Source organism: Dechloromonas sp. HYN0024 (genome assembly GCF_003441615.1).
Lineage (GTDB): Bacteria > Pseudomonadota > Gammaproteobacteria > Burkholderiales > Rhodocyclaceae > Azonexus.
Genome location: NZ_CP031842.1, coordinates 572,501 through 757,500, shown reverse-complemented (window position 1 = coordinate 757,500; position 185,000 = coordinate 572,501). Strand labels below are relative to the sequence as shown.

Sequence of the window (185,000 nt, the reverse complement as noted above, 5' to 3'; positions counted from 1 at the left end):
CATGAACAACCGATAGGTTGTGGGTGCCACAGATGCTTCTCTAGAAAGGAGGTGATCCAGCCGCAGGTTCCCCTACGGCTACCTTGTTACGACTTCACCCCAGTCACGAACCCCGCCGTGGTAAGCGCCCCCCTTGCGGTTAGGCTACCTACTTCTGGCGGAACCCGCTCCCATGGTGTGACGGGCGGTGTGTACAAGACCCGGGAACGTATTCACCGTGACATGCTGATCCACGATTACTAGCGATTCCGACTTCACGCAGGCGAGTTGCAGCCTACGATCCGGACTACGATCGGCTTTCTGGGATTAGCTCCACCTCGCGGCTTGGCAACCCTTTGTACCGACCATTGTATGACGTGTGAAGCCCTACCCATAAGGGCCATGAGGACTTGACGTCATCCCCACCTTCCTCCGGTTTGTCACCGGCAGTCTCGTTAAAGTGCCCAACTAAATGATGGCAATTAACGACAAGGGTTGCGCTCGTTGCGGGACTTAACCCAACATCTCACGACACGAGCTGACGACAGCCATGCAGCACCTGTGTTCCAGTTCTCTTTCGAGCACACCCAAATCTCTTCAGGCTCCTGGACATGTCAAGGGTAGGTAAGGTTTTTCGCGTTGCATCGAATTAATCCACATCATCCACCGCTTGTGCGGGTCCCCGTCAATTCCTTTGAGTTTTAACCTTGCGGCCGTACTCCCCAGGCGGTCAACTTCACGCGTTAGCTCCGGTACTAAATGGTTTTACCCACCCAACACCTAGTTGACATCGTTTAGGGCGTGGACTACCAGGGTATCTAATCCTGTTTGCTACCCACGCTTTCGTGCATGAGCGTCAGTATTGGCCCAGGGGGCTGCCTTCGCCATCGGTGTTCCTCCACATCTCTACGCATTTCACTGCTACACGTGGAATTCCACCCCCCTCTGCCATACTCTAGCCTTGCAGTCACAAACGCAGTTCCCAGGTTGAGCCCGGGGATTTCACGCCTGTCTTACAAAACCGCCTGCGCACGCTTTACGCCCAGTAATTCCGATTAACGCTCGCACCCTACGTATTACCGCGGCTGCTGGCACGTAGTTAGCCGGTGCTTCTTATTCCGGTACCGTCATCCACACAGGGTATTAACCCATGCGTTTTCTTCCCGGCTGAAAGAGCTTTACAACCCGAAGGCCTTCTTCACTCACGCGGCATGGCTGGATCAGGCTTGCGCCCATTGTCCAAAATTCCCCACTGCTGCCTCCCGTAGGAGTCTGGACCGTGTCTCAGTTCCAGTGTGGCGGATCATCCTCTCAGACCCGCTACAGATCGTCGCCTTGGTGAGCCTTTACCTCACCAACTAGCTAATCTGATATCGGCCGCTCAATCAGCGCAAGGTCTTGCGATCCCCTGCTTTCCTGCTCACAGAATATGCGGTATTAGCGTAACTTTCGCTACGTTATCCCCCACTGAAAGGTACGTTCCGATACATTACTCACCCGTTCGCCACTCGCCACCAGGTTGCCCCGTGCTGCCGTTCGACTTGCATGTGTAAGGCATGCCGCCAGCGTTCAATCTGAGCCAGGATCAAACTCTTCAGTTCAATCCAACAAAACAACTCACAATTCACTGACAGTAATTCTCATTACTTCAATAGATTTCTCTATCCGTGTGATTGCCATAATACTTTTTGCGACTTGCGTCGCTTACGCATCAAGGCACCCACACCTATCGGTTGTCCAAATTGTTAAAGATCATTCACTTCACCGCGCCGTCGCTTTCGCTTCGTCTGCAGCAGAGAGGCAAGATTATGAACCAATCCCAACTCCCCGTCAAGCTATTCAGAACATTTCCTGAAATCTTTCTTTCAAACTCCAGAAACATGTTGGTTGTAGTATTTCCAATCAACTTGCTTGCTGGTTGCGGGAGCAGGACTTGAACCTGCGACCTTCGGGTTATGAGCCCGACGAGCTGCCAACTGCTCCATCCCGCGTCCGTCAGAGAGAGGGCGCATTATCCAGACCTTGGCCCGGCACGTCAAGAACTATTGTCGAAATGATGGACTATTTCTTTTCGATCCACTCGACCAAGCTCGACCACTGCTCTACATCGCGACGATGCCGGGCGCGTGGCGGATCGAATACGGTTGCACCGGCAGCGGCGACATTGACGTAGTTCTGGGTGTTTCTCAGATAAGCCACAATAGGAATATCGAAGTGCTTGAGGAACTCTTCCAGCATGGCCGCAGCCCGCGTGCGGGGATCGACGCGCATGGCGACAATGCCGACCTTGGTCCGCTGACCGCGAATTTCAGTCCGGATCGAATTCAGGAAGTCTTCCGTCGCAGCCATATCAAATACTGAGGGCACCAGGGGGACGACAACCTTGTCGACCGCCCGCAGGTAGTCCGTCAACTTGTAGCCCTGCAATCCGGCCGGGGCATCCACCACTACCCAGTCAGCTTCCTTCGGCAGACTGGACGAAATCTGGTTGCCGGCAAAGTAGCCCGTGATCGGCGACAGGGACGGGTCGCGAAAGGCCATCCAGCGCAAGGAAGACTGCTGGCGATCGAGGTCGCACAAGGTTGTCTTCTTCCCCTTGTTGGCAAAGTAGCCGGACAGATTCGTCGCCAGCGTCGTCTTGCCGGCCCCACCCTTCGGATTTGCAACCAGAACTGCCCGCATATGACCTCCCTTATAGTTTTAGCGGGGTCATTATATTCGCCGCCTCAAGTGGCTCATAGATGCATAGAATGTACGCTTTACTTTCATTACAACGATCATGCCGACAAAAGTAGCCAGCGACCGCCAGGGAATTCAGTCTATCGAGGTTGGATTCCGACTTTTGAATGTTCTGGCCGCGACCAATCGTCCGATGATGTTGCGTGACATCGCCAAAGGTGCCGGCATGCCGGCCGCCAAAGCGCATAGATATATGGTCAGCTTTCTCCGCATTGGCATCGTCGAACAGGACGGCAGCAGCGGTCGCTACGACTTGGGCGCCTACGCTTTGGAGTTGGGGCTTTCCGGATTAGGTCGTCTCGACCCCGTTCGTCTGGCCGGACCAATGCTTGAGGCGCTCTGCGAGGAAATTCACGAAACTGTTGCACTGGCGGTCTGGGGTAATCACGGCGCAACCATCGTCCGCATCGTCGATGCCGGCGGCCCGATCACCATCACCCTGCGCGCCGGCACCGTGTTGCCACTATGTAACTCGGCAACCGGAAGAGCCTTCGCCGCCTTTTACCGTTCGCCATTCCTCAAGCAGATGCTGGACAAAGAACTTGCTGATATCTCCGAGACCAGCAAAACCGCCATTACCACCGTTCGCCGGCAACTCGAGAAAAACCTCACGGAAATCCGCTCACATGGCATCAGCCGCGCCTCGGGCAGCCTGACCCCCGGCATCAACGGTTTCAGCGCTCCGGTCTACGATCACACCGGGACGATGGTGGCAGCAATTACGTCATTGGGTTCGATCGGTGACTTCAACGTCGAATGGGACAGCCCTGTCGCCAAGGCCATGCTTGAAGCAGCCAGGACGCTGTCGCACCGGTTGGGTCACGGCGGCATTAGCGAATAAGCTGCCGCCAAAATCGCGGGCTTTGCCGTCATGACGGACCGCCCCCCCCTCCTTGCTCTGCCTTATCGCGCTTCAAGTTGCGTCAGATCGACATTGTGATTGGCGGCACCGATGCTCAGCTTGGTGATCGCTTCAGTGACCGCCCCTGACACCCTGGTGTGCGGCCGCTATTTGCGCCTGCAGACGCTGCCGCCGACCAAATAGAAATATAGCGAAGATCAGCAGAACCCAGCCCTCAACAAACAACGTGCTCCCGGCACCAAAGCTGGCCGCAACGAAGCCAGCCAGCAACCCGCCGAGCGCATCAAAGCCGAAGCGGGCCGAGGTAAAGAACGAAACAATGCGGCCACGCAAGGCATCCGGTGCAGCATTCTGCAAGACCATATTGATACCCACATTGCACACCGAGATGCCAAACCCCAGGCCAACCATGCCGCAGAGTGCAAGGGGAAGCCAACTCGTGGAGGAAAAGACCACCAAGGAGACAGCACTGATCGCGACACCAGTCACCACCGCCGAAATCACCGCCTTCGTGGACCGTCGGGTAGCCAGCACAATCGTCGAAGCGAAAGATCCACAACCAGCCGCCCCCCACAGCCAACCGAGCGTCGTCGCATCGCCAGCAAATACATCACGGGCAAACACCGGCAACAGTACGGCATAGGCGGAAGCGGTCAGGTTCAGTGCGATGAGCGTGATAATCAGCATACGAATTACCCAGGTGCGCCACGCAAACAAAGCCCCCTCCTTGAACACCTCGCCAACAGAACCCTGAGCGCGCAGTGTTGCCTCGCCGCGAACGCACAGGACGGCGCCAATCAAGGCCAGGAAGGAAAAGCCGTTGATGGCAAAACAGACAGCCTCCGAGGTCAGCCCGAGGAGGAGGCCGGCAATGGGCGGGCCGATAAAGCGTCCGGCGTTAAACAGCATGGCATTGAGGGCCAGTGCATTCGGCAGATCATCGCGACCGCCAACGAAACTGCCAATCAACGATTGCCGCAATGGCGCATCAAAACTGCTCAGAACACCAAGAATCAGCGCCATCAGCACGATGAAGCCTGTGCTGAGCGCATCCAACCAACACAGGCCGGCCAGAACGAAAGCCTGCACAGCCATCAGCGACTGCACGCCGACCAGCCATTTTTTCTTGTCGTGCTTGTCGATCCAGGCGCCAGCCAAAGGCCCCACCACCAGTTGCGGGATCAGCCCACAAAAAGCCGTGACACCGAGCAAAGCGGCTGACCCCGTCAACCGGTACACCAACCATGCGAGCGCCACCTGCTGGATCCACGAACCAAGAATGGACACAGCCTGCCCGGCAAAGTAAAGGCGGAAGTTGCGGTGCGCCAGCGCCCGCATGCTGCCCGACAAAGCCACGCCTAGAGTCCTGCCACCATGGCAACGCAGAGCGCAGTACCGAGCAGATAGGTGCCAAGCGCACCGACGAATCGCGCTGGATTGGGCCGCGACAGGCTGGGCCAGGCCAGCAGGCCGATAACCAGCAAATAGCGGCAAAGGGTGACGGCGATGATCATATAGACAACCATATCGGATGGCCCACGCCAGCCAAAATACAGGAACAACACCACCAGAAATGGTGCGAACTCAGCCGTGTTGGCGTGTGCCCGGATCACCTTATTGAGCAAGCCATTGCGTTCTGGTGCCAGACCAGAGCCGATACCACTCCGGAAACGACAAATCGAGACAGCCAGACCAAGCAGAAAAAGCAGCACCCCGAGGGCGGCTGTGCAATATATAGCGACGGGATGGATGGCAAACATGAAACGATCCGTTGTCAAAAATCAGGGAAAAATATCGCCCCCCACGCGAGACAGTTGCAGTCACGAGAAGCAAATCCCGTCGCCGTCAGTGTAACCGACTGGCGCGCCTCACGACAGCAAGGGGAGATGACGGGTAATCCCCCGGCAGCGCCCGTTAGGACCTTACGACAAACGCCCATTCAACTCGTCGATAACGCCCGACCAATCCGCATCCTCAATAATTTCTTCCTTGAGAAATGCACGCTGCGAGGCAGTCCAGAAGGCAGCTCGGTATAGCGCCACCCCCTTGCCCAAGGGGCGATGGCTGGCGATAAAACACTCGATGGCCGCCGGCTGGTCGGGCAAGCCAAGCTGGGCAAATAGATTGCCCATTGTATGCAAACTGGCATTCATGCTAACTCCTGACCCAATTATCGGAATGATGATCGTGTCAGGTTTGATGACCAATCAGCCGGACAGTTCAATCGCCGGGGCCAAGCCAAGGCAGGCCTAAATTTTGCTGATATAAGGCCGTAAACAATGCCAGAAGGGCATTGTTCTTCGGAGGCAATCATGAAATATCACTGCACAGCCGACACGGACCTTGAAGAACTCATCGGTCACGAATGCATCGACGAAAAAGGCTCCACCTTCGCCTATGGCCCGTTTCCCATGGCCATGCTTCAAGATGAAGAACTGGTCCTGGAAAACAGTGCTGCCTTGCCAGTCATGATGGCGGCAAAGCTCCATGCCCTGAGCGTATCCCTGTTCATCGCCGAAATTGCCGTGCACATTCCGGCCGGTGAACACTTCCGGCTCATTCTCCAATAGCGGCAAATTTTTCTGCCGGAATGGCCGCTCCCTGACGAAACCCGCCCTATTGCGGCCAACCGCCGGTTATGATCCCATTCCATGGAACTGGATCCATTGGATAATTGGCAGCCGTGGGAGCAACAACGCAAAAAACAAAAAGGCCACTCCGAAGAATGGCCTAACTGTTTGATTTAACTGGTGCCCCCGAACGGAATCGAACCGCTACCTGATGATTACAAATCAACTGCACGACCTTCATGCTACGGGGGCCCAAGTGATGGGGCGCGATTATAGCTTGAACCTTCAAATTTCGACATGAACAAGCTGACCAATCCCTTCGAGATCGCCCGCGAGACGTTGCGCCTACTGGCGGTTCGCCGTATTCCGCCATCGCCCGAGAATTACCAGACCCTCTACCACGAGATCGCCGGGACCAAGCACGTTGCAAACACCTTCCCCGAATCGGAGTTGCGCTCACTGGCCGCAGCCTTGCCCAAGACCTCGCCAGACCAGCTACGCCTGGCCAGGCAACTGGAAGACGCGGTCAAGGCAGGCAACTGGGACGATTACAAAAAACATCTGGGCGACTTCGTTGCTGGTCTCGCCGAAGCACAAAAACTGGCCTGGTCCGAGGTTATCAGTGACCTGCTCCGACTGTGGGATGCAAAACACCCGGGCCTGACATCGGCCCGCAAGCGGGAGTCCCTTGAGCACGTCCTGGCAAGCAGCGGCGCCAACCCGGAAACCCTCTTCAACCGGATGCAGAATCTCCTGCGCTCCTGGGGCCAGGGCAAGGAACCAGATGCCACCGTACCGGTCGACATCGCTGCACCTCAACCGACTGCCAGCCCAGCCTCATCTTCGGCTGCCACTACCGCTGCCAGCACCGATCTGTTACCCGAATTACGTGAGCTGTTTGCCTTTACGCTTGAAACAGCGATGGCCACCCAACTGGTTGAAAGCCCTCAATTGTCGGCCGACGCCAAGGTACTGGCTCAGGATATCCGCACAGCAGGAAGCCCGGCCCAGTTGCAGGAATTTCTCACCCGACTGAAGCGCTTTGCCTTCAAGCTCGAACTGCTGGCCGAAGACCAGTCAGAACTCCGCCACAGCCTGCTTGGCCTGCTTCGCCTGCTGGTCGGCAACATCACCGACCTCGTGCTGGACGACCATTGGCTGCACGGTCAGATCGACGTGGTCCGCGAAATCATCGACAAACCCTTGTCACAGCGCGCCCTCGACGATGCCGAACGGCGCCTCAAGGAAGTCCTCTACAAACAAAGTCAGCTCAAAGCCAGCCTGTCGGAAGCCCGCGAAGCCATCAAACACATGCTGGCCGGCTTCGTCGACCAGCTGGCCGACTTTGCCGATGCGACTTCCGACTATCACGACAAGATTGAAAGCTGCGCCGAAAAGATTAGTTCGGCCAATGACATCTCCGAACTGGAAACCGTCCTCGGCGAAGTCATGCGTGAAACCAAGACTATTCAGATCAGCGCCCAGCGCTCCCGCGACGAACTGCGCACGACCCAGAAAAAGGTTCAGGAATCCGAAGCCCGCATCACCGAGCTTGAGCGCGAACTCGAGACCACCAGCGACCTGGTCCGCCACGACCAGTTGACCGGCGTTCTCAACCGCCGCGGCCTTGAAGAAATTTTTGCCAAGGAAGCATCCCGGGCAACACGCCACGACACCTCGCTGTGCGTCGCATTGATCGACATCGACAACTTCAAGAAGCTCAACGACTCGATGGGTCACGATACCGGCGACCAGGCCCTCATTCACCTCGCCACCATCTGCCGGGAAACCCTCCGCCCGCAGGACACAGTCGCCCGTTATGGCGGCGAGGAGTTCATCATCCTGCTCCCCGACACCCCGCTCGACGATGCCGTCAGCGCCCTCACCCGCCTGCAGCGCGAACTGACCAAGAAGTTTTTCCTGCACGCCAACGACAAGGTGTTGATTACCTTTAGCGCAGGGGTCACCCAAATGACTGCCGAGGACACCCAGGCAACGGTGATCAAGCGGGCCGATGACGGCATGTACAAGGCCAAGCAGACGGGCAAGAACAGGGTGGTCAGCGAATAGAGGCACCTACCGATTTGGTCAGTTCAGCATCTAAACAGATGGAGTTCAAATATGCACCAGACCCCTATACACAATGCACACAACCCTGACCTTTTACGACTGATCCCCAGCCATTCCCGGAAGGTTATCGAGATCGGATGCAGTTCAGGGGCTCTGGCGCAGGCGTTCAAGAATAATGCTAATTGTGACTGGTTCGGCATTGATATTGACCCAAGCTACGCAGAGGTCGCTAGCAAGCATTGCGACCATGCGGTGGCAATGGATATCGAAACTGCTGACAGCAAGTTCTACCAAGAACAAGCCGATCGGGACTGCTGGGTTTTTGGCGACACGCTAGAGCATCTGAAAGATCCGTGGAAGATACTGGGGGCAATTCGAGAGGTTTTGCCAACAAATGGCAGCGTTGTCGCTTGCATTCCCAATGCACAGCATTGGTCGATCATCGCAAAGCTGTCGACCGGCGAATTCCGTTACGAAGATAGTGGCTTAATGGACAAGACCCACTTACGGTGGTTTACCAAAAAAACCATCATCGATTTATTCGCCTCCACTGGCTTTAAAATTGTCGCGGGATTACCCAGAGTTTATGACGAACCAGGCCGGGACAGAGTACTTCCGATGATTGGTGAAATAGCTCGCTTATGCGGCGCCGATGCCAGCATCGCGATCAACGATGCTATGGCGCTTCAGTATGTCGTTCGGGCAGAACCCGCCTGATAGTCAGCCGAAGCGATTCAGAGAAAAGCCCCGAACACAACATCGCGCAAAATGAAAAATCCGAAAATATCCGTCATTATCTGCAGCATAGAAGCCATCAAATATGCTCGCATTTGCGAGAACTACAAATGCCTATTTGCCGATGTGCCCTACGAAATCATCGGTATTCATGACGCGCGTTCGCTGGCCGAAGGATACAACCGTGGAATAACGCAATCTAGCGGAGATATATTGATATTCTCCCACGATGACATACTCATACTGGATGAAAATTTTGCGGAAAAGATCATCGATCGCCTATCCAGATTTGATCTATTGGGTTTTGCCGGCGCAAGCAAAATCATAAGTGGTCAATGGATAGATGTCGCCAATCGATATCTTCATGGCGTTATTGCGCACGCGTTGCCTAAATCAAAATCATTGGACCTCAACGTATTTGGTGCCCAAGAATGGCCCACCATCCCTGGCATAAAAGTTATTGATGGACTACTTATGGTCGCTACGCGTCAAGTAGCCGCCGATATTAGGTTCGATGCCTCCATCTTTGATGGCTTTCACCTTTATGACCTAGATTTCAGCTTTTCGGCCTATTTGGCAGGTTTCAAGCTGGGCATTTGCTGCGACATTCCCCTTATCCATGAGTCCGGTGGCAACTTTGACAGGAAGCAGCGCGAGTACGCCCAGCGCTTTGTTAGCAAATATGCAACACACCTTGACCCTCCCGAGTGCAGCCGACCCAGCACCGTCTCATTGAGCCACGCCTCCAGTTGCGAAGACACTGAAGCGCTCCTTTACCTCTGGAATAAAGACACCCTGAAACGAATCAGTACGACAATCCTGAGCACAGCTGCCTTTCAGCAGAATCCGCCTGAGCATGCCATCCGTACTTCCAATTTGCTCCAGCCGATTGAAAGTACGCCTGAAAATTTCTTGCATGTCCCCCCCGCAAACTCCGCTGCACTTGCGGCCGAGTCTCTCGGCGCCTTTTCACAAATCGCCAGGCCCAATCAAATCAGCACAGACTGGGGAGCCTCAAGTACCACAAGCCTTATCAGCCAGAAATATCAATACTGGCTTTCGCAGCGCGAACTCATTGAGACCGACATAACGTTTCTTGAAAGTAGTATTCCGGATCACATTAGTCCGCTCAACGAGCAAAAATTTCATTTCTTTATCCGCCTGCCAGCTGGTTTAGAGAGCAAACTCGCCGATACGCTTGACAGCCTCGGCCTCCAAGTCAATGAAAACTGGCACCTTGACGTGGTAAGTACCTTGCCCGGCCCTGCGGGACTAGAAGATGTGCCCAATGTCGGCTGGCAGACAATCCCCTGCTCCGATGATTTCAAGCATGCTGTCGATCGCCTTGCCGAGGTCAGTCCATGCAATTGGATTATCGAAATTCCGGCCGGGGCCAAGCTGGACATCTTGTACCTGTGGCGACTGGCCAAAGAGGCCTCCCTCTTTCCCGAAGCAGCCGCGCTTTTTGTCGACGACGATTGCATTGATGGCGCAGGCAACCGACACACACCGCGCTTCAAGCCAGGAACCAACCCAGCCCATTTACAAGGAATGGACCTGGCCGGGCCGCTTTGTGTTCGCAAGGAAGCCTGGATCAAGAGTGGCGGATGCGGGGTATATGGTGGCAGCCCTTGGTTTAGCCAGCTGTTACGCCTTGCTGCCGCATTCGGCTGGCCCAGCATCAAACACATTCCCGACCAGCTCATCACGTATCCAGACAGTTTCCCCAGCGACACCAACGCCTGCCTACTGACCTTGATTGAGCACCAGAAGAATCAAGGTTTAGCAGCCGAACTGGTACACGCCACGGCACAAAGCTGGAACACCCGAGGACTATTCGATCAGCCACCTCCGGTGACGATAGCCATCCTCTCGCAAGGACAACTCGAACTACTATCACGCTGCTTCGAAAGCATCGAGAAGATCACGCGCTATCCGGAATTCACGATACAGATCGTGACCGACGAAGGGGAAAATGATCCTGATCTTGATCAATGGATCAAAGATGCCGAGGCACAATCAAAATTCTGCAAAGTACGGAGGGTGAATAACAAATCCACCCCCAACCATGCCGCTCGCTGCAACGCAGCAATCGCCGCAGCCGAAAACGATCTGGTTCTCCTCGTCCGAGAGGAGATCGTCATCGTGCAGGACAACTGGCTTGAAGAACTCGTTCATACCTTCATCCAAGCCGATATCGCTGCGGCTTTCCCGCAGCATCACAACCCTGGCGATGCCAAAGTTCTCGCTACAGACAATACCCTTGGTTTAAAAAACACCAACGAGTCAACAATATGTGGCATTGCCAAGCTCGGTGAAAGCGGCTACCTCGATAGCCTTAAACTGGCACAGGATGCCAGTTCCCTGCCGTCGACTTGTTTCCTGATCCGCAAAAAGGACTATCTAGACGCAGGGGGCATGGATGAAACCGCCCTTGGCGATCATCTCGCCGATTGCGACCTTGGTCTCAAGCTACGCCAACGCAACCTGCGCCTGATTCGTCAGCCACGGGCAAGCATTGTCTATGGTGGAGAAACCTCAGCCTACGACACCATGCTCCGATTGACGTCTGCTATCGCCAAAATCGATGCCAACAAGTCCTTCCGCCAACGCTGGGGAAAGGTAGGTATGGTCGACCTTTATTGGAATCCGAATCTGTCGCTCGCCGACGCTGCCCCTACCCTGGAAACTGAATATCGACCACAGTGGCAATATGTTCCAGCCGATACCCCGCGCATACTGGCGCATCCTATCTATAACGCACAAGGGGACTTCCGGATCAGGTCACCCCTGAGGGCGGCGCGCAAGGCCGGACTAGCAACCGAATGTGTGTGGCCCCAGAAGCTGGGGGTTAAGCCGAGGTATCACACGCAGGCTGAAATTGCCCGATTGGCGCCCAGCACAGTCATTGTTCAAAACTACATTCACAATATGGCGCTTGAATCGCTTGACGAATGGCGTTCGGCCCCAACATGCCCTTTCGTCGTCTATGCCCTTGATGATCTTATCAGCGATATGGACAAGAACAATCCCTTCCGGGAGAACATTCCACCGAATGCGCGCGCCCGCCTGAAATATGCCCTGGCACGATGTGACCGACTGGTCGTCTCCACAGAGTTTTTGGCGGAAACCTATCGCCATCTGATCCCCGATATACGGGTTGTACCCAACCGGCTGGAACAAGATATTTGGCGCCCGCTCGACAGTCTCAAACGCACAGGGAAAAAGCCGCGGGTCGGATGGGCTGGAGGTTCAACACACCAAGGTGATTTAATGCTGTTGAAGGAAATCATCGAACAGACTCGGGATGAAGCAGACTGGATATTTTTTGGCATGTGCCCGGATGAAATCCGGCCTCTCCTCGCTGAATACCACGACCTTGTTCCGTTTAGCGAATATCCAAAGTTTCTGGCCTTGCTCAATCTCGATATCGCAGTCGCCCCCCTGGCTCAAATCCCCTTCAATCAGGGCAAAAGCAATTTGCGCCTGCTCGAATACGGCAGCCTCGGTCTTCCAGTCGTCTGCACGGACATTGACCCGTACAGGAATAGTCCGGCCTGCCGCGTCGTCAATACGTCTCAAGCATGGATCGATGCCCTGCGCGCACGAATTCACGATGCCGAGGCGCGCGAACGGGAGGGCAAAGTCATGCGCGACTGGGTTCATGCCAATTACCTGCTCGAAAACCATGTGGAAGACTGGCTGCACGCCCACCTCCCCGCGCCGCAAGAAAAAAATGCGTGACCTTGAAAATTTTCCTAAAGTATCGCCGCCCTTTGCCGTAAAGAAACTTGTCAGCAGAAAAAACGGTAGGGGTGGAAGAAAGCTTACCCGCCAGTAACCACCCTAGGTGCTTTCTAGATTAGGAGAATCAAAATGTCACAAATCAACACCAACAACTACTCGCTCAACGCCCAAAAGAATCTGGCCAAGAACTCTCTCGGCCTTGCTTCGGCCCTTGAACGTCTCTCCTCCGGTCTGCGCGTCAACTCCGCCAAGGACGACGCCTCGGGTCTCGCCTCTGGCGTCAAGATCGATGCAGCCGCCCGTATTACGAATGTCAAAATCCGCAAACTGGGTGACGACATCTCTTCCGCCCAGATTGCCGATGGCGCCCTTGCAGTAGTCGGCGACATCATGGCGCGTATCATTGAATTGAACGCCGTTGGTGTAGCGTCGGCAACCTCGGCCGAACGTGCCCTGCTCTCAGCTCAAGCCGCAACGGTTCAAACAGATGCCTCCAACGCTATCGCTGAATTCGGTGGTACTGCAGGTGCGACTATCGCTGTAACCGGTGCCGAAGCCGCATCGAGTGACCTCGCGGCACTCACTACAGAGCGGATCAAGCAAGGTTCGATCATCAACAACTCGCAGTTTGCCATCCAGGCGAAGCAAGCCTCCTACGAAAACCAACGGGCCGCCCAAAGCCGTATCATGGATGCCGACTTTGCTCAGGAAACCTCGAATCTCTCGCGCTTCCAGATTCTCCAGCAAGCAGGTACGGCGATGGTTGCCCAAGCCAACGCAATCCCGCAAAACGTGCTGACTCTGTTGCGTTAATAGGCTGCTGCCTCAAACTCGAAAAAAGGTGCGGTGGCTTTATCAGGCCGCTGCACCTTTCTCGTTAGGAGCCGAAAATGACCACCGATCTGATTAGTAACGTAAATTCACCACCACGCGCGCCCCTGCCAGAGGCCGCCGCTATCGCGACACGCCAGCCAGCCGTTGTAAGTAGCAAGGCCGCCGAACCGGTCAAGCCCCCTCAGGCGGCCGAGAAAACGCCAGACAAGCTTGAAGTCAAACAAGCCGTAGAAAAAATTGCCGAGTTCGTTTCCTCGAGACAATCGGAACTCAGCTTTTCGATTGACGACACTTCGGGCTCCCAAATTGTTAAGATCACGGATATCCAGACCAAGCAGGTCATCCGACAGTTCCCATCAGAAGAAGCGGTGGCAATTGCCCGTGCCCTGGACAAACTGCAAGGTCTTTTGATCAGAGACAAGGCATAACGATAGAGGGAAATCGCCATGGCAACCACCAGCTCTCTGGGCATAGGCACCGGCGTGGATTTGCAATCCATGCTAAGCAGCATCATTACTGCCGAGCGAGCCCCCATCAGGGCGCTGGATACCAAGATCTCGGCGGCCAATAGCCAAATTTCCCTCTACGGCACACTAAAGTCCAAGCTTGATGCGCTAAATTCAGCCGCCGATACGCTACAGTTTCCTTCCAAACTTTCGGCCCTGAGCGCAACATCCAGCGACACGACAGTACTCGGCGCAAGTGCTTCATACACCGCAGCAGTCGGCAGTTATGGCCTGGAAGTGACGCAACTGGCTAGCGCGCAAAAAAGTTTCACCACCGCATATGCTGCAGGCACTACTTTCTCCGCTGGCGATCTAACTTTCACAGTTGCCGGAGTCGCTGCCACGCCCATTAGCATCAGCGCAGGGGCGACGTTAGAAAACGTGAGCTCCGCCATCAACGCCGCACAAATCGGCGTGACAGCAACCGTAATTACCGACTCAACGGGCAAGCAACGTATGGTAATGACCGGTGACAAATCGGGCACTGGCAAAGGGTTTTCGTTAGTTTCAACAGTCGCCGCATCGGGCGGACAAGACTCACTGGCAACCTTCGACACAGCTACGGCTGGATTGAATCGCAAGGACGCACTGGATGCCAAGATCAAGATCGACGGCATCGAAGTCAACTCAAGCACCAATACATTTTCGAACATCGCTGGACTGACCTTGACCGCTGTGAAATTGGGGACATCAAACGTCACCGTGCAAAATGACAGCACCAAGATTACTGCAGCGGCGCAAGCTTTTGTCGATAGCTATAACGCGGTGGTTACGCTGATAAAAAACAATAGCAACTACGACGCGACCACCAAAACCGCCCAAGCCTTCAATGGCGACGGCACGGTTCGTTCGCTGCTCAACACATTGAGTAGCGCCAGAACAACTGTTCCAACAGAACTTAGCAGCGCCACCTTGAAAACGCTTTCATCAATCGGTGTCAGCGTCCAGACAAATGGGCAGCTAAAACTCGATACCGCCGCACTAAGTTCAGCAATCAGCACATCAGCCACCGATGTCGTCAAAGTGCTCAATGCCTATGGCAAATCGTACAGTACGGCTGTAACAGGCATACTGAGCGGCAACGGTTCTGTGGCAAGTCGAATCAGTGGCCTCAACACTACTGTTAATCGTTACAAGGACAGTCAAGCCACATTGGAACTCCGGGTCAGCCTAGTCGAGAAGCGCTACCGTGCTCAATTTACTGCGCTCGATAAGATGGTTAGCTCCATGCAAACCACAAGTAGCTACCTCAGTCAGCAAATCGCGCAACTCCAGAAATGAAACAGGAGAATGGCGCTCGTTTGCCCTGTCCTTGCTAAGATAATCGCACTTTTGTCCAGATCGTCAATTCATGTTTTCAAACCCCATCGCCTCCTATCAACAAATCAGTATCGAATCCGATATCCGTGGTGCCGACCCGCATCGCCTGATTGTGCTGCTGTTCGATGGTGCTGAAAGTGCGATGCAGCAAGCCCTGGTGCTTTTGGCTGCCAACGATTACAAGGGAAAATCCGACGCCCTGATGAAAGCCATCGACATCATCCTGAGCGGCCTCTCGGCCAGCTTGGATACCGAGCAGGGTGGCGATCTGGCACAGAATCTCAAGGCGCTTTACGAATACATGGTGTCGCGTCTGGTGTATGCCAATGTCCACAAGGATGCAGCGGCCATTCGCGAAGTTCAGGGTTTGCTTGGCGAGATAGCCTCCGCCTGGCGTGAAATCGGCACCCCCGGGAGGCAGAATCCTGAACAGCAACCCTAGCCCGGAAGATATCCTTCTGCGGCTCTCCAGGGGCCTGCAAACCTTGCTGGAGGTTGCTGAAAAGGGTGAATGGGAAAAAGTCGATGGTCTGCATCACGATCTGCTGCACACCATGGATATTCTCTGTGCACCGCCACCGCATGATCTGACCAAGGCTGAGCGTGCCGCACAGGTCAGGGGCGTCCTGCTACTCCTGCATGATGCCGTGGCCGTCTGCTCGGAACGCAAAGATCAGATTTCCGGTCTGGTCCACGCCTTTGCCAAAGCGATCGATCCACCGGCCACCCCATGATCCCGCCGGACGTCGCCAGCAGTCTGCGTCTGGTCATGCCGGACCTGCAATCGGTCACCAACGCTCAGGCGCAACCCGTTGCCACAGCCCAGCGCATTGCCGATGTCCTGAGCAATCTCGTCCCCGGCCAGCGCATCATGGCCGAAATTCAGGCGATGATGCCGAATGGCACCTACCGCGCCTTGGTCTCCCAGCGCGACATAACGCTCGCCCTGCCGTTTTCGGCCAAACCCGGCGATGTCCTCGAACTTGAAGTCACCGAGAGCGACGGCAAGCTGACCCTGGCCTTCGTGGCCAATCGCTCAGCCGGCAACAACGCGGCCCCGCCGCAGGAATCGGTAAGCACCTCGCTGAGCAACGCCGGCAAGGTCATCGGCAATTTATTGACGCCCCTCGAAGGCGAAGGCAAGCAGGCCCCGCCAGCCCCACTGAATCGTAGCCAGCCACTGGTCGAGACGATGCCAAAAAACGCCGCCGATCTCGCCCCGGTATTAAAGCAGGCACTCACGCAGAGCGGCATGTTCTACGAAGCCCACCAGGCGCGCTGGGTCACTGGACAATTGCCGACGGCGGCATTGCTGCAACAGCCACAGGGAAAACTCTCGCCAGCACCGCAAAATGCCCCGGCTTTCGTCAATCGCAGCGCCAGCTTTCCGCTTGCCTCACCGGTCGCCAGCCCGCCTGATGCTATCGCGGCCAGCCCCCTGCCGGGTAATCTCGTGGCCCCGGCAGCGTCGGCGATTTCAGCCACCCTGTCATCACCGGCGATGCCCGCGACACCAGCTGCCACGCCAGGCACCACGGCTGATCTCGAGACACCCGGCACGCAGTTGCCGGATAAGTCATCCGGCCTCAACATGGCCGTGCCAGTCAATCAAAAATACGGCGAAACACTTACGCAGGGATTGCCCGACCGAAACGGCGCCCCCCATGGCGCAGTGGCGACAAACATTCCGGCCGCGGCCAGCGAAAATCCGGTTCCCCGCGAACTGGTGGCGCTCGTCCAGCAACAGCTCAATGGTCTGGCGACGCAGAATTTTGTCTGGCAAGGCCAGGTCTGGCCAGGACAGCCGATGTGGTGGGAAATTTCCGGCGATCCTGAATCCCGACCCTCACCGGATGGCGAACCCGATAGCCAGTGGCTGACCCGCCTCAAACTCGACCTACCCGCACTCGGCGGCATCGATGTCGCGCTGCGCCTGGGGGCAGGCGGCGCTGTCAGCATTTCAGTCAGCGCAGAAATGCCAGCCAGTGAGGCCAAGTTGCGAGACGGTGCCCAGGCGCTACGCGAGCAACTGACAGCCGCCGGACTGAACCTGACCCAAATCTGCGTCGATCATGGCCAAGCCGGGTAGTGACGCCACCCGCGAGGCAGTCGCTCTGGCCTACGGCCAGACCGATGCCGCTCCGCGCGTCGTGGCCAAGGGCAAGGGGCTGATCGCCGAGCAGATCATTGCCCGCGCCAGGGAACATGGCATATATGTCCATGAATCCCCCGAACTCGTCGCACTACTCACCCAAGTGGATATTGACGAGCGCATCCCACCCCAGTTATACAGGGTAGTTGCTGAACTGCTGGCCTGGCTTTACCGTCTTGAACATAATAGCGCCAACACCCTCAGCAGCCCGCCCGCTCAACCACCACCGTGATTCAGGTTTCATGACTATTGCCCAGAACGACGTATCGGTTCCAGTTTTCGAAATCGACCAGCCCGCCAGCTACGGCAAATACCTTCTCCACAACCGCGCCGAAATCCTCATCCACCTGCGCGCCCTGCTCAAGAACCGGACGCTGATTACCGTTTATCTTGACGAAGGCAAACAGTTCTTCCTGTCGTCCCTGCTCGGCATTGACGAAGCCGGCAACCAGCTCATCCTCGACCGTTCCAACCACGCGGCAAACAACGAGGCGGCGCTCAAGGCGACCCGCATCACCCTGTCAGCCCCGCTTGACCGGATCAAGATCCAGCTTCGCATTTCTGGTCTTTCAACGACTACCATCGATGGCAACCCGGCCTTCAGCGGCGCTATTCCGACCGACCTCCTGCGCCTGCAGCGACGTGAATTCTTTCGCGTCGAAACACCGCAAGCACAGCCCTTGCGCTGCCAGCTGGCCGTTGCCAAGGCATCCGGGCACAACATGGTTCTCGATTACCCGGTTTTCGATTTGAGTGGTGGTGGCCTAAGCCTGCTCGGCCCGATCCGGGACGCCGAATTGTTTACGCTGGGGGAGTTGTTTCATGATTGCCGCCTGGAAATTCCCGGCGAAAGCGTACTGTCGATCAACCTGCGCGTCTGCGAAATCCTCAAGAGCGAAATGGCCGACGGCGAACAACAAATGCGCCTGGGCTGCGAATTCGTCAGCCTGCCCGGCACCCGTCAGGCCTTTATTGAGCGCTATATCGCTCGCCAGTCGCGAGAGCGCAAGACTCGCTAATCTGCGCCTCTGACACCACTCATCAAATCTGGATGTTCATCACGTCCTGATAAGCCGTCACCAGCTTGTTACGGACCTGCACCATTTCCTGGAAGGAAACGCTGGCCGTCTGCAACGCGATCATGACTTCGTGGAGATTCTGGGTGGTATCGCCGGCGGCAAGTTTTTCCGCCATCGTGTCGGCCTGCTGCTGGGTCTGGTTAACCTTGTCGATCGACGATTTCAGGACCTGGGCAAAATCGACACCGCCGGCCGCGCCCGCACCGGTGCTTTCAGCCGGTTTGCCGGTAGCCTGCGCCGCGGTGGACCGCAACACGCTCAACATTTGTTCAATACCTTGGGTGTCCATAACCAGCTCCTTAAACCTGCCTCAATACAAGCAATAGTCAGGCCAACTCAATCCTTGAAAAAACCTTCATCCCGATACTGCTGCAGCTTGTAGCGCAAGGTGCGCTCTGAAATACCCAGCCTCTCGATTGCCATTTTCCGCGAGCCACCCACTTCGGCCAAGGTCCGAAGGATATGTTCGCGCTCTATATCCTTCATATTATCAAGCCTTTTGTCGGATTCAAGCAGTGGCGCTTCGCTGGCTGGCCGCGACACCTCACCGGCCTGCGGTGATGTTGGCGCGGGAGCCAGTCTCAGGTTGTCTACGCCGATCTCCGCCCCGGTGGACAAAATCAGTGCCCGTTGAATCACATTTTCAAGCTCGCGCACGTTGCCGGGCCAACCATGACGCAGCAGCGCCTGTTCCGCTGCGGGGCCGAAACCGACGCCGCTGCGTCCGAAGCGACCACCATGCTCGACCAGAAAATAGCGGGCGATCGGCACGATATCAAGCGGCCGCTCACGTAACGGCGGGATGGCCACCGGAAAAACATTGAGCCGGTAGTAAAGATCCTCGCGGAAGACCCCTTTCGCCACAGCCTCCGCCATATCGCGGTTAGAGGTGGCGACGATGCGGATATTGAGGGCCACCGGCTTCTTGCCACCAACCCGCTCGACCTCGCGTTCCTGCAGGACGCGCAGGAGCTTGGCCTGCAGCCCCATGGGCATTTCGGTAACTTCGTCGAGGAGCAAGGTACCGTCTTGCGCCTGCTCGAACTTCCCGGCCTGTGCCTGCTGCGCCCCGGTAAAGGCCCCCTTTTCGTAACCGAACAGCGTGGCCTCAAGCAGACTATCCGGGATCGCGGCACAGTTGATGGCGACGAACGGACCTTCCCGCCGGGCCGACTGGCGATGAATGAAGCGAGCGACCACTTCCTTGCCAACCCCTGACTCTCCGGTCAGAAGAACTGTCGCATCGGTCTGGGCGACGCGCTGGGCGATAGCAAACAGGTCACGGCTGGCCGGATCGATGGCAACCACACCACCGCCATCATCGGTATCCGGCAACTCGTATTTGTTGATATGTGCCAGCAAGGCCTTCGGCTCAAACGGCTTGAGCAGGAAATCGCAGGCCCCGGAACGCATGGCGTCGACCGCCTTGTCCACCTCGGCGTAAGCCGTCATGAGGACCACCGGCAGATGGGGCAGGCGGGCCCGGATTTCCTTGAGCAAGGCAATGCCATCCATCGGCATCATCCGCACATCGCTGACGACAATCGAGAAAGCCTGTTCGCCCAGCGCCGCCAGCGCAGCCTCGCCACCATCAACGGCGACATACGGGCGGCCTGCAAGCTCGAGCGTATCGCCAATCGCCTCACGCAGACTGGGATCATCTTCGACAACAAGAATGGGCAAACTATGTTCAGCCATGGTGTTCAGATTCGCTCTCTGCCGGTGCCACCGGCAAGGTAATGACAAATTCGGCGCCGTCACCCGGCTCCGAAAAAATTTCGATGGCCCCGCCATGCGCCCGCGCCACACCGAGTGCGATGGCCAGACCGAGGCCGGTTCCCTGCCCCTTGGTGGTAAAGAACGGCTCAAAAATCCGCGCCTGCATGTCACGCGTAATTCCTGGACCACTATCGCGCACGCCAATCGCCACCAGATCGCCGCGACAATTGCCGGAGAGGCAAATTTTGCCGCCTGCCGGTGTGGCCTGCATGGCATTCTCGAGCAGATTGACCAGCCCCCCGAACAAAGCCTTGCGACTACCGACGATGATCGCCCCGTCACAGGCATCTTCTGCAACAAAAGTCAGCCCGTGTTCACGCATCAACGGCTCGACGGTTTGCGCCGCCTCAGCCAGTAGATCGGAAACCGGAATGACATCCCGGCCGATACTCTCGCCGCGGGCAAAAAGAAGCACGTCCTGAATCAGCCGCTCAAGGCGTCGCAACTGGCCGGACGCTTTTTCGGAGAATTTCGCCCGCATCTCATCAGACACACCTGCCGCGCCAAGATTGGAGGTATACAGCAGGGCTGCCGCCAACGGCGTGCGCAGCTGATGGGCCAGAGAGGCAGCCATCTCCCCCATCGCCGCGAGTCGCTGGCTACGCTCCAGCTCGGTTTTCATCCGGTGGGCAGCGGTCACATCATGGATCAGCAGTATCTTTCCGCCAGCTGATGGCAGGGCGCTTTCGCCGATCGACAAACGATTTTCCCCATGCAGCCATTCGCCAACCGCCATCGTCGGCTCCAAGCTGGCGCGGACCACATCACCCCAGTGCCAACCCACCATATCGTCGCCGAAAATCGCCATGGCCGCCGGATTAACCGCCGCCACGATGGCTGATGCGTCGAGCAGGACAACGCCCGCCGGCAAGGCATCCAGCAAGGACGACAGACGCTCGGAAAGCGCTTCCTTTTCCTGATACTGCCGGCGCAACTCGCCATTCGCCACCGCCAGCTCTTCGGTCAGCGAGGTAGCGCGAACCTGAAGCGCCTCATAGGCCTGGGTCAGTTCGGCCGAAACCTGATTGAACATGGCAAACGCCCGTTGCAATTCGGCGGTCTTCGTGTCGGTATCAGGGGTCAAGGAATCGCTCTGGGCGGCAACTGCGAAAAAAGAAAGGGTGAATTCAGCTCGGGTAATAGTAGAATATTTCTAGGATAATTTGGCTTCTCTATTGATTCTTCTTCTGTTTCACCGCAATTTGACCGGCTATTGATGGCAGCAACTACTGAGACGACAGCAGGAAACGCACCGGGAGGAAATCCGGCAGAGCGTCTGCGCGACGCCTTCAACAGGCTCGGCAGTCAGCAGAAGCTTGTCTTCATCGTCGCCATTGCCGCCCTGATCGCCATCGTCGTCGGCACCATCCTGTGGAGCCGCCAGCCCGACTGGAAGACACTTTTCTCCAATCTGAACGAAAAGGACGGTGGCGCCATCGTCACCGCCCTCGAACAGCAGAACATCCCGCATCGCTACAGCGAGAACGGCGCTCTGCAGGTACCGGCTGACCGCGTGCACGACATTCGGCTCAAACTCGCTTCGCAGGGCCTGCCGCGCGGCGGCATGGTGGGCTTTGAACTGATGGAAAACCAGAAATTCGGCATCAGTCAGTTTGCCGAACAGGTCAATTACCAGCGAGGTCTCGAAGGCGAACTGGCCCGCACCATCCAGTCGATCGGCGCCGTCCAGTCAGCTCGTGTCCATCTGGCCATTCCCAAGCCCTCGGTCTTCGTCCGCGAAGAACAAAAGCCGACCGCATCGGTCATGCTCAACGTCTATGCCGGGCGCACCCTCGATAGCGGCCAGATCGCCGGCATCACGCATCTGATTTCGTCCAGCGTACCGCAGCTGCCGGCCACCAACGTCACCGTCATCGACCAGAGCGGCACCCTGCTCTCCCAGCTCAAGAGCAAGCTAACCGAAGCCGGCCTCGACGCCGCCCAGGTCAAATATGTCCGGGATATCGAAGGCAGCATCATCAAGCGTATCGAAGACATTCTCAAGCCAATGCTGGGCAACGACAATTTCAAGGTTCAGGTCGCCGCCGATATCGACTTCTCCCAAAGCGAGCAGACGGCCGAAAGCTACCGTCCCAACAACACCCCGGAAACCACGGCCATTCGCAGCCGGCAGACCAACGAATCAGCCAGCATCAACCAGTCAGCCGGTGGCGTACCAGGCGCCCTGACCAATCAGCCACCGGTGCCGGCCACCGCCCCGCTGACCCAACCGGGCACCGGCACGGCGCCCGCCCAGCTAGGCAAGCCGGGTGAAGCCCAGGGCCGCCTTGATGCCGCCGGCCTGACTGCACCGCTCAACGCCGTTGGCCAGCCGGTGAACACGAGCAAGAACGCCACCGTCAATTTTGAAGTCGACAAGACCATCCGCCATACCAAGCAAGGCATGGGCGACATCCGCCGCCTGTCCGCCGCCATCGTCATCAATCATCGCAAGGATGTCGACAAGAACGGCCAGCCGGTCAACAAGCCGTTGCCAGATGCCGAAATGAAACAGATCAACGAATTGGTCCGCGAGGCGATGGGCTTCAACAAGGAACGCGGCGACTCGATTTCGGTGGCCAACGCGCCGTTTACGGCCGGCGACAAGAACGAAGCCTCCGCCCCGCTATGGAAAGATCCGGAAAACATTTCGATTGCCAAGGATCTGGTCAAATACCTGCTGATTGCCCTGATCGTCGCTTTCCTCTTCAAGAAGGTCATCCAGCCATCGCTAAAGACGATGTTCCCGTCGCCCGAAGAGCGCCGGGCAGCCGCCGAGGCCGAGAAAGCAGCAAACGCCACCAACCATGCCCGCGTGGCTGGCGCCTACGGCGAGCAAGGCGCCGACACCAGCATCATGGACAACTACGCCGACAAGGTGCAAAAGGCACGCGACATAGCACAGACCGACCCCAAGGCGGTCGCCAACATCATCAAGGACTGGATGGGCGCCAATGCCTCCTAGCGACGACGGCCTGGAAAAGAGCGCCACTCTGCTCATCGCCCTCGGCGAAGACAACGCCTCCGAGGTGCTCAAGCACCTAGGGCCGCGCGAAGTGCAAAAGCTTGGCCATGCCATGGCGTCGCTCAAGAGCGTGCCGAGAACGACCATTGAAACCGTCCTCGACGCGTTTCATAAGGACGCCGAAGAACACAGTGCGGTTCACGTAGACACCGACAATTACATTCGCTCGGTGTTGACCAAAGCACTCGGCGACGACAAGGCCTCGAATCTCATTTCGCGCATTTTGCAAGGTGGCGAAACTTCCGGCATCGAAGGCTTGAAATGGATGGACGCGACGACCGTTGCCGACCTGATCAAGAATGAGCACCCGCAGATCATCGCGACCATCCTGGTTCATCTCGAGCACGACCACTCCAGCGAAATCCTCAATCACTTCACCGAACGTCTGCGCAACGACGTCGTTTTGCGCATCGCCACCCTCGAGGGTATTCAGCCAACCGCCCTGCGCGAACTCAATGAAGCGATGATGCGCATCATGTCCGGCTCGGGCAGCGTCAAGCGCACCGCGATGGGCGGCGTCCGGACGGTCGCCGAGATTCTGAACTTCATCGGCACGGCCAACGAAACCTCGGTCGTCGATGCGATCCGCGAATACGACCCTGACCTCGCCCAGAAGATTCTCGACGAGATGTTCGTCTTCGAAAATCTCATGGAGATCGACGACCGCTCGATCCAGCTCATCCTGCGCGAAGTGCAGTCCGACTCGCTGATTCTCGCGCTCAAAGGCGCCTCGCCCGAACTGCGCGAAAAGATTTTCAAGAACATGTCGCAACGGGCTGCCGAAATGCTGCGCGAAGACCTCGAGTCGAAGGGGCCGGTTCGCCTCTCCGAAGTCGAAGGCGAACAGAAGGAAATCCTCAAGGTGGTCCGCCGTCTGGCCGACGAAGGACAAATCGTCCTCGGCGGGGCCGGCGGCGAGCAAATGGTCTAAGCGAACATGGCCGGCGTCATCCCGAAGGACAAACTGGGCGGCTTCCAACGCTGGAACATCGGATCGCTCGACGAGAATACCCAGGCACTTTCGGTCGCCGATACTGCCCCCCCGTCCATTGCCAGCGCATCCACCGTGCCGCAAGCAACCGAAGCACGGACCACGCACAGCCAAGCAACCCTCGATGAACTTCAGCGCAGCCACGAAGCGGCCCGAGCCGAGGGTTACAGCACCGGCTATCGCGAAGGTCTCGAAGCCGCCCAACAGGCGATGGCGATTACGGCCGCCGAAAGCTCGGCCCAGTTTGCCGAACTCCTCGGCAATCTGCACATCTCGCTGGCCCATCTCGACCAGCACATCGCCGAACAGCTTCTCGACCTCGCCCTCGAAGTAGCCGCCCAGGTCCTCCGCGGCACCATCCGCACGCGCCCCGAGCTGCTCTTGCCGGTTATTCGCGAAGCTGTCGCTGCCCTGCCCCTGCACCACGCCCACGTTATTCTCCGCATGAATCCGGCCGATAGCCCGTTGATTCGCGAACAGATTGGCGAACAACTCGCCCAGACCGGCACCCAGATCATTGATGACCCTGCCATTTCGCCCGGCGGCTGCCTGCTCACCGCTGGCACAAGCGAGATCGATGCAACCATCGAAACCCGCTGGAAGCGTGTTCTCGAATCAATCGGCACGACGCCTTCCGAATGGATGAACCAGCCTTGACCCACCTCCCCGACCACGTCGGGCGCTGGCAGCGTTTTCTTGAAGGCTGTCAGCTGGCCGCCTCATCAGCCCAGCCTCTGTGGCCGGCCGGCCATCTGACCCGGATCAATGGCCTGGTCATGGAAGCATCCGGCCTGAAACTGCCACTAGGCAGTTCCTGCTACGTATTCCCGGGAACGGGAGCGCCCATCGAAGCGGAGGTGGTTGGCTTCGCCGGCGAAAAGCTCTACCTGATGCCTTCCGATGACGTTTACGGGCTGGCACCCGGTGCCCGCGTTATCGCCTGCGATCCACCCAACCCCGCACCCCGCGTCGACTTTCCGCTCAAGTACAAGCGTCGCGCCATCGATCGCGCCAAGCAAGGGCCGGTCGGCGACGAACTCCTTGGCCGGGTGCTGGATGGCGTTGGCCGCCCCCTCGACAACAAGGGGCCGCTCCTGGCCACCAAAACGCGATCCCTGCAAAGCCGCCCGATCAACCCGATGACCCGGGCGGCCATCGAACACCCCCTCGATGTGGGCATTCGCTCGATCAACGCCTTGCTGACGGTCGGCCGGGGGCAGCGCATGGGCCTCTTTGCCGGCTCCGGCGTCGGCAAATCCGTGCTCCTCGGCATGATGGCCCGCTACACCGAGGCGGAAGTCATCGTCGTCGGGCTGATTGGCGAGCGTGGCCGCGAGGTCAAGGAGTTCATCGAACAGATCCTTGGCGAAGAAGGCATGCGCCGCGCCGTCGTCGTCGCCGCGCCGGCCGATACTGGCCCGCTGATGCGCCTGCAAGGGGCGGCCTACGCGACCAGTATTGCCGAACATTTCCGCGACCAGGGCAAACAGGTTCTCCTGATCATGGACTCGCTGACCCGTTATGCCATGGCGCAACGCGAAATTGCCCTGGCCATTGGCGAACCACCGGCGACACGCGGTTATCCGCCCTCGGTATTTGCCCGCCTGCCGCAACTGGTCGAGCGCGCTGGCAATGGCCCGGAAGGCGGCGGCTCGATGACCGCTTTCTACACCGTGCTAGCCGAAGGCGACGACCAGCAGGACCCGATTGCCGATGCTGCCCGCGCCATTCTCGACGGCCACATCGTGCTGTCACGCACCTTGGCCGACGCCGGTCACTACCCGGCAATCGACATCGAGCAATCGATCAGCCGGGCCATGGTTAACCTGATAGAACCGGCCCACCTCGACGAAATTCGCCGTTTCAAAGTGCTCTTCGCCCGCTACCAGCGCTCCCGCGACCTGATTTCAGTCGGCGCTTACTCACCCGGCTCCGATCCGGTCCTCGATCAGGCCATCAGTCTCTATCCGCGCATGGAAGCCTTCCTGCAGCAACAATTGACCGAGCAGGCCGATTTTGCCAGCAGCGTCGGCGCCCTGGGCGCGCTATTCCCCTAAACCATGGCCAACAAGTTTTCCTTGCAGCCTCTGCTTGATCTGATGCAGACCCGCACCGATGAAGCCACGCGGCAACTCGGCGTCCTCATTGCCGCCGAGCAAAGCGCCCGCAACCGCCTGCAGATGCTTGAAGACTACCGGGCCGAATATGCCGTCAAATTGCGCGATGCCTGTACCCAAGGGCTGACCCCCATGGCCCTGCGCAATTATCAGGACTTCCTGGCCCGGATCGATGATGCAATCAGCCAGCAAACGCTGGCCGTCAGCCATTCCGAACAGAACACGGCGAGCGGGCAGGAAAACTGGAAAGAACAGAACAAGCGCCTGAAAGCCATTGATACGCTGTCGCATCGACACGACCTCCGGGAAAAGGTCATCGATAACAAGCAGCAACAAAAAATCCAGGATGAACACACCGTCCGCAAATATGCCGTGCGCAGCGAAGAACAATCCGACTGAGACCAGGCACATGCCTTGCTTACTTTGATGTCAACTTCATGTACATCAAGGTCTGATCATGAGCATTACGACGATTCCCGGTTTGCCTGCTGCCATCGGTGGAAAATCAGCCTTACCCGGCACGGTCGACTCGCTTCTCGAAAGCGGCCTGCCACTCGACTTCGCAGCCCTTCTCGCCGAGCAGATTCCGACAGCAGGCCAGACAGACCCGACATTGCTAACCGGAGAAGCACCTGTGGCCGGACAGACAGCTGACATCCAGGCACTGGATGATTTGATCGCCAAAGTAAGCGCTGCGGTGAACACCGAACAAGGCACGCCCTTGCCGCCGGTCGATGACAAGCGTCCGATAGCCACGACACCAAGCCCCGCGGAAAGCGCCGCCAGCGTACTCGCCGCATTGTCTCCCGCCCCCAGGCAGCCCCAGGCCAGCGCGTCGGTGGCAGAAGCGGAGAACAAAAAGATGCCGGACGACAAGGCGCGGAAGGAAGCTGACGAGGCCGAACTGGTTCCGACCGACCCGAGCCTGGTCGCCCAATATCTCGCCCCACAGCTTGTCTCGCCGCTGCAGAACCGCCCTCAGCCGGGCGTTGCCGAGGAAAAGCCCAGCCCTGCCGATCAACTGGCGAAGGCGATCAGCCCCGGCGCTGCCGCCAAGGAAGGTCGCAAACCCCTGCTGGAAACAACCCGACCGGCAACCGTCGACACCCCGCCAGCCACACTTCCCGCCACCAGCCCGGCAACCGTCCCACTGGCCGAGCCGCGCATGACGCAGCGGTCAGAGACGGCAAATGCGGCAATTCTTGCCGGCGATGGCAATCCCGGCAACAGTGGCTACACCCCTGCCTTCACCAGCGCCCTCGCGGCCACCGGCACCTCGGCCACCGCGGCCTCGACTCCACCCAGTCAGCCAGCAGCGATCAGTACGCCCCTCAACGAACCAGGCTGGCCGCATGATTTTGGCAACCGCATCGTCTGGTTAGCCAAAAACGACCAGCAGGTCGCCCAGATCAACATCAACCCGCCGCAACTCGGTCCCGTGCAGATTTCCATATCGCTTAACGGCGACCAGGCCAGCGCGACTTTCGCTTCGCCGCACCCCGAGGTGCGCCAGGCCATTCAGGACTCACTACCGCAATTGCGGGAAATGTTTAGCACTGCCGGCATCAGTCTCGGTCAAGCCAATGTCGGCAGCCACATGCCCTCACAAAACCGTGAAGCATCTTATCAATTTGCCAATGAGGCCCGCTCCTCCGGGGAAAACGCTATACTTTCGCCCGATAGTCACGCAAGCTCAGCCCCGGCGGGAATTCCAATTCAACGGGGACGAGGTTTGGTCGACCTGTTCGCTTAGCCGGATCGTCATGATTGAGTAGAGGGGAAAGACAATGTCGAAGGATGCTGCCAAGCCAGCCGAAGAAGGGGCAGAAGCCCCCCCGAAAAAAAGCAAAAAGAAACTGATCATTATCCTCGCCGTCGTTCTCCTGCTCGTGCTGGGCGGTGGCGGCGCAGCCTTCATGCTGCTCAAGAAGGGCGATCACGCCGAAGACGAGGAATCGGCAGAGGAAACTGCCAAGCCGGCCAAAAAGAAGGACAAGAAGAAGGAAGTGCATCCGGTCTTTCTCAATCTGGAAACCTTCACCGTCAATCTCGTCCCCGAAACCGGCGACCAGTATCTCCAGGTCATGCTCACACTCGAAATCGAAGATGCGCTTGCAGAGCCGGAAGTCAAGGCCAAGATGCCCAGAATTCGCAATGATCTGACGCTGTTGCTGTCATCGAAAAAGGCGTCCGAACTATTGCCCAAGGAAGGCAAGGAAAAGCTGGCCGAAGAGCTCAAGGATGAAATCAACGCCATCATCGAGCCCCCGGTCAAGAGCAAGAAAGGAAAAGCCGCTGCCGCGCCTGAAGGCCCGGTCAAGGCGGTCCTGTTCACCTCATTCATTGTTCAATAAGGATCCATGGCGGGAGATTTCCTATCCCAGGACGAGGTTGACGCGCTACTCAAGGGCGTCACCGGCGAGACCGACGACCCGGAGGAACACGAGGGGGATGGCGGCGGGATACGTTCGTACAACCTCGGCACCCAGGAGCGAATTGTCCGTGGCCGGATGCCGACGCTGGAACTGGTCAACGAGCGTTTCGCCCGCTATCTGCGGATCGGCCTGTTCAACTACATGCATCGCAATGCCGAGATTTCAGTCGGCCCGATTCGTGTCCAGAAATACAGCGAGTTCATCCGCAACCTGGTCGTCCCGACCAACCTGAACCTGGTCATTGCCAAGCCCCTGCGCGGCACCGCGCTGTTCGTCTTTGACCCCAACCTGGTCTTTCTCGTCGTCGACAACATGTTCGGCGGCGACGGCCGCTTCCACACCCGGGTCGAAGGGCGCGATTTCACGGCCACCGAACAACGCATCATCCAGGGCCTGCTTGGCGTCGTGTTTGCCGAATACAGCAAATCCTGGAAGCCCGTCTACGACATCAACTTCGAATACATTCGCTCAGAAATGAATTCGCAGTTCGCCAATATCGCGACCCCATCCGAAATCGTCGTATCGACGACCTTCACCCTTGAATTCGGCGGCGCCACCGCAGACATGCACATCTGCTTCCCGTACTCGATGCTCGAACCGATTCGCGATCTGCTCTACAGCACCATGCAAAGCGATCAGTTGTCTACCGACAAGCGGTGGATCGGCACGCTGCGCAAGCAGTTGCAGGGGGCCGAAGTGGAAATCGTGGCGCATCTGGGTAAGGGCAAAATATCGCTGCGCGAAATTCTCAATCTCAAGGAGGGCGATGTCATCCCCCTCAATCTGACGCCTCGCATCGAAGCGCAGGTGGATAACGTCCCCTTGATGGAATGTACCTACGGTCAGCAAAATGGCCAATATGCACTTAAAGTCGAGCGCTTCATCAATGGAACGCCCGAAGCACCGCCCGGGGAACCGGTGATGGGAGAGAAAAATGGCTGACGACATCGAAAACATCGAAACCCCCGCCGAAGACACCGGCCAGATCAGCGAGGACGACTGGGCGGCCGCCATGGCCGAGCAAGCCCCGAGCGACATTGCGGCAACGGCCCAACCCGCCGACATCTTCCCGTCTTTCTCTGCGCCGGTCGGTCAGGGCGGGATCATGAACGAACTCGACATGATCCTCGACATCCCCGTCCAGATCACCGTCGAGCTTGGCCGCACCAAGATCACCATCAAGAACCTGCTGCAACTGGCCCACGGCTCGGTGGTCGAACTCGACGCCATGGCCGGCGAGCCGATGGATGTTCTGGTCAACGGCACGCTCATTGCCCAGGGTGAGGTAGTGGTGGTCAATGACAAATTCGGTATCCGCCTGACCGACATCATCACGCCGTCGGAGCGCATGCGTAAGCTCAACCGCTGAGTGGTCGGCTGCATCGCCGGCACCTGACTTGGGATGCGTGGCGAGTCGACCCGAGCAAAGCCAATTATCGGGTTTGGGGTCAAGCTTGAAACCCCAGTCGGCCGCTTCCCTCGCTCAGCCCTGTCGCACGCACACTAACAATAGCGCCTCCGAGATGAGTGACCATGGAGTGACTCCGCTACACGGCCGCTAGCACGTCTGGTCGAGCGACCGCCTTTCTCGCTCCTCCTTGCAGGCATGAGCCTGCTGCATCATCGCTTCGCACCGGCCATCCCGCCCAAACGCACCATCAGCTGTGTCCAACTAAGGTTTCAAGGTTTAAGATAGCGACCTGACTCATTCAGAACGCGACCCCGACTTGCTGCGCCTTTTCCTTCCCCTGCTACTACCGCTCTCCGCGTGGGGCAGCGACGCTGCCAACCCGGGCATTCCAGCGAGCACCTATGTCCAGGCAACGCTGGCCCTGCTCCTTATTCTCGGCCTGCTCTTCGGTACGGCCTGGGCGGCGCGCAAGCTGTCGGGCGGCAAGGGTTTCGGCCAGGGCGGCATGAAAATCGTCGGCGGCGTCGCCCTCGGCCCGCGTGAACGCATTGTCCTCGTCGAAGTCGGTGACAGCTGGCTGGTCATCGGCATTGTTCCCGGCCAGATCCGTACGCTGCATCAACTCCCCAAGGGCACCATGGCCGATGCCAACACAGTGGTCGGCAACACTGAAGCGCCCTTTGCGCAATGGCTGAAGAACATCAAGGAACGGCAGAACAATGCTTAGGCGCATCACCCTCGGGCTTGTCCTGCTCCTCCCCCGGTCATGGCGCTGGCTCAGGCTACTGGCGGCCTGCCTTCAGTCATCAGCACACCGAGCGGTAGTGGCGGAACCACCTACAGCCTGACCATCCAGACCCTCGTCCTGCTCACGGCGCTGACCTTCCTGCCAGCCGCCGTCCTGATGATGACCAGCTTCACCCGCATCATCATCGTCCTTTCCCTGCTCCGTCACGCGCTCGGCACCCAGACCTCGCCCCCCAACCAGATACTGGTTGGCCTAGCCCTTTTCCTGTCGTTTTTCATCATGTCGCCAACCCTCGACAGGGTCTATACCGAAGCATATCTGCCGCTCTCGGAAAACAAGATCAACATCGCACAGGCAGGTGAACGGGCTGCCGTGCCGATGCGCAGTTTCATGCTGAAACAGACCCGCGAAGCGGATATCGCCATGCTGGCCAGCGTCGCCCGCATCGACAAAATGGAAAAGCCGGACGACGTGCCTCTGCGCGTCCTGATCCCGGCGTTCGTCATCAGCGAACTGAAAACCGCCTTCCAGATCGGCTTCATCATATTCATTCCCTTCCTCATCATCGACATGGTGGTCGCCAGCCTGCTGATGTCGATGGGCATGATGATGATGTCCCCGGTCATGGTCGCCATGCCGTTCAAGCTAATGCTGTTTGTGCTGGTCGATGGCTGGCATCTGGTGATTGGCTCACTGGTCAAAAGCTTCAACCCATGACCCCCGGCATCGTCATGGAAATCGGCCGGCAGGCCCTTGAGGTCACGCTAATGATGGCCGCCCCTGCCCTGCTTTCCGCCCTCGTCGTCGGCCTCATTATCAGCATCTTTCAGGCAGCCACCCAGCTCAACGAAGCGACCTTGCAGTTTGTCCCGAAACTGGTCGTCATGTTTCTCGTCCTGATCCTCGTCGGCCCCTGGATGCTGCAATACATGATGGACTATATCCAGCGGCTGTTCGAGAGTATTCCGCAGCTGATCGGCTGACCATGCTGAGCATAACGACGGCACAACTTGATGCCTGGATTGTCGCCTTCACCTTTCCGCTGACTCGCATACTGGCTTTCATCGCCACCTCGCCGCTCTGGGGATCGGCCGGGATTCCCCGCCGGACCCGCCTGATTCTTGGGTTGTGTATCGCCATGGCGATTGCTCCTGCCCTGCCCCCCATGCCGGCCGTCGCCCCGGGCTCGCTGGCGGGCCTGTGGATCATGGGTCAGCAAATGCTTATCGGCATCGGCATGGGCTTTGCCGCCCGCATCGTTTTTGCCGCCATCGATCTGGCCGGCGAATTCATCGGCACCCAGATGGGACTCGGTTTCGCCACTTTCTATGACCCGATGAGTGCCTCGCAAACGCCAGTGATCGGCGAGTTTATCGGCCTCATCAGTTTTTTGCTCTTTCTATCGCTGAATGGCCACCTCATGTATGTCGCCACGCTGGCCCAGAGCTTTTATGCCATCCCAGTCAGCGCCACGCCGCTCGGGGCGGACAGCTGGCTCAATCTGGTCGAGCTCGGCACCAAGATGTTTTCGGTCGGTGTCCTGCTCTCGCTCCCCGTAGTCGTCGCGCTAATGATAACCAATCTGGCATTGGCCGTTCTGACGCGGGCGGCTCCACAGCTCAATATCTTTGCCCTGGGTTTCCCGCTGACGATGATTGGTGGCTTTGTCGCGCTGGCGGTCAGCATGAACTATCTAGCGACGCCGCTGCAGGGGCTCTACGAATATGCCCTCAGTGCCATATTGGGATTTGCCGTTCCGGCCGCTCAGTAGCCTTCATTAAGCCTGAACGAATCGGCATCCTGGCGCTGCACCAGACGGATGGTTCCCTCGGCAACGCGTCTGGCGCCGATGGTTTGCGAATCAATGCCTTCGGTGTATTCGAGAATCTGGTAGCTGCCAAATCCATTTTCGTATTGCAGCTGGCTGGCCCGTCGCTTCAGTATCTGCACTGACTCGCCAGCACCGCCGGTATGGTAGCGCTTCATCTTCATCGAAAAACGGTAGACATCCGGCGCCACTTTGGACTCCTCGATCTCCCAGTTGGGGGCAAGCGGATCGTAAATCAGGTAAATCGCGCCTACGACCACCCCTGCGGTCGCCAGCGAAGCGAGGCTGACGCTTTTTTTGGCCGTCAGCGCGATGGTCTGATTGGGAATCAGGGGCGAATTCCCGCAGCCAGCCAACAAGGCCGAGGCAATCAGCACCGCAGCAATTTTTTTCATAGGTAATTGAACAGGGTCATCTGACTGACCTGCTTGAACGACAATTGGGCTGCCTCAAGGACCATCTTGTTGTTGGCCATATCGGAGATCGCCTGGGTGTAATCGAGATCCTGAAGTTTGCTCAGATCAGTCTGATATTGCAGATCACGGTCCGCCCCGGCGGTGGTCAGATTCTCCAGTTCCAGGCGACGGGCACCAACCGACGTTTGCGCGGTGATCAGGTGATCGTAAACCTGGTCAAGGCTCTGGCGAATCTGGGTTATCTGGTTCTTGAAGGCCGCCTGAGTTGTCGGCGAGGTGGACACATTGGCACTGAGCGCCTTGATCATGCTATCCAGGGTAGTGAAGATATCCTGGTTGCTCGCCGGTTGAACAGTAAAGGTGTCGCCGGCAGCCGGGGTTCCGGAAATATTAATCTTGATCTGCTGGCCGACCGGTCCGAGCACGATATCCGAACCTGCCGTATAGACCTGGCCGGTTACTGGTGCAGCAGGCACGCCATTGGTTGTCACATCAAGGGTATAGACGCCGGGGGCCGTGAAAGTGAGCTTATAGGTACTGTCGTTATAGCCGGAAATTATGGACGATGAGCCGAGAATGCCGGTCCCGGCATTGGTCGCTCCGGCAGAAAATGAAAACTGTCCATTGCCCTGCCGAACATGCATGAAAACATCGCTGCCGGCCGCAGATACATCCATCACCCGGCCGGTATCGACCTGCAACTGACGCGTGCCATCATCACCATGGTAGTTGATGGTTCGGTTACCTGGGGTCCCCGACACGGCAAACGGCTGCGTTTCCGCCCGGAATCCCGCAAAGACATGCTGGCCCATCGCATCAGTAGTGTTGGCCAAGCCGAGCAACTGTTCGAAATCCTGACCAATCTCCGCTGCCAGCGCCACCCGCGCGGTATCGCTGATATTCGCGTTGTCAGCCTCGGCGGCTCTGACCATGACATTGGAGATGAGATCACTGGTGCTGCGCAACGTGCTTTCCAGACTGGCCAACTGGCTGGCGGCATTGCCCTGATTATCGACAAACTGGCTATTGACCGACTTTTTCTGGCTAATCACCACCGCTTGGGCGGCAGAAACCGGATCATCTGCCGGGGTCAGAATCCGCCGTCCGGTGGACATCTGGTTTTGCAGCCGGTACAACCCCGTCTGTAATTGCTGCAGGTTCTGGGTATTGGTATCAAACATCATCGAGGTGCTTATCCGCATGATGTTGCTCCTTAATTGGTGATGCCGAGAAGCGTGTCAAAGAGCTTCGAAGCAATATCGAGTGATTTAGCGGAGGCCTGATAGGCCTGCTGATAGCGGATAAGATTAGCCGCTTCTTCGTCGAGATTGACGCCGGAAACCGCCGAACGCGCCAGTAGATTCTGTTTGAGCAGGGCATTCTGGGATTCGCCGCTCACCTTGACCTGCCGGGTTACGGAACCGACACCGCTGACCAGACTGGCATAACTTCCCTGATAGGTTGCTTTGCCACCTTCCATCGTGCTCTGGGTCTGCAAGGCGGCCAGCTTGACTGCATTGCGGGAATCCGATATCCCATTCGTATTGGCGGCAATTGTGAAGGTATCGCCATTGGACGGAACGCCTGCAACGTCAATCGAAATGCCGTTATACGTGATGCGCGTCAGTTCCGACCCACCGTTCAAGCGATTGATCGAACCGGCGGCGATGTTCAGGCTGGTTCCATCGGCATAGGTTGCGCTCACCGTACCGGAGGCAGGAAATGTGAAGGTAAAGGCGCCGCTGCCCTGGCTATAGGAAAACGTATTCGGGACGTTAGCCAATGAGTAACCGGGGCTGACAATGCCCTGACCAAGCTTGAGGGTTCCGGTATTGCTCGTCCCCAGCGTTGTGATGCTCGGGGCACCGACAGCAATCCGCTTGACGTCGGCGGCGATGGTCGAATTCACCTGGAAGTTGCGGGCCGCATCGCGGGTTGGTTCGATCCGGTAATCGACACCGACGGTCGGGGCGCTTCCCCCGATACTGAACCCCTCGCCAACGATCAGGGCATTCAGTGCTGCGACACTGCCGGCCGAACCGGTGGCGGGGAAAACCTTGCCATCGGAAACACGCGTCAGCGTCATGGTGGTGGCCGAGGTCGCACGCAACACATAGTCGCTGCCGGTCAGACCGGTTTTGAAATTACCAGTAGCCGGATCACCGGTCGGGGCCAGAAAACTGGCCGTCACCACACTGGCGCCAACCGCCCCGACAAGCACCTTGGGCTGATTGAATTGAAAGAAATTTGCCTGGAATCCTGTCGTGGTCGAGGTCTGGTTGAGTCCTTCAAGATCCTGCCCCAATGCGTGCTGGGCATTGAAAGTCAAAGCCAGCGAAGCAGCGATCTGCCCAAGGGTGTTGGTCACATCATCCAGCGAGTTGCTCCGGAACTTCATGAGGCCACCCAGCGCCCCGCCTTCGACCAGGGATTCCGACAACTCCTGAACCACACCTGACTGCCCCTGCAAGCCAACCACCACCCGTTCCGGGTCGGTGCTGGAACTGATCGGAACGAGCTTGTTCACAATCGAGCCAACCACCAGTTGCTGACCATTGCCGATAAATACGTTGAAATTCCCGATCGAGTCCTCGACGGTGGTCACCCGCACGTGCTTATTCAGTTCCGCTACCAGTTGATCACGCATATCGAGCATATCGTTAGGCGTCTGGTCGGTCGATGCTTCGGCCCGCGTAATCTGTCCATTAACGTCGGCAAGCTGCTGGGCATAACCATTGATCAGCCCGATTTCACTCGAAATTTCACCATTGACACTATCGTAGAGATCACCAAGACGGGTCGACATCGCACTGAAACGCCCGGCCAGGGCCTGGGCTGAAGAAAGCATGCTCTGCCGTGCCGAGACGAGTGACGGATTGGCCGCCACCTGCTGCATGCCGGTAAAAAAATCCTGCATGGCCGGCGCCAGACCGGAACTCTGATCGCCCAGCATATTGTCGATCTGGCTCAACTTGGCGAGCTGCGTTTCCGATTCGGAAGCGGCAGTCTGGGCCGCAAAGGTCTGAACTGTCAGATATTTATCGTAAGCACGGCGCACCGTATCGACATTGGTGCCGCTACCAAAGTAGCCGGAGCCACTCAGTCGCGGGATACCCGCCGACTGCTGAATGTACTGGCGGCTATAGCCAGGCGTGTTGGCATTGGCAACGTTGTGCTGCGTAGCCTCAAGCCCCAGTTGCGCGGCATGGATCCCGGTGATCCCGATAGAAAGCATTCCAGTGCTCATGGCAATTCCTTTACTCGACTACTTTATTAACGGCCCGAAACCCGGAATATTGAGGGTGGATCAACCAACAAGGGCCTGGCGCAGGGTCGGGCCATTGATGATGCGCGAGAGTTTGTCGGCGTACATCGGATCAGTGGCATACCCTGCCTGTTGCATACGACGTGCAAACTCCGTGCCATCCTGTGACCCGATGACCCCGGTGTAGCGTGGGCTATTGCGCAGCAAATTGGCGTAGTCGCGAAAGCAGTCCTCATACGAGGCATAGGCCCTAAAACGCTCGACCACCTTGGTCGGCTGGCCATCGACATATTCGGTCGTCGCTGCCTCGACGGTATCGCCCGTCCAGCCCTTGCCAGCCTTGATGCCGAACAGGTTGAAACTGTTGGAGCCATCCGCCTTGCGCATCTCGGCCCGCCCCCAGCCGCTCTCTAGGGCTGAATGCCCAACCAGAAAGACAGGCGGGATGCCGGTTGAGCGTGAAGCTTCGACGGCATGCGGCCAGACCCGATTGACGAATTCACGTGACGAAGCCGGTGGTTCCTGAGTGGCCGCCGGAGCCGGTGCGGTCGTCGAGGCATTGGCTCCGTAGGATGCCGAGCTAGGCAAGCCGCTCAACACTGGACGGTGCTGCAGGTGGCTGCCATCGGAAACGGCAAGTGGCAAATCCTTGGCGGCAGCATTTGCCGCCCCCTGCAGGTCGGTCAGCCCCTTGGGGGTCCCCATATGCTGGCCGAGTTGCTGTTCGATCAAGCGGGCAAAGCCAATGCCACCCCGACTCGATGCCATGTTCTGTGCCATCTGCTGATCAAGCATGCCGGTATAGAAGCGCGACGAATCACTATTGAGCAGTCCATCCTGAGGCGTCGCATCGCGCATGCTCTTCATTACCATCTGCAGGAACATCGCCTCGAACTGCTGGGCCGCCGCCTTCAGGCCCTGCTTCGGATCCTTCTGAAACTGGGCGCGGATATCCTGAGAGCCCTGCACATCAAAGGCGGCGCGGTTAGGCGTATCCTGAATTTTCATCGCAGGTCGCCGCTCAGATGACTTCGAGTTCGGCGCGTAAGGCGCCTGCAGCCTTCATGGCCTGCAGGATGGCTAGCAGGTCGAGCGGGTTAGCACCCAGGGCGTTCAATGCCTTGACGACATCGGCCAGATTGGCCCCGGCCTTGATGTTCATCAAGCTGCCGTTGCCCTGCGTGACTTGAATATCGGCCGGCTGACCGGTTGCCGGATTACCGCCATCGACCACCACTGATAGGCTGCCATGGGCGACAGCACAGGGATCGAGCGTCACTTTCTGATTCATGACCACGGAACCGGTACGCGGATTGATGACCACCAGGGCGCTGCCCATGGCCGGCTTGACATCCAGACTCTCAAGACGCCCGAGGAAGGAAATGCGCTCATCGATATCGTCCGGCGCACGCACGGCAATACGTCGGCCATCAACGGCACGCGCCGTCCCCGGGGCAGTCGCCCGGTTGATCGCCTCGACAACGTTCTGGACGGTTCCAAAATCGGTGCTGGCCAGTTCGTAATGGACGAAGCCACCCTGCCCGACCGCCGTCTGGATATCACGCTCGATGGTCGCCCCGGCCGGGATTCTTCCCGCCGAAAGATGGTTAACCGCTATTTTCGAGCCGCCCGAGGAGGCACCAACACCACCGACCAGGACGTTGCCCTGGGCAATGGCATAAATCTGTCCGTCCGCCCCCTTCAGCGGGGTCATCAGCAGCGTGCCGCCACGCAGACTTTTCGCATTGCCCATCGACGAGACGGTAATGTCGATGTTCTGTCCCGGCTTCGAAAACGGCGGCATGACGGCGGTAATCATGACTGCGGCGACATTCTTCAGTTGCAGCTTGGTGGCCTGCTCGGCAGTCAGATTGACGCCCAGCTGCGACAGCATGTTGCCCATCGCCTGCGTCGTAAACGGTGTTTGCGTCGTCTGGTCGCCGGTGCTGTCGAGGCCAACCACGATGCCATAACCGATCAACTGGTTATTGCGGACACCCTGCAACGACGCCAGATCCTTGAGGCGCTCGGCAAAAGCCGGCTGGCCGCAAAGCGGCAACAGGCAAGCGGTGACAATTGCCGCCTGCCGGAACCATTTGCCGCTAAATGTCTTCATGATCGGTCTCCGCCTGAATGTTGCCTAGAATGGCAGTACATTAAGGAAGAATCGTGCCATCCAGCCCATGATCTGGCCGTCACTGATCTGGCCGGCCGATTTGTATTCGATGCGGGCATCGGCCACTTTGGAAGATTCAATCGAATTCGAGAAGTCCACAAAGCTCGGATTGACCACCCCGGATACGCGAACGAACTCCTGTTCCTCGCCAATTGCCAGTTGCTTTTCGCCCGACACCAGCAAATTGCCGTTGGGCATGACATCGATGACAGTGACCGTAATATTGCCGGTAAACACATTGTTATTGGCAGCCGCACCCTTGCCGCTAAAGGCGGTCGAACTGGTGGCACCCAGATTCACCCCCGACAGGCCTTTGCCGGGCAAGCCGGCGAGCGCACTGACGGAAGCCTTCTGGGAATTCGACTTATCGAGCTTGTTGGCATTGGCCGCCGAGGCCGTCGTGCTTTCCGTAATCTTGATGGTGATCGTATCGCCGACAAAACGCGCCCGGCGATCTTCAAACAGCGGGCGACTGTAACCGGCCTGATAGATCGCTCCATTGCCGCCAAGCGGCTCACCACGCATGACCGGACGCGCCGTCATCGGCTGATGCACGTTGGTCGGCGGCGTCGTCGAGCAAGCACTGATCAGCACAACCGCCAGCAGAACCAGACGTTTCATGATCTCACCTCAAATCTGGGTCAGACGCCCGAGCATCGCGTCGGACACCGAGACCACCTTGGAATTCAGCTCATAGGCCCGCTGGGTCTGAATCATCGTCACCAGTTCTTCGGCGACATTGACGTTGGAGGTTTCCACATAGCCCTGGTTGGTCACGCCAGCACCGTTGGTTCCCGGCGTATTGGGGGTCGGCGTGCCACTCGCCGCGGTTTCCAGGAAGAGGTTCTGACCAATTGCCTGCAAGCCGCCATTGTTAATGAAGGTCGCCAGCTGAATCGAGCCGATCTGTGTCGCCGCTGCTGATCCAGCCTGGGTAATGGTTACGGTGCCATCGGTCCCGATGGAAACGGAAGTGGCGTTGGCCGGAATGGTGATGTTCGGCTGCAACGGATAACCGTCGGCCGTCACGATCTGCCCCTGATTGTCTTTCTGGAAAGAGCCGTCCCGCGTGTAGCCAGTAGTCCCATCCGGCAGCAATATCTGAAAGAAACCACCGCCCTGAACCGCCACATCCAGCGTGTTGTCGGTTTTCTGCAGATTGCCCTGAGTATACAAACGTGCCGTTGCCACCGGACGCGCCCCGGCACCGAGTTGGAGTCCGGTCGGAATCTGCGACTGCTGCGATGATTGTGCACCCGGCTGACGCAGGTTCTGATACAGCAGATCCTCGAAAACCGCCCGGGAACGCTTGTAACCATTGGTGCCGACGTTGGCCAGATTGTTGGCGATGACGTCGAGCTGGGTCTGCTGGGCATCGAGACCGGTGCGTGCTATCCACAGAGAACGGATCATAATTTAGTCCTGTCAGGAATTCAGTGAAAGCAACTGATCAGCGCGCTGGGCGTTGGTATCAGCGGTTTGCAGCATCTTGATCTGCATTTCGAACTGGCGCGAAAGACTGATCAGATTGACCATTGCATCTGTCACATTGACGTTGCTGCCTTCCAGCGTGCCGGAAGCAACCCGTACCGTCGCATCCACCTCGGCCGGCTGGCCGCTGCGCAGCCGGAACAGGCCTTCGGTGCCGCGCACCAGATCGGCTTCGGGCGGATTGACCAGTTTCAGGCGGCCAATCGCGTTGGCATTGTTCGGCGTACCAAAACTGGGGACCACGGAAATCGTGCCATCCGGGCCGATTTCAATGTTGTTGTCGGGCGGGATGGTGATCGGACCACCATCGCCAACCACCGGGTAGCCGCTCTTGGTCTGCAACACACCGGTCACATCGACGTCCAGACTGCCAGCCCGCGTGTAAGCCTCGCTGCCATCGGGCATCTGTACCGCCAGCCAGCCACGCCCCTGAACTGACACATCGAGGTTGCGGCCGGTAAACATCACGGGGCCTTCGCTGAACACATCGCTGACCGATGCATCGACGACAAATGCCCGGGTCGGCATCCCTTCACCAAGGACCGGCACGGCACGGAAGCGATGCTCCTGCGCCTTGAAACCGACAGTACTGGCATTGGCCAGATTATTGGCCGTGCCAGCCTGCTGCATGAATACATGCTTGGCGCCGGTCATTGCGGTGTAGATCAGACGATCCATGGTGTCGTGCTCAGGTGGTCAGCGGCGATTAGCGGATGTTGACCAGGGTCTGGAGAATCTGGTCCTGCGTCTTGATCGACTGGGCACTGGCCTGATAATTACGCTGCTGGACGATCAGATTGACCAGTTCAGCGGTCAGATCGACGTTCGACTCTTCGACGGCGGAGGCCTGCAGTACGCCGAAAATACCGGTATTCGGGTTGCCGGGTGTCGGCTGACCCGAGTCGCCGGTTTCCGTCCATTGATTGTTGCCGATGGAGGTCAGACCGTTCGGGTTGCGGAAATTGAACAGCGCCACCTGGCCGATATTGCGCACCTGACCATTGTCGTAGCGGGCCTGGACAATACCGTCCTTGGAGACGCTGATACCAGCCAGGTTACCCGGCGCGAAGCCGTTCTGGGTCAGGTCATTAACGGCGAACGGACTGCCGAACTGCGTCATGGTCGGGATATTGATGGCGAATGTCAGGGGCGTCGTAGCACCTGTCGTCACCGCAAACTGTTTGTTGGGCAAAACACCCGGGATGGTCGTAGCCGTCGCCGACCCCTGAAAATAGGAGGCGGTCAGCACGCCAGTCGGCGAGAACACCAGTCGATCCGGGACTTCCGTCGCCGCGGTCATACCGACGGGCAGATTGCCATCAAGACGGGTGTATTGACTCCATTCATTGGCCGTCGACGTCTTTACAAAATAGTAGGACAGCGTATGCGGATTGCCCAGAGAGTCGTACACCGTCATCGCCGTCGAACTATTAAAGCTGGTCGGCTGGGTCGGATCGAATGTAGTCAGGACAGGCGGCGTCTGCCGTGAATCCAGATTAGCCGTGACCGAAGCGGTCGAGGTCGGGTTCGGCGTACCGGTGACAAAATCAACTTTCAGCTGATCGGTTGGCGGCTGCTGCGGAATAGCGCCGGTCGGATCGGCCAGAACGCCGAGCAGGCTGCGGTTCTGGTCATTGACGATGAGGCCGTTTTTGTCGAGGTGGAACTGGCCGTTCCGGGTGTAGCTGGTGCTACCGTTCTGGGACATGCCGAAGAACCCGGTGCCGTTGATGGCGATATCAAGCGGGTTGTTGGTTGCCGTGATATTGCCCTGCGTGTATTGCTGCAGCACGCCACTCAACGTACTACCGATACCGATCTGCGAGCCGCCGCCGCCCTGCAGGGAAGCGCCATAAACGTCAGCGAAGTGGGTCGCCGAGGACTTGAAACCGACCGTCGAGGCGTTGGCAATATTGTTGCCGGCGACGTCAAGTGCCTTGGAGGAAGAAGCCAGGCCGCTCAAACCTTGTTGGAATGCCATGATGTACTCCTTGTCTCAATCTCAATAAATCTGCTGGACCGCGTTGAAATCAACCAGGCCAGTGCCGGGGATTTCAAGCTGGAAGCCGTTCTGTCCTCTAACGAGAGCAGATACCGTGCCAACCTCAAGGGCGGTCGCCCCGACCTTGTTGCCTCCCTGGGTCGCCTGCACGGAGAACTGGTAATTGCCGTTGGCCACGCGCGTTCCATTGGCATCCTTGCCATCCCAGGCGAAATCGATAACCCCGGCCTTTTGCGCACCGAGCTCCTGCTGCGCCACCTTGACGCCATTGGCATCGCTGATCAGGATGCTGACCTTGTCGGCGTCACCATCGAGCTTGAGGCCGCCAATGGCCCCCTGATCGACCAGGGGGAGAGAATTGCCGGCGGCAAGGACATTTTTGCCGACTAGCGACGAGGACTGCATGGACAGCGCATCGCTGTAGGATGACAGCAGCTTCTGCAGCGTGCTATTGAGGCTGTCGATGCCCTTGACCGTATTGATCTGTGCCAGTTGACTGGTGATTTCCGCGTTATCCATGGGATTGAGCGGGTCCTGGTTCTGCATCTGCGTCACCAGCATGGTCATGAAGCGATCACCCAGCTGATCGGCCGCACTGGTCGTCGAGGACTTGTTCTCGGAAAGCTGCTGCATGACCGAATTGACGGTGGCATTACTGATCGTGTTACTCATGATGCTTCTCCTTATTGACCGATCTGCAAGGTGCGCAGCATCATGGTCTTGGCGGTGTTCATGACCTCGACGTTCGTCTGGTACGAGCGCGAGGCGGAAATCATGTTGGTCATTTCCTCGACCACATTGACGTTGGGGAAGGACACGTAGCCCTTTTCATCGGCTGCCGGATTCCTTGGGTCGTACACGATGCGGGGCGGCGAGGCGTCTTCAACGACCTGACGGACGCGAACGCCTTTGGCGATGTCACCCGCCCCACCCATCGGCGTTGCCTCGAACACCACCTGCTTGGCCCGGTAAGGCTTGCCGTCCGACGAGACGATACTGTCGGCATTGGCCAGATTGGAAGCCACAGCGTTGAGGCGCATTGACTGCGCCGTCATTGCGCTCGAGGACACCTGAAAGACGTTAAACAGGCTCATGCAAACGCTCCTTAGCTTTGCGACGAGGCCATCGCACTGCGTAGCCCCTGGAATTTGTTGCTGATCAACTGGGTAAGAATCTGGTACTGCAGTGCGTTGTCAGTAATCTGGGCACGCTCGACATCCATATCGACCGTATTGCCATCAACGGCCGACTGGGTCTCGCTGCGATATTGGAGGAAGCCCGGGCTGCTCGTACCATTTCCGGACAGATGCCCCCCGGCAGTGGCCATCATGGCCAGGCTGCCGGCGTCGGACCGACCTGCCAGTGCACTTTGCATGGCCGACTTGAAATCGATGTCACGCGACTTGTAGTTTGGCGTATCAGCATTGGCGATATTGGACGCCAGCACCTGATGGCGCTGCGACCGCAGGTCGAGTGCCTTGCTGAGTACCGAAAAATTTTGAGTAATGTCTGCCATGCTTCTCTCCAGCGCGTATTGGTTCGTTAAAAGCATGCTTCGTGCCATCGAAAATTGGCAGGCAGATCAGGGCACTATCGGGCAAAATACGCCCATGCTCCTGCGCTTTCTTGTCCTGTTTTTTCTGCTAACCCATAGCTGGCTTACCCTTGCCGCTGACTCGGCAACGATTGTCGACACGGCAGAGCAACACATCCGCCTGCAAATGAAAAACCTTGCCGGCAAAGCAACTATCACCATGGGCCAGTTCGACGCCAGCCGGCTCGCCCCCTGCTCAGTCCTTGAAGCATTCACCCCGCCAGGCAGCAAGATCGTTGGCCGCACCACCATTGGCGTCCGCTGCCTGTCACCCAATAGCTGGACCGTTCTCGTACCGGCTCAAATTGCCGTAGCCGGCAACTATGTCACGACCAGCCGAGCATTAATTGCCGGTCAGGTCATCGGCGAGGCCGATCTGGTCACCCTCAGTGGCGATATCTCACACCTGGCGACCGGTGTTGCCAGCGACCCGGCCAGTGTCGTTGGCAAAACCCTGCGCAACTCGCTGGGGGCCGGCCAGACCATTCGCATGGATCAACTCGTTGCGCCGATTGTCATCCGCGCCGGCCAGACCGTTCGGGTGATCTCGAAAGGCAATGGATTTGCTGTCAGCGCAGAGGGAAAAGCCATCAACAACGCAACCCTCGGTCAATCTACCCAGATTCGGATGAACTCCGGCCAGACAATATCTGGCACGGCGCGTGCTGACGGCAGTGTGGAAATCGAATTTTGAGCTAAAGTTTCAGCCTGGACGGTCGTTATACCGTCTGAGACCAAAAAAGTATTGCGAGCCCTATCATGAAAATCGACAGCACCTACAAGCCAGGCCCGACCCCGACGGCACCCCGTCCTGCCGCGCGTCCTGCACACGAAGCCGCCGCCGCTGGCGAATCGGTCAGCCTGAGCCAACTTGCCGGCGCCATGCAAAGCACCGACAAGCCGCCGGTCAATGCCGCGCGCATTCAGGAAATCAAGGATGCCATCTCGCAAGGTCGTTTCAAGGTCAACCCTGAAGCGATTGCCGACGGACTGATCCAGTCGGCCCGTGACCTGCTCGACTCCCAGCGCAAGGCTTGATGACCGCGCTGGCCGCACTGCTGAAGAACGAGGCAGCACTGGTTGTCCGCTTCCGCGATACCTTGCTGCGCGAACAGGAGATTCTGCGCTCTGGCACCAGTGAAGAACTGGCCGATATAAACACCGAAAAACTTGCTTTGGCAGAAAGCCTCAATGGTGCCGGCGCAGAACGCGCCCGCGCCCTTTCTGCTGGCAACGACAACGTTATCGACATGCAGGTCTGGTTTTCAGCACACCCAAGGGAAGCCGAGTCGATAAAGCTCTGGGACGGCCTTCTTAAAGTGGCTCGCGAAGCGCGTGAAATAAACGAAGTCAATGGCAACCTGATCAACGCATTGCACCAGAAAGCCAGCGATGCGCTGTCCATCCTTACCCGCAGCGAGGCGGAGCAATCCCTCTACAGCCGCGACGGTCAATCCGCACCCAGCACCGGCAGTCGAATCATCGATTCGGCCTGACCTGCCATCGGGTCATCCAGACTAGCGTGGAGCAGTTTTCGCCTCGTTGATCTCGGTTGGCTCTTCCGGACGATTTGAATCAATCATGATGGCCACCCGGCGGTTTCTCGCCCGCCCCTCGGGTGTCGTATTGGTTTCCACCGGCCGCGTTTCACCATAACCAATCGCCGTCAGCCGTTCAGCCCCCACCCCACCGTCATTGAACAAACGGAGTACGGTCGTTGCCCGCATGGCCGACAGTTCCCAGTTGGACGGGAATTGCGTGGTGGCGATCGGCACGTTATCGGTATGTCCCTCGATGGTGATCGGAAAATCGGTGCTCGCCAACACCTGGGAAATAACGCTCATGGCGCTGATCGAGGCCGGTTGCAGGCGCGCCTGTCCTGCGGCGAAGAGGACGCTGTCGGCGATTTCAATCGTGACGCCGCGACTGGTCTGCAACAAGCGCACCTTGCCCGAGGCGACCAGCGGCTGCAGGGCATCCATAATGTTGTCGGCGACACTCTTCATCTTCTGCCGTTGTTCGGCCTTCTTTGCCTCGTTCTTGGCCGTCTCCGGCACTTTGTCCATTTTGATGATGGGCCGGGGCGGCATCGGCGGCGCGCCGGCCATGACCGTCACCGGTTGCCCACCGGCTTCGCCGGTCTTGTTGTTGAAGGCATTGGTCAGCGAACTGGACAGAACCTTGTACTTGCCCTCATTGACCGACGATACGGCATACATGACGACAAAGAAGGCAAACAGCAGGGTGATGAAATCGGCGTAGGAGACCAACCACCGTTCGTGGTTCTCATGCTCCTCTTCACGACGTTTCCGGGCCATCAGTGGAGATAGCCCTTGAGGCGCCCTTCGATGATGCGCGGATTGTCGCCAACTGCGATGCCGACCAGGCCATCGACCAGCATTTCGCGCGAGGCCACCATGCGCGTTACGTAGTACTTGAGTTTGGCTGCCACCGGCAAATAAACCAGATTGGCCAGACCGACGCCATAGATCGTTGCCACAAAGGCGACGGCAATACCACCCCCCAGTTTGGTCGGATCGGAGAGATTTTCCATGACATGGATGAGCCCCATGACCGCCCCGAGAATACCGATGGTCGGCGAATAGCCGCCGGCGGCATCCCATATCTTGGCCGACTGACGCCACTCCTCTTCGAAGGTACCGATCTCCACTTCCAGCAACTCGCGGATGCGTTCCGGATCGGCGCCATCGACCAGAAGTTGCAGGCCCTTGCGGGAGAACTCATCCTTGATACCCGGAATAAAATTCTCCAGGGCCAGCAGGCCTTCACGCCGGGACATCTGGCTCCAGTTCATGATCAGCTCGATCTGGCGCTTCTGCTCAATGACCGGGGGGAGCCACACCCATTTGGCCATCATCATGCCGCGCTTGAAGATATGCAGCGGACTCTGCAGCAGGACTGCACCCAGCGTGCCACCGAGGACAATCAGGAGGGCTGTCGGCTGGACCAGCGAGCCAATGCTCCCTCCTTCGAGAAACTGGCCACCCAGAATGGCAATAACGCTGATTGCCAGACCGGCAAGACTGATCTTATCCACCGGCCTTCTCCTTGCGACGTTTCATGGCAGCGGGAACTTCCGGGACGATACGGCTACGCAGGCGGGCGATAGCCTGGGTATGCAACTGGCAGACCCGCGACTCGGTGACGCCCATGACTTCCCCGATCTCCCGGAAATTCAGATCCTGCTCATAGTACAAAGCCATCATCAGTTTTTCACGCTCCGGCAGCAGGCTGATAGCCTGCACCAATTGCTCCTTGACGCCGCGATCTTCAAGAATGCTCACCGGGTCGGCATCATTATCCGTAAAGTGGCGTTCGAGAAAGTCCTCGTCATCCGAACCGGAAAAGTCCTCAAAATATACGATCTGGTGGCCACGTGCATCCTGCAGCGTCCGCTGATACTCAGCCAGTGTCATGCCCAGCGCGTCAGCCAGTTCCTGCTCGGATGGCGCCCGGCCATGTTCGTGCTCAAGCTGGTTGATGGTTGTTTCAATGCGCCGCAACTCCCGCCGCAAATTCCGTGGCAACCAGTCGTTTTCCCGCAAGCCATCGAGCATGGAACCGCGAATCCGCTGGCTGGCATAGGTTTCAAACTGCGCGCCGAAACCCTCCTGATAGCGGTCGATGGCATCCAGCAAACCAAGCATCCCGTTCTGGACAAGATCATCAAACTGGACACTGGGCGGCAGCCGGGCCATCAGGTGATAGGCGATACGCTTCACCAGCGGCATGAAGCGCTGAACCAGCTGGTCCCTGTCAGGCTGCCCGGCAGCGGTATACATCAGGCTCTTAATACGTTGGGTGTTATGCGTTGGCTCAAGTGTAACAGTTGCTGCATGAATTGACCGACACCGGCGGCTTCGCATTCGCTACGCTGCCAGTACAGCATATCCGAAGCAATATCGCGGAATGCCGCAGCAGCAGCTGAATCTGGTGCCTGGACGAGAACCGGCCGGCAGAGTTGGGCCGACTGACGCAGCGATTCATCAAGGGGAATCGCGCCGGCATAGTCAAGGCGCGCCACACCGCGCTGCGCTGCAACCTGGGCGATATTGTCGAAAATCGAGCGGGCATCCGATTGGCTGCGCACCTTGTTTACCAGAATGCGGAAATGCTTGCGGGAGAAGGCATGGCTCACTTTTTTGATGAGCGAATAGGCCTCGGTGATCGAAGCGCTACTACCTGAAAGCACGACGACAGCCTCCTGGGCGACCAGACCAAAGGGAGAAAATCCGTTCGGGTGAGCCATGCTGGCATCGACCAGAATGACATCAATCGGCCGCTCAAGCCCCGACATGGCATCAAGCAAAGTTTGTTGCTGCGCCAGCGACAGGCGTCCGAGCTTGCGGGCCGCCAGCGCCGCCGGCAGGACACGCAGGCCAAGCATGGGCTGCAGCAGAACCTGCGACAAGGGCATTTGACGCTGAACCACGTTCAGGAGGTCATGGCGGGCCGCCATGCCGAAGGCCGCGGCAATATCGTCACCGGCAGCATGTTCGTCGATGATCAGGACTTCCTTGCCCAGCCGGGCCAGCGCCACGGCAATGTTGGCCACCGCCACGCTACGCCCGACACCGTCACATCCGGCGACAAACGTCACCACCTGCAATTGCTGGGCACCACCCAGCAGGCGACGCAATCCGGCCGCCTGATCAACATGAAAATCAGCCACGACTGCCTCCGACCGCCACCATGCCGGCATTTGCCATCATCAAGCCGGATTCGACGCCGTCGAGACGGTGCGGCGAGCTTTCCGGGACATCCTTGAAGGCACGATGCAACAGATAACCACGATTCGGCAGATGCAGATCTTCCGGCACGCGCTGCCCGTTCGAGACATATTGCAGCTTCAGGCCGTGCCGCATGATGACATCGAGCACCGTTGCCAGGCTGGCGGCCTCATCAATCTTGGTCAGGATGCAACCGGCCAGCGTCTCTCCTGCATAGGCGCGGACAACGTCATCGAGCGTGTCGCCACGTGAAGTCGAGTTGAGCAGGAGCAGGCGCTGCACATCACAGCCAGCCAGCATGTCGGTCAATTCCGGCACCAGCTTGTCGCGCTGGCTCATGCCCATGGTATCGATCAGCACCATATGCTTGTGCTGAAGTTCTGCCAGGGTCTGGCGCAGTTCGTTGGCGTCCTTCACCAGATGCACCGAAACCCCGAGGATACGGCCGTAGATACGCAGTTGCTCATGGGCACCAATACGGTAGCCATCGGTGGTCACCAGCGCCACCTTGCTGGGGCCGTGGCGCAACACACAGCGGGCCGCCAGCTTGGCCGTGGTCGTTGTCTTGCCGACACCGGTCGGGCCAACCAGGGCATAAACGCCGCCGCGATCGACGATGTCGTTTTCCTGGCCGATAGTGAGAAGCGAGCGGTCAGCCGCCCCCTTGACCCAGGCCATCGCCTCCTGAGCATTCATTTCACGCGGCAGATCGGCCAGCATGTCACGGGAAAACTGCGGGGAGAATCCGGCGTCGAGCATCTGCCGGAGAATTTCTGTCTTGACCGGCTCGGAACGGGCAGATTCACCCCAGGCAAAACCAGCCATATGCTGCTCGACCAGTTTGCGCAGCGAGCGGATTTCATCCATGACTTCCATCGGCACCACTTCAGCCTCCGGACGACGTGCAGCACTGGCCGGGCCAGCTGTTGATGCCGCCGGCGGCGCAATCGGGGCAACGCGGGGGGCACCCGCCGAGGCTTGCACCGGACGCCCGCTATCCATCTGCCGCAACGCGCCGGTCCTCGGAATGCCTGCATTGACCGAAGTGGCCACAGGCCTTGGTTGAGCTACCTGATGCTGCGCCGATGAGGACGAAGGCACCACGGTTGGTTGCGGAGGCTGGGAAATTCTCGCCCGGGCCGAACTGAGCACCACACGGTAGTCGTCGTCGGCATGACTTTCCGGCTGCTTACGCTCCGGCCTTGGCGCGTCCTGAACCTGAGTCGGCACGATCATCGCCATGTCGCGGGCCGCCACGGCCATGATCTCGACCCCACCCGGCACGCCGCGATTGGACAGTATAATCGCATCGTTGCCGAGCGTTTCCTTGACCTTGCGCAGGGCATCCCTGGCGGTTGCGGCGATGAATTTTCTGACGTTCATGTTCTACCTCCGATGATCGAGGTCACCTTGATAATTCGGGTTTCAGGTACTTCGTTGTGGGACAGTACCTTCAACTGGGGAACGGTACGCCGCAGGAATCTGGACAAGAGCAAACGCAGGCTGGCAGGCACAAGCAACACGGCTGGCAGGCCGAGGTTTTCCTGACGGCTGGCCGCCAGGGCAGTCTCGCGCAACAGCGTGTCGGCGAGCCCGGGCTCGAAACTGGTATTTTCGGAACCACCGGCGACCGCCTGTGACAGCAGGCGCTCCAGGGTCGGATCGAGCGACATGACCTGCATTTCGCTGTTGCCCGGGAAGATCTGTTGGGAAATGGCACGACCAAGGGCGATGCGCACCTGGCTCGACAGATCGTCGGCGTTCTGCGTACGGGTCGCGTGATCGGCGACAGTTTCGATGATCGTCCGCATGTCGCGGATATGAACCCCTTCTTCCAGCATCGACTGCAGAACTTTCTGCAGGGTGCCGAGAGGAATGACCTTGGGCACGAGGTCTTCGACCAGCTTGGGAATTTCCTTGGCCAGATGATCGAGTAGTTGCTGCACTTCCTGGCGTCCGAGCAACTCGCCGGCATGCGTCAGGATCAGGTGATTGAGGTGCGTCGCCACCACGGTCGAGGCATCGACCACGGTGTAGCCATAGGCCTGGGCCTGTTCCCGCTGCGCGGCATCGATCCAGACGGCGGGCAGGCCGAACGCCGGATCCTTGGTCGCCGTACCATTCAATGTTCCCGCCACGCGCCCCGGATTGATCGCCATGAGCTGACCGGCATAGGCCTCGCCCTGACCGACTTCGACACCCTTGAGCAGGATGCGGTAGGCGTTCGGCTTCAATTCCAGATTGTCACGGATATGAACCGGTGAAACGAGGAATCCGACCTCCTGGGCGAACTTCTTGCGAATGCCACGAATGCGGCGCAGCAACTCGCCATCCTGCGACTTGTCGACCAGCGGAATCAGGCGATAACCGACTTCCAGACCCAGTACGTCAAGCGGTGCAACATCACCCCAGGTCGCTTCCATGGCATCCTGGACCGGTGCCGGGGCAACCTTGACCGGCGCTTCGACAATGCGCCGTTCCTTGTCCATCATCCGCCAGGACATCCAGCCCATGCCCGAGGCCAGCATCAGGAAGACCAGGTTCGGCATACCCGGAATCAGGCCGAGGAAGCCGACGATCCCGGCCGTGATGCCGATCACCTTGGCATTGCGGAACATCTGTCCCATGACCTGCTGTCCGATATCGCGATCATCGGAGACGCGGGTAACCACCATACCGGCGGCGATCGAAATGATCAGGCCGGGAATCTGCGCCACCAGACCATCACCAATCGTCAGCAGCGTGTAATTCTTGGCCGCCATGGCCAGTTCCATGTTGTGCTGGACGACACCAACGATCAGCCCGCCGACCAGGTTGAGCAACATGATGATGATGCCGGCGACCGCGTCGCCGCGTACGAATTTCGAGGCACCGTCCATCGAGCCAAAAAATTCGGCCTCGCGGGAAATTTCAGTGCGGCGGCGGCGAGCATCTTCTTCACCGATCAGGCCTGCGTTGAGATCGGCATCAATAGCCATCTGTTTGCCTGGCATTGCATCAAGGGTGAAGCGTGCCGACACTTCAGCCACCCGGCCGGCACCCTTGGTGATGACGACAAAGTTGATGACCACCAGGATCATGAAGACGAGGATACCAACGGCAAAATTGCCGCCGACCATGAAATGCCCGAAGGCCTCGATCACCTTGCCCGCAGCATCCGGACCGGTATGCCCTTCAAGCATGACTACCCGCGTCGAGGCGACGTTGAGCGACAGGCGCAACAAGGTGGTCACCAGCAACACCGTCGGAAAGACCGAGAACTCAAGTGTCTTTTGGGTATTCACCGCGACCAGCAGGACAAGCACCGAGATGGCGATGTTGAAGGTGAAGAAGACATCCAGCACGAAGGCCGGCAGCGGCAGCACCATCATCGCCAGAATCATCAGGATGAGGAGCGGCGCCGCCAACTGCGAGGTATTCATCCGCGCCATGAAGCTTTGCATGCCGAATGTCGAAGCAGCCATTTACACCGCCTCCGGGACAAGTTCTGGCGGCACCGGCAATTCGCGCGGCGGCACCGGATACACACCACCAACCTGGCGCCAGTTGGCCAGCTGGTAGATATAAGCAAGAACCTCCGCGACTGCACTGTACAGGGCGGAGGGGATTTCTGCGTCAAGCGCGGCGTGCTTGTAGAGCGCTCGCGCCAGTGGCGGCGCCTCCAATATCGGCACCGCATTCTCGTTGGCTATCTCGCGTATTTTCTGGGCAATCGCGCCCGCCCCCTTGGCAACCACCTTCGGGGCCGCCATCCCGGTTTGATAGACCAGCGCCACCGAGTAATGGGTCGGGTTGGTGACCACCACATTGGCCTTCGGCACTGCTGCCATCATGCGTTTGCGGGCAGCCTGCATCTGCAGGCTGCGGATGCGCCCCTTGACGTGGGGGTCGCCCATCATTTCCTTCATTTCCTGCTTGATCTCTTCCTTGGTCATCTTCAACTTGTCGAAGTATTGCCAAAGCTGGAAAGGCACATCGGCGGCGACGATCAACACCAGGGTCGCGGCCATGATCAGGAAGGAAAATGAAACCAGGTTGCCTGCATGGATCAAGCCGGACTCCAGAGGCTCATTCAACAAGCCAAATATTTCGTCACGCTCTTTCCACATCAGCAGGACAGCAACGAAACCGACCAAGGCCGCCTTCAGCGCCGCCTTGCCCAACTCCATCAGGCTATTCCACGAGAACATCCGGCCAAAACCGGTCAGCGGATTGAGGCGATTGAAATCAGGAGCGATGGCCTGCGGCGAAAAAACCCAGGCGTTGAGGAAAAACGGAGGGAGGACAGCGGCCAGCACAAGCAACCCGAGCAACGGAGCAAAAGCCAGGAGGGCGTCGCCAGAAATCTCGAACAGCCGGGGCAACATCAAGCCCGGCTCACGCATGACTTCGGATTCGATGGTAAAGCCTTTTCTGACGACCGCCATTGAGCGCTGCATCAGCCAGCCACCCATGGTCCAGAAAGCGCCACCGGCCACGATCAAAACCAGAAAAGTGCCAAGTTCGCGAGAATGAGGCACCTGCCCCTTTTCCCGGGCTTGCTCGATTCGCCTACTTGTAGGCTCTTCAGATTTCTCGAGGTCGCTATCTTCGGCCATAGCCATCTTTGGTTTACGTTATGGCTATTATAGGAAAAAACCAGAAAAATTATAGAGGTACGTGTGTTTATTTATTCTGTTTCTCAGATGCCATCCGCAAGCCAATGACAACAGAGTAAACCTTCAAAATAAAAAGAGGGGGCATAGCCCCCTCTCAACTCGTTGACTGAAAACAGGAATCAGGCGAAATCGAGCGCCTTCAATCCCGGACCGGTGTCGGCATGCTGGCTGAGATCAGACAACAGCTCCTTCATGTCGAGAATCAATACGATCTGCCCATTGGACAGGGTTGTCACACCGGCTACACCCTTCGGACGGAAATCCTCCAGCGATTTGATCACCGCATCATCGCGCCCGGCGAAGCTGTCAACCGCCAGAATGAAGCTGCGCTCTGCCGTCTGCATGAATACGCCGTACTCCGGATAGCGTTCGAGCGGCCAGCCAAGCAGGCGTGCCAGGGTGATGACCGGCAGCACCTCGCCGCGCACCACCAGTGTTTCCTTGCCACCCACCTCCTGAACCTTGCTTTGCTCGATCGGCAAAATTTCGCGCACCAGTGACAGCGGCAGGGCAAAAGGCTGATCGCCAAGAAGAACCAGCAAAACCGGCAGAATCGCCAGCGTGAGCGGCAATGAAATGATGAAAACAGATCCTTTGCCGGGCTCCGAACGAATCTCTATCGAGCCATTGAGCTTCTGGATATTGGTTTTCACCACATCCATGCCGACACCGCGGCCGGATACATCGGAAATTTGTGCCTTGAGCGAAAAACCGGGAAGGAAAATCAGGTTGAGGCTCTGGCGTTCGTCCAGAGTATTGGCATCCTCTTCGGAAATCAGCCCTTTTTCGATAGCCTTGGCGCGAATCCGCTCGGCATTCATCCCCTTGCCGTCGTCAGCAATGATCAGGACGATGTGATCGCCTTCCTGACGCGCCTCAAGGCGCACCAGGCTCTTGACCGGCTTGCCGGCAGCCTGACGCTCCTCGGGCATTTCGACGCCATGATCGACAGCATTGCGAATCAGGTGGATGAGCGGATCGGCCAGATCCTCGATCATGGTCTTGTCGACTTCGGTTTCTTCGCCAGCGAGGACCAATTCGACGTCCTTGCCGAGTTGTCGGGCAAGGTCGCGGGCAATGCGCGGGTATTTCTGGAACAGGCGGCCGATCGGCTGCATCCGCGTCTTCATCACGGAATTCTGCAAATCAGACACCAGCAAATCGAGCTGACTGACCGCCTGATCAAGGGCGTGCAGGGTCTCGGAGTCGCTCTTCCCGGCCAGGATATCGGCCCGCAGGCTGGTCAGACGATTTTTGGTCAGGCCGATTTCGCCCGACAGATTCAGGACCTGATCGAGACGAGAAGTATCAACACGGATGGTGTTTTCGCGCACTCGCTCCTCAACACGCCGCGCCGACACCGGTTGACCGCCTGGCTTGTCGACGGCACGACGGCCAAAGGGTGATGCCGCCCCCTCGGACGCCACCACTGCCGGCGTCACAACCGATTCGACCATGGCTGTTTCGGCCTTGGTGATGACCACAGCCGGCTCCGGCGAGGCCGGCGATGCCGCCCCGGTGACCGCTGCGTGCAACAGGTTCCAATCCGGCTCGCCGGAAGCTGCGCTGGGTGACTTCGGCGCTTCGGCAACCGCAGGGGCCGGCTCGGCAGCCTGTGCAACGGCCACCTGTTCGCCGCTCAAGACACCCTTCAGCGCGGCGATGACCCGCGGATCGGCCGGCTGAGGTTGGACCATCTGCCCCAATTCGCCAAACATTTCGCGCACGCCCTTGGTCGCGTCCATGATGACGTCCATCAAGGCGGCCGTCAGTTCAAGTTCGCCATTACGCAGGCGGTCAAAAAGATTTTCAGTCAGGTGGCAGAGCGTCACCAGTTCGGACGCATTGAGAAAGCCTGCCCCGCCCTTGACCGTGTGGAAGCCACGAAAAATATCGTTGAGCAAGGCACGGTCGTCCGGCATTTTTTCCAGTTCGACGAGTTTGTTATCAACATCGGACAACAAATCACTGGCCTCCTGCAGAAAGTCCTGCAGGAGATCTTCCATTCCGGCAAAGTCGCTCATTATCGCCCTCCTCAGAAGCCGAGGCTGTCCAGCAGGTCATCGACCTGCTCCTGGTTAACTACCACATCGCTGCGCCCCTCGGCATTGATGACCGGACCGTTCATCAGACTGGCAACTTCCTCGGTGCGCTTGGTTTCCGGCAGCACCTCAAGGAGCACCGTCATCAGGCCCGACTCAAGCTCATGGGCGAGGCTGACAATCTTTTTGATAACCTGTCCGGTCAGGTCCTGGAAATCCTGAGCCATCATGATTTCGGTCAATTGGGTATGCGTAGCACGCGCCTTCTGAGGTAGTCCCTCATTGAGGAAGGCCCGGGTTTCCGCCGCCAGTAGCTTGAATTCAGCCGGCCCCATGTCGTTGGCAAACACCTTGTCCCAACGCTGACCAAGGGCCTGGGCGCTATGCTCCATCTCTTCAACCAGAGGATTGGCGATATCCGTCGCATTGAGCACGCGGCACGCGGCCTGCTCGGTCAAATTGGCGACATAGGCAAGGCGATCCTTGGCATCGGGCAGCGCCGAAACGGTCTGCTCGATGAGCTTGTCGTAGCCGAGCTGACCGAGGGTATCGTGCAGATTGCGCGCCATCTGACCGATGCGATTGAACACCGCCTCCTGCTGCGACCAGGCTGCACCGGCATCACCATCCAGCCCACCACCATCGCCGGGGGCGTCGGCACTGACTTGGGCAACGCTGGCCGTGGCAGCAACACTGTCAAACAAGGCCTGCAAGTCATCGCTATCGGCATCCGCCGACGCCGCTGGCGCAGGCGTTACGGGCGCGACTGGCGCGGGCTCCGGCGCGGCGGCAGTACTCGCTGCGATTGAGTCAAAAAGAGCTTCAAGGTCATCTGAATCGTTATTGGCAGACATGTTTTCCCCTTACGCCTGGCCCATTTTTTCGAAAATCTTGTTCAGCTTTTCCGAAAGTGTCCCTGCCGTAAAAGGCTTGACGATATAGCCACTGGCACCCGACTGGGCGGCCGCGATAATGTTTTCCTTCTTGGCTTCCGCGGTGATCATGAGGACCGGCAGATGCTTGAGATGCGGCGTCGCCCGAATTGACTGGAGCAGGGTCAGGCCATCCATGTTCGGCATATTCCAGTCGGTCACCACAAACTCGAAGCCACCGGCCTGCAATTTCTGTAGTGCGATCGCCCCGTCCTCAGCCTCGTCGACGTTGGTAAAGCCGAGCTCTTTGAGAAGATTTCGGACAATTCGTCGCATGGTGGAGAAATCGTCGACCACCAGAAATTTCATTTTCGGATCAGCTGCCATGCACTACTCCAGGTACTTGGATTGTTATCGTTCAATCAGCGGACGCAGGGTATCCGCCAACGCTTCGGCATCAAATTTTGCGACATAGGCATCCACCCCAACCGATTTCCCCATGGCCCGATTGGCTTCAGAAGAGAGCGATGAGTGCATGACCACCGGCACCCCGTTGAAACGGGGGTCGGACTTGATATTCTTGGTCAGCACATAGCCGTCCATTTCCGGCATCTCGGCGTCGACCAGGATCAGGCGAACATCGTCACGGATGTTATGTCCCATCTGGCCGGCATGCCCGGCGATCCCCTGTAAACGGGTCCAGGCTTCCTGACCATTGGTCGCGTGTTTGTGACGGACACCGAGTTTGTCGAGCACTTCAGCAATTTTTCGCCGGGCGACCACCGAATCATCGACAAAAAAGACGCTGGTATCGGGGTCGACCTTGGCCGGCGGGATATCGACGATCATCGCCTCGCCAAACGAATTGGCCAGAATCTGCTCGACATCGAGAATTGAAACCAGCCCGCCATCATCCAGTTCGATCACCGCAGTAATCAACCCCTGATTGGCGGCCAGCACGTTTTCCGGCGCCTTCACGCGCTCCCAGTCCACCCGGATGATCCGATCAACATCGTGCACCAGGAAACCCAGCGTGCGCTTTGAATACTCGGCCACCATCATGGTCTTGCCGAGTCCCGCTGGCGCATCCAACTGCATGAACGGGGCCAGGGAGAGGACCGGAATGACATTGCCGCGCAGCGAAATCAGCCCCTCCACACCTCGTGGCATGTTCGGGGTCCGGGTAATGTGCGGCGTCCGGCCAACCTCGCGGACTTTAAAGACATTGATACCGAAAATCTCGCGGGTCCCCAGCGAGAAAAGCAGAATTTCCATCTTGTTGGAACCGGCCAGGCGCGTCCGCGCATCGATGCTGTCCAGCAGGTTTTTGTTCTCAACGAGGTCCATCGCCAACTCCCGCTATCTCTCAGGCCGCACGAACCGGCAAGGTATCCACACCGAGCCGCCGGGCCAGGGTTTCGGACAGGCGCATCGGCTCGAATTTTGGTACGTATTCGTCGACGCCGACCGACGCGCCGAGCTTTTGATTGGACATCCCTGAAAGGGAGGAATGCATGATCACCGAAATACCGTTGAAACGGGGATCAGACTTGATTTTCTTGGTCAGGATATAACCATCCATCTCGGGCATTTCGATATCGGTCAGCACCAGGCTGATCAGCGACGACGGCGGCTTGCCGATCGACTGCGCATAGGTCGCCACCTTCTCCATTTCCTCCCACATCTGGCGGCCATTGACCGCCGATATACCCTTGACACCCATGGCTGCCAGGGTGCGTTCGATCTGCTTGCGGGCGACACTGGAGTCATCGCAATAAAACACCGTGCAATCCGGGCGGTCGACCGGTACAACGCCGCGGAACATGCTTTCATTGTCGATCGTCGACGTCTCCGAGAGCACCTTCTCGACATCCATCATCATCACCAGACGGTTGTCATCAAGCTCGGTGACAGCGGTCACCAGCCCCCCGGTCTGCGACGTCAACATCTCTGGCGGAACACGCATCTTGCTCCAGTCGAGACGAAGGATGGTGTCGACACCTTCAACGAGAAAACCCTGCGTGTGTCCGTTATATTCCGTCACGATCATGATTTCGCGCGGCTTTTCGGGAGAAATCCCGGAATACTTGGCGAGGTCAATGACCGGCACCAGGGCTCCGCGCAGGCTGACCATACCTTCAACCGAGGGCGGCATGTCAGGCGCAGCAGTAATCACCGGGGTGCGCATCACTTCACGAACCTTGAAGACATTGATGCCGTACGTCTCACGCCGCCCGGTTCGCTGATCGACCCCAAGAAAGAAAAGCAGTATCTCGAGCTTGTTGGTGCCCGCCAATTTCGTTCGTGCGTCGATATTCTTCAATAATTCCGACATTGCCATCCTCTCGCTTGTCGCACGTCAGTCGCCCCCTCGATCACAGGAGGCGCGTTCAATGCGCCCGCCCCCATCACTACACGGCGACCAACCTGCCACCAGGGCCAATGCGGCGCCCAACCAATATTCTACGAAATTTGAAACAATTTACCAAAATTAGCAATATCTAGCACCTGTTTTACGTTGCCACGCACTCCGGCCAACGCCACATCCTTGCCCGCACCACCCAATTTGTCGCGCAACATCAACAACATACCCAATGCGGAGCTATCCAGATAATCGACCCCGGAAAAATCAACGGTGACCGACCTGACCTCTGAATCGGCAATAAAGGGTTCGTATGCGGCACGAAATTCGCGGTGGGTATTGAAATCAAAACGCCCCGCCAGCTTGATGACCACCTTGCCTGATTCGTTCGAAATACTTGTCTGCATTTGTTTTCCCATGCCAAATAGTAAAAATAGGGTTCTAGTTTAATCCTTTAGCCATTGCCAACAAGCCCGGCCGATTAATGCGTGCCAATTGCACCGATCACCCGCCTTGCCATGTCACCCAGCGCACACTGCTCGGCCACCGCCCCAATCAGAAAAGCCTCGCGCGGCATACCGTAAACAACACAACTGCCTTCGTCCTGCCCGAAGGTTTTCGCCCCGGACTGACGTAACTTCAACAAGCCTTGGGCACCATCCTTGCCCATACCCGTCAGGATAACGCCAAGTGCCCTGCTGCCGAGCAAACTGGCCGCTGAATCGAACAGCACATCGACCGACGGCCGATGCCGGTTGACCGGCGGCGAAGCCGCCAATTCGGTGAACAGGGCGCCCCCCTCACGACGGATCAGCAAATGGGAATGCCCGGGCGCAACATAGACCGTACCCGCTTCGATTTTTTCATTCCCTTGCGCCTCAATGACCCGCGGCGCACACAAGGCATCGAGGCGGCGGGCAAACGATCCGGTAAAGGACTCCGGCATGTGCTGAACAATCAGTATGGGGGGACAGTCGGCCGGCATGCCCTGCAAAAACTCCTTGATTGCCTCGGTACCCCCGGTCGAGGCACCGACCAGAATCACCACCCCACTTCCCGCGACGCCTGGCCTGACCGGCATCGCGATGGTCGGTGGCAACGATGAAGCGGTGGCTTTTGCAATTGAACGGTGCAGTCGCGCGCCTTTGGCCGCGCGTATTTTTTCGACCAGATCGTCGGCGTAGCTCTCGATGCTTTTTCCATTGTCAGTCCGTGGCTTGCCAATGTAATCAACCGCCCCCAGCTCAAGGGCTTTCAGCGTTATATCCGACCCCGCCTCGGTAAATGCCGAAACCATGACCACCGGCATCGGCCGCAGGCGCATCAGGCGTTCAAGAAACTCCAGCCCATCCATTTTCGGCATCTGGACATCGAGCGTCAGGACATCCGGATTGAGCACCTTGATCATCTCCCGCGCCTCCTGAGCGTCGGGTGCAGCACCAACGACCTCCATGTCCGGCGCCAGATTGATCATCTTGGTCAGCAGACTGCGCATCAACATCGAATCATCCACTACCAAAACTTTAGTTTTCATCGGCATCTAGTCAGAAAAATTTGAAACCACATGCATTTTGAGTGGCAAGCGCATCATACAAACAACTCCACATCGCCAACGAAGGTCGAACCACTCAGGCGGATCTTGTACTCGTTCTCCCGGCTGAACAGCGTGTCGTTATGAACGCGATGCAGCTTTTTGACCAGGGCCCTTCCTGTATGGGGAAAATAGTAGACTTTCCGCGGATATGAATCCAGCAAATCCTTAGCAACAATGGGGATTTTCTCAGTTTTAAGGAATTCAAGTACGAATTCCGCATTTTTTTCTCCAACCTGGCTGCCGGCCAGACTGGCCATCACCGATCCGCCACCAAATACCTTGGCCTCGAGGCGATTGCGCCGCGCCCCCAGTTTCAGCAGGTGATTGATCAGAATTTCCATGGCATAGGTGCCATAGCGGGCTGACGCCCCGAGCGGGTTGCGGCCACCATCATCAGGCAGCATAAAATGGTTCATCCCGCCGATACCCGAATCGGTATCGCGAATGCAAGCCGCCACGCATGACCCGAGGACGGTGACGAGCAGCGCATCGTCAGTCGAGACGAAGTACTCTCCGGGCAGTATCTTGGCCGCCTCCAGCCCAAACTTCCGGTCAAAATACCGGTTGGCGGCAAGCGGCTCATCGTAGGCGTGGTGCACCGTTTTCCTCTGCTATGGGGCGCTGGCCAGGGTATAGACGGTCTTGCCCTGAGACTTGAACAGGTTGGCCGCATGCATGAAGCTTTCGGAGTGGCCGGCAAACATCAGGCCATCCGGCTGCATCATCGGGGCGAATCGCGACAGGATCTTGTACTGGGTCGGCCGGTCGAAATAAATCATGACATTTCGACAAAAAATGACATCGAGCGGCCCTTTGACGGCATAGCTGGCATCGAGCAAATTGATCCTGAGAAATGAGACCATCCGCCGGAGCTCCGGCCTGACCGAGACAAAGCCCTCCTGTCCGCCGGTGCCGCGCAGAAAGAATTTTCTCAATTGTTCGGGGGTCAGCTTTTCGACCCTCTCCAGCGGATAAACCCCCTTCTCGGCTGTCGCCAGGACATGCGTATCCAGATCCGAGGCAATGATCGAGACGTGAGAAGTATCGGCCCCGAAGGTTTCTGCCACCGTCATGGCAATCGAATAGGGTTCTTCGCCAGTTGATGCCGCCGAACACCAGATGCGTATGGGGCGTTTGCTACCGATCCGGCGAAGATGTTCAGCAAAAATCGGAAAATGATGCGGCTCGCGGAAAAAGGACGTCAGATTGGTCGTTAGCGAATTGACGAAGCGCTCCCACTCATCGCCTTTATCGGTCTCCAGCGCATCCAGATAGGCGGCAAACGAAGTCATCCCGGTCGCCCTCAAACGTCGGGCCAAGCGGGAATAGACCATGTCCTGCTTGATCGGTGACAAGGATATTCCGGCATGCTGATAGATGAGCTGGCGGACACGTTCAAAATCGGCCAGAGAAAAGGCAAATTCACGCCCCGCCAATCCGGCAGACAACGGGGCTCGCAGCCCGGACACGACGGGGTTGATCGGTTTTGTCTCGGCCAAGATCAGAACTCCTTCCACTCGTCATCAAGGCGACGCGGCAAGGCTTCCGCCTTTTTCGCCCGGCCCGCCCCACGGGCTTGCTCATGCGGTGCCGACTGATCGCTGCCCGGCCCACCGAGGAGGAAATCACTGCCCGCATCAACCTGAAAAACCGATACCGCCTTGGCCAGGCTACTGGCCTGCTCCTCGAGGCTTTCCGCTGCAGCGGCAGCCTGCTCGACAAGGGCGGCATTCTGCTGCGTCACCTCATCCATCTGGCTGACGGCAATACTGACATGCTCGATGCCTGCACTCTGCTCCCGGCTCGCATCCGAAATCCCGACCATCAGCCCCGCCACCCGCCGGATGCTCGACACCACCTCGTCCATCGTCCGACCCGCCTGATCGACCAGCTTGCTGCCCGCCTCAACCTTGTCCACCGAGTCCGAGATCAGCCCCTTGATTTCCTTCGCCGCCGCCGCGCTGCGCTGGGCCAGATTGCGGACTTCCGACGCCACCACGGCAAAGCCACGCCCCTGCTCGCCAGCCCGTGCCGCTTCAACTGCCGCATTGAGCGCCAGGATATTGGTCTGGAAGGCGATCCCGTCAATAACCCCGATAATGTCAGCAATCCGGTTGCTCGACTGGTGGATGGCGGTCATTGTCTGCACCACCTGACCGACCACCTCACCGCCCTTGATCGCCACCTGCTGTGCGCTCCCCGCCAGTTCGCTCGCCTGCCTCGAGTTGTCGGCATTCTGCTTCACCGTCCCGGTTAGCTCTTCCATGCTCGAGGCCGTTTCCTGCAGGCTGCTCGCCTGCTCCTCCGTCCGCCGCGACAGCTCCAGATTGCCCGAGGCAATTTCCTTCGCCGCCGTATTGATCGAATGCGCCGACGACTGGATTTCCCCGACCAGTTCACGCAACTTGTTCACCGTTTGATTGGCATCATCACACAAGCGGGCAAAGGAACCCTGATACTCTCCGCTCAAGCTCTGATTGAGATCGCCATCAGCCATCCTCGAGAGCAAGGTACCGATCTCCCCGATAGCCATCCCGCTCGTTTCGAGCAAGCTGTTGATCCCGATACCGATTTCCTTGTAAAACCCCTCAAGAACCGACGTATCCAGACGCGCCTCGAGATCCCCGGCAGAGGCGCGGGAAACCAGTGCGGCAACCGAGCGTTGGGCATTCAGTTCCGCCGTCCGGTCGACCCACTCGCCGACCGTACCGAGGCGCTGGCCGCGTTCGTTGACGATCGGATTGGTAATCACTTTATAGATGCGACCGCCAATGTCGAGTTCTGCCTGACGCGCTCCCTGCAACTCGCGCAGCGCCTTGAGTGCTGCCTTCGGGTCAGGGTAAAAAGCACCGATATTGCTGCCCACAAAGCGGTCAACCGAGAAATCCGGCTGTTGCTTGCGCAGCCCGCCTTCGATCTGACGCAGGGTGGTCAGCAAGCCCCGGTTGGCGTAGATCACCAGACCGTCGTCATCGGCGATACGCAGGTTGGCCGACACGCAATCCAGCGCAATGCGAATCCGTAGATTTTCATTGGCGAGGCGCAAGCCTTCGGCAACGTTGAAGCCTTGTTGAATCTGCATCGACTGCAGGCCCTGAATAACCTGGCCGACCTCATCGTTGGAGCGGACATCAAGCGGCGTGTCGTAACGCCCCTCGGCAAGGTCGATAAAGGCCGGCAGGACTTTTTCCCGCAACGGCTGAACGATCAGATGGCCAATCAGCCAGTACAGGAAGGCCGCCAGCAAGAGCGCCAGCAGCAAGCCGCCGATCATGACAAAGCGGGAGACCTGACTGGACAGGGCGCGCAACTCGTCCACGTAGCTGCCACCGACGACCAGCCATTTGGCATCGGGCAGGGTATCAAAAACCGCCAGTATGTCCCGCGTCGATTTGTCGCCGGATTCTGCATCACGCCAGGGATAGGTCAGGTCACCGCTGCCACGCTCGAGCATCTCGCGAATGAATTCGCGGCCAGCGGCATCCTTGGCCTCGAGGATATTGCTCCCCTCCTTCGCCGGATGCACGATCAAACTGCCGAAACTCTTGCCGGGGTTGGCATCGACCACATAGTAGTAACCGCTGTCCCCGATCTTCAAGGTGCGAATCTGCTGCTTGAGTGTCTCAAGTTCGGTCGAGATATCGAGACCGATAAAGCTTGCCCCGATGACCTTGCCACCCTTCGCAAGAATCGGCGTATAGCTGGTATAGAAGGCCTTGCCGAAAAGAGTGGCCCGCCCGACATAGGGCTTGCCGGACAGCAACAGCGGCAGGCCCGGATGATCCTTGGCGAGGAGCGTACCAACAGCCCGTTCGCCATTCTCTTTCTTGACCGAGGTGGATATCCGCACGAATTCATCACCCTTGCGGACGAACAGCGTCGCGACGGCGCCGGTTTGCTCGGTAAAGTGATCAACCCGTTCAAACCGGCCATTCAGAATCTCGCCTTTGCCCAGACGCAATACGGGCATTTCATCCGTGCCGTCGAGGACAATTTCATCCGGAAACGACATCTCGAAACCACGGTTCAACTGAATGGCCTGTTTGCGCAAGGCGGCCAGATTGGTCTCGACGGCTGAACGAATCAGCCCGACCTCCGTTTTCAGCGTGGCCCGCCCTTGCGTATCGAGCAGCGTCGCGATATGTCCGCCAAGGAAGCGGGTTGCCCCACCCAGAATAATCCCGAAGCCCAAGAGGACGCCGATGGCAATCTTCTTCGACGACGAGGCATTTGAAACCCAGCGATTGAATGCCCCGACCAGCCCGCCCGTAACGACACGACCGTGAAACACCTGTTTCCCGCCGGCTCCCTTTTGGCGAATAGCCTGATACGCGGCCTCGGCCGACAAAATTTCCGACGCCGTTGCCTTGCGCCGCACCGACATGTAGCCGACCACCTTGCCGCCTTCACGCAACGGCGTGGCATTGGCCACCACCCAGTAATGATCCCCGTTCTTGCAGCGATTCTTGACGACACCAGTCCACGGCCGGCCATCCTTCAGATCACGCCACATGTCGACAAAAACCTCGGCCGGCATATCGGGATGGCGGACGATGTTATGCGGCTGACCAATCAGTTCGCCTTCGGTAAAACCGCTGATGTCGACGAACTCCCGGTTGATATAGGTGATCTGACCTTTCAGGTCGGTCTTCGAGACAATCAGGGCATGATCGTCCAGTGTGATTTCCGCACCCGTTACCGGCTGGTTATTTCGCATCGTCTCAATCCGTCAGAAAGGTGTATCAGAACTCTTCCCACTCATCCTCAGTAGGCCCTGACAAAGCCAGCACCGATACGGAGGGCTGTTTTCTGCCAGGTGTCCCGGTCAACTGCCGGGACATGGCAATATCATCTGTACTGCGCAAATTCTCCAAAAGACCAATCACCCGCTGGGAGCGCGCAGAAAATTCGCCGGCAATCTCGCGGCGCGCCCGGTCGGTATCGCCACTCTTGGCAGTGCGGATGATTTCTGCGGCACAACGGTGAAAGCCGGCGTGCTCGGTTTTAAGATCGCCGTAGCCGGGATGACCATTGAGTACCCGGCCATCGCCATGAATCCAGCATCCCAGCGCACAGACGTCATCGCGGCCGACAATAACCGGATCCAGTTGTGCCCCGCCCCCCGCCACATAGTCGGTCAGGTGCTGCTTCCAACCCCGATGGGCGGATATCGCTCCATCAATGTCGAGCCCCCGGAGGTTCTGCTCACCGGAAACCACCACGCCCCCGGACAATCTGAAAACGGCAACCGACAAGGCAAGGTTTCCGGCCTGCTCCTCGAGGCTTTCCGCTGCAGCGGCAGCCTGCTCGACAAGGGCGGCATTCTGCTGCGTCACCTCATCCATCTGGCTGACGGCAATGCTGACTTGCTCGATGCCTGCACTCTGCTCCCGGCTCGCATCCGAAATCCCGACCATCAGACCCGCCACCCGCCGGATGCTCGACACCACCTCGTCCATCGTCCGACCCGCCTGATCGACCAGCTTGCTGCCCGCCTCAACCTTGTCCACCGAGTCCGAGATCAGCCCCTTGATTTCCTTCGCCGCCGCCGCGCTGCGCTGGGCCAGATTGCGGACTTCCGACGCCACCACGGCAAAGCCACGCCCCTGCTCGCCAGCCCGTGCCGCTTCAACTGCCGCATTGAGCGCCAGAATATTGGTCTGGAAGGCGATCCCGTCAATCACCCCGATAATGTCAGCAATCCGGTTGCTCGACTGGTGGATGGCGGTCATTGTCTGCACCACCTGACCGACCACCTCACCGCCCTTGATCGCCACCTGCTGTGCGCTCCCCGCCAGTTCGCTCGCCTGCCTCGAGTTGTCGGCATTCTGCTTCACCGTCCCGGTTAGCTCCTCCATGCTCGAGGCCGTTTCCTGCAGGCTGCTCGCCTGCTCCTCCGTCCGCCGCGACAGCTCCAGATTGCCCGAGGCAATTTCCTTCGCCGCCGTATTGATCGAATCCGTAGCATCCTTGATCGACAACAGCATTTCCTGCAGATTATCGACCGTCACATTGGCGTCGTCCTTGAGCCGGCCGAGAATGCCCTGATAGGGCGTTTCGATTTTTTGCGTCAAATCGCCCTTGGCCATCCGCGCCAACATGGCGCCAACATCGTCGAGGGCATCCGTACTGGCCGCCAACAGCTTGTTGACCCCCTCGGATACCTGCCGGAAGAAGCCGTCCATACCGCTGCTATCGAGGCGCTGACTGAAATCCCCATTGGCCGCCGCTTCGATAATGGTCGCAACTTCGCGTTCGATGGCCACCTCGTCCGTGCGGTCCTGCCATTCGACGACAGTACCGAGCCGCTCGCCCGCTGCATTGATGACCGGGGAGGCAATCAGGGTGAAGTCGCGACCGCCGATCTGCAACCGGGCCCGATGGGTTCCCTTGAGGCCAGCCAGCAAGTTGCGCTGGTGAGCGGGTTGCCGATGGTAGATATCAAAATTGGCCCCCAGCATGGTATCTACCCGAAAGTTCGGCAAATCCTGCCGGAGGTCATTTTCAGCATTGCGCATCATGCCAAGAAGCGCCGCATTGCAGTAAATGATCGTGCCCTCGGGATCAGCCACCATGACGCTGTTGGAGGTCACGTCCAGGGCCACCTTGAGGCGCATGGTTTCGTTGGCAGCCAGGCGATCTGCCTCGAGCCGGCCGCGCAACTGGCTTTGCATGTCCTCAAGACAATGCACCATCTGGCCGATCTCATCGTTGGTCTCGGCCCGCAGCTGGACATCGAGTTCCCCGGCCGCGATCCTGTCGAGGGCATTCGACACGCTGACCACCGACCGATGAACGCTGCGCAACATGACGAATGCCACGATGGCAGCCACCGCGACAAGCGCGAAAACAAGCACCAGGACAAGCAGGCGTTCACGCTCAATCCGGGCGATCCGCTGCATCAGCTCCTGATCAAGAAACCGGGTTCCCTCGTCGTAAAGCCGGAAAGACGCATCAATGCTCTGCGTGGCTTCATCGAAATAGCGGCCAGGATCATAGGACAAGGTTTCCGCATCGAGCAGATTCTTCTGGATATTCCCGATAAAGGTCGCCATGCCAGCTATGGCCGGGGCAACGGCACCGGCCAAGCGGGCACGGTTGCTTTCATCGGCGGCATAAATTTTTTCGCTATCGGCGAGAACAGATTTTTGCCGAATCTGGGCTTCGGCCAATCCTTCGATCAGCGAATCCCGCCGTTTTGAATCAAGCAGCTTGTCACTCAGAACCAGCGAACCGAGAGCCCGTGCCTGGCCCATCCGTTCGGTCAGGGGAGGCAACTGGATAATGTTCATATCCATCGCATAGTAGGTCACCACCTCGGGATCAAGGACCAACTCAGACTGCTCGGCGACACTGTCCATGACATCCAGAAGGATGGCGATCAAGGCCGTGTGCTGCCTGGCATTTTCCTGCGGACTGAGCGTCGCGTAGCCACCTTTGAGCGTCTGCCAGCCGCGTTTGAACTCGGCCCATTGCCGGGCCTTTCCGATACTTGCCTCGGCGTTCGCCAGGGCGACATCGGCGCCACCCATTGCGGCATCGGCACCGGACATGGCGCGATCGGCCCGCTCCTTGAATGTTTGCTTGCCGGCCAACAAGGCCGTAGAAGCCCCACGATGACGCTGGACCTCCTGCAACATTTTGCGCAGTTCGCCATGGACGACAACACCGACGCGCTCCTTTTCGGCAATCGCGATCTGGCTGTTGAATCCCTTGACCAGCGGCACAATGGGCACAGCCAGGGCGATGGCCGCCACCAGTCCGAGACCGATAAATTTGTTGGCCAGTTTCTTAGTCGTCATTGGTCACACCATTCCTTTGGGCAGGCTTTGCTCGCCAGCGCCGAGCCCGGTCGCTCAGGCAACGGCTCCGTCAATCAGTTCCATGTCAGCACTGGTCATCAGCCGCTCAATATCGGAGACGATCATCATCCGCCCATCCATGGAAGCCAGACCGACGATGTATTTGGTGTCAAAACTGCCGGAGAAATCGGGGGCAGGACGAATTTGCGATGCATCCAGCGAAACGACATCGGAAACACTATCGACCACGATGCCGACGACCCGCCCGGCGACATTCAGGATGATGACTACGGTAAACGGTGTGTACTCGACTCGCCCCAGATTGAACTTGATGCGTAGATCAATGATGGGAACGATGATGCCACGCAGATTGATGACTCCCTTGATGAAGGGTGGCGTGTTGGCAATCATGGTCGGCGGCTCGTAGCCACGAATCTCCTGCACCTTGAGGATATCGATGGCGTACTCTTCGCTGCCCAAGGTGAAGGTCAAGTATTCGCTGGCGATCAGGTCATCCTCGCCGGTTATTGCACCGGCCTGCACTCTCGGTTCCATAGCTTGCTCCTGGTTTCGGCGATCAGCCGGCTTTCCGCATATTCGATCTGGCCATGCCGGCGATCACTGATGCATCGAGAATCAGCGCGACATGTCCGTCTCCCATGATAGTCGCCCCGGAAATACCGTTCACTCGGCGGTAATTGGCTTCCAGACTCTTGATTACCACCTGATGCTGGCCAAGCAGCGCATCAACGAACAGGGCTGCCTTGGTTCCGTCGGCATCGATGACGACCATGATGCCCTGGGTAAAATCGATACACCCGGACGGGATATTGAAAATCTCATGCAGGGCGACAACCGGCAGGTATTCGCTGCGTACCTGCATGACCCGCCCCTGATTGGATAGTGTCTTGATGGCCCCGGCTTCCGGCTGCATCGACTCGACAATATAGGACAACGGGAGGATATAGGTCTGGTCGCCGACCGCCACCGACATTCCGTCAAGAATCGCCAGCGTCAGCGGCAGGCGGACGGTCATCCGGGTACCGATACCGAGCATTGACTCGATCTCGACCCGACCGCCCATCGATTGAATGTTGCGCCGTACCACATCCATGCCGACACCACGCCCGGACACATCGGTGACCTGCTCGGCGGTGGAAAAGCCAGCTTCAAAAATCAGGTTGAAAACCTCCCCGTCGGTCATCTGATCCGAGACTGGCAGACCGCGCTCACGCGCCTTTGCCAAAATCTTGTCACGCGGCAGGCCGGCACCATCGTCGCCCACTTCGATGACGATATTGCCACCCTGATGATAGGCCTTCAGGGTAATTGTACCGAGCGCCCTCTTCCCCGCGGCGATGCGCTTTTCGGGTAGCTCGATGCCGTGATCGAGACTGTTCCGGATAAGGTGGGTCAGCGGATCTGCGATGCGCTCGATCAGCCCCTTGTCGAGTTCGGTCGTCTCCCCCGTGGTTTTCAGCTCGACCTGCTTGCCGAGCTTGGCCGACAGGTCGCGCACAACCCGCGGGAAGCGTGAGAACACAAAGGATATCGGCAGCATCCGGATGGACATCACCGACTCCTGCAAATCGCGCGTATTGCGTTCCAATTGCCCCAATCCGTTGACGAGTCGCTCCGGCGCACTCTCCTGCATCTGGCTCACCGTCTGCAGGAGCATCGCCTGGGTAATCACCAATTCGCCCACCAGATTGATCAACTGATCGACCTTCTCGACACTGACGCGAATTGACGAGTCCGCCGCGGCGGCAGGCGCAACAGGCTTGCCAGCCCGAGGGGACAATTCGGCAATCTTCTTATCGGCCAGCTCCCCACCGGCCGGCGGCGGTGACGACAAAGCCGGGTTGGCTGACGCCTCAACCACTAGCGATGGCGGCGCAAAGAAGCCGAAACCCTCGCCTTCCTCGGCCACCGGCACCGCGGGCGCTACGGCAGTTTGAGGAGGCAATGGCGCGAAAAAGCCGTAACCCTCGCCGTCGTCGCCAACGCTCTCTTTGACGGCGGTTACTGGCACCGGTTCAAAGAAGCCGAAACCCTCGTCATCGCTAGCCGCCGGCTCGGGTGACACACTGTCTTGCGGGGCGAAAAAGCCATAGCCCGGGTCTTCCTCCGGCGCCCCTGGCGCGCCGCCAAAAAGACCAAAAGCCCCCTCGTCATGGTCGGTGGGGGTCTCTTCAACAATACGCCAGGCCCCATTTTCAGCGATGAAATCTATCTGATCAGAAAACAGGTCTTGTGCCGCATCGGTTTTCAACCGCAGTTGCCAGTAACCGACATTATTCAGCTCTGAAGCCGGCTGACTGAGTATCTCCAACGACCCCAGTGTGCGCAGCTCGGCAAGCAGGTTGGCCACCCCGTCACCTCTTGCCGACACATCGGTGGGCACGAACTGGATATCGAACGAGCGCCTGACCAGCGGAGTTTGCCTGGCCGCGGCGACGACCTGGGGTGGCGGGGTAGTTGCAGGCCGGGCGGCGACGACCACTTCGCCCGTCGACAATTGCCGCAGACGGGCAGACATCGCAGCAATCGCCTGGGGATCAACCTCGCCCCGCCCCTGATGTGCCTCAAGCATGTTGCGCAGGAGGTCTCCGGACTCCAGGAAAGCATCGACCATGTCAGGTCGCAAGGGCAATTCCTGCTTGCGAATCCGGTCGAGCAGGTTTTCCAGGATGTGCGTCGTTTCGGCGAGATCCGTGAACCCGAAGGTTCCGGCACTGCCCTTGATGGAGTGGGCGGCCCGGAAAATGGCATTGAGCTGCTCCGAATCGGGATTTTCAATATCCAGATTCAGCAACAAACCCTCCATCGCTGCCAGATGTTCTGCCGATTCCTCGAAGAACACCTGGTAGAACTGACTCATGTCGATAGCCATGCCACCCCCTGATCTCGGTTCCGTAGCCTCACGATACCGAAAATTGAATGCAAAAGACCCGCGCTATTGCGGGTCTGCCGGCTTCACTCAGCCGATCACCTTGCGTACGACTTCAATCAGTTTTTGAGGGTCAAAAGGCTTGACCAGCCAGCCAGTAGCTCCCGCCGCCCGGCCTTGCAACTTCATCTCATCGGAAGACTCGGTCGTCAGCATCAGGATGGGGCTGGATGCGTACTGCGGCAGGGCGCGAAGATTTTTGATCAGGGTCAGCCCATCCATCCGCGGCATGTTCTGGTCGGTCAGCACCAGATGAATGGCTCTGGCTTTCGCTTTATCAAGACCATCCTGCCCATCCACCGCCTCAACCACATCATATCCGGCACTCTTCAGGGTAAACGAGACCATTTGGCGAATGGAGGCCGAATCGTCAACTGCTAGAATGGTTTTTGCCATTGTTTCCTCGTAAAAATCAGAACAATCCAAGCTCGAGGCTGGTGAAGCCAGTTTGATTAAGGGAATTATTGTCCACTTCTGGCGAAACAACACTCATTTTTTGCGAAATCTGGTCAACTCGAAAATGACTCGGCGACTGCATCACCAACATTCCATCGAAAATCGCTTCGCTTCTTTACGACAGACCAAGCCGCATGCCCCGCCCCTGTTTCGAAACCTGGCATGCTTAGCCACCAGATCGCCGGACCGCGCCTCACTCAGCCAGACGTGCCCTTTCCGCCGAGCGGCAACTTCAGTCCCTCAGGAAGCAGCTCTTCACCGCCAACTTCGGAATCTGGCCCCTCTTCCTGCAGGATGGCATTCTCGGTCTTGCGATTCAGGATCACGATACTGATTCGCCGGTTGACCGAATTGAGCGGATCATTTTTGTCGAAAAGCACAGTTGCGCCAAGCCCGACGACCCGCATGATCTTGGCGTCATCCATGCCGCCAATGACCAATTCTCGCCGGGAAGCATTCGCCCGGTTGGCCGACAACTCCCAGTTCGTATACCCCCTGTCGCCTCCCGAAAACTGCGACGCATCGGTATGTCCGGCCAGGCTGATCCGGTTGCCGACGCCATTCAGGGCCTTGCCGATCTGACGCAGGATATCCCGCGTGTAGGGCTTGAGGTCGGCGCTGGCTGAGTCGAACATCGGACGATTCTGTTCATCGACGATCTGGATCCGCAAGCCTTCGGAAGTAATGTCGAGCAACATCTGCTTTTTGAACTGAGCGAGTTGCGGACTCTTCTCGATCATTTTTTCGATGTCGGCCTTCAGGCTTTCGAGTTGCTCCTGTTCCTTGCGACGGAATTCGGCATTGGCCTCCTTGGAAAAGGAAGTCGACTTCTTGGCCTCGATATCACCGCGCTTGACCTGGCCAGCCTGGCGCGTCAGATCCTGGCCGCCCCCCTTGAGCACACTGGTCGCATCGCCGGAGCCACTGCCGCCCTGGCTGGCAACCTTGAGCGGATTCTGGAAATGATCGGCAATCCCGGCCAAGTCACCCTGTGCCGTCGACCCAAGTAGCCACATCAACAGGAAGAACGCCATCATCGCCGTCACGAAGTCGGCGTAGGCAATCTTCCAGGCGCCGCCGTGGGCACCACCGGCCACGACCTTCTTGCGCTTGATGATTATGGGACGTGTCGAATCGTCGCTCATCTTGTTTTATCCAATGTCAGGCGACATGCTATTTACCCTTGCGCGCCTTCATCTCTTCTTCAAGTTCGGTGAAAGTCGGGCGCTCATGAGAACCCAGCGTCTTCCGGCCAAACTCGATGGCCACTTGTGGCGCATAGCCCGACATCGAAGCGAGCAGGACCATCTTGATGGTCTTGTAAATCGTGCCGCCTTCTGCCGCCTTTTGTTCAAGCAGCTTGGCGACTGGCTCCACGAAACCGTAAGAAATCAGAATACCGAGGAAGGTTCCGACCAGTGCGCCACCGATCATCTTGCCGAGAACGGCTGGCGGACTACCCACCGAGCCCATCACGTTGACCACCCCCATCACCGCGACCACGATACCGAAGGCCGGCACTGCGCCGCCGACGGAGGCGACCACATGGCCCGGTTCAGCCGCTTCGTGGTGATGGGTCTCAAGCTCGACATCCATCAAGCTTTCAATTTCAACGGTGTTCAAATTGCCCCCGACCATCATGCGCAGATAGTCGCAGGTGAACTCCATGACGTGGTGATCATGCACCAGATTCGGATATTTGCTGAAAATCGGGCTGGCTTCGGGGTTTTCGATATCCCCTTCGATCGACATAAGGCCTTCTTTGCGGACTTTGCCGAGAATCTCGAAAAGCATCGCCAGGGCATCTATATAAAACGCCTTGTTGTATTTCGACCCTTTGAAGATCCCCGGAATGGCACCAACCGTCGCCTTGATGATCTTGATGTCGTTGGCGGCAACGAAATAGCCAATCGTCAGACCCACAATTGCGATGTACTCGGTCGGCACCCATAGCGCAAGGAGACTGCCGTGGATGGCATAGGTTCCGAGCGCCGAAGCCAGAATGATGACGTAACCAACAATCAGAAACATGCAAAGCCCCCTGTCGCACCCGCGGAAACCGGCCTAGATCCGCCCGCTAATTGGTTTCCGCTATTGTAGCCACTTGAATTGCCGGCGTGCAAAGAAAGAGAGGGCGACGACGTCTGAATATTCAGAATTGGCGGGTGTTACACTGCGCAGCATCACTCCACGATGCGACTCTCCGTGATTCAATACTGCAACCATTGCGCCGCCAATGTGATTTTCGCCGTGCCCCCCGGCGACTCACTGGCGAGATACGTCTGCCCGGCCTGCGGCCACATCCAGTATGAAAATCCGCGCCTGGTGGTTGGCTGCGTCGCGGAATGGGAAGGTCAAATCCTGCTCTGCCGGCGCGCCATCGAACCCCGTCTCGGCTACTGGACATTACCGGCCGGCTTCATGGAAAACGGCGAGACCACTGCGCAGGGAGCGGCCCGCGAGACGCTCGAAGAAGCTGGCGTGGCGATGCGGATGGATGCCCCTTTCGCCATGATCAGCATCGCCCATATCAACCAGGTCCACCTGTTTTATCGTGGCCGCATGAACAGCCCCCATTTTTCTGCCGGAGAAGAGAGCCTTGAAGTCAGCCTGTTTGATCCGGCGAACATCCCCTGGGACGAGCTGGCATTTCGTAGTGTCAGCCTTTGTCTCGACTATTACTTGGCAGACCGGGCCAAGGGCAGCTTCGGCTTTCATGAAGCGGATCTTGCGCCGCTATAGGCGAATCAATCGCCTGGCCCATACACCACCGGCACCGAAACCGTCAGGGCTCTTCCGCGTAGCCCATCCGGGAGTACCGCCTGACTTGCCGCCTGAGCAATCATTTGTAGCGCCTGATGGTCCAGTGCCTCATGGCCAGAGGAACTTTCAAGAACAATCCGCGCGTGACCCTGACTCGCCGGCCAAACGATGCCAACAACGACTGTGCCCTGCCGTTCATCACCCTTAGCAAGACGGGGATAGACATTAAGCTGGCGAGCGCTCCGCGCGATATTTAGACGATATTGACGGAGCATGTCCGCCGCTGGCGGCGTATCGACCCCCTTCGCTTCCGCAGATGCCATGAAAGAAGGCTGCCCCGACTCACCCGCCTCGACCGGATTCGGCACCAGTGCGCCGGACAACCGGGATCGCAGACGTTTTCTCGGATCGGGCGCAGCGGACTGGCGACCATCGCCTTTTGCTGCAACTGCCCCCCTGGCCAGCTGCGAGATATTGGCCCGCATACTGCCGTTGCCGCCCACAACATACAGTTGCGGCGAGGCCGGCCCGTGAAGCTCGCTGGTATTCTGGCGAAATCGACCTTCCTGATCAGACTGCGGCAGCAGGATCAGTGCATGCAAAAGTAGCGAAATATAAATGGCGCGAAAAATCATTTGTCATTTTTACGCCACTCCGCACCAAAAAACAAACCCCCGACCGGTTTCCCGATCGGGGGTTCATGACCTGCCAACGCTCAATGAGCGACGCGATCAAGCGCCTTCACTTACCGGCGTTGCGCGACTCTTCGTCCATCTTGTTGGAGTACATCTTGCCCATCACCGCACCGATGACCAGAACGCCAACGATGACGGCAAAGCTCATCAGACCAAAATCGCTATTAAACAAAAGTTCCCAAGCCATAAGTCACCTCCCAGTAACAGATAAATAAACTACTTTCCCGCCTTCGCCGTCAGGCGCAGGGGTTCCACCGAATCAGCCTGCCAATCGCCTTGAAGCCGCCATTGAGCAGCAGGATCCTCAATCGAAACAAGCCAACGCCCCGAGACTCCTGCAGACAGCTTGCCGCTGTAGAAGCCCTGTCCTTCCAATGTCATCTTGACCATCTGATCCTGGCCGGCGCGCGTCGGATGCACCAGCTTGAGGGTAATTTCCGATGGCAAACTGACCTCGCCATCGGCGCTCAACAGCAGGCGCATATTTTCGCCGGAACGCATGACATCACCATGCAAACCAAGACTACCGGCCTGGTGATCACGCTGCAGGCTCTGGTTAACGGCCAATCCCTGCTTGTAATAGTCATCAGTCACCAGCCCATCGTTACTAGCGACCGCCAGCCACAAGGTGATGAAACCGGCGACGATGACGATCCCTGGACCAGCCATCAGGAACCACGGCCAGCGCTCCTTGTACCAAGGTTGATTGTCGTTCTTCAGGGTCATTGCATTACTCATGTCAGGGCATCAGGAAGGAGGCCTTTTCGTGAACCGCAATCTTCTCGTGGTTCTGGGCCTTGATATCAAAATAAATGGTGTTCGCGCCCTTTTTGCCGGATTCGGGCGGGACGCGAACGACGATTGTCACTTCATGATTTTCCGCGCTGGCAACCTCGACGATACGATCCCCGACGATTTCCACGCCCTCCATACCCTCGACCGACAGCGCATAACGCTTGGGTTCCTCGGTCGTATTCATGATCTTGAGGTTGTAGACGTTTTCGATGCGCCCGTCGTCAGCCTCGCGGGCCAACAGGGAACGGTCGCGAATGACATCAACCTTGAGCGGTACGCGCACGGCCAGCGACCAGATAGCAGCGACGGTGATGGCCGTGAGAATGACGGTGTAAAGGATAATTCGCGGACGAACCAGATGGGCCAACACTTCCTTGGGCGAAAAGTGCTTTTCCAGGGCATTCTCGGTGGTGTAGCGGATAAGCCCGCGCGGCAGGCCAACCTTGTCCATGACCGGGTCACAGACATCAATACAGGCACCACAACCGATGCATTCGTATTGCTGCCCCTTGCGGATATCGATGCCTGTCGGGCAGACCACCACACAGAGACCGCAGTCGACACAGTCGCCCTGTCCCGCCGCCTTGGCATCGACCGCCTTCTTGCGGGCACCACGCGGTTCGCCACGCTCGGGGTCGTAGGTAATGATCAAGGTATCAGGGTCAAACATGACGCCCTGAAAGCGCGCATAGGGACACATGTACTTGCAGACCTGCTCGCGCAGGAAGCCAGCCTGCATGTAGCAGAAGCCCCCGTAGAAGAAGGTCCAGAACAGTTCCCAGCCGGAAAAGTCAAAAGGCAGTGCGGCGAGCAGTTCGCTGACCGGGGTGAAATAGGCGACCAGCGTAAACCCGGTCCACAACGAGATCACCAACCAGATCGCATGCTTCAGGGCTTTGAGACGGAATTTTCGTGCCGTCATCGGTCCATTGTCGAGCTTCAGGCGGGCCGACCGATCACCTTCGATGCGGTTTTCGACCCACATGAATATTTCGGTATATACAGTCTGTGGGCAGGCGTAGCCGCAGAAGAGGCGGCCGGCAATGGCAGTAAACAGGAACAGGGCGTAGGCCGAAATAATCAGCAGCAAGGCCAGGTAAAAGACGTCCTGCGGCCACAAGACCAGGCCAAACAGGTAGAACTTCCGTTCAACCAGATGCAGCAGGACAGCTTGACGGCCATTCCATTCCAGCCACGGCGAACAATAGAAAACTATCTGCGTGACCCAGACCAGGACCCAGCGCCAGCTATTCCACCACCCCTTGACGTCGCGGATGTAGACCTTCTTGTGCTTTTCGTAAAAAGACACCTCAGCCGGCGTTGCGGCGGAGTTGGCAGGAGGGTTGTTATCGGTGGATTCGGTCATGATCTTATCTGTATCGAAATCACGCTGCGCGGAAATTACCTGGCGCGTTGATCAACGCAATTTGGATACAAACCGGTATTTTGAGAAACAAAAGAAAAACGGGGCGGCTAAGCCGCCCCGTTTCAGCCAATTACTTGGCGCCTTGGCCCAGGCTGATCACGTACGCAGCCAGCAGGTGAACCTTGGCATCGCCGAGGAAGTCCTTCCAGGCGGGCATCTTGTTCTGACGGCCCTTGGTGATCGTTTCGGTGATGGTCGCTTCAGAAGAACCATACAGCCAGACCTTGTCGGTCAGGTTGGGGGCACCGACAGCAGCCATACCGTGGGCATCCATGCCGTGACAACCGACACAACCAGCCGAGGTGAAGGTTTCCTTACCCTTGGCAGCGCGGACGGCATCGTTCGGCAGACCGGACAGCGAGCGGACGAAGTTGGCCAGATCCTTGATCGAATCGGCACCCAGTTGCTCGTGCGGCGGCATGACGCCCATACGACCATTGGCAATGGTTTCCTTGATCTGTTCCGGCTCACCACCAAATTGCCAGTCGGAGTCGGTCAGGTTCGGGAAGCCCTTGGCACCACGGGCATCAGCACCGTGACACTGCATGCAGTAGGTCAGGAACAGGCGCTTGCCCATTTCCATGGCCTGCTTGTCGGCAGCAACCGCCTGGAGATCCATGGCCATGTACTTGTCGAACAGCGGCTTGACGGTGGCATCCATCTTTTCAACTTCAGCCTTGTGTTGACCACCAGACGTCCAGCCCAGCATGCCCTTGTTGTTACCCAGACCCGGATACAGGGCCAGATAGACAAAACCAAAGATGATGGTGATGATGAACATCCAGCTCCACCAACGCGGCATCGGATTGTTGTATTCCTCAAGGGTTTCATCCCAGACATGACCCATGGTCTTGCCCGGCGTGAAGGTTGCCTTGCTCTGCATGAAGAGAAGGATTGCGCAGGCAAGAATACTGCCCACCACAATCACAATCACGTACATGTTCCAGAATTCGCTAACGAAATCGCTCATTTGCTTTCCTTTTTTCAGCGAGGGCGCGAAGTATCGGACATCGCGCCCTGATCATCGTGTTCTGCGAACGGCAAGTTGGCAGCTTCCTCAAAGCCCTTCTGGCTGCTCTTGCTGTAAGCCCATCCGATGATTGCCAGGAAGCAAAGCAACCCGACAACCGTCACAATGGAACGCAGATCGTTGATGTCCATGGCTATTACTTGACGTTCTTCAATGCAGTACCCATGCCCTGCAGGTACGCAATCAGAACATCCATTTCGGTCTGTTCACCGATAGCAGCCTTGGCACCCTTGATTTCCTCTTCCGTATAGGTGGGGATACCGCGGGCGTTCGCATAAACGCGCATAATCTGCATCTTCTTCTCGATGTCAGCACCGACGGTGTCCTTGGCCTTGTTGCTTGCCAGGAAGGCAAATGCCGGCATGTTGGACTCGGGCACCACATCGCGAGGATTCATCAGGTGAGCGCGCTGCCATTCGTCAGAGTAACGGCCACCGACGCGATGCAGATCCGGACCGGTACGCTTCGAACCCCACTGGAACGGATGGTCATAGACATACTCGCCAGCGACGGAGTAATGGCCATAACGCTCGGTTTCAGCACGGAACGGACGAATCATCTGCGAGTGGCACAGGAAGCAGCCTTCGCGGATATAAACGTCACGACCGGCCAGACGAACGGCTTCGTAAGGTTTGACACCTTCAACCGGGGTCGTGGTCGACTTTTGGAAGAAGAGCGGAACGATTTCGAGCAGACCGCCCCAAATCACGGTTAGCAGCGTCAGGACGATGAGCAGGCCAACGCTTTTTTCAATATGCTCGTGCTTGATCATTATTATCTCCCCCTAATCAGGCGTGATGAGCGACAGGAACGTTCACCGTGGTATCAGCAGTCTTGCCGCCAGCCATGGTCTTGAACATGTTGTATGCCATGAGGAGCATGCCCGACAGGAACAGAACGCCACCCAGCCAGCGGATCGCCCAGAACGGGTAGGAACCCTTGACCGACTCGACGAAACTGTAAGCCAGCGTACCGTCAGCGTTAACCGCACGCCACATCAGGCCCTGCATCACACCGGCAATCCACATCGAAGCGATGTAAAGAACGGTGCCGATGGTAGCGATCCAGAAGTGGGTCGTGACCAGCTTGGTGCTATACATTTCGGTCTTGCCGAAGAGGCGCGGGATCAGGTAGTACATGGCACCGATCGACACCATGGCAACCCAGCCGAGAGCACCGGAGTGCACGTGACCGACGGTCCAGTCCGTGTAATGCGACAGGGCATTAACGGTCTTGATCGACATCATCGGGCCTTCGAACGTGGACATACCGTAGAAGGACAGCGAGGTGATCAGGAACTTCAGGATAGGATCGTCACGCAGCTTATTCCAGGCACCCGACAGGGTCATGATGCCGTTGATCATGCCACCCCAGGACGGAGCCAGCAGAATCAGGGAGAACACCATACCGACAGACTGGGTCCAGTCCGGCAGGGCGGTGTAGTGCAGGTGGTGCGGGCCCGCCCACATGTACGTGAAGATCAGCGCCCAGAAGTGGACGACCGACAGGCGATACGAATACACCGGACGACCAGCCTGCTTCGGTACGAAGTAGTACATGATGCCAAGGAAGCCAGCAGTCAGGAAGAAGCCCACGGCGTTGTGACCATACCACCACTGGATCATCGCGTCCTGGACACCAGCGTAAGCCGAGTAGGACTTGGTCAGCGAAACCGGCATGGCGGCGCTGTTCACCAGATGCAGCAGGGCAACGGTCAGAATCATGGCGCCGAAGAACCAGTTGGCGACATAAATATGCGACACCTTGCGCTTGGCGATGGTACCGAAGAAGACCAGAGCGTAAGACACCCAGACCAGCGTGATCAGGATATCGATCGGCCACTCCAGCTCGGCATATTCCTTACCGGAGGTGATACCCAGCGGCAAAGTGATGGCAGCGAGAAGAATGACGATTTGCCAGCCCCAGAAAGTAAAGGGAACCAGCGGACCGCCCCAAAGACGCGTACAGCAGGTGCGCTGAACGCACCAGTAAGACGTTGCGAACAAGGCGCAGCCACCAAACGCAAAAATAACCGCGTTGGTATGCAACGGACGCAGACGGCCAAAATGCAGGAAGCCAATATTCAGCTCCGGCCAGACCAGCTGCGCAGCAATGATGACACCGACCAGCATGCCAACAATGCCCCAGATGACGGTCATAACGGTGAATTGCCGTACGACCTTATCGTTATATGTGGTTTGCGTTCCAGACATGAACCCACCCTCTCGTAAAAAAAAAACGGAATGCCCACCTCCCTGAACCCAAGGGGACACATAGAAAGCGATGGTATTCTAGTTCAGGCTGAGCGTTTTGACCTAGATCAACCTACCGATTATCTAAGGGCAGTAGTTCAAAATATCTAGGCGAAGAAAAGGGCTGAAAAACGCAGACAAAAAAAGGGTGCGTCGTAACGCACCCCAACCCCAACAGAGAATTGCTGTGAAGCATCGCGCTCCACAATGGGGCCATTCTGCCAAGCGTCTATCCCGCTAACGTTGACACAGGTCAAACATTGTCGGGTTTGTTGGTATCCACGACCTCTCCGCCCGCCTTTGCCTGATTGCGCTTCAACGGATCCTCGTCCATCAGGACGCGAAAGCCCGGCCCTTCGAGATCATCGAACTGGCCGCTGCGGACCGACCACCAGAACGCAACGGCAATTCCGAAGACCAGAATGACCGATACCGGGATAAGCAGATAGACACTTTCCATCAATCGATCTCCAGGCGCTGAATGCGCAGTGAATTGAGGACCACCAGCAAAGAACTGGCCGACATGCCGATGCCGGCAATCCATGGCGTAACAAAACCGGCAATGGCCAGCGGCAGGGCAACGAAATTGTAGGCGAAGGACCACCAGAGATTCTGGCGGATCACGCGCAGGGTTTTTCTCGCCCGCCGCAAGCCGTAACGCAGATGATCCAGGTTTTCCGAGAGCAGGATGAAATCAGACTGGGTTCGTGCCAACTGTGCGCCACCGCCCATCGCCACCGACACCTGCGCCTGAGCGAGCACCGGGGCATCGTTGACGCCATCACCGAGCATCGCCACGATGGCGCCCGCCGATTGCAGGCCGGTTACGCAATCGTGCTTGCCCTGCGGGGTCACGCCGGCCCGAACATCGGCGATGCCGAGTTGGTCGGCCACGCGATGAGCTACCGCCGGAGCATCGCCGGTTAACAGAATTACCTGCTTTCCGGACGCCCGGAGTTCGGCGATCAGCGCCGCCGACTCCGGCCGCAGCTCATCACCAATCCGGAACAGCGCCAGGCAACCCGTTTCATCGGCCAGAGCAACGACGGTATCGCCGCTTTCCAGCCAGTCGCCGGCTGCCGCCGGCAAATTTTCTGCACTCAGCGCCAACGCATAGTCAGGTCGTCCGATCCGGCAACGACGTCCGTCGACCAGCGCCTCGATACCCTGACCCGGTTCGCTGATCACCGCCGATGTTTCCGGCAACTGGGCACCGGCCGCCTGGCGCAGCGCCGTCGCCACTGGATGCTCGGAAGCCTGCTCCAGAGCTGCCGCCATGGCCAGGCAGGCATCTCGATGCAACCCGGCAACCGGCAGTACATCAACGAGATGCATCTGTCCGGTAGTCAAGGTGCCTGTTTTGTCGAATACGAAATGGGTCGCCCGCGCCAGGGTTTCAATGGCATGACCGCGCGTCACCAGCAAGCCGTCCCGGGCCAGCGCACCTGCCGAAACGGTCAGCGCAATCGGCGTCGCCAGCGAAAGAGCACAGGGGCAGGTAACCACCAGCACCGAAACAGTGATCCACAAGGCTTTCGCCGGATCGACGAAATACCAGCCAACCGCCACAAGAATAGCCACCGCCAGCAGAACCGCGACAAAATAGCTGGCAATACGGTCAGCGAGCACGACAATTTTCGGCTTTTCGGCCGCCGCCCGCTCCATCAACTGGATAATGGCCGACAGGCGCGTCCCCTCGCCGACCTGCTCGACCTGGACGACGAGCGGACTCTCGGCATTGATCGAACCTCCGACCACCGTCTCGCCGGGCGACTTGGGAACCGGCTTGCTTTCGCCGGTCAGCAGGGCCTCATTGGCACAGCTGATGCCTTCAATAACCCGACCATCAGCCGGCACGATATCGCCGGCGCGAACCAAAATGTAATCGCCTTGGCGCAGGTCGGCGACGACACACTGCTCGGTATTGCGGTCCGCCGGAAACCGCGCCATCTTTTGGGCAAAAGCCGGCAGCAGCCGGGCCAGTGCCTCGGTCACGCTGACCGCCTTCTGGCGCGCCGTCATCTCCAGATAGCGGCCACCCAACAGGAAAAAGATAAACATCGTGACCGAGTCGAAATAGACTTCCCCGGCCTGGGCGAAGGTCGCCCAGCAACTGGCGACAAATGCCGCGCCGACCCCGAGGGCCACCGGCACATCCATGCCGACGCGACGCAGCTTGATGTCACGCCAGGCGTTACGGAAGAAAGGTGCCGAGGAATAGAAAATGACCGGCAGGGTCAGGAACAGGCTGGCCCAGCGCATCAGGCTTTCGATATCGGCCGTCATGTCGCCGTTGGCGATATAGACCGGATAGGCATACATCATCACCTGCATCATGCCAAAGCCGGCCACCCACAGGCGCCACATTGCCTCGCGCCGCTCCTTGCGGGAAATTTCCTCGTTCTTGGCGGCATCGTACGGATAGGCCCGATAGCCAATAGCCGCAACCGCACCGAGAATATCGGAGAGCTTGACGCGGCTTTCATCCCAGCGCACACGGGCCCGACGGGTCGTGTAATTGATATTGACCGCCGTCACCCCGGGCAAGCGGCCAAGGTGCTGCTCGTTGAGCCAGATACAGGCCGCGCAGGTAATACCCTCGAGCAACAGCGACGCCTCGCGCTCGTTTTGCCCCAACTCCTTGACAAAACTTTTTTGAAATTCGACATGGTCGTACATGACCAGCTGATCGAGAATCGCCGGCATGGCCTCGCGCGGCGATTCGGGCATGGCATCGCGACTACGGTAATACTCGGCTAGGCCGTTATCGACGATCGACTGCGCCACCGCCTGACAGCCAAAACAGCACATTGCCCGCGGCTCACTGCCAACCGTCACCGACAGATCGACATCTTCGGGAACAGGCAAACCACAGTGATAACAGGAAGCGGCGGGCATACAAATGAAAAAGGCACCGAAGTGCCTTTTGGGGTCAAGGACGGAGCCGAAGTATAGTTTATTTGACGCCCATCCGGATGGCACCATCCAGGCGAATCACTTCGCCATTGAGGTAGGCGTTTTCGGCAATGTGCCGGACCAGTGCGGCATACTCGGCCGGCTTGCCCATGCGCGTCGGGAACGGCACCATCTTGTTCAGCGAGTCCTGCACTTCCGGCGGCATGCCGAGCAGCATCGGCGTTTCCATGATGCCCGGTGCGATGGTCATGCAGCGGATGCCGCTGCGCGCCAGTTCGCGGGCAACCGGCAAGGTCAGGGCAACGATACCGCCCTTCGAGGCAGCGTATGCGGCCTGCCCAAGCTGACCTTCGTAGGCGGCGACAGAAGCAGTATTGACGATCACACCCCGCTCACCACCAGCGTCCGGCTCGTGCTTCATCATCGCATCAGCCGCCAGACGAATCATATTGAAGGTCCCGACCAGATTGATATTGATCACCCGGGCAAAGCTCTCCAGCTTATGCGGACCTTCCTTGCCCAGGACCTTCTCGGCCGGCGCTACGCCGGCACAATTCACCAGACCATGCAAGGCACCAAATTTCGCCATTGCCGTATTGATCGCGTTAAGTGCTGACGCCTCATTGGCCACGTCGGTCTCAACAAAGCAAGCATTCGCCCCAAGAGCCGCGGCCTGCGCCTCGCCTGCCTGACGATTGAGGTCAACCAGCACCACCTTCGCCCCGGCCTCGGCCAGAACACCTGCCGTTGCCGCCCCCAGCCCCGAACCCGCGCCGGTTACCAGAAAAACCTTGTCCTTGATCTGCATTGTCGCCATCTCCTGAATATTTGTCTTTTTCCATACCATACCGTATGGAAGGAAAACATATATTACCCCAGGTCAGCAACAAGGAAAACGTGTCCACCTACCCATTCCCCACACATGGCGGTGCTATGATCACGCAATATGCTGACGCACCAAGCCTATCCGACCATTTTCGATCCGGCCGCCTCTGGCCCCACGCGGCCCAGCGTCCTCGTCATCGACCCATCGGCCGCCAACCGTGCTCTCATCTGTGAATGCCTGCGCCAATTGCCAGACATTCAGACCGTAGCAACCGGCGATGGGGAGCAGGCTTTGCAGATATTTCGCGACGCCTGGCCGAGCCTGGTTCTCCTCGACATCACCCAGCAGCACACCAACGGCCTTGAACTGACCCAAAAAATCCGGGCCTGGGAACAATCCAGCCATGAAGCCGGGGTTTCGCGGTGGACGCCGATCGTCTTCCTTTCCTCGGTTACCGACGAAGACACATTGGCTCAAGGCATTCTGGCGGGCGGAGATGACTTCCTGAGCAAACCGGTCTCCGAGGTCGTCCTGCTCGCCAAGGTCCGCGCCATGCTGCGCATCTCCATCCGACAACAGGAAATCTGCGAGGTCCATCGACGCCTCAAGGAAATCGCCATTCTCGACGGGCTCACCGGCATTCCCAATCGGCGCCACTTCGATGACACCTTGCAGGTTGAGTGGAAGCGCTGCCTGCGCAATGAGACGCCCCTCAGCCTGATTCTCGGCGACATCGATTTCTTCAAACAATTCAACGACATATATGGCCATCAGGCGGGTGACTCCTGCCTCAAGGCGGTGGCCAACTCACTCAGCGAATCGATCTTTCGTGTCGAAGACACCCTGGCCCGCTACGGTGGCGAAGAGTTTGTCGCCATCCTGCCGGGCACCGATGCCGATGGCGCCCACGCGGTCGCAGAACGCATGCGCCAGTCGGCGCGCGACCTCTGCATCCCGCACGAACGGGGCGTTGATGGCCAGGTGTCATGCAGCTTCGGTGTCGCCAGTACGCTGCCCAGCGCCGAGAGCGGGCCGCAGCATTTGCTGAAAACGGCAGATAACAGCCTTTACGCGGCAAAAACAGCGGGCCGCAACCGGGTCATCCTCAACCTGGAGTAACCGCCGGGATTGCGCAGAGCCAATTCCACCCGAAAATGAAAAAGCCCACACGAGGTGGGCTAAATCAAGATGGTGCCGCTTGCCGGAATCGAACTGGCGACCTTTTCATTACGAATGAACTGCTCTACCAACTGAGCTAAAGCGGCAAACCAAGGCCGCGAATTGTACAGCAGCGAAACGGTACGGGCAACAAGGCGCGTGCGGAATTACGATTGCTCTACCGCGCCACGAGGCCAGCCCAATGCCATTTAGCGGCTTCCAGGCCAGTGCAGCGTAGAATTAGAGGTTTCAGCAATCCACAATCCAATGAATCTGCTGCGCGCACTGGCCACGGTCAGTGGCATGACCCTTCTCTCGAGAATTCTCGGCTTCGCCCGCGACTTCGTCATTGCCCGCTCTTTCGGTGCAGGGCTGGCTACCGATGCTTTTTTTGTCGCCTTCAAGCTGCCCAACCTGTTGCGGCGAATGTTTGCAGAGGGGGCTTTCTCCCAGGCTTTTGTCCCCATCCTTGGCGAATATAAAAACAAACGCAGCGAAGAGGACACCCGCACCCTGATTGACCACGTCGCCAGCCTGCTCTCGCTGGCGCTATTCGCCGTCACGGCGCTCGGCATCGCGACCGCCCCGCTACTGGTGTGGATTTCAGCTCCGGGCTTTGCCGCTGACGCCGGCAAGTTCGAACTGACTGTCTCGTTGACCCGCATCACCTTCCCCTACATTTTCTTCATGTCGCTGGTCGCCCTGTCGGGCGGCATCCTCAATAGCTGGAGCCGCTTCGCCCTGCCGGCATTCACCCCTGTCCTGCTCAACATCGCCATCATCGGCATGGCCCTTTTTGCCGCGCCATATTTTGATCCACCCGTCTTGGTGCTGGCCTGGGCCGTATTCCTCGGTGGCTTACTCCAGCTGGCGATCCAGATTCCGGCACTGCGGAAAATCGCCATGTTGCCCCGCCCGTCACTGAACTGGCGCGCCGCTTGGGCGGATCCCGGAGTGCGCCGGATAACGACACTGATGGCACCCGCCATCATCGGGGTATCGGTGTCGCAAATCAGCCTGCTCATCAACACCATTTTTGCCTCATTCCTGAAATCCGGCAGCGTCTCCTGGCTCTATTACGCCGACCGCCTGATGGAATTCCCTTCAGGGCTGCTCGGGGCGGCCCTTGGCACAATCCTGCTCCCCTCACTGTCCCGCTACCATGCCAGCAACAACACCGTTGAGTATTCGCGCCTGCTTGACTGGGGGCTGCGCCTGACGCTCCTGCTCGCAGCACCAGCCGCCCTCGCTCTGGCCATCCTTGCCGTACCACTGATCTCGGTACTTTTCTATCACGGCGCCTTTACTGCTGACGACGTCTTCCGCACCCGCGAAGCGCTGGTTGCCTATACCGTCGGGCTGACCGGCATGATTCTCGTGAAGGTCCTCGCCCCCGGCTTTTACGCCCGGCAGAACATCCGTACCCCGGTACGCATCGCGCTGATCTCCCTCGCCGCAACGCAAGCGATGAATCTCGCCTTTGTCGGCTGGCTGGACCACGCCGGCCTGGCACTGTCGATTGGCCTGGCGGCCTGCCTGAATGCACTTCTGCTCTATCGCGGACTGCGCCGTCTGGAAATCTACCAGCCGCGGGCCGGATGGCTTGTCTTCAGCAGCAAACTATTGCTGGCCTTGATAGCGATGGGTGCATCCCTGTGGTTTGGCATGGGCGAGGAAAAAAGCTGGTTGCAAAGCAGCTTTGTCGACCGGACAATTCATTTAGCTTGGCTGGTTCCGATCGGCGTCACTGCCTACTTCGCCACGCTGTGGATTCTCGGCTTCCGCCTGAATGACTTCAAACGTCAAGCTGCATAATCGGAAAGGTAAAGATGAAACTGACCAGCACTAGTTTTTCAGAGGGACAGGCAATTCCCGGGGATTTTTCTTTTTGCATACCTGATCCTGCCCATCACGTCTGCCTCGGCAAAAACATCAATCCCCACCTGGCCTGGAGCCATGCGCCTGCTGAGACAAAGTCCTTTGTAATCATCTGCCACGACCCGGATGTGCCCAGCCAAGGCGACGATGTCAATCAGGAAGGCCGAACGGTGCCCGCCTCACTGCCCCGCGTAGATTTTTTCCATTGGGTTCTTGTAGACCTTTCCGAAACAATCAATACGATCAATGAGGGCGCGTTCAGCCACGCAGTAACACCACGAGGCAAAGCCGGCCCACAGGCGATACAGGGTTGCCGGCAGGGCATCAACAATTACACCGACTGGTTCGCTGGGGACCATGACATGAACGGGGACTATTACGGTTATGACGGCCCCTGCCCCCCATGGAATGATGAAATCATCCATCACTACGTCTTTACGGTTTTCGCCCTCGATATTGAAACGCTGCCGATCGACGGAAAATTTGGCGGACCAGAAGTTCGCGCGGCCATGCAAGGACATATTTTGGCCGAGGCCAGCCTGACTGGTACCTATACGTTGAACCCCAGCCTGGCGACCTGACGCATCCTGACGACTAAACGCCAAAGGCCATGCGAAAGCATGGCCTTTGTTCTTTAAGCGCCGGTCAGCCGACCGGCCTTCCCGATCAGCGTTACTTGACCAGCCCCTTGCAGCCGCCGCTGTTGTTACCGGCACAAGGCACCGATGTCTCACGGTTGATCAGCCAATTGCCGTTGACCCGGATCATCTCCAGCGTCTTACGCGTCGTATCGTTGTAGCCCCGAGACTGATAATCCTGGTGGAAATCGGCAAACGCTCGATCAGCGCCGTCCATCCGGACTTTCATGTCCTGGATATCAACGTGAATGTCTCCACGCGCCGAGATACGGCCACGCCGCAACTGTGCCCAGTCCTCTCGGCTCAGGCCACCATCCGGCGTAAAGGTCGAGGCATAGAAGCTGCTGTAGGCAGCATAGTCACGCGCCGACCAGGCTGCAGCCCAGGACTTGACCCGCTCCTGAACCAGGGCATCGGCACCTTGTGGCACTACCGCAACGGGCGCGAGCGCCGGGCGGTTGGCACTGAGGGCAGCGGCCTTGGCATTGAGCACACCCCGATCGGGCAAACCAAGGTCGATCGCCTCACTTGGGCAGAGCTGGCTCGGATCAATGTTGGCGAGGTCGCGGCTATCCGGTTCGGCGTCGAGACGTTGCAGGCCGAGTTGTTCAAGCAGAGTACCCATACCGGCGTAGGTACGTAGGTAGGCGAGGGTCAGATCACTATCGGCATTGACATTCGAACGGCGAGCCGCAAGCAGTTCATTTTCGGTATCCAGCAGGTCTAGCAGCGTGCGCTGGCCAACATTGAACTGATCGCGGTAAGCGTCACGGGTCTTTTCGAGCAGCGCCACCTGGCGCGCCGTAAAGACGGTTTGCTCCTTGAGGCGAAGGACGTCGTTGTAAGCAATGAGAAGGGTTTGCCGGGTATCGCGGCAGGCCTTTTCACGCAGATCAAAGGCCAGATTCTTTTTCTCGACGGTTTGTTTGTCACGCGCACGGTCCGACCCGCCGTTGAAGAGGTTCCAGCTGACGACAAGTTCGGCCACGTTATAGTCGCGCTGACCGGTATCACCCAGATAGTTGCGGGTGTGGTCGGTGCGCGCCCGGAAATCAAGCTTCGGCGAATAGGCTCCCCGTCGGGCATAAACCTCATACTGGCTGGCTTCGATATTTTCCGTGGCGGCGAGCAGGGCCGGGTTTTTCCGGAGCAAGGTATCGACCGCTGCCTTGGCCTGCTCGGGGAAACCGGCATTGAGCTGACTGGGCGGCACGATGGCATCGGCTGGCTGATGGCGAATGAGTCGCTGGTAACGGGCGGCCACATCGTGCAGGTTGGCCGTTTCGGTAATCATGTTGATTTCGGCCAGGGCCAGTCGGCTGCCCGCCTGCTCAACATCGACGCGTCGACCGACACCGCTTTGCGTGCGCCGCTGGATCTGGTCGAAGGTAGCCTTGTGCTGGACGTAATTGTCCTTGGCCAGATCGACCAGATGGCGATAACGCAGAACATCAAGATAGGCGCGACCAGCTTCGAGCGCAACGGTCTCCGATGCTTCAAGAAGCTCGTAATAGCGAACGAGCCGTGCCTTGTCGAGGCGACGGACTTCGTTGCGCGTGGCGAAACCGTCAAAAATCATCTGGTTGAGGCTGAGCAGGTAGCCGCTGCGGGTGTAGTCGCGGCCTGCCGCTTTGGGCTGGCGCAAGCTTTCATGACCGCCCCCGGCAGTCAGGTCGACGCGCGGGAAATAGCCGCCCCGCGCCACGCCGGTTTCCTCTTCTGCCGCCCGATAGGCATGCCATTTCGAGGTCACTTCCGGGCTGTTGAGTACGGCGCTTTGCGCCACTTCCTTTAAGGTAACGGGCGCAGCAGGCTGGGATTGGGAAACCTGGCCGGCAACCGGAAATGCGGCGGAGACCAGCAATGAGACGATAGCTATATTTTTCATGGGCGAGTTCTTTATCAAGTCAGGAAGAGGGGGAATCCCTCCAGGCCAAAACCGGACCCCAAAAGACACAATTAATGCCATAGAGATAAGTGACGCCGATTATAGTAAATGTCCAAAAATTGATTGTAAGAATTGGTAAAGCCGCATCCGGAAGTGTCATCCACCCCGCCTCGCCTCAGCCAAAGCAAGGCCCCGGCAAGCCCCCCAGGGCCCAAGGTCCACCCTTCGCCACCAGCCCTTATTTCAGACCTTGAAACTTTCGATACAGGGTCCGTTGGCTAACCCCCAGACGAGCCGACAGCTGCCCCACGTCAAGGCCTTCGTGGCCTTTTGCCCAATCCAGATAACGCCGCTCCAGGGACGCCAGGGGAATAACTTGATCGACAAAAAAAACCTCATCATCCACTGAAAAATGAACCGGACAGGCATCGGCCATTTCATCCAGATGCGACCGATCAATCAGATCGCCATCGGCCAGCAGGGTGGCGCGCTCGATTAGGTTGCGCAACTCCCGGATGTTGCCCTCGTAACGGCGGCCGCTCAGCCAGGTCAGTGCCGCCGGCGTAAATTCCCGCCCGACCTTCCGGTCCACCCGCTCGAGGAGCGAAACGGCCAGCAGCCGTATGTCCTCGGCCCGCTCATGCAAGGCGGGCATGCGGATCGGGAAGGTGTTGATCCGGAAGTACAGGTCGCGCCGAAAGCTGTCGTCGCGAACCATGGCACGAAGATCGCGGTGTGTCGCAGCAACCAGCCGGAAATCCGCCGGCAGCCAATCAAGCCCGCCAACCCGCCGGTAAGTGCCGGTTTCCAGCAGGCGCAGCAACTTGACCTGCAAGGCAAGCGGCAACTCGCCGATCTCGTCGAGAAACAGGGTCCCTCCGGATGCCGCCTCGACCAGACCGAGCTTGCGGTGAGCCGCCCCGGTAAAGGCGCCTTTTTCATAGCCAAAAAGTTCGCTTTCGAACAACGTTTCGGTCATCCCGGCACAGTCAACCGCGACGAACGGACCATCTTCCCGGCCGCTGGCTTCGTGGATGGCACGGGCAACCAGTTCCTTGCCGGTTCCGGTTTCGCCAAGCAACAATACCGCAGCATCCGAATGCGCCACGCGCAGCACCTTCTCCAGCATGCCGATGAAAGCCGGCGAACGGCCAACCAGGCCTTGCGCCGCCGGCCGGCTGCTGGCCTGGCGAACGACCCGCATGGTTTCGACGAAATAGACGACACGGCCGTGTTCGTCCCGAATCGGCGTGGTTTCGACGGCCACATGCTCTTCTCCGCGCGGCGTGTGATGCAGATGAAGTACCCGCTGCGGCACACCGGAGTTCTGGCTCTGCTTCAGGGGACAGGATTCGCCAGCCTGGTCGCACGGAACATCGAAATGATGCGAGACTTCGTAGCATTTCCGCCCGACAATCGGCCGCTCACCACCGAAGTCACGAATATAGGCAGTGTTGGCTGCAACAATCCGGTAATCGGCATTCATCACGATCCGCGGTTCAGGCAAACCATCGAGAAAGGAAATCAACTCACCCAACGACTTAGCTCCACCCATGCCACCCCCGTCACCAATGTCAAATCAGACAGTCAATTTTGACACAGCTTGTCAAATGGCCGCTTGGTGTTATATATAAGCAAATGATTTTTAAGCAACTTGACACAAAAGTCGTGCAGGCACGTATCTTGATAGTAAATATGCCTGGAAACCGGCAATGACGGGCCTGTTGCGATTTTCCCCATCGCCCCGCAGGCTGGCTTGACGCAGCAACCCGTCAATATCGGTAACGCCGGTTTCCAACCCCATCTTCCATCCCGACGAAAACGCCAATGAATCAACCCAAGGAAAACCCGGAAGCAGCCAAACCCGCAGCGGTTTCTTTCTATGAAAAACACAAAATCATCTACGCCAAACGCGTGCGTGGCTTTTTTGACAACTGGCGGATCGCTCTAGTCCTGTTCACCCAGGTACTGTTCTATGGCGGCCTGTGGCTGACCTGGAATGACCGGCAGGCCATCCTGCTGCACTTGGTCGAACGCAAGTTCTACATTTTCGGGGTTGTTTTCTGGCCGCAGGATGTCATCTACCTGACCGCCCTGCTGATTGTCTCGGCCTACGGGCTATTCCTTGTGACGGCTATCGCCGGACGCCTTTTCTGCGGCTACGCCTGCCCGCAAACGGTCTATACACAGATTTTCATGTGGATCGAAAACTGGGTGGAAGGGGACCGTAATGCCCGCATCAAGCTCGACAACGGGCCGATGGATGCGCGAAAGCTCCGACTCAAAGTGACCAAGCACCTGCTTTGGGGCATCGTTGGCTTGTGGACCGGCTTTACGCTGGTGGGTTATTTCACGCCGGTCGAGGAACTGATCAACAACGTTCGCACCGGCCAGCTCGGCCCCTGGGAAACCTTCTGGATTTTCTTCTACGGCGGTTTCACGATCCTCATGGCAGGCTTCATGCGCGAGCAGGTGTGCAAGCACATGTGCCCGTATGCCCGCTTCCAGAGCGTGATGTTCGACCCCGACACCCTGATCATCACCTATGACGAGGAGCGCGGCGAGCCACGTGGTGCCCGCAAGAAAAATGCCGAACCGAGCGCCACCCGACTGGGCGACTGCGTCGATTGCAACCAGTGCGTCCAGGTCTGCCCGACCGGCATCGACATTCGCAAGGGCCTGCAGTACGAATGTATCGGCTGCGCCGCCTGCATCGATATCTGCGACCAGGTCATGGACAAGGTCGGCATGCCGCGCGGCCTCATCCGCTACTCGACCGAAAATGCCATGGCCCAGCATCTCGGCAAACAGGAAATTGTCGCCCACATCATCCGTCCGCGCATCCTTCTCTACACCGCCATCCTGATCTTCATTACCGGCCTGGCCTCGTGGTTCCTGATGAACCGGATACCGCTCAAGGTAGACATCATCCGCGACCGCTCTACACTCGCCCGCGAAGCCGACGATGGCCGTATCGAGAACGTCTTCATGCTGCAGATCATGAACACCGAGGAGCAGCCACATCGCTACAAGGTCACCGTAGACGGCCTGCCCGGCGCTGAAATATCCGGCAACGGCGAAGTTGACGTCCGGGCTGCCTCGCTGCAATCGTTCAATACCGTGGTCAGCGTCCCGCCTGAAGCCGGCAAGACCGGCTCGAACCCGATTCATTTTGAGATCGTTGCGCTCGATAACCCGGATATCAAAGTGCGCGAGAAAGCAGCCTTCCTGCTCCCCAGATAATTAACCGGGCAGTCGCCAAAAACGGGAGCCCGCCTCCCGTTTTTTTTCGCCCGGCCAATGGACACTCAGGGATGTGGCTGAAAGATGGCCCCACTAGCGACGCCGCGCAACGTCCGGTAGAGCGTGACTGACCAGAAGAAGCAGAGCAGTAGCCAGGCACCGACGCCAACCAACAAGGTACTACTCCAGCCAAGCACCTGAGTAAGCCGCAAGCTCTCGCCAACAAAAGCCCCGACCGGGAAGGTGAAGCCCCACCACGACAGGGCAAATGGCAACTGTCCGGCGCGCCGGGCGGCCAGCGTCAACAGGCAGGCCATGACCAACCACCATACCCCGAAGCCCCAGATCAGCAGCATCAACACCGTTGCTCCCTCGCGGGCTGCCGGGTAAGGCAACTGTTCGACGACATTGAGCAGACTGACCGGAATGACGCCAATCGGTGCCAGATGAATCCATATCGTTGGCGTCAGGATGCCCGCTGCTGGCTTGTGCAGATAATGCCGGTGCAGGGCCAGCCCGAACAACCCGATATACATCATGCTCCCCGCCCCCAGACCGACCACATTGATGGTGAGCGCCCACTCCCGCCATACACCATCAAGATGACCCAGGAGCGGACCGCCAGCCAGCGGCATGACGACCAGGCCAACCGCGGGAATGAAGTGAGCCGGCGTCACATGATCAAGACCAACCTGGTCGCCGCGAAAGATAATGAAAAGAACGACGAAACTGAACGTGAAATGCAGGATGACGCCGAGCCACCACAGCGTCATCGCCACCTCGACACAGGACGCAAAGGCGAGCCACTGCGCGGCGAGGACGAGCAACGCAATCGAGAAGGTCGGATAAAAATTGGCTTGCACCGGATGATGCAAGGTCTGCACTGCCGCCGAACGAAAAGACAGCCATCGATTTAGCCAGGGCACGGCGAGGAGCACGAAGAGCACGCTATTGAACCAATGCAGCGCTTCGGCAAGCACGGCCAGCACCGGCCAGCGCAGACCAAGGCTGCGCGTTGTCAAGGCCAGAACGCCAGTCCCCATCACCGCCGCAAACCAGCCGGGCGCAAAGCTCCGGGAAATGTCCGAAAAACCGGGATAACTCATGGCATCGCTTCTCAACTATAAGATCTCGCTAATTTTATCCGCTTGACCGCAGTATCGCCGCCGGCCGGCGATATACTGAGCCAAAATCACCAATAACAAACCGGAGACCGGGCCACTATCAAGCCCCTGCGCCCATGGATACCCTCTTCCTGCTCGCCGTTGTCACCGTCGCCATCGTTCTGATCTTCGATTACACCAACGGCTTTCACGATGCGGCCAATATCGTCGCCACCGTGATCGCTTCACGGGCCATGACCCCGGCTCAGGCGGTAATCATCGTTGGCGCATTCGAGTTTCTGGGGCCGCTGCTCGGAGGGACGGCGGTGGCCAACACCATCGGCAAGTTTGTCACCCTGGATGGCGTCGCCCCCATCCTCTCCCTGTCGATTCTGCTCTGCGGCCTGATCGGGGCCATCGTCTGGAACCTCGGCACCTGGTATTTCGGCATCCCCTCCTCATCATCGCATGCACTGGTTGGCGGCCTGATTGGCGCTGTCGCGGTTTCAGTCGGCGCCGACCATGTCGCCTGGGGCTTTGCCGAGCTGGCCGACGGGCATCTGACTGGCATCGTCAAAGTGCTGGCGGCACTGTTCCTCTCGCCGCTGATCGGATTCTGGGCGGGCTTTCTGGTGCACCGCCTGCTCAGCGCCCTGCTCGTCGCCGCCAAGCCGGCCGCCAACTCCCGACTGCGTGGCCTGCAATTCATTACCGCGGCCGGCCTGGCGTTCTCGCATGGTGCCAACGACGCCCAAAAGAGCATGGGCATCCTGACCCTGGTACTGCTCCTCGGTGGTTTCATTCCAAGCTTCGAAGTTCCCTTCTGGGTCATGCTCTCCTGCGCCACGGCAATCACCTTGGGCATCATGTCCGGGGGCTGGCGTATCGTCCGCACCCTCGGCTTCGCCATCTACCGGGTCCGGCCCATCCATGCGCTCGGCTCACAATTGACGTCAGCAGCCGTCATCATGGCCGCCTCGCTCGGCGGTGCGCCGGTATCGACCACCCACGTCGTCGCCACCTCGATCATGGGCATTGGCGCTTCTGAACGCCCCCGCGCCGTGCGCTGGTCGAAGGCCAAAGACATCGCCATTACCTGGCTGATCACCATTCCCGGATCGGCCATCGTGGCCATCCAGACCTACGCCCTGGTCCATCTTTTTCTGGGAGCAACACCATGAGCGAAGAAGCACGCCCATCCGTCTTCCGGCGCCTGTTTGACCGCGTTTTCCCGAAAATGCCAGACTTTTACGCCATGCTCACCGACCAATGCCAGCATGTCGCCCAGACTGCCTCGCTGCTCGTTGAGTTCATGGAGACAGGAGATCCGGCTATCGGCCAGCAGATTCGCCAGGATGAACATGAGGCAGACAGGGTCAAGGTGCACAACCTGCACACCCTGAACGAGGCCTTCTCGACACCAATCGACCGCGAGGATCTCTACCGGGCGATCATGGACCTCGACGAGATCGTCAATTACTGCAAGACGACAGTCAGCGAAATGGAAGTTCTTGGCCTGGCACCCGACAAGCGCTGCCTGGAAATGGCCATGCATATCAAGCTCGGCGCCGATGCACTGGCCCTCGGCTATTCGCGACTGGCCAAATCTCCCGCCCTGGCCGCTGGCGATGCCGACGCCGCACGCAAGGCAGAACGCCGGGTGGAAAAAAATTACCGCCGCGCCCTTGCCGAACTATTCGTCGGCGACGACTATATCCACATGTTCAAGCGCCGCGAAATCTACCGCCACCTGTCCAATGCCGCCGACCGCATGGCCAACTGCGCCAATACGCTGCACGACATTGTCGTCAAAATGTGCTGATGTTGAAAAATATCGCCCGCCGCCTCCTTGCCCTCTTCGGATGGCAGCTCATTGAACCGCCGCAGCGCCCGGCCCGGGCCGTACTGGTTGGCTACCCGCACACCTCGAACTGGGATGGAGTCCTCGCCCTGCTGGTCAAACTGGCGCTCGGTCTTGATGCGCACTGGGTGGGCAAGGACTCGCTATTCCGCTGGCCGCTGGGCGGGATGTTCCGACGACTCGGCGGCATTCCCATCGACCGCAGCGCCCGCAACGGCTTCGTCGCCACCATGGCGGGCCAATTCGCCGTCCGTCGCGAATTTCTCCTGGTCATCGCCCCGGAAGGGACACGCAGCCTGACCCAAGGCTGGAAAACCGGCTTTTACCGGATCGCCCTCGCCGCCGAGGTCCCCGTCGCTCTGGCCTTCGTCGATTACGCACGCCGGGAAGCCGGCATCCTCACCCACCTGACGATGACCGGCGACCCGGCCACCGATATTGCCGCCATCGCCGCCCACTATGAAGGGCGACAGGGGAAATACCCTGCCCTCGCCTCGCCGATCCGCTGGCTCGACTAAAGGCCGACTATTCGGCGACGAGCACCACTTCTTCGCCGGCGAAACTGACCACCTGCCCGGGGCGCATCTTTGCTCGCTTTCTGGTATCGACAACCGCATCGACCCTGACCCGCCCTTCGGCGATGGCGGCATGGGCTGCTCCGCCCGATTCACATAGGCCGGTGGCCTTGAGCAGCTGGTCAAGCTGGATGTACTCGCCACGCACGGCAAAGGTCACACTCACAATAGTTCCCCGATCAGGATCAGATGTACCCGGCACGGCCCGTGGGCGCCGAGGACAATGGTTTGTTCGATATCCCCGGTGCGCGATGGCCCGGAGATGAAATTGACGGCGCGCGGCAGAGTGCCGCGCTCAGCCTTGAGGAGCGCGTACGCATCCTCCATGGTCGCCACGATACGCGAAACAGCGACCAGTGCGATGTGCGTTTCCGGCAGCAGGCTCACCGTGGCAGGCGAATCCGGCCCGGAAAGCAACATCAACATGCCGGTCTCGGCGATGCCGCAAAAACAGCCGGAAATACCCGTCTTGTCGGCATCGACGGCGGGCCGCACGGCAACCCTGAGGGCGCTGTCGGCCCACGCCAGCCCCCCGACATCGGCCGTCGCCACCGCTTCGCCCGGCAACCCATTGGCCGCCAGATAGCGGGCCACGGCGGCCGGCGCTGCGGCCAGTGCAGGAACGGCCTCGACACTGCTCGACAGATATTCCGCCTTGCCCTGGAAACGACTCACGAGGTCGGCGCTCATCGCCGGCCGGGGGCCGCGCGGCAACGTTTGCATCGCGGCAACGGCGGCCTCCCGGCGCCCGACAAAATCATCTTTGCCGACGCCTCGCCGAACCCGCCCGAGGATATCGTCCCTGGCGCTCATGCCACCCGGTTCCGCGGTGCCCCGACGACGAAGGCTTCGATATTGTCGATCAACTGGTCAGCCAGTGTCTGCATGGCCGGCCGACTCGACCAGCCGACATGGGGGGTAAGGAGGAAGTTGGGCAGTGCCAGCAGGTCAGAATCGACCATCGGATGATCAGCCAGCGGCGGTTCGGCCGTGATGACATCAAAGCCGGCACCGGCGATCCAGCCCTCCTGCAAGGCTCTGATCAAGGCCCGTTCATCAACGATGCCCCCACGCGCCGTATTGATAAGCAGGGCAGTACGCTTCATGGCCCGCAACTCTGCCTCGCCGATCAGATTTTTCGTCGTCTCGGTCAGCGGACAGTGCAGGCTGATCGCATCGGCCTCAGCGAGCACCGCGGCAAATGATGTATAGCCCGGCCGCACCATCGCCGCACCCGGACGCTCTGCCCGCAACACCCGCATGCCGAAAGCCTCGGCCAACCGCGCCACGCCATTGCCCAGCGTGCCGCTACCGATCAGGCCGAGCGTCGCGCCATGCAGGTCGCGGATCGGGTGATCGAACAGACAGAACTGTTCGGCCTGCTGCCACCCCCCGGCCCGGAGCGTATCGCGCCAGGCTACGAGGTTGCGGGAAAGCGCCAGCAACAGGGCCATGGCATGCTCCGGCACCGTGCGCTCGGCATATCCACGGATATTCGAGACAACAATGCCGCGCGCCCGGCAAGTATCAAGATCGACGTTATTGGTCCCGGTCGCCGAGACAGCAATCATTTTGAGGTCGGGCAAGGCAGCCAGCGCCGCAGTGTCGATAGGCACCTTGTTGGTGATGGCAATCGTCGCCCCGGCAAGGCGCTCGACCACCTGGCCCGGCGCTGTTTTGGCGTGATCGACCCAGTCATGCGCGAAGGCTGGTCGCCGGACATTGGCGATCAGGGATTCGCTTTCAAGCTGGACGATGCGCAACATCAGGCAGTCTTCATTTCAAATGGCGTACCGGCCGCTTCGGCGATAGCGCCGACCTGAACGCCCAGCGAGGCCTGTCCGGCATAGACGAGACGATCTATGCCGCTGGCACACAAACCTGCGATGGCCGCCGTATCGCCCTGCATCAGGTTGAGCACCCCGGCCGGCCACTCGGCACGACCAGACAGTTCGCACAAGGCATAAACCGTGGCCGGCGCTTTCAGGCTCGGCTTGACGACCACAGTCGCCCCCGCCATGAGGGCCGGTGCGATTGCTTCGGCGAGGCCGGCCAGCGGCCGCGAGGCGTCGAGAACCAGTGCGAAAACACCAGTCTCACCAACCGCAGCACCCCGCAGGGCAGCCACGGCGTCGACGACCTCGGCGGTCGCGTGGGCTTCGTCGAAACCACACTCCTTGCTCAACATCTTGGCGAAGTGCCCGGTGTAGCGGTCAAGCGCATCAGCCAGGCCAGACAGACAGACCCGCCGCGCCAGGAGACCCATCATCGCCCAGGCCGGCTGCGCCGCCTGCGCTGCGCTGACAGCCTCAGCTGCCTCACTGGCCCACACAAGGGCACGCGATAAATGGCCTCACCGGTTGCCGGATTAGTCACATCGTAAAAAGCATCGGTCACGGTCAGAAAGGCATGACCGTTGACCCACAACGGAATGGCCTTCGGGCCTTCAGGAGAAAATTCCATGTTCAGGGTTTCTTTCGTGCTGAGTAAAGTTCGTGAAATGTCCGGCCGGAGGATACCGGAAGGTCGCGCCCCTCGGTCCAGGCCGGGGCCAGTCCGAAAATTCGAATACGGCCTTTGCCGCCAGCCAGCCAGTTGAGATAACGCACCGCTCGCCGGGTGCACCAGCGATAGAGAGCCGGATGTCCGGCCAGCCAGGCCCAGGCCTTGAGGGCCAGGCGCTCGGACCACGGGCGGAGGCCACGCTCTTGCTGTGCCTCGCGCAGCCGGTGCATCAGCGTCGGCAAGGGAATATCGACCGGGCAGACGCTGCCGCACTGATTGCAGCCGGTCGACGCATGCGGCAGATCAAGGGCATTTTCGATCCCGGTGTACAGCGGCGTCAGCACCGACCCCATCGGTCCCGGATACACCCATCCGTAGGCGTGCCCGCCGAGCGAGAAATAGACCGGACAATGATTCATGCAGGCGCCACAGCGGATGCAACGCAGCATGTCCTGATAGTCGGAGCCGAGCAGATTGGCACGGCCATTGTCGACAAGTATGAAAATCGTTTTTTCGGGGCCGTCGTGGTCGCCTTGCCGCTTCGTCCCGGTCAGCAAAGAGACGTAATTGGATATCGATTGCCCGGTCGCCGAACGCGGCAACAGGCGCATCAGGGTGGCGAAATCATCGAGCGTCGGGATGATTTTTTCGATACCGGTAATCACCACATGGATTTTCGGCAGCGTCGTCACCATGCGGCCGTTGCCTTCGTTGGTGACAAGCGCCGCACTGCCCGTTTCAGCAATCAGGAAGTTGGCCCCGGAAATACCCATGTCTGCGCTCAGAAAATGCTGCCGCAGCACCGCTCTCGCCTCTTGTGTCATGGCCGGGATGTCGGCCGAAGTCCGCGCCTCCTCCGGACGCCCGTGCGCCTTGGCGAACAGCGTCTCGATCTCGTTAATGTTCTTGTGTACGGCCGGCGCGATGATATGCGAAGGCGCTTCTCCGGCCAACTGGACGATGTATTCGCCAAGATCGGTCTCGACTGGCCGGATACCGGCCGCCGCCAGGGCCTGGTTAAGCTGCGCCTCTTCGGAGAGCATGGACTTCGACTTGACGGCCTTGCTCACGCCATGCCGGCGGGCGATATCGACCACCAGCTGACTGACCTCGGCACCATCGCGGGCCCACAGCACTTTCGCTCCGCTCGCCGTAGCCCGCTCCTCGAAGATATCCAGCCAGACATCGAGATCGTCGAGCGTCCGGTTCCGGATGCTTTTCGCCGCAGCGCGCAACCCTTCAAAATCAAGACCGTCCTCAGCCAGCGAGGCGACCCCCTTGGCCCGCTTGCCGACGAACAGCGGCTTGGCCTTTTGCAAGGCGCGTTGCAGGACAGCGTTCCTGACCTTTTCGCCGGCCCTTGCCTGGAAATACATGGCCTGCGAATGCTTGGTGGTCACCATCAGGAGTCGCCCCCACCCGCCAGCACCTCGGCAATGTGCAAGACCCGCGTCACTTCATCGCCGCGCCGGCGCAAACGCCCTTCGATATTGATCAGGCAACCCAGATCGCCACCCAGCACTGCATCAGCGCCGGCATCGGCAATCGAGGCACATTTGCGGTCGACGATCTGCGTCGAGATGTCGGCGAATTTCACCGAGAAGGCACCACCAAAACCGCAACACTCCTCGCAGTCAGGCATTTCCTTCACGCTCAGGCCACGCACCTTGAGGAGCAATTGGCGAGGTTGCTGCTTGATGCCCAGTCCGCGTAGCCCCTTGCAGGAATCATGGTAAGTGACGGTCCCGTGAAACTCGCCCGGCACCACATCTGTCTTGATGACTTCAGCAAGAAAGGTCGTCAGTTCGTAAGTTCGCTCGGCCAGCAAACGGGCCCGAGCCTCCCATGCAGGATCACCCGCAAGCAGTTGGGGATAAACGTTTCGTACCTGATCGGTGCATGAACCGGACGGAATGACGACATAGTCGTAGCCCTCCAGTTCAGCTATTGCCTTCTTGGCCAGATCCGTAGCCAGCGGACGATTCCCTGCACTCCACGCCGGTTGGCCGCAGCAGGTCTGGCCTTCCGGGACGATCACCTCGGCACCACTCGCCTCAAGCAGGCGCAATGTGGCAAAGCCGACCGAGGGACGCATCAGGTCAACCAGACAGGTGACGTAGAGAGCTAAGCGCATGCTAATATTGCGGCGCACAAGAAAATGAAGTGGCTAATGCTACTCAAACCGCACCAATAAAGGAATCCAGTTGTCAGAAGCTGCCAGCGGGCCGGCCAAAACGCCAGGCACCATCCAGGTCATCGAGCGCATGATGTCGCTGCTCGACGCCCTTGCTGCGTCTCCCGATTCGGCAAGCCTCAAGCAACTGGCCCAGGCTACCGACCTGCATCCTTCGACCGCGCACCGCATTCTGGCCGCCATGAGCGCTGCCCGCTTTGTCGAGCGTCAGGATGCCGGCACTTACCGTCTCGGTATTCGTCTGCTTGAGTTGGGCGGCATCGTCAAATCCCGCATCAACATGCGTGAAGTCGCCCTGCCCTTCATGCAGGAACTTCACGAAAAAATCGGTGAAGCGATCAATCTCGGCGCCCGCCATGAAGACGAAATTGTCTATCTCGAACGCACCTCGTCGGGCCGCGCCCTCGTCCGCGTGGTCTACCTCGTCGGCGGTAGAGCACCGCTGCACCTGACCTCGCTCGGCAAACTATTCCTCGCCGCCGAGACGGCACAAAAGGTCCGTGATTACGCCAAACGTACCGGCCTGCCGGGCAAGACACCGCATTCACTGACCAGTCTCGTCGCCCTTGAAAAGGAACTCGACAAGGTCCGTCGTCACGGCGTGGCCTATGACGACGAAGAAGCCGAACTGGGTCTCAAATGTGTGGCCGCCCCCATCCATGATGATGAAGGCAATGTCGTCGCGGCACTATCTGTCTCTGCCCCGGCTGACCGCCACGATCCCGACTGGGCTCGTCAGGTCCGACAGACCGCCGACGCCGTCTCGAAAACCCTCGGTTACACCGGCAGCAAAAAATAAAGGCCTCACACGGCGGCCTTGGTGATGGCAGTCAGATGATCAGACCCGACGGCGCTCGGTGACCAGACTGGCACTTTCCATCCAGCGCTTGATCCGGTTGGCATCACCGACGCGAGTCATCTTGCCCTGCGAATCAAGCAGTACGATGACGACCGGCTTGTCAGCCACCCTGGCCTGCATGACCAGGCAACGACCCGCCTCGGAAATATAGCCGGTCTTCGACACGCCGATCTCCCAGGTATCACTGCGCACCAGTGCGTTGGTGTTGTGGAAGTCGCGAATACGCCCGTTCAATTCGACCTTGGCCTCGGCCGTTGTCGAATAGCTGCGGATTTCCGGATAGCGGGCCGCCGCGGCAACCATGCGGGCCAGATCGTGGGCCGTCGACACGTTGTTGCTCGACAGGCCGGTTGGCTCTTCAAAACGGCTGTTGTACATACCGAGCGACTGGGCCTTCTTGTTCATGGCCTGGACAAAGGCCGGCATGCCACCCGGATAGTGTCGTCCCAGCGCGTGAGCCGCCCGGTTTTCCGAAGACATCAGCGCCAGCAGCATGGCCGCCTCGCGGGTCATCGTGGTCCCGACCGGCAAACGTGAGCGCGTGCCCTTGAGGCCATCGACATCCTCGTCACCAATTGAAATAACTTCCTGCAGATCAGGCTTGGCATCGAGTACCACCATCGCCGTCATCAATTTGGAGATCGAAGCAATCGGCACGACCATATCGGGATGCTTCTCGAGCATGACCTGTCCATTGCTTTGATCGATCACCAGCGCCGATGCCGAATAGAGCGCCAAGCGACTTGGGTCCATATCGGCGAGCGCGGCATGCCGGATGTGCTTTTTGGATACGCCATGGGCCAGCTGGGTTTTCGACCCGGTGGCGGCCATCGTCTTGCCCGAAGCCGACTTGCCGGCCACTTTGCGGGGCGCCTTGGTGCTTGCCGCATGGCCATGAGAAGACTTCTTGCCCGCCGATTTGGCGTGCCCGTGCGGCTTCTTGACCGGATCTTTTTTGGCCGACTGCTGCTCCGACTTGCCAACGGCTGCCGCCGACAGCGGCGACTGGGTCCCAAGGCCCAACATGGCAACGACCAGCAAGGCCGCCCTAAGTTTATGCTTCATTCACAACCTCCTGCCAACATCGGTCGAATTTTACCTTAGTTTAGCAGGGGGTCGCGAAATAACAATAAAAATAGATAGATACAACAACAACTTAAAGAAAGTAATTATCCGGCATCAACGACTGTCAACGCTGTCATATTGACGATCCGCCGCACTGTCGCCGTCGGCGTCAGAATATTGACCGGCTTGGCGGCGCCGAGGAGGATGGGGCCAATGGTCAGATTGTCACCAGCCGCCACTTTCAGCAGATTGAAGGAGATGTTTGCCGCATCAAGCGTCGGCATGATCAGCAGGTTGGCCTGACCCTTGAGACGCGAGTTGGGGAAGGCGCTGAGGCGGATGCGTTCATCCAGCGCCGCATCACCGTGCATCTCACCTTCAACTTCGAGATCCGGGGCACGCTGGTTAAGGATAGCCAGCACTTCGCGCATCTTGAGGGCGGTCGGCGTATTTTCCGTACCGAAAGTCGAGTGCGAAAGCAGCGCCACCTTGGGCTGGATGCCGAAGTTGCGGATTTCCTGGGCGGCCAGCAGGGTCATGTCGGCCAGTTGCTCGGCACTCGGGTCGTAATTGACATAGGTGTCGCCAATGAACACCGTGCGACCAGGCAACATCAGGAGATTCATGGCATAGCACCGATCGACGCCCGCCTGGTTGCCGATGACGCTCTCGACATAATGGCGGTGCGTTTCATGACGACCGAAGGTGCCGCAAATAAGGCCGTCGGCGTAACCGAGATGCACCATCAGCGAGCCGTAGAGCGTGGCACGGCGGCGAATTTCCCGGCGGGCAAATTCGGGCGAAACCCCCTTGCGCTCCATCAGGCGATGATAGGTCGTCGCGAACTCGTCGAAGTGCTGGTCAAAAAATTCGCAGTTATCCGCATGAATGACCTCAAAGTCTTCGCCTTCGCGGATACGCAGGCCGGCGATTTCAATGCGGCGATTGATTTCACTGGGCCGACCAATCAGGACGGGCCGTGCGATGCCTTCATCACGAATCACCTGGATAGCGCGCAGCACCCGCTCATCTTCGCCCTCCGAGAAGACAATGCGCTTGGGCGCCATCTTGGCCTGCGAGAAGACCGGCTTCATGATCATGCCGGAGTGGTACACAAATTCGTTCAGACCCTGGATGTAGGCATCCCAGTCCTTGATCGGTCGCGTCGCCACACCGGAATCCATGCCCGCCTTGGCAACAGCCGGCGCAATCTTGACAATCAGGCGCGGATCAAAGGGGTTCGGGATCAGGTATTCAGGACCGAAGCTGGCCACCTTTTCGCCATAGGCGCGGGCCGCGACTTCGGATTGCTCGGCGCGCGCCAGCTCGGCGATGGCCTTGACCGCCGCCATCTTCATCTCTTCAGTAATCGTCGTCGCGCCGACATCAAGCGCACCACGGAAAATAAAGGGGAAGCACAGCACGTTATTGACCTGGTTCGGGTAATCCGAGCGGCCGGTGCAGATAATGGCGTCGTTACGGACACTCTTGACCAATTCCGGCGTAATTTCCGGGGTCGGGTTGGCCAGCGCCATAATTAGGGGATTGGCTGCCATCTTGGCGACCATTTGCGGCTTCAGGACCCCACCAGCCGACAGGCCGAGGAAGACATCAGCATCGGCGATCACCTCGCCAAGCGTCCGGGCATCAGTCACCTTGGCATAACGCGCCTTGATTTCGTCCATCTCTTCGATGCGGCCTTCGTAGACCAGACCCTTGATGTCGGTCACCCAGATATTGGCGGGAGGGGCGCCCAGCATGACCAGCAGGTCGAGGCAGGCGAGCGCGGCGGCACCGGCGCCTGAAGTGACGATTTTGACCTTGGACAGATCCTTGCCGATCAGGTGCAGGCCATTCAGGATGGCGGCCCCGACGACGATGGCTGTACCGTGCTGATCGTCGTGAAAAACGGGAATCTTCATGCGCTCGCGCAGCTTCTTCTCGATGTAGAAGCACTCGGGCGCCTTGATGTCTTCAAGATTGATACCACCGAAAGTTGGTTCCAGTGAAGCGATGGTGTCGATCAGCTTGTCCGGATCGCGCTCCTCGATTTCGATGTCGAAAACATCAATGTTGGCGAACTTCTTGAACAGCACACCCTTGCCTTCCATCACCGGCTTGGCGGCAAGCGGGCCGATGGCACCAAGGCCGAGGACGGCCGTGCCGTTGGTGATGACACCAACCAGATTGGCACGCGATGTCAGCGTACTGGCTTCACGCGGATCGGCGACGATTTCCTCGCAGGCATAAGCCACACCCGGCGAGTAGGCCATCGACAGATCGTACTGATTGGTCAGTTGCTTGATCGGGGTTACCGAGATCTTGCCCGGCTTCGGCTCGCGGTGATAGTAGAGCGCTGCTTCACGTAATTGTCGAGAATCCATGCCTGCCTCCGTTTTATATCGTGAAATTCAATTTCGAATCGCGAAACATAATACCACGCCTTTTCAGCACTTTCACCCCGTGGAAATCACTTAGACTGCAAAGTCAAGTGGATGTTTACCCTAGTTTGGTGCATAATTACGGGCTTCCCAGCCGACGGCTTCAGCGCCGCTCGAAGTCTTGGCAGCAGCTCCCGGCGACTGGCGTGAAAACTAGCTATTTCAGTAACTTAGAGAGAGACACCGCCATGACCGCACCGCTGAATGCACCTGACTACGTCAAACACGAAGGCCTCAAGAAATGGGTCGCCGAGATTGCCGCCCTGACCCAGCCGGATCGTATCCATTGGGCCGACGGGTCGCAGGAAGAGTATGACCGCCTGTGCGCCGAAATGGTAGAGGCCGGCACGCTGATCAAGCTCAACGAAGCCAAGCGCCCGAACTCCTTCCTGGCCTTCTCTGACCCTTCCGACGTGGCCCGTGTCGAAGACCGCACCTATATCTGCTCCGAGAACAAGGAAGACGCCGGCCCGACCAATAACTGGGAAGCCCCGGCCAAGATGCGCGAGACCATGAACAGCGTCTTCAAGGGCTGCATGAAGGGTCGTACGATGTACGTCATTCCCTTCTCGATGGGTCCGCTCGGCTCGCCGATCGCCCACATCGGCTTTGAAATCACCGACTCCGCCTACGTCGTCGTCAATATGCGCACGATGACCCGCATGGGCAAGAAGGTCTTTGACGTGCTCGGCACCGATGGCGAATACGTGCCCTGCGTGCACACTGTGGGCGCCCCGCTTGAACCGGGCCAGCAGGATGCCAAGTGGCCGTGCAACCCGACCGTCAAGTACATCGTGCACTACCCGGAAACCCGGGAAATCTGGTCCTACGGTTCCGGCTACGGCGGCAACGCCCTGCTCGGCAAGAAGTGTTTCGCCCTGCGCATCGCTTCCAACATGGCCCGCGACCAGGGTTGGCTGGCCGAACACATGCTTATCCTCGGCGTCGAGTCGCCGGAAGGTGAAAAGTCCTACGTCGCCGCCGCCTTCCCGTCGGCTTGCGGCAAGACCAACTTCGCCATGCTGATCCCGCCGAAGACCCTGGACGGCTGGAAGATCACCACCATTGGTGACGACATCGCCTGGATCAAGCCGCGCGTCGACAAGGATGGCGTCACCCGCTTCTACGCCATCAATCCGGAAGCCGGTTTCTTCGGCGTCGCCCCGGGCACCAGCGAGAAGACCAACTTCAACGCCCTGGCCACGCTCAAGGAAAACATCATCTTCACCAACGTCGCGCTGACCGACGACGGCGATGTGTGGTGGGAAGGCCTGACCAAGCAGGCGCCGGATCACCTGATCGACTGGCAAGGCAACGACTGGACGCCGGAAGACGGCAAGGCCGGCAAGAAGGCCGCCCACGCCAATTCGCGCTTCACCGCCCCGGCCAGCCAGTGCCCGTCGGTTGACGCCGCCTGGGAAGACCCGGCCGGCGTGCCGATTTCCGCCTTCATCTTCGGCGGCCGTCGCGCCACCACCGTGCCGCTCGTCTACCAGGCTTTCAACTGGAACTACGGCGTCTACATGGCCGCCACGCTGGGCTCCGAGACCACCGCTGCCGCCTTCGGCCAGCAAGGTGTGGTGCGCCGCGACCCGTTCGCCATGCTGCCCTTCTGCGGCTACCACATGGGTGACTACTTCAACCATTGGCTGAAGATGGGCAAGACCGTCGATGCGACGCCGAAGATCTTCTGCGTGAACTGGTTCCGCATGAACGAAAAGGGCGAATTCATGTGGCCGGGCTTCGGCGACAACATGCGCGTCCTCAAGTGGATCGTTCAGCGTTGCAAGGGCACCGTCGGCGCCAAGGAAACCACGCTGGGCTGGATGCCGAAGTTCGAAGACATCGACTGGACCGGCCTCGACATTAACAAGGCCGATTTCGAAGCCCTCAGCACCATCGATCCGGATGCCTGGAAGTCTGAACTGGCCGGCCACAAGGAGTGGTTCGACAAGATGGGCGAAAAGATGCCGCGCGAACTCGTGCTCAAGCGCGAACTGTTCGAAATGGGCATTTTCAAGGACGCTGCCTGATCTTCATCAGCCTGCGATAATCAAACGGCCGCCTCCGGGTGGCCGTTTTGTTTTGGAGAAGCGCATGTATCATCCCGCCGCCCGCCTTGCCGAGATCGAACCCTTCCACGTCGTCGAACTGCTGACCCGCGCCCGCCAACTCGAAGCCGAAGGACGCGACATCATTCACATGGAAGTCGGCGAACCCGATTTCCCGACCCCCGAGCCAATCGCCAGGGCAGCCGTCGAGGCGATACAAAGCGACAAAACAAAATACACCGAGGCTCTCGGCCTGCCGGCCTTGCGCCAGGCGATCAGCACCTTCTACAACGAGCGTTACGGGGTTAGCGTCGCGTCCAGCCGCATTGTCATCACCAATGGTGCTTCCGGCGCCCTTAACCTGGCCTTTGCCTGCCTCGCTGATCCCGGCCGCGAATGGCTGCTGACCGACCCCGGCTACCCATGCAACCGTCACATTCTGCGCACATATGACGGGCGACCGCAGAATATCCCGGTCGGACCTGAAACCAACTTCCAGCCAACCCCGGCCCTCCTTCGCCAGCACTGGATGGCGAATACCGCCGGTCTGCTGGTGGCATCGCCCGCCAACCCGACCGGGACATTATTGTCGCTCGCCGACATTGAGGGGCTGGCCACCGTCTGCCGGGAAAAAAATGGGCATTTTCTGGTCGACGAGATTTACCACGGCCTGACTTACGAAACCGATGCACCGACCGCCTGTGCTGCCGGCGACGATATCTGGGTGATCAACAGTTTTTCCAAGTATTTCCAGATGACAGGCTGGCGGCTGGGCTGGATGGTCGTTCCCGAAGCGTACGTACGCGATGTCGAGAAACTGGCCCAGAACCTCACGCTCTGCCCGTCGACGCCGGCCCAGTACGGAGCACTGGCGGCCTTCGCGCCCGACACCATCGCCCTGCTTGAGTCCCGGCGCGCCGAGTTTCGCCGCCGCCGTGATTTTCTCGCCCCGGCCCTGGAGCGCATCGGCTTTCGCATCACAGCCCGGCCAGAGGGTGCCTTCTACCTCTATTGCGATTGCTCTGCCTTGACTGGCGACAGCTTTGCACTGGCTGCCGACTTGCTGGAAAAAGCCGGCGTCGCGGCGACGCCTGGCCTTGATTTCGGCAGCAATCAACCAGAAAGACACATCCGCTTTGCGTATACGACCAGCGTCGACCGACTGGCCGAGGCGGCTGAACGCTTAGGCCGCTATTTCGGGCGGTAGATCGAGGTCAGAATAACGACCCCGCAGGGCTGGCCAGTCGAAAGCCGGCCCCGGATCGGTCTTGCGTCCGGGGGCAATGTGACAGTGGCCTGCGATAGTGGCTATCGGATAGCGCTGGCGCAGGGCGTCAATGAGCTGCCACAGCGCCTCGTATTGTGCGGCCGCATAAGGCTGGCTATCTGAGCCTTCGAGCTCTATTCCCACCGAGAAATCATTGCAGTTGTCACGTTCGCACCAGCAGGATTGCCCGGCATGCCAGGCCCGCTGGTCGCAGCCGACGAACTGGACAATCCGCCCATCGCGGCGGATGTAAAAATGGGCCGATACCTGCAATCCGGCAATGGTCGAAAAATAGGGATGCGCGCTGGCATCCAGACGATTGAGGAAAAAATCCTCGACCCAGTCACCCCCAAATTCATCCGGCGGCAAACTGATGTTGTGCACGACAATCAGGGATACTGCTTCGCCGGCCGGCCGCATGCCGAAGTTGGGCGAAGGCAGCCAGCGCACGCCAGCCAGCCAGCCATCAGGCTGCCAGTCCATCACTCGATACCCAGGCGCTCAAGCCGGTAGCGCATTGAGCGGAAGGTAACCCCGAGCAGGCGAGCCGCAGCGGTTCGATTTCCTTCGGATTTCTGCAAGGCTTCAAGAATAGCCAGACGTTCCAGGCGATTGAGGTATTCGTCCAGCGTTTCGCTGCCCCGTCCCTGATCCTCGCTACCCGACATCTCTTCCGGGCCGAGGTGCAGATCCTCGACTTCAATGAGGTCGCCGGAACAAAGGGCAGTCGCCCGTTCGAGAATATTTTCAAGTTCGCGGACGTTGCCGGGGAAGGAGTAGTACGCCAGCGCCTTGAGCGCTCCGGTCGACAGCTTGGGCGGCATATCACCGTACACTCGGCGCAGGATGACCTCGACCAAGGGCACGATATCCTCCATCCGCTCACGCAGCGGTGGCATGCGCAGTTCGATAACGTTGAGTCGGTAATACAAGTCCTGACGGAAGCTGCCTTTATCGACCAGGTCACGCAAATTTCGGTGCGTCGCGCAGATGATGCGGACATCGACCGGCTCCTCGGCCACACTCCCTACCTTGCGTACCCGCTTTTCCTGAATGGCCCGCAAAAGTTTGACTTGCATGGCGAGCGGCAGATCGGCCACCTCGTCGAGAAACAAGGTGCCACCATGCGCCGCCTGGAAAAATCCTTCGCGTTCGCTATCCGCACCGGTAAACGCCCCTTTGCGATAGCCAAAGAACTCACTTTCCATGAGATTTTCGGGAATCGCCCCGCAGTTGACGGGGACGAAGGTCCCCACCGCACGCGCACTGCGACCATGGATCAGGCGTGCGGCCAGTTCCTTGCCGCTGCCTGACTCTCCGGAAATATAGATGGGTGCCTGGCTGCGCGCCAGCTTTTCGATCATCGCCCGCACCTGCTGCATGCTCGGCGATTCGCCAATCAGTGCCTGCAACGACGGCTCGCCATCTGGCTCGCCACCGGGCAGGCGCAAAGCCGCCTTGACCAGGGTGCGCAACTGCTCGAGGCCAACCGGCTTGGCGAGATAATCAAAAGCACCGGCCTTGAGTGCAGCAACCGCGTTTTCGGCGCTACCGTAGGCGGTTATCACGGCGACCGGCGTCTGCGGATGAGACTCGGCAATGCAGCGAACGATCTCCAGCCCATCGCCATCGGGCAACCGCATATCCGTCAGACAGAGCTGGAATACATCGCTGGCCAGGGCGGCTCGTGCCTCCGCTACCGAGCCGACACACTCGGTCGCCAGGCCCATGCGGGCCAGGGTCAAATCGATCAGTTCGCGAATATCGGGCTCGTCGTCAATGACGAGGACCCGGCTCAGTTCGCCCCTTGGGCGCCGTTCGATTCTGCCACCAGACACTTGTCGTTTCTCCCTGCCACAATGAAATGCGCTCCACCTGCCGAAGAGACCAAGGCCAGGCTCGCCCCGTTGGTCGCGCACAATTCACGCGCAATGAATAAACCGAGGCCGGTACCATGCGTATGCGTCGTGAAAAATGGTTCAAATATCTGTTCGCGCACGGCTTCGGGAACCCCGGCACCGTCATCTATTACATGCAATTCTACCTGCCCTTCATGCGCCGCATGGCAGAGTTCGATACGGACCGCTCCCGGCCCCTGGCTTGAATGACGCAAGGCATTGCTGACCAGATTCCAGAGCACGCGATGCAGATGCGAACGATCAAAGCAAAGATTGAGGGGAACTGCCTCCAAAACGACCACATCGGGCGACAAACTTTCCGTCGCCACAAAGCGCTCGACGAAATCGGCGCAAAACTGGTCAAGCTGCAGTTGCTCCGGCTCGGCCACACTTTGGCGGCCGAGCTCCAGAATATCGACGACAATCCGGTCAAGGCGAATCACGTTCTCGTTAAGAATACGCAGCAGCCGATCCTGAATATCCCCCCGCCGCTCTTCTCGCAGTAGTTCGCCTGCATGGCCAATGGCCGACAAGGGATTGCGGATTTCATGGGCGATACTTGCCGTCAATCGCCCCAGCGACGCCAGCTTCAACTGCTGAGCCCGCTCCTTGATACGGCCAACATCGTCAAGAAATACCAAGACCTCGCCATCTGTACTCGCCGTACGTTCAAAACGCGCCTGCAAGTCACGGCCGTCGGCGCCGCAAAACTGCAAACCATCGTCACCCTGCCCCTCGTCCCATGCCTGCAGCGCCGTGGCCAGTGACGGGGCGGGTGCGATCAGGGCAACCCCACCCTCCGCATCAGGCAAGCCAAGCATCGCCCTGGCAACAGGATTGCTATGGCTGACCACCCCGCCCTTGGCAACGATCAGTACGCCATCCTGTACCCGCTCTACGACGCGCTGGCTGATCCTGATTTGGTTATCCAGCGCCTCGCCCCGTCGACGAGCCAGTTCCTCGTTGATCATCACCCGCTGTCCGAGCAAACGGGCCAGAACCGCAGTAGCAAAAAAGCCGGCGGAAATAAAACCCGCCTGAACGATCGATGCCTCGTCGAATCCGCTGGCGAAAATGCCATAAATCTGCGTCAGCAGAATCGCCAGGGTAGCCAGTGCCGCATAGAACAACACCAGCCGCCCACGCCCGACCAGACTGGCTGCCGCCAGCGACACCAGCAACAGCACACTCAAGCCACTGCCAACACCACCAGCCTGATACATGATCGAATTGACCACCAGCACATCGACCAGCATCTGGGCCGACAGTTGGCTGTTGAATCGATGCTGCCAGTACGTTGCCGAGAGTAGGCCGGCCACGGTTGCCAGAATATAGAAGCCGGTCACCCCGAAAATCAGGGGGGATGGCGACAGGTTCAAACGAGAGGTCCAGTCGTGGGGGAAAACCAGGGCAAGAAAAAGCAATACAGCAAGTACCAAACGGTACAGATTGAAGTACTGGAACGACCGCCAGTTGGCCTCCCAGGTCGATGAAAGCCAACGCGGCATCAGGGCGCCTTGGAACTGCCTGCGACGCGATGCGCTTCGCAGCAATAAAGCTGGCCACCACCGGCAAGGCCTTCGCTCTCGGGGAGATGGACACCACAATTCGCGCAAATCACCATCTTTTCAGACGGCGCCTCCGGCCGCTGCTGAGCATCTCGTCTCTCACCCACCTGACGCTTCGACCACACCCACCAGACCGCCGCAAGGAATGCCAACAAAAGCAGGTATTTCATGGAGAACCCCGAAAACAAAAAAGCCTGCAGAAAATCTGCAAGCTTCCATTTTTACCACACTTCGACAAACCCGAAAGCGCACCCAGAATTTATCTCCAAGCAATCGGGAGCAGTACAAAAACACCGACCACAAAAAGCAAAAAGCCACCCCGAAGGATGGCTAGGTGCTTTTTCTCTGCAGTGTTGTGGTCGGAGTGACAGGATTCGATTGCGTCCCGAAGCTTCAGAAATAGGTGTGTATATGCAGGTATTTAGTTTTGGGTTGAATGGCATCAATCGCGACAATTCGTTAATGTTCATACACTTAACATTCACGACCCAGATTGAAACTGTGACAACTATACAACGAACAACAACAAACAAATTCGATTCATGTCACACCTTCAACCCAAAAGCCCCCCTCGGCCTTGACTACTTCTTGCTGTTAGGCACTCGGAGTTGCATAAACGCAGTAGTCATGGCAGGATGACAACTAGCTTAAATAGTTTCAAGGCTTCGGCGACTCACTGCCGCTTAAAACAGCAACTTAGAGTTGCTGAGTAGGATTCAACTCCACTCCTAAAAATGGAGGCGGACCCAGTTTGGTTCGCGATACAGGTTATTTGCAAACTACCAAAGTTTGCTACCTCGGGACTAATTTGTCCACAATTTCCATTTAAAAAGCACCGCCCCGCAATAGGCCGTTCACCGACTTTTTGGGCATTTTCTCCGCTTAGCTAGCGCCGGCTGGCTCATCCCTTTTTTCGACTTCGTCGTTGAACGAGGTCTCGTCACGTCTATACCCGGCACCTGGATTTTTATCTTCCCATCAGGAGCATTTCCATGAGCATTTTTACCAATTACAGCAACACCATATCTCTTCCGATCGACCGACAAAAAGAAACCGAAAGAAATCTCAACTCAGAAATCATCGCAGTACGTGATTACCTTGCAGATGTCATCAGCGCCCCTGCCGACAAGCCGCTATTTGCTGAAGTAGTGGGTATCGCATCAAGCGCAATACAAATCTACGGCAAGACTCTGTTGTCACCGTCGCCGACGTTTATTGTTGTTGAAAAAAGTGTGGCCCAACTCGCAATCCATTTAAGCCAGAACGGGGACATTTCCCACAAAAAGGAAGAACTTGAGATCCCGATGTTCCGGCGTCTCCTTCCGTATCCAGGCTATTCGCTATGCGTGTCACTACATCAGGCCGCCACAGCGAATCTTTTACTGGAGCTTGAAGCAACGGGCCTTGCCATCGCATTGGCGCTTGCGACTGGAAAAAAGGTTGAAAAAGCTTTCGCCACTGCTATTCGTCGTTCTGTTGCACCAAAGTTGTTCGACGAAAAATGTAATGACGAAAAATCCCATTTGGCATGGGAAGGGATCTACCGCAAAAAGCGCGCTCTGGCTGCGGAGATCTTCGAAAACGGTAGCAATCCAAATCCAGAATCTAGCAACTGCGAGCGTCTATTTGATGTTCATGCTCGCTTCGAACTATCGCGCAAGATGCGGTATTCACCGCCTCGGCAGCGCCAAGCCGTCCTCGACCGCAGACACCAATCCGAGGCTCAGCTACTGGAATCAGCCAACGCACTGCTTAAGCGTGCTGAAGGCGGTGAGCAAACAGCGTTGCTGGAGCTCGTCGCATTCTCGTTGGGCCTAAGCTTGCGCACGTCGATATATATCCCATTGGCATCGATCGAAATTAGTGATGCTTGGATTATGGCGCTGGACATCGATGCGGGACTTATAAAAACCAATCTCGATCCGATAACCCCGAGCGCGGCTACACCAGAGACGAAAGCTTGCTGTTTCCGCCCTGCAAACAAAATTATCGTAAAGCCGATGCCAGCAGTTGTTGCCAATCTTCTAAGAAAACTTAAGCGCGAATATCCGGACGCATCAACACTCGCCGATTTACTACCTGATGCAAATACGTATGGCCGGCAACTAACCTTGCCCAACAGCGATGCTGCGCTGTCGCCATCGATAGCGAGAATGCTTTCGACAGCTGGCCCGTACTGCGTCAATCTTGGCATCGACCGGCTAACGGCGGCGATACTAGTTAACGACTATGCGCTGATTCCAGGGTCGAAACTTTACTACTGTCACGTGCAAAGGAACGAGACGTGGGCGGCAAGCAAAACTCTTTTTGCTGCCCTGGGATGGGGAGAACCAGTTTCATTTGAGCCTGGTTTGCCATTTGGATCTCGAATCGTACCCACGCGTGACGCACTTTACGACTGGCACACCTGGATGGTTTCGTCAGTTTTTGAGCTCAACCCAGGCCGTAATTCTTCAATCGAGCGCTTGATCGGTTTTCACAATGCATATGCACGACTTTGCGCCTCAATTGCAATCTTCTGTCTAGCTGGACGCGAAGTAAAAGAACTGAGGTTCAACACCCACAACCTGCTCCCAGAAGCCGATTTTTCGAGTTTCAACGATAAGTGGGTCGGCGCCTTTCCTGGTGAGACCAAAGTTCCAGTCAATTCAATCCTCAAGAAACAGTTGAAATACTGGTACGCCCACTGTGCCGCTTTGTATCGCCGCCTTCAAAAAAATCCTGTCGCTGAAAACCGCAAGCTAATCGTAGCACTAGAGGCATTTCACTCTGGCCGCTGCATGCCGCTGTTTTTTGAGATTGATGAAAACCAGGAATTTTCCCCGCTTGGCACCGCTGCATTGACAGGCTGGTGGCCGGATGAACTTCGTTTCAGCGGAGATCTGGGGCGTCATTTTTGGGAAACCGAATTGCGCGAAGCAGGTGTCTGGAGTTCGCGCATCGACCTACTTTTGCGGCACATCACGCACGGGGTCGAATCGCAATGTTCGACCTGCGGAGATCCACTGTCGCTTGCAGCTGCAGCAATCACTGGAGCCCAGGAAAAGCTTCTTACCCAACTCGGTATCGAGGCCTCCCCCGGCCTCGCTGTCAAATAAGGGGAAGTAAAAATGGCTATCAAATTGAGTCTGAAAAAAGGATCGTTGGATCCGAAAAACATCCTGCCAACGGTTTTCATTGACTCTGTTCGTCGCGTGCATTTTCGCTCTGCGCCGCTTGAGTCATACGCGGCGTATCGCTTCTCGAAAATCATTGATGCGACGCTCAAAGGCGAGATTTATTTTCCGAGTCAAGCATCACGAATTGGCTGGTCGCTAATCATCTTCGATGCAGTTGCCACGAAGCCAGATCTGGAAAATGCGATTGCAAACTTGGACTCCGTTTTCCGCTGGCGTGATCACGTCTGCCTCGATTGGCTCAATGCGGGCGGCTCACTTCAGCGGCGATACCTTAGCCCGTTCACTCAGGCAGCACTCGCCGCACCCAGAACTGAAAAAGTCACGACAAGCAAAGTGCTTGATGAGATAGCAATTGTGCTTACACAACTTTTTCCGGACTACGAAGGTGCCTACGATGTGCCCGTCCTATTATCCGATGCACTCGCATGGCTTCGTGAACATATCTCAGACCCTGTCTACGCCCACGTTTCAGGTCTAGTACCGATGACCTCTCTCCACAAAAGCGCATTGGCACGAGCGGAGTCGGGACTTGCCCTCGTCACGTTCACCGACGAGTCTCAAGAGGTCTATCACCACCAGGGTTTTCAAGTAGCTATCGCTGCCTATCTTGATCAAAACAATGACGACAGCGGCAGCTGGCTCGTCAGCGAAATTAAGCGTATTTGCCAGCGAAACAAGTCGGCGAGCAATTCAGACGACAAAAAACGGATGCTGAAAGAGTGCCTGGCTTTGGCATCTCACGCGTCCGAATCTGGCCCAATCAGTGGTCTGATCTTGGCGTGGGTCATTGATCTACTCGAATCAGGCACCCGCCGCAAACAGGTACTCAAAGCAATCACGCCGGCCAAGTATGTTTCTGCCGCTGCAAATTTGTTGCTAACAACGTTTAAAGGGAAAGTCCTCGAAGAAATCTCTGCATCGACCTACTTTACAACCTACAAAGGTCTGCTGGATGGATTGAGTTCGAGCAAAGCGCGCACACTCGCTTCTGCCATAGGCAGCTGGCATTTCTTTATCTCGACATGGTTTGATGTCGAGCCTCTCTGGACCTCACTGCACAAGTGGGTGCCGCCAGTACCCCCCAAGGCAAATATCGTTTGGCCACACGAAACTAAAACTGTTCGAACGTGGCTGGAAACGATAGGAAGCGACGAGCGTTCGCATGCTCAGCTTTCTGTTGCCTTTGAAATACTGTCCGGAATGCGAATTCGGGCAAACGAGCTGCTAACGCTACGCAAGCAGAACGTAAAAGTGATCAAGAATGTTGCGCACATCGAAATTGCCACCCACTCCAGGGATGGCGGAAACAAAAGCCCTGCGGCACAGCACCCTGGTGACATATTCGACCCTGTAGCTGTAAAGCTTATTGAAAATTGGCTGAAACGACGAACCGAGGAAGGCGCTTACCCTGGGGACTATTTTTTCGGCGATCCGTACCGGGCTGACAAGAAGTATCGGTCTGGGCACCTCTATATCAGCCTGAATCAATTGCTAAAATCGGCAACAGGGGATCCAACTATCGCATCACATGCGCTATCACATACCTTTGTATCGTTCAGTTGGTTGGCTGCAGCACGCGCACCTCAACATCTCGATATTAATCCATTTGAAGAACGAGCTGCCGCCACCGGGCATGAATCCCCCCATACAGGATTTTCGACGTATTTCCATTTTCCCGAAGTCCTTCTTCGGGAAGATTTGGACAAGGCGATCGCAGCTCAAATGGATCGATGGCCTAGCGTTGCACCCCACGTGGCGATGACTCACGCCGGATTCCGGCAGGCGCGATCTCGACAACGCCAGCGTAATTCGGGCCTGACAGACGGGGTGATTGCCCTTAATTTTGTTCAACGGGCAAACCCGACGCTACTCACCACAGAAGCAGCTCATGACTTTGATTTTATTGTTCCTGAAAGTCCACTACGCGCCAAGGCGAGTACGTCTCTAACGCTGTCCTGCGCGCTTGATCTACTGAACGATATCCAGGCGGGGCACTCTGCCAAGGCCATCGCACTTCGCAGCAACATTACAAGCGAAAGCGTATATTTGCTCGCCAATTGCGTCACGAGCACCCTTCAGAAAATTGGTGAAATCCCGCGGCAATGGGTTGCCTCCAGTAATGGCGACGCGCTCATAGCGCTATCAAAGATACTGAGCCCGACAACGTGCCGGTCCATTGATTTTCGCCGGACTGGGCAGGAAAAAGTGGCTTTCCTTTATGACCAACTGTCAAGAAATCTCGCGTCAGAAATCGCCAAAAGCGGGATTGCTTCGTGGCGTAGCTGCTACCAAAAGGGCTACCTGTCGCTTGAAAAACCAAGTTTGGCTGCCGATTTCATCCGGCTCTTAGATACGTCAGATTTTCCACGGTCTCGAATGGTTATTCGTGCCCAAGCTGACTTGAGCTTGTCGACAAAAGCAACCATCGAGGCAATTTTTCACACCGGCATAGCTGCCATGCCGAAGGGCGAACTCATCAAAAATCGCTATGGCCGTCCTTCCGCTTACCTAGCTCTGACATCAACCCCTTCAATGAACGGGGAAGAAAATTTGTTCCGAAACGCTGCACTCGGCATGACCGGCATCAATGCCCTGATGCTCGCTGCAAGCGCCTGCAACTTATTCAATGAACAAAAACAGTCTGCCAGCACTGGTAATGAAGGAAAGGAAAAAAATGACTGAACTGATTCGCGCATTTTCTATTCCTCTGTGTGCAGCAGATCCAGGACCGAGTGATGAGCAATTCGCCAAACGGGTGGTAGAGGCAGAAAAAATCGTGCAAGCGACAATGCCGTTTGCTACATCGCTAAATGAAAGCCAACTGATCAGAGGACTGGAGAGTAAAGATGGTTTTCTATGGAGGACATTTAGCCTCTCAGAAACACCACAGCTTTCACTCGATTTTGACACACAGCGAAAGAGGAATAAAAAAACGCCCTCGGTAGCTCACCGCATGCATAGCGAAATTGAGCAACTGAGAGAGGAAGCAGAACTAAGCATCATTCGCGTCGGAGACCTTGAGCGACTGGCCACCTCCCTTTCACACGCTGACACTGAACAGGCCAGACAGGCACTGGAGAACTTATCCGACCATGATCAGGCACTCTGGAAACTAGTTCACTCGAAGCAAGGCAAGCGTATTTCCATATCTTTCGAAGACCGAGAAATCGGTATCACGATGCCAATGTTCCAAGCATATGTTGCCGAAGACCATTTGCGGCACATTCGTTTTCAAGTCACCTCAGTGAACAAAAAATCAGCCAAAGTCACCGCTGTTCATCCCCTCGACGAAGAGAAAGCGGGGATAGCCAAGGGCAAAAAAAAGCCGAAGGGCGTTACGCAACTTAAGCGTGTCGGGAAGAAATCAAGCGACGATCCAGATAACTGGTTTTGCCTCTATGCAGCCGAATACCGCGATCACCCAGTAGAAGCAACCGTTCGTGTAGCACTAAACATGCAGGATCTTTCCCCAAGCCACCTTGAGCTGGTACGCATCGAAAATATTTCACAACTAGTTAGCCTTACGACAAGCCTTCACGCCAGACTAACAGCACCAAGCAGCGCCGTCACCGATCACGGGGGACATTAGAGGTCTAGTCACAAAGAGCGGGCAACGAATTTATTTCCAATGGATTGAGGTGCCCCCGGATTTAGTGCCAAGGGCGTTTTAGTAAAAGTCCTTGGTTTGCACTTCTAAAGACATCCTTTCCCGACAGGATCGTCGGGATCACTGGATCGGTGCTTGGCTGCAAACTCTGCGGGCGTCAGGTAATCCAGTGAGCTATGCGGCCGATGCTGGTTGTAGTCGCGGCGCCAAGCGGCAATCAGGATACGAGCCTGAGGCAAGCTCGTAAACCAATGGTCGTTCAGGCATTCATCCCGAAACCTGCCGTTGAAGCTCTCGATGAACGCATTCTGCGTCGGTTTGCCAGCCTGGATCAGCTTGAGCTGCACGCCGTGCTGGTAGGCCCATTGGTCCAACGCCTTGCCGGTGAATTCCGGTCCCTGATCGGTCCGGATCGCCTTGGGATAGCCCCTGAAACGCGCAGCCTGATCGAGCACCCGGGTCACGTAATGTCCCGATATTCCGAAATCGACAGCGAGATCGATGGCCTCCTTGCTGAAGTCATCGACGATGGTCAGCACCTTGATCCGGCGGCCATTGGCTAATGCGTCACTGACAAAATCCATCGACCAGACCTGGTTCGGTGAGGACGGCAATTCCAGCGCCTGCCGCTCGACGGCCACACCATGTCGCTTCTTGCGGCGCCGAACCGATAGGCCGGCATCGCTGTAGAGGCGATAGATACGCTTGTGATTGACCTGAACGCCCTCACGGCGAACCAAGGCATGCAGACGGCGATAGCCGAACCGGCGACGCTCGCTGGCTAGCTCAACCAGTCTTGCCTGCAATTGCTCATTCTCTGGCTGTGCCGTCGATTCGTAATGCAGGACCGTGCGCGACAAACCCACCAGCAGGCAGGCACGGCGCTCGGAAATCGTTGTCGATTCACGCATCACCATGACTGCCTCACGCTTTTGCTGGGGGCTCAGCGTTTTCGGCCTAAAGCAGCCTTGAGTGCCTCCGCATCGAGGATCGATTCGGCCAGCAGACGTTTAAGCCGACCGTTCTCGGCCTCTAATTCCTTCAGACGCTTGGCATCTGGAACCGACATGCCGCCGAACTTCGCTCGCCAGTTGTAGAACGATCCGTCACTGAAGCCATGTTGCCGACACAGTTCCTTGATCGGTATGCCGGCTTCTGCCTGCTGCAAAAAGCCGATGATCTGCTCTTCTGAAAACCGCTTCTTCAAGTCCATTCTCCTTCTCGAAAACGGACTTTACTAAATTCCCCGTGGCACTGTTTATGGGGGGCACCTCAGGATAATAACAATTTTACAAAAGCTGAGACTCGAGATGAATACTATAGCAATCCGAGATCTAAACGTTGGTTCCACAACAGAATCCATCGTATCCAGGGCCGCGCGTCAAATTTCTGAGATATCCAATGAGCGTCGCGACGAACTCATGAAACGACTTGGCCAACATCTATCAAAAGATGACTTAAATAATGCATGGAAACACTCAGCCCCAGGCAAAGCTGAAGCTGAATATCTCATTTTAAGAGAAGCACTAGCTTAGCCAACCCAATCTCCATGTCGCTTGGGATCGGACTCTAAAGTCCTCCCGCTACTCAGTTCCCGGAGGAATTGGCCGGTGCCCCCCGTCGGTCATGTAGCTGTTTTCAGAGAGGACTGTGGAGAGGGTTACTCAGCGAGCGTTGTTATGACATAGATAAATGTTGCGCCGAGGCCTGTCAGAAGGAGCAACCGTCCGGTAACACCTGCTCGATCCTTAGAATGGGCTTCGGGCAGGATATCCGACGTTCCTATATACAAAAGAAACCCAGCAAAAAAGCCCAAATAGCCAATCAACACATTCGAAGGCACCTGAAAAAACATCGTTGAAATCACCCCCAAAATAGGTGACGACGCGTCCAGAAAAAGCATTTTCAACGCACGCTTTCTGGTATTTCGATGAAGCAACATCAGGCTTACGGTATTGAGTCCATCACAAAAGTCATGGCTGATCACTGCAATAGCGACGACAACCCCGACGGAGGGGGATACCTGAAAAGCCAATCCGATTCCGACCCCATCAACAAAGCTATGTCCAACCAGTGCCAAGGCAGAGAGTACGCCTCGATGGGGGTGTTGATGGTAGGGATAATCAGACTCATGAACATGGTGAACCAGGGCATATTTCTCCAGCGCATGGAAAAACAGAAAGCCACCGAGCAGGGCAACCATTGCTCCGGTTGGCTCAATATTTTCCAACTGTGCCTGATGAAATATTTCCGGAAGTATTTCAAAGCAAATAACGCCTAACAATACCCCGGCAGCAAAGCTCAAAAGGTAATGCAACCTATCGCTGAATCTCAAGGCAACAAAGCCACCTGCCAATGTAGAGGCAAAGGCTCCAACACATAGCAAAAATGCGCTCATATTCTGTTCGGCGTGTAACTCGAGCTGCCCAACATTGATCTGGAGTAGTAATTCATCGCTCAGACTCCAAGGCGCGCCTGAGTTCAGTTTTTACGACCTTCCCATAGTTATTCTTAGGCAAGCACTCGAGAATCCTATACTCCTTGGGGCGCTTGAATCGCGCAATATGTTTTAGACATATCTCATCAAGGTCATCAAGATCAATCATTGCACCAGCCTCAGGGACAATGAAAGCGATAACCTCTTCGCCCCACTCATGGCTAGGGCGGCCAACCACGGAAACCTCTGCCACGCCGGGATGTAGCAGCAATATTTCCTCTACCTCCCTCGGATAGATATTCGAACCGCCGCTGATGATGATGTCTTTCGATCGATCCTTTAGTGTGAGAAAGCCATCTTGATCGAGCGCACCAACGTCCCCTGTATATAACCAACCGTCGCGCAGAGTATTCAGCGTTGCGGTCGGGTTCCCCCAGTATCCGCTCATCACCGTATCTCCGCGGACAATGATTTCACCGCTTTCTCCGGCAGGAAGAATCTGGCCACCGATATCGACAACGCGCACCTCTACCGCAGTCTGCGCAACGCCGACGGACCCCAGTCTCTCTAGATAACGTGGATGCCCTATGTTACCGATGTGAAATTTGGACAGGGCTGAAATTGTCATTGGTGTTTCGCCCTGCCCATAGATCTGTACAAAACGATTTCCTAATACATCAAGAGCTCGTCGGATGTCCTCAAGGTACATAGGGCCACCGCCGTACACCACAGTTTTTATGCCAGACGGATCGCTGCCATATCTGGCGCTATACTCTACAAGGCGCCTCACCATTGTAGGAGCTGCGAACATTGAGATATTTCGATACCTGTTAGCGAGATCGAATATTTCCTCCGGTAAAAACCCGGCGGATTCGGGAACCAAATGACGAGCCCCCACGATTACATGTGCAAAATTATATAGGCCAGCTCCATGAGACATTGGAGCTGCATATAGGATGCTATCTTCCTTCTGCGGCGTGTCGACATCGGTGAAATAACACATGCTCATTGTGAGAAGGTTGGCGTGAGTCAACATGACCCCCTTCGGTTTTCCTGTGGTTCCGGAGGTATAGAACAGCCATGCCAGATCACTTGGATCGTTCGATGCCACCGAGGCTTCGCCCCCTTGAAATAGCGCCAAATACTCTTTTGAATCAGTATCAATGACTTGCAGCAACTTGGTACTATTTGAAGTAAGAATCTGGTGATCCATCCCCGCTGTAATAAACAACAACGTAGAGCCGGAATCTTCAAGAATGAACTCCACCTCTTTCGGATGTAGCTTGTTGTTAATGGGAACTGCCGTTAGGCCTGCATGCCAGATTGCATAAAGAATTTCTAGGTAATGCGGGCTGTTCTGCATGAACAATGCGACTCTCTCACCGCGGCGTAACCCGAAATAGCCACGCAAACTACCGGATAAAGCCAAGACCCGGGCAGCAAGTTCTCGATAGTTATAGAGGTCTAACTCACCGCAAGCAATCGCGGGCCGATCGGGAAAAACCTTAGCCGTTCGGAAAAGTAAATTCGATAAATTCATGCATCCTCCATACAGGGAATTGCGCCTGGGAGAACCTATTGCAAAAACCATGCGCGACACTTCTTTCTATTCGCACAGGAAGATAAATCCTTAGATCGAAAACACCTCGAAATAAGGAAAAACATGGCCTTGCATCAATTTTCAGCCACGAAGCGAACATCAAATTCGAATAAATGGCGACCAATTCCATTCGCCCAGAATTCGGACACATCACCCGTCTTCCCGTACGACGATAGGACGCCCTTTCGGATACAAATCAGATACCAGATTCGCCCAACATATCTCGTTCGATCACTAAACAAATCAGATTCACGATGCTCGCGAACCAGGCAGAAATACGCTATCCAATTGTTTATAGGTGATTTTTTAAACGGCCGCCGAAAAAGGCTGGTCCATTAAACCAATCACGCTGCGCTGAACTCATCGAGATCACGCATGACTGGCATCCATGTTGCTCTATTGCCATGGAGAAATGGGAGGAGTAGGTAGTTGAAATACGGTCACTCCAACCCAGCAACGCCAAAAATACTTTCATTTCTCACCATTCAACCGGCCATGCGCATTTGCCACTAACTCACTGCTAGATGCAGGGCAGATCGGCCGCAACGAAGAAGGTTAATTGAAATGACGGTCTGCATCATTGGATGGTCCCATGGCAATTTTGGACGACTACCAGGCGAAAGTATTGAGTCACTTCTCAACGCGGTCACGCAAGGCGCATTAACCGATGCAGGCATCGATGCCGCCGATGTCGATGGTGGCTATGTGGGAATGTTGAATGTCGGCTTTTCTCGACAGGACTTTCCTTCACCCCTCCTCCTTCAGGCGAATGAAGGGCTGCGATTCAAACCATTTAGCCGCGTCGAAAACGCGTGCGCCAGCGGCTCGGCAGCTTTGTATGCTGGCATGAATTTTATCAAGGCAGGTGAAGGGCGCATCGCATTGGTTGCCGGCGTCGAAAAGATGTCCGACGTCTCAACAGAGCAAGCAGGAGAAAATCTTCTGACTTGCTGCTATCGCCCAAATGAGGCCGAAACGAAGGGTGGATTCGCGGGCATATTCGCGGGGATTGCCGAACAGTACTTCAAGACCTACGGAGACAAGAGCGCCTCTCTTGCTCGCATTGCGGCGAAAAATCATTCGAATGCTATGGCAAACCCGTTCGCCCAGATGCGAAAGGATCTGGGCTTCGATTTCTGCAATACGGTATCTGAAAAAAATCCGTACGTTGCTGGCCCTCTGCGACGTACTGACTGCGCTCCAATTTCAGACGGAGCGGCGGCAATCGTTTTGGCCGACATCAAAACAGCGCTTTCGATGCGCAAAGCCGTTGCTATTCGTGCGGCACAGCAAGTAACTGATTTCATGCCGCTGAACCGTCGTAATCCTATCCAGTTCGAAGGCGCACGAATGGCATGGAGACGTGCTCTCCAGTCTGCAGGAATTTCCTTGAAGGATCTATCGCTGGTCGAAGTACATGACTGCTTCACCATCGCCGAACTTATTTCATACGAGGCAATGGGACTGGTCCCTGCGGGTGAAGGAGCACGCGCGATTGACGAAGGCTGGGTGCAGAAGACTGGGAGGCTACCGATCAATCCGTCCGGGGGACTAAAAGCAAAGGGACATCCGATTGGGGCGACCGGAATCTCTATGCATGCGCTGGCCGCGATGCAAACAACCGGGACAGCCGGCGGGATGCAAATCCCAAATGTCAGCCTTGCAGGAGTTTTCAACATGGGCGGTTCAGCAGTAGCGAACTACGTCAGCATACTTGAGCCACTGCGTGCTTAATCTGCCCAATTTTTACTAACAGCAGCTATCAGGAGGCAACAGGTGGCAGTTAATAAGGTTTACCCAGATGCAAGATCCGCACTAACCGGACTATTGCGTGACGGCATGACCGTCATGTCAGGTGGTTTCGGCCTTTGCGGCATTCCTTCAATGCTTATCGAAGCGATTCGCGAGTCCGGAGTCCAAGATCTAACGATCATTTCCAACAATCCCGGCATCGACAATTTCGGGCTCGGTTTGCTTCTGCCGAAAAGACAGATTCGGAAAATGATTGGCTCGTATATTGGCGAAAACGCAACCTTTGCGAAGCAATATCTCGCCGGCGAGATTGAGGTCGAGTTCAACCCGCAAGGAACGCTTGCAGAACGCATTCGTGCTGGAGGTGCAGGCATACCCGCATTTTTCACCCGAACCGGTGTCGGTACGGTAATAGCCGAAGGCAAAGACGTTCGCGAATTTGATGGCGCCAAATATCTGATGGAAAAAAGCCTTCATGCGGACCTCGCAATTGTCCATGCATGGCGTGGCGACCCAGAAGGCAACTTGCAATTCCGTATGACCGCAAGAAACTTTAATCCCGTTATGGCAACCGCCGCAACAGTGACTGTCGCCGAAGTGGAAGAACTCGTCGCTCCTGGTGAGATCGATCCAGACCACATCATTACCCCCGGCATATTTGTTCAGCGGATTATTGAGGTCGGACCGGGAGAGAAACGGATCGAGCAACGCACGGTGCGAGCTCGTCAATCGGATTGTAGGGAGTAAATATGGCTTGGACTCGAGACCAAATGGCTGCACGAGCAGCCAAAGAAGTACGTGACGGCTACTACGTCAACCTCGGAATTGGTATCCCAACACTTGTCGCAAATCACATACCGGACGGCATTTCGACTCAGCTTCAAAGTGAAAATGGCATGCTGGGAATGGGTCCTTTTCCGTTTGAGGGGGAAGAGGATCCTGATTTGATTAACGCTGGCAAACAAACTATTACCACTTTGCCAACAACCAGCTTCTTCGACAGCGCAACCTCCTTTGCCATTATTCGGGGTGGTCATATTCAGCTATCGATTCTTGGTGCCCTTCAAGTTTCGGAGAAAGGCGACCTGGCAAACTGGGCTGTTCCTGGCAAGATGGTGAAGGGAATTGGCGGGGCGATGGACCTTGTTGCTGGGGTACCCAAGGTCGTTGTGCTCATGGAACACTCAGCACGTGGCGAGGCAAAAATCGTAAAGAAATGCTCGCTGCCTCTGACAGGCTCAGAAGTTGTTAGCCTGATCATCACTGATCTTTGTGTATTTGAAGTCGGCCCGGACGGACTGCTACTTACCGAACTAGCTCCTGATGTCACGATGGACGATATCGTTGCCAATACAGAAGCCAGCTTCGCGATTCATCCTGACCTCGCCCGGCGCCATTGATCAATGGCAATATGACTGACAGCTGATTCGACAAATTTTCGAATCAACTGTCAGTCAAACAGGCAAAAAAACCAATTAGTTCTCAACAACTCTCGCTAACCATTAATAGAAAATGGCTTATCCGGTTGAGTGGAACGCCATGAATCCATGGACTCATCCAGGGAGTACTTTTTCAGCTTCAGGTACAAAGTGCTTTTCGCAATCCCCAACTGCTTGGCTGCAAGCGTGGCATTTCCCGAGGTCTCGCGAAGCACCTTACAAATCTGTTCAAATTCGCTTTTTGCAAGCCCGCTCAAATTGGCAACAGAAACCTCGTCTCGGGAATCATCTCCCCCTTGCGAATCCATAAATAGCTCTGGTGGCAGGTCATGCTGAGATATAACCTCGCCCGGGACGGTTAATACCAAGCCCTCAATCGTGTTGCGAAGTTCACGAACATTGCCAGGCCAAGGATATTGCTCCAACTTTTCTAGCGCTTTCGGATCGAATATTTTTTCCTCAACTTCGTGATGCTCACACAGTTGTCTAATAAACGACTTGGACAATTCTCTGATATCGCCTTGACGGTCGCGAAGCGCGGGAATTCGGATACTGGTAACAGATACACGATAGAAAAGATCAATGCGGAACCTACCCTCAGCCACTTCCTGCCTGAGATCCCGATTAGTCGCAGCGATCAATCTAAACCGTACTTGCCGTGGCTTGGTATCGCCCAATCGATAAATCTGGCCATCCTCCAGAACCCTCAGAAAATGGGGTTGCAAATCAAGCGGCATTTCCCCCAACTCATCAAGGAAAAGTGTCCCGCCATCAGCTGCCTCAATTTTCCCGGCAACGCCCCCTCGCCGAGAGCCGGTAAATGCCCCCTCGACATGGCCAAACAACTCACTCGCCAATAGTTCACGACTAAGCCCGCCGCAATTCAAGGCAATAAACGGACCGTCGCAATATCTACTTAGCGAATGGATTCCTTGTGCAAACACCTCTTTACCAACCCCCGTCTCACCCAGCAAGAGGATCGGAACTCTCGATTTAGCGAGCTGAGTTGCCTTGTCGATAGCCTGCTGCAATTCGGGGCTACTTCCCTTGGCACCAGGGAAAGCCGCTTTTACCTCACCGGAAGCCCGAGCAGTTAATGGCTTACTAACACGGAATTTTGATTGTTGATTAGGAACTCTAACCACACTTCCGACACGCTCCCCGTTGTCGAATACGGGTTCCACCCACTCAGAACGAAGCCATTCGGGCAATGCATCCTCACTGGCAACTGGTTCGGTGCCAGTAGAGATTCCGTTGATTCTATCTGGATTGTTCAGATCAATCCGACAACCCAATGACGTAAGCAATGATGGCGCATTTTCATTGAGCTTGATCGGAAATCCATGTCGGTCAATCAGTATCGCGCCAGACCCATCCGATGCGCTCAACTGCATTGAGGAGCGATCCATCAAACGAATCCTGAATTGCAATTCTTTCTTGGCCAGGAATGACTCGATACGATGGGCGGTAGAGACAACCATAGATAGACTGTGGCGCGAATAATTTCGACTCAATCCAGAAACGTCAATAACGCCAAGAATCTGGCCATGAACGGGGTCTCTAATTACCGCAGCTGAACATGTCCAGCGCTTGATACCCTCACAGAAATGCTCTTCCGAGTGGATCTGTACCGGCTGCCCTAGTGATATGGCGGTTCCAATCGCATTCGTTCCACACTGAGCCTCATCCCAACTTGCCCCAGGGAGAAGATGGATTTTTTCAGCAGGCCCCATAGTCGAAGAGTCACCCTCAACTTCGAGAACGATTCCCTTTTGATCAGTCAGGACCATCACAGTACCGGTTTCAGAGAGAAAATCCCTAGCCAGAACCATTACAGGCTTACTTGCCTCCAGCAAATCCCGAAGTTGAAATTTCAATACGGAAACGTCGCGCGCGCCTAACGGACTGGCGGCCTGATTAATCGTTGGATCAACATTTGCGCCAACACATCGCCTCCATGAGTCTTCAACGAGGCAGCGCAAGGAGTCCGTTGCGGCATCACCATGACTCAGGAAATTTTCCCACGACTGCCGAACCCTTCCGTCATCTTCGGGCCGCGAGAACATGTCTCGTACGTTGCTCAAGCTCATCCCTCTCCTCCTCACTGCAAAAGCATCAGCAACTTTTTAACTTTTATTAGGCTGACCCGCTATCAAACCGGACTGGCAGACTGCACTAGTATCCAAAAAATCACTCTAAGATACCTGCCACGTCGACGGAAAATGCGAATTGTATAACCCGTGAACGAGCACGAAAAATCAACAATCCATAACAGTTTAATTATAGTGCAACAATCGATGGGAAACAAATCATTCGGCCTGCAGCAAATGCTGCTGGCGAATTGAATTGCAAAACAAAGAAACGCATAAATTGGAATATTTAAAAATATGCCGCGCCCTCTAGATCGATCGTTCTGCCGCCGCGTATTTCGCAACTAAGCGTTAGCGTATTTCGCGGAAAAAAAGGGGCCCGCCGAAGCGGGCCAAAGCCCGATTTATCTGCCTTATAGCTCGCGCATGAAAAAGCGATAAGACGTGTGGAAGTAGACAAACCGGGAACGCATAAGAATTACTTAAAAACCCATCAACTGAGTCACAGCCAATCACAAATCACATTACTAACGAAAATATCTTAATCATTAAACTCAATAAACAAAATCAACCAAACCGAACGATGCCATCTAAACTAAAGCTCGAATTTCGCTGACCTGTAACTTAGGAATCAAATCGGTGTAGTTTTGGATATCTCCTTGAATCATATCGGCATGAGGCCCAAATGAGGCCTTGAAGGCTTCAACAGACTCAAAATGAAGGTGCCCCATCACAGAGAACTCCGGCTGCATGCAGCCATCAACAACCAAACCAAAATCCACGTCAATTCTCTTTAGGTCATCACCCAATAATTTTTTGACCATTGGAACATGCCTACAAAGGTAATATTCAGAATCAAACCTTGATCCAAATACGTACGGATACATTACTGTAACTTTGATCATCAAAGCGCTCCAGTCGGTTCAGCAGACAGACAAACCAAACACGTCAATGAATTAACAAAAACATGAAAATATTATGCTCGCCATCAATACAACGAATAATTTTTAGCCTCTAGACCCCCCCATCCGGCACCTACAAAACTCCGGAAAATCGTCAAGTCATTAGCAATGAAAATTATATATATGGCAGCAACGGATTAATCTACTTATGCTTGATTACCTCACTAAACGTCGTACCAAGCAATATTCGACACAAACATTTCGAATTTAGAATTCAGATTCAAATCGCCTCGAGGCAATTGCCTCGAGGCGAACACGTGGTCACACAGACTTAACCACCAGTAGCGACCTGCTCAAGTTTCTCAAGGGACACATCCGTTTCCTTTACGCCCTTGGGATTAGACTTCATGTTTGCAGACCAGGTCGTGGAGTGCTTACGTTTCACGTCAATGACGTGTCCAACTACTGGCATGACCGCCTTATAGCCATCCTCGCCTACGTCAGGACGGTTTTGGAAAACCATGAATTTCCAGAACTCGCCTTTCTGGTCATACATTTCTCCCAGGTACGGACGGGGGAAATCTACTTCCATGTAAACCACCTTCTTGCTATACGGGTGCTGCGGAGGCGGAGTGCCCTCAACCACGTAAACTTCACGCGGCTCCCAAACAATATGCTTGGCCGGGAAATAGTAAGGCGCATCTTTCAGACCAATGGAGGGAAACTCCTCCAGGGTGTCTTTTTTGGAGACATCAACGCTAACCTCCGGACTGTGGGCAATTGCAAAAACCCAGCGTTTGCCAACCAGCTTGTTAGCACGATACTTGGTTGGGAAGGCATCCCAAATATCCCAGTCATCATAAAGCTGATCGGTGCCACCGATCGGATCCATCCAGGCGCCACCAGAAAGGCGGCGAGTGCGACGAACCGATTTCAGATACGCCCAAGTATCGTCCGGCTTGGCCGAATCCGCCTGGTTGTATCGAATAGAGAACGTCCCCAGACCACGAATATCTTGCGGGCTGGTCGCAAACAGATAGGTTTTCTGGGCAATGGAGCCATCCCCAACCGTGGTTGCGCCACCGTCCAGACGACCTTCCATGTAATAGCGACGAGACTGCCAGCGCTGGACACGTTCGACGCCTTTGTCACCAGAGATGAAGGTAAAAGAAATGTTCCGCAGGTCCATCGTGGCGCCATACGTTGCCGCACGGAGATTCCAGATTACCTTGTCGCCGGCGTTTGGATCATCGAGCTTGATCGACTCAGGCGGGAACGGCATCCCGGCGGTCCATCCACTCATCGTGCGATCGGCAGGATTGAATTTGACGTTCTTGGAGAGCTTCTGGGTCGCCTCCACATACTTCGAATCCATCTGAATTTTCTTGGAGTGCGCAATCTTGAGCGTCAAACCTTCGCTCTTGATCATGTATTCCATCTTTTCAGGAATCATGCTTCCGATGGTTTTGCCTTCGAACGTGTCGTTACGGATCTTGTCGAGATTATCCTTGCTGATGACGGTACCTTCCGCAACTTCCGCTGCGTTGACGATACCCGCCGAAAGCCCCATGGCCATCAGGACAACGGCAATAGACCGTGCTCCGACACCAAGCTGAAAATTCTGCTGATTGGTTGTCAATTTACCTCTCCTTTGGTTAAAACTGGCGCGTCAAACGAACGACAAGCTGATCGTTATTGGCGAAATAGCCCATCAACTGCGTGCCGGGCGCATCTGTATCAAACAGTTTTTTGCTGTCCTTTTTGGTCCAGAAAACATCTGCCTCGACCTTCAATCGCCACTTGTCGCCGAGCACAAAATCGACTGCAGGAATGAAGAATCCACCACCGTTAGTCAGATCGGTACCAATCGCGAAGGACGGATTGATCGTGTCGCTTCGGAAATTCAAAACGGTAAATGCCGTCAGGATGGTGCTGTGTTCTTTAACATTTGATCCATAGGCGAACAGGCGTGCCAAATCATCCGAGCCCTTGTAGTTCAGGATCATCGTGTCGAACAACTGAATGGACGAGAACGAGGGACGATTCGTGCCTAACAGACCCTGGAAGTCGATGTTCTTGTCAGCACGGATCATGGTTGTCAGGGTGTCCTTCTTCATGATTCCACCCAGGCCAACGCCTACATGACCAAGGAAATTCGGGGTCCCGAACCCACCCGTACCGACGTTGTATGGAGCATCCTTGGTATAGGCAACCTCAGCACTCAATACAGCATCAATTGCAGGCGTATACCCACTAACGGAAACGCCGAACACATCGATCACCGGATGGATCAGGTCAAAGAAGGCACCGGTTGGTGCTTTCTCATACGGTTTGAAAACCGAATTCGCAACTGGATCTGCGGCAAAAGTCCGGATATAAGCCAGTGAGTAATTGAGGGAAGCGGCCTCACCAGACCATTTAATACCTCCGGTCACATCCTTCTTGTCGCCATCCGGATGACGACAGTCGTTATCTGTAACAGCGGTCAGGTCATAACCACGGTATGGCTGGAAGAACCAACGGCCACCACGAATATCGTAGGTATTACCGATATCCTTGCACTGGTCGATACCAGGACGGATAAACGCATGAATCTGCCCACTTGCCTCTGGAACCTGTACCTTCGTTGCAAGAAGCCAAAGCGGCTTACGCCATTCTTCGTTCTCACCTTCGAAGAATAGGCGCCAGCTCATGTCATAACCGTGCACCACATCCATTGCATGGAAAAAGTCGCTCTCACCCCAGACGATCTGTTGCTTACCCAGGCGGAAGCTGACCCGTTCGCCAACGTTAAACTCGGTCCACAACTCGCGGATGTCGGCCTTGTTGTAGTTGTCCATAATGTTGCTGGACTGGCCACCAGTTCCGGTTCCATTGGTAGCGCGGAGTGCCTCAAGATCCTTCAGATAGTCGGTCTTATATTCCCGATCAGCTCGCGCAACAGCTTTCCACTTCAGGGGCCCAGTCTTGGCATCCATGTCCAGCAGTAATGATCCACGGATCATCGACGGCTTCCATTTGTCGTCAGCCTTCGTTTCCGGCTGATCTTTCATATTGAAAGATGCCCAGCCACGAACATAGCCACCCAAGTGGAAGCTATTCCCATTGTCATCAGCAGACGTTGACTCCTCAGCACTAACTGCCACATTCCATTGCGACAACGCCAGAGAAACAGCCACCCCTAAAATACTTCGATACAAATTGCCACTTTTTTGTCTCATCTTGTTTACCCTCTTCTCGTTGAGAACCATCGACAAAGCGCTTGGTATAAACGCCATCGGTTTGGCTATGCCGGTTGAACTTCCTGCTCCGCGATTTCCACCGGATGCCTTTTGCTGCCTACAACAAACTCTGGCCTGAACACATAGACCAAGGCTGGCATGACAAACAATGCAGATGCTGCAGAGATGCCCAGCCAGATAGCGATCAGGATTCCCATGTCAGCCTGCAGGCGCAGGGACGAGAAACTCCAGATAATCACGCTGGTGATCAAAGTGATTGCGGTGACCAACACACCCCTACCTGCGCTACGCAAAGCCTTGGTGATGGCCTCTTCAATGGTGCAGTTACCGTGATGAAGCTCTTCGCGAATGCCATCAACGATGTAGAAGGTGTAGTCCACACCCAGGCCAATTCCGAGAGCAACCACCGGCAGGGTGTTGATGTTCATGCCAATGCCCTTCCATGCCATATAGCTAAATGTCAGCGTATTGGAGAACAGGACGGGGACCATGAAGAACATGCCCGCTACGGTAGAGCGATAGGTGAATGCACAGCAGGCGACCAACACCAACAGGGCAAGTGCAATAGCCTCAATCTGCCCGGATAGAATCACCTCATTAACTGCCGCTAGGACACCAACCAGTCCGCCTGCAAGAAGGATCTCTGCATCCTTCATCGGATGCGTTTCGATGTAATCCTTGATACGTTGCACTGCAGTGCTGATGGTGACGCCCTGGTGATCACGGAAATACAGCGTGATAGCGCCATTTTTGGCCTGCGGATCGGCGAATCTGTCCATATCGCCCGGGTCTGTTCCCGAGACAAACATGTAGACCAACTCGCCGTTCTCGTTCGCGCTGTTCCCCAACTCCTGATAGCGGGAGTTCCCTTCTCGAACTACACGTTTAACGGCGGGCAGTACGTCTGCAAGAGAGATACTCCCGCCGATCTCAGGCTGTGCTTCCATATACTTCTGAAAGCTTTCCATACCCTTTAAAACATCAGGCTCTCTCAGTGCGCCCTCTGCTTTGCCTTCAACAACAACAAACATTCGATCGGAGCCCTGAAATTTGCCGTTAATTGCGGCGGCATCCTTGTTATATCGAGAGTCCGGCCAAAGGATCGGCGACCCCGGGTTGGCATCACCAACTTTCAGGTTGAATGCGTAAATGCCGGTCAAAACAAAAGCAATCCCGGTTGCACTGAGGACCACATAGCGCCAACGCGTCGAAACGATATGGATACAGACGCCAAGAACAGCATCAAGAACTGGAGAAATATTGACGGGGTGAACTTTCTTGCCACTAGTCGAAAACCAGGAAAGCAGCACCGGAGTCATCAGTAGCGCCGAAATCACGATGGAAAAAATCCACACCGTTCCGATATAGGAAATTTTTTCCAGCATCGGGATCGGCGTCAGCGCTACGACAAGAACACAACCGGCATCAGCAACAACGGCAAGCAGACCCGGCTTAAACAGATTCTGAAGACTGGCCTTAGCGGCAGCAGCCGCACTCGGCATACCATTAGCCACTTCATCATCGAAGCGCGATACAAGTTGTACCGAATTTGAAATTGCCTGCGCGGTGATCAGGAATGCCACCACGATCACCAACGGATCGAGATGGAAGCCCATCAGTTTGGCCGCGCCCAGGGCCCAGATCGCGCTCAGTGCACCAGCTGACAACGGCAGCAGAGTGCCATGCCAACTCCGGGTAATCAGGAATAGCAGCGCAACCAGTGCAGCAACAGTAATCAGGAAGAGATGCAGTGTCTCCGTCAGATAGTGACCGACAATGCCATAGAGCAGCGGCTCTCCAACGATGCGAACCTTGACGCCATCACCTTCGGCCGCATCCGTAATTGCACTGATCTGATCGTAAATCTTCGAATAATTGATACCCGCGTCAACAAAGTCGACCGTAATCAACGTTGCCTTCATGTCGAGAGACACATAGGCACCAAACACCAAAGGATTGTTAAGCACTGACTCCTTTAGGATTCGAATCTCATTTTGATCTTTAGGTAGATCTGGCCACATGAGGGGACGAGACTCAATGCCATCGGTGGAGGCTCTGACCTCCTTGATCTTCTTGGAGGCCAAGGAGACGATTTGATAGCTATCGACGTTGGAGACCTGCTGAAGCGCCTTGGTAATTGTCTGAACACGCTCAAGGACCTTCATCTGGAATACGTCGCCATCCTCAACTTCGAGCATGATGCTAATCATGTTCGAGCCGCCGAATGTCTGCTTGAACTGGTCGTTAACCTTGATGTACTGATGGTTGCGCGGCAGCAGGTCGCTAAATACCGTCTTTACCTCAATCTGCGCGGCGAGATACCCCATCAGCACAGTAATTGTCATAACGAATGAGACAACCAGGATTCGATGGCGAATGAACCATTCAATCGCCCCTCCAACCATCTTGAAAGTTTTATTTTTCATGGAATTTTCTCTGTCGATCAGTCTGCTGAACGGCCGAACACGGTGAGATGATCGGGCGTTAGATGAGCCAAGCTAGCGCCGGCCAGAATGTAGTTATTTGCCTTGCCTGCTGCAGGCATGCGCAACACCTGAGTGTTCCAACCCAAGTTGCCTTCGCTGACGCGCCCGGCCTTCCAGAACCGACCCTCAGCGTCGCCAGTGACGATCACGCCCTTGTCACCAACCGCCACCCATTGGGCGCCATCCCAAATCACATTATTGAGATGCTCGAGCGTCTGACGCTCAGCCATGAACCATTGCTTTCCGCCGTCATGGGTAACCAGAATCACCCCTGAAAGGCCGACAGCAACACCGTTAGATTGATCACGCAAATACACCGACATCAAACTGGAACGGACTCCACTAGTCGATGACTGCCAAGTTGCACCACCATCTGTCGTTTTCATGGCTTGGCCAAACTCGCCGACCAGCAATCCGTAATTACCAACGAAACTAATATCGTTCCAAGCTTGGTCCTTTTCCGGCAAGGCACGCTTCCAGGTATGGCCAAAATCAACGGTTTGGAGGACTGCGCCCAACTCACCAACAGCCCAACCCTTTCCATTGTCGTAAGCACGCACACTAAGCAGCTTGTTGGCCACTTCCGACTTAGGCACCTGAACCTCATTCCAGGTCTGTCCAGCGTCATCGGTCTGAATCAGAACGCCATTGCCGCCAACCGCAACTGCTCGGTTGCTATCCCACGCAGCAATCCCCTGCAGGTTTTCTGCGGTAGGAATAGTCTGGGCCGTCCAGGTTTTCCCCATATCGTCACTACGAACCACCTTGCCATTGCTACCAGCAGCCCAGATGACATTCTCTGCGGGCATCGCCACACCAAGAAAGCGATCACGTCGCTCGATCTCAGGTGGCTTTACAGACGAAACCTCAGCCGTTGCTTTGACAAAGAATGCGGCATACAGCAAGGCTCCGATCACTGCGACCGGTATCAACGAGGTCGCAACAGTCACCCCCACCCGTGTCTCTTTTTCGAATTTTTCCAAGCTTGGTAGCATTTACCCTCCCCCTTAACGACCATCAAATAGCTGATTGGCGACTAACAAACCGAGTACGAAATAGCCATCAACGGCCAACCCACTCGCGACAAAATTTCTGGGGGCCAACATTTCCCCTGACACATCCAATAGCAACCTGGATGCCACACCGAATCCGAATTAAAAATAATTCAACAAGCCATTGTATTTACAAATATTTTTTAATCTCATTGGAATACACGATTGGGCAATTTGCGGATATTGCGTCGCAGCAATTCGGTATCCATTCGGACGCTTTGAGACTCAAACGTGTGATTACCGGACGGGGCAAATTACGTTTTGTGAAATCAATTGCGCGCCAAAGGCCACCTTAGTCAGGTACGTAATTACTCTGGCCTTTTGCTTTTTCGCGCCTCCAAAAAAGCAAAGCGGGCTGCCGGAAAATCCGACAGCCCGCCCGCTAATGCCTTTGCTGCAACTACGCTGAAAGTGACATACGCTAGTTAAATGAACTACGTACGCACTCGTGCAAGACAGTCCAATACATGCTCAGGACGTTCGTCTCTCGGTACCTCGGCGAAATAGAACTGGTTCGCCTTTAACGGCGGAAGCGCATCATTACTCCAGAGAGTGGCACTTACGTTGACTCCCTGTGCCATTCCGCTTCTTTCCAATCCAGATTCACTAATTAAGACCTCGATCTCAGACAGCGCAATATTGGAAACCACTGCAGCATCTCCGAGCCGAACTGCTAGTGGCCAACGGTAGTGTTTTGCCACATTAATGATTGGCCGATACAACTCGAGATCGATTGGTTCAGAGGATTGATCGCCTACTGCCTCTTCAAACAGTAGGCCACCCACCTCATATACCGAAACGGCACGGGCCAGATCTGCGATATACATTGCCGAATCCTCGATACTGTCTGAATCGACGTCTATCGCTTCACGCCCAGCCAAGGTATTGGCATGTTGCAACCAATGCCGAGGGGAAGGCATGGCCAGCACCAATGGCTTTTGGCCCCGCAGGTGAGCCAGAACAGCCTCAACAACTTCAGCCAATAGTGCACGAGGCTGAGGCTGTTCGAGCAATTTCCTCAATGGATAGGAAAGCTTTCGCTTTCCCACCATCTCAGGCTTGAACTCGGGATTTCTACTCAGCCATGAATCAAAAAGCTCGCCCACCTCGATCACTGCCACATCCGGCTTCAACAAGCCTTGGGCCTGAGAGAAATAGGCAAGATATTGACTTGCACTCACCCACGGATCACCCGATGCCCCAAGAAGAAGGCGCTGGGTATAAGCAGAAGACTTAAGCCACATCCGGAGCCCAACCGGAACTCCATCAGCGTTTATGAGATCGGCGAGGCTTTGGCTCATTTCTTTTCGTCTCCATGAGCACCCAAAGCAGCCAGACGTGCCTCTAGTTCGTCAATCCGAACGTCCTTAGGATTACGCATGTAGTTCGGACGGGGCTCGTTTGCCTTCCGTGTAATATCCGGGCTGCCGACGTAGAGCGTGTCTACATCATCACCCCAGCAGCCGAAATATTGCAGGTAAGCAGGCGGCTTCGGCTTGTTCCAGGTCTTGATAAACTCGGCAAATGGAACACCGCGGGCCAAGCGAGCCTTTCGTTCCTCATTGCGGGCGGCCTTGGTGGCGTCATAGTTTACCGACAAGGTAACCGGATCAAACTTCACCTTGTAGAGCTGCTCAGCCACACCCTGAGAAATCAGGTGCTCTTCAATATCCTTGATGACTGCGTCCGGATTCCGCTCGAGCAGATCGCCATAACCGGCACCTGCACCCTGCGAAATCATGAACAGCTCGCCCTTCTTGGAAATTTCAAAGCCCATGCCCATGTGGTGGGTGGTGTAATCCGCACCTTCAAACGGCTGCTCATTCATGATTTCCGCGATCGAGTGCTTGAACTTCTCAGGCTCGTTCAGGAGAACATCATAGACATTGACATCCTTGACCTTGCACAGAGGATAGGCGCCGCAAGCATAACCACCAAACAGCCCCTGGATCGGCGGAATCTTGGCGCCCTGACAAACGGTCATGAAGCCCCACTGTTCACTGTCCTTGGTGGAAACCATCATGGTGTAACCCTGACCACCACGATATTTGCCAGGTGCAACAGCATCCATGGTCATCTTCTTCGAGACCAGCTGGAGGAAAGGCACGTCTTCTTCGTTCAGCTCCTGCTCACCGATGTCGGCCATCGTGGCAAAAATTGGGGCCAGAGCATGCTCACCATCCATATCGGAGCGAGCGCCAGCACCCATGCCGTTCAAGTCTGCACAAAGGTTACCCAGCGTTTCGCCGTGCTGACTCACACCACCCCAAATGAAGGTGTTAATCATGTTGAAGGTCGGGGCGTGAACCTTGGTGTACTTCTCAGGGCAGCTGTAGAGGAACTTGGCAACAGCGTGCTGGCCAGCCGTAAAGCCAGTAAAGATTGACATCAGACTCTGCGAATTAGGCGCATCGTACGAGCAATTAACGATCGAATGCGGATCAGTAATCACTTCAATCGGCGCAAAAGCAGCCTGACCTCGCGGCAGATCCGGCCATACATAGCACAGGAAGACTTGCGCGAGCATGCCCTTGAGACCGGCTACGATGGTATTGGTCGCTCGGTTGGTAAACTCTGGACTGGATCCACGGAAGTCGAAGATCAATCGATCGCCGGTTTTGGTCAGTTTGCAATTGATCTTCACCACACAGTTTTCGCGCAAGGTCGAGTCCTGGATGATGTACGTACGAACAGTCATGTCCGGCCATTCGCTAACTCGACGAATGACTTCTGCCCGTACGTTTTCCATGGTCAGGCGCAATGTAGAAATCAGCGCTTCCGGACCATCGGAATTGAGCGTCTCTTCGATACGCTGTTTGATGCGAAGACAGGCGTAGAGCTTGACCTTCATATCTTCGTACTGCAGCTTCGGCTCACGTACGGAGTTTTGCAGGAAGGTCAGAATGTCACGCTTGATCTGATAGTTTTCAACAACACGGAACGGGCTCATCTTCAAGCCTTCATCGCACGGACTTTCCGCCATGGAAGGCATACCGCCCGGCTCGATAGCACCGTTTTCACCTTCATGCACAGTCGAAGCAACCCAGCAAACCAGTTCGCCCTTGTGGAAAATCGGAATGATCATGCTCTGGTCAGTGTTATGCACATTGCCATAGCGTGAGTCGTTGTGGATGAAACCATCACCCTCGCGCACGCCAACCGTCGGATCGTTCATCCAGTTCTTGATAATGAACTTGATCGGGTGATGCACAAGAGCTGAAAAGATCAGCACGCCACCAGCACTAGCAATCGCGAGGTCACCAGAAGCAGAGTAGACGCCAGTGATCACGTCGCCCCACTTGGCCCCCGGGGCTGCACCCATTTGCTCAACCATTTCATAACCTTCATCACAGCCCGCTTGAATGCGGTCGCGAATCTTGGCGATCGTGTGTGTTTCACTGACCTTCTTGATGCATTTATCCTCGATGTCGGTGCGCGGCATCAAGTCGTGGTTCTGCATAATTTCCGGGTCTGGGCCCAGGAAAAGCGTTGTATCACTGAGGAACTTCTTAACCAACTTTACGTCCTCAGGGCTCAACGTTTTGGCCGCATTCGGCATTTTCATATCGCTCATTTTTAATCCTTGCAATTATTTAGGGTCCGTCTAACCGGTATCGATCAGGCGCGAAGGAACCAAGAGGCGCCCTGCTTCGCGGACACAAAGTTCCAGCCCGGATCAACCAGATAGGTAGTCACTTCGGAGGCGATGATGGCGGGGCCCGGAATCTGGACGCCCGGGACAATCGCTGCCCGATCCCAAACCGGAACATCGAACGCCTCCTTATGGCCGACGAAATAGCACTTGCGAGAAGACGCCGGGGCCGGCGGGCCCTTGCGTTCATGCGAGGGCACTGGCTTGATATCTTCGAACTGCACCGTTTCAAGGCGAACGAACGCCGCTACGCGAATGGTGTTGATTCGGATACCAGCCTCCGGAGCCTGGCTACCTTCACCAAAGCGCTTGCCGTAGTCGTTGGAGAACTGAGAAATAATCGCCAGCACATCAGCTGGGCCGTGCACCTCATGCGCAGGAATCACAGCCGTCGTCTGAACCAGTTGGTTGCCATAACGCAGGTCAAGCTCAAGGCTATGGAAAATTTGCTCACGCGGCACACCCTGGCGGAGAAGATCCTGAGTACCCAGTTCCTTCAGTTCCGCAACGATGTTGTTAAAACGATCGTAGTCATCAAAGATGTGACGGGTATTGGAGTCATACAGCACCATGTATAGCGATTGCTCATGAATATGCAGCTGATGCATATTCCCTGCACCTACGGCAGAAAACACCGAGCTAAACGGGGGAGCCAAAATCTTTTCGATACCCAGATTGCGAGCAATACCGCAGCAGTGAAGCGGACCATTACCACCGTACGCCAGCATGGTGAAGTCCTTGGGATCGTAACCACGAGCACGCAGTTCGGTGAACAGGCCATTGGCCATGTTGTCATCGACCTTTTCGCGAATAAGCATGGCTGCTTCGATCACCGAACAATCAAGGTCATCACACAGCGCATCTTCAATCGCCGATGCGGCACGCCGAGCATTCAGAGGAATCGAGCCGCCCGCATAATTCTTGGCATCCAGATATCCGAGAACGAGGTCAGCATCGGTCACGGTCGGATTCATACCGCCACGGTCATAACAGGCCGGACCGGGATCGGAGCCAGCACTTTGCGGACCACACTTGACGGTATCGTACATACGATCATAGCTAGCAATCGATCCGCCACCAGCGCCAAGCGTGACCAGGTGGACCATGGGCACAGAGACCAACCAGCGATCGATAACCGGATTGAAGTCATAGTGCTTGATACCACCGTCAACCACGATACCGATGTCGTAGCTGGTACCACCCATATCGGTGGCTACCACATTACCCAAACCAGCCTGCATTGCCAGGTGCTCGGACGCTGCAATACCGGAAACCGGGCCAGAGTGGATCGTCTGCAGCGCATCGGTTGAATTCAGCTGAGCCATACCACCGGAGTTATGAATCACCAGCATCGGCTTTTCATAGCGATGTGCCCGCAGATTCTGCTCAAGTGCAGAAAGTGCGTGATACATGGTTGAGTGCAGATAGCCGTCAACAATGGCAGATGTAGCGCGAACATACTCGCCCTTACGGCCAGCCACCTGGTGGGAAAGAATTACCGGAATCGCGCCCAGCAGATGGGACGGGTACTCTTCAAGGAGGATTTCCTCGATACGCTGCTCGTGTGCCGGGTTAACCACACTATTTACCAGCGCAACAACGATGATTTCCGCACCCTTGTCTACCAAAGAGCGAATTTGAACGCGCACATCGTCCTCATCCAGAGCCATAACCAACTTGCCCTGAAAGTCGACACGCTCCCGAACACCCCGAATCATGTGCGCCAAAACCAGCGGATCCGGACGGCACGCATTGGGCATGTCCGACTGACCCAGACCATCCAGGCCCTCACCATAGCCGCGGGCGCGGCTCAGGGGTACAGTCGCCTCAAAGCCGGCAGTAACCAACATGCCGATTTTCGGGCCTTTGTGCTCAATCAGCGCATTGGTACCCAAGGTCGTGGCGTAACGGACAGAGTCCACCTCAGCCAGAATTTCCTCAAGCTCCAAGCCCAAGACGTGATACGCCTTGCTGAGGGCTTCATTGAAGCCCAGCGCCAGATTATGGTGAGTGGTTAGGGCTTTGGCCTCAATGTATTTGCCATCCCAAACCACGAAACAATCGGTGAAGGTACCACCGATATCAACAGAAACTCGCCTCATATTATCTCCTTGATTCCTCGCTCCGGGCCCCGCTCACCTTCTTCAACAGGTAAGCGATTCGCCTGGTCAGTATTAGTGGTTGCCATGTCCAGTACCGCGGACGACCTCAGGCCCAACCACCGGTTCAGGGACCTCTTCACGGGTCGACCACTGCGCCTTCAAAGCAGGCAGATCAACTTCCATGTCGTAGAGGGGCGGATGGCCAGGAATGGCATACTCGTTCTCCACCATGGTTCCGCAAGACGGGCAGTAGTACTCAAGAATGCGAACCCACTCCGGATCCGGACTAAAGGTAAAGCGGTACTTATCCGGATCGATAATCGGCGGATGAATTTCACGCGGATCGCGGTTATGCACCAGCATCCCTTCCTTGTAGCTCTTGGTAGCCGGGCCAACGACGTGATTACAGACCCGGCATTCCCATTGCTCTTTCTCCAGATCAATACGGAGATATTCGGTCATCAAAACTTTCATTTTTTTCAGCCTTTCTTGTTCAGCAGGATGTCGCCCGCGTCGCTGATGACAAAGCTCCAGCCATCCAGCACCCGGCAGGTAAAGAAGTCTTCTTCGATAATGGCGGGACCAACACCGGTGTCTCCAGTGGCCATGCTCGAAAGCTTGAATACCGGAACATCAACTCGCCCCTTACCCTTCGTCAGAAGAGTCCGCGTACCATCCGGATTTGCTTTCTTACCGGCAACAAACGTGGCCTGCTTTTGGTTCTCAGTGCGAAGCGCCTTAACTGCGCTCAACTCAAGCTCCATCAGCGAAGTTCCCTTCAGGGCATCAGGCACAACAGCACTATCAGCCAGGTCGTAACCGACCTCTTTGCCGTCGACCAGCACTACCAGACGGGCACGAATGTCATAGCTACCCTCGGCAAATCCCTCAGCAAACATGTCGCGAGATGCCTTGGTCTTCAGCGCGGCAAGCGCCTCACGAAGCGCCTTGTTATCGCAGTCATGAAGGGTTACGGCGTAGTGGTGAGAGATATCGCACTCGCCAATACCATAGGCACTAAACACCGCCGCCATCTTTGGCACAGCAACGCTGCTGATACCCGCCTTTTCAGCAATGCCACAGGCATTAAGAGGACCTGCACCACCAAAGGCGAGAAGCTTGGTGTCCGGCGACACTTTGGTAAACCGATGCAGCTCAATCGCGACTTTTTCTTCATACGCGTGCTGCATATGCAGTAAGGCATCATCCAGACCGAGGCCAAGTGGCTGAGCAATATTCAGATTCACAGCCGCAGCGGCACGCTCGGCATCAAGTGCTAAGTCACCACCGAAATACGACTTCGGATCGAGAATGCCGCACAGCAGGCTGGCATCAGTGATCGTCGCTTCCTTCCCACCACGACCAAAGGAAGCTGGGCCAGGAACTGCACCAACGCTTTCAGGGCCAATTACGATGCGTCCTTCATGTGCCTTGAAAATCGAGCTACCGCCAACACCAGCACTCATGACCTCGCACAACGGGAAAGACACCGAGATGCCTTCAACATGACCACGACGTTGCTCAGCAACAGTGCCATTTACATACTGACCAATGTCGGTCGTTGTGCCACCAATATCGATAGCCACAACATCGGAAAAACCATATAGACGGGAGAAGGATTTCATACCTTCCATACCACCCCGAGGACCAGAGCTATAGGTCTTAATCGCAACCGTCTTGGCAACGCGCGACGAGTCACCATCGTTGCGGAAGATCAGCAAGGGGTTCTTAGTCCGATATTCGCGCAGGCGATTCTCAGCATTGAACAGGAATGCCTCCATCGCCGGATGAAGGAAGGAATTAATGAGCGCAGTCCAGGTACGGCGCACCACATCACTGTCGGAACCAAGATCGCTGCCATAGAGAATCGGCACAGCCCCGAGAAGGTGGCGCGGATATTTGCGCAGAGCAATCTTCCGGAACAGGTTTTCACCGTCAACGAAAGTCTTGCCATCAAAACTGACGACAAGACGGTTTGCACCTGCGGCTGTCAGTTTGTTGATCGCCTTAACCGCAACCATCTGCGCGTCGTCACGCTGCATTGCATCAGGCTCAAGATGAACAACCCGGTCACCCACCAATGCCGCGTAGAGATCTTCATCCTGCTCCGCCAGACGAACCGCCAGATCGTTCGCCGGACCACAGTAGATCAGCCCCAGGCGAGAACCCTTACGTTCACAGATAGCATTCGTACCCTGCGTCGTCGAATAACGGATCAAGTCGACTTCTTCCAGCAAGCGAGCAACATTCTGCTCACCATAGATGACGCCAGAAGCCTTTGTCAGCCCGTCAAAAAAGCATTTGCTCAGATCATAGGGCGTAGTCAGAACTTTGGTTTTACTGACCGATCCATCTTGAATGATGCAGATATCGGTGAGCGTCCCACCGTTATCTATATTGATTTGCAATCCCATCCTGCATTTCCTCCTACCAAGGTTTGCTAATTAATTTCCTTGCCCGTATCACCGCCCCCAATAGGTAAACCGTGTGAACGCTGTGCGATTCCGGGTGTGGGTCTTGTCCAACCGTTTCAGCTACCGGCTGGCTCGATCACTCTTTCGCAAAGGGCGTGCCACTGAAGAGAAAAAGCGTAACTATTTGAATTAACGAACTTTATTTTTCCAACCTGCTTCGTTTATGGAAATCCATGGCGTCCGATTTCCGGATGAGCGTCCGATTGTTGGATGGCAAATCGCGCCGCTGATACGTCCTAGTTCCGACACAAATACGTAAAGGTCTAGACGACCGGAAATTGGTCACCAGCGTACGAAAATGTCCGGAAGTCCTACGCAGAAAAAAGCGTTAACGCATTCATTTCCCTAGTCGAGGGAAGAAATTTCCATATAACAATCAAATGAATACAGAAAAATCCGCAAACAATCCAAAAGATCGGCATAGCTTTTGCTGTTTAGGAGGCAGGGTGAATCTGACACTTGTCACTCACCACATCTGTCTCCTCTGCTAGGCCTCGCCCCCTCGGCTTGGCCTGTGGCAGTTTCGCCGGGGCTGAGCCCCGGCATTTTTTTCTACTGCTTGTGGTTAGTCATGCCAGAGAAACAAGGGACCCAATAATGACCAGCGAGACCTCCGCATACGCCTCCATACCAACGGCTACGGACGACAAGCGGATCCCCGTGACTTTGCTCACGGGCTTCCTAGGCGCAGGAAAAACCACCCTGCTGAACCACCTAGTTCATCTGCCTGAAATGGCTGGCGCAGCTGTGCTAATCAACGAGTTTGGAGAAATAGGAATCGACCATCACTTGGTCGACAAGGTCGATGAAACCTTAATGATTCTCGACTCAGGTTGCCTGTGCTGCAGCGTTCAGGGGGATTTAGTAAAGGCGCTGAAAACCCTCGCCGACAGAAGTTCGAAACGAGAAATCCCTCCTGTAACGAGAGTACTGATCGAGACGACAGGTCTGGCTGATCCTGTCCCGGTGATTTACACGCTCATGCAGGAATGGTTTATCTCGGCACGCTACCGCTGCGACGGGGTCATTACAGCAGTCGACGCCACACATGCGACGATGCAGCTGGAGTTCCATCAAGAAGCCGTACGCCAGGTCGTTATGGCCGATCGCTTGTTGATCACCAAATGCGACCTGGCAGACATCGACACTCGCCTCGAACTTAATAAAAAGTTAGACACCCTTAATCCGAGCGCAAAGAGAATAATTATTGATCACGGTCGAATTAGACCTGATGCTCTATTTGGATGCGGAATCTACACGTCAACAGGCAAGACACCTGATGTCGCAGCCTGGCTGGGCGAAGAACAAATTCGCGACGAACAAACTCGTAAGGCTGGAAAAAGTGCACCACCAAGCTGGCGAGGAAGGCCTCAAAGAGCGCAGAGCCATGGGCAAAAAGTGGCAAGACATGATGACTCAGTAAAAAGCTTTATCGTGGAATTTGACACCCCGACTCCGTGGTACGAATTTGCTGTCGGTATGGGAAAGATCCTGACCACATACGGAAGCCGTCTGTTACGTGTCAAAGGACTAATGGACATCGTTGGTGACCCCCTACCACGTGTAATTCACTGCGTACAAGACGTTGCATACCCACCCATCAATCTCGCAAAGTGGCCCGCACAAAGTGCATTTACTGACCATCGAGGGCGGCTCGTCTTCATCGCAAGGGACTTAGCCCCAGAAGAGATTGAAGATATACGGCGAGGGCTCGCCAACCTTTCCAACAAAGATGCGGTCGAAATCAAGAATTCACCATGTCCGGTTCCAACAATTTGCTGGCTAAGCCACAACATTCCAAGCAGCAAATCTCCGGACATTGAAGTTGAGGGTTGGAATATTCAAATTAAAGGTTTGGGAAAACGGAAAACGTACGCGTAGGTGAAATCGCGGAATCGAGCTCTACACAATCAGCAACTCCATTGAGGAATCGGCTATGGCACATAAAGCAATCGTAGTTAACCCAGGTGGCGGCTACGACAATGTAATCATTGGCGTACGCGAAGCAGCGAATCCCAAAGAGGGCGAAATTACCGTTCGTATGCACGCAAATTCGCTCAATTATCACGACTTCGCAGTCGTAAGCGGAATGTGGGGGCCGGTCGAACCTCGGATTCCAATGGCTGACGGGGCAGGGGAAGTCATTGCAGTAGGTCCTGGCGTCAGCGAGTTTTCGGTTGGCGATAGGGTGGTCAGTACCTTCTTTCCGACCTGGCTAGCTGGCACGCCACCAGTTGAAGGGTTTGCAACCGTTCCGGGTGATGGTATCGACGGCTATGCGAGAGAAACCGTCACTAAACATGTAAATGCCTTCACCCACGCTCCGATAGGCTGGAGTCATACAGAGGCATCTACGCTAACGACAGCCGCATTAACGGCATGGCGAGCGCTGATAGCTGATGGCGCACTCAAAGCGGGAGATACCGTATTGGTTCAGGGCACCGGAGGCGTATCTATTTTTGCCTTGCAGTTCGCCAAAATGGTCGGAGCTAAAGTAATTGCCACGTCATCTTCGGACACAAAGCTCGAGCGTTTGGGTGCGATGGGGGCCGACTACACCCTGAATTACCGAACCACGCCCGACTGGGGCCAAGTTGTACGCGAACTGACTTCCGGTCGCGGAGTCGATCACGTGGTGGAGGTGGGTGGCCCTGCGACGTTAGAACAATCTATGATCGCAACACGGGTTGGTGGCCATATCTCGCTGATTGGCATACTTACCGGTCTCGGCGGAGAAGTTTCCATCGTTACAGCCTTGATCAAGCAACTCCGACTGCAAGGTGTATTAGTTGGTAATCGAGCGCAGCAGCAGGACATGATCCGAGCCATCGACGCTAATGGGATGCTCCCAATTATTGACCGCTGCTTCCCACTAGAAGAAATTGTCGAGGCTTTTCGATACCAGGAGTCGAATCGTCACTTCGGAAAGATCTGCCTCGAGATGTAGGGCCAAGTCACCCGAATAATCAAATCGCTGCAACGGCGTGTTATTGCGCTACATGGCTCTATTTCAATTCACGATATCGCCATGAAAACGCACTCGTAGAGTGATCAAGAGCAACAAAAAATACGGGGAGGCGTAAAGCCTCCCCGTATTTTCTTTGAATAGTCCCGCTGTTTTCTGTCGGCGAAAAACTGGCCAGCTACAATAAATACGCTGCGACTTCACATAGTCACCATCAGATTCACTGAAGAAATCCGGCTGACTAAATATATTGCATTTTCCGATGCAAAGAGCACCGTGTCATATCTGATCGCAGTTCATTATCGTTCATAAACTGAACGCTTCACGGACTATACGCGACTGTTTCAGCCAAACAAAAAAACCCACTGAATCAATGGCTTTAATATTTTCCATGAAAATTTTGCGTTGATTTTCCACTGTCTGGCGCAGGTTTTGCAGTGAGTGCTATTGAACGCTGGCCTCCACTCGGAGATGGGGGAGGAAAGATTCAGACGGGGCCAAACAAGCCCCGGTGTTCACCCACACAAAATGATAAAGGAACAATTCAATGCAGAAAAAACTCATTGCGCTGGCCGTGGCGGCTATTACCTCGAGTGCAGCATTTGCTCAATCCAATGTCACTATCTATGGCACTGTCGATATGGGCTACCTGTACCGAGGTGGCAATAATGGTGCCTTAGCTAAAACACAGAGCCAACATGCACTTCAAAGCAATTCGGCCGAAAGCAACATCGGCTTCAAGGGTGTAGAAGATCTGGGCAATGGACTTAAGGCAATTTTCGACCTCCAATATGTCATCACTCCAGACCAGAGCTCCGGTCTGGGAAATGCATATGCCGATGTCGCAGGCCTCGGCAAGGGTCACCAATACGTTGGGCTCACCGGTGGTTTTGGTACCGCAGTCGCAGGGTTACTGAATGGCCATCGCTACGCGCTATTTGCCAAGTACAATCCCTTTGGCAATTACTCCGTAGGTAATTTTGCTTCGATGACCACTCAATACGACCGCGCATCGAATGCACTCGCTTATATCTCCCCTAGCTTTAACGGCATCTCCTTGCTTCTTGCCACGTCAACCAATACCCAAACAACTGAGGGCGGGCTGAACGGAGTTCATAGTGTTGCCACTCGTATTCCCGATGGTGGCAACAAAGGTGATGATCGCCTGTTTACGACTGCCTTGATTTACGGAAACGGCCCCCTAAGTCTCGATCTCGCCTATGAAACGACCAATGCTGTCGGCTACAACGATGGAAAGCTGTTCGTTGTCGTGACCGGCGCCTCATATGACTTTGGTATTGCAAAGGTCTTTGGTATTTACGACGTTATCAAGGGAGATAAGAACTCACTCATTGGTGGCAATGCCTTGGGTGGCGCACTGGGTGGCCTTACTGCTGATCAACAGTACAACAGGCGCAACTGGGAAATTGGCACCTCGATCCCATTCGGCAAGGCGAAAGCACTACTAAGCTACGGCCAAGTGAAGGATAAGACGTTGACCAATGCTGACGCCAGCAAGATCTCAATCGGCGCCCGCTATGCGCTGTCTAAGCGCACCGAACTTTATACTGATTTTGCTCACATCAAGAATGACAGTAATGCGCGATTTACCATCAACCCGATGGGTAACAGCGACGGCATTCTCGGTGGCGGCATCAACGGCTTCGACATGGGTATCAAGCACACATTCTAAGCAGCATTATTTCCCGAACGACAAGAAGCAGTTTTATGTCGTTCGGGAAAATATTTCCTACGCCTGATGATTTTAAAAAATTATTGTTGTGCACCTTGAGGCGCCCTTGCGCCACTCTCAAATCGCCGACCTTGCGGGTGCCCCCCCTCGAAAAGCCCACAACTAAAGCCCCAATCGCTGGGTAGTTTCGTTACCAAACAGCTGGGGACTTTCCCACGTTGGCTTTACCTCACGGCGAATTCAAAATAGCACCTTCCGTTGCTACGCCGGCACGAGCCATTATGCGCGGCCTGAAATATCCATATTGCACCCCTTGCCAGGTAGGCGCGTGGCCAACACCATTTGACCTGACGTAGCAATTACACGCTGCCATTCACCCCCCCCAATCCAGCAATCGGACGGTCATCCAGAAATCGGACGCCCAGACTTCCAAGCGCTCCGTCACGAAAATAATTTCGGCAGCTAATTCATACACTTATCAATGCTTTGTTGGTTGGCATGCCATTTGCAAATAGCTATTGGAGTCAGCCGATAGCTCCCCTTCTCAGGGGCTAAGTCGCCTTTTTTGGAATGCGGCTCACAAGGGTTGGGTGCGGTTTATATAACGGGATCACACCCAATTTTCTAATCGCTACATAGGTATCGAAAGGCTGACCGCCGGGTTGTATTGCGGACAGGTTAAGTCAAGTAATAGGCGCGTCAATAGACACAAATTATTGACGCTATAACCGTTGAAAGATGAGGAGGAGTGGCTTTGAAAAAGAGTATCTCAACGAATCTCAAGGTTGCAGTAATGGCCGTAGCCCCTGTATTTGCAATGCTAGGAATGGGGACTACCGCCCATTCAGCAGAGGGCGTAGATAACCCGGCCAACTGGCCTGAGTACCATCGCGATTATCGCGGCTGGCGCTTTAGCCCACTTGAGCAGATCAATAAGACTAATGTCAAAAAACTAAAAGTAGCGTGGATTCATCAGCCCGGGGATATCACCCAAGGCATGCAGGCTACGCCGATTACGTTGGATGGCATTGTGTATTACATTGGCCCTAACAATCGGGTCTTTGCTGTCGATGGCGCTACAGGTAAGGAAATATGGCACTACTACACTGAGTTGGATCCTGTAGTAAATACACTGCTGTTTAACGGCTATAACCGTGGGGTTACTGTTGGCCATGGCAAGGTGTACTTTGGCACGCTAGATGGTCGAGTCATCGCACTTGACCAGAAAACAGGTAAGCAACTCTGGGACGTAGAGTTGGCCGATCCGAAGCAATGTAGCGGTTGCAACTTTACATCGCCTCCCGTGTTGGCTGGTGATGTTCTGATTCAAGGGCCGACAGGTGGAGATCTGGCTCAGCAGGGGCGTTTATATGCATTAAACGCACAAACAGGCGAGCGGCTCTGGAAGTTCGAGATCATCAAGGATGACCCGGCTAGCTGGCCCGGAGATAGCGGGAAGACCGGAGGTGGCGGAGCCTGGCTACCTGGACAGTATGATCCAAAGCTCGATTTGTTTTTCATTGGCACCTCAAATGCAGCACCGGACTTCGATGGCACCGTACGGGAGGGGGATAACCTCTACACCGCGACGACTCTCGCTATCGAGCCAAAAACAGGAAAATTGCGTTGGCATCGGCAGGAAGTCCCTCATGACGTTTGGGACTACGACTCTGCCTATGAGTATGTGATGATCGACAAAGATGGCAAAGATCTGATGATCCATCTCAACAAGGGTGGATATGTCTATGTTATGGATCGAAAGACAGGGGAACTCCTAAACACATGGCCCCTTTCTGAGAATATCAATTGGGTAAAGTCCGTAAATCCCAAAACTGGTGAGCTCAGTGGCCGTGATCAGCCAGAGATTGGCAAAAGCAAATTGTTCTGCCCGAGCGTGCTTGGTTCCCGTAGCTGGAATGCGGGTGCCTATAGCCCGAAGACAAAGCTCTGGTATACCAATGCTCATGAGTTCTGTAATCGTGTGACCGTGGCTGACAAGAACGATCCGAAGAAGATGGCTTTCTCGCAACCATACTTTGGATTCTCTGCATTTGGCTTCGAACCCCCTCCGGGCAAAAAGCAATCCGCTCGACTGGAAGCTGTCGATCCGATTACTGGCAAGCGCGCCTGGACAGTTGAGTATGCTCTCCCAGGGTTAGGCGGCGTGCTTGTAACCGGTGGCAATCTGGTCTTTAACGGTGACTCGCGCGGTTACGTACATGCCTATGATGCGAAGGATGGGAAGGAACTCTGGAACTTTAATACCGGATCTGGTATCCGCGCTGGCATTACTAGCTATGCAGTCGGCGGCAAGCAATACATCCTCGTTCCGACAGGGTTCGGATCCCTGTTTCCGGGCTTTGCCTCAGGTGTATTCCCTGAATTTAAGGAATCGAAAGGTGGATCTGCTGTAATCGCCTTCACTATCGAGTAAGACCATCTGTCAATTGAACCGGGGAAATTCAGCAATGAATTTTCCCGGTTTTTTTGATGGCGTCAAAATTTTAAATGCCAATAAAAATGATTAATAAACACCATTCGACCCCGCCAAATAAAACGTCGTTTTGTAGTTATTTCTTGGTCATTACAACGCTCATTTGTTCCATGTTCATGACTCCCGCCGAGGGGTCAAATGAAACACATAACAATGGAACTGGTATCGGAATTGATCTTGAACAGGAGAGCATAATTCAGGAAGGCAAGTCCCGATTTATTCAAACTTGTGCCTATTGCCATGGGCAAGAAGGGGAGGCGGGGAAGACCCGCCCTTTCAAGACACATACCAATTGGGATCCCCAAGCTATATTTGACACCATTTCAAATGGTCGACAACGGGGTGGAAACATAATGCCAACATGGAAAGACAGCATTCCACCGGAAGAAATATGGAAAATTGTTGCCTATATAAAATCCCTGTCTGCATCAAAATAAAAAAGGCCTTTATCATGAATTATAGAAAATGCCGCGACATCAGGGATCCGGACAAACGTTACCTATCTGGCCGCGAGATGGATCGGGACCCGAACACCCTAAATATAATCACCACAATCGCTTCGCCATTAATTATTAACTCAAGCAAAAAGACGGACTCTAGGTACCTCGCTAGATTATCAATACCTGAGTATTTCGATTTATCAAAATCTTGCCATAAACTAATTACGCTTTGATCTTGAAACAGCCGATGGAGCAACTTCAACTAGCAACCGAATTGAACGGCCAGAGGCTACAAAGGGCTAGGCAACTCTTTTTCGATGAAGGCTACGTTCCTGACGGGCTGATTGACCCGATCATCCTCCGCTCGTGGCAGCGCTGCCGGCATTTCGGTCTGAACGAAAACAATATCATTCCAGCTACAGAGGGGATGGATCTCCCTACCCTCAAAGCCGAACGGAATCGGAATCGCTTTCTGCTCGCTCAGGGGCGACCGATCATGGAACATATCTACGAACAGATTCGAAAATCCGGGAGCATGGTAATTTTGGCCGATGCCAACGGACTCCTACTTGAAACGATTGGCGATTCCGACTTTGTTTACCGCGCAGACCGTGTCGCACTGACATCAGGGGCATCATGGGGGGAGCCTCATCGCGGCACCAATGCAATCGGCACCGCCATCACAGAAAAAAGCCCCGTATCCACTATTGGAGGAGAGCATTTCTTTGAGCGGAACAGCTTCCTTACCTGCTCAGCCAGCCCGATTTTCGGACCAGATGGATGTTTGGTTGGAGTTCTCGATATTTCTAGCGACTATCGCAACTACCACCAACATACCCTTGGCTTAGTCTGCATGTCGACTGCCATTGTGGAACGGCGACTGTTCGAATCCGCATACTCCCGTGACCTTCTGGTCTGTTTCCATACCAGAAGTGATTACCTGGGTAGTCCAAAAGAAGGAATCGCAGCAGTTTCTCCAGATGGCCAGATACTAGCCATAAATCGGAATGGCACCGAACTCCTTGGTATTCGCCAAGAGGATGCTGTGAATCGCGACTTTTCGCTGGTCTTTAAAAGCAACCTGTCGACCTTGATTGATCGATTACGTCACGCACCTCAACGTCGATTAGAAATCAACACCAACGGCAAATTCCTGTTCTTCCAGCTTCGTGGCCAGTTCCCTTCACTGGCTATCGCTAGCCGCATCGAAGATGCCCAGGCAATCATGCCCATGGCTAACAGCCCCGAAGCAATCTCGCCATCAGGTCCGACGCTGGATACGCTGAGCGACGGCGACCCCCTCCTACAAGCCGCGATTGAGCGTGCCCGGCGGATGCTTGGCAAGGATATTCCGATTCTGATTCAAGGTGAATCTGGTGCCGGCAAGGAAATGTTTGCTAAAGCGTTCCACAACAGTGGGCCACGTAGCAGGGGCCCATTTGTCGCATTGAATTGTGCCTCTATTCCCGAAACATTGATCGAGTCCGAACTGTTCGGCTATCAGGGGGGGGCTTTCACCGGGGCTCGCAAGGAAGGCGCGCCTGGCAAAATCCAGCAGGCACATGGTGGAACGCTGTTCCTCGACGAAATTGGCGACATGCCACACAACTTGCAGGCCCGCCTGCTTCGCGTCCTGCAGGAACGCTGCGTCACGCCCCTCGGTAGCACTCGCGCAATACAGGTTGATATTTCGCTGGTTTGCGCCACCCACCGAAAACTGCGTGACGAAGTTGCGAGGGGACACTTTCGGGAAGATCTTTATTACCGCCTGAATGGTATGAGCGTCACCATACCGCCTTTAAGGGAACGGACCGACATTCAGTCGTTGGTAGCCAAAATCACAGCAACCGAAACGACACATCGCGGGCTGCAGGTCTATTTTTCCGAAGAGGCCCAGCATGCCATCAAACGCTATTCCTGGCCGGGCAATATTCGCCAGTTGTTCAATGTAATCCGTGTCGCCATTGCGCTACTTGACGACGATGAGTCGCTGATCACAGAAAATCACCTACCCGAAGAGCTGTTCGAACCCGCTAAGGCATCTCGGCACCCTCGGCGCACTTTTCAGCCAAGAATCGAGGCACCACCATCGGATGTCATGAGCATGGACGCCATCGGCCGTCAAGCCGCCATAAATGCACTTGAATCAGCAGGCGGCAACGTAACCCTGGCAGCCCGCCACCTTGGCATCAGCCGGAATACGTTGTACCGCAAGCTAGGACGAACTTAGTTTGCCCCCCCATGAAGGAAGGTTTGGATCAGAGAACGGATTAACGACGTACAACTGGCAGGGAAAGCGAGGCTCCCGAATGGCGGACGAAGTACCAATCAATAACTTCCGCACATGACAAAGTGCTGAAGCTCAGTCAATGCTCAGGAACGTTGTTTTTTAAGAATTACGTCATTTGTATCGAATAGATTTTGATTTTAGTGCTCCCGCTCAACAACGGTGTAGTTCATGGCTAAAGCACCTAATTGCCTGTTCTGCCTATAGACGACCATCGATTCGGTACACTCATGAAACGAATACCTCAGACGGTTCAAGACTCTATCGAAGGTGGTCACCTCCCATCTCCGCCTGAGATGCTCTTGCGACTGATGAATACCGTCGACGATGATCAAGCAACGACGGGCGACCTGGCAAAAATCGTCGAGCAAGATCCAGGATTGGCTAGCCGAATTCTGAGTGTCGCTAATTCACCTGCGCTGCGCCTCGGGCGCGAGCTAAAGACTCTTGAAGCATGTCTCGTTGCACTTGGAACACGCCTGGTTCGCTCTCTGGCGACCTGCCTTTCCATTCAAAGACTGTTTGACCGCAATCCCAAGCTCAACACAGCAACTGTTGCGGACTTTTGGAGCCATTCTCTCCTGGTTGGAGAGCTTGCCCGCAGCGTTGCTGAACTGGTGGAATATCCGCACCCTGACGAAACCTATCTGGCGGGGTTGCTGCACGACATCGGAGAGCTGATCCTCCTGACAGCACTCGGCGACCCGTATCGTCGCTACCTGAAGAATTCTGCTGAAGACACCAAGCTTCAGGCTGAGGAAATTCAGCTGTTTGGCACGACCCATGCCGAGGTAGGGGGCTGGCTGATCGATCAGTGGGGACTGGACACCCAGGTAGCCGATGCCGTGGCTTTTCATCATGCTTCTGCAGTGCAGATACTGACGGCGACCTCGTTACCTCAGATTATTTGGATCGCTCAGGCAATGAGTGCCACCGACGACAACTCGCCAGAAATAGGCATGGTCCTTAATCACTGCAGTCTCAAGCTTGAGATATCTGCGCTGCTCGATGCCAAAGAACGTTCGATCCAGCGCACCCGTCAGATTGCAGAAGCATTGGGAATCAAAGTATCCGACGAGTTTCCGAAACGAAGCTCCGCCATAGCTGCAACCAACGCCCCTTTTACTCCTCCGTCGAGCGAAGCAGAGGAGGATATCGCGACGATGGTCGGCGGCATGGCATTGTTACAACCACTGCAACAGGACTTGTTTCAGCTCGGGAGCGATACCGAGGTACTGCTCGCCTTAAGGGAGTCCGCGCGGATTCTGTTTGAACTCCCGAAAGTGGCCATCCTGCTCGCCAACGATAAAGGCGATGTGCTGTCTGGCGACAAGGTTGGGGCGCAGCCGGAAATTTTCCGGCAACTTTCCATTCCGATGATTTCAGGCCGCGCATTAGCTGCCGCTGCCGTCATTGGTCGTCAGGTACGAACCACATTTGATCAGACCGAATCGCCAACCTTGCTCGATTTACAACTGGCCCGAGCGCTCTCTGCCGATGGCCTGCTTTGTATCCCGATGTTGGCGCGCAGCCGCACTGTCGGTGTGATGATTTGTGGTTTGTCAGAAAAGCAGTACGGTCGTCTTCAGCGCCGGATTCCCTGGTTGGCCAATTTCGGAAAAATCGCTGCCATCAGTCTTGATGCCCTGACTGAGGCAAACAAGCATCGCCAGCAAGTTGAAGAGGAACTGGCACACCAATTTACACGGCAAGCCCGGCAGATAGTCCATGAAGCTGGAAATCCCCTTGGCATCATCAAAAGCTATCTCAAAATTCTCGAACGGAAATTGCCGGAAGATGGTGTTCGCGAGGAACTGACTGTACTGACCGAGGAGATCGATCGAGTTGCCAACATTGTGGGGCACATGACCCATGCCCTCAAACGAAGTGCTGAAGCCACAACTATTGATCTCGTCAGCGTTCTCAATGACTTCCTGCTGCTCTATGCGGACCCCTTGTTCAATTCTCGGGGAATACGGATCGAAACGGCCCTTCCCCAGATCGAACTGCCCGTTCAGATCAATCGTGACAACCTGAAGCAGATCGTTCTGAATCTCTGGAAAAACGCCTCGGAAGCACTCGTCGCGGGAAAAACCATCAAGATATCGGTCAGCGACAACATCATTCATGATGGAGCAAGCTATGTTCAGTTGCGCGTCGATGACAATGGTCCGGGTATGCCGGAGGAGACTATCCAGTCCATCTATCATCCGAAACCAATGGTATACACCTCTCAGCGCGGATTGGGACTTTCCGTGGTTGGCCTCTTGTCCAAGCAGGAAGGAATCTTGATCACCTGCCGAAGCCAGATAGGCGCCGGAACCAGCATTGCATTGCTGATTCCCAAGAACCGAAAATCTTCATCGGAAAAATAGCGCATGAACGCCATCACCGCGCTATATGAACTCGCCAAAGTGCCAACCATTCAGACGTGCCAGAACGTTCTGATTGTTGACGATGAGCCGCGATTTCGCCGCGCCTATATGGAATTGCTGGCCGATAACCACCGCTCAATTAGCGAGGCAAGCACTGGGCAGGAGGCTATTGCAACCCTCAGGGAGGGCAAGACCGATCTGGTTATTCTGGACCTAAAGCTACCAGACATCTCTGGTCTGGAGATCATGGATTGGATGCGCACCCACAAAATTGACACCTCGGTAATCATATTTAGTGCAGACAAGTCGATCAACTCGGCAATCCATGCATTACGTCATCGTGCCTTTGAGTTCCTGCGCAAAGATTGCGACCCAAATGACATGATCATCGCTGTCGGCCGGGCCTTGGCGAATCGACGGCGCGATAGGGAGCTCGCATTCGTCTCTGCTCAGCTCCAGCATTCCGAGCAGCTGCACCGATTTCTCGTCGAGCAGTCACCCGACATAATTTTTACGCTCGATTGTGAAGGCCGATTCACCTTCATCAACGGGCGAGTGAATGGCTTACTGGGCTATGCCCCAGAAGAATTGGTCGGACAAAACTACATGAACGTCGTTGATCCACGTGATCACGAGCATGTCCAATATGCCTTCAACGAGAGGCGAGTCGGAGAACGCGCCACAAGGAACCTTGAAGTCCGTTTCAAACACAAGCCTTCCATTCTTCGAGCGGGAGGCAGCCAGGTCATGACGGCAATTTTGAGTTCGCAAGGAGTCTACGAATCGAGCAATGATGGACCTTCAGAAGTCTTCCTAGGCACCTCTGGTGTCGCGCGCGATATTTCGGAGCGCAAGAAAGCAGAAGAAACAATCACCTTCCAAGCATTTCATGATCTTCTAACCAAGCTGCCAAATCGAATACTCTTCGTAGACCGCCTGGAGATGGCCATGGCACAAGCAGATCGGCGCAAGGAGAAGCTTGCCGTGATGTTCCTGGACATCGATCGATTCAAGCTGGTCAATGACACCTATGGTCATCAAGTTGGAGATCAGTTGCTTCGGAAGTTTGCTGCGCGCGTCCGGGGCTGCTTGCGCACAGGCGACACCTTGGCGCGACAAGGTGGTGATGAATTTACTGCCTTGCTACCGACCATCGGCAATATTGAAGATGCGTATATCGTTGCCGAGAAAATCATCGAGGAACTGCGCAGTCCTTTCCAGCTTGGCGAAACCCAATTTTTGGCAACAACCAGCATTGGGATAGCAGTCTACCCGGACAATAGTACGACCCCCGAAGAGTTGATTCGCTGTGCAGACATGGCGATGTACCAAGTCAAAGCACAGGGTAAGAACGGCTATACGGCTTTTCTGCCAGATATGCATACGGCCCACCTTGACCGATTGTCCATAGAAAATGATCTACGGAAAGCTGTTAAGGAGGGAAATCAGTTTGAGCTACATTTCCAACCACAGATCGATGCTGAAGTTGGAAAGGTCGTCGGGGTCGAAGCACTGATTCGTTGGCATCATCCTAGTGCAGGCATGATTAGCCCTGATGTTTTTATTCCTATTGCTGAAGACACTGGGCTAATCATCACCATTAGTGACTGGGTCCTGCGCGAGGCATGTGCGCAATTAGTGCGCCTGAGGGAAGAAGGCTTCGGAGAGCTCAGATTGGGCGTGAATCTTTCGGCCCGAGAGTTTGATCGCGCCGATCTTCTGGAGCGAATTCGACTTCCTCTCGATAAATTCCGGATTACCCCGGAGTTACTCGAGATAGAAATTACCGAAAGTCTCCTCATGAAGGATGCCGAGAACATTGTTGAAAGGGTGAAACATCTTCGAGAGACCGGAGTAAATATATCAATCGACGACTTTGGGACTCGCTATTCGTCCCTAAATTACCTTCGTCGTTTCTCAGTCAGTCGGATCAAGATCGACCAGTCCTTCGTGCGTGACCTCAAAACATTTAGCGACTCATTTGCGATCATTCAGGCGATTGTTGGTATTGCCAAGAATTTCAATCTTCAATTGATAGCTGAAGGCGTAGAGACCGACCATCAGGTTGCTATCCTCAGACAGCTTGGGTGCAATGAAATGCAAGGGTACTTCTTTAGCCGGCCACTGCCGTCTAAGCAGTTGATTGAGTTTTTACGTCTTTCAAAGCAATTGTGAAGGTAAATTCGAGGGCTGACTGACGAACACGAAGCTTAGAGTAAGCCGCGACAAAGGGCGCTAGACGGGAAATCGGCCAAAGCAGTCGGTCCAATCCTGAGAGAGAATAGGCTGGTTCTGAGTACAGACCGGCCATTTGTACTTTGTGTGGAATCGACGCCCAACTGACTTTAAAGCCCACTGCTAAGGAAAATGGGGCGACGTCGAAGAGTTAGGGGTAACGTTTATTTGAGCTCAGCGCTTGAAACCAAGCGCACCAGTTGGGCAACACTATCGACTTTAAGTTTTTCAAAAATTCTCGATTGGTAAGTCGATACGCTCTTCGGACTCAGTTGCAATTGGGTGGCAATTTTTGAATTCCGTTCACCTCGCACCAGTGCCGAAAGAATCTCTTTTTCCCGCCTAGAAAGGGTCTCGAGCATGCATTCATCAGGTGCTGAAGGTCTTGCCAAACTCAAGTCCCGTTCTTTACTAGCGGGCAGATAGCTGCCCCCGAGCAAGGACTTGATCCGCTCGGCCATTTCCTGCAGATCAAGCAAAGCGGAATTTAGTTCGCGCTGCTTGTTGAATAACTCTGTTTCGGCTCGATGCCGTTCAGTAATATCAATATGGGTAATAACCACTTCCCTGGGGCTAGAAGAAGGCAATGCTTTTACCTTCATTAGAAACCAGCGCTGCCTATCAGAACTGTGGCAGGGATACTCATGACTGAATTGTCGCTTCCGTCCGTCTATGACCGCTCGTATGCCTTTATAGACCAACATGGCATTTTCAGATGACTCACCAACCGCATCCGAACATACCACCAAATAATTCGCACCAACCGTAACTTGCCGGGGAAGCGATCCATCGGGATGGCGATTGTTCGCGGAAAAGCTGCGCCACCCCTTGTTGGTGCTGATGATGTATCCCTCACTATCCAGTACCGCAATATTGGCATCAATCGCATCCAGCACCCGCAAGGCTCTGGTGTCATCTGCGTAAAGAGGCTCTCGAGCCGTCCGATTTGCTTGCATAAAACTACCAAAATGTAAGATATGTCTGACAGACAATATAACTTTAGTCTTATAGGATAAAAATAACAACAATAGCAATCTAAAAAGGCTTCAGCATGACCCGAAACTGGTTTCCAACACTGCAGAAAAATCGGTCTGTTTTGCTGTTCATGGTGCCCGTTTTCTTAATGGCCTACCTTGTTCTAATCGTTATTTTTCACCAGCAAACAGAGAGCTATGCCATCCGTGAAGCAGAGAAGGATGCGCTGGACTCCTTGCTCAGTCACAAAGCGGTACACAGTTACGTCACGGAAACGCAACGACCGGAGATTTACCGCTTGCAGGGTGAGGGCTTGTTATACAAAGAATACTTCTCCCCCAAGGTGATGTCCTTCACTTACATAGCCCGTAGCATCAAGGAACTGATCAACAAGGAACGTGAAAGGGCTGGTCTACCGCCAATCTATTTCAAACTTGCCGCCGATAATCCGCGCAATCCGATCAACCAGGCAGATGCTTTCGAAAGTGCATTGCTGGCCCGGATGAATCGTGGTGAGCTTAAGGAAATACGTGAGGTCGTACAGCAGAACGGCGAACCGACACTCCATCTCGCCATTCCTATCGACCGCTCAAGCACGGGCTGTCTCAAATGCCATGGCGACCCGAAAAATGCACCTGGAGAATTGCTTGCCACCTACGGTAGTGAAAAGGGCTTTTTCGAAAATCCGAACAGTATCCGCGCCCTGATCTCGATTCGCGTTCCGTTGACCCCGGCTCTTCAGGAAGCCAATCAAATGGTCAGACTGATCTCCTGGGTTAGCGCTTTACTCATGGTGATGATCTATGCCCTGATCCATTTTTTCATGCTGCGCATTGACCGTGAGCAACAAGCCATACAGGCAGCCAAGCAATACGCGGAAAAATTGATTAATACTGCCAACGTCATGGTGGTTGAACTGAATCTATTGGGCGAGGTGAAGCGCATCAATCCTGCTGTTGAAGAAATTACTGGCTACCGCGCAGACGAACTACTGGGGCATAACTGGTTCGAGACTATCGTACCGGAGGAGCGCTACCCCGATGTCAAAAAAATGTTCATGGCTTTGTTAGAAAAGGGCATTCCAAATCAGTTCGAAAATCCTGTCCTCACCAAAGATGGACATGAGCGTTCCGTCATCTGGCAGAACAGTGAACTTCAGGAAAATGGCAAGACCGTCGGCACCATTAGCTTTGGCATGGACATAACGCATTCTCGGCAGATCAGCCAGAACTTGGCCGAGCAAGATGTCATGCTAAGCAGCGCTCAACACATTGCCCACATTGGCATTTGGCGCTTGAATATTTTAAGCCAGACGCTTACTTGGTCGGATGAAATGTTCAACATCTATGGCCGCCAAGGTTCGCTAGAACCGCTGAGCAAAGCGGAATGGTTTGCGTTGATTCGCCACGAAGATAGGGCGCGTGTTCAGCAAGTTTTTGATAAGGCCTTGACTACGCTCACCCCCTACGACATAACTTACGGTCTGCTCCTCCCCAACGGGGAGGAGAAATATCTGCATGAACATTGCGAACATCAGACGGACCATCAGGGGAAAGTTGTGGTCTCTATTGGCGTTGTTCAAGACGTAACCGAGAACATACTGAACGAACAATCCTTGCGTGAAAGTGAAATTCGCTTTCGCACCATCGCGGATTTCACCTATGACTGGGAATACTGGCAAGGCGAGCAGCATGAGCTGCTTTACATCAACCCAGCATGCCAACGCATTACGGGCTATTCGCAAGCCGAATTCATCCGGAATCCCGCTTTGCTTGAAGAGATTGTGCATCCGGATGATCGCGATCTGTTCCGCAATCATCTCCAGGAAATTCAAACTGAAAACGTATGTACTCTAGAGTTCCGTATCCTAACCAAGAGTGGTCAGGTTTGTTGGATAGTTCATGGTTGCCAAGCGGTGTTCGATCCAGATGGAAAACGCATGGGGCGTCGCGCTTCCAACCGGGACATCACTGACCGAAAACTTGCCGAACTGGAATTAGTCCGCCACCGTTCGCATTTAGAAGATATGGTTCAAGAGCGTACGATCGCCTTGTCTGAGGTGCCCCCCATAAACAGTGCCACGGGGAATTTAGTAAAGTCCGTTTTCGAGAAGGAGAATGGACTTGAAGAAGCGGTTTTCAGAAGAGCAGATCATCGGCTTTTTGCAGCAGGCAGAAGCCGGCATACCGATCAAGGAACTGTGTCGGCAACATGGCTTCAGTGACGGATCGTTCTACAACTGGCGAGCGAAGTTCGGCGGCATGTCGGTTCCAGATGCCAAGCGTCTGAAGGAATTAGAGGCCGAGAACGGTCGGCTTAAACGTCTGCTGGCCGAATCGATCCTCGATGCGGAGGCACTCAAGGCTGCTTTAGGCCGAAAACGCTGAGCCCCCAGCAAAAGCGTGAGGCAGTCATGGTGATGCGTGAATCGACAACGATTTCCGAGCGCCGTGCCTGCCTGCTGGTGGGTTTGTCGCGCACGGTCCTGCATTACGAATCGACGGCACAGCCAGAGAATGAGCAATTGCAGGCAAGACTGGTTGAGCTAGCCAGCGAGCGTCGCCGGTTCGGCTATCGCCGTCTGCATGCCTTGGTTCGCCGTGAGGGCGTTCAGGTCAATCACAAGCGTATCTATCGCCTCTACAGCGATGCCGGCCTATCGGTTCGGCGCCGCAAGAAGCGACATGGTGTGGCCGTCGAGCGGCAGGCGCTGGAATTGCCGTCCTCACCGAACCAGGTCTGGTCGATGGATTTTGTCAGTGACGCATTAGCCAATGGCCGCCGGATCAAGGTGCTGACCATCGTCGATGACTTCAGCAAGGAGGCCATCGATCTCGCTGTCGATTTCGGAATATCGGGACATTACGTGACCCGGGTGCTCGATCAGGCTGCGCGTTTCAGGGGCTATCCCAAGGCGATCCGGACCGATCAGGGACCGGAATTCACCGGCAAGGCGTTGGACCAATGGGCCTACCAGCACGGCGTGCAGCTCAAGCTGATCCAGGCTGGCAAACCGACGCAGAATGCGTTCATCGAGAGCTTCAACGGCAGGTTTCGGGATGAATGCCTGAACGACCATTGGTTTACGAGCTTGCCTCAGGCTCGTATCCTGATTGCCGCTTGGCGCCGCGACTACAACCAGCATCGGCCGCATAGCTCACTGGATTACCTGACGCCCGCAGAGTTTGCAGCCAAGCACCGATCCAGTGATCCCGACGATCCTGTCGGGAAAGGATGTCTTTAGAAGTGCAAACCAAGGACTTTTACTAAAACGCCCTTGGCACTAAATCCGGGGGCACCTCATGTCAATTGCCAAAGAAGGTGCCGAGGCAGCTAGTCGGGCCAAGAGTACTTTCCTGGCAACAATGAGCCATGAACTGCGCACCCCCATGAGTGGCATCATCGGACTCACCAACCTAGCCCTGCACAAGGCGACGGATCCCAAGCTGATCGATCAACTGAACAAGGTCAATCTGTCTTCTAAAAAACTGCTAACCATCATCAATGACATTCTTGAGTGTTGAGTTGCACGTAAAACTGACCCGGGATTTGCACTGAAATCTGACCCACCCGATGAGCCTCAGTATGGCTCAAGTCACAGATGGATTTCTAGTCTTCACCTCCTTGCTAACCTTGGTTGAACTGTTCCTGAAACGGTAACTTTCGTTGCCCGTTTCGACGATATGGCAGTGATGAGTCAGCCGGTCGAGCAGTGCAGTAGTCATCTTCGGATCGCCAAAGATGCTGGCCCATTCAGAGAAACTCAGATTGGTCGTGATGATCAGGCTGGTCTTCTCGTAGAGCTTACTCATGAGATGGAACAGCAAAGCACCACCGTTCTGACTGAACGGTAAATAGCCCAGTTCATCAAGGATCACTAGATCAGCATGCACCAGACGGTTGGCAATCTGCCCCTGCTTGCCTGACTGCTTCTCCTGTTCCAGAGCGTTGACCAAATCGACCGTCGAGAAGAAGCGGACACGCTGATGAGCATGCATGATGGCCTGCACACTGATGGCGGTGGCCAGATGGGTCTTGCCGGTGCCTGGCCCACCGATGAGCACAACGTTGTGAGCTGAATCCATGAACTCTCCACGGTGGAGATGGCGCACCAGAGCCTCATTGGCGACACTCTGCGTGAAATCGAATCCCGACAGATCACGGTAAGCAGGGAAACGGGCAATCTTCATCTGGTAATTGACCGAGCGGACCTCTCGTTCAGCCAATTCGGCCTTGAGCAGGCTGTCCAGAATTGATTGTGCATTCAGATAGGCCGGCGAACTCTGGGCAGCCAGTTCCTCAATGGCTTGTGCCATACCGAAGAGCTTCAGGGATTTCAAAGTAGTGACCATGGCCTCAGGCAACATGACGCACCTCCCGCAGACTGTCGTAACGTGTGACGTTGGCGAGCGGTTCAATCTTCAGCACCAGTGCCTGAGGCGCATCAATCGGCGCCGGTGGCGGCAACTCCACCAATCGCCCAAGCAGATTGAGCACATGCTGCTTCGAGGGAACGCCTGCATCGAGGGCCATCTCGACCGCCGTCAGTACCGCTTGCTCATCGTGATGTAGAACCAGGGCAAGAATCTCGACCATCTCCCGGTCACCACCTGGCCGCTTCATGAGCGACGACTGGAGGCGCTTGAAGCCATCGGGGAATTCTGCAAAGGGCGCACCATTCCTTAAAGCGCCCGGCTTACGTTGCAAGACCGAAAGATAGTGGCGCCAGTCATAGATGGTTTGACTTGAATCGTGATGGCGGCGATCAATCACGCGCGAATGCTCGGCGATCACGTTACCTTCTGCTGCTACGACGAGATGATCGGCGTAGACCCGCAAACTGACTGGCCGATTGGCAAATGAGGCCGGGACGCTATAACGGTTACGCTCGAAGTTGATCAGGCAGGTTGGTGAGACACGCTTGGTATGTTCGACGAACCCATCGAAAGGGGTTGGCACTGCCATCAGTAGAGCCAGTTCATCGGCCCAGGCGTCTGCGACCGTGCCGGGCAATTCAGGGTGTCTCAATTCTTGCCACAGCGTCAGACATCGCTGTTCCAGCCAGGCATTGAGGGCATCCAGATTCTCGAAGGCCGGCGCACCCTGCCAGATGCGATGTCGGGAGTCCTGAACATTCTTCTCGATCTGCCCCTTCTCCCAACCAGAGGCTGGATTGCAGAACTCGGCCTCAAATAGGAAGTGGCTGACCATGGCCTTGAAACGGGTGTTGATGTCCCGAGCTTTGCCTTTCCGGATCCGATCCACCGCCGTCTTCATATTGTCGTAGATGCCGCGCCTTGGAACGCCACCTACCACCCGGAAGGCGTGATTATGGGCATCGAACAGCATCTCGTGGGTCTGCAACGGATAGGCCCGCAGGAAGAACGCCCGGCTGTAGGAGAGTTTCAGTTGGGCAACCTGGAGTTTGGTTTTTACCCCGGCAATGACCGCCCAGTCTTCGCTCCAGTCGAACTGGAAGGCTTCTCCCGGCGCGAAGGTCAAGGGAATGAAGGTGCCACGCCCGGTTGTCCCGGCAGCTTCCTGCTGAGCTTGTCGCCAATGCCTGGCGAAGGCGGCGACCCGGTCATAGGAGCCTTCGTAGCCCAGCGAGCATAGATCGGCATAAATCTGCCTGAGATTTCGCCGCTGCTTGCGACTCTTCTTCGACTCCGTCTTCAACCATGCCGCCAGCTTCGGCGCAAACAGGTCGAGCTTGCTCGGGCTGTGTCGCTCGGGATACTTCGGTTCGACGATGCCGGTGCTCAGATACTTTCGGATCGTGTTTCGGGATAACCCCGTTCGTCTGGCTATTTCACGGATGGCCATGCCATCGCGCAGGTGCCAGCGCCTGATTACGCTTAATAACGCCACGTCGATCACTCCTGATTCCCCCGCTCGTTCCCCGAGCAGGTCAGTGTCTATACGTGGGTCAAAATTCGATGCAAATCTATGGGGCTAGTGGGTCAGTTTTACGTGCAACTCAACAAATGCGTTCATGATGCTCGAGGACGGCACTACTGACTGTTGGATGCCATTCAGGAACCTTTGACAGGATCAGATAGGCAATAACTGGATGGCTGTAGATGTGTTGACGGTCCTGATCGCTCAGGTCTCGCTCGGAGCGGAGTATCTCGGGATCGATATGGAGAAGACCTAGGTCGTGAAAAAGCCCCGATGCAGCGGCCATCGTGACGTTCTGCGCGAACTTACCTTCTGTCGACTGGGCGATGATTGCTGCACAGACAGCAACTTCCAAACTATGGCTGAATATCTGCGGAAACTGGTCTCGTGCGAGGCTCAATTTGAAGACTAATAAAGGATCAAGAGAAATTTTTCGGAATGCGTCAATGATTCGTTTACCGGCTTCCGGTGAATCGACGAGCATGCTGAAGGGTGGCGCGGCGAGCAGGAAGCCGACTGAATCGGCCAAGTTGTCTGGGGTAACGGCGTCCTCTACGCTGAGACATTCGTCAATAGTTGGCACCAGATTATGTGCCCCTAATTTGTCACGAAGGGTCGCCGTGATATGGACTCCACTGTCTACAAGTTTGATCCCATTTTTGGCATGAATCGGACGGTGTGTGACGATACGCCGCCGTTCGGCCAAGTTGGTGATGGCGCTGATGTAATGCACATTACTGAGTACGCTAAGGTGGGACTGCTTGCTCGTTGGCAATGACTACGCTCCTGATCGAGTTTTAAGATAGGGTAGGCTCGCTACTCCTAGAAAGATGACAGAGCTCACACACTGCCCGCCACTTCCCTTCTCATTATCGGAGTCCGTCATTTTATTGTAGGCAACGAAAGATCGATTACGCCCAGCACTATTGCCTGACAAATGACTTCAGCGGCCATATTTAGTCTATCGTCTATGTGCTTTGGCTTTTTTGACGAGACAGCCATTTCAGCAAAACCGAAAACAGAACATCGGGATCGACTGGCTTCGAAATGAAGTCATCCATACCTGCGTCTACGCATCGAATTTTGTCCTCAGCGAAGGCATTTGCGGTCATTGCCAGAATCGGCAGAGTCTCGTGATTTTGGATTTGGCGAATATTCGTTGCCGCTACAAGGCCATCCATTTGGGGCATCTGCATGTCCATCAGCACGAGGGCATACTTATGTTGGCGTACAAGATTTACCGCTACCAAGCCGTTTTCTGCAACATCAACGGACATACCGACTTCCTCAAGAAGCTCAACAGCAATTTCACGGTTGATCGGTTCATCCTCGGCTAAAAGGATTCTTGTTCCAGTAAAATTTTCCCGCAGCATTTCTGCGGACAAATTAAAGTTTGGATTGACCATTGGCGCCTTGCTCGGATTTCCTTTTGGCATTCGTACGGAAAACCAGAAAGTGCTGCCTTCGTTGGCTACGCTGCTGAATCCGGCAAAACCGCCCATTAATTCGGCCAGTCGTTTTGTGATAGTTAAGCCGAGACCAGTGCCACCGAACTCACGAGTCGTCGAATTGTCAGCCTGCTCGAATGCAGAAAACAATTTGCATTGGGCTTCAGGGGCTATGCCTAAGCCAGTATCCTCAACTTCGAATCTAAGCAATATGCTCTTAGGAAGTTCTTCAAGCACACGCGAGCGGATTATTACGCAGCCTCGCTCTGTAAATTTTATTGCATTAGTCACGTAATTAATCAGGCACTGGCGGATACGAGTCGGGTCCCCAAGGACATTGGCAGACAGTGCAGTTGTTTCTATTTTTAGTTCCAGTTGCTTGGCTTGTGCCCGGTCACTCATTAAGGACACGACGTCCGCCAGAAGTCCTCCCACATGAATTGGAATTACCTCCAGAGAGAGCTTCCCTGCCTCAATTTTCGATAGATCAAGAATGTCGTTGATGATCGACATAAGGTGCTGGCCTGCAGCGTCAATCTTTGACAGCCGATCACTTTGTTTTTCGGTAAGTCCCTCACGTTTGAGTAAGTGAACCATGCCGGTAATAGCGTTTAACGGCGTCCGAATCTCATGGCTCATGTTAGCCAAAAAGGCACTCTTGGCTATATTTGCGGCTTCCGCACCATCGGCCTTTTCCGCCAGTTGGGCATTCAGATGTTCGATTTGCCGGGTTCGGTCAGCAACCATTTGTTCTAGTTGAAGACGGTAATTCTCTAACTCCAGGGCATTACGTTTCTTTTCTGTAATATCTTCCTTGATGGCTAGGAAATGTGTGATCGTTCCATCTGCTTGACGAATCGGCGAAAAAATTTCGTACTCAATAAATATCTCGCCATTTTTGCGCTGGTTAATCAGCTCACCTTGCCATGATTCACCACGTTTCAGTGCTGCCCAGAGCGATTTGTAAACTGTTTCTGGCGTTTGACCGGATTGGAGAATCCGGGGGTTTCGTCCCTTCACTTCATCAAATGAATACCCGGATACATGAGTAAAAGCTTTATTGACATACTCTATTTCCATATTCGTATTGGTAATCACAATCGAGTTTGGGCTCTGTTCGACAGCTAGCGAAAGCTTTCTCAATTTTTCTTCAACTTCGCGTTGCGTACTTATGTCGTACCACGCGACCACACACCGTATTTCCTGAGAGGGATCCAGAACAGGGCGGACCCAGTACTCAACTGGAATGGCTGCACCATCCTTTCGCCAAAAAACCTCGTCAACTATGTGGCGACCTTCTGGTGAAACCAATGGGGGATATGCCGGACAGTTGGCAACGGGATATGGCGATCCATCTGAGTGCGAATGGTGGATCAAATAATGCAATTCCTGCCCGAGGAGTTCCTCCTCATTCGTATATCCGAGCATTTCGATGCACGCTTGATTGACGAAAATGCAGTTGCCTTTATCGTCAGTGCCATAGATTCCTTCCGCCATCGAATCAAGGATCAGTCGGAATCGTTGTTGGCTTTGGGCGAGCTCATTGATGTAGTCGGAGAGCTTTCGATTGGCGCTACTAATATTCTTAAGATATAGCCATCCGCCATAAATGCAGTAGATCAAAAGTCCGCCAGCGACGCTGAGTAATAGAAACAACCAGTTCCGATCTATTTCTAGGCGATTCCAATCACGAAGAACGTACGGTAGATAGACAGTGACACCCTCACGAAAAAGTAGCCGTGTTTCCATTATTAGCGGTATGCCACTTTCATTCATCCGAGTTAAGCGGGGGAAATTGGCATCGCCCCAACTGGTGATCGAAATCGGGGCTAATTCTTTACGCTGATATAGCTGAAGGCTCTCTTCCTGGCTCAGGCGACTACCGCTATATGTTGATAGAGTACGATATAGAAGATCAGCGTCTGGAGATAGTATAACTACCCCGTTGGTGTCCGTCAGAAACGCTCCCGTTCCGAATAATCGTGCACTCAGGTCAGGAATGTTGACCTTTGCAACAACAACACCGAGTACATGACCATCCACAACAACAGGATGGGAATAGTACAACCCGGGAATGCGAGATGTTTTTCCAATGGCATATTGGCGCCCTGGGTTGCCCAGAAGCGCACTCTGAAAATAGGCACGTTCCCGATAGTTTGCGCCGACAAAACTGTCTGGGCTGCCCGCGTTGCTCGCAGCTACCGTATCACCTTCTCGATTCATCACCCAAACGACATCGGCCTTATGCGTTCTTGCAACCGCTTGAAGGTAAGCTGTGAGCTGTTTGATGAGCGCGCCCCTTGAGCGAGCTTTTTCCGAATTTCCACTCTCGGTGACGCTAGGCCTCGTCTTTCCTGGATCACCTAAGGCAAGGTGAACTGCCATACTCATGGACAACGTTTCGGGAACTCCCTGAAGGAGATCGAAATTGTCTTGAAGATTTTCGGCTATAAAATTGATTTCTTGATTGGCACGACTTGCCTCTTCCTGATACATCTCCTTGGCCATCTGATTTGCATAATAGGATGCGCAACTCCACGCCAGGACAGCCCAAATTAATAATAAAAATATCAACCTTCGTGCATGTACCTTGGGTACGTAATATGAATGGCGCTTCGAGAGCACGGCAACTACGGTTCCGATGAGAATGGCCAGTGTTGTCAGTGAGAGAGCCGCAGCTAGAAGCGAAGGGCTCAAATTTGATTCAGGGATTGTTACGTCGTTGTCACGTATAAAATAAGCCGCAGCCATTGCTGTGTAGTGCATTCCGGAGATCGCCAGCCCCAGTACGGTTGACGCTGCAATGTTGTGCCAACGAGGGGCAATTGCCGTTCTGGCAAGAGAAAATTTCACCCATAAGGCCGTCACCGCAAGAAAGAATGCGATCACCAAAGAAGCTATAAATAAGCTCCGATCGTATCGGACTAACCCATTCAATTGCATCGCTGCCATTCCGGCGTAATGCATGGTGCCGACCCCCATTGCCATTAGTAGACCACCCAATAGCAATGTAAGCGGCCTAATTTGTTTTTTGGCAATGAGCGACAGGGCCAAGGTGCAGGCGAGAACCGCTGGAATGATCGATAGCAGGGTCAACCACGGGGAATAACCGACACTACAGGGGAGACTAAACGCCAACATGCCGACGAAATGCATCGTCCAGATACCGAGCCCCATGGTCAGACCACCCGAGGCAATCCAGAGGTAGCGATAGTTGCGTTCGTTGATTCCCCGTACGAGATCTGCCACCTGCAGTGCTGCAAACGAGGCAAAGATGGCAATGGCCAGCGAGAAGGTAACCAATACCGGGCTGTATTCGCCCATATAGAGCAAGTTCCCTGGAGGGGGGGAACTAATAAACTCAAACATTTCCTGACCTGCTAGATTCGGAGATCATGTCAGTTTCTGTTTCAATAAAAGCCGAGTCAGATGGCTTATGCACCTTGTGCATGCCTCTATTCAATCCCTCGCATTAGAGTTGAATTATATACCCTTGGCGGAGTTGGATTGGCCAGAATCCTGCTGCAAGTTCGCTATCAAATGACCAATTGAGTCCTCCTGCAATACGGTTATTGAATCGGTTCGATGACGCGCCGAAGGCCATTTTGAATTGTCTGATATTTTTGGTGTATGCTTATTTGCAAATGTTAAATACAACAATTGCATGATTCTTCCATGACGCGTGGCTCACTTACTCAGCGTTCCCCGGTCCGGCAATGGCTGGTTTCTGCAGTTGCGTTGTTGGTCCTTGGTGCCGCTATTGCCTTAAACCTATATCAAGAGCGGCAGCGCACACTAAGTCGTGAACAGGTGAAATTGGCGACCCAGGCCCAGGTCGTTCAAGTGAACATCGGCCAAAACCTGATTTCAGTAAATAACGTCTTGCGGGCACTAGCCAAGGAGTTGTCCACAGGCAAGGTTGAAAGCAACCTCAATCAGCGACTGCAAATTCTTAGTGATGCCATGCCTGCCATGCGGACCATCCTTTTGGTGGACACCGACGGAATAATTCGCGCCGCTAATCGGGGTGAGGTTATTGGCAAGGATGTTAGTGACCGCGCTTATTTTCAGGAACCGAAACGCCATCTTGAGTCGGACACTCTGTACGTTTCACCGCCATTTCGTACGGTACTTGGCACATTCACGATTAATGTTGCGCGGGTTATCACTGGGTCTGATGGTAGGTTTCTCGGTGTAATTTCTGCGGCGCTTGATCCGGCATACTTTGGTCCTCTGCTGGAGTCCGTGCGCTATTCCCCTGATATGTGGGTTGCAATCGCCCATGATGCGGGAGACGTCTTCATGATGCTTCCTGCTCGAGAGGGGGTGGTGGGCAAAAACCTATTACAACCGGAAACGTTCTTTTCGCAACATCAGTTAAGCGGGCAAGCGATCAGCGCTCATCAAGGGATAGCCTTCATTACCAATCAACAACAGTTGCTGATTTGGGCCACTGTTAAGGCAGACGGCCTCAGGTTGGATCACCCACTTTTCGTTGCTGTTGCCCGCGACAGGGACGAAATTTTTGTCGGGTGGCGACGTGATGCCCAAATTCAGGTCAGCCTTTACGGCATTCTCTTATTAACCCTGTTGATCGCGCTTGCCCGATTTCACCGCAAACAGCGCGAATTTGAATCTAGGGAAGCAGCGAGCGCTCGGGCATTGCAAGAGAAGGTTCAAGAACTGGATATGATTCTCGACAACTCCTCAGTCGGAATTGCCTTCCTCAAGAACCGACGTATTGTTTGGGTTAACAAGCGGATGCTTGAACTATTTGGCTACACGCAGGAAGATCTTTTAACCCAGTCTACGACTGCCGGACTCTACCCGTCACCTGAGGACTATGCCGATTTTGGTCGTCGTGCCTATGTCGAACTGTCCGCCGGGAAGTGTTTTGCAGACGAATTAAAGATGAGGCGCCACGATGGTAGTCAAGTGTGGATGCGCATTTCTGGTCAGGCAACACCGAAAGATTATGCCTCTGGTGACAGTATTTGGGTGCTTGAGGATATTTCCGTGCGCAAGAGGCAAGAGTCGGAGCTGGAAACCTATCGCTCCAGTCTTGAAAGCCTCGTTCAGGAACGAACCAAGGCTCTGACACAAACTGAAGCGCGAGCATCCCATATTTTGAATTCGAGTGCAGACGGCTTGTACGGGGTTGATAAAGATGGATTGATTACATTCATCAATCCGGCTGCCTGTGCGATGCTTGGCTACACTCCTGAGCAAGCCATCGGCCGCTCATGCCACGAACTATTCCATCACAGAAAATCCAATGGTGAGATCTATCTCGCGGAGGCCTGCCCAGCCTTGGCTGCATTGGAAAAAGGTCATACTGTCCGAGTTTCCGATGAGGTCTATTGGCACGCGGATGGTCATGCAGTTCCTATCATGTACAGTGTTCACCCGATGATTCAAGATGGTCAGATCATCGGATCGGTTACCAGTTTTATTGATGTCACCCAGCAGCGCGCTGCCGCTGAGGCCCGGGAGCTGGCAATAGCGGCAGCAGAGCATTTGGCACGCATGCGCAGTGAGTTTTTATCAAACATCAGTCATGAACTTCGTACGCCGCTCAATGGCATCGTTGGCTATGCCGACATTGGCTTCAGAAATTACCAAAATCCAGAAAAAGCCCGCGACTGTTTTGAGAAGCTCATTCAATCTGGGGAACGCTTACGCGGGGTGGTGACGGACGTTCTCGATTTTTCCGACATTGACTCTGGAAAACTTGTTATCAATCCTGCGGAGTTCTCACTCAGCGATGTTGTGAGTCATGTGACTGAAGCTGTTCGGAGTCGTGCTGAAGCCAAGCATTTGGAACTCTCTAGCACGCTTGTTCCCGGCTTGCCGCCAGCCTGCCAAGGTGACCGATTACGGATTGAGCAAGTCCTTCTCAAACTCTTATCGAACGCAATCAAGTTCTCCGAGTCAGGACGGATCACCTTAACCGTATCGCTGGAAAATGAGAATTTGGTATTCGAAGTAAAAGATACCGGAATAGGTATCGAGGCTGAAAATCTGAACAACTTGTTTAATCCATTTCTTCAGTTAGATGGCTCGTCGACACGCAAGTTTGGTGGAACTGGACTGGGTTTGGCTATTAGCCAACGCCTGGTGGAGTTGATGGGAGGGAGTATTCGAGTGAAAAGCCAGTGGGGTGAGGGCACAACCGTTACTGTTCGTTTGCCGCATATGCCGTCTGCTGCTCATTAACAGCTGACCTCCTACCGTTTTCAGTAGCAGTGGGCTTTAGAGTCACTCGCTACTCAATTTTGGGGAACATCGGCCGATTAGCAACTATCGGTCACCAAAGAAATAGATCAATGCACCCACAGTTAGACATAACGGCAGAACAAAAAGCGGGATAATTTCCCACATATCGGGTGCCATATAGGTTGATGGAATGGTCATGATTTTTTCGTACCGCAAATTCAATGATATGTGCCAAATGCCATGGATATAGATCTAGCCGCGTGGCGCTATCCGGTACCACCTATTCCATTTTCTGCCGACAGACTGAAATGTTTCATTTTTTGCATTCGCCATGACGCTTCAAGTGATTTCCCCATGCATCGCCATGGTTGACCTTCAGGATGCCTTAAGAATCTTTATGTAACCTTAAGGAATAAAATTTTTTGTACGTAACTGCGAATGCATAACACAAAATTCATCGTCAAACGATCACGTAAAGACCGGCGTTTTTTGGATGTCGGTCCTCCTAAAGGTGATGAACGAAGGACAACTCCTGAACGCCGGCACCCGCTCATTGTGTTTTCGGAATTTGACGACCATATTGAAATTGGCAGCTTGGCGGACTCGAAAACATCGAGGAGTTAGCGACCGGCCTTTAGTCGCATATCTCACAGGAGCGCAGCCTGTGAGATTCCAATTTGCAATGAGCTGCATACCTAAAGCATGGCGCAGTTAGTTTGGTTCGTTTGTCTATTGAGTGCCAGCAAAAATGACATTAGGCATATGTATGTGCTGTATCAATTTATCAACCGTCTCCCGACCGGCTGAGCTACTTGCCAAATTTGAATAGTTAAAAAATCGCAGATCCCTGCTGACTGTTGGCAACTAGGCGATCAAATCGACACACTACATAGCCGCAGATCGACCATCATCGATTGGCGAAAGTGCATCACGCTTGTGTGGCAACGATAAGGGGAAGTGTTTCAAGGCCGACTCACACCCTTGGTGATCACTTCTAAGACAATACCGGCTTACAATGTTCCGATAACTCGTCGGCGGGAGAATTGGCATGAATGGTCACGATACACCCCCAAGCCTTCCAGCAAACGACATCGCTGCGTTGCATACATCCTACAGAGAATTTATCGACAAAATTCCTGCCATGATGCACTCCATCAATGCGTCAGGGGAACTTATAGCAGTTAGCCAAAAGTGGCTGGATGTGTTGGGTTACAGTCGACACGAAGTCATTGGACGAAAGTCATCAGAGTTTCTGACTGCGGAATCTTGCCGCTATGCAGTTGAAAAGATTCTTCCAGAGTTTTTCCGAACCGGAAAATGCACGGATATCCCGTATCAATTTGTGGCAAAGGATGGTCGAATCCTTGATGTGTTGTTGTCAGCAAATTGCGAGCGGAATGAGCATGGTGAAGTTCTGCGAAGTATTTCTGTCATGCAGGATGTTTCCGACCTCCAAAAAGCGAAGAAACAGATAGAAGTCTCCAAAGACTACGCAGAAAACCTTTTGCGTACAGCAAATGTTATGGTCGTTGAGCTGGACACCTATGGGCATCTTCGACGAATGAATCCGATGGCCGAACAAGTAACAGGCTACACGCTTCAGGAAGTTATCGATTGCAACTGGTTTGAGATTCTTGTCCCTAAGGATCGCTATCCCCAAGTGTGGAAAGAGTTCGAACGACTTGTGCACTCCAAGGGATGCAGTGAATTTGAAAATCCCATCTTAACGAAACTAGGTACCGAACGGCAGATTAGCTGGCGCAACAGCCAGTTGATGGAGGACGGAAAAGTCATAGGCTCTCTGAGCCTAGGCATCGACGTCACCGAACAACGCAAATTGGAGCGCCGTCTCAAATTGAGTGAATGGGCGCTCAAACAGGCACAGAGCGTTGCCCATATAGGCAGTTGGATTCTTGATCACGAGACCAAGGATCTGATCTGGTCAGATGAAGTATTCCAAATACTGGAAATTGATCGCGATCAGGTGGGTGCCTCCAAAGATGCGTTCCTGGCACGGCTACATCCAGATGACCATGACGAGGTCAAAAAGGCGTACCGACAATCTTTGATCTACAACCGTCCCTACGAAATTCGGCATCGCCTACTGCTACCTGACGGTACGGTCAAATACGTTCATCAGCGTTCAGAAGCGATCACTGACAGTTCAGGCTTGCGCACTCGTTCCCTAGGTACCATTCAGGACGTAACGCTCAACGTTCTTCAGGAACTCGCCTATCAGGAAAGTGAAGAGCGTTTCCGAACGGTTGCTGACTACACTTATGATTGGGAATATTGGGAAGGTAACGACCGCGAGGTTTTGTATATCAGCCCTTCCTGTCTGAGGGTAACCGGATATTCGCAAGCGGAATTCATCTCTGACCGATCGTTGGCAGATCGAATCATACATCCTGAGGATCGGCCTCTTTTTCAAAAGCATTTGGAGTCAATTCGAACGCAGGAAGGAAGCCAACTCAGCTTTCGAATTATTCGCAAGGATGGCGAAGTGCGTTGGGTCGCACATGGATGCAGAGCGGTGATTTCCAGCAACGGGAATCGTCGCGGCCGACGCGTTAGCAATCGCGACATCACGGATCTCAAAAATGCTGAAGAACTGGCCAACAAGCTGGCCCATTTTGACACCCTTACTGGACTGCCTAACCGTCGTATGCTTCATGATCGGTTACAACGTTCACTATCACAAGCGAAGCGGCATCAGCGATCTTTGGCTGTGATGTTCATTGATCTCGATCGTTTCAAACAGATTAACGACACGCTCGGGCACGACGTAGGGGATGAACTCTTGATAGAAGTTGGGAGGCGTTTAAGTAGCTGTGTCCGTCAATGCGACACAGTCTCGCGAGCAGGTGGAGATGAATTTATTATTGTGCTGCCGGAGATTGCTCTACCTCAAGATGCATGCGTGGTTGCCGAAAAAATTTTAGCCGCGCTACACCAGCCAATGCGGCTTGGTCATCATGATTTTCAGGCTTCCGCAAGTATCGGCATTGCGGTTCGTTCAGCCAATGACGAGGATACCGCCACTGAGTTGATGAAAAATGCAGATATCGCCATGTATCAAGCAAAACAGCGTGGACGCGATGGCTATTGCCTTTTTAAGACTTCAATGGCCGATAAGGTTGGAATGTAGCAGCGCTCGCTTTTGCGGTGGTTAGATACTAAATTGGGATAGTATTTGATAGCCAATTTTGGGTGCGTAGCTTTACCTACTGGTTGGCTATGCCGCGATCATTTGGGTGTTATACCCGGCGTTTCGACTTCCTGTAGCGGATATGCATCGGCGACGCACGCTCTGCCATCCAATGTCTCAGAATGGCAATGGCCGGTCTGTACTCAGAACAGGCCATTTTTCGTTGAGGGCACCACCGGCTGCTCTGGCCGAGTTGCAGCCTTTGAGCATACTCACTCTATGTTTTGAAGCACACCCATTCATCCAATGGGGCGCGCTCGGTCCGTAGTGCATTTTCGGGTGCTTCTGGATTCGCATATCCAAGCGACATGCCACAGACGAATGTTTGAGTCTCGGGAATTCCGAGTTCTTCTTCGATGATGCGATGGAATTGAACAAAGGCTGCCTGAGGACATGTGTCCAGACCACGCGCTTTAGCAGCCAGCATGACGTTCTGAACGAACATCCCATAATCGAGCCAGCTGCCTTTCTCCATGATGGTGTCGACTGTAAATATCAGACCGACTGGAGCGTCAAAGAAATTAAAGTTTCTGGCGTGTTGCTGGTGCATTCGTGCGGAATCACCCTTTTGGATATCCAGGAGCTTGTACAGGTCAAAGCCAACTTTGCGGCGGCGCTCGATGTACGGTGATGCCCATTTGCTTGGATAGTAAGGATAACTCTCCGAATGGGTAGCTGCTTCTTCCGGATCATCAAAAGCCGCGACAATTCGCTCACTAAGTTTGGTTTTGCTTTCTCCCGTCAGAACCCAAACCTTCCAAGGTTGGATGTTGGTTCCAGATGGTGCTCGAGATGCAATGGCCAGAATTTCCTCGATGACTTTCTTGGGGACCTCAGTTGGCAAATAAGCTCGGCACGAATAGCGGCTCTTCATTACTTCATCAACGGCGGCTTGAATCGGCGTTTTCATTGGTTCTGTTCTCTGTAATGCAGGTTGGGCAGGGTTGGATTGTGAACGGCCACGTTTGAATACGGCTTCAACGCATCCGGATTTGATGGTCAATTTACTCATTCAAGTCAGCCACAATGTGCGAATCTAATTTAGCTTATCGGAAATCTGGCTCTCGACTACTCGCGCTGGATGATCCCGCAGGGCTAGCAAAAAGGCCGCATACGCGGCCCTTGTTGTTTAGTTTTGAACAACTCAGGTTGCAAGTTGCCCCAGCGCCCCTCCTGCAGCCAAAAACTCCACTACCCACTTTGGTTGGCGACCTCTGCCCGTCCAAGCCAAAGAGCTATCCTGTGGATGGCGATATTTGACCGGAACAACTTTTACCACTTTGCGCACCTTCTCACTTGCCTCATTTAGCAACTCATCGAGGGAATAGCCACTCTTTGCTGCCAAGGCTTCAAGCTCTTGCCGAATACGGGCTTTCTCTTGCTTTTCCCGCCGGTTGATCTCCGCAGGGATTTTCTCAAGAAGAGATTTCAGCTCAGACACGGAAAGATTAGAGATGTCCATTTTGTTCCTATCGTTAATCAAGATTTACTTGAGGGCATTAAAGCCTAAGACTACCAGAACCACTATACGGAATTTAGACCGATCTAGCGAACCGTGTCCTCAATCGATCCAAGCCTTGGCAAATGCTTTCTGAAAGCCTCGTCTCATCGGCATCACTCGGCGTGATTTCAGCAGCCCATTCGCAGAAAGAAGCCATCAAGGCAGCCTTATCCGATGATAATTTTGAGTCAGCCAATCCAGACTCAATGATGGGAATTAACGTGGCTGCGGCACGTAACCGGTTCAACTCCGGTGTGGATGGGGGCAGGAATTTAGACATTCGAAAAGTCTATCAATGCCCAAACTCCTGCCCTTTGCGTTATATCAATCCCGCCTAACGCCCAAGCATATTCCTAGCGACTATTTCCAGGTGTTAACGCACAACCACCAGAGCAGGCGCAGCGGGGCGAAGAAACCATAGACTCCTTCGCGGCATGCATCCCAGAAAGTTGCCCCCAGAGTTGCACCTGACCGGACAAACCGTGGATTAAGTCGCTCCCACTCGTCTCGACAGCGCGTCCTGAATGGCGCGCGACTCAACGCACACCTCCCGTCCAGACCTGCTCACGCCGCTCGGCGTAGTGATTGGGCGACCATCCCGATTCGCTACAGACCCGATCAGCCGCTGCCAGAATGGTGGCCTCGATAATCCGCGGCTCCCGGATACCCAACCATCCGGCACCACGCGTTGCCGTCAAGGCATGAATCAAGGCAAGGTATTGCCCATCTGGAACAATCACTGCGTCCCTGCCCCGAGCAACTGCCAACCACTCCAATACGGTGTGACGGGCCCCGACCAATTGGCCCCGCTCGGAATAGGCATAGCCAGTACGATCCGGACTAAGCCTAAAATCATCTGCCTTTCCAGCATCGTGCAACAGGGCTGCGGCGATAACGACAGATGTCGAGACATCCGTCAGACCATTCGCGAGCATCAGAGCAGTTTCAGCGGTTTCAACGGCGTGACTAAGATTGGCATTTGGCACAGGCGGGTAGCAACTCAATGCAGCAGGCCCGGTCAAGAAGCGTTCGAACCGACCTCCATCCCACAACACAGCAGTAACCAGATGCTGAAGCGGGCGAGTGAGCTGGCTCCACAAGTTACTGGCACGCTTTACCAAGGCACGATCATGAACCCAATTGGCAGGCACCGCATCGAACGGATTAACGTTCGGCAGCGGCTTGTCGAGCAGGTCCAGCCGCTGGATCTTGGTCACACGATCCGAAGTGACTGAATGCTCGATGCCACGCATGGTGACATAGCAGCCACGCTTCAGGCGACTATCAACCTGCGCAGACTGCCAGGTAACCTCACGGGCACCCTGTTCGTGATACAACGTTGCGATGTTGGTGACACCACGGCCCCCTTTGCCGGGCAGGCGGGTAATACTCGTGAGTCGGTAATAGGCAGCTGTCTCGGAGGAGGATTGAGCAACAGCGTGGGAGAGAGGAATAGATGCGGTCATACTTCAAACTCCTTCCGAAACGGGATCTACAACAATCTGCGCCTGACCTTCACCCAGCGAGGCCGTCAGCATGCGTTCAAACGCCGATCCGTCGCGCCGAGTTAGATTGGGTACATAGCGCGAATAGACGCGGAACAACATTTCCGTGGTGCTGTGTCCTAGCTGCCGGGCGATCCACTCCGGATTCTCCCCTGCTCCCATCCACAGCGTGGCGGCTGTATGCCGGCACTGATATGGCCGACGTACCTTGAGCCCAAGATGACGCAACAGAGGCTTCCAGACCCGGTTATTGACGTTCTTGTAGTCAAGCGTCAATCCATCCCGATTGCAGAAGACAAACTCCGAGCGCTTGCCAGTACCTTTATGTTGTTCCTTCAACGCGTCGAAGACCAATTGCGACATCTGGATCTCACGCTGAGAGGAATCGGTCTTGGTGTAGGTCTCTTCACCATCAACCACGGTTTCACGAACGAGAATCAGGCGGCGCTCAAAATCGATGTATTTCCACTTGAGGCCATGAACTTCACCCGTACGCATCCCGGTGAAAAAACGCACCGTGAAGTAATTCTTGAAGTCCGGGCGTACGGTATTGATGATCGACTTCACTTCGTCCAGCGAGAAGGGTTCGACATCGCTCCGCTTCACGCGAAGTTGTTTGATGTTCTGGAACGGCGTGCGAAAATTAAAGCGGTCGGCGGCTTCGCAGATGATTTGCCGTAGCGGATCGAGGATTTTATTGATTCGTGGATTCGACAGCGTAGTGTTCTTGTTCCGTGCCGGAGCTTTGGCGAGGTCTGCACGGAAAGCAAGAATGTCAGCCTTAGTGATGACGCCGACCTCCATATCCCCAAATCGGGGATTCAGACGCTTATTGATGTCATCGCGGATCGTCTTCTTATGGGACGTCCGCCACTCCACGGCTTTCTCGGAATACCAAACCTCGGCGAAGTCTTTGAACAAAGGCGTGCTGCCGACATCCGAATGACCCATGTTCAATACGGCTTGCGCTACGACCGTAGCAGAGGGCTCGGGAAGGTCAAATTTCGCGGCATTCTTGCTGTTGGGGAAAAATTCGCGGTAGTTGAACTCCCCGATCGAAATCTTTTCTTCGATTTTTTCAGCAAGCTTAGAAAGACGCTTCCGATTGGTTGCGCTATCAGCCAAGAGTGTTTGTTCGCGACAACGGATGCTTTGATATCGGAAATCAAGAAATAGCATCCCGTTATCTTTACGCGCTCGGATACTAGCCATGGCAGACACCTCCATTGGCCATAGGAATGGCAAAGGGCTGCTTCACCATAGAGGACATATCGTGTTCGATCTGTTCCCAGATATACAGAATCTTCCTACCGCCAAAAGGGCGGATGTAGTGAACACCCTCGAGCAGCACGCTGTCTTTGAGGCGCTCCCGAATGGTCCGCGAGTCATATTTGATGATTGAGGACAGTTCGTCAGTCGTAAGATAGGTAAGTGACATTTCAATCTCCGTGAATTAACATAGGTCAGGATTAAGTTTTTCCGTCTTAAACATCAAATCTTCATCCTGAATGACATTCTAGCCGAAGTAACACCCTCGTCAAGAACTATTTGTCATCCTGGATGATATTTTTATATCAGGGGTAAACTTTGATTAAGTGCCACTTGTCCAGACTCATGGGAGAGCACAAGTTAAAAGTCGTCGATGTCGCACGGCTAACAGGGCTTCATCGCAACACAATTACCTTGCTCTACAATGAAACGGCTACGCGAGTAGATATAGAAACCGTCGACAAACTTTGCATACTCTTCAACTGCAGCGTGGGTGAGTTGTTTGAGTTTGTTGAAAACTCATAGCCAGTGCCGGGCACGGGCAGCAGTATTCAGATTTCAGGCCAAGGTGGACGAACCCGAAAAACATGGGCACTGGTTGGGCTCAGAATGGGCACAATCTGGGCACGCGCCAAAATCGAGCTACTGGAATTCGACTGGCGAAAAAACAAAAAACCCACGTAATCTTTTGAATTACGTGGGTTTTCTTCTCTGCAGTGTTGTGGTCGGAGTGACAGGATTCGAACTTGCGACCCCTGCGTCCCGAACGCAGTGCTCTACCAGGCTGAGCTACACTCCGACATGAGAAAGAAACCTAATGATTTCTCTCAACTGCAAAGAGCGTCAATTGTAGCAGAGCTTTTTTGAAATTTGAATCCCCCAGGCACTGAATTGATGCTCTAGCCAGTTCGGCCTCTTGCCCAGCACGCGCCCGAGCGTGATCCAGAGCCCCACTATTCCTGATGGCGTCGAGCACAGCCGGGAAGTCGTCACGCCCGCCTTCTTCAATGGCTTTGCGTACGCAGGCTGCCTGCTCGGCCGTTCCGTGCTGCATGACGTAGATCAGTGGCAGGGTCGGCTTGCCCTCGGCGAGATCGTCGCCGATATGCTTGCCGGTATCGGCCTCCTGACCGGAATAATCAAGAACGTCGTCAATCAACTGAAAGGCGGTCCCCAGATGCATGCCGTAATTGGTCAGCGCCGTTTCTTCTTCCTGTGAGGCTTGACCAAGGATCGCACCCAACTGGGCGGCTGCCTCGAATAGCTTGGCCGTCTTGTAGTGAATCACCTGCATGTAACGCGCCTCGTCGACATCCGCGTCGTGGCAGTTCATCAATTGCAGGACTTCACCTTCGGCGATGATATTCGTCGCGTCAGATAGCACGCGCATGACGCGCATGTTGTCGACCATGACCATCATCTGGAAGGCGCGGGAATAAAGAAAATCTCCGACCAGGACGCTGGCGGCATTGCCGAACATGGCATTCGCTGTTTCGTTTCCTCGCCGCAAGGCTGACTCATCAACCACATCGTCGTGCAACAGGGTGGCCGTATGGATAAATTCAATCACCGCCGCCATCTCGTGGTGCCGCGTTCCCTCATAACCGAGGGCTCCAGCAGCCAGCAAGACCAGGGCCGGGCGCATACGCTTGCCACCGCTGCCTATGATGTATTCGGCCACCTGCCTGACCAGCACCACATCAGAATGCAGGCGATCGCGAATGACCGCGTCGACGGCCTTCATGTCGGGCCCGATAAGGGCGTAGAGCTGTTCCAGAGTCACGTCACGTAATTCCTTGAAGAAGCGCGGAATCTTAGGTGGCGAAGGTGCCCCAGTCAACACCGATCAGGTAACGATGGCCGCAGTTTCCCGCGCCGTTTTGTTAAACTCCCCGAAACTATTAGTAATTAGGGAGTCGGCATGGACATACGTTCGATCATTGCACCAACGATCCATGATCGCGTATCACTGGAAGAGTTTGCCGAGGCGCTGACTGATCGTGCCCCCGAGGTGGAATACGACGTCGCCCGCCTGCGAAAATTGCCGGGCGACCGGGAAATTACCGCCAGTCTCTTTCGTGCCGTCCATAACATCAAGGGCGATGCGGCCCTGTGCAAATTTGAACTGGGCGTAGCCATCGCGCATCCTATCGAGACCCTGCTCGGACGCTTCCGGGAAGGTGAAATCCTGTTCTCGGCAGTGCTGGCTGAAATGATCCTGCTGGCCGTCGACAGGCTGGAGCTGGCTACTGAGGCCTTGCTAGCCAACAAGTCGCTGGACAACCTTGAACTGGGCAAGCTGGTGCTAGGCCTGGAAGCCATCGCACCAGAGCCGGCCCATCATATCGATGCGGCATGCGCGGACCTGATTGAGGCGGTCACCGGGTTCCCTCCCGTCATCCCCGATATTTCAGGGAAAACCCCTCGCCCCTCTTCATCAGGGGCAGACCACAAGAATGCCGCCAGTGACCTGCAATTTTTCCGCTCGCTGGCGCTGCAGTTCGAAAGCCGTTCCCCACTCTTCAAAGGACGCACCATGCGCATTCTTCGCCTGGCGCTTGAGACCAACAAGGCGGGGAAGGATGCCGTGGATGCGGTGCAACTTGAAGCTGCGGTCTATCTGCATGACCTCGGAATGATGCTGTTGCCGGAGTCTATCTGGTTGAAGATCGGCAAGATGAGTCCGCAAGAAAAACTCACCCTGGAAAACCATCCCGGCTTCGCCGCCGGACTTTTGCAGCGGATGCCGGGCTGGGAGGAGGCCGCGAAAATGATCGCGCAGCATCATGAAATGCCAGATGGCGGCGGCTATCCAAACCGACTCCACCATGCCGACATTTGTAGCGGCGCAAAAATACTGGCCATTGTCGATGCTTTCGAGGCGGTCATGCTGAAGCACATCCACCGCGGAAAGAATCGTTCGGTATTGCGCGCTGTCGCCGAAATCAATGCCTGCGACAACCAGTTCTCTCCTGACTGGATTGAACCATTCAATGCCGTAATCCGTAAAACGGTCGAAAATTGATTTCTGTCGACAGGGAACGTCGTTTTGGAGGCGTCAGCCGTCTTTATGGCGCCGAGGGGGCGGAACGACTGCGTCAGGCCCATGTCTGCGTGGTTGGCATCGGCGGGGTCGGTTCGTGGAGTGCAGAGGCGCTGGCCCGCACGGGCGTAGGCCAGATTACCGTGGTCGATCTCGACATGGTGGCCGAATCCAACACCAATCGTCAGATTCACGCCCTCGGTGATCTCTATGGAAAAGCCAAGGTTGACGCAATTGCTGATCGGATCCGGGCCATCAATCCCGAGTGCGAAGTCACCTGCATCGAGGATTTCGTCACGCCAGACAATGTGGGCAACATCATCGGCAACCAGTATTCAGTAGTCATCGATGCCATTGACCAGGTTCGTGCCAAGGCTGCGATGATCGCTTTCTGCCGCCGAATAAAGACCCCGATCATCGTTGGCGGTGCCGCCGGCGGCCAAATCGACCCGACCCAGGTAGCCGTCGCCGATCTCAGTCAGACCGTGCAGGACCCCCTGCTGGCAAAGGTTCGCTCGCTCCTTCGGCGAGAGCACGGATTTCCGCGTGACACAAAGAAAAAATTTACCGTTACTGCGGTGTTTTCTACCGAACAACTGCGCTATCCGTCAAAAGACAACGCCTGCGATGTCGGCCAAGGCCCGTCCGGTCTCAACTGCGCCGGATTCGGCTCGTCCGTCTGCGTCACATCCGTTTTTGGCATGGTTGCCGCTGCACAAGCGATTAAGCAGATTATCCGGACTTAAACCAGCAGCAGATCACCACCGCAGAGCCACCAATGGATCGGGGCAAGCGATTTTTTCTTCTAAAAGCACAAAGCCCCTCACCGGAAATCCGGGAGGGGCTTTGCTAATGGGAGTCTGGCGTTGACCTACTTTCGCGAGCGGAAGCTCACTATCATTGGCGCGTTTCTGTTTCACGGTCCTGTTCGGGAAGGGAAGGGGTGGTACCAGAAGGCTATTGACGCCAGACGTAACTTGTATGCATGCCGGTTTTGATGTCGTCATGCGCAAAATGGGGAAGGTTGTTTTGTTGTGACTGCGGATATGAGTTACATGCAGTGTATTACAAGGTTATAGGATCAAGCCACACGGGCAATTAGTATCAGTTAGCTTAACGCATTACTGCGCTTCCACACCTGACCTATCAACGTCGTGGTCTTCGACGACCCTTTAGGG

The 185,000-nt window shown here is 55.7% G+C and carries 156 protein-coding genes, 4 tRNA genes and 3 rRNA genes (1 of these 163 cut by a window edge); 63 read left to right on the top strand and 100 right to left on the bottom strand.

The window, feature by feature from the left end; all coding sequences use genetic code 11:
• Nucleotides 1-44: 44 nt before the first annotated feature.
• The 3 genes from HYN24_RS03665 to HYN24_RS03655 all read right to left on the bottom strand — a co-directional run bounded on the left by HYN24_RS03665 (nt 45) and on the right by HYN24_RS03655 (nt 2,661).
• Nucleotides 45-1,580, bottom strand: a 16S ribosomal RNA gene (locus tag HYN24_RS03665).
• 314 nt (nt 1,581-1,894) lie between these two features.
• Nucleotides 1,895-1,970: transfer RNA gene (locus HYN24_RS03660), tRNA-Met, on the bottom strand.
• Between the two features lie 70 nt (nt 1,971-2,040).
• Nucleotides 2,041-2,661, bottom strand: a complete 621-nt coding sequence (locus tag HYN24_RS03655; RefSeq protein ID WP_117608009.1) for a ParA family protein — start codon at nt 2,659-2,661, stop codon at nt 2,041-2,043.
• Between the two features lie 97 nt (nt 2,662-2,758).
• On the opposite strand from HYN24_RS03655, the gene HYN24_RS03650 reads away from it, so the two are divergent.
• On the top strand, nt 2,759-3,559 hold the full coding sequence (locus HYN24_RS03650) for an IclR family transcriptional regulator (RefSeq protein WP_117608008.1): 801 nt from the start codon (nt 2,759-2,761) through the stop codon (nt 3,557-3,559).
• A 132-nt stretch (nt 3,560-3,691) separates the two neighbouring features.
• Here HYN24_RS03650 and HYN24_RS03645 read toward each other — a convergent pair whose 3' ends face one another.
• The 3 genes from HYN24_RS03645 to HYN24_RS03635 all read right to left on the bottom strand — a co-directional run bounded on the left by HYN24_RS03645 (nt 3,692) and on the right by HYN24_RS03635 (nt 5,733).
• A complete protein-coding gene (locus HYN24_RS03645) occupies nt 3,692-4,936 on the bottom strand; it encodes an MFS transporter (protein WP_240327724.1) in 1,245 nt (414 codons plus the stop codon).
• Between the two features lie 2 nt (nt 4,937-4,938).
• Entirely contained in the window at nt 4,939-5,340 is a 402-nt protein-coding gene (locus HYN24_RS03640) for an MAPEG family protein (RefSeq protein WP_205421433.1), read from the bottom strand.
• A 162-nt stretch (nt 5,341-5,502) separates the two neighbouring features.
• Nucleotides 5,503-5,733 (bottom strand): DUF2789 domain-containing protein, encoded by a 231-nt coding sequence (locus tag HYN24_RS03635; RefSeq protein ID WP_117608007.1) that lies wholly within the window; start codon nt 5,731-5,733, stop codon nt 5,503-5,505.
• 159 nt (nt 5,734-5,892) lie between these two features.
• Here HYN24_RS03635 and HYN24_RS03630 point away from each other — a divergent pair, with 159 nt between their 5' ends.
• The gene (locus HYN24_RS03630; RefSeq protein ID WP_117608006.1) at nt 5,893-6,150 is read left to right on the top strand and encodes a hypothetical protein; all 258 of its coding nucleotides are present in this window, start codon (nt 5,893-5,895) and stop codon (nt 6,148-6,150) included.
• Between the two features lie 178 nt (nt 6,151-6,328).
• Here HYN24_RS03630 and HYN24_RS03625 read toward each other — a convergent pair.
• Nucleotides 6,329-6,402: transfer RNA gene (locus HYN24_RS03625), tRNA-Thr, on the bottom strand.
• A 45-nt stretch (nt 6,403-6,447) separates the two neighbouring features.
• Between HYN24_RS03625 and HYN24_RS03620 the strand changes: the two genes are divergently transcribed.
• From HYN24_RS03620 to HYN24_RS03570, 11 genes are all read left to right on the top strand, one after another.
• Complete coding sequence (locus tag HYN24_RS03620; RefSeq protein ID WP_117608005.1) at nt 6,448-8,220, top strand: GGDEF domain-containing protein; 1,773 nt, start codon at nt 6,448-6,450, stop codon at nt 8,218-8,220.
• Nucleotides 8,221-8,271: 51 nt separating this feature from the next.
• A complete protein-coding gene (locus HYN24_RS03615) occupies nt 8,272-8,937 on the top strand; it encodes a bifunctional 2-polyprenyl-6-hydroxyphenol methylase/3-demethylubiquinol 3-O-methyltransferase UbiG (RefSeq protein ID WP_117608004.1) in 666 nt (221 codons plus the stop codon).
• A 51-nt stretch (nt 8,938-8,988) separates the two neighbouring features.
• Nucleotides 8,989-12,699, top strand: coding sequence for a glycosyltransferase (locus HYN24_RS03610; protein ID WP_117608003.1), 3,711 nt, complete (start codon nt 8,989-8,991; stop codon nt 12,697-12,699).
• A 132-nt stretch (nt 12,700-12,831) separates the two neighbouring features.
• Nucleotides 12,832-13,515 (top strand): flagellin, encoded by a 684-nt coding sequence (locus tag HYN24_RS03605; protein ID WP_117608002.1) that lies wholly within the window; start codon nt 12,832-12,834, stop codon nt 13,513-13,515.
• A gap of 77 nt (nt 13,516-13,592) precedes the next feature.
• Nucleotides 13,593-13,964 (top strand): flagellar protein FlaG, encoded by a 372-nt coding sequence (locus HYN24_RS03600; RefSeq protein WP_117608001.1) that lies wholly within the window; start codon nt 13,593-13,595, stop codon nt 13,962-13,964.
• 18 nt (nt 13,965-13,982) lie between these two features.
• Nucleotides 13,983-15,323 carry a flagellar filament capping protein FliD gene (fliD, locus tag HYN24_RS03595; RefSeq protein WP_117608000.1) on the top strand — a complete coding sequence of 447 codons (1,341 nt, stop codon included), beginning with the start codon at nt 13,983-13,985 and terminating at the stop codon, nt 15,321-15,323.
• A 70-nt stretch (nt 15,324-15,393) separates the two neighbouring features.
• Entirely contained in the window at nt 15,394-15,804 is a 411-nt protein-coding gene (gene fliS / locus HYN24_RS03590) for a flagellar export chaperone FliS (protein WP_117607999.1), read from the top strand.
• 43 nt (nt 15,805-15,847) lie between these two features.
• The gene (locus HYN24_RS03585; RefSeq protein WP_117607998.1) at nt 15,848-16,096 is read left to right on the top strand and encodes a hypothetical protein; all 249 of its coding nucleotides are present in this window, start codon (nt 15,848-15,850) and stop codon (nt 16,094-16,096) included.
• Entirely contained in the window at nt 16,093-17,451 is a 1,359-nt protein-coding gene (locus HYN24_RS03580) for a flagellar hook-length control protein FliK (RefSeq protein ID WP_117607997.1), read from the top strand. The genes HYN24_RS03585 and HYN24_RS03580 overlap by 4 nt, the downstream gene beginning before the upstream one ends.
• The gene (locus tag HYN24_RS03575; RefSeq protein ID WP_117607996.1) at nt 17,435-17,746 is read left to right on the top strand and encodes an EscU/YscU/HrcU family type III secretion system export apparatus switch protein; all 312 of its coding nucleotides are present in this window, start codon (nt 17,435-17,437) and stop codon (nt 17,744-17,746) included. The genes HYN24_RS03580 and HYN24_RS03575 overlap by 17 nt, the downstream gene beginning before the upstream one ends.
• A 10-nt stretch (nt 17,747-17,756) precedes the next feature.
• Nucleotides 17,757-18,533: a flagellar brake protein gene (locus tag HYN24_RS03570; RefSeq protein WP_117607995.1), complete on the top strand. Its 777-nt coding sequence runs from the start codon at nt 17,757-17,759 to the stop codon at nt 18,531-18,533.
• Between the two features lie 22 nt (nt 18,534-18,555).
• Here the strand turns inward: HYN24_RS03570 and fliE are convergent, their stop codons facing one another.
• From fliE to HYN24_RS03555, 3 genes are read right to left on the bottom strand one after another with little or no spacing between them, the layout of a single operon-like run.
• A complete protein-coding gene (gene fliE / locus HYN24_RS03565) occupies nt 18,556-18,882 on the bottom strand; it encodes a flagellar hook-basal body complex protein FliE (protein ID WP_117607994.1) in 327 nt (108 codons plus the stop codon).
• Between the two features lie 47 nt (nt 18,883-18,929).
• Nucleotides 18,930-20,291 (bottom strand): sigma-54 dependent transcriptional regulator, encoded by a 1,362-nt coding sequence (locus HYN24_RS03560; protein WP_117607993.1) that lies wholly within the window; start codon nt 20,289-20,291, stop codon nt 18,930-18,932.
• Nucleotides 20,284-21,456: a PAS domain-containing sensor histidine kinase gene (locus HYN24_RS03555; protein ID WP_240327723.1), complete on the bottom strand. Its 1,173-nt coding sequence runs from the start codon at nt 21,454-21,456 to the stop codon at nt 20,284-20,286. The genes HYN24_RS03560 and HYN24_RS03555 overlap by 8 nt, the downstream gene beginning before the upstream one ends.
• 132 nt (nt 21,457-21,588) lie before the next feature.
• Between HYN24_RS03555 and fliF the strand changes: the two genes are divergently transcribed.
• From fliF to fliR, 13 genes are all read left to right on the top strand, one after another.
• A complete protein-coding gene (gene fliF, locus HYN24_RS03550; RefSeq protein ID WP_117607991.1) occupies nt 21,589-23,337 on the top strand; it encodes a flagellar basal-body MS-ring/collar protein FliF in 1,749 nt (582 codons plus the stop codon).
• Nucleotides 23,327-24,328 carry a flagellar motor switch protein FliG gene (gene fliG, locus HYN24_RS03545; RefSeq protein ID WP_117607990.1) on the top strand — a complete coding sequence of 334 codons (1,002 nt, stop codon included), beginning with the start codon at nt 23,327-23,329 and terminating at the stop codon, nt 24,326-24,328. Before fliF ends, fliG begins: the two co-directional genes overlap by 11 nt.
• Nucleotides 24,329-24,334: 6 nt before the next feature.
• Nucleotides 24,335-25,045, top strand: a complete 711-nt coding sequence (locus tag HYN24_RS03540; protein ID WP_117607989.1) for a flagellar assembly protein FliH — start codon at nt 24,335-24,337, stop codon at nt 25,043-25,045.
• The gene (gene fliI, locus HYN24_RS03535; protein WP_371413225.1) at nt 25,042-26,445 is read left to right on the top strand and encodes a flagellar protein export ATPase FliI; all 1,404 of its coding nucleotides are present in this window, start codon (nt 25,042-25,044) and stop codon (nt 26,443-26,445) included. The genes HYN24_RS03540 and fliI overlap by 4 nt, the downstream gene beginning before the upstream one ends.
• 3 nt (nt 26,446-26,448) lie before the next feature.
• Complete coding sequence (gene fliJ, locus HYN24_RS03530) at nt 26,449-26,904, top strand: flagellar export protein FliJ (protein WP_117607987.1); 456 nt, start codon at nt 26,449-26,451, stop codon at nt 26,902-26,904.
• Between the two features lie 58 nt (nt 26,905-26,962).
• Nucleotides 26,963-28,258 carry a flagellar hook-length control protein FliK gene (locus tag HYN24_RS03525; protein ID WP_117607986.1) on the top strand — a complete coding sequence of 432 codons (1,296 nt, stop codon included), beginning with the start codon at nt 26,963-26,965 and terminating at the stop codon, nt 28,256-28,258.
• 34 nt (nt 28,259-28,292) lie between these two features.
• Entirely contained in the window at nt 28,293-28,859 is a 567-nt protein-coding gene (gene fliL, locus HYN24_RS03520; protein ID WP_117607985.1) for a flagellar basal body-associated protein FliL, read from the top strand.
• Nucleotides 28,860-28,865: 6 nt separating this feature from the next.
• Entirely contained in the window at nt 28,866-29,882 is a 1,017-nt protein-coding gene (gene fliM / locus HYN24_RS03515) for a flagellar motor switch protein FliM (RefSeq protein WP_117607984.1), read from the top strand.
• The gene (gene fliN / locus HYN24_RS03510; RefSeq protein WP_117607983.1) at nt 29,875-30,309 is read left to right on the top strand and encodes a flagellar motor switch protein FliN; all 435 of its coding nucleotides are present in this window, start codon (nt 29,875-29,877) and stop codon (nt 30,307-30,309) included. Before fliM ends, fliN begins: the two co-directional genes overlap by 8 nt.
• Before the next feature lie 358 nt (nt 30,310-30,667).
• Nucleotides 30,668-31,078: a flagellar biosynthetic protein FliO gene (gene fliO, locus HYN24_RS03505; RefSeq protein ID WP_240327722.1), complete on the top strand. Its 411-nt coding sequence runs from the start codon at nt 30,668-30,670 to the stop codon at nt 31,076-31,078.
• A 39-nt stretch (nt 31,079-31,117) separates the two neighbouring features.
• A complete protein-coding gene (gene fliP / locus HYN24_RS03500) occupies nt 31,118-31,816 on the top strand; it encodes a flagellar type III secretion system pore protein FliP (protein WP_117607982.1) in 699 nt (232 codons plus the stop codon).
• Nucleotides 31,813-32,082: a flagellar biosynthesis protein FliQ gene (fliQ, locus tag HYN24_RS03495; protein WP_117607981.1), complete on the top strand. Its 270-nt coding sequence runs from the start codon at nt 31,813-31,815 to the stop codon at nt 32,080-32,082. Before fliP ends, fliQ begins: the two co-directional genes overlap by 4 nt.
• A gap of 2 nt (nt 32,083-32,084) precedes the next feature.
• Complete coding sequence (gene fliR / locus HYN24_RS03490) at nt 32,085-32,870, top strand: flagellar biosynthetic protein FliR (RefSeq protein ID WP_117607980.1); 786 nt, start codon at nt 32,085-32,087, stop codon at nt 32,868-32,870.
• On the opposite strand, the gene HYN24_RS03485 is transcribed toward fliR, so the two are convergent.
• Genes HYN24_RS03485 through flgB form a run of 12 tightly spaced genes read right to left on the bottom strand, consistent with a single transcriptional unit; the run spans nt 32,864 to nt 43,793 of the window.
• The gene (locus HYN24_RS03485; protein WP_117607979.1) at nt 32,864-33,322 is read right to left on the bottom strand and encodes a hypothetical protein; all 459 of its coding nucleotides are present in this window, start codon (nt 33,320-33,322) and stop codon (nt 32,864-32,866) included. The genes fliR and HYN24_RS03485 overlap by 7 nt on opposite strands.
• Entirely contained in the window at nt 33,319-34,545 is a 1,227-nt protein-coding gene (gene flgL / locus HYN24_RS03480; RefSeq protein WP_117607978.1) for a flagellar hook-associated protein FlgL, read from the bottom strand. The genes HYN24_RS03485 and flgL overlap by 4 nt, the downstream gene beginning before the upstream one ends.
• A gap of 11 nt (nt 34,546-34,556) precedes the next feature.
• A complete protein-coding gene (gene flgK, locus HYN24_RS03475) occupies nt 34,557-36,590 on the bottom strand; it encodes a flagellar hook-associated protein FlgK (RefSeq protein WP_117607977.1) in 2,034 nt (677 codons plus the stop codon).
• Between the two features lie 60 nt (nt 36,591-36,650).
• Complete coding sequence (gene flgJ / locus HYN24_RS03470) at nt 36,651-37,616, bottom strand: flagellar assembly peptidoglycan hydrolase FlgJ (RefSeq protein WP_117607976.1); 966 nt, start codon at nt 37,614-37,616, stop codon at nt 36,651-36,653.
• A gap of 13 nt (nt 37,617-37,629) precedes the next feature.
• The gene (locus HYN24_RS03465) at nt 37,630-38,724 is read right to left on the bottom strand and encodes a flagellar basal body P-ring protein FlgI (protein WP_117607975.1); all 1,095 of its coding nucleotides are present in this window, start codon (nt 38,722-38,724) and stop codon (nt 37,630-37,632) included.
• A 24-nt stretch (nt 38,725-38,748) separates the two neighbouring features.
• Nucleotides 38,749-39,405, bottom strand: coding sequence for a flagellar basal body L-ring protein FlgH (locus tag HYN24_RS03460; RefSeq protein ID WP_117607974.1), 657 nt, complete (start codon nt 39,403-39,405; stop codon nt 38,749-38,751).
• Nucleotides 39,406-39,414: 9 nt separating this feature from the next.
• The gene (gene flgG, locus HYN24_RS03455) at nt 39,415-40,197 is read right to left on the bottom strand and encodes a flagellar basal-body rod protein FlgG (protein WP_117607973.1); all 783 of its coding nucleotides are present in this window, start codon (nt 40,195-40,197) and stop codon (nt 39,415-39,417) included.
• A 12-nt stretch (nt 40,198-40,209) separates the two neighbouring features.
• Nucleotides 40,210-40,953, bottom strand: a complete 744-nt coding sequence (flgF, locus tag HYN24_RS03450; RefSeq protein WP_117607972.1) for a flagellar basal-body rod protein FlgF — start codon at nt 40,951-40,953, stop codon at nt 40,210-40,212.
• Between the two features lie 28 nt (nt 40,954-40,981).
• A complete protein-coding gene (gene flgE, locus HYN24_RS03445) occupies nt 40,982-42,256 on the bottom strand; it encodes a flagellar hook protein FlgE (RefSeq protein ID WP_117607971.1) in 1,275 nt (424 codons plus the stop codon).
• Nucleotides 42,257-42,277: 21 nt separating this feature from the next.
• Nucleotides 42,278-42,949, bottom strand: a complete 672-nt coding sequence (locus HYN24_RS03440; RefSeq protein ID WP_117607970.1) for a flagellar hook assembly protein FlgD — start codon at nt 42,947-42,949, stop codon at nt 42,278-42,280.
• Nucleotides 42,950-42,960: 11 nt separating this feature from the next.
• A complete protein-coding gene (flgC, locus tag HYN24_RS03435) occupies nt 42,961-43,371 on the bottom strand; it encodes a flagellar basal body rod protein FlgC (protein WP_117607969.1) in 411 nt (136 codons plus the stop codon).
• 11 nt (nt 43,372-43,382) lie between these two features.
• Complete coding sequence (gene flgB, locus HYN24_RS03430; protein WP_117607968.1) at nt 43,383-43,793, bottom strand: flagellar basal body rod protein FlgB; 411 nt, start codon at nt 43,791-43,793, stop codon at nt 43,383-43,385.
• A 34-nt stretch (nt 43,794-43,827) separates the two neighbouring features.
• On the opposite strand from flgB, the gene flgA reads away from it, so the two are divergent.
• From flgA to HYN24_RS03415, 3 genes are all read left to right on the top strand, one after another.
• Entirely contained in the window at nt 43,828-44,565 is a 738-nt protein-coding gene (gene flgA / locus HYN24_RS03425) for a flagellar basal body P-ring formation chaperone FlgA (protein WP_240327721.1), read from the top strand.
• Nucleotides 44,566-44,630: 65 nt separating this feature from the next.
• Nucleotides 44,631-44,909, top strand: a complete 279-nt coding sequence (gene flgM / locus HYN24_RS03420) for a flagellar biosynthesis anti-sigma factor FlgM (protein ID WP_117607967.1) — start codon at nt 44,631-44,633, stop codon at nt 44,907-44,909.
• Entirely contained in the window at nt 44,909-45,367 is a 459-nt protein-coding gene (locus HYN24_RS03415; protein WP_117607966.1) for a flagella synthesis protein FlgN, read from the top strand. Before flgM ends, HYN24_RS03415 begins: the two co-directional genes overlap by 1 nt.
• A gap of 21 nt (nt 45,368-45,388) precedes the next feature.
• Here the strand turns inward: HYN24_RS03415 and motD are convergent, their stop codons facing one another.
• The 23 genes from motD to motA form a co-directional block, all read right to left on the bottom strand.
• Nucleotides 45,389-46,189 carry a flagellar motor protein MotD gene (motD, locus tag HYN24_RS03410; RefSeq protein WP_117607965.1) on the bottom strand — a complete coding sequence of 267 codons (801 nt, stop codon included), beginning with the start codon at nt 46,187-46,189 and terminating at the stop codon, nt 45,389-45,391.
• Complete coding sequence (locus HYN24_RS03405; protein ID WP_117607964.1) at nt 46,189-46,929, bottom strand: flagellar motor protein; 741 nt, start codon at nt 46,927-46,929, stop codon at nt 46,189-46,191. The genes motD and HYN24_RS03405 overlap by 1 nt, the downstream gene beginning before the upstream one ends.
• On the bottom strand, nt 46,922-47,674 hold the full coding sequence (locus HYN24_RS03400; protein WP_117607963.1) for an RNA polymerase sigma factor FliA: 753 nt from the start codon (nt 47,672-47,674) through the stop codon (nt 46,922-46,924). The genes HYN24_RS03405 and HYN24_RS03400 overlap by 8 nt, the downstream gene beginning before the upstream one ends.
• Nucleotides 47,674-48,564, bottom strand: a complete 891-nt coding sequence (locus tag HYN24_RS03395; protein WP_117607962.1) for a cellulose synthase operon protein YhjQ/BcsQ — start codon at nt 48,562-48,564, stop codon at nt 47,674-47,676. The genes HYN24_RS03400 and HYN24_RS03395 overlap by 1 nt, the downstream gene beginning before the upstream one ends.
• The gene (gene flhF / locus HYN24_RS03390; protein ID WP_117607961.1) at nt 48,557-50,005 is read right to left on the bottom strand and encodes a flagellar biosynthesis protein FlhF; all 1,449 of its coding nucleotides are present in this window, start codon (nt 50,003-50,005) and stop codon (nt 48,557-48,559) included. The genes HYN24_RS03395 and flhF overlap by 8 nt, the downstream gene beginning before the upstream one ends.
• Nucleotides 50,002-52,086 (bottom strand): flagellar biosynthesis protein FlhA, encoded by a 2,085-nt coding sequence (gene flhA / locus HYN24_RS03385; protein WP_117607960.1) that lies wholly within the window; start codon nt 52,084-52,086, stop codon nt 50,002-50,004. The genes flhF and flhA overlap by 4 nt, the downstream gene beginning before the upstream one ends.
• Nucleotides 52,087-53,220, bottom strand: coding sequence for a flagellar biosynthesis protein FlhB (gene flhB / locus HYN24_RS03380; protein WP_117607959.1), 1,134 nt, complete (start codon nt 53,218-53,220; stop codon nt 52,087-52,089). It lies immediately after the preceding gene.
• Between the two features lie 179 nt (nt 53,221-53,399).
• Entirely contained in the window at nt 53,400-55,304 is a 1,905-nt protein-coding gene (locus HYN24_RS03375; protein ID WP_205421432.1) for a chemotaxis protein CheA, read from the bottom strand.
• Between the two features lie 11 nt (nt 55,305-55,315).
• Nucleotides 55,316-56,176 (bottom strand): protein phosphatase CheZ, encoded by an 861-nt coding sequence (gene cheZ, locus HYN24_RS03370; RefSeq protein ID WP_117607957.1) that lies wholly within the window; start codon nt 56,174-56,176, stop codon nt 55,316-55,318.
• A 9-nt stretch (nt 56,177-56,185) separates the two neighbouring features.
• Nucleotides 56,186-56,581 carry a chemotaxis response regulator CheY gene (gene cheY, locus HYN24_RS03365; RefSeq protein WP_117607956.1) on the bottom strand — a complete coding sequence of 132 codons (396 nt, stop codon included), beginning with the start codon at nt 56,579-56,581 and terminating at the stop codon, nt 56,186-56,188.
• A 24-nt stretch (nt 56,582-56,605) separates the two neighbouring features.
• Nucleotides 56,606-57,541, bottom strand: coding sequence for a chemotaxis protein (locus HYN24_RS03360; RefSeq protein WP_117607955.1), 936 nt, complete (start codon nt 57,539-57,541; stop codon nt 56,606-56,608).
• Between the two features lie 19 nt (nt 57,542-57,560).
• Nucleotides 57,561-58,529, bottom strand: coding sequence for a chemotaxis protein (locus tag HYN24_RS03355; protein ID WP_117607954.1), 969 nt, complete (start codon nt 58,527-58,529; stop codon nt 57,561-57,563).
• 128 nt (nt 58,530-58,657) lie between these two features.
• Nucleotides 58,658-58,963: an STAS domain-containing protein gene (locus tag HYN24_RS03350; protein WP_117607953.1), complete on the bottom strand. Its 306-nt coding sequence runs from the start codon at nt 58,961-58,963 to the stop codon at nt 58,658-58,660.
• A gap of 74 nt (nt 58,964-59,037) precedes the next feature.
• Nucleotides 59,038-60,096: a chemotaxis response regulator protein-glutamate methylesterase gene (locus HYN24_RS03345; protein ID WP_240327720.1), complete on the bottom strand. Its 1,059-nt coding sequence runs from the start codon at nt 60,094-60,096 to the stop codon at nt 59,038-59,040.
• Nucleotides 60,097-60,143: 47 nt separating this feature from the next.
• Entirely contained in the window at nt 60,144-60,749 is a 606-nt protein-coding gene (gene cheD, locus HYN24_RS03340) for a chemoreceptor glutamine deamidase CheD (protein WP_117607951.1), read from the bottom strand.
• Nucleotides 60,750-60,761: 12 nt separating this feature from the next.
• The gene (locus HYN24_RS03335) at nt 60,762-61,631 is read right to left on the bottom strand and encodes a CheR family methyltransferase (RefSeq protein WP_117610184.1); all 870 of its coding nucleotides are present in this window, start codon (nt 61,629-61,631) and stop codon (nt 60,762-60,764) included.
• 20 nt (nt 61,632-61,651) lie between these two features.
• Nucleotides 61,652-64,867, bottom strand: a complete 3,216-nt coding sequence (locus tag HYN24_RS16330; protein ID WP_162888581.1) for a Cache 3/Cache 2 fusion domain-containing protein — start codon at nt 64,865-64,867, stop codon at nt 61,652-61,654.
• A 25-nt stretch (nt 64,868-64,892) separates the two neighbouring features.
• Nucleotides 64,893-67,952: a methyl-accepting chemotaxis protein gene (locus HYN24_RS16285; protein WP_162888580.1), complete on the bottom strand. Its 3,060-nt coding sequence runs from the start codon at nt 67,950-67,952 to the stop codon at nt 64,893-64,895.
• Nucleotides 67,953-68,006: 54 nt separating this feature from the next.
• Nucleotides 68,007-68,507 carry a chemotaxis protein CheW gene (locus tag HYN24_RS03315; RefSeq protein ID WP_117607950.1) on the bottom strand — a complete coding sequence of 167 codons (501 nt, stop codon included), beginning with the start codon at nt 68,505-68,507 and terminating at the stop codon, nt 68,007-68,009.
• 22 nt (nt 68,508-68,529) lie between these two features.
• The gene (locus HYN24_RS03310; RefSeq protein ID WP_117607949.1) at nt 68,530-70,845 is read right to left on the bottom strand and encodes a chemotaxis protein CheW; all 2,316 of its coding nucleotides are present in this window, start codon (nt 70,843-70,845) and stop codon (nt 68,530-68,532) included.
• 87 nt (nt 70,846-70,932) lie between these two features.
• The gene (locus HYN24_RS03305) at nt 70,933-71,298 is read right to left on the bottom strand and encodes a response regulator (protein ID WP_117607948.1); all 366 of its coding nucleotides are present in this window, start codon (nt 71,296-71,298) and stop codon (nt 70,933-70,935) included.
• Nucleotides 71,299-71,555: 257 nt separating this feature from the next.
• Complete coding sequence (motB, locus tag HYN24_RS03300; protein WP_117607947.1) at nt 71,556-72,503, bottom strand: flagellar motor protein MotB; 948 nt, start codon at nt 72,501-72,503, stop codon at nt 71,556-71,558.
• Nucleotides 72,504-72,531: 28 nt separating this feature from the next.
• On the bottom strand, nt 72,532-73,389 hold the full coding sequence (gene motA / locus HYN24_RS03295; protein WP_117607946.1) for a flagellar motor stator protein MotA: 858 nt from the start codon (nt 73,387-73,389) through the stop codon (nt 72,532-72,534).
• Between the two features lie 177 nt (nt 73,390-73,566).
• Here motA and HYN24_RS03290 point away from each other — a divergent pair, with 177 nt between their 5' ends.
• Complete coding sequence (locus HYN24_RS03290) at nt 73,567-74,100, top strand: NUDIX hydrolase (protein WP_117610182.1); 534 nt, start codon at nt 73,567-73,569, stop codon at nt 74,098-74,100.
• A 5-nt stretch (nt 74,101-74,105) separates the two neighbouring features.
• Here HYN24_RS03290 and HYN24_RS03285 read toward each other — a convergent pair whose 3' ends face one another.
• From HYN24_RS03285 to HYN24_RS03235, 11 genes are all read right to left on the bottom strand, one after another.
• The gene (locus HYN24_RS03285) at nt 74,106-74,756 is read right to left on the bottom strand and encodes a TonB family protein (protein ID WP_117607945.1); all 651 of its coding nucleotides are present in this window, start codon (nt 74,754-74,756) and stop codon (nt 74,106-74,108) included.
• 106 nt (nt 74,757-74,862) lie between these two features.
• Entirely contained in the window at nt 74,863-75,003 is a 141-nt protein-coding gene (locus HYN24_RS03280; protein ID WP_117607944.1) for a DUF3149 domain-containing protein, read from the bottom strand.
• Nucleotides 75,004-75,032: 29 nt separating this feature from the next.
• Nucleotides 75,033-75,542 (bottom strand): FixH family protein, encoded by a 510-nt coding sequence (locus HYN24_RS03275; protein ID WP_240327719.1) that lies wholly within the window; start codon nt 75,540-75,542, stop codon nt 75,033-75,035.
• 13 nt (nt 75,543-75,555) lie between these two features.
• Nucleotides 75,556-76,977 (bottom strand): cytochrome c oxidase accessory protein CcoG, encoded by a 1,422-nt coding sequence (ccoG, locus tag HYN24_RS03270; RefSeq protein ID WP_117607942.1) that lies wholly within the window; start codon nt 76,975-76,977, stop codon nt 75,556-75,558.
• Between the two features lie 130 nt (nt 76,978-77,107).
• Nucleotides 77,108-78,007 carry a cytochrome-c oxidase, cbb3-type subunit III gene (gene ccoP, locus HYN24_RS03265; protein ID WP_117607941.1) on the bottom strand — a complete coding sequence of 300 codons (900 nt, stop codon included), beginning with the start codon at nt 78,005-78,007 and terminating at the stop codon, nt 77,108-77,110.
• A 14-nt stretch (nt 78,008-78,021) separates the two neighbouring features.
• Nucleotides 78,022-78,198 carry a cbb3-type cytochrome c oxidase subunit 3 gene (locus tag HYN24_RS03260; RefSeq protein ID WP_117607940.1) on the bottom strand — a complete coding sequence of 59 codons (177 nt, stop codon included), beginning with the start codon at nt 78,196-78,198 and terminating at the stop codon, nt 78,022-78,024.
• A 5-nt stretch (nt 78,199-78,203) separates the two neighbouring features.
• Nucleotides 78,204-78,836 (bottom strand): cytochrome-c oxidase, cbb3-type subunit II, encoded by a 633-nt coding sequence (ccoO, locus tag HYN24_RS03255; protein ID WP_205421472.1) that lies wholly within the window; start codon nt 78,834-78,836, stop codon nt 78,204-78,206.
• 19 nt (nt 78,837-78,855) lie between these two features.
• On the bottom strand, nt 78,856-80,280 hold the full coding sequence (gene ccoN / locus HYN24_RS03250; protein WP_117607938.1) for a cytochrome-c oxidase, cbb3-type subunit I: 1,425 nt from the start codon (nt 80,278-80,280) through the stop codon (nt 78,856-78,858).
• A 292-nt stretch (nt 80,281-80,572) separates the two neighbouring features.
• Nucleotides 80,573-80,779 (bottom strand): cbb3-type cytochrome oxidase assembly protein CcoS, encoded by a 207-nt coding sequence (gene ccoS, locus HYN24_RS03245; RefSeq protein WP_117607937.1) that lies wholly within the window; start codon nt 80,777-80,779, stop codon nt 80,573-80,575.
• Nucleotides 80,779-83,217, bottom strand: coding sequence for a heavy metal translocating P-type ATPase (locus HYN24_RS03240; protein WP_117607936.1), 2,439 nt, complete (start codon nt 83,215-83,217; stop codon nt 80,779-80,781). The genes ccoS and HYN24_RS03240 overlap by 1 nt, the downstream gene beginning before the upstream one ends.
• A 58-nt stretch (nt 83,218-83,275) precedes the next feature.
• The gene (locus tag HYN24_RS03235) at nt 83,276-84,043 is read right to left on the bottom strand and encodes a 3-hydroxyacyl-CoA dehydrogenase (protein ID WP_117607935.1); all 768 of its coding nucleotides are present in this window, start codon (nt 84,041-84,043) and stop codon (nt 83,276-83,278) included.
• 138 nt (nt 84,044-84,181) lie between these two features.
• Here HYN24_RS03235 and HYN24_RS03230 point away from each other — a divergent pair, with 138 nt between their 5' ends.
• Nucleotides 84,182-85,180: a diguanylate cyclase gene (locus tag HYN24_RS03230; RefSeq protein ID WP_117607934.1), complete on the top strand. Its 999-nt coding sequence runs from the start codon at nt 84,182-84,184 to the stop codon at nt 85,178-85,180.
• Between the two features lie 70 nt (nt 85,181-85,250).
• On the opposite strand, the gene HYN24_RS03225 is transcribed toward HYN24_RS03230, so the two are convergent.
• Nucleotides 85,251-85,326 (bottom strand) — tRNA-Thr (locus tag HYN24_RS03225).
• Between the two features lie 160 nt (nt 85,327-85,486).
• On the opposite strand from HYN24_RS03225, the gene murJ reads away from it, so the two are divergent.
• Together murJ and HYN24_RS03215 are read left to right on the top strand one after the other, a co-directional pair.
• Nucleotides 85,487-87,034, top strand: a complete 1,548-nt coding sequence (murJ, locus tag HYN24_RS03220; RefSeq protein WP_117607933.1) for a murein biosynthesis integral membrane protein MurJ — start codon at nt 85,487-85,489, stop codon at nt 87,032-87,034.
• 14 nt (nt 87,035-87,048) lie between these two features.
• Nucleotides 87,049-87,678: a YbhB/YbcL family Raf kinase inhibitor-like protein gene (locus tag HYN24_RS03215; RefSeq protein WP_117607932.1), complete on the top strand. Its 630-nt coding sequence runs from the start codon at nt 87,049-87,051 to the stop codon at nt 87,676-87,678.
• 91 nt (nt 87,679-87,769) lie between these two features.
• Here HYN24_RS03215 and HYN24_RS03210 read toward each other — a convergent pair whose 3' ends face one another.
• Both HYN24_RS03210 and HYN24_RS03205 read right to left on the bottom strand, forming a co-directional pair.
• Nucleotides 87,770-89,623: a TolC family outer membrane protein gene (locus HYN24_RS03210; RefSeq protein WP_162888579.1), complete on the bottom strand. Its 1,854-nt coding sequence runs from the start codon at nt 89,621-89,623 to the stop codon at nt 87,770-87,772.
• 238 nt (nt 89,624-89,861) lie between these two features.
• Nucleotides 89,862-91,178 carry a sigma-54-dependent Fis family transcriptional regulator gene (locus HYN24_RS03205; protein WP_117607930.1) on the bottom strand — a complete coding sequence of 439 codons (1,317 nt, stop codon included), beginning with the start codon at nt 91,176-91,178 and terminating at the stop codon, nt 89,862-89,864.
• A 272-nt stretch (nt 91,179-91,450) separates the two neighbouring features.
• Here HYN24_RS03205 and ccoG (HYN24_RS03200) point away from each other — a divergent pair, with 272 nt between their 5' ends.
• A complete protein-coding gene (gene ccoG / locus HYN24_RS03200) occupies nt 91,451-92,866 on the top strand; it encodes a cytochrome c oxidase accessory protein CcoG (RefSeq protein ID WP_117607929.1) in 1,416 nt (471 codons plus the stop codon).
• Nucleotides 92,867-92,931: 65 nt separating this feature from the next.
• Here the strand turns inward: ccoG (HYN24_RS03200) and HYN24_RS03195 are convergent, their stop codons facing one another.
• Nucleotides 92,932-93,972, bottom strand: a complete 1,041-nt coding sequence (locus HYN24_RS03195) for a C4-dicarboxylate ABC transporter (protein WP_117607928.1) — start codon at nt 93,970-93,972, stop codon at nt 92,932-92,934.
• A gap of 134 nt (nt 93,973-94,106) precedes the next feature.
• Between HYN24_RS03195 and HYN24_RS03190 the strand changes: the two genes are divergently transcribed.
• The 3 genes from HYN24_RS03190 to HYN24_RS03180 are packed head-to-tail and all read left to right on the top strand — an operon-like array spanning nt 94,107 to nt 96,348.
• Nucleotides 94,107-95,150: an inorganic phosphate transporter gene (locus HYN24_RS03190; RefSeq protein WP_117607927.1), complete on the top strand. Its 1,044-nt coding sequence runs from the start codon at nt 94,107-94,109 to the stop codon at nt 95,148-95,150.
• On the top strand, nt 95,147-95,791 hold the full coding sequence (locus tag HYN24_RS03185) for a DUF47 domain-containing protein (protein ID WP_117607926.1): 645 nt from the start codon (nt 95,147-95,149) through the stop codon (nt 95,789-95,791). The genes HYN24_RS03190 and HYN24_RS03185 overlap by 4 nt, the downstream gene beginning before the upstream one ends.
• On the top strand, nt 95,791-96,348 hold the full coding sequence (locus HYN24_RS03180; protein WP_117607925.1) for a 1-acyl-sn-glycerol-3-phosphate acyltransferase: 558 nt from the start codon (nt 95,791-95,793) through the stop codon (nt 96,346-96,348). The genes HYN24_RS03185 and HYN24_RS03180 overlap by 1 nt, the downstream gene beginning before the upstream one ends.
• Nucleotides 96,349-96,355: 7 nt before the next feature.
• Here HYN24_RS03180 and HYN24_RS03175 read toward each other — a convergent pair whose 3' ends face one another.
• The 6 genes from HYN24_RS03175 to HYN24_RS03150 all read right to left on the bottom strand — a co-directional run bounded on the left by HYN24_RS03175 (nt 96,356) and on the right by HYN24_RS03150 (nt 101,044).
• Nucleotides 96,356-96,571, bottom strand: coding sequence for an RNA-binding S4 domain-containing protein (locus HYN24_RS03175; RefSeq protein ID WP_117607924.1), 216 nt, complete (start codon nt 96,569-96,571; stop codon nt 96,356-96,358).
• Nucleotides 96,568-97,218: a lactate utilization protein C gene (locus HYN24_RS03170; RefSeq protein ID WP_117607923.1), complete on the bottom strand. Its 651-nt coding sequence runs from the start codon at nt 97,216-97,218 to the stop codon at nt 96,568-96,570. The genes HYN24_RS03175 and HYN24_RS03170 overlap by 4 nt, the downstream gene beginning before the upstream one ends.
• Entirely contained in the window at nt 97,215-98,171 is a 957-nt protein-coding gene (locus tag HYN24_RS03165; RefSeq protein ID WP_117607922.1) for a D-2-hydroxyacid dehydrogenase, read from the bottom strand. Before HYN24_RS03165 ends, HYN24_RS03170 begins: the two co-directional genes overlap by 4 nt.
• Entirely contained in the window at nt 98,171-98,737 is a 567-nt protein-coding gene (locus tag HYN24_RS03160) for an aldehyde dehydrogenase family protein (RefSeq protein WP_117607921.1), read from the bottom strand. Before HYN24_RS03160 ends, HYN24_RS03165 begins: the two co-directional genes overlap by 1 nt.
• A gap of 133 nt (nt 98,738-98,870) precedes the next feature.
• A complete protein-coding gene (locus tag HYN24_RS03155; RefSeq protein WP_117607920.1) occupies nt 98,871-100,313 on the bottom strand; it encodes a LutB/LldF family L-lactate oxidation iron-sulfur protein in 1,443 nt (480 codons plus the stop codon).
• Nucleotides 100,313-101,044 carry a (Fe-S)-binding protein gene (locus HYN24_RS03150; RefSeq protein WP_117607919.1) on the bottom strand — a complete coding sequence of 244 codons (732 nt, stop codon included), beginning with the start codon at nt 101,042-101,044 and terminating at the stop codon, nt 100,313-100,315. The genes HYN24_RS03155 and HYN24_RS03150 overlap by 1 nt, the downstream gene beginning before the upstream one ends.
• 64 nt (nt 101,045-101,108) lie before the next feature.
• Here HYN24_RS03150 and HYN24_RS03145 point away from each other — a divergent pair, with 64 nt between their 5' ends.
• On the top strand, nt 101,109-101,903 hold the full coding sequence (locus tag HYN24_RS03145; RefSeq protein WP_117607918.1) for an IclR family transcriptional regulator: 795 nt from the start codon (nt 101,109-101,111) through the stop codon (nt 101,901-101,903).
• A 39-nt stretch (nt 101,904-101,942) separates the two neighbouring features.
• Here the strand turns inward: HYN24_RS03145 and pbpG are convergent, their stop codons facing one another.
• On the bottom strand, nt 101,943-103,028 hold the full coding sequence (gene pbpG, locus HYN24_RS03140) for a D-alanyl-D-alanine endopeptidase (RefSeq protein ID WP_117607917.1): 1,086 nt from the start codon (nt 103,026-103,028) through the stop codon (nt 101,943-101,945).
• Nucleotides 103,029-103,132: 104 nt separating this feature from the next.
• Entirely contained in the window at nt 103,133-105,412 is a 2,280-nt protein-coding gene (locus HYN24_RS03135; protein ID WP_117607916.1) for an NADP-dependent malic enzyme, read from the bottom strand.
• Between the two features lie 245 nt (nt 105,413-105,657).
• On the opposite strand from HYN24_RS03135, the gene HYN24_RS03130 reads away from it, so the two are divergent.
• Both HYN24_RS03130 and HYN24_RS03125 read left to right on the top strand, forming a co-directional pair.
• A complete protein-coding gene (locus HYN24_RS03130; RefSeq protein ID WP_117607915.1) occupies nt 105,658-107,502 on the top strand; it encodes a phosphoenolpyruvate carboxykinase (GTP) in 1,845 nt (614 codons plus the stop codon).
• A 64-nt stretch (nt 107,503-107,566) separates the two neighbouring features.
• Nucleotides 107,567-108,727: a pyridoxal phosphate-dependent aminotransferase gene (locus HYN24_RS03125; RefSeq protein ID WP_117610181.1), complete on the top strand. Its 1,161-nt coding sequence runs from the start codon at nt 107,567-107,569 to the stop codon at nt 108,725-108,727.
• Here HYN24_RS03125 and ampD read toward each other — a convergent pair.
• Genes ampD through HYN24_RS03105 form a run of 4 tightly spaced genes read right to left on the bottom strand, consistent with a single transcriptional unit; the run spans nt 108,704 to nt 112,423 of the window.
• On the bottom strand, nt 108,704-109,270 hold the full coding sequence (ampD, locus tag HYN24_RS03120; RefSeq protein WP_117607914.1) for a 1,6-anhydro-N-acetylmuramyl-L-alanine amidase AmpD: 567 nt from the start codon (nt 109,268-109,270) through the stop codon (nt 108,704-108,706). The two genes, HYN24_RS03125 and ampD, sit on opposite strands and share 24 nt — an antisense overlap.
• A complete protein-coding gene (locus HYN24_RS03115) occupies nt 109,270-110,625 on the bottom strand; it encodes a sigma-54 dependent transcriptional regulator (RefSeq protein ID WP_117607913.1) in 1,356 nt (451 codons plus the stop codon). Before HYN24_RS03115 ends, ampD begins: the two co-directional genes overlap by 1 nt.
• Nucleotides 110,583-112,193, bottom strand: coding sequence for a PAS domain-containing sensor histidine kinase (locus HYN24_RS03110; RefSeq protein ID WP_117607912.1), 1,611 nt, complete (start codon nt 112,191-112,193; stop codon nt 110,583-110,585). Before HYN24_RS03110 ends, HYN24_RS03115 begins: the two co-directional genes overlap by 43 nt.
• Nucleotides 112,193-112,423, bottom strand: a complete 231-nt coding sequence (locus tag HYN24_RS03105; RefSeq protein WP_117607911.1) for a PP0621 family protein — start codon at nt 112,421-112,423, stop codon at nt 112,193-112,195. Before HYN24_RS03105 ends, HYN24_RS03110 begins: the two co-directional genes overlap by 1 nt.
• Before the next feature lie 822 nt (nt 112,424-113,245).
• Here HYN24_RS03105 and HYN24_RS03100 point away from each other — a divergent pair.
• Genes HYN24_RS03100 through HYN24_RS03090 form a run of 3 tightly spaced genes read left to right on the top strand, consistent with a single transcriptional unit; the run spans nt 113,246 to nt 119,021 of the window.
• The gene (locus HYN24_RS03100) at nt 113,246-115,351 is read left to right on the top strand and encodes a hypothetical protein (RefSeq protein WP_117607910.1); all 2,106 of its coding nucleotides are present in this window, start codon (nt 113,246-113,248) and stop codon (nt 115,349-115,351) included.
• A 12-nt stretch (nt 115,352-115,363) separates the two neighbouring features.
• Nucleotides 115,364-118,114, top strand: coding sequence for a hypothetical protein (locus HYN24_RS03095; RefSeq protein ID WP_117607909.1), 2,751 nt, complete (start codon nt 115,364-115,366; stop codon nt 118,112-118,114).
• Entirely contained in the window at nt 118,107-119,021 is a 915-nt protein-coding gene (locus HYN24_RS03090; protein WP_117607908.1) for a hypothetical protein, read from the top strand. The genes HYN24_RS03095 and HYN24_RS03090 overlap by 8 nt, the downstream gene beginning before the upstream one ends.
• A gap of 104 nt (nt 119,022-119,125) precedes the next feature.
• On the opposite strand, the gene HYN24_RS03085 is transcribed toward HYN24_RS03090, so the two are convergent.
• The 3 genes from HYN24_RS03085 to HYN24_RS03075 form a co-directional block, all read right to left on the bottom strand.
• Nucleotides 119,126-120,246, bottom strand: a protein-coding gene (locus tag HYN24_RS03085; RefSeq protein WP_371413211.1) for an IS3 family transposase whose coding sequence is annotated in 2 segments (ribosomal slippage) — nt 119,126-119,986 and nt 119,989-120,246 — 1,119 coding nt in all. Because the reading frame shifts where the segments join, the coding sequence is not laid out codon by codon here.
• A gap of 453 nt (nt 120,247-120,699) precedes the next feature.
• Nucleotides 120,700-121,437, bottom strand: coding sequence for a ZIP family metal transporter (locus HYN24_RS03080; RefSeq protein ID WP_117607907.1), 738 nt, complete (start codon nt 121,435-121,437; stop codon nt 120,700-120,702).
• Between the two features lie 52 nt (nt 121,438-121,489).
• The gene (locus HYN24_RS03075) at nt 121,490-123,016 is read right to left on the bottom strand and encodes an AMP-binding protein (RefSeq protein WP_117607906.1); all 1,527 of its coding nucleotides are present in this window, start codon (nt 123,014-123,016) and stop codon (nt 121,490-121,492) included.
• 624 nt (nt 123,017-123,640) lie between these two features.
• Between HYN24_RS03075 and HYN24_RS03070 the strand changes: the two genes are divergently transcribed.
• From HYN24_RS03070 to HYN24_RS03060, 3 genes are all read left to right on the top strand, one after another.
• Nucleotides 123,641-124,810, top strand: a complete 1,170-nt coding sequence (locus HYN24_RS03070; RefSeq protein ID WP_117607905.1) for an acetyl-CoA acetyltransferase — start codon at nt 123,641-123,643, stop codon at nt 124,808-124,810.
• A 105-nt stretch (nt 124,811-124,915) separates the two neighbouring features.
• A complete protein-coding gene (locus HYN24_RS03065) occupies nt 124,916-125,575 on the top strand; it encodes a CoA transferase subunit A (protein ID WP_240327762.1) in 660 nt (219 codons plus the stop codon).
• 2 nt (nt 125,576-125,577) lie between these two features.
• The gene (locus HYN24_RS03060) at nt 125,578-126,228 is read left to right on the top strand and encodes a CoA transferase subunit B (protein ID WP_117607903.1); all 651 of its coding nucleotides are present in this window, start codon (nt 125,578-125,580) and stop codon (nt 126,226-126,228) included.
• Between the two features lie 95 nt (nt 126,229-126,323).
• Here HYN24_RS03060 and HYN24_RS03055 read toward each other — a convergent pair whose 3' ends face one another.
• From HYN24_RS03055 to HYN24_RS03005, 11 genes are all read right to left on the bottom strand, one after another.
• Nucleotides 126,324-128,357 (bottom strand): sigma-54-dependent Fis family transcriptional regulator, encoded by a 2,034-nt coding sequence (locus HYN24_RS03055; protein ID WP_205421431.1) that lies wholly within the window; start codon nt 128,355-128,357, stop codon nt 126,324-126,326.
• A 590-nt stretch (nt 128,358-128,947) separates the two neighbouring features.
• Nucleotides 128,948-129,262, bottom strand: a complete 315-nt coding sequence (locus HYN24_RS03050) for an EthD family reductase (RefSeq protein WP_117607902.1) — start codon at nt 129,260-129,262, stop codon at nt 128,948-128,950.
• Nucleotides 129,263-129,590: 328 nt separating this feature from the next.
• The gene (locus HYN24_RS03045; RefSeq protein WP_240327718.1) at nt 129,591-130,898 is read right to left on the bottom strand and encodes a DUF1329 domain-containing protein; all 1,308 of its coding nucleotides are present in this window, start codon (nt 130,896-130,898) and stop codon (nt 129,591-129,593) included.
• A gap of 16 nt (nt 130,899-130,914) precedes the next feature.
• Nucleotides 130,915-132,510, bottom strand: a complete 1,596-nt coding sequence (locus HYN24_RS03040) for a DUF1302 domain-containing protein (RefSeq protein WP_240327717.1) — start codon at nt 132,508-132,510, stop codon at nt 130,915-130,917.
• A 35-nt stretch (nt 132,511-132,545) separates the two neighbouring features.
• Nucleotides 132,546-134,927 carry an RND family transporter gene (locus HYN24_RS03035; protein ID WP_117607899.1) on the bottom strand — a complete coding sequence of 794 codons (2,382 nt, stop codon included), beginning with the start codon at nt 134,925-134,927 and terminating at the stop codon, nt 132,546-132,548.
• A 17-nt stretch (nt 134,928-134,944) separates the two neighbouring features.
• On the bottom strand, nt 134,945-135,970 hold the full coding sequence (locus HYN24_RS03030; protein WP_240327716.1) for a YCF48-related protein: 1,026 nt from the start codon (nt 135,968-135,970) through the stop codon (nt 134,945-134,947).
• A gap of 503 nt (nt 135,971-136,473) precedes the next feature.
• Nucleotides 136,474-137,340 carry a hypothetical protein gene (locus HYN24_RS03025; RefSeq protein WP_117607897.1) on the bottom strand — a complete coding sequence of 289 codons (867 nt, stop codon included), beginning with the start codon at nt 137,338-137,340 and terminating at the stop codon, nt 136,474-136,476.
• The gene (locus tag HYN24_RS03020) at nt 137,337-139,613 is read right to left on the bottom strand and encodes a hydantoinase B/oxoprolinase family protein (protein ID WP_117607896.1); all 2,277 of its coding nucleotides are present in this window, start codon (nt 139,611-139,613) and stop codon (nt 137,337-137,339) included. Before HYN24_RS03020 ends, HYN24_RS03025 begins: the two co-directional genes overlap by 4 nt.
• Before the next feature lie 44 nt (nt 139,614-139,657).
• A complete protein-coding gene (locus HYN24_RS03015) occupies nt 139,658-141,793 on the bottom strand; it encodes a hydantoinase/oxoprolinase family protein (protein ID WP_117607895.1) in 2,136 nt (711 codons plus the stop codon).
• Nucleotides 141,794-141,865: 72 nt separating this feature from the next.
• Complete coding sequence (locus tag HYN24_RS03010; RefSeq protein WP_117610179.1) at nt 141,866-142,255, bottom strand: acetone carboxylase subunit gamma; 390 nt, start codon at nt 142,253-142,255, stop codon at nt 141,866-141,868.
• Between the two features lie 17 nt (nt 142,256-142,272).
• Nucleotides 142,273-144,207, bottom strand: a complete 1,935-nt coding sequence (locus HYN24_RS03005; protein WP_117607894.1) for a hydantoinase/oxoprolinase family protein — start codon at nt 144,205-144,207, stop codon at nt 142,273-142,275.
• Nucleotides 144,208-144,864: 657 nt separating this feature from the next.
• Between HYN24_RS03005 and HYN24_RS03000 the strand changes: the two genes are divergently transcribed.
• The 8 genes from HYN24_RS03000 to HYN24_RS02965 all read left to right on the top strand — a co-directional run bounded on the left by HYN24_RS03000 (nt 144,865) and on the right by HYN24_RS02965 (nt 158,696).
• Nucleotides 144,865-146,148, top strand: a complete 1,284-nt coding sequence (locus HYN24_RS03000) for a GTP-binding protein (protein WP_117607893.1) — start codon at nt 144,865-144,867, stop codon at nt 146,146-146,148.
• A 55-nt stretch (nt 146,149-146,203) separates the two neighbouring features.
• Nucleotides 146,204-147,214, top strand: coding sequence for an NAD(P)-dependent alcohol dehydrogenase (locus tag HYN24_RS02995; protein WP_117607892.1), 1,011 nt, complete (start codon nt 146,204-146,206; stop codon nt 147,212-147,214).
• 565 nt (nt 147,215-147,779) lie between these two features.
• On the top strand, nt 147,780-148,925 hold the full coding sequence (locus HYN24_RS02990) for a porin (protein WP_117607891.1): 1,146 nt from the start codon (nt 147,780-147,782) through the stop codon (nt 148,923-148,925).
• A gap of 754 nt (nt 148,926-149,679) precedes the next feature.
• Nucleotides 149,680-151,359, top strand: coding sequence for a PQQ-binding-like beta-propeller repeat protein (locus HYN24_RS02985; RefSeq protein ID WP_205421429.1), 1,680 nt, complete (start codon nt 149,680-149,682; stop codon nt 151,357-151,359).
• Between the two features lie 170 nt (nt 151,360-151,529).
• Nucleotides 151,530-151,856, top strand: a complete 327-nt coding sequence (locus HYN24_RS02980) for a cytochrome c (RefSeq protein WP_162888578.1) — start codon at nt 151,530-151,532, stop codon at nt 151,854-151,856.
• Between the two features lie 250 nt (nt 151,857-152,106).
• Nucleotides 152,107-154,089, top strand: a complete 1,983-nt coding sequence (locus HYN24_RS02975) for a sigma-54-dependent Fis family transcriptional regulator (protein WP_117610177.1) — start codon at nt 152,107-152,109, stop codon at nt 154,087-154,089.
• Between the two features lie 287 nt (nt 154,090-154,376).
• Nucleotides 154,377-156,521, top strand: coding sequence for an HDOD domain-containing protein (locus HYN24_RS02970; protein ID WP_117607889.1), 2,145 nt, complete (start codon nt 154,377-154,379; stop codon nt 156,519-156,521).
• 3 nt (nt 156,522-156,524) lie between these two features.
• On the top strand, nt 156,525-158,696 hold the full coding sequence (locus HYN24_RS02965) for a bifunctional diguanylate cyclase/phosphodiesterase (RefSeq protein WP_117607888.1): 2,172 nt from the start codon (nt 156,525-156,527) through the stop codon (nt 158,694-158,696).
• A gap of 224 nt (nt 158,697-158,920) precedes the next feature.
• Here the strand turns inward: HYN24_RS02965 and HYN24_RS02960 are convergent, their stop codons facing one another.
• Nucleotides 158,921-159,712: a LuxR C-terminal-related transcriptional regulator gene (locus HYN24_RS02960; protein WP_117607887.1), complete on the bottom strand. Its 792-nt coding sequence runs from the start codon at nt 159,710-159,712 to the stop codon at nt 158,921-158,923.
• A gap of 95 nt (nt 159,713-159,807) precedes the next feature.
• On the opposite strand from HYN24_RS02960, the gene HYN24_RS02955 reads away from it, so the two are divergent.
• The 3 genes from HYN24_RS02955 to HYN24_RS02945 all read left to right on the top strand — a co-directional run bounded on the left by HYN24_RS02955 (nt 159,808) and on the right by HYN24_RS02945 (nt 163,255).
• Nucleotides 159,808-161,955, top strand: a complete 2,148-nt coding sequence (locus HYN24_RS02955) for a PAS domain S-box protein (RefSeq protein WP_117607886.1) — start codon at nt 159,808-159,810, stop codon at nt 161,953-161,955.
• Nucleotides 161,855-162,975, top strand: a protein-coding gene (locus HYN24_RS02950) for an IS3 family transposase (RefSeq protein WP_371413211.1) whose coding sequence is annotated in 2 segments (ribosomal slippage) — nt 161,855-162,112 and nt 162,115-162,975 — 1,119 coding nt in all. Because the reading frame shifts where the segments join, the coding sequence is not laid out codon by codon here. The genes HYN24_RS02955 and HYN24_RS02950 overlap by 101 nt, the downstream gene beginning before the upstream one ends.
• Before the next feature lie 58 nt (nt 162,976-163,033).
• Nucleotides 163,034-163,255 (top strand): histidine kinase dimerization/phospho-acceptor domain-containing protein, encoded by a 222-nt coding sequence (locus HYN24_RS02945; RefSeq protein WP_117607885.1) that lies wholly within the window; start codon nt 163,034-163,036, stop codon nt 163,253-163,255.
• 66 nt (nt 163,256-163,321) lie between these two features.
• Here HYN24_RS02945 and istB read toward each other — a convergent pair whose 3' ends face one another.
• From istB to HYN24_RS02925, 4 genes are all read right to left on the bottom strand, one after another.
• On the bottom strand, nt 163,322-164,098 hold the full coding sequence (istB, locus tag HYN24_RS02940) for an IS21-like element helper ATPase IstB (RefSeq protein ID WP_117607374.1): 777 nt from the start codon (nt 164,096-164,098) through the stop codon (nt 163,322-163,324).
• A complete protein-coding gene (istA, locus tag HYN24_RS02935) occupies nt 164,088-165,611 on the bottom strand; it encodes an IS21 family transposase (protein ID WP_117607375.1) in 1,524 nt (507 codons plus the stop codon). The genes istB and istA overlap by 11 nt, the downstream gene beginning before the upstream one ends.
• A 100-nt stretch (nt 165,612-165,711) precedes the next feature.
• Entirely contained in the window at nt 165,712-166,407 is a 696-nt protein-coding gene (locus HYN24_RS02930; protein WP_162888577.1) for an HD-GYP domain-containing protein, read from the bottom strand.
• A gap of 193 nt (nt 166,408-166,600) precedes the next feature.
• The gene (locus tag HYN24_RS02925) at nt 166,601-170,404 is read right to left on the bottom strand and encodes an MHYT domain-containing protein (protein WP_162888576.1); all 3,804 of its coding nucleotides are present in this window, start codon (nt 170,402-170,404) and stop codon (nt 166,601-166,603) included.
• A 351-nt stretch (nt 170,405-170,755) separates the two neighbouring features.
• Between HYN24_RS02925 and HYN24_RS02920 the strand changes: the two genes are divergently transcribed.
• Nucleotides 170,756-173,296, top strand: coding sequence for an ATP-binding protein (locus tag HYN24_RS02920; protein ID WP_117607882.1), 2,541 nt, complete (start codon nt 170,756-170,758; stop codon nt 173,294-173,296).
• Nucleotides 173,297-174,344: 1,048 nt separating this feature from the next.
• Nucleotides 174,345-176,444 (top strand): bifunctional diguanylate cyclase/phosphodiesterase, encoded by a 2,100-nt coding sequence (locus HYN24_RS02915; protein WP_117607881.1) that lies wholly within the window; start codon nt 174,345-174,347, stop codon nt 176,442-176,444.
• Nucleotides 176,445-176,721: 277 nt separating this feature from the next.
• On the opposite strand, the gene HYN24_RS02910 is transcribed toward HYN24_RS02915, so the two are convergent.
• Together HYN24_RS02910 and HYN24_RS02905 are read right to left on the bottom strand one after the other, a co-directional pair.
• Complete coding sequence (locus HYN24_RS02910; RefSeq protein WP_371413224.1) at nt 176,722-177,516, bottom strand: nitroreductase; 795 nt, start codon at nt 177,514-177,516, stop codon at nt 176,722-176,724.
• Between the two features lie 132 nt (nt 177,517-177,648).
• Nucleotides 177,649-177,966, bottom strand: coding sequence for an H-NS family nucleoid-associated regulatory protein (locus HYN24_RS02905; protein ID WP_117607879.1), 318 nt, complete (start codon nt 177,964-177,966; stop codon nt 177,649-177,651).
• Nucleotides 177,967-178,088: 122 nt separating this feature from the next.
• Here HYN24_RS02905 and HYN24_RS15750 point away from each other — a divergent pair, with 122 nt between their 5' ends.
• Nucleotides 178,089-178,343 (top strand): hypothetical protein, encoded by a 255-nt coding sequence (locus HYN24_RS15750; RefSeq protein ID WP_162888575.1) that lies wholly within the window; start codon nt 178,089-178,091, stop codon nt 178,341-178,343.
• A 198-nt stretch (nt 178,344-178,541) separates the two neighbouring features.
• Here HYN24_RS15750 and HYN24_RS02900 read toward each other — a convergent pair whose 3' ends face one another.
• Genes HYN24_RS02900 through HYN24_RS02890 form a run of 3 tightly spaced genes read right to left on the bottom strand, consistent with a single transcriptional unit; the run spans nt 178,542 to nt 180,948 of the window.
• Nucleotides 178,542-179,471: an HD domain-containing protein gene (locus HYN24_RS02900; protein ID WP_117607878.1), complete on the bottom strand. Its 930-nt coding sequence runs from the start codon at nt 179,469-179,471 to the stop codon at nt 178,542-178,544.
• 3 nt (nt 179,472-179,474) lie between these two features.
• A complete protein-coding gene (locus HYN24_RS02895) occupies nt 179,475-180,722 on the bottom strand; it encodes a tyrosine-type recombinase/integrase (RefSeq protein ID WP_117607877.1) in 1,248 nt (415 codons plus the stop codon).
• The gene (locus HYN24_RS02890; protein ID WP_117607876.1) at nt 180,715-180,948 is read right to left on the bottom strand and encodes a hypothetical protein; all 234 of its coding nucleotides are present in this window, start codon (nt 180,946-180,948) and stop codon (nt 180,715-180,717) included. The genes HYN24_RS02895 and HYN24_RS02890 overlap by 8 nt, the downstream gene beginning before the upstream one ends.
• Before the next feature lie 149 nt (nt 180,949-181,097).
• On the opposite strand from HYN24_RS02890, the gene HYN24_RS02885 reads away from it, so the two are divergent.
• On the top strand, nt 181,098-181,304 hold the full coding sequence (locus HYN24_RS02885; protein WP_117607875.1) for a helix-turn-helix transcriptional regulator: 207 nt from the start codon (nt 181,098-181,100) through the stop codon (nt 181,302-181,304).
• Nucleotides 181,305-181,501: 197 nt separating this feature from the next.
• Here the strand turns inward: HYN24_RS02885 and HYN24_RS02880 are convergent.
• Together HYN24_RS02880 and ispB are read right to left on the bottom strand one after the other, a co-directional pair.
• Nucleotides 181,502-181,578: transfer RNA gene (locus tag HYN24_RS02880), tRNA-Pro, on the bottom strand.
• A 15-nt stretch (nt 181,579-181,593) separates the two neighbouring features.
• The gene (gene ispB, locus HYN24_RS02875) at nt 181,594-182,562 is read right to left on the bottom strand and encodes an octaprenyl diphosphate synthase (RefSeq protein WP_117607874.1); all 969 of its coding nucleotides are present in this window, start codon (nt 182,560-182,562) and stop codon (nt 181,594-181,596) included.
• A 138-nt stretch (nt 182,563-182,700) separates the two neighbouring features.
• Here ispB and HYN24_RS02870 point away from each other — a divergent pair, with 138 nt between their 5' ends.
• Together HYN24_RS02870 and tcdA are read left to right on the top strand one after the other, a co-directional pair.
• Nucleotides 182,701-183,804: an HD domain-containing phosphohydrolase gene (locus HYN24_RS02870; protein ID WP_117607873.1), complete on the top strand. Its 1,104-nt coding sequence runs from the start codon at nt 182,701-182,703 to the stop codon at nt 183,802-183,804.
• Nucleotides 183,804-184,568, top strand: a complete 765-nt coding sequence (tcdA, locus tag HYN24_RS02865; RefSeq protein ID WP_117610175.1) for a tRNA cyclic N6-threonylcarbamoyladenosine(37) synthase TcdA — start codon at nt 183,804-183,806, stop codon at nt 184,566-184,568. The genes HYN24_RS02870 and tcdA overlap by 1 nt, the downstream gene beginning before the upstream one ends.
• Nucleotides 184,569-184,680: 112 nt before the next feature.
• On the opposite strand, the gene rrf is transcribed toward tcdA, so the two are convergent.
• Nucleotides 184,681-184,793 (bottom strand): 5S ribosomal RNA (gene rrf, locus HYN24_RS02860).
• Nucleotides 184,794-184,899: 106 nt separating this feature from the next.
• A 23S ribosomal RNA gene (locus HYN24_RS02855) occupies nt 184,900-185,000 on the bottom strand; it runs 2,781 nt beyond the window's last position.

Excerpts from the sequence above, each read along its gene's own strand:
- flgF (WP_117607972.1), bottom strand. The coding sequence starts at position 40,953 with ATGGATCGTCTGATCTACACCGCAATGACCGGCGCCAAGCATGTATTC.
- flgM (WP_117607967.1), top strand. The coding sequence starts at position 44,631 with ATGAAAATCGACAGCACCTACAAGCCAGGCCCGACCCCGACGGCACCC.
- HYN24_RS03150 (WP_117607919.1), bottom strand. The coding sequence starts at position 101,044 with ATGCGCTTAGCTCTCTACGTCACCTGTCTGGTTGACCTGATGCGTCCC.
- HYN24_RS02995 (WP_117607892.1), top strand. The coding sequence starts at position 146,204 with ATGGCACATAAAGCAATCGTAGTTAACCCAGGTGGCGGCTACGACAAT.
- HYN24_RS03135 (WP_117607916.1), bottom strand. The coding sequence starts at position 105,412 with ATGGATTCTCGACAATTACGTGAAGCAGCGCTCTACTATCACCGCGAG.
- HYN24_RS03110 (WP_117607912.1), bottom strand. The coding sequence starts at position 112,193 with ATGCCGCGTTGGCTTTCATCGACCTGGGAGGCCAACTGGCGGTCGTTC.
- HYN24_RS03350 (WP_117607953.1), bottom strand. The coding sequence starts at position 58,963 with ATGCAGACAAGTATTTCGAACGAATCAGGCAAGGTGGTCATCAAGCTG.
- HYN24_RS03235 (WP_117607935.1), bottom strand. The coding sequence starts at position 84,043 with ATGCAGATCAAGGACAAGGTTTTTCTGGTAACCGGCGCGGGTTCGGGG.
- HYN24_RS02975 (WP_117610177.1), top strand. The coding sequence starts at position 152,107 with ATGGAGCAACTTCAACTAGCAACCGAATTGAACGGCCAGAGGCTACAA.
- HYN24_RS03230 (WP_117607934.1), top strand. The coding sequence starts at position 84,182 with ATGCTGACGCACCAAGCCTATCCGACCATTTTCGATCCGGCCGCCTCT.
- HYN24_RS03055 (WP_205421431.1), bottom strand. The coding sequence starts at position 128,357 with ATGAGCTTGAGCAACGTACGAGACATGTTCTCGCGGCCCGAAGATGAC.
- HYN24_RS03080 (WP_117607907.1), bottom strand. The coding sequence starts at position 121,437 with ATGAGCGCATTTTTGCTATGTGTTGGAGCCTTTGCCTCTACATTGGCA.
- ccoP (WP_117607941.1), bottom strand. The coding sequence starts at position 78,007 with ATGAGCGATTTCGTTAGCGAATTCTGGAACATGTACGTGATTGTGATT.
- HYN24_RS02870 (WP_117607873.1), top strand. The coding sequence starts at position 182,701 with ATGGACATACGTTCGATCATTGCACCAACGATCCATGATCGCGTATCA.
- HYN24_RS03260 (WP_117607940.1), bottom strand. The coding sequence starts at position 78,198 with ATGGACATCAACGATCTGCGTTCCATTGTGACGGTTGTCGGGTTGCTT.
- fliQ (WP_117607981.1), top strand. The coding sequence starts at position 31,813 with ATGACCCCCGGCATCGTCATGGAAATCGGCCGGCAGGCCCTTGAGGTC.
- HYN24_RS02905 (WP_117607879.1), bottom strand. The coding sequence starts at position 177,966 with ATGGACATCTCTAATCTTTCCGTGTCTGAGCTGAAATCTCTTCTTGAG.
- fliE (WP_117607994.1), bottom strand. The coding sequence starts at position 18,882 with ATGGACACCCAAGGTATTGAACAAATGTTGAGCGTGTTGCGGTCCACC.
- HYN24_RS02895 (WP_117607877.1), bottom strand. The coding sequence starts at position 180,722 with ATGGCTAGTATCCGAGCGCGTAAAGATAACGGGATGCTATTTCTTGAT.
- HYN24_RS03010 (WP_117610179.1), bottom strand. The coding sequence starts at position 142,255 with ATGACCGAATATCTCCGTATTGATCTGGAGAAAGAGCAATGGGAATGC.
- fliP (WP_117607982.1), top strand. The coding sequence starts at position 31,118 with ATGGCGCTGGCTCAGGCTACTGGCGGCCTGCCTTCAGTCATCAGCACA.
- HYN24_RS03020 (WP_117607896.1), bottom strand. The coding sequence starts at position 139,613 with ATGAGCGATATGAAAATGCCGAATGCGGCCAAAACGTTGAGCCCTGAG.
- HYN24_RS03415 (WP_117607966.1), top strand. The coding sequence starts at position 44,909 with ATGACCGCGCTGGCCGCACTGCTGAAGAACGAGGCAGCACTGGTTGTC.
- cheY (WP_117607956.1), bottom strand. The coding sequence starts at position 56,581 with ATGGCAGCTGATCCGAAAATGAAATTTCTGGTGGTCGACGATTTCTCC.
- HYN24_RS03465 (WP_117607975.1), bottom strand. The coding sequence starts at position 38,724 with ATGAAGACATTTAGCGGCAAATGGTTCCGGCAGGCGGCAATTGTCACC.
- flgL (WP_117607978.1), bottom strand. The coding sequence starts at position 34,545 with ATGCGGATAAGCACCTCGATGATGTTTGATACCAATACCCAGAACCTG.
- HYN24_RS16330 (WP_162888581.1), bottom strand. The coding sequence starts at position 64,867 with ATGCGAAATAACCAGCCGGTAACGGGTGCGGAAATCACACTGGACGAT.
- flgJ (WP_117607976.1), bottom strand. The coding sequence starts at position 37,616 with ATGAAAATTCAGGATACGCCTAACCGCGCCGCCTTTGATGTGCAGGGC.
- HYN24_RS03060 (WP_117607903.1), top strand. The coding sequence starts at position 125,578 with ATGGCTTGGACTCGAGACCAAATGGCTGCACGAGCAGCCAAAGAAGTA.
- HYN24_RS03205 (WP_117607930.1), bottom strand. The coding sequence starts at position 91,178 with ATGGGTGGAGCTAAGTCGTTGGGTGAGTTGATTTCCTTTCTCGATGGT.
- HYN24_RS03640 (WP_205421433.1), bottom strand. The coding sequence starts at position 5,340 with ATGTTTGCCATCCATCCCGTCGCTATATATTGCACAGCCGCCCTCGGG.
- fliS (WP_117607999.1), top strand. The coding sequence starts at position 15,394 with ATGTTTTCAAACCCCATCGCCTCCTATCAACAAATCAGTATCGAATCC.
- fliL (WP_117607985.1), top strand. The coding sequence starts at position 28,293 with ATGTCGAAGGATGCTGCCAAGCCAGCCGAAGAAGGGGCAGAAGCCCCC.
- ccoN (WP_117607938.1), bottom strand. The coding sequence starts at position 80,280 with ATGTCTGGAACGCAAACCACATATAACGATAAGGTCGTACGGCAATTC.
- flgK (WP_117607977.1), bottom strand. The coding sequence starts at position 36,590 with ATGAGCACTGGAATGCTTTCTATCGGGATCACCGGGATCCATGCCGCG.
- HYN24_RS03000 (WP_117607893.1), top strand. The coding sequence starts at position 144,865 with ATGACCAGCGAGACCTCCGCATACGCCTCCATACCAACGGCTACGGAC.
- HYN24_RS03005 (WP_117607894.1), bottom strand. The coding sequence starts at position 144,207 with ATGGGATTGCAAATCAATATAGATAACGGTGGGACGCTCACCGATATC.
- HYN24_RS03400 (WP_117607963.1), bottom strand. The coding sequence starts at position 47,674 with ATGTATACCGCTGCCGGGCAGCCTGACAGGGACCAGCTGGTTCAGCGC.
- HYN24_RS02990 (WP_117607891.1), top strand. The coding sequence starts at position 147,780 with ATGCAGAAAAAACTCATTGCGCTGGCCGTGGCGGCTATTACCTCGAGT.
- HYN24_RS02925 (WP_162888576.1), bottom strand. The coding sequence starts at position 170,404 with ATGGGCGAATACAGCCCGGTATTGGTTACCTTCTCGCTGGCCATTGCC.
- flgB (WP_117607968.1), bottom strand. The coding sequence starts at position 43,793 with ATGGCAGACATTACTCAAAATTTTTCGGTACTCAGCAAGGCACTCGAC.
- HYN24_RS03610 (WP_117608003.1), top strand. The coding sequence starts at position 8,989 with ATGAAAAATCCGAAAATATCCGTCATTATCTGCAGCATAGAAGCCATC.
- HYN24_RS03075 (WP_117607906.1), bottom strand. The coding sequence starts at position 123,016 with ATGAATTTATCGAATTTACTTTTCCGAACGGCTAAGGTTTTTCCCGAT.
- HYN24_RS03215 (WP_117607932.1), top strand. The coding sequence starts at position 87,049 with ATGAAACTGACCAGCACTAGTTTTTCAGAGGGACAGGCAATTCCCGGG.
- flhF (WP_117607961.1), bottom strand. The coding sequence starts at position 50,005 with ATGAACGTCAGAAAATTCATCGCCGCAACCGCCAGGGATGCCCTGCGC.
- fliN (WP_117607983.1), top strand. The coding sequence starts at position 29,875 with ATGGCTGACGACATCGAAAACATCGAAACCCCCGCCGAAGACACCGGC.
- HYN24_RS03575 (WP_117607996.1), top strand. The coding sequence starts at position 17,435 with ATGGCCAAGCCGGGTAGTGACGCCACCCGCGAGGCAGTCGCTCTGGCC.
- HYN24_RS16285 (WP_162888580.1), bottom strand. The coding sequence starts at position 67,952 with ATGACGACTAAGAAACTGGCCAACAAATTTATCGGTCTCGGACTGGTG.
- HYN24_RS03460 (WP_117607974.1), bottom strand. The coding sequence starts at position 39,405 with ATGAAACGTCTGGTTCTGCTGGCGGTTGTGCTGATCAGTGCTTGCTCG.
- flgC (WP_117607969.1), bottom strand. The coding sequence starts at position 43,371 with ATGAGCCTGTTTAACGTCTTTCAGGTGTCCTCGAGCGCAATGACGGCG.
- HYN24_RS03070 (WP_117607905.1), top strand. The coding sequence starts at position 123,641 with ATGACGGTCTGCATCATTGGATGGTCCCATGGCAATTTTGGACGACTA.
- ccoG (WP_117607929.1), top strand. The coding sequence starts at position 91,451 with ATGAATCAACCCAAGGAAAACCCGGAAGCAGCCAAACCCGCAGCGGTT.
- ccoG (WP_117607942.1), bottom strand. The coding sequence starts at position 76,977 with ATGACCGAATCCACCGATAACAACCCTCCTGCCAACTCCGCCGCAACG.
- flhA (WP_117607960.1), bottom strand. The coding sequence starts at position 52,086 with ATGGCTGCTTCGACATTCGGCATGCAAAGCTTCATGGCGCGGATGAAT.
- HYN24_RS03485 (WP_117607979.1), bottom strand. The coding sequence starts at position 33,322 with ATGAAAAAAATTGCTGCGGTGCTGATTGCCTCGGCCTTGTTGGCTGGC.
- fliD (WP_117608000.1), top strand. The coding sequence starts at position 13,983 with ATGGCAACCACCAGCTCTCTGGGCATAGGCACCGGCGTGGATTTGCAA.
- HYN24_RS02920 (WP_117607882.1), top strand. The coding sequence starts at position 170,756 with ATGACGCGTGGCTCACTTACTCAGCGTTCCCCGGTCCGGCAATGGCTG.
- fliF (WP_117607991.1), top strand. The coding sequence starts at position 21,589 with ATGGCAGCAACTACTGAGACGACAGCAGGAAACGCACCGGGAGGAAAT.
- HYN24_RS03360 (WP_117607955.1), bottom strand. The coding sequence starts at position 57,541 with ATGGACCTCGTTGAGAACAAAAACCTGCTGGACAGCATCGATGCGCGG.
- HYN24_RS03540 (WP_117607989.1), top strand. The coding sequence starts at position 24,335 with ATGGCCGGCGTCATCCCGAAGGACAAACTGGGCGGCTTCCAACGCTGG.
- HYN24_RS03560 (WP_117607993.1), bottom strand. The coding sequence starts at position 20,291 with ATGGCTGAACATAGTTTGCCCATTCTTGTTGTCGAAGATGATCCCAGT.
- HYN24_RS02980 (WP_162888578.1), top strand. The coding sequence starts at position 151,530 with ATGTTCATGACTCCCGCCGAGGGGTCAAATGAAACACATAACAATGGA.
- istB (WP_117607374.1), bottom strand. The coding sequence starts at position 164,098 with ATGTTGCCTGAGGCCATGGTCACTACTTTGAAATCCCTGAAGCTCTTC.
- HYN24_RS03185 (WP_117607926.1), top strand. The coding sequence starts at position 95,147 with ATGAGCGAAGAAGCACGCCCATCCGTCTTCCGGCGCCTGTTTGACCGC.
- flgG (WP_117607973.1), bottom strand. The coding sequence starts at position 40,197 with ATGATCCGTTCTCTGTGGATAGCACGCACCGGTCTCGATGCCCAGCAG.
- HYN24_RS03170 (WP_117607923.1), bottom strand. The coding sequence starts at position 97,218 with ATGAGCGCCAGGGACGATATCCTCGGGCGGGTTCGGCGAGGCGTCGGC.
- HYN24_RS03375 (WP_205421432.1), bottom strand. The coding sequence starts at position 55,304 with ATGAGCGACTTTGCCGGAATGGAAGATCTCCTGCAGGACTTTCTGCAG.
- fliR (WP_117607980.1), top strand. The coding sequence starts at position 32,085 with ATGCTGAGCATAACGACGGCACAACTTGATGCCTGGATTGTCGCCTTC.
- HYN24_RS03570 (WP_117607995.1), top strand. The coding sequence starts at position 17,757 with ATGACTATTGCCCAGAACGACGTATCGGTTCCAGTTTTCGAAATCGAC.
- HYN24_RS03050 (WP_117607902.1), bottom strand. The coding sequence starts at position 129,262 with ATGATCAAAGTTACAGTAATGTATCCGTACGTATTTGGATCAAGGTTT.
- HYN24_RS03525 (WP_117607986.1), top strand. The coding sequence starts at position 26,963 with ATGAGCATTACGACGATTCCCGGTTTGCCTGCTGCCATCGGTGGAAAA.
- flhB (WP_117607959.1), bottom strand. The coding sequence starts at position 53,220 with ATGGCCGAAGATAGCGACCTCGAGAAATCTGAAGAGCCTACAAGTAGG.
- fliG (WP_117607990.1), top strand. The coding sequence starts at position 23,327 with ATGCCTCCTAGCGACGACGGCCTGGAAAAGAGCGCCACTCTGCTCATC.
- HYN24_RS03180 (WP_117607925.1), top strand. The coding sequence starts at position 95,791 with ATGTTGAAAAATATCGCCCGCCGCCTCCTTGCCCTCTTCGGATGGCAG.
- HYN24_RS02890 (WP_117607876.1), bottom strand. The coding sequence starts at position 180,948 with ATGTCACTTACCTATCTTACGACTGACGAACTGTCCTCAATCATCAAA.
- HYN24_RS02965 (WP_117607888.1), top strand. The coding sequence starts at position 156,525 with ATGAACGCCATCACCGCGCTATATGAACTCGCCAAAGTGCCAACCATT.
- HYN24_RS03025 (WP_117607897.1), bottom strand. The coding sequence starts at position 137,340 with ATGAGCCAAAGCCTCGCCGATCTCATAAACGCTGATGGAGTTCCGGTT.
- HYN24_RS03315 (WP_117607950.1), bottom strand. The coding sequence starts at position 68,507 with ATGGAACCGAGAGTGCAGGCCGGTGCAATAACCGGCGAGGATGACCTG.
- ampD (WP_117607914.1), bottom strand. The coding sequence starts at position 109,270 with ATGGACTGGCAGCCTGATGGCTGGCTGGCTGGCGTGCGCTGGCTGCCT.
- HYN24_RS03100 (WP_117607910.1), top strand. The coding sequence starts at position 113,246 with ATGAGCATTTTTACCAATTACAGCAACACCATATCTCTTCCGATCGAC.
- HYN24_RS02960 (WP_117607887.1), bottom strand. The coding sequence starts at position 159,712 with ATGCAAGCAAATCGGACGGCTCGAGAGCCTCTTTACGCAGATGACACC.
- motB (WP_117607947.1), bottom strand. The coding sequence starts at position 72,503 with ATGAGCGACGATTCGACACGTCCCATAATCATCAAGCGCAAGAAGGTC.
- motA (WP_117607946.1), bottom strand. The coding sequence starts at position 73,389 with ATGTTTCTGATTGTTGGTTACGTCATCATTCTGGCTTCGGCGCTCGGA.
- HYN24_RS03195 (WP_117607928.1), bottom strand. The coding sequence starts at position 93,972 with ATGAGTTATCCCGGTTTTTCGGACATTTCCCGGAGCTTTGCGCCCGGC.
- HYN24_RS03605 (WP_117608002.1), top strand. The coding sequence starts at position 12,832 with ATGTCACAAATCAACACCAACAACTACTCGCTCAACGCCCAAAAGAAT.
- HYN24_RS03345 (WP_240327720.1), bottom strand. The coding sequence starts at position 60,096 with ATGCCGATGAAAACTAAAGTTTTGGTAGTGGATGATTCGATGTTGATG.
- HYN24_RS03065 (WP_240327762.1), top strand. The coding sequence starts at position 124,916 with ATGACCGTCATGTCAGGTGGTTTCGGCCTTTGCGGCATTCCTTCAATG.
- HYN24_RS03240 (WP_117607936.1), bottom strand. The coding sequence starts at position 83,217 with ATGCCCGCCGCTTCCTGTTATCACTGTGGTTTGCCTGTTCCCGAAGAT.
- fliJ (WP_117607987.1), top strand. The coding sequence starts at position 26,449 with ATGGCCAACAAGTTTTCCTTGCAGCCTCTGCTTGATCTGATGCAGACC.
- HYN24_RS03580 (WP_117607997.1), top strand. The coding sequence starts at position 16,093 with ATGATCCCGCCGGACGTCGCCAGCAGTCTGCGTCTGGTCATGCCGGAC.
- HYN24_RS03090 (WP_117607908.1), top strand. The coding sequence starts at position 118,107 with ATGACTGAACTGATTCGCGCATTTTCTATTCCTCTGTGTGCAGCAGAT.
- HYN24_RS03655 (WP_117608009.1), bottom strand. The coding sequence starts at position 2,661 with ATGCGGGCAGTTCTGGTTGCAAATCCGAAGGGTGGGGCCGGCAAGACG.
- HYN24_RS03190 (WP_117607927.1), top strand. The coding sequence starts at position 94,107 with ATGGATACCCTCTTCCTGCTCGCCGTTGTCACCGTCGCCATCGTTCTG.
- HYN24_RS03105 (WP_117607911.1), bottom strand. The coding sequence starts at position 112,423 with ATGAAATACCTGCTTTTGTTGGCATTCCTTGCGGCGGTCTGGTGGGTG.
- HYN24_RS02970 (WP_117607889.1), top strand. The coding sequence starts at position 154,377 with ATGAAACGAATACCTCAGACGGTTCAAGACTCTATCGAAGGTGGTCAC.
- HYN24_RS03355 (WP_117607954.1), bottom strand. The coding sequence starts at position 58,529 with ATGTCGGAATTATTGAAGAATATCGACGCACGAACGAAATTGGCGGGC.
- HYN24_RS02955 (WP_117607886.1), top strand. The coding sequence starts at position 159,808 with ATGACCCGAAACTGGTTTCCAACACTGCAGAAAAATCGGTCTGTTTTG.
- pbpG (WP_117607917.1), bottom strand. The coding sequence starts at position 103,028 with ATGAAGCATAAACTTAGGGCGGCCTTGCTGGTCGTTGCCATGTTGGGC.
- HYN24_RS03650 (WP_117608008.1), top strand. The coding sequence starts at position 2,759 with ATGCCGACAAAAGTAGCCAGCGACCGCCAGGGAATTCAGTCTATCGAG.
- HYN24_RS03040 (WP_240327717.1), bottom strand. The coding sequence starts at position 132,510 with ATGGTTCTCAACGAGAAGAGGGTAAACAAGATGAGACAAAAAAGTGGC.
- flgA (WP_240327721.1), top strand. The coding sequence starts at position 43,828 with ATGCTTCGTGCCATCGAAAATTGGCAGGCAGATCAGGGCACTATCGGG.
- HYN24_RS03095 (WP_117607909.1), top strand. The coding sequence starts at position 115,364 with ATGGCTATCAAATTGAGTCTGAAAAAAGGATCGTTGGATCCGAAAAAC.
- HYN24_RS03280 (WP_117607944.1), bottom strand. The coding sequence starts at position 75,003 with ATGGCTTGGGAACTTTTGTTTAATAGCGATTTTGGTCTGATGAGCTTT.
- HYN24_RS02910 (WP_371413224.1), bottom strand. The coding sequence starts at position 177,516 with ATGAGTAAATTGACCATCAAATCCGGATGCGTTGAAGCCGTATTCAAA.
- HYN24_RS03035 (WP_117607899.1), bottom strand. The coding sequence starts at position 134,927 with ATGAAAAATAAAACTTTCAAGATGGTTGGAGGGGCGATTGAATGGTTC.
- HYN24_RS02915 (WP_117607881.1), top strand. The coding sequence starts at position 174,345 with ATGAATGGTCACGATACACCCCCAAGCCTTCCAGCAAACGACATCGCT.
- HYN24_RS02945 (WP_117607885.1), top strand. The coding sequence starts at position 163,034 with ATGTCAATTGCCAAAGAAGGTGCCGAGGCAGCTAGTCGGGCCAAGAGT.
- HYN24_RS03305 (WP_117607948.1), bottom strand. The coding sequence starts at position 71,298 with ATGGCAAAAACCATTCTAGCAGTTGACGATTCGGCCTCCATTCGCCAA.
- HYN24_RS03125 (WP_117610181.1), top strand. The coding sequence starts at position 107,567 with ATGTATCATCCCGCCGCCCGCCTTGCCGAGATCGAACCCTTCCACGTC.
- HYN24_RS03440 (WP_117607970.1), bottom strand. The coding sequence starts at position 42,949 with ATGAGTAACACGATCAGTAATGCCACCGTCAATTCGGTCATGCAGCAG.
- murJ (WP_117607933.1), top strand. The coding sequence starts at position 85,487 with ATGAATCTGCTGCGCGCACTGGCCACGGTCAGTGGCATGACCCTTCTC.
- HYN24_RS03310 (WP_117607949.1), bottom strand. The coding sequence starts at position 70,845 with ATGGCTATCGACATGAGTCAGTTCTACCAGGTGTTCTTCGAGGAATCG.
- HYN24_RS03155 (WP_117607920.1), bottom strand. The coding sequence starts at position 100,313 with ATGGTGACCACCAAGCATTCGCAGGCCATGTATTTCCAGGCAAGGGCC.
- HYN24_RS03620 (WP_117608005.1), top strand. The coding sequence starts at position 6,448 with ATGAACAAGCTGACCAATCCCTTCGAGATCGCCCGCGAGACGTTGCGC.
- HYN24_RS03165 (WP_117607922.1), bottom strand. The coding sequence starts at position 98,171 with ATGTTGCGCATCGTCCAGCTTGAAAGCGAATCCCTGATCGCCAATGTC.
- HYN24_RS15750 (WP_162888575.1), top strand. The coding sequence starts at position 178,089 with ATGCTTTCTGAAAGCCTCGTCTCATCGGCATCACTCGGCGTGATTTCA.
- cheZ (WP_117607957.1), bottom strand. The coding sequence starts at position 56,176 with ATGTCTGCCAATAACGATTCAGATGACCTTGAAGCTCTTTTTGACTCA.
- HYN24_RS03210 (WP_162888579.1), bottom strand. The coding sequence starts at position 89,623 with ATGAAAAATATAGCTATCGTCTCATTGCTGGTCTCCGCCGCATTTCCG.
- HYN24_RS03275 (WP_240327719.1), bottom strand. The coding sequence starts at position 75,542 with ATGACCCTGAAGAACGACAATCAACCTTGGTACAAGGAGCGCTGGCCG.
- HYN24_RS03285 (WP_117607945.1), bottom strand. The coding sequence starts at position 74,756 with ATGATTTTTCGCGCCATTTATATTTCGCTACTTTTGCATGCACTGATC.
- ccoS (WP_117607937.1), bottom strand. The coding sequence starts at position 80,779 with ATGGAAAGTGTCTATCTGCTTATCCCGGTATCGGTCATTCTGGTCTTC.
- HYN24_RS03630 (WP_117608006.1), top strand. The coding sequence starts at position 5,893 with ATGAAATATCACTGCACAGCCGACACGGACCTTGAAGAACTCATCGGT.
- HYN24_RS03615 (WP_117608004.1), top strand. The coding sequence starts at position 8,272 with ATGCACCAGACCCCTATACACAATGCACACAACCCTGACCTTTTACGA.
- HYN24_RS03600 (WP_117608001.1), top strand. The coding sequence starts at position 13,593 with ATGACCACCGATCTGATTAGTAACGTAAATTCACCACCACGCGCGCCC.
- HYN24_RS02900 (WP_117607878.1), bottom strand. The coding sequence starts at position 179,471 with ATGACCGCATCTATTCCTCTCTCCCACGCTGTTGCTCAATCCTCCTCC.
- HYN24_RS03130 (WP_117607915.1), top strand. The coding sequence starts at position 105,658 with ATGACCGCACCGCTGAATGCACCTGACTACGTCAAACACGAAGGCCTC.
- HYN24_RS03635 (WP_117608007.1), bottom strand. The coding sequence starts at position 5,733 with ATGAATGCCAGTTTGCATACAATGGGCAATCTATTTGCCCAGCTTGGC.
- HYN24_RS03015 (WP_117607895.1), bottom strand. The coding sequence starts at position 141,793 with ATGAGGCGAGTTTCTGTTGATATCGGTGGTACCTTCACCGATTGTTTC.
- fliM (WP_117607984.1), top strand. The coding sequence starts at position 28,866 with ATGGCGGGAGATTTCCTATCCCAGGACGAGGTTGACGCGCTACTCAAG.
- flgE (WP_117607971.1), bottom strand. The coding sequence starts at position 42,256 with ATGGCATTCCAACAAGGTTTGAGCGGCCTGGCTTCTTCCTCCAAGGCA.
- motD (WP_117607965.1), bottom strand. The coding sequence starts at position 46,189 with ATGGCCCGGAAACGTCGTGAAGAGGAGCATGAGAACCACGAACGGTGG.